Source organism: Steroidobacter flavus (assembly GCF_042651805.1).
Lineage (GTDB): Bacteria > Pseudomonadota > Gammaproteobacteria > Steroidobacterales > Steroidobacteraceae > Steroidobacter > Steroidobacter flavus.
This window is the reverse complement of sequence record NZ_JBHSDU010000015.1, coordinates 2,282,749-2,513,434: the sequence shown is the minus strand read 5'-3', so window position 1 is coordinate 2,513,434 and position 230,686 is coordinate 2,282,749. Positions and strand designations below refer to the sequence as shown.

Annotated in this window: 193 protein-coding genes, 3 tRNA genes and 2 pseudogenes (2 of these 198 running past the window's edge); 108 read left to right on the top strand and 90 right to left on the bottom strand. The window is 62.4% G+C overall.

Annotated elements, in window-relative coordinates:
• From ACFPN2_RS37885 to ACFPN2_RS37810, 16 genes are all read right to left on the bottom strand, one after another.
• Positions 1-1,064: the 5' portion of a fumarate hydratase gene (locus ACFPN2_RS37885; protein WP_380606454.1), read on the bottom strand. 463 nt of this gene lie to the left of the window's left edge; only the first 1,064 of its 1,527 coding nucleotides appear in the window; its start codon is at positions 1,062-1,064; its stop codon lies off the left edge, out of view.
• Between the two features lie 94 nt (positions 1,065-1,158).
• On the bottom strand, positions 1,159-1,608 hold the full coding sequence (locus tag ACFPN2_RS37880; RefSeq protein ID WP_380606452.1) for a DUF1841 family protein: 450 nt from the start codon (positions 1,606-1,608) through the stop codon (positions 1,159-1,161).
• A gap of 26 nt (positions 1,609-1,634) precedes the next feature.
• Positions 1,635-3,878, bottom strand: coding sequence for a TolB-like translocation protein (locus ACFPN2_RS37875; RefSeq protein WP_380606450.1), 2,244 nt, complete (start codon positions 3,876-3,878; stop codon positions 1,635-1,637).
• 80 nt (positions 3,879-3,958) lie between these two features.
• Positions 3,959-4,909, bottom strand: coding sequence for an SDR family NAD(P)-dependent oxidoreductase (locus ACFPN2_RS37870; RefSeq protein ID WP_380606448.1), 951 nt, complete (start codon positions 4,907-4,909; stop codon positions 3,959-3,961).
• Positions 4,909-5,637 (bottom strand): endonuclease III, encoded by a 729-nt coding sequence (gene nth, locus ACFPN2_RS37865; protein WP_380606446.1) that lies wholly within the window; start codon positions 5,635-5,637, stop codon positions 4,909-4,911. Before nth ends, ACFPN2_RS37870 begins: the two co-directional genes overlap by 1 nt.
• Complete coding sequence (locus ACFPN2_RS37860) at positions 5,634-6,302, bottom strand: Rnf-Nqr domain containing protein (RefSeq protein ID WP_380606445.1); 669 nt, start codon at positions 6,300-6,302, stop codon at positions 5,634-5,636. The genes nth and ACFPN2_RS37860 overlap by 4 nt, the downstream gene beginning before the upstream one ends.
• Positions 6,299-6,937, bottom strand: a complete 639-nt coding sequence (gene rsxG, locus ACFPN2_RS37855) for an electron transport complex subunit RsxG (RefSeq protein ID WP_380606443.1) — start codon at positions 6,935-6,937, stop codon at positions 6,299-6,301. The genes ACFPN2_RS37860 and rsxG overlap by 4 nt, the downstream gene beginning before the upstream one ends.
• A complete protein-coding gene (gene rsxD / locus ACFPN2_RS37850; protein ID WP_380606441.1) occupies positions 6,921-7,958 on the bottom strand; it encodes an electron transport complex subunit RsxD in 1,038 nt (345 codons plus the stop codon). Before rsxD ends, rsxG begins: the two co-directional genes overlap by 17 nt.
• Positions 7,959-7,994: 36 nt before the next feature.
• Positions 7,995-11,969 carry an NACHT domain-containing protein gene (locus ACFPN2_RS37845; RefSeq protein ID WP_380606439.1) on the bottom strand — a complete coding sequence of 1,325 codons (3,975 nt, stop codon included), beginning with the start codon at positions 11,967-11,969 and terminating at the stop codon, positions 7,995-7,997.
• A 35-nt stretch (positions 11,970-12,004) separates the two neighbouring features.
• Positions 12,005-13,459: an electron transport complex subunit RsxC gene (gene rsxC / locus ACFPN2_RS37840; protein WP_380606437.1), complete on the bottom strand. Its 1,455-nt coding sequence runs from the start codon at positions 13,457-13,459 to the stop codon at positions 12,005-12,007.
• Positions 13,456-13,953 (bottom strand): RnfABCDGE type electron transport complex subunit B, encoded by a 498-nt coding sequence (locus ACFPN2_RS37835; protein WP_380606435.1) that lies wholly within the window; start codon positions 13,951-13,953, stop codon positions 13,456-13,458. The genes rsxC and ACFPN2_RS37835 overlap by 4 nt, the downstream gene beginning before the upstream one ends.
• Complete coding sequence (locus tag ACFPN2_RS37830; RefSeq protein ID WP_380606434.1) at positions 13,950-14,528, bottom strand: electron transport complex protein RnfA; 579 nt, start codon at positions 14,526-14,528, stop codon at positions 13,950-13,952. The genes ACFPN2_RS37835 and ACFPN2_RS37830 overlap by 4 nt, the downstream gene beginning before the upstream one ends.
• A gap of 24 nt (positions 14,529-14,552) precedes the next feature.
• Positions 14,553-16,661 carry a methionine--tRNA ligase gene (gene metG, locus ACFPN2_RS37825; protein ID WP_380606432.1) on the bottom strand — a complete coding sequence of 703 codons (2,109 nt, stop codon included), beginning with the start codon at positions 16,659-16,661 and terminating at the stop codon, positions 14,553-14,555.
• 301 nt (positions 16,662-16,962) lie between these two features.
• A complete protein-coding gene (locus ACFPN2_RS37820) occupies positions 16,963-18,072 on the bottom strand; it encodes a type IV pilus twitching motility protein PilT (protein ID WP_380606430.1) in 1,110 nt (369 codons plus the stop codon).
• A gap of 3 nt (positions 18,073-18,075) precedes the next feature.
• Positions 18,076-19,170, bottom strand: coding sequence for a type IV pilus twitching motility protein PilT (locus ACFPN2_RS37815; protein WP_380606428.1), 1,095 nt, complete (start codon positions 19,168-19,170; stop codon positions 18,076-18,078).
• A gap of 145 nt (positions 19,171-19,315) precedes the next feature.
• A complete protein-coding gene (locus ACFPN2_RS37810; protein ID WP_380606426.1) occupies positions 19,316-21,757 on the bottom strand; it encodes a HEAT repeat domain-containing protein in 2,442 nt (813 codons plus the stop codon).
• A 219-nt stretch (positions 21,758-21,976) separates the two neighbouring features.
• On the opposite strand from ACFPN2_RS37810, the gene apbC reads away from it, so the two are divergent.
• Both apbC and dcd read left to right on the top strand, forming a co-directional pair.
• Positions 21,977-23,080 carry an iron-sulfur cluster carrier protein ApbC gene (gene apbC, locus ACFPN2_RS37805; RefSeq protein WP_380606424.1) on the top strand — a complete coding sequence of 368 codons (1,104 nt, stop codon included), beginning with the start codon at positions 21,977-21,979 and terminating at the stop codon, positions 23,078-23,080.
• Positions 23,081-23,094: 14 nt separating this feature from the next.
• Entirely contained in the window at positions 23,095-23,658 is a 564-nt protein-coding gene (gene dcd / locus ACFPN2_RS37800) for a dCTP deaminase (protein WP_380606422.1), read from the top strand.
• An 18-nt stretch (positions 23,659-23,676) separates the two neighbouring features.
• Here the strand turns inward: dcd and ACFPN2_RS37795 are convergent, their stop codons facing one another.
• The 6 genes from ACFPN2_RS37795 to purM all read right to left on the bottom strand — a co-directional run bounded on the left by ACFPN2_RS37795 (position 23,677) and on the right by purM (position 30,630).
• Positions 23,677-24,537 (bottom strand): MCP four helix bundle domain-containing protein, encoded by an 861-nt coding sequence (locus ACFPN2_RS37795; RefSeq protein ID WP_380606420.1) that lies wholly within the window; start codon positions 24,535-24,537, stop codon positions 23,677-23,679.
• 68 nt (positions 24,538-24,605) lie between these two features.
• Complete coding sequence (locus ACFPN2_RS37790; RefSeq protein WP_380606418.1) at positions 24,606-25,970, bottom strand: P1 family peptidase; 1,365 nt, start codon at positions 25,968-25,970, stop codon at positions 24,606-24,608.
• Between the two features lie 98 nt (positions 25,971-26,068).
• Positions 26,069-28,072 (bottom strand): hypothetical protein, encoded by a 2,004-nt coding sequence (locus ACFPN2_RS37785; RefSeq protein ID WP_380606416.1) that lies wholly within the window; start codon positions 28,070-28,072, stop codon positions 26,069-26,071.
• Between the two features lie 109 nt (positions 28,073-28,181).
• Positions 28,182-28,907, bottom strand: coding sequence for a DUF3108 domain-containing protein (locus ACFPN2_RS37780; RefSeq protein WP_380606414.1), 726 nt, complete (start codon positions 28,905-28,907; stop codon positions 28,182-28,184).
• Between the two features lie 11 nt (positions 28,908-28,918).
• Positions 28,919-29,596 carry a phosphoribosylglycinamide formyltransferase gene (purN, locus tag ACFPN2_RS37775; RefSeq protein WP_380606412.1) on the bottom strand — a complete coding sequence of 226 codons (678 nt, stop codon included), beginning with the start codon at positions 29,594-29,596 and terminating at the stop codon, positions 28,919-28,921.
• A complete protein-coding gene (gene purM, locus ACFPN2_RS37770; protein WP_380606410.1) occupies positions 29,596-30,630 on the bottom strand; it encodes a phosphoribosylformylglycinamidine cyclo-ligase in 1,035 nt (344 codons plus the stop codon). The genes purN and purM overlap by 1 nt, the downstream gene beginning before the upstream one ends.
• Before the next feature lie 107 nt (positions 30,631-30,737).
• Between purM and ACFPN2_RS37765 the strand changes: the two genes are divergently transcribed.
• From ACFPN2_RS37765 to hda, 3 genes are read left to right on the top strand one after another with little or no spacing between them, the layout of a single operon-like run.
• Entirely contained in the window at positions 30,738-31,703 is a 966-nt protein-coding gene (locus tag ACFPN2_RS37765; protein WP_380606408.1) for a DUF2066 domain-containing protein, read from the top strand.
• Positions 31,704-31,732: 29 nt separating this feature from the next.
• Positions 31,733-32,296 carry a CDP-alcohol phosphatidyltransferase family protein gene (locus ACFPN2_RS37760; RefSeq protein ID WP_380606406.1) on the top strand — a complete coding sequence of 188 codons (564 nt, stop codon included), beginning with the start codon at positions 31,733-31,735 and terminating at the stop codon, positions 32,294-32,296.
• Positions 32,293-33,012 (top strand): DnaA regulatory inactivator Hda, encoded by a 720-nt coding sequence (gene hda / locus ACFPN2_RS37755; RefSeq protein WP_380606404.1) that lies wholly within the window; start codon positions 32,293-32,295, stop codon positions 33,010-33,012. Before ACFPN2_RS37760 ends, hda begins: the two co-directional genes overlap by 4 nt.
• Here hda and ACFPN2_RS37750 read toward each other — a convergent pair.
• Positions 33,009-33,362, bottom strand: coding sequence for a DUF2069 domain-containing protein (locus ACFPN2_RS37750; protein ID WP_380606402.1), 354 nt, complete (start codon positions 33,360-33,362; stop codon positions 33,009-33,011). The genes hda and ACFPN2_RS37750 overlap by 4 nt on opposite strands.
• 10 nt (positions 33,363-33,372) lie before the next feature.
• Complete coding sequence (gene wrbA / locus ACFPN2_RS37745) at positions 33,373-33,969, bottom strand: NAD(P)H:quinone oxidoreductase (protein ID WP_380606400.1); 597 nt, start codon at positions 33,967-33,969, stop codon at positions 33,373-33,375.
• Between the two features lie 233 nt (positions 33,970-34,202).
• On the opposite strand from wrbA, the gene ACFPN2_RS37740 reads away from it, so the two are divergent.
• The gene (locus ACFPN2_RS37740) at positions 34,203-34,424 is read left to right on the top strand and encodes a hypothetical protein (protein WP_380606398.1); all 222 of its coding nucleotides are present in this window, start codon (positions 34,203-34,205) and stop codon (positions 34,422-34,424) included.
• Positions 34,425-34,452: 28 nt separating this feature from the next.
• The gene (locus tag ACFPN2_RS37735) at positions 34,453-34,740 is read left to right on the top strand and encodes an acylphosphatase (protein ID WP_380606396.1); all 288 of its coding nucleotides are present in this window, start codon (positions 34,453-34,455) and stop codon (positions 34,738-34,740) included.
• A 5-nt stretch (positions 34,741-34,745) separates the two neighbouring features.
• Here ACFPN2_RS37735 and ACFPN2_RS37730 read toward each other — a convergent pair whose 3' ends face one another.
• Complete coding sequence (locus ACFPN2_RS37730; RefSeq protein WP_380606394.1) at positions 34,746-35,312, bottom strand: transglycosylase SLT domain-containing protein; 567 nt, start codon at positions 35,310-35,312, stop codon at positions 34,746-34,748.
• A gap of 148 nt (positions 35,313-35,460) precedes the next feature.
• On the opposite strand from ACFPN2_RS37730, the gene pssA reads away from it, so the two are divergent.
• The 6 genes from pssA (at position 35,461) to ACFPN2_RS37700 (ending at position 41,360) form a co-directional block, all read left to right on the top strand.
• A complete protein-coding gene (pssA, locus tag ACFPN2_RS37725) occupies positions 35,461-36,252 on the top strand; it encodes a CDP-diacylglycerol--serine O-phosphatidyltransferase (RefSeq protein WP_380606392.1) in 792 nt (263 codons plus the stop codon).
• A gap of 72 nt (positions 36,253-36,324) precedes the next feature.
• Positions 36,325-37,107 carry a uracil-DNA glycosylase gene (locus tag ACFPN2_RS37720; protein ID WP_380606390.1) on the top strand — a complete coding sequence of 261 codons (783 nt, stop codon included), beginning with the start codon at positions 36,325-36,327 and terminating at the stop codon, positions 37,105-37,107.
• Positions 37,104-37,589, top strand: coding sequence for a ribosomal protein S18-alanine N-acetyltransferase (gene rimI, locus ACFPN2_RS37715; RefSeq protein WP_380606388.1), 486 nt, complete (start codon positions 37,104-37,106; stop codon positions 37,587-37,589). Before ACFPN2_RS37720 ends, rimI begins: the two co-directional genes overlap by 4 nt.
• A gap of 74 nt (positions 37,590-37,663) precedes the next feature.
• The gene (locus tag ACFPN2_RS37710; RefSeq protein ID WP_380606387.1) at positions 37,664-38,398 is read left to right on the top strand and encodes a hypothetical protein; all 735 of its coding nucleotides are present in this window, start codon (positions 37,664-37,666) and stop codon (positions 38,396-38,398) included.
• Between the two features lie 39 nt (positions 38,399-38,437).
• Positions 38,438-40,051, top strand: a complete 1,614-nt coding sequence (locus tag ACFPN2_RS37705; protein ID WP_380606386.1) for a peptide chain release factor 3 — start codon at positions 38,438-38,440, stop codon at positions 40,049-40,051.
• A gap of 13 nt (positions 40,052-40,064) precedes the next feature.
• Complete coding sequence (locus ACFPN2_RS37700) at positions 40,065-41,360, top strand: MFS transporter (protein WP_380606384.1); 1,296 nt, start codon at positions 40,065-40,067, stop codon at positions 41,358-41,360.
• Here ACFPN2_RS37700 and ACFPN2_RS37695 read toward each other — a convergent pair.
• From ACFPN2_RS37695 to ACFPN2_RS37675, 5 genes are all read right to left on the bottom strand, one after another.
• Positions 41,320-43,293: a transglutaminase TgpA family protein gene (locus tag ACFPN2_RS37695; RefSeq protein ID WP_380606382.1), complete on the bottom strand. Its 1,974-nt coding sequence runs from the start codon at positions 43,291-43,293 to the stop codon at positions 41,320-41,322. The two genes, ACFPN2_RS37700 and ACFPN2_RS37695, sit on opposite strands and share 41 nt — an antisense overlap.
• Positions 43,290-44,270 (bottom strand): DUF58 domain-containing protein, encoded by a 981-nt coding sequence (locus ACFPN2_RS37690; protein ID WP_380606380.1) that lies wholly within the window; start codon positions 44,268-44,270, stop codon positions 43,290-43,292. The genes ACFPN2_RS37695 and ACFPN2_RS37690 overlap by 4 nt, the downstream gene beginning before the upstream one ends.
• Positions 44,267-45,223 (bottom strand): AAA family ATPase, encoded by a 957-nt coding sequence (locus ACFPN2_RS37685; protein WP_380606378.1) that lies wholly within the window; start codon positions 45,221-45,223, stop codon positions 44,267-44,269. Before ACFPN2_RS37685 ends, ACFPN2_RS37690 begins: the two co-directional genes overlap by 4 nt.
• 130 nt (positions 45,224-45,353) lie before the next feature.
• The gene (locus ACFPN2_RS37680; protein WP_380606376.1) at positions 45,354-48,158 is read right to left on the bottom strand and encodes a valine--tRNA ligase; all 2,805 of its coding nucleotides are present in this window, start codon (positions 48,156-48,158) and stop codon (positions 45,354-45,356) included.
• Between the two features lie 191 nt (positions 48,159-48,349).
• Positions 48,350-49,117, bottom strand: a complete 768-nt coding sequence (locus ACFPN2_RS37675; RefSeq protein WP_380606374.1) for an SDR family NAD(P)-dependent oxidoreductase — start codon at positions 49,115-49,117, stop codon at positions 48,350-48,352.
• Between the two features lie 217 nt (positions 49,118-49,334).
• On the opposite strand from ACFPN2_RS37675, the gene ACFPN2_RS37670 reads away from it, so the two are divergent.
• Together ACFPN2_RS37670 and ACFPN2_RS37665 are read left to right on the top strand one after the other, a co-directional pair.
• Positions 49,335-50,246, top strand: coding sequence for a LysR family transcriptional regulator (locus tag ACFPN2_RS37670; RefSeq protein WP_380606372.1), 912 nt, complete (start codon positions 49,335-49,337; stop codon positions 50,244-50,246).
• A 40-nt stretch (positions 50,247-50,286) separates the two neighbouring features.
• Positions 50,287-50,736 carry an acyl-CoA thioesterase gene (locus tag ACFPN2_RS37665; RefSeq protein WP_380606371.1) on the top strand — a complete coding sequence of 150 codons (450 nt, stop codon included), beginning with the start codon at positions 50,287-50,289 and terminating at the stop codon, positions 50,734-50,736.
• Here ACFPN2_RS37665 and ACFPN2_RS37660 read toward each other — a convergent pair.
• Positions 50,733-51,155, bottom strand: a complete 423-nt coding sequence (locus tag ACFPN2_RS37660; RefSeq protein WP_380606369.1) for a DNA polymerase III subunit chi — start codon at positions 51,153-51,155, stop codon at positions 50,733-50,735. The genes ACFPN2_RS37665 and ACFPN2_RS37660 overlap by 4 nt on opposite strands.
• A 9-nt stretch (positions 51,156-51,164) precedes the next feature.
• Positions 51,165-52,652, bottom strand: a complete 1,488-nt coding sequence (locus tag ACFPN2_RS37655; protein ID WP_380606367.1) for a leucyl aminopeptidase — start codon at positions 52,650-52,652, stop codon at positions 51,165-51,167.
• Between the two features lie 106 nt (positions 52,653-52,758).
• On the opposite strand from ACFPN2_RS37655, the gene lptF reads away from it, so the two are divergent.
• The 3 genes from lptF to ACFPN2_RS37640 are packed head-to-tail and all read left to right on the top strand — an operon-like array spanning position 52,759 to position 55,385.
• Positions 52,759-53,856, top strand: coding sequence for an LPS export ABC transporter permease LptF (gene lptF, locus ACFPN2_RS37650; RefSeq protein ID WP_380606365.1), 1,098 nt, complete (start codon positions 52,759-52,761; stop codon positions 53,854-53,856).
• The gene (gene lptG / locus ACFPN2_RS37645) at positions 53,853-54,923 is read left to right on the top strand and encodes an LPS export ABC transporter permease LptG (RefSeq protein ID WP_380606363.1); all 1,071 of its coding nucleotides are present in this window, start codon (positions 53,853-53,855) and stop codon (positions 54,921-54,923) included. Before lptF ends, lptG begins: the two co-directional genes overlap by 4 nt.
• A 3-nt stretch (positions 54,924-54,926) precedes the next feature.
• Complete coding sequence (locus tag ACFPN2_RS37640) at positions 54,927-55,385, top strand: RDD family protein (protein WP_380606361.1); 459 nt, start codon at positions 54,927-54,929, stop codon at positions 55,383-55,385.
• Positions 55,386-55,426: 41 nt separating this feature from the next.
• Here ACFPN2_RS37640 and ACFPN2_RS37635 read toward each other — a convergent pair whose 3' ends face one another.
• The 6 genes and pseudogenes from ACFPN2_RS37635 to ACFPN2_RS37610 form a co-directional block, all read right to left on the bottom strand.
• Entirely contained in the window at positions 55,427-56,578 is a 1,152-nt protein-coding gene (locus tag ACFPN2_RS37635) for a DUF4340 domain-containing protein (protein ID WP_380606359.1), read from the bottom strand.
• Between the two features lie 17 nt (positions 56,579-56,595).
• A complete protein-coding gene (locus ACFPN2_RS37630; RefSeq protein WP_380606358.1) occupies positions 56,596-58,488 on the bottom strand; it encodes a GldG family protein in 1,893 nt (630 codons plus the stop codon).
• Between the two features lies 1 nt (position 58,489).
• On the bottom strand, positions 58,490-59,224 hold the full coding sequence (locus ACFPN2_RS37625; RefSeq protein WP_380606356.1) for an ABC transporter permease subunit: 735 nt from the start codon (positions 59,222-59,224) through the stop codon (positions 58,490-58,492).
• A 71-nt stretch (positions 59,225-59,295) separates the two neighbouring features.
• Positions 59,296-59,961, bottom strand: a pseudogene (locus ACFPN2_RS37620) (ABC transporter ATP-binding protein); the annotation flags it as partial.
• Positions 59,962-60,489: 528 nt separating this feature from the next.
• Positions 60,490-61,299 (bottom strand): hypothetical protein, encoded by an 810-nt coding sequence (locus ACFPN2_RS37615; protein WP_380606354.1) that lies wholly within the window; start codon positions 61,297-61,299, stop codon positions 60,490-60,492.
• Positions 61,300-61,420: 121 nt separating this feature from the next.
• Positions 61,421-61,496: transfer RNA gene (locus ACFPN2_RS37610), tRNA-Glu, on the bottom strand.
• Positions 61,497-61,594: 98 nt separating this feature from the next.
• Here ACFPN2_RS37610 and pcnB point away from each other — a divergent pair.
• The 5 genes from pcnB to panC all read left to right on the top strand — a co-directional run bounded on the left by pcnB (position 61,595) and on the right by panC (position 65,956).
• A complete protein-coding gene (gene pcnB, locus ACFPN2_RS37605) occupies positions 61,595-62,965 on the top strand; it encodes a polynucleotide adenylyltransferase PcnB (RefSeq protein ID WP_380606352.1) in 1,371 nt (456 codons plus the stop codon).
• 26 nt (positions 62,966-62,991) lie between these two features.
• Positions 62,992-63,495 (top strand): 2-amino-4-hydroxy-6-hydroxymethyldihydropteridine diphosphokinase, encoded by a 504-nt coding sequence (folK, locus tag ACFPN2_RS37600; protein ID WP_380606350.1) that lies wholly within the window; start codon positions 62,992-62,994, stop codon positions 63,493-63,495.
• A 17-nt stretch (positions 63,496-63,512) separates the two neighbouring features.
• The gene (locus ACFPN2_RS37595) at positions 63,513-64,178 is read left to right on the top strand and encodes a deoxynucleoside kinase (RefSeq protein WP_129777226.1); all 666 of its coding nucleotides are present in this window, start codon (positions 63,513-63,515) and stop codon (positions 64,176-64,178) included.
• An 83-nt stretch (positions 64,179-64,261) separates the two neighbouring features.
• The gene (gene panB / locus ACFPN2_RS37590) at positions 64,262-65,089 is read left to right on the top strand and encodes a 3-methyl-2-oxobutanoate hydroxymethyltransferase (protein ID WP_380606348.1); all 828 of its coding nucleotides are present in this window, start codon (positions 64,262-64,264) and stop codon (positions 65,087-65,089) included.
• A 3-nt stretch (positions 65,090-65,092) separates the two neighbouring features.
• Positions 65,093-65,956 carry a pantoate--beta-alanine ligase gene (gene panC, locus ACFPN2_RS37585; protein WP_380606347.1) on the top strand — a complete coding sequence of 288 codons (864 nt, stop codon included), beginning with the start codon at positions 65,093-65,095 and terminating at the stop codon, positions 65,954-65,956.
• Positions 65,957-66,042: 86 nt separating this feature from the next.
• On the opposite strand, the gene queG is transcribed toward panC, so the two are convergent.
• Positions 66,043-67,107 (bottom strand): tRNA epoxyqueuosine(34) reductase QueG, encoded by a 1,065-nt coding sequence (gene queG, locus ACFPN2_RS37580; RefSeq protein ID WP_380606346.1) that lies wholly within the window; start codon positions 67,105-67,107, stop codon positions 66,043-66,045.
• 65 nt (positions 67,108-67,172) lie between these two features.
• On the opposite strand from queG, the gene ACFPN2_RS37575 reads away from it, so the two are divergent.
• The 14 genes from ACFPN2_RS37575 to ACFPN2_RS37510 all read left to right on the top strand — a co-directional run bounded on the left by ACFPN2_RS37575 (position 67,173) and on the right by ACFPN2_RS37510 (position 82,556).
• Entirely contained in the window at positions 67,173-68,663 is a 1,491-nt protein-coding gene (locus ACFPN2_RS37575; protein WP_380606345.1) for an NAD(P)H-hydrate dehydratase, read from the top strand.
• 20 nt (positions 68,664-68,683) lie between these two features.
• Entirely contained in the window at positions 68,684-69,154 is a 471-nt protein-coding gene (gene tsaE / locus ACFPN2_RS37570; protein ID WP_380606768.1) for a tRNA (adenosine(37)-N6)-threonylcarbamoyltransferase complex ATPase subunit type 1 TsaE, read from the top strand.
• 44 nt (positions 69,155-69,198) lie between these two features.
• Positions 69,199-70,461 (top strand): N-acetylmuramoyl-L-alanine amidase, encoded by a 1,263-nt coding sequence (locus ACFPN2_RS37565; RefSeq protein WP_380606343.1) that lies wholly within the window; start codon positions 69,199-69,201, stop codon positions 70,459-70,461.
• 105 nt (positions 70,462-70,566) lie between these two features.
• A complete protein-coding gene (gene mutL / locus ACFPN2_RS37560) occupies positions 70,567-72,405 on the top strand; it encodes a DNA mismatch repair endonuclease MutL (protein WP_380606341.1) in 1,839 nt (612 codons plus the stop codon).
• Positions 72,402-73,352 carry a tRNA (adenosine(37)-N6)-dimethylallyltransferase MiaA gene (miaA, locus tag ACFPN2_RS37555; protein WP_380606339.1) on the top strand — a complete coding sequence of 317 codons (951 nt, stop codon included), beginning with the start codon at positions 72,402-72,404 and terminating at the stop codon, positions 73,350-73,352. Before mutL ends, miaA begins: the two co-directional genes overlap by 4 nt.
• Positions 73,353-73,580: 228 nt before the next feature.
• Positions 73,581-73,838 carry an RNA chaperone Hfq gene (hfq, locus tag ACFPN2_RS37550; protein WP_380606765.1) on the top strand — a complete coding sequence of 86 codons (258 nt, stop codon included), beginning with the start codon at positions 73,581-73,583 and terminating at the stop codon, positions 73,836-73,838.
• Between the two features lie 20 nt (positions 73,839-73,858).
• Positions 73,859-75,139 (top strand): ribosome rescue GTPase HflX, encoded by a 1,281-nt coding sequence (gene hflX, locus ACFPN2_RS37545; protein WP_380606337.1) that lies wholly within the window; start codon positions 73,859-73,861, stop codon positions 75,137-75,139.
• Positions 75,140-75,261: 122 nt separating this feature from the next.
• Positions 75,262-76,422 carry an FtsH protease activity modulator HflK gene (gene hflK, locus ACFPN2_RS37540; protein WP_380606335.1) on the top strand — a complete coding sequence of 387 codons (1,161 nt, stop codon included), beginning with the start codon at positions 75,262-75,264 and terminating at the stop codon, positions 76,420-76,422.
• Positions 76,422-77,294 (top strand): protease modulator HflC, encoded by an 873-nt coding sequence (gene hflC / locus ACFPN2_RS37535; protein WP_380606333.1) that lies wholly within the window; start codon positions 76,422-76,424, stop codon positions 77,292-77,294. Before hflK ends, hflC begins: the two co-directional genes overlap by 1 nt.
• Before the next feature lie 7 nt (positions 77,295-77,301).
• The gene (locus tag ACFPN2_RS37530) at positions 77,302-77,493 is read left to right on the top strand and encodes a DUF2065 domain-containing protein (protein ID WP_380606331.1); all 192 of its coding nucleotides are present in this window, start codon (positions 77,302-77,304) and stop codon (positions 77,491-77,493) included.
• 25 nt (positions 77,494-77,518) lie between these two features.
• The gene (locus tag ACFPN2_RS37525; RefSeq protein WP_380606329.1) at positions 77,519-78,817 is read left to right on the top strand and encodes an adenylosuccinate synthase; all 1,299 of its coding nucleotides are present in this window, start codon (positions 77,519-77,521) and stop codon (positions 78,815-78,817) included.
• 148 nt (positions 78,818-78,965) lie between these two features.
• Positions 78,966-80,141, top strand: coding sequence for a BON domain-containing protein (locus ACFPN2_RS37520; RefSeq protein ID WP_380606327.1), 1,176 nt, complete (start codon positions 78,966-78,968; stop codon positions 80,139-80,141).
• Between the two features lie 50 nt (positions 80,142-80,191).
• Positions 80,192-80,551 carry a four-helix bundle copper-binding protein gene (locus ACFPN2_RS37515; protein ID WP_380606325.1) on the top strand — a complete coding sequence of 120 codons (360 nt, stop codon included), beginning with the start codon at positions 80,192-80,194 and terminating at the stop codon, positions 80,549-80,551.
• A gap of 121 nt (positions 80,552-80,672) precedes the next feature.
• Positions 80,673-82,556 carry an ATP-binding cassette domain-containing protein gene (locus tag ACFPN2_RS37510; protein ID WP_380606323.1) on the top strand — a complete coding sequence of 628 codons (1,884 nt, stop codon included), beginning with the start codon at positions 80,673-80,675 and terminating at the stop codon, positions 82,554-82,556.
• Here ACFPN2_RS37510 and ACFPN2_RS37505 read toward each other — a convergent pair.
• On the bottom strand, positions 82,542-84,575 hold the full coding sequence (locus ACFPN2_RS37505; RefSeq protein ID WP_380606321.1) for an amylo-alpha-1,6-glucosidase: 2,034 nt from the start codon (positions 84,573-84,575) through the stop codon (positions 82,542-82,544). The genes ACFPN2_RS37510 and ACFPN2_RS37505 overlap by 15 nt on opposite strands.
• Positions 84,572-86,464: a malto-oligosyltrehalose trehalohydrolase gene (gene treZ / locus ACFPN2_RS37500; RefSeq protein WP_380606319.1), complete on the bottom strand. Its 1,893-nt coding sequence runs from the start codon at positions 86,462-86,464 to the stop codon at positions 84,572-84,574. The genes ACFPN2_RS37505 and treZ overlap by 4 nt, the downstream gene beginning before the upstream one ends.
• A 242-nt stretch (positions 86,465-86,706) precedes the next feature.
• Between treZ and ACFPN2_RS37495 the strand changes: the two genes are divergently transcribed.
• On the top strand, positions 86,707-87,816 hold the full coding sequence (locus ACFPN2_RS37495; RefSeq protein ID WP_380606317.1) for a PEP-CTERM sorting domain-containing protein: 1,110 nt from the start codon (positions 86,707-86,709) through the stop codon (positions 87,814-87,816).
• A 149-nt stretch (positions 87,817-87,965) separates the two neighbouring features.
• On the opposite strand, the gene ACFPN2_RS37490 is transcribed toward ACFPN2_RS37495, so the two are convergent.
• A tRNA-Leu gene (locus tag ACFPN2_RS37490) sits at positions 87,966-88,050 on the bottom strand.
• A 102-nt stretch (positions 88,051-88,152) separates the two neighbouring features.
• On the opposite strand from ACFPN2_RS37490, the gene rnr reads away from it, so the two are divergent.
• Complete coding sequence (gene rnr, locus ACFPN2_RS37485; RefSeq protein WP_380606315.1) at positions 88,153-90,417, top strand: ribonuclease R; 2,265 nt, start codon at positions 88,153-88,155, stop codon at positions 90,415-90,417.
• Positions 90,414-91,154, top strand: coding sequence for a 23S rRNA (guanosine(2251)-2'-O)-methyltransferase RlmB (rlmB, locus tag ACFPN2_RS37480; protein ID WP_380606313.1), 741 nt, complete (start codon positions 90,414-90,416; stop codon positions 91,152-91,154). The genes rnr and rlmB overlap by 4 nt, the downstream gene beginning before the upstream one ends.
• Positions 91,155-91,157: 3 nt before the next feature.
• Here rlmB and ACFPN2_RS37475 read toward each other — a convergent pair whose 3' ends face one another.
• The gene (locus ACFPN2_RS37475) at positions 91,158-93,299 is read right to left on the bottom strand and encodes a bifunctional diguanylate cyclase/phosphodiesterase (protein WP_380606763.1); all 2,142 of its coding nucleotides are present in this window, start codon (positions 93,297-93,299) and stop codon (positions 91,158-91,160) included.
• Between the two features lie 277 nt (positions 93,300-93,576).
• Here ACFPN2_RS37475 and rpsF point away from each other — a divergent pair, with 277 nt between their 5' ends.
• The 9 genes from rpsF to ACFPN2_RS37430 all read left to right on the top strand — a co-directional run bounded on the left by rpsF (position 93,577) and on the right by ACFPN2_RS37430 (position 102,871).
• Positions 93,577-93,957 (top strand): 30S ribosomal protein S6, encoded by a 381-nt coding sequence (rpsF, locus tag ACFPN2_RS37470; protein ID WP_380606311.1) that lies wholly within the window; start codon positions 93,577-93,579, stop codon positions 93,955-93,957.
• 29 nt (positions 93,958-93,986) lie between these two features.
• Positions 93,987-94,211: a 30S ribosomal protein S18 gene (gene rpsR, locus ACFPN2_RS37465; RefSeq protein ID WP_129642833.1), complete on the top strand. Its 225-nt coding sequence runs from the start codon at positions 93,987-93,989 to the stop codon at positions 94,209-94,211.
• 115 nt (positions 94,212-94,326) lie between these two features.
• The gene (locus tag ACFPN2_RS37460; protein ID WP_380606308.1) at positions 94,327-95,163 is read left to right on the top strand and encodes a hypothetical protein; all 837 of its coding nucleotides are present in this window, start codon (positions 94,327-94,329) and stop codon (positions 95,161-95,163) included.
• Positions 95,164-95,178: 15 nt separating this feature from the next.
• Positions 95,179-95,628 carry a 50S ribosomal protein L9 gene (rplI, locus tag ACFPN2_RS37455; RefSeq protein ID WP_380606307.1) on the top strand — a complete coding sequence of 150 codons (450 nt, stop codon included), beginning with the start codon at positions 95,179-95,181 and terminating at the stop codon, positions 95,626-95,628.
• 69 nt (positions 95,629-95,697) lie between these two features.
• Positions 95,698-97,080 carry a replicative DNA helicase gene (dnaB, locus tag ACFPN2_RS37450; protein ID WP_380606761.1) on the top strand — a complete coding sequence of 461 codons (1,383 nt, stop codon included), beginning with the start codon at positions 95,698-95,700 and terminating at the stop codon, positions 97,078-97,080.
• Positions 97,080-98,156 carry an alanine racemase gene (gene alr / locus ACFPN2_RS37445; protein ID WP_380606305.1) on the top strand — a complete coding sequence of 359 codons (1,077 nt, stop codon included), beginning with the start codon at positions 97,080-97,082 and terminating at the stop codon, positions 98,154-98,156. The genes dnaB and alr overlap by 1 nt, the downstream gene beginning before the upstream one ends.
• Before the next feature lie 161 nt (positions 98,157-98,317).
• Positions 98,318-99,292, top strand: coding sequence for a hypothetical protein (locus ACFPN2_RS37440; RefSeq protein ID WP_380606303.1), 975 nt, complete (start codon positions 98,318-98,320; stop codon positions 99,290-99,292).
• On the top strand, positions 99,289-100,356 hold the full coding sequence (locus ACFPN2_RS37435; RefSeq protein ID WP_380606301.1) for a hypothetical protein: 1,068 nt from the start codon (positions 99,289-99,291) through the stop codon (positions 100,354-100,356). Before ACFPN2_RS37440 ends, ACFPN2_RS37435 begins: the two co-directional genes overlap by 4 nt.
• A complete protein-coding gene (locus ACFPN2_RS37430) occupies positions 100,349-102,871 on the top strand; it encodes a hypothetical protein (protein WP_380606299.1) in 2,523 nt (840 codons plus the stop codon). Before ACFPN2_RS37435 ends, ACFPN2_RS37430 begins: the two co-directional genes overlap by 8 nt.
• Positions 102,872-102,887: 16 nt before the next feature.
• On the opposite strand, the gene ACFPN2_RS37425 is transcribed toward ACFPN2_RS37430, so the two are convergent.
• From ACFPN2_RS37425 to ACFPN2_RS37415, 3 genes are read right to left on the bottom strand one after another with little or no spacing between them, the layout of a single operon-like run.
• A complete protein-coding gene (locus ACFPN2_RS37425; RefSeq protein WP_380606297.1) occupies positions 102,888-103,676 on the bottom strand; it encodes an FHA domain-containing protein in 789 nt (262 codons plus the stop codon).
• A 42-nt stretch (positions 103,677-103,718) separates the two neighbouring features.
• Complete coding sequence (locus tag ACFPN2_RS37420) at positions 103,719-104,537, bottom strand: Stp1/IreP family PP2C-type Ser/Thr phosphatase (RefSeq protein WP_198683229.1); 819 nt, start codon at positions 104,535-104,537, stop codon at positions 103,719-103,721.
• Positions 104,538-104,557: 20 nt separating this feature from the next.
• A complete protein-coding gene (locus ACFPN2_RS37415; protein ID WP_380606295.1) occupies positions 104,558-107,233 on the bottom strand; it encodes a CHASE2 domain-containing serine/threonine-protein kinase in 2,676 nt (891 codons plus the stop codon).
• Between the two features lie 274 nt (positions 107,234-107,507).
• Here ACFPN2_RS37415 and radA point away from each other — a divergent pair, with 274 nt between their 5' ends.
• Positions 107,508-108,869 carry a DNA repair protein RadA gene (gene radA / locus ACFPN2_RS37410; RefSeq protein ID WP_380606293.1) on the top strand — a complete coding sequence of 454 codons (1,362 nt, stop codon included), beginning with the start codon at positions 107,508-107,510 and terminating at the stop codon, positions 108,867-108,869.
• Here the strand turns inward: radA and ACFPN2_RS37405 are convergent.
• Together ACFPN2_RS37405 and ACFPN2_RS37400 are read right to left on the bottom strand one after the other, a co-directional pair.
• Positions 108,852-109,733, bottom strand: a complete 882-nt coding sequence (locus ACFPN2_RS37405) for a transporter associated domain-containing protein (protein ID WP_380606291.1) — start codon at positions 109,731-109,733, stop codon at positions 108,852-108,854. The two genes, radA and ACFPN2_RS37405, sit on opposite strands and share 18 nt — an antisense overlap.
• 9 nt (positions 109,734-109,742) lie before the next feature.
• A complete protein-coding gene (locus ACFPN2_RS37400; protein WP_380606289.1) occupies positions 109,743-110,552 on the bottom strand; it encodes a cytochrome C assembly family protein in 810 nt (269 codons plus the stop codon).
• Positions 110,553-110,688: 136 nt separating this feature from the next.
• On the opposite strand from ACFPN2_RS37400, the gene ffh reads away from it, so the two are divergent.
• From ffh to sppA, 7 genes are all read left to right on the top strand, one after another.
• Positions 110,689-112,053: a signal recognition particle protein gene (gene ffh, locus ACFPN2_RS37395; RefSeq protein ID WP_380606287.1), complete on the top strand. Its 1,365-nt coding sequence runs from the start codon at positions 110,689-110,691 to the stop codon at positions 112,051-112,053.
• Between the two features lie 194 nt (positions 112,054-112,247).
• Positions 112,248-112,505: a 30S ribosomal protein S16 gene (gene rpsP, locus ACFPN2_RS37390; RefSeq protein ID WP_129642843.1), complete on the top strand. Its 258-nt coding sequence runs from the start codon at positions 112,248-112,250 to the stop codon at positions 112,503-112,505.
• A 38-nt stretch (positions 112,506-112,543) separates the two neighbouring features.
• On the top strand, positions 112,544-113,074 hold the full coding sequence (gene rimM, locus ACFPN2_RS37385) for a ribosome maturation factor RimM (RefSeq protein WP_380606284.1): 531 nt from the start codon (positions 112,544-112,546) through the stop codon (positions 113,072-113,074).
• Between the two features lie 11 nt (positions 113,075-113,085).
• On the top strand, positions 113,086-113,838 hold the full coding sequence (gene trmD / locus ACFPN2_RS37380; RefSeq protein WP_380606282.1) for a tRNA (guanosine(37)-N1)-methyltransferase TrmD: 753 nt from the start codon (positions 113,086-113,088) through the stop codon (positions 113,836-113,838).
• 18 nt (positions 113,839-113,856) lie between these two features.
• Positions 113,857-114,198 carry a 50S ribosomal protein L19 gene (rplS, locus tag ACFPN2_RS37375; protein WP_380606280.1) on the top strand — a complete coding sequence of 114 codons (342 nt, stop codon included), beginning with the start codon at positions 113,857-113,859 and terminating at the stop codon, positions 114,196-114,198.
• A gap of 141 nt (positions 114,199-114,339) precedes the next feature.
• Complete coding sequence (locus tag ACFPN2_RS37370) at positions 114,340-115,452, top strand: PQQ-dependent sugar dehydrogenase (RefSeq protein ID WP_380606278.1); 1,113 nt, start codon at positions 114,340-114,342, stop codon at positions 115,450-115,452.
• A gap of 10 nt (positions 115,453-115,462) precedes the next feature.
• Positions 115,463-117,298, top strand: coding sequence for a signal peptide peptidase SppA (sppA, locus tag ACFPN2_RS37365; RefSeq protein WP_380606276.1), 1,836 nt, complete (start codon positions 115,463-115,465; stop codon positions 117,296-117,298).
• A 53-nt stretch (positions 117,299-117,351) separates the two neighbouring features.
• On the opposite strand, the gene ACFPN2_RS37360 is transcribed toward sppA, so the two are convergent.
• The 6 genes from ACFPN2_RS37360 to ACFPN2_RS37335 all read right to left on the bottom strand — a co-directional run bounded on the left by ACFPN2_RS37360 (position 117,352) and on the right by ACFPN2_RS37335 (position 125,624).
• A complete protein-coding gene (locus ACFPN2_RS37360; RefSeq protein ID WP_380606274.1) occupies positions 117,352-120,189 on the bottom strand; it encodes a TonB-dependent receptor plug domain-containing protein in 2,838 nt (945 codons plus the stop codon).
• Positions 120,190-120,520: 331 nt separating this feature from the next.
• Positions 120,521-121,123, bottom strand: a complete 603-nt coding sequence (locus tag ACFPN2_RS37355) for a cell wall hydrolase (protein WP_380606273.1) — start codon at positions 121,121-121,123, stop codon at positions 120,521-120,523.
• Positions 121,124-121,142: 19 nt separating this feature from the next.
• The gene (locus tag ACFPN2_RS37350) at positions 121,143-121,778 is read right to left on the bottom strand and encodes a vWA domain-containing protein (RefSeq protein ID WP_380606271.1); all 636 of its coding nucleotides are present in this window, start codon (positions 121,776-121,778) and stop codon (positions 121,143-121,145) included.
• Positions 121,775-123,142, bottom strand: a complete 1,368-nt coding sequence (locus tag ACFPN2_RS37345) for a hypothetical protein (RefSeq protein WP_380606269.1) — start codon at positions 123,140-123,142, stop codon at positions 121,775-121,777. Before ACFPN2_RS37345 ends, ACFPN2_RS37350 begins: the two co-directional genes overlap by 4 nt.
• Before the next feature lie 230 nt (positions 123,143-123,372).
• On the bottom strand, positions 123,373-124,404 hold the full coding sequence (gene tdh / locus ACFPN2_RS37340) for an L-threonine 3-dehydrogenase (protein ID WP_380606267.1): 1,032 nt from the start codon (positions 124,402-124,404) through the stop codon (positions 123,373-123,375).
• 29 nt (positions 124,405-124,433) lie between these two features.
• The gene (locus ACFPN2_RS37335; protein ID WP_380606265.1) at positions 124,434-125,624 is read right to left on the bottom strand and encodes a glycine C-acetyltransferase; all 1,191 of its coding nucleotides are present in this window, start codon (positions 125,622-125,624) and stop codon (positions 124,434-124,436) included.
• A 247-nt stretch (positions 125,625-125,871) separates the two neighbouring features.
• Between ACFPN2_RS37335 and ACFPN2_RS37330 the strand changes: the two genes are divergently transcribed.
• Positions 125,872-128,286: a TonB-dependent receptor gene (locus tag ACFPN2_RS37330; protein WP_380606263.1), complete on the top strand. Its 2,415-nt coding sequence runs from the start codon at positions 125,872-125,874 to the stop codon at positions 128,284-128,286.
• Between the two features lie 164 nt (positions 128,287-128,450).
• A complete protein-coding gene (locus tag ACFPN2_RS37325) occupies positions 128,451-131,078 on the top strand; it encodes a TonB-dependent receptor (protein ID WP_380606261.1) in 2,628 nt (875 codons plus the stop codon).
• Positions 131,079-131,135: 57 nt separating this feature from the next.
• On the opposite strand, the gene ACFPN2_RS37320 is transcribed toward ACFPN2_RS37325, so the two are convergent.
• Together ACFPN2_RS37320 and glpD are read right to left on the bottom strand one after the other, a co-directional pair.
• Entirely contained in the window at positions 131,136-132,947 is a 1,812-nt protein-coding gene (locus ACFPN2_RS37320; RefSeq protein ID WP_380606259.1) for a DUF885 domain-containing protein, read from the bottom strand.
• 48 nt (positions 132,948-132,995) lie between these two features.
• A complete protein-coding gene (glpD, locus tag ACFPN2_RS37315; RefSeq protein WP_380606257.1) occupies positions 132,996-134,498 on the bottom strand; it encodes a glycerol-3-phosphate dehydrogenase in 1,503 nt (500 codons plus the stop codon).
• Between the two features lie 229 nt (positions 134,499-134,727).
• On the opposite strand from glpD, the gene ACFPN2_RS37310 reads away from it, so the two are divergent.
• Entirely contained in the window at positions 134,728-135,123 is a 396-nt protein-coding gene (locus ACFPN2_RS37310; RefSeq protein ID WP_380606255.1) for an RNA-binding S4 domain-containing protein, read from the top strand.
• Here ACFPN2_RS37310 and ACFPN2_RS37305 read toward each other — a convergent pair.
• Positions 135,120-136,205, bottom strand: coding sequence for an XdhC family protein (locus tag ACFPN2_RS37305; RefSeq protein WP_380606253.1), 1,086 nt, complete (start codon positions 136,203-136,205; stop codon positions 135,120-135,122). The genes ACFPN2_RS37310 and ACFPN2_RS37305 overlap by 4 nt on opposite strands.
• 208 nt (positions 136,206-136,413) lie before the next feature.
• Between ACFPN2_RS37305 and ACFPN2_RS37300 the strand changes: the two genes are divergently transcribed.
• The 4 genes from ACFPN2_RS37300 (at position 136,414) to ACFPN2_RS37285 (ending at position 140,356) form a co-directional block, all read left to right on the top strand.
• The gene (locus ACFPN2_RS37300; RefSeq protein WP_380606251.1) at positions 136,414-137,499 is read left to right on the top strand and encodes a phosphotransferase; all 1,086 of its coding nucleotides are present in this window, start codon (positions 136,414-136,416) and stop codon (positions 137,497-137,499) included.
• Positions 137,500-137,527: 28 nt separating this feature from the next.
• The gene (locus ACFPN2_RS37295) at positions 137,528-138,724 is read left to right on the top strand and encodes an acyl-CoA dehydrogenase family protein (RefSeq protein WP_380606249.1); all 1,197 of its coding nucleotides are present in this window, start codon (positions 137,528-137,530) and stop codon (positions 138,722-138,724) included.
• Positions 138,725-138,740: 16 nt separating this feature from the next.
• Complete coding sequence (locus tag ACFPN2_RS37290; protein WP_380606247.1) at positions 138,741-139,871, top strand: acyl-CoA dehydrogenase family protein; 1,131 nt, start codon at positions 138,741-138,743, stop codon at positions 139,869-139,871.
• Between the two features lie 218 nt (positions 139,872-140,089).
• Positions 140,090-140,356: a hypothetical protein gene (locus ACFPN2_RS37285; protein WP_380606245.1), complete on the top strand. Its 267-nt coding sequence runs from the start codon at positions 140,090-140,092 to the stop codon at positions 140,354-140,356.
• A gap of 1 nt (position 140,357) precedes the next feature.
• On the opposite strand, the gene ACFPN2_RS37280 is transcribed toward ACFPN2_RS37285, so the two are convergent.
• On the bottom strand, positions 140,358-141,191 hold the full coding sequence (locus tag ACFPN2_RS37280) for an MOSC domain-containing protein (protein WP_380606243.1): 834 nt from the start codon (positions 141,189-141,191) through the stop codon (positions 140,358-140,360).
• A 188-nt stretch (positions 141,192-141,379) separates the two neighbouring features.
• Here ACFPN2_RS37280 and ACFPN2_RS37275 point away from each other — a divergent pair, with 188 nt between their 5' ends.
• Positions 141,380-142,168 carry a queuosine precursor transporter gene (locus tag ACFPN2_RS37275; RefSeq protein ID WP_380606759.1) on the top strand — a complete coding sequence of 263 codons (789 nt, stop codon included), beginning with the start codon at positions 141,380-141,382 and terminating at the stop codon, positions 142,166-142,168.
• 10 nt (positions 142,169-142,178) lie between these two features.
• Here ACFPN2_RS37275 and trxA read toward each other — a convergent pair whose 3' ends face one another.
• Positions 142,179-143,036: a thioredoxin gene (gene trxA / locus ACFPN2_RS37270; RefSeq protein ID WP_380606241.1), complete on the bottom strand. Its 858-nt coding sequence runs from the start codon at positions 143,034-143,036 to the stop codon at positions 142,179-142,181.
• Between the two features lie 175 nt (positions 143,037-143,211).
• Between trxA and putA the strand changes: the two genes are divergently transcribed.
• From putA to ACFPN2_RS37245, 5 genes are all read left to right on the top strand, one after another.
• Positions 143,212-146,364, top strand: a complete 3,153-nt coding sequence (putA, locus tag ACFPN2_RS37265) for a bifunctional proline dehydrogenase/L-glutamate gamma-semialdehyde dehydrogenase PutA (RefSeq protein WP_417774534.1) — start codon at positions 143,212-143,214, stop codon at positions 146,362-146,364.
• 106 nt (positions 146,365-146,470) lie between these two features.
• Complete coding sequence (locus ACFPN2_RS37260) at positions 146,471-147,040, top strand: RNA polymerase sigma factor (protein ID WP_380606237.1); 570 nt, start codon at positions 146,471-146,473, stop codon at positions 147,038-147,040.
• Positions 147,041-147,126: 86 nt separating this feature from the next.
• Positions 147,127-148,158 (top strand): FecR family protein, encoded by a 1,032-nt coding sequence (locus ACFPN2_RS37255; RefSeq protein WP_380606235.1) that lies wholly within the window; start codon positions 147,127-147,129, stop codon positions 148,156-148,158.
• A gap of 62 nt (positions 148,159-148,220) precedes the next feature.
• Positions 148,221-151,385 carry a TonB-dependent receptor gene (locus tag ACFPN2_RS37250; protein ID WP_380606233.1) on the top strand — a complete coding sequence of 1,055 codons (3,165 nt, stop codon included), beginning with the start codon at positions 148,221-148,223 and terminating at the stop codon, positions 151,383-151,385.
• 22 nt (positions 151,386-151,407) lie between these two features.
• The gene (locus tag ACFPN2_RS37245; RefSeq protein ID WP_380606757.1) at positions 151,408-153,153 is read left to right on the top strand and encodes an N-acyl-D-amino-acid deacylase family protein; all 1,746 of its coding nucleotides are present in this window, start codon (positions 151,408-151,410) and stop codon (positions 153,151-153,153) included.
• A 126-nt stretch (positions 153,154-153,279) separates the two neighbouring features.
• On the opposite strand, the gene ACFPN2_RS37240 is transcribed toward ACFPN2_RS37245, so the two are convergent.
• The 10 genes from ACFPN2_RS37240 to ACFPN2_RS37195 form a co-directional block, all read right to left on the bottom strand.
• The gene (locus tag ACFPN2_RS37240) at positions 153,280-153,993 is read right to left on the bottom strand and encodes a YkgJ family cysteine cluster protein (RefSeq protein ID WP_380606231.1); all 714 of its coding nucleotides are present in this window, start codon (positions 153,991-153,993) and stop codon (positions 153,280-153,282) included.
• Between the two features lie 61 nt (positions 153,994-154,054).
• Positions 154,055-154,549, bottom strand: coding sequence for a SixA phosphatase family protein (locus tag ACFPN2_RS37235; RefSeq protein ID WP_380606229.1), 495 nt, complete (start codon positions 154,547-154,549; stop codon positions 154,055-154,057).
• An 8-nt stretch (positions 154,550-154,557) separates the two neighbouring features.
• Positions 154,558-154,869 carry a Rieske (2Fe-2S) protein gene (locus tag ACFPN2_RS37230; protein WP_380606227.1) on the bottom strand — a complete coding sequence of 104 codons (312 nt, stop codon included), beginning with the start codon at positions 154,867-154,869 and terminating at the stop codon, positions 154,558-154,560.
• 74 nt (positions 154,870-154,943) lie between these two features.
• Positions 154,944-155,495: a putative Fe-S cluster assembly protein SufT gene (sufT, locus tag ACFPN2_RS37225; RefSeq protein ID WP_380606225.1), complete on the bottom strand. Its 552-nt coding sequence runs from the start codon at positions 155,493-155,495 to the stop codon at positions 154,944-154,946.
• An 11-nt stretch (positions 155,496-155,506) separates the two neighbouring features.
• A complete protein-coding gene (gene sufU / locus ACFPN2_RS37220) occupies positions 155,507-155,953 on the bottom strand; it encodes a Fe-S cluster assembly sulfur transfer protein SufU (protein WP_380606223.1) in 447 nt (148 codons plus the stop codon).
• Position 155,954: 1 nt separating this feature from the next.
• Positions 155,955-157,208 carry a SufS family cysteine desulfurase gene (locus ACFPN2_RS37215; RefSeq protein ID WP_380606221.1) on the bottom strand — a complete coding sequence of 418 codons (1,254 nt, stop codon included), beginning with the start codon at positions 157,206-157,208 and terminating at the stop codon, positions 155,955-155,957.
• On the bottom strand, positions 157,205-158,527 hold the full coding sequence (gene sufD / locus ACFPN2_RS37210) for a Fe-S cluster assembly protein SufD (protein ID WP_380606219.1): 1,323 nt from the start codon (positions 158,525-158,527) through the stop codon (positions 157,205-157,207). The genes ACFPN2_RS37215 and sufD overlap by 4 nt, the downstream gene beginning before the upstream one ends.
• The gene (gene sufC, locus ACFPN2_RS37205; RefSeq protein WP_380606217.1) at positions 158,524-159,276 is read right to left on the bottom strand and encodes a Fe-S cluster assembly ATPase SufC; all 753 of its coding nucleotides are present in this window, start codon (positions 159,274-159,276) and stop codon (positions 158,524-158,526) included. The genes sufD and sufC overlap by 4 nt, the downstream gene beginning before the upstream one ends.
• Positions 159,277-159,324: 48 nt before the next feature.
• Positions 159,325-160,782, bottom strand: coding sequence for a Fe-S cluster assembly protein SufB (gene sufB / locus ACFPN2_RS37200; protein WP_380606215.1), 1,458 nt, complete (start codon positions 160,780-160,782; stop codon positions 159,325-159,327).
• Between the two features lie 20 nt (positions 160,783-160,802).
• Positions 160,803-161,261 carry an SUF system Fe-S cluster assembly regulator gene (locus ACFPN2_RS37195; RefSeq protein ID WP_380606214.1) on the bottom strand — a complete coding sequence of 153 codons (459 nt, stop codon included), beginning with the start codon at positions 161,259-161,261 and terminating at the stop codon, positions 160,803-160,805.
• A gap of 288 nt (positions 161,262-161,549) precedes the next feature.
• Here ACFPN2_RS37195 and ACFPN2_RS37190 point away from each other — a divergent pair, with 288 nt between their 5' ends.
• The 9 genes from ACFPN2_RS37190 to ACFPN2_RS37150 all read left to right on the top strand — a co-directional run bounded on the left by ACFPN2_RS37190 (position 161,550) and on the right by ACFPN2_RS37150 (position 167,665).
• The gene (locus tag ACFPN2_RS37190; RefSeq protein ID WP_380606212.1) at positions 161,550-162,569 is read left to right on the top strand and encodes a class I fructose-bisphosphate aldolase; all 1,020 of its coding nucleotides are present in this window, start codon (positions 161,550-161,552) and stop codon (positions 162,567-162,569) included.
• Positions 162,570-162,625: 56 nt separating this feature from the next.
• A complete protein-coding gene (locus ACFPN2_RS37185; RefSeq protein WP_380606210.1) occupies positions 162,626-163,474 on the top strand; it encodes an ABC transporter ATP-binding protein in 849 nt (282 codons plus the stop codon).
• Positions 163,471-164,238, top strand: a complete 768-nt coding sequence (gene mlaE / locus ACFPN2_RS37180; protein WP_380606208.1) for a lipid asymmetry maintenance ABC transporter permease subunit MlaE — start codon at positions 163,471-163,473, stop codon at positions 164,236-164,238. The genes ACFPN2_RS37185 and mlaE overlap by 4 nt, the downstream gene beginning before the upstream one ends.
• A 13-nt stretch (positions 164,239-164,251) precedes the next feature.
• The gene (mlaD, locus tag ACFPN2_RS37175; RefSeq protein ID WP_380606206.1) at positions 164,252-164,770 is read left to right on the top strand and encodes an outer membrane lipid asymmetry maintenance protein MlaD; all 519 of its coding nucleotides are present in this window, start codon (positions 164,252-164,254) and stop codon (positions 164,768-164,770) included.
• The gene (locus tag ACFPN2_RS37170; RefSeq protein WP_380606204.1) at positions 164,767-165,447 is read left to right on the top strand and encodes an MlaC/ttg2D family ABC transporter substrate-binding protein; all 681 of its coding nucleotides are present in this window, start codon (positions 164,767-164,769) and stop codon (positions 165,445-165,447) included. The genes mlaD and ACFPN2_RS37170 overlap by 4 nt, the downstream gene beginning before the upstream one ends.
• A complete protein-coding gene (locus ACFPN2_RS37165) occupies positions 165,444-165,773 on the top strand; it encodes an STAS domain-containing protein (RefSeq protein ID WP_380606202.1) in 330 nt (109 codons plus the stop codon). Before ACFPN2_RS37170 ends, ACFPN2_RS37165 begins: the two co-directional genes overlap by 4 nt.
• Before the next feature lie 46 nt (positions 165,774-165,819).
• Positions 165,820-166,956: a pyridoxal phosphate-dependent aminotransferase gene (locus tag ACFPN2_RS37160; RefSeq protein ID WP_380606200.1), complete on the top strand. Its 1,137-nt coding sequence runs from the start codon at positions 165,820-165,822 to the stop codon at positions 166,954-166,956.
• Between the two features lie 98 nt (positions 166,957-167,054).
• Positions 167,055-167,381: a type II toxin-antitoxin system RelE/ParE family toxin gene (locus ACFPN2_RS37155; protein ID WP_380606198.1), complete on the top strand. Its 327-nt coding sequence runs from the start codon at positions 167,055-167,057 to the stop codon at positions 167,379-167,381.
• Entirely contained in the window at positions 167,378-167,665 is a 288-nt protein-coding gene (locus tag ACFPN2_RS37150) for a helix-turn-helix domain-containing protein (protein WP_380606196.1), read from the top strand. The genes ACFPN2_RS37155 and ACFPN2_RS37150 overlap by 4 nt, the downstream gene beginning before the upstream one ends.
• A gap of 57 nt (positions 167,666-167,722) precedes the next feature.
• On the opposite strand, the gene ACFPN2_RS37145 is transcribed toward ACFPN2_RS37150, so the two are convergent.
• Both ACFPN2_RS37145 and ACFPN2_RS37140 read right to left on the bottom strand, forming a co-directional pair.
• Positions 167,723-168,490, bottom strand: a complete 768-nt coding sequence (locus tag ACFPN2_RS37145) for an MlaA family lipoprotein (RefSeq protein WP_380606194.1) — start codon at positions 168,488-168,490, stop codon at positions 167,723-167,725.
• A gap of 111 nt (positions 168,491-168,601) precedes the next feature.
• On the bottom strand, positions 168,602-170,107 hold the full coding sequence (locus ACFPN2_RS37140; RefSeq protein WP_380606192.1) for a M48 family metalloprotease: 1,506 nt from the start codon (positions 170,105-170,107) through the stop codon (positions 168,602-168,604).
• 274 nt (positions 170,108-170,381) lie between these two features.
• On the opposite strand from ACFPN2_RS37140, the gene ACFPN2_RS37135 reads away from it, so the two are divergent.
• Positions 170,382-170,474 (top strand) — tRNA-Ser (locus tag ACFPN2_RS37135).
• A gap of 174 nt (positions 170,475-170,648) precedes the next feature.
• Positions 170,649-172,022, top strand: a complete 1,374-nt coding sequence (locus ACFPN2_RS37130) for an RES family NAD+ phosphorylase (protein WP_380606190.1) — start codon at positions 170,649-170,651, stop codon at positions 172,020-172,022.
• A 68-nt stretch (positions 172,023-172,090) separates the two neighbouring features.
• Here the strand turns inward: ACFPN2_RS37130 and ACFPN2_RS37125 are convergent, their stop codons facing one another.
• Positions 172,091-173,299, bottom strand: coding sequence for an MFS transporter (locus tag ACFPN2_RS37125; RefSeq protein WP_380606189.1), 1,209 nt, complete (start codon positions 173,297-173,299; stop codon positions 172,091-172,093).
• A 172-nt stretch (positions 173,300-173,471) separates the two neighbouring features.
• Between ACFPN2_RS37125 and ACFPN2_RS37120 the strand changes: the two genes are divergently transcribed.
• Entirely contained in the window at positions 173,472-174,377 is a 906-nt protein-coding gene (locus tag ACFPN2_RS37120; protein ID WP_380606187.1) for a LysR family transcriptional regulator, read from the top strand.
• On the opposite strand, the gene ACFPN2_RS37115 is transcribed toward ACFPN2_RS37120, so the two are convergent.
• On the bottom strand, positions 174,378-175,400 hold the full coding sequence (locus tag ACFPN2_RS37115) for a zinc-dependent alcohol dehydrogenase family protein (RefSeq protein ID WP_380606185.1): 1,023 nt from the start codon (positions 175,398-175,400) through the stop codon (positions 174,378-174,380).
• Positions 175,401-175,506: 106 nt separating this feature from the next.
• Complete coding sequence (locus tag ACFPN2_RS37110; RefSeq protein ID WP_380606183.1) at positions 175,507-176,496, bottom strand: aldo/keto reductase; 990 nt, start codon at positions 176,494-176,496, stop codon at positions 175,507-175,509.
• 227 nt (positions 176,497-176,723) lie between these two features.
• Between ACFPN2_RS37110 and ACFPN2_RS37105 the strand changes: the two genes are divergently transcribed.
• The gene (locus ACFPN2_RS37105; protein WP_380606181.1) at positions 176,724-178,664 is read left to right on the top strand and encodes a TonB-dependent receptor plug domain-containing protein; all 1,941 of its coding nucleotides are present in this window, start codon (positions 176,724-176,726) and stop codon (positions 178,662-178,664) included.
• Here ACFPN2_RS37105 and ACFPN2_RS37100 read toward each other — a convergent pair.
• From ACFPN2_RS37100 to ACFPN2_RS37040, 13 genes are all read right to left on the bottom strand, one after another.
• On the bottom strand, positions 178,636-179,553 hold the full coding sequence (locus ACFPN2_RS37100) for a polysaccharide deacetylase family protein (protein ID WP_380606179.1): 918 nt from the start codon (positions 179,551-179,553) through the stop codon (positions 178,636-178,638). The two genes, ACFPN2_RS37105 and ACFPN2_RS37100, sit on opposite strands and share 29 nt — an antisense overlap.
• Positions 179,550-180,653, bottom strand: a complete 1,104-nt coding sequence (locus tag ACFPN2_RS37095; protein ID WP_380606177.1) for a bifunctional UDP-4-keto-pentose/UDP-xylose synthase — start codon at positions 180,651-180,653, stop codon at positions 179,550-179,552. The genes ACFPN2_RS37100 and ACFPN2_RS37095 overlap by 4 nt, the downstream gene beginning before the upstream one ends.
• 22 nt (positions 180,654-180,675) lie before the next feature.
• Positions 180,676-181,602, bottom strand: a complete 927-nt coding sequence (locus tag ACFPN2_RS37090; RefSeq protein WP_380606175.1) for a formyltransferase — start codon at positions 181,600-181,602, stop codon at positions 180,676-180,678.
• The gene (locus ACFPN2_RS37085; protein ID WP_380606173.1) at positions 181,599-182,579 is read right to left on the bottom strand and encodes a glycosyltransferase; all 981 of its coding nucleotides are present in this window, start codon (positions 182,577-182,579) and stop codon (positions 181,599-181,601) included. The genes ACFPN2_RS37090 and ACFPN2_RS37085 overlap by 4 nt, the downstream gene beginning before the upstream one ends.
• Positions 182,576-183,697, bottom strand: a complete 1,122-nt coding sequence (locus tag ACFPN2_RS37080; RefSeq protein ID WP_380606171.1) for a DegT/DnrJ/EryC1/StrS family aminotransferase — start codon at positions 183,695-183,697, stop codon at positions 182,576-182,578. Before ACFPN2_RS37080 ends, ACFPN2_RS37085 begins: the two co-directional genes overlap by 4 nt.
• Complete coding sequence (locus ACFPN2_RS37075; RefSeq protein ID WP_380606169.1) at positions 183,694-184,077, bottom strand: DMT family transporter; 384 nt, start codon at positions 184,075-184,077, stop codon at positions 183,694-183,696. Before ACFPN2_RS37075 ends, ACFPN2_RS37080 begins: the two co-directional genes overlap by 4 nt.
• Entirely contained in the window at positions 184,074-185,765 is a 1,692-nt protein-coding gene (locus ACFPN2_RS37070) for a phospholipid carrier-dependent glycosyltransferase (protein ID WP_380606167.1), read from the bottom strand. The genes ACFPN2_RS37075 and ACFPN2_RS37070 overlap by 4 nt, the downstream gene beginning before the upstream one ends.
• Before the next feature lie 213 nt (positions 185,766-185,978).
• Positions 185,979-186,242 (bottom strand): hypothetical protein, encoded by a 264-nt coding sequence (locus ACFPN2_RS37065; RefSeq protein WP_380606165.1) that lies wholly within the window; start codon positions 186,240-186,242, stop codon positions 185,979-185,981.
• A 176-nt stretch (positions 186,243-186,418) separates the two neighbouring features.
• Positions 186,419-187,813, bottom strand: a complete 1,395-nt coding sequence (locus ACFPN2_RS37060) for a DUF1254 domain-containing protein (RefSeq protein WP_380606163.1) — start codon at positions 187,811-187,813, stop codon at positions 186,419-186,421.
• A 108-nt stretch (positions 187,814-187,921) separates the two neighbouring features.
• Positions 187,922-189,055 carry a DJ-1/PfpI family protein gene (locus tag ACFPN2_RS37055; RefSeq protein ID WP_380606161.1) on the bottom strand — a complete coding sequence of 378 codons (1,134 nt, stop codon included), beginning with the start codon at positions 189,053-189,055 and terminating at the stop codon, positions 187,922-187,924.
• A gap of 101 nt (positions 189,056-189,156) precedes the next feature.
• Positions 189,157-193,803: a two-partner secretion domain-containing protein gene (locus tag ACFPN2_RS37050; protein WP_380606159.1), complete on the bottom strand. Its 4,647-nt coding sequence runs from the start codon at positions 193,801-193,803 to the stop codon at positions 189,157-189,159.
• Positions 193,804-193,835: 32 nt separating this feature from the next.
• Entirely contained in the window at positions 193,836-195,569 is a 1,734-nt protein-coding gene (locus ACFPN2_RS37045; RefSeq protein ID WP_380606158.1) for a ShlB/FhaC/HecB family hemolysin secretion/activation protein, read from the bottom strand.
• A 275-nt stretch (positions 195,570-195,844) separates the two neighbouring features.
• The gene (locus ACFPN2_RS37040) at positions 195,845-197,191 is read right to left on the bottom strand and encodes an amidase (RefSeq protein ID WP_380606156.1); all 1,347 of its coding nucleotides are present in this window, start codon (positions 197,189-197,191) and stop codon (positions 195,845-195,847) included.
• A gap of 149 nt (positions 197,192-197,340) precedes the next feature.
• Here ACFPN2_RS37040 and ACFPN2_RS37035 point away from each other — a divergent pair, with 149 nt between their 5' ends.
• The 7 genes and pseudogenes from ACFPN2_RS37035 to mltF all read left to right on the top strand — a co-directional run bounded on the left by ACFPN2_RS37035 (position 197,341) and on the right by mltF (position 208,200).
• Positions 197,341-197,889, top strand: coding sequence for an RNA polymerase sigma factor (locus ACFPN2_RS37035; protein WP_380606154.1), 549 nt, complete (start codon positions 197,341-197,343; stop codon positions 197,887-197,889).
• Positions 197,890-197,892: 3 nt separating this feature from the next.
• Positions 197,893-198,492, top strand: a pseudogene (locus tag ACFPN2_RS37030) (FecR family protein); the annotation flags it as partial.
• A 458-nt stretch (positions 198,493-198,950) separates the two neighbouring features.
• Positions 198,951-201,479 carry a TonB-dependent siderophore receptor gene (locus ACFPN2_RS37025; RefSeq protein ID WP_380606152.1) on the top strand — a complete coding sequence of 843 codons (2,529 nt, stop codon included), beginning with the start codon at positions 198,951-198,953 and terminating at the stop codon, positions 201,477-201,479.
• A 19-nt stretch (positions 201,480-201,498) separates the two neighbouring features.
• A complete protein-coding gene (locus ACFPN2_RS37020; protein ID WP_380606150.1) occupies positions 201,499-203,460 on the top strand; it encodes an amidohydrolase family protein in 1,962 nt (653 codons plus the stop codon).
• Positions 203,461-203,654: 194 nt separating this feature from the next.
• Positions 203,655-205,232, top strand: a complete 1,578-nt coding sequence (locus ACFPN2_RS37015) for a serine hydrolase domain-containing protein (protein ID WP_380606148.1) — start codon at positions 203,655-203,657, stop codon at positions 205,230-205,232.
• A gap of 49 nt (positions 205,233-205,281) precedes the next feature.
• Positions 205,282-206,646 (top strand): alpha/beta hydrolase-fold protein, encoded by a 1,365-nt coding sequence (locus ACFPN2_RS37010; RefSeq protein WP_380606147.1) that lies wholly within the window; start codon positions 205,282-205,284, stop codon positions 206,644-206,646.
• A 126-nt stretch (positions 206,647-206,772) separates the two neighbouring features.
• Positions 206,773-208,200, top strand: a complete 1,428-nt coding sequence (gene mltF, locus ACFPN2_RS37005; protein ID WP_380606145.1) for a membrane-bound lytic murein transglycosylase MltF — start codon at positions 206,773-206,775, stop codon at positions 208,198-208,200.
• Positions 208,201-208,250: 50 nt separating this feature from the next.
• Here the strand turns inward: mltF and tagH are convergent, their stop codons facing one another.
• Complete coding sequence (gene tagH, locus ACFPN2_RS37000) at positions 208,251-209,693, bottom strand: type VI secretion system-associated FHA domain protein TagH (protein ID WP_380606143.1); 1,443 nt, start codon at positions 209,691-209,693, stop codon at positions 208,251-208,253.
• A 106-nt stretch (positions 209,694-209,799) separates the two neighbouring features.
• Between tagH and ACFPN2_RS36995 the strand changes: the two genes are divergently transcribed.
• The 3 genes from ACFPN2_RS36995 to ACFPN2_RS36985 all read left to right on the top strand — a co-directional run bounded on the left by ACFPN2_RS36995 (position 209,800) and on the right by ACFPN2_RS36985 (position 214,614).
• A complete protein-coding gene (locus ACFPN2_RS36995) occupies positions 209,800-210,129 on the top strand; it encodes a DUF1820 family protein (RefSeq protein WP_380606141.1) in 330 nt (109 codons plus the stop codon).
• Between the two features lie 52 nt (positions 210,130-210,181).
• A complete protein-coding gene (purL, locus tag ACFPN2_RS36990; protein ID WP_380606139.1) occupies positions 210,182-214,084 on the top strand; it encodes a phosphoribosylformylglycinamidine synthase in 3,903 nt (1,300 codons plus the stop codon).
• 101 nt (positions 214,085-214,185) lie between these two features.
• Positions 214,186-214,614, top strand: coding sequence for a YidB family protein (locus ACFPN2_RS36985; protein ID WP_465270397.1), 429 nt, complete (start codon positions 214,186-214,188; stop codon positions 214,612-214,614).
• A gap of 6 nt (positions 214,615-214,620) precedes the next feature.
• On the opposite strand, the gene ACFPN2_RS36980 is transcribed toward ACFPN2_RS36985, so the two are convergent.
• Positions 214,621-215,274 (bottom strand): hypothetical protein, encoded by a 654-nt coding sequence (locus ACFPN2_RS36980; RefSeq protein WP_380606137.1) that lies wholly within the window; start codon positions 215,272-215,274, stop codon positions 214,621-214,623.
• 39 nt (positions 215,275-215,313) lie between these two features.
• Entirely contained in the window at positions 215,314-216,990 is a 1,677-nt protein-coding gene (gene ettA / locus ACFPN2_RS36975) for an energy-dependent translational throttle protein EttA (protein ID WP_380606135.1), read from the bottom strand.
• Positions 216,991-217,140: 150 nt separating this feature from the next.
• On the opposite strand from ettA, the gene ACFPN2_RS36970 reads away from it, so the two are divergent.
• From ACFPN2_RS36970 to thiL, 15 genes are all read left to right on the top strand, one after another.
• Positions 217,141-220,041: a monovalent cation/H+ antiporter subunit A gene (locus ACFPN2_RS36970; protein ID WP_380606133.1), complete on the top strand. Its 2,901-nt coding sequence runs from the start codon at positions 217,141-217,143 to the stop codon at positions 220,039-220,041.
• Entirely contained in the window at positions 220,041-220,385 is a 345-nt protein-coding gene (locus tag ACFPN2_RS36965; RefSeq protein ID WP_380606131.1) for a Na+/H+ antiporter subunit C, read from the top strand. The genes ACFPN2_RS36970 and ACFPN2_RS36965 overlap by 1 nt, the downstream gene beginning before the upstream one ends.
• Positions 220,382-222,007: a monovalent cation/H+ antiporter subunit D gene (locus tag ACFPN2_RS36960; protein WP_380606129.1), complete on the top strand. Its 1,626-nt coding sequence runs from the start codon at positions 220,382-220,384 to the stop codon at positions 222,005-222,007. Before ACFPN2_RS36965 ends, ACFPN2_RS36960 begins: the two co-directional genes overlap by 4 nt.
• On the top strand, positions 222,004-222,489 hold the full coding sequence (locus ACFPN2_RS36955) for a Na+/H+ antiporter subunit E (protein ID WP_380606127.1): 486 nt from the start codon (positions 222,004-222,006) through the stop codon (positions 222,487-222,489). The genes ACFPN2_RS36960 and ACFPN2_RS36955 overlap by 4 nt, the downstream gene beginning before the upstream one ends.
• Complete coding sequence (locus tag ACFPN2_RS36950; RefSeq protein ID WP_380606125.1) at positions 222,486-222,767, top strand: K+/H+ antiporter subunit F; 282 nt, start codon at positions 222,486-222,488, stop codon at positions 222,765-222,767. The genes ACFPN2_RS36955 and ACFPN2_RS36950 overlap by 4 nt, the downstream gene beginning before the upstream one ends.
• Positions 222,764-223,081, top strand: coding sequence for a monovalent cation/H(+) antiporter subunit G (gene mnhG, locus ACFPN2_RS36945; protein WP_380606123.1), 318 nt, complete (start codon positions 222,764-222,766; stop codon positions 223,079-223,081). The genes ACFPN2_RS36950 and mnhG overlap by 4 nt, the downstream gene beginning before the upstream one ends.
• Before the next feature lie 78 nt (positions 223,082-223,159).
• Complete coding sequence (locus ACFPN2_RS36940; RefSeq protein WP_380606121.1) at positions 223,160-224,152, top strand: acetoin utilization protein AcuC; 993 nt, start codon at positions 223,160-223,162, stop codon at positions 224,150-224,152.
• Between the two features lie 186 nt (positions 224,153-224,338).
• Positions 224,339-225,595, top strand: a complete 1,257-nt coding sequence (gene glyA, locus ACFPN2_RS36935; RefSeq protein ID WP_380606119.1) for a serine hydroxymethyltransferase — start codon at positions 224,339-224,341, stop codon at positions 225,593-225,595.
• 144 nt (positions 225,596-225,739) lie between these two features.
• Positions 225,740-226,249, top strand: a complete 510-nt coding sequence (gene nrdR / locus ACFPN2_RS36930) for a transcriptional regulator NrdR (protein WP_380606117.1) — start codon at positions 225,740-225,742, stop codon at positions 226,247-226,249.
• A gap of 2 nt (positions 226,250-226,251) precedes the next feature.
• On the top strand, positions 226,252-227,490 hold the full coding sequence (gene ribD, locus ACFPN2_RS36925; protein ID WP_380606115.1) for a bifunctional diaminohydroxyphosphoribosylaminopyrimidine deaminase/5-amino-6-(5-phosphoribosylamino)uracil reductase RibD: 1,239 nt from the start codon (positions 226,252-226,254) through the stop codon (positions 227,488-227,490).
• 124 nt (positions 227,491-227,614) lie between these two features.
• Entirely contained in the window at positions 227,615-228,208 is a 594-nt protein-coding gene (locus ACFPN2_RS36920) for a riboflavin synthase (RefSeq protein WP_380606113.1), read from the top strand.
• A gap of 20 nt (positions 228,209-228,228) precedes the next feature.
• Positions 228,229-229,335, top strand: a complete 1,107-nt coding sequence (ribBA, locus tag ACFPN2_RS36915) for a bifunctional 3,4-dihydroxy-2-butanone-4-phosphate synthase/GTP cyclohydrolase II (RefSeq protein WP_380606111.1) — start codon at positions 228,229-228,231, stop codon at positions 229,333-229,335.
• 109 nt (positions 229,336-229,444) lie between these two features.
• Positions 229,445-229,921 carry a 6,7-dimethyl-8-ribityllumazine synthase gene (ribH, locus tag ACFPN2_RS36910; RefSeq protein WP_380606109.1) on the top strand — a complete coding sequence of 159 codons (477 nt, stop codon included), beginning with the start codon at positions 229,445-229,447 and terminating at the stop codon, positions 229,919-229,921.
• Positions 229,921-230,379, top strand: a complete 459-nt coding sequence (nusB, locus tag ACFPN2_RS36905) for a transcription antitermination factor NusB (protein ID WP_380606107.1) — start codon at positions 229,921-229,923, stop codon at positions 230,377-230,379. Before ribH ends, nusB begins: the two co-directional genes overlap by 1 nt.
• 150 nt (positions 230,380-230,529) lie before the next feature.
• Positions 230,530-230,686, top strand: the 5' portion of a protein-coding gene (gene thiL, locus ACFPN2_RS36900; protein WP_380606105.1) for a thiamine-phosphate kinase. The gene runs 803 nt beyond the window's last position; only the first 157 of its 960 coding nucleotides appear in the window; its start codon is at positions 230,530-230,532; the stop codon falls past the right edge of the window.

Here is a 230,686-nt window from a genome sequence, read left to right as displayed (position 1 = left end):
GTGCTCAGGCGTTTGTGAGCCGCGTCGCGACCGGTCAGCATCTTGCCGGACAACAACAAACGTTCGCCGGGCTTCCACGACGCCACGTCCTCACGCGTGAGCGCATCGAGATTCACTCGACGCGAATCGGCGGACGCTTGATAAGTGAGCTTCGGCCACAGCTCCAGGTCCGGCGGATCGAGCTTGGCGGGTCCCGAGCCGTCGAGCACGAAGTGCGCGTGACGAGTCGCGGCGCAGTTCGGAATCACCGCGACCGGCAACGACGCGGCGTGCGTCGGGTAATACTTGATCTTCACATCGAGCACGGTGGTGAGGCCGCCGAGACCCTGCGCGCCGATGCCGAGCGCGTTGATCTTGTCCATGATCTCCAGACGCAGCGCTTCGAATTTATCCTTCGGACCGTGCTCGCGGATCTCGTGAATGTCGATCTCTTCGAATAACGATTCCTTCGCCATCACCATCGCTTTTTCGGCGGTGCCGCCGATGCCGATGCCGAGCATGCCGGGCGGACACCAGCCCGCGCCCATCTGCGGCACGGTCTTCACCAGCCAGTCGACGATGGAATCGGACGGATTCAACATCACCATCTTGGATTTGTTTTCCGAGCCGCCGCCCTTGGCCGCGACAGCGATGTCAAGCGTATCGCCCGGCACGACTTCCATATGAATCACCGCGGGCGTGTTGTCTTTGGTGTTCTTTCTATCGAACAACGGATCGCCGACGATCGACGCGCGCAGCGTGTTGTCCGGATGGTTGTAAGCGCGGCGCACGCCTTCGTTGATCATGTCGGTGAGCGACATGGTGGCGTCGGCCCACTGCACGTTCATGCCCACTTTCACGAACACGGTGACGATGCCGGTGTCCTGACAGATCGGGCGGTGACCTTCGGCGCACATGCGCGAATTCACCAGAATCTGCTTGATCGCATCCTTCGCCGCCGGGCTTTCCTCGCGCTCGTAGGCGGCCGCCATGGCCTGGATGAAATCGGGTGAGTGGTAATAGGAGATGTACTGCAGGGCGTCGGCGACGCTCAGGATCACATCGTCTTGCTTGATGGTCGGCATGGTACGGTGAGCTGGTTCGATGGGGGATCGAGAGGGGGCGAAATCTACCATTCGTGCCCTGGAGCGGCCACCACGCGGGCCGCGAACGCAGGCATCACTTAATGCGAAGGCCCGCCAGCTCCCGGATGCGGCGCAAATAGGCCTGCTCGTCGGGTGGCCGACCGGCCCGCTGCGCTTCCCAAAGCGCTTCTGCCAGGCGTTCGATGATTTGATGTTCCGCGTCGTGGGGCGAGCTCAGACGCGCCGCCAGGGCCTCGAACGCGGCGCGCATGCCGGCCGGGCGATCGGTGCCGATCTGGTCCCGAACCGCCAGGTGCAGGCCCATGTGCAGGAACGGGTTGGACTGGCCGCCCTCGGGGCTGTAATCGCGGTCGAGCACCTTGTCCGGGTCTTCGAGCGCCGCCTGATATTCAGGATGGAGCGCGACCACGTCGGCGATCTGCGCCTCGAGCGGCTCCATGGGGAGGCCGTCGCGATGCTTGCGCCAGGCGTTGATGTACATCTGGCGCAGCTGATCGCGGGATTGGGTGTCGAAGATCGGCATGCGGCGATTCTAGCCGCTTGCGATCCTCAGGGCAGTGTCGTCCGATACAGAGTGCCGGTGTCGCCGGTCAGCAAATAAGCTACGCCTTGCGTGTGCAAGGTCGGCCGGTACGCGTCGAGCAACAGGTGTTTGCCGGCCGCGCGGCTCCAGCTATACAGACGGCCGGGCTCGTTGAAGATGATCGTGCCATCCACGAGCGGGTCGCGTTCATAACTGGCGGCACCGTCGGCCAGCGATGTGGTCGCAGTGCCATCGTTGACCCCGATCGCCGGGTCGACCCCGATCCATCCGATCAAACCGTCTTTGGCGAAGTTCAGTCCTCTGTAGTGATCGGTCAAGACGGTAATCGCCGTGGGATTGTTCAACGGTGCGACCTTGAGCTGGATATGGTCGGGATCGGTCGCGTCCTTCCACGCCACTCGCGTGCCGTCGGTGCGCACCTCGGCGTATGACCCTGGCGATAACAAAGTGACGATGCCGGTGGCGAGTGGATAGCTGTACAGGCCGTTGCCCCCGGCGAACAGCACGCGCTCGCTGCCTGGCGTGGTGTCCAGGTCATACAGCGGACGGATGAACCAGGCATTGGCGGCGGTGACGTTGCTGAGCGCACCGGTTTCGATGTTGTAAACATTCAGCCGCCGCGAGTCGCTGCCGGACGGCCAACCGATCCACGGACCGCGAATCACGGGAGCATCGCTGCCTGGATAGTCTGCCGCGAGCGTCGATAAATTGAGCGTCGTCGCCGGACCGGTGAAGACATGCAGGTCAGGGACGCCGACCCAGCGCCGTGCAATCACGTGTCCTGCGCTGAGCCACCACTGCGAATTGAGCAGCGGGAAAGGAACTTCCAGTTGCGTTTCGTGGCCGGCGGCATTTCTCAGCACGATCGCTCCGGCGTTGTTTCTATAGAGCAGCGAGCCCTGATCCGCCGCCAGCAGCTGCGCGACGTCGCTGGCCACGAGCTCGTAGGTGCGCTCGATCGAGGGCAGGATGATGTTGTAGGAGCGAACGTTCACTTTGCCGTCCGGCGTCTCGGCGCGCACCGTCAGAATCCGTTCGCCCGACTCACCGGCGAGCGATTGATCGAGATTGAAAGGACTGGTGCGTGTTCTCAGCAGCGTGCGGGTCCGGTCCGTGAAGGCACTATGGGCATCCTTGATCTCGACGGTGAGCACGGTGCCGGCCACGTTCTCGCCAAACGTGCCATGCAGGTTGAGCCGGCCGCCGGAAACGATCATGCCTTCGAACGCCCCCGCGACGCTCAGCGAGGGCAGCGTCTCGATCGTGTACTCGGCGTCCATGCTGACGGTGGTGCCGGTGCTGTCGGTTGTGACAGCTCGGAACCGGTTCACGCCGGCGGGCAGCGTGCTCGGGTCAATGGTGTGAACCCACTTGTTCCATCGATCGGTCCAGCGGACCACCTGCACGGGATTGTCATTGACGAAGAACCGCACCGAGTCGAGGCCGTAGCCGGAAGAGGCGATGGCGGTGAGCACCAGCGAATTGTCGATCGAATGAGCCGGTGCGACCTTGAGCAGCAGCGCCGGCAGCGTGTTCCGATCGGCTCGTTCCTGCGATGTGACTCTCGTGAAGCCCGCGCTCTTACGAATCTCGGCGACCCAGATATCGGTGGCGTTGCTCGTGGCCTGGCGCTCTGTGGGGATGGTTGCGGCGAAGTCGCCGCCGCTCGTGACTTGGGCGACGACCACGTCGTTCAGGCGATACGTCACGGAAAGAGCGGCCCCGGCGTTGGGCACGCTCACCTGCACGGGCACGTCGTACTGCACGTCGGAGCTAAACTGAATGGCCACCGGCGTCGTCAGATCGATGGCGATCTCGCTTTCGCCGGGTGCGGCATATAGCGGTACGGAGTAACGATCGAACAACGCGACCACCCGATACGTGCCGCTGTCGGTCGCCGTTTGAAATCGTTCCCAAGAGACGCTGCCGCCATCGATGGCTGGCAATGTTCCAAACGCATTCCAGGAGTTATCGCTGCCGAGCCGTTCCACCCGGTAACCCCGCTCGTTATCGAAGGTGTCGCGCCAGGTGATGGTGAGCCAGTCCGGCCCCTGGGTCATGTGCAGCCTGGCGTTCTGCGCGTTGCTCAGCTCCTGCGCGCTGGGGCTGGCGGGCGGGGTATTCGTCGACGGTGGGTTGGTGCTGCCACCGCCATTGCTACTACCACCGCCACCACCACAGGCGGCGAGCATGAGTGTCACTGACGCCAGGACAGCAAGGCGGAGCGTACCGCGATTGATATCGATCACTCGAACATCCCTGAGGAGGCGGCCGTGCCCCCGCTGCGGGCGATTCTAGCCGGGTCGAGATCGGATTTTGTGACGAACCTTTAGCTGAGATAGCGGCGTGTCAATTCGCTCGACACTTGCCACAGCTTCGCGGCCATCGCGCGGTCGGTTTGATATTTGCTCTGAGGCGCTGGATTGCAGTCGGAGAAATATTCGCCGTTGACGAGCCGCAGGCTCGGGTGAGATGCGACATAACAAACAGTGGCTGCGCCTTGCGCGGGCGACTTCAGGTTGGCTGGCGTGGCACTGGCGGGCAGATCGCGCCGGATGTTCGTAGCCACCGGTCCCGGCGACAGACAGTTCGACGTCGCGCGCGTCTTGGCGAGGCGCTGTGACAGCTCCAGTGAAAACAATCCATTCGCAAGTTTCGAATGCGCGTAGCCGCGGCGATACCAGTTGCGACCGGAGAGATCGTTGAACTGAATGCCGCCGTCGGGCGCATCGCGATGATTGCCACTACCAACGACCACGACGCGGCCTTGCGTGGCGCTTGTGACTCGATCGATCAGCCGCTGAGTGAGAATGAAATGGCCGAGATGATGAACGACGAATTGTTTCTCGAGGCCGTTCACCTGCTGCCAGTCAGCGAGGGTGATGCCGGCGTTGAGGATCAGCATGTCGATGTTCACGTTCATGCCACGAATCGCGTCGGCGCAGGCAACGACGGAGTCGAAGTCCGTCAGTTCCAGCGCGACCGGTGTCGTCTTGCCGCTGACCTTGTCGCAAGCCGCTTTGCCTTTATCGAGGGTGCGAGCTGTGCCGATGACGTGAGCACCGCGCAGGGCGAGCACGCGCATCGTTTCGAAGCCGATGCCGGAGTTGCAGCCGGTGACTACAGCGGTCTTGCCGGTGAGATTCAAGCCCGCGGTGACTTCGTCCGCGGTGGAGTTGCGGGTGAACTGACTGCGCGGCGTTTCGGCGCTCGCATCGATGGGCAGTTGAGCGGCCAGGCCTGCGAGCGCGGCTTGATAGATGAATGTGCGCCGCTGCATCAGGCGCGCTTCTTTCGCAGCTTCTGAGTGAGCTTGGCTTTGGTTGCAGCGGCCGCCGGCTTCGCGAAGATACTGCGCTTCTCTGGTTTGGTTTCCGGCGGCGTTTTCTCTTTGTATTCGCAAAGGTCCAGGATCACGCACTCCGGGCATTTCGGTTTGCGCGCGATACAGGTGTAACGTCCATGCAGGATCAGCCAGTGATGAGCGTCGTGCGCGTACTCGGGCGGCACGACTTTCACGAGATGATCTTCGACTGTACGCACGTTGTCGCCAGGGGCGAGGCCAGTGCGATTTGAGACGCGGAAGATGTGTGTATCGACCGCGATGGTCGGATGGCCGAAGGCTGTATTCAAAATCACATTCGCGGTCTTGCGGCCAACGCCCGGAAGCGCTTCCAACGCCTCGCGCGATTCAGGAACCTCGCCGCCATGCTGTTCGACCAGGATGCGACAGGTCGCGATCACGTTCTTGGCCTTGGTGTTGAACAGGCCGATGGTCTTGATGTACTTCGACAGGCCCTCGACGCCGAGGTCCAGGATGGCCTGCGGTGTGTTCGCATGTTTGTACAGTTCGCGTGTGGCGAGGTTGACGCTCTTGTCCGTGGCCTGCGCCGACAGGATCACGGCAATCAGCAGCTCGAACGGCTTGGAATATTCCAGCTCGGTGGTCGGCTTGGGATTGGCGGCCTTGAGGCGCTCGAATATCGCGGCGATCTTTTTGCGGTTCATGATGTTGTGGAATGGCGGGCGGCTATCCAGTTGCGCACGGCGATCAACAGGCCCAGCGAGATAAAGGCACCGGGCGGCAGCATCGCGAGCAGGAAACCCATGTCGACGCTGAAGACTTTGATTTCGAGCCGGTCCGCCCAACTGCCCAGCAGTGCGCCGGCGCCACTCAGCAGCGAGCCGCGGCCGACGAGTTCGCGGGCGAGGCCCAGCGCGATCAAGGTCAGGGCGATGCCAAGCGCGATGCGGACGCTGCGGATCAATGCTGTGCCTCGGTCTGCAGCCGGTGTTTGTATGTGATCGACCACGACGATGTTCACGGCGAGCAATGGCAGGAACACACCGAAGGACGCGCCGAGATCGTGGAACCAGGCGCGCATGAAGAGTTCAGCTGCTGTCACGAGCCCGGCCGTGACGAGGAGGCTGGCGGGAAGAACGATGGCGTCATCGAGCCAGCGACGGATCGCACTGAGCAGCAGGGTCGCCAAAGGAAATATCACGAGCACCAAGGTGCTGAAGCCGAGTGCCTTGACGACGGTGTCGCTGACTGCGAGCAAGGGGCATAGCGCCAGGAGTTGCAGCGTGCTACCGAATGCGCGATGACGCGCGGTCGGAGGCGGCAGATTGTTCGTTATGGCGGGCCCCACGCTGAGTGACGGTGTGCTCATCGCGGCTTGCCGTCCTGATACAAACGATCTTCGTTGCCCTGATAGAACTCCAGCGTGAGGCGCACGGCCTTCACGATGGCTCGCGGCGTGATTGTCGCGCCGGTGAACGCATCGAAGTCGCCGCCATCCCGACGCACCGTCCAGCGTTGCTGGGGCGGCTTGGTCAGCGACAGGCCGCGAAATTTATCCAGCCAACCGGCGTCGCGGTTCTCGAACGCGTCGCCGAGGCCCGGTGTTTCATTGTGACGAATGACCTGCACACCGATCAGCTGACCGCCCGGCGCGATTGCCACCAGCAACTCCAGCGGTCCGCGATAACCGTCGGGTGCGACCGAACGAATGGCCACGGCCACCGGCAGCCCCGCCTTGCGTAAACGATAGACGGTGACGGGCGCCGCCGTGCCGAGCATATCCGGCGCGACGACGTCGGTGGTGTCGGTGAGCGGGTCGTTGTCGTAGCTCTGCGGGGGAACGAGCGCATCCAGGTGTTGTTTGATCCACGCCTGCTGATTGTGAGCGATGCGGTCGCGCGTGAGATTCGCGAAGGTCACGAGCCCGACCGTGAGCACGGCCGCGACGACGACGAGCGTCACTGTCGGGATCGCGATGTTTCGCTTGTCAGCGGGCGTGGCCATAGACGCGTGGAATCGTGTAGCGGTCGATGAGCGGCACCGACAAATTCATCAGCAACACCGCGAAGGCGACCCCATCGGGATAGCCGCCCCAGGTGCGAATGACATAGGTCAGCACACCGATGCCCGCGCCATAGATCAATCGGCCCCGATCGCTGGTCGCCGCCGAAGTCGGGTCGGTGGCGATGAAGAATGCACCCAACAGGCTCGCACCGGAAGTGAGATGAAAGATCGGGCCGGCGTAGGCGCCCGGATCGATCATGTACATCAATGACGCACAAACAACGATGGCGCCGAGCATCGCGACCGGGATGTGCCAGCGGATGATACGAAATGCGAACAGGGCGATTCCGCCGGCCAGCGTCGCGAGATTGATCCACTCCCAGCCGCGTCCGCCGAGCGTGCCGAAGATCGGCGCCGCTTGTGCCTCGGCCATGGTCATACCCATCTTCAAATTCGTTCGCAGCGCATCGAGCGGCGTGGGCGAGGTCACCGCGTCCCAGGTGAGTCGCGACGGGAGCGAGCCGGTGAGAATGGTCTGGATCGTTTCACCGACCGACAGCTTGATGTGCTCGATGTCCATGCCCGCCGGCGGCAACCACTGCAGCAGCTGCACGGGAAACGAAACGAGCAACACGGCGTAACCGACCATCGCCGGATTGAACGGATTCCGCCCGAGCCCGCCATACAAGTGTTTCGCCAGCAGAATGGCGAATGCCGTGCCACTCACCACCAGCCACCAAGGCGCGAGCGGCGGCAGGCACAACGCGAGCAGTACCGCCGTGACAATCGCGCTGAAGTCTTTCAAGAAGGGCTCGATTGGCTTCTGACGCAGCCTCAACGCCAGCGCCTCCGCCGCGAGGGCCGTCGCCGCGCCCAGCGCGATCTGCACCAACAACCCCACGCCGAAGAACACGACGTGCAACGCCACCGTCGGCACCAGCGCATATAAAACAATGCGCATGACCCGCCCGACGCTGTCGTGAGCGACTACGTGGGGGGCGGGTGCGGTGGGGAAGGTCATGAATCGGGCGAAGCGTAGTGCCTGACCTGCATGGGGTCAACGAGCGGAGCCGCTGAGCAACGCCGGTAACTCGCTCGTTTGAGTCAGTGAGAAGCGATACTTGACGTGTTCGGCGTCCGCCAGCAATTCCCACTGTGTCGCGGAAATGAGGGCGCAAGCCGCCAGCAGTATCGGTTCCAATGTGGGCGCGTTCGCGGCCCGCTTGTCAAGTGTGAGGATCAGCAGGCGGAGCAACGAGCCCGGCGCGCTGTCGCTCTCAATAATGCCTGGCAGCTCGGCGGCCAGCGTGAGCGCTGCTTGCTCCTCGAGATCGGTGCGGCAGATCTGCACGAACAGATGAGCCCACCGATGCTCGTTCCAGACCTCATGCCCAGTTACCTGCAGTAGGGTAGCCGGCAGCAAAGTCGCGCCCGAGGCGATGCAAGCCACGACGCACGTGAGCAGACCGACGCGGGTCGGATGCGCGCAGAACTCCAGTAACAACGGATCTACGGACACTTGGTTGAGTGCCCAAGGCAAGGAGGAAGAAAACAGATTCGTCGACGATCCCAATGCATCGTAGTAGTCGGCATGAATGCCTTGCATCGTTTCCGCCGTAAACGGAATGGAGTACACGGTTCCAGCTCGCGCCGCCGCTATCAAATGAGGATGGACGCGCGCCGGATCGACGCGAATGGCCGCTGGCGACAGGGCCATTATCGTGACCAATGCATCGATCAAATGGTATCTCGCGTACGAATGGGGCAAATCTTCAAGCATCCCGGCCAGCAACTGAACAACCCCTGTCGTGGATAGCATCAACGCCGCCACATCGGCGCCGATGCGTACCGTCGCTCCAATCAAGGGCAGCGGATTGTCGTGCAGCGAGTCGATGAATTCGGCTGCGTAGAGATCCGGTGTTCGCCAGTGTTTTTGCAAACTCAGCCAATGGTCGGTATCTCCGAGCCGCCCCTCCTCAGCCTGGATTGCCAGCGTCTCCAGCGAGCACTGCGAGCTGTCGGCGGACAGGCAACATGTCAGTGGCCATGGGGCGAACTGCATGCACAGCTCCCGATCGAGGTCGTCGCCAAGCCGATGCAATGTTCGCAGCGCCGCTGCCAGATTGCCGGCCGTTGGTTCGACGGTAAATTGGAGTACCGCCTGTAACTGCCGCCACGACTCGTCCATGGTGTCGTCGATCTGCGAGAGTAGCCGCGTCATGCTTCGCATCTTGTGGCGTGGCTGCATGCGTACCAGGAATAGCGTGAGGCAGTCGGGGACTTCCGCGGAAGACACCGACACTTCCAACCGCCGCTTGGAAAATAGCCTGCGCAACGCATGCAGCCACCGTGTCTTGCGCAGGCAGGCCCGCTGGTTCCGCGTTCTGCTGATCAATTGATAGCAGGTTCGCAGCGGAAGCCGCGGGATCAGGGCATCCAGTCGCTGCACTTCCATCTCGCTCAGCGCACGATAGTGCCGATGGCCGTCATTCAAATTCCAGTAAGCGCTAGTGAAGGTTCGCTGATTGTCATAGGCGCCGCCGAACCAGCGCTCCATGATCATCAGGCCGGCGCTGCTGGAGGTCGGCCAATGGGTTCGCGCCATTTCAGCGGCCCAAGCTACCCCCGACTGCTCCAGGCGTAACAGCAGCAGCCACGCGCTGAGCGTTCGCTGTTTTTCTGTTTGTCCGAGCCAGATCGACACGGCACAGTGATATTCCGGTTGCATGAATTCTTCATGGACACCGGCCAGCCGTATCGAGTTTTTTTCGAACAGGCCCGGCGGAATCTCGAGCAGTTTGAGCGCGCACTCGGCCAGACTGCGACTGACGTGGGGCACGTTGCCGACCACGCCGCTCTCTAAAATTTCCAGCGCCAGCCGGGAACCGGATTTGACGTTCGCGTGCGGCGGATCCTCGCGGTTCAGATCGTCGCACAGCAGCCGAACCAGGTCGCGATGCTGGCGCATGCGGGGTTCGATAAAGAAGCGGCCGATCGCGAACAAGAGCGTGTTGCGCCAGTGCGCGCTGCGTGCGATCGCTTTCAGCCGCTGCAGGATATCGGCGGCGTCCGTGTCGGTGAGGTAAGCGGCCGCCATGTATTCCTGTAGCGAGCGCACGTCGAAGCTCAGGCGGTTGGCTCTACGGCTGGTGATGAAGACCAGTCGCATCTTGGCCGCGTCGACGATCATCCGCCGCTGCTCGGCGAGCTCGTCATGATCCAGGCCATCTTCGCGCAGCGCCGCGTCCACCAGGCCTTCGAATTCTTCCGCCGTCAGTGCGGCGTCCAGGCCGCCCACGAATTCGCCTCGAGCTTGCAGCAAGAACCCGATCCGATGATGGAGGGCGTCGATATCCTGGCGCCGTTCGTGGAGGATCCGATTGAACGGTCGCACCGCCTTGTGCAATTCCCGTTCGTAGATGGTCCGATAGTAGTCAGTGAACAATTGCCAGCGGCTCTCGCTCGGTCTGCCGATGGCCGCAATGACAGCAACCATGAATGTCACTTGCAGGGGCGAAGTCATCAGCCGCGCCACCAGCGGCGACTTGATCGCTTTGCCGATGATGGTCATGAGCGCTGTCGAGCGCGGATCGTCGCTGCCAGCGGATTTCGCGTCGACATACCGTCGAGCGTACGCCAGTGCTCGCTTGCGAGGCAGCGGTAGCAACACCCTTGATGTGACGTCCTCGCCGTCCAGCTCGCCGTGATATCCATCCGGTCGAGTGGATGCGACCACCAACAGGTCGGCTTCGAGGTCGCGCGCTTCGGCGAGAAAGTGCTGGATCGCCGCGACCACTTCGCGCCGATTGGTCGACGACGGCACTTCATCCAAGCCGTCCAGGACGACCAGCCAGGGATACATCTGCAGCCAGGAGCGCAGCTCGGCATGTGAGATCTGCACGTCACGGCTCAAGTTTCTGCGTAGATACGCGGACAGCGTCTCGATACCGTCCTCTTTAGAGGCGAGCGCTTGAGCGAAGCTGTTGAGCTCGATGCGTATCGGAAATCGCGGCGTTGCTGGCCACTCGGTCAGATCGGCGCGGCAGCGCGCCCGGAGGGCATCGACAATGTTTTTAACACGGCCCTCGAGACGATGTTTGGGACGGCGATCGAGCAGCGCCGCGCGATTTATCTGTGCCAGGAACTGCACGACGGTCGACTTGCCCGAGCCTGGCCCGCCGAGCAGCAGGTAACGACTATGCAGCGGCATCCGCTGTCCGTCCTGAGCCAGGCGCGTCGTGTGTTCGTGCAACGTGAGAGGATCGAGCTTGCCGCTCGCGATGGTTGCAAGCTCGTGCAACGATTGGATGGGCTGCTGGCTCCGGTCCCCAGCCAGAGGCTTGATGTCGGCGACCGGCAGGTCGACGAAGACATCGGCCAGCTTGATTCGATCCTCGGAGCGATCGCCCGCCTGACTCAGCCGGGCGTCTTCGTCTTGCAGCAGCTCCCGACACAGGTAAGTCGTCAGAACACTGTCGGAGTCGCAATGCCAGGAAAGTCTGTTGGCGAACTGTCCGAGCAGATCGCCCGTCGTGAGAAAATATGAGAAGCGCGAGCGAATGGACTCATACCGGTCCACAAACCCGCGCAACTGCACGCCGTCCCAGATACAAACATCTTTCAGTCCCAATGCGTTCGCGCCTGCTGCCAGCAGTTTCTCGATTCGCGCGCGTCCACCGCGCGGCGCGGAGGTGAGCTCGACGTTGGTACAGAAAATCAAATAGTCCGGTTTGGGATGGCGTTCGTCGCGCTTGAGCCAACGTTCGAGCTCGCTGCGCAGCTGCGTGGCGGCCCACTGCTGGTCCTTGGCGGTCGTTTCCCGCTTTTGTTTGAACTTCGCCTGGATGACGCCGTAGCCGCTCCATTGCTGCGCCGGAGGAAAGGGATAAGGCACCGTGCCTCGAAAGCAGGCCTCACGCCCGCCGTCGGGACCGGCGCCGAACACGGTCACGCCCGGCCCCAGAATTTGCAGGGCTAGCACACGGATGAATTGTTCGAACGACGTGGGGCAGAAGCCTTGAAATAGCGTCATGGGCTGAAGTGTTGGCCACACTTCAGTAAGGACCGCTACACGCCCCCTCTCTTGCCCCGCTTTTCCGCCAGTTTCGCACGATGTTCGGCTTCGAGGCGCGCGAGGCGTTCGTTGCGGGCGTGGAAGCGGGCGCGGGCGGCGTCGGCGGTGAGGTGAGCGTCGAGCTCGCGAGCGAGCAGGGGCTTGGCTTCGCGGAAGCGTTCGGCGAGCGGGATCTGGCTCGGGCACACGTAATCGCAGCAGCCGCATTCGATGCAATCGAGCAGGCCGTGACGGGTGAGCTGATCGCTGTCGAACGGTTGCAGGTACCAGTGCAGCTGCTGAGGGAGCAGGAAAGCGGGGCACACTTGCGAGCAGTTGCCACAGCGAATGCAGGGCATCTCGGCGCCACGCGGCTGCAAGTCGAGCGCGGAGGCTGCGATGATGCAATTGGTTGCTTTCACGACCGGTAGATCGTCGTGAGGCAGCGAGGTGCCCATCATCGAGCCCCCCATGATCAACCGCGACATGCGCTCGGTGTAACCGCCGCTGTTGGCGATGAGACTGGAGAAGGGTGTGCCGATGCGCGTTTCCCAGTTGCCGGCCTCGCTCACGCCGTCACCCGTGACGGTCACGATGCGACTCACCAACGGTTGCCCATCGCGAATCCATCGAGCGATGGCGGCGGCCGTGCCGACGTTTTGACAGACGATGCCGATGTCCGCGGGGAAGCCATCGTGAGGGACTTCAACGCCGAACACGGTGGCGATCAGTTGTCGTTCGCCACCGGCGGGATAAATGGCAGGTACCACTTTGATTCGAATCCGGGCATCGGCGGCTTTCTCGATGGCCTGGCGTAATGCGGCCTGCGCTTCTGGAACATCGTCTTCGATCGCGATCGTGCAGTTCGGTGCGCAAAGGGCGTGGAGCAACGCTCGTGCGCCGAACACGATGTCGTCGGCACGCTCGCGCATCAGCATTTCGTCGCAGCTGATGTACGGCTCGCACTCGGCGCCATTGAGCAAGAGCTGCGGGCCGTTCTCGCACAACGAGCTCTCGAGCTTGTTCGCGGTAGGAAACGCGGCGCCGCCGAGGCCGACGATGCCGCCGCGTGCGATGTGCTCGCAGGCTTCGGTCGGCGATATCTGTTCGAACGAAACAATGGCGGCGGCATTGTCGAATCGCTCGTCGCGGCCGTCGTTGGCGATCATGATGCTGAGCGTCGGCGCGCCAAGCCGATGCGGCGCCGGTCGAGGCTCGATGGCAATGACTTCGCCAGACACAGGCGAATGTAACCACGCACTGATGCCAGGCGCGGGCTGTGCGATCGGTTGAAACATTCGAACGCGGTCGCCAGCTTTCACCAACGGCAGGGCCGGCAAGCCCGAGTGTTGATCGAGCGGAATCACATAGCGATCGGTCAGGCTCGCCGCGCGAATCGGTGCTTTAGTGGAGCGCTGTTTGTGCGCTTCGATGCGCAGACCGCCGGTGAGTCGTTCCTTCGTGGTCATCGCGCGGGCGCCGGCTGCATCACGATGCAATCGACCGGGCAGGGCGGGATGCACAGCTCACATCCCGTGCAGTCCGCGGCGATCACTGTGTGCATATAACGAGACGCGCCGACGATGGCATCGACGGGGCAGGCTTGAATGCACTTGGTGCAGCCGATGCAGGCGTCTTCTTCGATGAAGGCGACCGCGGGATAGTCGGGCACCACGCCGAATTCCTTGCCGACTGGCTTGGGCGATACGCCCATCAGACTCGCCAACGCTTTCGCTGTGCGCTCGCCGCCGGGCGGGCATTGATTGATATCGGCTGCGCCCTGCGCAATCGCTTCGGCGTACGGGCGGCAACCTTCGAACGTGCAGCGACGACATTGAGTCTGCGGCAGCAGAGCATCGATGCGATCGACCAAGGAGATTTCTTTGGGCGCGCCACGCGTGACAACAGTCGCCACGCCCGCCAGCGCGGCGAGAACGATGACTGTGATGAGCGCGGTGATCATTCCTGAATCAGCCCGGTGAACCCCATGAACGCCAGCGCCATGATGCCGACACTGACCAGTGCGAGCGGCGCGTCCCGAAACACACTCGGCACCTCGGCATGTTGCAATCGTTCGTGCATGGCTGCGAACGCCAGCATCAAAAAGCCCAGGGCTGCCGCCATCGCGATGGAGAATGACACGGCATCGACGATGTTCTGCATCCGTGCGTCCACCATCAGGGCGATGCCGAGCACGGCGGAGTTGGTGGTCACGAGTAGCGTGAAGCCGGGACGTTGTGGTTGCAGGCGGCCGTCGCGTCGTAGCGCGAATTCAACCAAGGGCACGACCGCCACGGCGACAACGACGAATACAAACGTTCGCAAGTAGCCGAGCCCGCTCGGGTCCAGCAGCCAATTCGACAAGGCCCAGGTGATTGTGGCGACGGACGGCACGGCGAGCAACGACGCGATCGCCAATCCCTGCGCGCCCTTGAAGGTGCCCGTGACGGCCTCGAAGGGCCGCCACGAGGGCATGCGCGTCAGCGCCATCACGTTGACCAGGACGGCGCTGAGCAGGATGAGCAAGAGCGCTGACATGGTTTCAGCGAAGCCGCCGCGTTGCTATTTCACCTTCATGCCTGCGGTCGCGCCGCTGTCGGGCGCGAGCAGGAAGATATCTTTGCCGCCCGGGCCCGCGGCCAGCACCATTCCCTCGGACGTGCCAAAGCGCATCTTGCGCGGCTTCAGGTTCACCAGGACCAGCGTGAAGCGACCGACCAGTTGCTCGGGCGCGTACGCCGAGCGAATGCCTGAGAACACGGTGCGCTGACTGTCGCCCACGTCGAGCGTGAGCTTCAGCAACTTGTCCGAGCCCTCGACGCCTTCGGCCGCCAGGACCTTGGCGATGCGCAGGTCGATCTTGGCGAAATCCTCGATGGCGATTTCACCTACGGGCTCATCGGCCGCGGCTTTTGTTTCAGCCTTGGCGGGCGTCTTGGACGCGACTGTCGTGGCTTTCCCGGCCGGCTTCACTTCCGGCTCGCCCGTGTCGAACAGCGCCGCCAGCTGTTTCTCATCGACGCGCTGGAGCAAATGTTCGTACTGACCGATCTCATGACCCGCGGGCAGCCACTGATGCTGACCCCAGCGCATCTGCTCGTCGGTGAGGCGCAGGAAGCCTTGCACCTTGCGCGCCGTCTCCGGCAGCACTGGCGCGAGCAGCACGGTGAGATACCAGAAGAAGTTCAGGCTGGTCGAACAGACCTGATGCAGGCGCTGTTCTTCGCCCGGCACCTTCGCCAGTTCCCACGGCTTGGCCGAGTCGATGTATTGATTCACGCGGTCGAGCAGCGTGCCGATCTCGCGCATCGCCTTGCCGAACTCGCGGCCTTCATACAGCTCGCCGATGCGATTCCAGCAGTCGCTGTCGCTGACGAAGTCCTGCTGCAATTGTTGAGCCGCCGGATCGAGCGCGCTGAGCTTGCCGCCAAATCGTTTGGTGATGAATCCGGCGCAGCGGCTGGCAATATTCACGTACTTGCCGACCAGGTCCGAGTTCACACGCGCGACGAAGTCTTCGGGATTGAACTCGATATCTTCGACGTACGCGTTGAGCTTGGCGGCGAGGTAATAACGCAGCCACTCAGGATTCATGCCGAGGTCCAGATAGCGCACCGGGCTCAAGCCCGTGCCGCGCGACTTCGACATCTTCGCGCCGCCGATCTGGATGAAGCCGTGCACGTAGACGTTGTCCGGAATCTTGCGGCCCGCGAACTTCAGCATCGCCGGCCAGAACAACGTATGGAAATAGATGATGTCCTTGCCGATGAAATGAATCTGCCGGACGTCATCCGCGGTAATGAATTCCTCGAAGGTGCGCGACTCGCCGTTGACCTTCGCCTTGCCCGTCGTGAAGTAGTTCTTCAATGACGCGAGATAGCCGACCGGCGCGTCCAGCCACACATAGAAATATTTGCCCGGCGCATCGGGAATCGGAATGCCGAAGTAGGGCGCGTCACGCGAGATGTCCCAGTCGCCGAGCTCCTGTTCGCCCTTGCCGCTCAGCCATTCGCTCGCCTTGTTTGCGACCGAGGGTTGCAAGCGCTGGGTCCAATCCTTGAGGAACTCGACGCAGCGCGGGTCGGACAGCTTGAAAAAGAAATGATCCGACGACTTGCGCACCGGCGTGGCGCCGGACAGCGTCGAGTAGGGATTGATCAGGTCGGTCGGCGCGTACACGGAGCTGCAGTTTTCGCAGGCGTCGCCGTACTGATCCTTGGCGTGGCAGTTCGGGCACTCGCCTTTGATGTAACGATCGGCCAGGAACATGTTCTTCACCGGATCGAAGAACTGCTCGACCGGCTTGTGATAGATCAGATCGTTCGCTTTCAGCGCGCGGTAGATCTCCTGGGACAGCTCGGTGTTCTCTTGTGAGTGGGTCGAGTGCCAGTTGTCGAAGCTCAGCAGGAAGCCGTTCAGCGAGCGCGGGCGGCCAGCGGCGATGCGCCCGACCAGCTCCTCCGGCGTGATGCCTTCGGCTTCGGCCTTGAGCATGATGGGAGCGCCGTGCGCGTCGTCCGCGCCCATCCAGTGGACCTTGTGCCCCTGCAAGCGCTGGAACCGCACCCAGATATCGGCCTGGATGTACTCCATGATGTGACCGATGTGGAACGGTCCATTGGCGTACGGCAGGGCGGTCGTGACGAAATAATTACGAGGTGCGGCAGTCATTTAGGCGCGGTCAGGCGGCGGCAAAGGACGGAAATTATGCCACGGAAGGCGGCAGGCGACGCGTCGCCTTCGCTACGCGGTAACACCGTGATTTTTGAATGGTGCCGCCCTGGCCCGGAAACAAGCCTCGCGTGGGGAATAGCAGGGCCGCTTGATGGTGCTGCCGGGTGCGGAAACAGCTTTGGTTGGTGAAAGGAGCGTTGTTTGAAGGTGCGGCTGGTCCGGAATGCGCGGGCGCCGGAGGCGCCGCGCAGGAAAGCGGAGAAATAGACCGTGGCTGGGAGGGGCCGCCGGGGCGGCGTCAGCCCACGTCCTTGAATTGCTCGAACTTCGCCTTGTTGATGGCCTTCTGGTAGGCGTGCTTGCCGCTGATGATGGCTTTGTCGAGCAGATCCTGGATGGCGGTGTCCATCAGTCGCATGCCGTGGGCGGCGCCGCTTTGCATGGCGTTTTCGAGCTGGTCGAGCTTGCCCTGGCGGATCAGGTTGGCCACGGCCGGGGTGTTCACCAGGATTTCGTGGGCGGCGACGCGGCCGGGCTTGCCGGCCCGGGGAATCAGCTGCTGAGAGATCACGCCTCGGAGCGACGTTGAGAGCATCGCTCGTACGTGCGACTGCTTATCCGCGGGGAACGCATTCACGATGCGGTCGACCGTCGGCGCGGCGCCGTTGGTGTGCAGGGTGCCCATCACCAGAATGCCCATCTCGGCGGCGGTCACCGCGATGCTCATCGTTTCGTAGTCGCGCAACTCGCCGACCAGAATCACGTCGGGATCTTCACGCAACGCCGAGTGCAGCGCTTCGGAGAACGACGGGCTGTGCGTGCCGATCTCGCGCTGGCTCACCAGGCAGTTCTTGCGTTGATGCACGAATTCGATCGGGTCTTCGATGGTCAGGATGTGACCTTTCCAGCGCGCGTTCATGTCGTCGATCATCGCGGCCAGCGTGGTCGACTTGCCCGAGCCGGTCTTGCCGGTCACCAGGATCAGGCCGTTGTTCACTTTGCACAGATTGCGGATCGCGTCCGGCACGTTGAGCTGATCCAGCGTCAACGCCTTGGACGGAATGGCCCGGCACACGCAGCCCAAGCCATACAAATGCCGCATGACGTTGACGCGAAAGCGCGAGACGCCGGGAATGATGTAGGCGAAGTCGGCGCCATGTTTCTCTTCCAGGCGCATCTGCGCGGCGCGCGGCATGATCTCGCGCAATGTTTCTTCCACGAACTGCGGCGTCAGCGGCTCGGGCCGCAGGTTGTGCAGTTCGCCATACAAACGAATGCGCGGCGGGTCGCCAGCGATGAAGTGCAGGTCCGAGCCGTTCTTGCTCAGCACTTCCTTGAGAAACTCATCGATCTTACGCGGCACATACGTGCTCTGCGTGGCGGCGACTTGGCTGGGTTCAGTGCTCATAAATCAGCCCGGGGCCAGGTCGAGCTTGGGCAATACGCTGGTGTCGGTGACGAAGCGCGCGAACAGTTTCTTGTCGTTCGCGTACACATAGGCGTCGTCGGGATCGATTTCCTTAGCCTGCACATTGGCGAGCAGCGACTGATCGAGCATCTGCATGCCCAAGTCTTTGCCCATCTGCAGCTGCGAGGGAATCTGGTGGGTCTGATCGGTCTGGATCAACTTACCGATCGCGCGCGTGACGACCATGATTTCGCAGATCGCCTTGCGGCCGCGTTGATCGGCGGTTTTCACCAGCACCTGCGTGACGACGGCGATCAGGCTGTTCGCAAGGAACGCCTTGGTCTGTTCGCGCTCGTCGGCGGGCAAGGCGTCGACGACGCGGTCGATGGTCTTCACCGCGCCGGTCGTATGCAGCGTGCCGAGCACCAGGTGGCCGGTTTCAGCGGCGGTCATGGCCCAGCGGATCGTCTCGGCATCGCGCAACTCGCCGACCAGGATCACGTCGGGATCTTCACGCATGGCCGCGCGCACGCCTTCGGAGAACGACGGCAGGTGCGTGTTCAGCTCGCGCTGGATGACCTGACTTTGTTTGCTCTTGTGCACGAACTCGATCGGATCTTCCAGGCTGATGATGTTCAGCCGGCGGGTCGAGTTCAGGTAATCGATCATGGCCGCGAGCGTGGTCGACTTGCCCGTGCCGGTGGAGCCGGTGACCAGGATCATGCCCTGGTGGTTGTCGCACAGCTTCTTGACGATGGGCGGCAGCGCCAGCCGATCAATGGTCGGCACGTCGGACGGAATGGCTCGGAACGTCGCGCCCACCCCGGTTTCCTTGCGGAACACGTTGACGCGGAAACGGCCGCCGTTGCCCGAGACGTACGAGAAGTCCACGTCGTGCCCCCGGCGCAGTTGCTCCTGATGGGCGCGACTCATGATTTCGACGATGTAGCCTTCCAGCTCGGCCTGGCTCAGGTCGCGGAATTTGATCGGCAACAGGTCGCCATGCATTCGCAACATGGGCGGCAGGCCGACCGCGAAATGAATGTCCGAGCACCCTTGATCGGTGCCGAGCTTGAGAAAGGCGTCTATTCGGGCCATGCAAAGAACTTGAGGTCCGTGGCGGGCGGGAGCCTACCGTGTAAAGGCGGGTCGCCGCCACTGAGATTCTGACCAACGGGCCGCGGTGGGCGATCAATGGTCGGGAACGCGCCGTCAAAAACCTGGCGCGCGATCAGGGAATTGCTCAGGCGAGCGCTTGTTCCAGCGCCAGGCGCAGCTCGTCCATGCTCTGGAAGCGCTTGGTCTTGTCCACCGCCATGGCCTTGCTGACCAGCTCGGAAAGCGGGCGGGGCAGCTGCGGGTTGACCTCGATGGCCGACTTCGCCTTGCCCTGCACGTGCTGGTACATGACCGACATGTGGTCGCCGCGGCTGTAAGGCGGCACGCCGGTGATCATCTCGTACAGGATCACGCCGACGCTGTAGATATCGGCGCGGTCGTCGACCTTCTTGCCGAGGATCTGCTCGGGCGCCATGTACTTCGGCGAGCCGATCACATAGCCGGTCTTGGTGAGCTGCGTGTCGCCTTCCTTCTGCGCGGCGGCCACGCCGAAGTCCACGATCTTGAGCAGCCCTTCGTTGTTGATCAGGATATTTGCGGGCTTCAAGTCACGATGCACGATGCCGGCGTGGTGGGCGACGGTCATGCCGGTGCAAATGTCGATGCCGTACTGAATCGCGCGCGGCAGCGCCAGCGGCTTCTCGTTGACGATTTCGCTGCCCAGCGTATGCGACGGGAAGTACTCCATGGAAATGGCGTAGTTGCCGCGCATGTACAGGAAGTCATAGATGCGGATGACGTTCTTGTGCGTGATCTTGCGCGAGTAGCGCAGCTCGTGCACGAACCGTTTCATCATCTCTTCGTCCTGCGCCACGTTCGGGTTCAGGAACTTCAGAATCAGCCGCTCCTCGACCACCGTGTCTTCCATCAGCAGCACGGTGCCGAACGCGCCCTTGCCGATCTTCTCGATGAACTTGTAGCGACCTTCCATGATGTCGCCGGGCTTGAGCGTGCTGATGTCGAGCTTGGCGGTGGCCGCGGCCGATTCCTCGGCTTTCTTGATCACCTGATCGACGTCGCCGCGCTCGATGAGCAGCGTGCGCGCCGGTTCCGCGCCCATGGTCCGGCCAGGCGGTCGGGCCGGCTCGGCACCGGTGCGGCCCGCCTTGATGGCTGCGGCCACGGCCGTGCTGGAGTAACGCAGATCGATATCTTCGATCGCACGGATTGCCGCGTGCTCGATCGTCGGATCGGCGGCGTTGGAGCCCGCGGCCTGGATGTAACTGCGCACGGCATCGGCGCGCTTGTCATCCGCGAGCCGGGCGAGGGCGTTGATGGCCTCGACCTTGATCTCTTTTTCAGGCCGATCCAGCAAATGCACCAGCGACTCGATCACTCGCGTGTCGCCCAGCTTGCCGAGAGCGCGGGCGACGGTCGGCAGCGAACGGGTGTTGTCTGTTTTCAGCAGATCCATCAACGCCGGTACGGCTTTCTTGCTGCCGATTTCCGCCAGCGCATCGACGGCGCGCTCGCTGACCCACCAGTCCTTGTCCTTGGTGGCCTCGATCAGGAAGTTGATGGCGCGCTCATCCTTGGTCTGATTCAGGATCTCGATGGCGGCGCGGCGCACGTCTTCATCTTCATCGCGAATCAACTCGATGACCGCGTCGACGACGCGCGGGCCGCCGATCTTGCCGAGCGCGTCGGCGGCGCGGGTGCGCACCCACCAGTCGTCGTCCTTGATGACCTGGAGCAAATGTTTGATGTCGTTGGCGGTGCCCAGATGGTTCAGCACTTCCACGCCGGCGCGGCGGGCGTACTCGTTCTCGTCCTTGAGCACCTCGATGAGATATTTCATCGTGTCCGGATCTTTGGCGCGCACCACCACGTCGATGGCGCGGTTGGCGACTTCCAGGTCCGGGTCGCGCAGCAGCTGACAGATCGGTCCGATGTTGAGCGGGCCGTCCATCTTGGACAGCGCGTTCAGCGCCGCTTGCCGAATCATCTTATTCGGATCGCGCAGCTGAGTCTGAATGGCCTGCGACACTTCCGGCCGGTTGAAGCGGGCCAGGATGTTGATGATGTGGATGCGGGCGGCCGAGTCCTTGCCCTCGACGCGGCTGATCAGCTCGGGCAGCGCCGATTCGTCGGCCAGCTCTCCGACCAGCTTGAACAACGCCGCCTTCTCATTGGATTCCTGGCTGTAAGCATGTTGCAGCAGGTCGCGGACGGTGAAGCGGCCTTTCTGGCTGGCGATCACCTCGAGGATGGTCGGCTTGGGCATGTCGTCCCGGCCGAGCAGCTCGATCAGTTGGCTGGCGCTGTAGTCGCGGCTGGCGGCCAGCGCCTGGCCAATGGCCTGGATGGTGCGCGGACTGCCGTCGGCCAGGCCCTGCACCAGGATGGGAAAGCTCTTGTTGTCGATCAGCTGGGTCAGGATGTCGACATAAACCGCCGTTTCCTTGCGATCGGCGACCGCCAGCGCGTCCAGAATCTTGGGAATGGCGCCCGGCCCGATCTTGACGAGCTTCTGTAGCGCTTTTTGCGAGTCGGGATGCAGCGGGTCCCCAATCCCGCGGATCTCGACGATCAGGCGCTCGGCTCTGAGATCGGAAAAAAAACTCATCTAGAAGTCCGGTATCCGTTTCTTAGTAGGCGCAGCTGCCGTGCGCACTGCATATTGCCGCGCATTATGCCACGGCTGACGTGCAGCAAGTTCAGGTCGGGCATTTCCCCTCCAAAAGCCTCATTCCACCATCGGTCGAAAGCCTCACGGTCCGGCCCAGGCCCGGGGGCAATCCGCTACAATCCGCGACCCGCCGCCTTGCCCTGAACGGCTATTTCGATGAGCTCCAACACCACTGTGCACGAATCCGAGCTGCGCCAGCTACTGGGCGCGTACCAGGACCCCTATCTCGGTCTGACGCTGGAGCGCGCCGGCAGCCTCAAGACCGTTCAGGTCGCCAATGGCGACGCGGTCGTGGGCGTGGAGTTAGGCTTTCCGGCCGGCCGTTATGCGTTCGAGCTGGCCGCGGAGCTGGAGCGGCGGGCGCGGTCGCTGAGCTGGCTGAAACAGATCAAGGTCAATGTGAGTTCGCGCATTGCTTCGCACAGCGTGCAGAACAACCTGAAACCCATCCAGGGTATCCGAAATATTATCGTGGTGGCGTCCGGCAAGGGCGGCGTGGGCAAGTCCACGACCGCGGCGAACCTGGCGCTCGGGCTGGCCCATGATGGTGCAGCGGTCGGCTTGCTCGACGCCGACATCTACGGGCCGAGCCAGCCGCAGATGATGGGGCTGGCCGACGAAAAGCCCACCAGCCCGGATCAGAAAACCATGATCGCGCCCGAGGCTTACGGCCTCAAGGTGATGTCCATCGGGTTCCTGGTGGACGTCGAGCAGCCGATGGTCTGGCGCGGGCCCATGGTCACGCAGGCGCTGGTTCAGCTGCTCGAAACCACCCGGTGGGGCGAGCTGGACTATCTGGTCGTCGACATGCCGCCGGGCACCGGCGATACCCAACTCACGTTGTCCCAGCGCGTGCCGGTCAGCGGCGCGGTGATCGTGACCACGCCGCAGGACATTGCGCTGCTGGATGCCCGCAAGGGGCTGCGAATGTTTCAGAAGGTCGCGGTGCCGGTGCTGGGCGTGGTTGAGAACATGAGCACGCATGTGTGCTCGAACTGCGGCTTCGAGGAACATATCTTCGGCGCCGGCGGCGGCCGTCGCATGGCCGAACAATATGGCGTCGAGCTGCTGGCCGAGCTGCCGCTCGATATTCGAATTCGAGAGCAGGCCGATGGCGGTAAGCCGACCGTGGTTGCGGAGCCAGAGAGCAAGATAGGTCGTGCTTACATCGATCTCGCGCGTCGCACGGCCGCGCGCCTGGTGGTCGCCGGGTTGCAACCCGCGGCGGCGTTCCCCAACATTTCGACCGAAGATACCTGAGCTATTAATCAAACATGAGCATCAAGTCTGATCGCTGGATTCGTCGTATGGCCGCGCAGGGCATGATCGAGCCGTTCGAAGGCGGGCAGGTCCGGACCGCGAACGGCGGCAAGATCATTTCTTACGGCACTTCGAGCTACGGCTACGACGTGCGCTGCGCGAACGAGTTCAAGATCTTCACCAACATCAATTCGACCATCGTCGATCCGAAGGACTTCGACTCGAAGAGCTTCGTCGATGTGACGTCGGATGTTTGTATCATCCCGCCGAACTCCTTCGCGCTGGCCCGCACCGTCGAGTACTTCCGCATTCCGCGCAACGTGCTGACGATCTGCCTGGGCAAGTCCACCTATGCCCGCTGCGGCATCATCGTGAACGTCACCCCGCTTGAGCCCGAGTGGGAAGGTCACGTGACTCTCGAGTTCTCCAACACCACCACACTGCCCGCGAAGATCTACGCCAACGAAGGCGTGGCGCAGATGCTGTTCCTCGAATCCGACGAAGTCTGCGAGACCTCGTACAAGGATCGCGGCGGCAAATATCAGGGCCAGCAGGGCGTGACGTTGCCTCGGGCCTGAGCCACGCCCACCGCTCGGTCATTGCCTCCAATCATTCGGGGTGCCGCGGGCGGGGTCGGCACCGGCGATCTCGGAAGGAACATTCGAGTGAGCCAGGGTTTGCACCACTCGACCGCGGCCGACCATCGCGCCGGCGACTGCTGCGATCAGAGAAATCAGCATGGCAGCGAAGGTGATCCACGCGGCCTTGGTTGCTCCTTTCTGCGCCCGGTCCGCCATCGCCGGTAGTTGCGCGCGTGCGCGCTCCATCATCTGAGCCGTGCCTTGGCGCACGGCGGCGGCCGCGGCTTCCGGATTGTCCCTGGCGGCTTCCACTTGTCGCGACACCTCAGCGAGGCGGGCACGCACTTCCTGCTCGGGCATGCCGGTCGCGGCGGCTAAGGTGCTCGCGGTGCGCGGGTCATCGAGCCGCTGACGGATTTGCTGTACATCGCCGGCAGACAAGTCCTGCATGCCGGTTACGGTCGCGCCGATTGTCTGGCCGATGCCGCCAAACAAGCTGGATATTCCGCTCGCGACCAGCTGCACGCCGCTGCTTGCCAGCCACAGCACGACCAGAAAACTCAGCACCCACACCAGCGCGCCTTCGAACGCGCCGGCGGCGCGGTCGAACACCATCCCCAGCCGCGTCGCTGCCATTCCGCCTACAAACAGCGCGATCAACAGCGACAGGCCGCTCCACACCGCAGCGCCCGTACCGAGCGTGCCGGCCTGGGTCTGTCCTGGATTGACCGCCGAAACGCCGATCGCGAGGCCCAGCGCCGTAAGGAATAACAAGGTGCCCATGACGGTGAGCACCCCTGCCCAGATCCCGCCCCAGGAAATCTTGAACCCCGAGACCGGAACGACATCGAGATGTTCGTGAACTATGGTGGCCATGGCGTCATCTCCGCGAACGAATCTGCCTGCCCAATGGGCCGCAATCGAACAAGTTCCGCCGTGGGTGGCTAGGGCGCGCGGTGGCCGGATTGTTGCCAGCGGCCGGGATTCAGGATGACTTGGCCCGGGGCGGGGAATTTAACTAACAAAGGATAGCGACTGGGGACGGTGAATTCGTTCCTGGCGACGGGTTGCAGCTCGATGGCGGCGGTGCGTTTGAGGGCGAAGACGTCGCGAGGGCCGGTGGCTTGGGCGAAGAGTTTGTTGTCGCGTGTGGTGATGCGGAGTCTGGCGAATTCGCTGAAGGTGTACTCGCCGACGTAACGTTCCAGCTCGCGGGCCGAAAGTTTCAAGCGCGGGTTGGCCTTGGGCGCGGCGGGTTGCTCGGGGACGGAGGCGAGGATGGCATCCCACATCACATCGGCGGCGATGACGCCGATGTCCACCGGGGTGACGGTCGAGCCTTCCTTCTTTTCCAGCTCGCCGGTCGACACGGCATATAAAACATCGCCGTCGAATTCGGTGGCGAACGGCTGAATGCCGCGGGCCATGGACGTGTGGACTTGCACGGCGAGGCGGTTCAATTCCGCGTAGCTCATCTTTTGATTCACCACCAGCAGACTGATCGTGGTGTTGGCTCGCTGATCCTCATCGAGCGCATGGCCGGTCCAGCCGGGCTTGCGGCTGTCGGGCGTGCCGTCGGCGAGATCGAAGGCGGAAAGGTTCTTGGGCCACGAGGCCTCGCGGAAGCACGCAGCGATCGAGCCGTCGCGTTTTGTGATCACGCCCATCGCATTCACCACCGTGAACGCCGCGATCTTCAATTCACCGATTTGTTTGAACGCGCCGCCCTGGCCGGAGTGAGCGTTGCAATTGAAGTAGCCGCCGCTCTTCGCCATGCGTCCCGCACCGTACGCGCCGAGCGGAAACACGCCGGGGCGCGCGGCGCGGAAGGCGGCTTGGGCGAGTTTCTTGTCGGGATAAACTTCGTTGAGGCGTCGCTCGCCGAAGTCATAAATGATCGAGCCCACCGCCAACGCCACGTTACCCCAGCGCGCATCGCGCAAGCCGTCGTCTTTCAATGCGGTGGAAACCGCGGTGGTCGATTCCAGCCCGTACCACGAGCCGCCGGAGAGCACGATCGCGTCGAGCTTCGGCACTTCATAGCCGAGTCGCAGATAGTCGGAGTTCACCGTGCCCGGCCCGCCGCCGCGCGCGTCGATCGCAACCAGCGAGCGCTTCTGAAAATGAAACACGGTGACGCCGGTCGGGCCTTCATCGTACTCACCGGTGCCGACGCGAATGGTTGGCCAGTCGAACTCGAGCGTCTTGCCGGCGGCGTTGATGACCGGCGTCAGGTTCTGCTCGGCGGCCGCAAGGCTCGAATAGGAAGAGGTCACAGCCAGCAGTGCGAACAGAACTTCTTTTTTCATGGAATGCAGGCCTCCAACAGAGGCCTGCATTCAACCATGTCACGCCGGCGCGGGAGATGACATTGAGGTCACCACCGGTGCCGGCGCGACACCGCCGGTTACGGCGTCGGCCCGGAGAACTGCTGAATCGTCGGCGCCAGCTCCGCCTTCAGGTCGTCGAAGTACACAGTCTGGTTGTGACCGTACACTTCCCAGCCGTTGAACTGCGTCGGCTTGATGGCGGGATCGGCGAAGAACAGCGGAATCTCGGTGACATCCTGGACGCCCGCCTGCGCGAGGTCGTCGAAATGAACCGCGACCGGCGCGCCGCCCGCGCTCAGATTGCGCAGATAGACGGTGCCCAGACCGCCATTCGCCTGACTGTTGACCTCGAGCCGCACTTCATACCAGGTGTTGGCGGCGATCAGGTTCGCGTCGTTGGAAACAAACTTGATCTGTCCGGCGGACATGTTGAGGTGCACGCGCAAGGTGTTGGCGCCGCCGGTGAACTCGATGAACACGCCCTGGCGGTCGGCGTTGGGCACATTGCCCGGATTGTTCTCCAAGGCCGGGTCGACGCGACACAGCCCGAAGCCGGAACCGGCCACGGTGCCCGCGGAGCGCTCGCCGCTGAACATCTTCGCCGAGTAAACGACCCGATCCGTGGCGTCGAACGCGGCCGCGGCCTTCTTGAACCAGGTGGTCTTGTAGCTCGCGCCGTTGGCAGTGCGCGTCAACGACAGCGAAGTGTTGCCAGTCGGGCCCGGTCGCACTTCCCACTCGGTGCTGTTGCTGCCGTAGCCGAAGTTATTCATCGTCACGTTCGGCGTGTAGCTGTCGAATGTTTCATCGAGCGAGGGCGTGACCAGGTACTGCGACAGTAAGTGCGTGTTGTTGGGCAGCGGGGGCGACTGCGCCGGCAGTCCATCGGGCACGGGTTGACCCACGGCCGGCGTGAGCGGCACCGACGCCGTCGCGCCGCTGACATTGCTCGCCAGCACCAGAGTGCGACCGCCACGGCGAATGCCGGACCACTCGAGCCCGGTGGTCTTGTTGGTGTTGGTATTCAGCACGGTATTGGTGCCCGGGCGCGCGAAGAACCAGTTCAAGTCGTCCCAATGGCCCTTGAACTGCGCGACGTTCAGCTCGCCCAACGTCGAGCGGAACAGTCCATAAGTGTGCGCGCCGCGTAAGCGTGCGTGCTGCACGATGGCTCGATATTCGGAGATGGTCGGCTTGTCTTCCTCCGCGATCACGTAGTCGTTGTTCGGAATGAACGCCGAGAACACCGGCATCAACGTATCGCCGGGATACAGATTGCGGGCGGCATTGGAAAGGGACTCCAGCGGCGCCCAGAAGAACGCGCCGCGCAGCGTGGGCGTCGAGTTGAGGCCCCAGCCATTCCAGATGTGATAGCGGTAGTGCTGCGCGAAGTACGCGTTCGGATAAGCCTCCGGCATGGCGACGTTCAACGCGCGCACTCCGTTGGAGAGTTCGGTGTTATAGAACGTATCGACCGGCGTCCGATCGACGTAGGCGGGCGTGGCCTGGGTCAGCAGTTGCGTGCCGCCGTTGTAATTGAAGCCGATGATTTTGGCGTTCTTGATGTTCGCGCTGGGATGATTGCGGATCAGTTGGATGACGGCGCGCAGATTGGCGTTGTTCTGGAGCATGTTCTCCTGACGGTTCTGTTCCTTGTCAGGATTGGTGCTGCCGTGGAACTCGAAGTTCACCACCACGTAGTCGAGCTCGATGCCGCGCACGTCCATCCAGTCCAACAGCGTGGCCAGCGTGTCGCGATCTTCCCAGAGGTCCGTGCCGGGGGCTTTGCCGTCGAGCGGCGAGGTGAAGTTGCGCACCAGGATGGCGACGGGATCGCCATTGTTGTGGGCGGTCTGCAAAGGGTCGAGCCAGCCTGCGTCGTTCCACACGCCACTGTTGTTGCGTGGATACGCGACGTTGAGCATCGGGGTGACACCGGGAACGGCCGGCTCCGGGTGATTGTAGTGGCGATAGAGCCAATCGAAGATGGGCTCGGCCTGAGTGAGTGCCGGCGCTGACAACAACAAACTTCCGGCAAGAACAGCAGCGCATTGCTGCATCAACTTATGAGACTTGCGCATCGACGTCGATCCTTGAAAGCGGTCTTCATGACCGCGCGATCGACGCTAGGAACAATTCATGAACGCAAGGTGACGCGGGCGTGAAAAGCTTGCACCGGGCCGCTGCGGATCAGCGCTGTTCGAAGGACTGCAACACCATCACCGTCTCGACCTTGCCTTTGCGGACCTGCTCGGCGCGGACGGCAAGATATTCCATCTTGGGGACCATCCAGAAACGGGATTGACGATCCGAGTTCTGGCGCGTGCTCTCGTAAAGAACGGTATCGACCTTGCCGAGCTTGGTGTCCATCGACGATGTTTCTTTCTTGGCGTAGTCGTAGCGCTTGATCTTGTTGTTGTCGATCAAAGGAATGGTGCCGGGCTCCTCGCCTCGGAGCAGCGAGGTGACCACGTCGACGGTAATGGACAGCCGGTCCTGCAGGCCGGGCTCGAGCGGCAGTTCGATCTGCTTGCCTTCGACCACACCGGTCGCCACGTTGCGGTCCCAATCGAACTTTAGATGACCGTCCTTCTCGGTGCTGGACTTGCCGTCCTCGAAACTCCATTCGAGCGGGCGCACGCCGTCGGGACCGATCTCCATGATTGTTTTTTCCAATGCCGCGCTGCTGATGAAGAAGCGGGCGAGCATGGAAGGATCGGCGGTGGTCTCGTACGTATAACGGCCGGTCGCACCGTCCCGCGACAGCTTGAGCGTCAGCAGGCCGGCGCGCATGCCCCGATAACTGACTTCATAGACGGCAGTGAAGGGTTTGGGAACGATGGCCTCGGACCTCGCCGCAGTTGCGAGCAGCAGTGTCGCGATCAGAAACGGGGTCAACTGAGCCAGTCGCCGCATTCAATACCTCGTCAAGCGCTCGCGGATTGAATTACCGGAGCTTCCAACGGTCGGTCATCGAGCCAGGCGCGCTGCTCGCGGAGCTTGAGCCGGCCGCGGGCAAACCAGTCGATGGCCTGCGAATAGATCCTGTGTTCCTGCTGCTGAACTCGCGCTGAAAGGGTGCTTTCGCTGTCGCCAGGCAGGACTTTCACCTGCGATTGAATAACGAGCGGCCCCCCGTCAAGTTCCTCGGTGACGAAGTGCACGCTGCAGCCGTGCAGGACATCGCCCGCCTCGAGTGCCCGTCGATGGGTGTGCAAGCCGCGATATAGAGGCAGCAGCGAAGGATGAATGTTGAGGATGCGATCGGCGAAGGTCGCGATGAAGCCGGGGCTGAGAATGCGCATGAAGCCGGCCAGCACCACCAGCTCGGGCTCGAAGCTTTGTACTAGCGCAGCCAGCGCGACGTCATAAGTCGGCCGATCAGGGAACTCACGAGCCGACAGCGAACGAGTGGGAATATTCATTGCGGCGGCGGCGGCAAGGCCGGCCGCGTCGGCCTTGTCGCTGATGACAGCGCGAACTTCGACAGGAAGCTCGCCGTTCGCCGCGCGCTCCGCGATCGCGAGCATGTTACTGCCGCGACCGGAGATCAAAATGACGATGGGTAATTTTTGCTGCGGCGGGCTGCCGACGACGGCGGTCATCAGCTGCGAATGACCACGCCAGCGTCGCCACGACGCACTTCGCCGATCACGACCGGCTTCTCGCCATGTTCGGTGAGCGAGCGCATCGCCTTGTCCGCATGCTCGGCAGCCACGCACACCGTCATGCCGATACCGCAGTTGAACGTGCGATACATTTCGGCGGCGGGAATGCTGCCGGCCTTTTGCAACCAGTCGAATACCGCGGGCTGCTGCCAGGTTTGCGCGCTCAGCATCACTTCCAGGCCGTTCGGAATCACGCGAGGAATGTTTTCAGTGAGACCGCCGCCGGTGATGTGCGCGAAGCTGCGCACCGGCACGGTCTTCGCCAGTTCGAGCAGCGGCTTTACGTAGATGCGAGTCGGCGCGAGCAGTGCGTCATACAACAGGCCCCCGTCGATCTTGGTCGTCGGCGTGGCCTTCGCGGTCTTGATCAGCTTGCGGATCAGCGAATAGCCGTTGGAGTGCGGGCCCGAGGAGGGCAGGCCGATGATCACATCGCCGGGGCGGGTATTGCGGCCGTCGATGATGCCGTCCTTCTCGACGATGCCGACGCAGAAACCAGCGAGGTCGTAATCGCCTTCGGCATACATGCCCGGCATTTCTGCCGTCTCTCCGCCAATCAGCGCGGCGCCCGCCTGAATGCAGCCCTCGACGATGCCTTTGATCACGGTCTCGGCGACTTCGACGCTGAGCTTGCCGGTGGCGTAGTAATCCAGGAAGAACAGCGGCTCGGCGCCGCCGACGACGACGTCGTTGGCGCACATCGCGACCAGATCGATGCCGATGGTGGCGTGACGGCCGGTCTCGATGGCCAGGCGCAGCTTGGTGCCGACGCCGTCGGTGCCCGACACCAGCACCGGCTTCTTGTAGCGGTCCAGCGGGATCTCGAACAGTGCGCCGAAACCGCCCAGGCCGCCCAGCACCTCGGGGCGCATCGAGCGTTTGACCGCCGGCTTGATGCGCTCGACGAGTTCGTCGCCGGCTTCGATGTCGACGCCAGCGTCTTTGTAGGTGATCGGCTCGGAGGGTTGCATGGTCCGGAGGAATCGGTCGATGGGGGGTGTGTTATTTTACACGTCGGCGCTAGGCGATGGGACTCGCCGTTCAGTTGGGCTTTTTTTGAGGGATGAGGCTGCGAGAGATGAGTAGGACCAAGGCGTTGATCCGCTGGCTGTCATTGTGCATGGCATGGGCGCTGCTTGCGTCCGCAATGCCCGTGGGCGCGGTGACGATCGGCAATCTGTACGAAACCGACCAGCCGGTGCTGAACAACGCGCGGGAGGCGGCCTTCGTGGAGGCGCTGAAGACAGTGGTGGTGCGGGTCAGCGGCCAGCGGGACGCCCCGGCGAAGCTGGGCTCCGTGCTGAACGATCCGCGTAAATATGTCCAACGCTTCGGCTTCACCGAGAACAATGTTCTGCAGGTGGGCTTTGACAGCGTGTCGGTCGACAAGATGCTGCAGGATGCGGGCCTGCCGATCTGGGGCCGGGAGCGTCCTGCCATCCTGGTGCTGTTGAATGTCATCGATCCCAGCGGCTACAGCTACTGGATCAGCGGCGACCAGCCGAATACGCAAAAGGACCTGCTGGAAAAAGTCGCGCGCGATCGCGGCCTGCCGCTGAAGTGGCCGGCCGTCGCTCCGCAGGGCATCGATGAGGCGAACGCGCTTCAGGAAGCGGAACGCTACGGCGCCAACGCGGCGCTGCTCGGTCGCTCGCAAGGCGGCGGTGTGCGCTGGACGGTGGTGTCGAGCGAGGGCTCGTCACAAGCCAGCGGCGGCATGGACGAGGGCGTTCATCTGGCGGCCGACACGTTTGCTCGTGTGTTCGCCGCGTCGGGCTCGTCGCTCGGGAATGTGGTGGTCGAGGTGTCCGGTATCGGCGATCTCGACGCGTACGCCAGCACGCTGAATTATCTGGAAGGCATGACCTTGGTGCGCGCGGTCGCGTTGGAACAAGTGGCCGGCGACACCATGCGTTTCAAGCTCGCCGTGCGCGGGGACGCGGCCACATTGCGCCGGGCCATCGCGCTCGACAGTCGGCTGGTATCGCAGGACGAAGGCGCGGCTCCCACGGGCGAGCGTCTCTCGTTCCGATATCGCCCCTGAGCCTTTCCTGAAACAACAGGCGCGCGTCCATGCGGCACATTCCCAATGCACTGTGCATCTTGCGCATGCTGCTGGTCGTGCCCATCGCCTGGCTGCTGAACGCGGGCGAATATCAGCTCACGCTGTGGGTGTTCGCGCTCGCCGGGTTCACCGACGGGCTCGACGGCTTTCTCGCCAAGCGCTGCGGCTGGATGTCGGAGCTGGGCAAGGTGCTCGATCCGCTCGCCGACAAGATCCTGCTGGTCAGCGTGTTCATCATTCTGGCGGTGCTCGGCATCGTGCCTGTGTGGCTGGCCGCAACCGCCGTGATCCGCGATCTCACAATCACGGCGGGCGCGATCAGCTACAACGCGCTCTACGGCTATCCCCACGGTAATCCGACGGTCATCAGCAAAATAAACACGCTGTGCCAGATCGTGTATCTGCTGCTGGCAGTGGCGGCGAAGGCGGGCGACTGGCAGCCCGACATCGCCTTAATGATTCTGGGCGCGCTGGTGTTTGTGACCACCGTGGTGAGCGGTCTCGACTATGTCGTCACGTGGTCGCGTAAAGCGATCGACGCCAGTCGTCAGCAACGCGGGCTCGCAGGATGATTCAGTCGCCGCAGTTATCGCTGGGCATCCGACTGCCGGACAGCTCGGTGTTCGAAAGTTACTTCGCCGGTCGCAATCGACCGGTCGTCGACGCGCTGCTGGCTTTGCAGGGCGGCGAGCGACCTCGCGCTCCCACCTGCACGTGGATTCATGGCGCGACCGGCACTGGCAAAACACATCTATTGCAGGCGGTGTGTGCTCGCGCGAGTCGCGACGGGCGTACGGCCGCTTATCTGCCCCTGCCTGAAGTGATCAACCTCGGCGAGGAATTGCTGGCGGGATTCGGTGAGCTCTCCATTGTTTGTCTCGACGACGCGCAGGTGCTGGCCGGGCGAGAGCAATGGGAGCGCGCTTTGTTTCGTTTGCATGTCGAGCTGGACGAGCGCGGCGGCAAGTTGCTTGTCGCGGGCACGGTGCCCCCCGCTTCGTTGCCATTCAAGTTGCGCGACTTAGGATCGCGGCTGAACGGCGGGTTGGTGCTGACGTTGCAACCTTTGGAAGAGGCCGAGCAGATCGCAGCGTTGCAATTGCGGGCGCAGCTGCGCGGTTTGGAATTACCCGACGACACCGCGCAGTTCATGTTGCGACGACTGCCTCGCGACATGACTCATCTTTATGCCGTACTCGACGAGCTCGATGCGGCGTCGCTGGTGGCACAACGTCGCCTGACCGTGCCCTTTGTGAAAGAAGTGCTCGACCGGCGCGTCGATTCCTAAGTTTGTCCGCGCGTGAAGCGCAGATACGCGATCAACAAAACAAACAACAGAAAAGCGACCATCAAGCACAGCGCAGCCCAGATGCGTCCGGCGGGATTGGCCACAGCTTCGGTGATCGCCACGACCAGAAAAGGCGTGACCGCCAACGTCATCCACGCATAGGTGCGCCGATGACCTTGCAGCAGGCGCGGGAGCGCGATCAACAAAGGCAATGTCAGTACAACGATGAGTACGGCGTCGCCAACGGAAAACCCCGTTCGTACGCGCCAGGTCACCAGGGCCGCGATCAGGAGGGCGATGGTGGAGACGACCGCAAAGCGGGCTCGCGCGAGCATGGCTTCGTTGCTCAAGACGATGTGCTCAACGCTCAGGGGACAGACGGACCGCGAGCTCGGCGACGCGCTTGCCGAGCAGTGACGCCAGCAAACGTTCGTCGTCGCTGAGTTTGCCGGCGCTGAGCCCGGCGACATGACTGGCACCGTATGGCGAGCCGCCGGAGCGAGTGTGAGTCAGTGCCGGTTCCGTGTAAGGCAGACCGACGATATACATGCCGTGATGGATCAACGGCAGCATCATGCTGACGAGCGTTGTCTCCTGACCGCCATGCATGGTCTGTGTGGAAGTGAATACCGCGGCGGGCTTGTTGGCGAGGCCGCCGCTGGCCCACAACGCGCTCGTACCGTCGAGAAAGTATTTCAGCGGTGCGGCCATGTTGCCGAAGCGGGTCGGGCTGCCCAACACCAAACCGTCACATTCGCGCAGGTCGTCGTGCGTGGCGAACGGAGGACCTTCGCTCGGCACCGCCGGCTCCAGTTGCTCGATCACCGCGCTGACTTGCGGAACCGTGCGCAATTTAGCCTTCGCGCCGGGCACAGACTCGATGCCCCGGCACACTTGCCGGGCCAGCTCGGCGGTCATGCCTTTGCGTGAATAAAACAAAACCAGAATTTCAGCCATGCGCGCGGATACTCCGAAAAGCCAGGGCGCCACGCGTCATGTGGGTGGAATGCAACGCGAGGCTCACAGCCGAGGCGCGTGCATTGTATTCAGACGCTTCTTGACGGTGTAGGGCGCGATTGCTACGGTCAATTGAAAAATTCGCCATGGTAAGTCAGTCATCCCGCCGTAGTTTGACGTTACTCGTGCTCTGCATGGGCTTGGCCGCGTGCGCGGGTGCTCCGGTGCAGGAAATGAGCAATGCCCGTCAGGCCATCAAGGCCGCACGCGACGCCACCGGCCCCGCCACACCGGCGTCCCTGATCGAGGCCGAGTCGTTATTGAATCGCGCCGAAGACAACCTGCAGAAACGCGCATACAAACAAGCCCGCCGCGATGCCATTGCCGCCCGAGGCAAGGCCGCCGAAGCGCTCAGCTCCACTCGCACTGTCGACGACCGCAACGGCGCCAGCTGATCCAGGATTTCAGGTTTATCATCCCGCGATGGCCACTCTCATCGCACGTCGCTGCTTTGTGTCCGGTCGGGTTCAGGGCGTGTTCTATCGTGCTTCGACCCGTCAGAAAGCCACCGCGCTGGGCTGTACCGGCTATGCGCGCAACCTGCCCGACGGGCGGGTGGAAGTGCTGGCAGTCGGCGAGCCGCCAGCGGTTCAAGGATTGCTGGACTGGCTATGGCGCGGGCCGCCCGCGGCGGAAGTGAAGTTGGTGGAAGTTCAGGAACTGGCGCTCGAGGCCCTGGGCGAGCTGCCGGTCGGCTTCGGCCAACGCTGAAGGCTTTAGCGGTACTGCCAGCGATTCGCCAGCCGGACCAGCACCAGGTCGGCGTAGTTGCGACGCCCGACGCTACCGTTATATCGAGCCAGCGCCTTGGTGTAGTCGCCCTTTTCCCGTTCCAGATAGAACTTCAGGATGGTGCAGCCCATACGCACGTTCTGGGGCGTGCGGACCAGCTCCGCATTGGTCATGCCCAGTTGATTGGGCCAGAACGGCATCACCTGCATCAGGCCGACCGCGCCGGCCGAGGACACCGCCCAGCGATCGAAACGGCTTTCCACATCGATCACGGACATGACGAGCCCGGGCGGCAATTGCAGGCGCCGGGCCTCGCAGAACACGTGATGCAGGATCTCGGCGCGTTCCTTCTCGTCCTTGACCACCTTGAGCAGCTTCGGCTCCATGGCCGCGAGCCAGACCTTCTTCTCGAACTCGTCCTCGAAGCAGGGGCTGGTGGGCAGGGTCTTTTGCAGGAATCTGCCGAGCGCAGGATCCTGCTGCCGGTCGGCCCAGGCGGGCAGGGCAAGCAGGGTCAGCAGTGTAAGAAGCAGGCTGCGGAGGGCAGTCACTCTTTGACCGTGTATGTTGTGCGCGTTGCGGGCCCCACAATATCATGCGCGCAAACAGCGATAGATCGAGCCCGTCACATCCGCCATCCTATTGTTTGGTAAGGAAAGCGGAACCTGGCGTGCGGCGACACATTCATCTTGGGAACCCATGAGCGCCGAATATCACAGCAGCGACGTTGAGCAGCCGGAACAGACCCGGCGGCCGGGCCGCGGCGTGTATTGGCTGCCGAACCTGTTCACCACCGGCACGCTGTTCGGCGGCTTCTACGCCATCGTTGCCGCCATCGACGGCAATTTCTCCAATGCCGGCATCGCCATTTTCGTGGCCATGGTGGCCGACGGCCTGGACGGTCGCGTGGCCCGCTGGACCAACACGCAGAGCGACTTCGGCAAAGAGTACGACAGTATCTGCGACATGGTGGCCTTCGGCCTGGCACCGGCCATCGTCGTCTATCAATGGGGCATCGAGCGAATCTACGACTACGGCAAGTTCTGGGGCCGGTTCGGCTGGCTTGCTTGCTTCTTCTACGCGGTCGCCGCGGCGTTACGCCTGGCCCGCTTCAATACTCGCGCCGCCGCCGACAAGCGCTACTTCGAAGGTCTGCCGAGCCCGTCCGCCGCGGCCACGGTCGCAAGCTTCATCTGGCTGGTCAGCGAATTCCCCGTCACGGGCGTGGTGGCTTTGGCACTGGCGTTCGCCATCACGATCTGTATCGGCGCGTTGATGGTCAGCAAGTTCTCGTACTGGAGCGGCAAAGAGCTGAACATGCGCGGCCGCATCCCTTGGGTGTACGCGGCGCTGATCCCGTTGATTTACGTCGTCATCTCGCTGGCGCCGGTCTCGTTGTTCACCCTGTTCGGGCTGTATGCCGCCTCCGCGCCGCTGTACTGGGTGTGGCGCAAGCTGACGCGCAAGAAGCGGGTCGCTGAGGGCACCTAGCGATTGCCGATGGTCTAGTGGGGCGGGTGCCGGTAAGCTTCCCCCAAACCATCTACAGCGCACCGTTTCGCAATGGATTCCCGCCGCCTGGCCTATCTGAAGGCACTCGACATCGACGTCTGGGAACGTCGAGACGGTAGCGCACGCCCGAAGGTTGCGCCGGTCGAAACGGTGGCCGCGCCTGTCGCTCCGGTCGCGACCGTGCAGGCCCGGACGGTTCAGTCGCCGCCGCCGGCCATCGCGCCGAAAATCCAGCTGCCCGACGAGGACAGCGGAGTCTCGAAGCTGGGCTGGGAAGAGCTTGCAACCGCGGTCCGTTCCTGCACGAAGTGCCCATTGCACGCCACGCGCACCAATGGTGTCTTCGGCGTGGGTGACCGCACTGCCCGCTGGATGATCGTCGGTGAAGCGCCCGGCGCGGACGAGGACCGGCAGGGCGAGCCGTTCGTGGGGCGCGCCGGTCAGTTGCTCAACTCGATGTTGAAGGCGATCGGGCTGGCGAGGGAACAGGTGTTCATCGCGAACATTTTAAAATCGCGTCCCCCCAATAATCGCGATCCCAAGCCCGAAGAAGTGCGTGCCTGCATTCCTTATCTGTATCGGCAGATCGAGCTGGTGAACCCGGCGCTGATCCTGTGCGTGGGGCGCATCGCCGCGCAGACCCTGCTCGAGGTCGACACACCGATTGGCAAGCTGCGCGGCACGGTGCATAGAATCGCAACCAATCGCCCGATGGTGGTGACCTACCATCCGGCCTATCTGTTACGCAGCCCGGTGGAGAAGCGCAAATCATGGGCCGATCTGTTATTGGCCATGCGTACCTTCGAGACGTTGCAAAGTGGGGCAACGACGTGAGCGCCGAGCTCGACCGTAGCGCGCTTTATCAAGCGGTGCGCTTCCGGCCGATGACGCTCGTCGATGTTCCCGCGGTGGTCACGGTCGAACGGGCCGCCTACCTGTTTCCCTGGAGCGAAGGGGTCTTTCGCGACTGCGTGCGCGTCGGCTATCTGTGTCGCGTGGTCGAGTTCGAGGGCCAGGTCGCGGGCTACGGCATCATGTCGTATGGCGCCGGCGAAGCTCACATTCTGAACATTTGTATTCGCAACGACCTGCGCGGCGTCGGCGTCGGCCGGCGCTTGATGGATTTCCTGCTGAGCCGGGCCAAGGAAGCCGAGATGCAGGACGTGTTCCTGGAAGTGCGGCCGTCCAACCCGGTCGCCATCAAGCTCTACGAGTCGCTGGGGTTCGTCAAAGTGGGCATCCGCAAGGCCTATTACCAGGCCGCCGGCGGCCGCGAAGACGCGCTGGTCTACAAGCGCGTGCTCGCCAACCCCTGAAACGTTAAGTAGTTCCCCGTTCGCTGTGACCCAAGCCCTGCCTTTGGGGGTGGGGGCTGTGTATCGTCGGCTCGATGCACGCAATCGCGACCCCAGAAAAACAACCGGCGCTGCTCGCCACGGCCCGCATCCTGCTGATCATGCTGGTCGCGGCGGACCTCGCGTTCATCGTGCTGCACGTGATCTATGTCGAGACCTCGCTGCTGCGGGGCCGGCCCTTCTCGCTGGAGGCTGACAACGGCATTCCCGAGGCCTATCAATACGTCAAACAATTCTGGGTGGCGCTGTGCATGGTCGGCCTGTTCCGGCGCACTCGCGAGATCACCTATATCGGCGTCGGCGTGGTGTTCACTTTCCTGCTGATGGACGACGCGTTCCAGATTCACGAGCACTTCGGCAAATGGCTGGCGGCGCAGTACACGTTGCCGGTGGCTTTCGGGCTGCGTCCCGACGACATCGGCGAATTGCTGTTCGCGGCGGCCATCGGCGGCGTGACCCTGCTGCTGATCGGGATCGGCTACTGGCGGGGCGGGCCGGACGCTCGGATCGTCACGCGCGACATTTCGATCTTGATTCTTCTGCTCGCCGGACTCGGAGTAGGCGTGGATGTCATCCATGTCATCAGTTACTTCAAGGCGCCGCTGCTCGCCCAGTTCCTGCTGATCCTCGAGGACGGCGGCGAAATGATCGTGGTCAGCATCACCGCCGCCTACGTCTTCAACGTCCTGATCCACGAAGGGCGTGCGCCCGTGGACTTGTGGGCTATCATTCGCGACTTTGCCAGCCAACGCTTGCTCCGCCGCGTCTGATTCCACTTCGGGTGGTTCCGCGCGGAGCGCGGAATCACCATGTCAGAAGATGTACTGAATACTCTAAGTGCCCGGGAGATAAGCAAAAGACGAACTTTTGCCATTATCAGCCACCCGGACGCCGGCAAGACCACGCTCACCGAAAAACTGCTGTTGTTCGGCGGTGCCATTCAGCTCGCCGGCACGGTGAAAGGCCGCAAGGCGGCCCGGCATGCGACCTCCGACTGGATGGCGCTGGAACAGCAGCGCGGTATCTCGGTCACCTCCTCCGTCATGCAATTTCCCTACGACGGCCACATGGTGAATCTGCTCGATACGCCGGGCCACGAGGACTTCTCCGAAGATACGTATCGCACGCTGACCGCGGTGGACTCGGCGCTGATGGTCATCGACTGCGCCAAGGGCGTCGAAGAGCGCACCATCAAGCTGATGGAAGTCACGCGCCTGCGCGACACGCCCATCATGACTTTCATCAACAAGCTCGATCGCGAAGGCCGCGAGCCCATGGAGCTGCTGGATGAAATCGAGAAGGTGCTGAAGATCTCCTGTGCGCCCATCACCTGGCCGATCGGCATGGGCCGCGAGCTGCAGGGCATTTATCACCTGATCGAAGATCGGATTTATATCTATCAGGCCGGCGAGAAGGGCCGCGCCGGTACGACCGCGACCATCGATAAGCTCGACAGCGACGCCGCGACCGAATTCCTCGGCGCGCGGGCGCAAGCGTTTCGCGATGAAGTGGAGCTGGTGCGGGGCGCCGCACCGGAATTCGATCTGAAGCAATATCTGGCCGCGAAGCAGACGCCCGTGTTCTTCGGTTCTGCCATCAGCAACTTTGGCGTGACGGAGCTGCTGGCGTCGTTCGTCAGGAATGCGCCGGGTCCGAAAGAACGTGAGACGACCGGACGAGTCGTCAAGCCGCTGGAAGAAAAGCTGACCGGCTTCGTGTTCAAGATCCAGGCGAACATGGATCCGGGTCATCGCGATCGTATTGCCTTCATGCGGATCTGCTCCGGCAAATTCACCAAGGGCATGCGCCTGTTCCATGTGCGGCTCAAGAAGGAAATGCGCATCAACGACGCGCTCACGTTCCTCGCGGCCGATCGTCAGCACACCGACGAAGCTTTCGCGGGCGACATTCTCGGTCTGCACAACCACGGCACGATCAACATCGGCGACACCTTCACCGAAGGCGAGTCGTTGATGTTCACGGGCATTCCCAACTTCGCGCCGGAAATGTTCCGTCGCGTGGTGTTGCGCGATCCGCTGCGGATGAAGGCGCTGCAGAAGGGCTTGGATCAGTTGTGCGAAGAGGGCGCGACGCAAGTGTTCCGTCCGCTGCGTAACAACGATCTGATTCTGGGCGCGGTCGGTCAGCTGCAGTTCGACGTGGTCACGTTCCGTCTGCAGGACGAATATTCGGTGCAGTCGTCGTTCGACAACGTCAACGTGTACACCGCGCGTTGGGTGTACAGCAAGGATGCGAAGAAGCTCGAGGAGTTCCGCACGAAGGCGTATGAGAACCTGGCGCTGGATCATTCCGGCGCGCTGGTGTATCTCGCCCCGACGCGGGTCAACCTGCAGCTGACGCTGGAACGCTGGCCGGATCTCGACTTCCGCGAGACCCGCGAGCATCTGGCCGCCGCTGCTTAACGAACAGCCAGACATGAAGTCACCTCTCATCACCAAGAAAGTGTTCGCCTGGGCGTTATACGACTGGGCGAATTCGTCGTTCGCGACCACGGTGATGGTCGTGTTCTTCCCGCTGTTCTTCAAACAGTTCCTGACGCCGGGTCAGGACGCCACCACCAGCACGTTCTGGCTGGGCATCGCGAACGGTGTGTCGAGCTTCGTGCTGGCCATCATGGCGCCGTGGCTGGGCGCGCTTGCTGATCGCGGCGGCAAACATCTGCGCTTCCTGGCGGCGTTCACCGCGATCGGTGTGATTCCAACGGCGATGCTGGCGTTCGTCGGCAGCGGCGACTGGCAAGCCGCTGCGGCGTTGTTTGCAATTGCCTCGCTCGGCTTCTGGGGCGGGTTGATCTTCTACGATTCCATGCTGGTGAAGGTCGCGCCGGCCAAGCGGCTCGATTCGGTCTCGGGCTTCGGTTACGCAATGGGCTATCTGGGTGGCGCGCTGCTGCTCACCGTCAACGTGCTGATGTTTGCCAAGCCGGCCATGTTCGGTCTGGCCAATCCTGAAGCAGCGATTCGTGCTTCGTTTCTGTCGGTCGCGGTATGGTGGACGCTGTTCGCGATTCCCATCTTCCGCAGCTCGCCCGATGTGAATGAGCGTGCTCCGGTCGCCGCTGGCAGCGCCATGCGTGAAGGATTTGCGGAGCTGGCGAAGACCTTCCGGGAAGTGCGCAAATACCGCCCGGTGATTTTGTTTCTGCTTGCGTACTGGATGTATATCGACGGCGTGAACACCATCATGAAGATGGCGGTGGACTACGGTCTCGCGCTGGGCTTTCCGGCGGACAGCCTGATCTCGGGCATTCTGATGATCCAGTTCATCGGCTTCCCGGCCACGCTGGTGTTCGGCGCGCTGGGCGATCGCATCAGTCCGCTGGTCGGTATTTTCGTCGGCATCGGTGTTTATGCCGCTGTGACTTTCTATGCGGTGTTCATGACCACGGTGTCGGAGTTCTACATCATGGCCGCCGCCATCGGTTGCGTGCAGGGCGCGACGCAGGCGATGAGTCGTTCGTACTACGGACGGTTGATTCCTTCGGATCGGGCCGGCGAGTTCTACGGCTTCTACAACATGATGGGCAAGTTCGCGGCGGTGCTGGGACCGTTGCTGATGGCCTTCACGGCGTTGCTCACTGGCAATTCGCGGATGGCGATTCTGTCGGTGGCGATCTTGTTCGCAGGTGGCGCGCTCGTGCTGATCTTCGCGGCACGAGCATCGCGCGGCGTCACGCCTCCAGCTGGTTTACCAGAAACTTCAGCCGGCTGAGCTGCGTCGGCAACGGCGTCGGGCCGTACCGTAATCCCACATAGACCGCTCGCACCTCCGCCAGTTGCGTGGCCAATTCCGGCCGCGCCTGAGCGGCGCGCGTCACATAGTCATTCGGTCCTTCGTGCGGCTGTCGAGGCACGCCGAGCTTCGCGAGCTTACGGCACAGTTGTTCGTAAACATGCGCCACGGGATCGCGCGATCGCGGCTTGAACTTCCACGCCAGATAAGCGGACAGGATCAGGAAGAAGCCCAGCAAGCCCAGGATCAAGCCCACGCCCAGATATTCCCAGCGCGGATCTTTGATGTTGAATTTCTCCAGCAGCCAGCGCTGCTGATCTTCGCCGAACTCCACGACCTGGTTGTTCCAGAAGGTGTTGGCCGCGTCCCATGCCATGCGGATCTTCGAGAACAACGCGCTCTGACGCAGCACTCTGCCCGGAACATCTTCTTCCGCCGAGATCGCTGCATCCAGTCCGCGCTCGATGCGCTCCGGCGCGATCGCGGCGGTCGGATCGATGCGTTGCCAGCCACGGCCTTCCAGCCAAACCTCGGACCACGCATGCGCATCGGACTGGCGGACGATGAAATAGCCGCCCATCGAATTGAATTCGCCGCCCTGATATCCCGTCACGACGCGCGCCGGAATGCCGACGCTGCGTGCCATCACCGTGAAGGCCGAAGCGAAGTGTTCGCAGAAGCCGCGCTTGGTGTTGAACAGGAAGTCATCGACGGCGTTCACGTTCAGTGCCGGTGGCTGCAGCGTGTAATAGAACTCTTCGCTGCCGAATTTGGTGAGCACGGACTGAATGAACGCTTCGTCGCTGCCCGCGCTCTCGCGCATCTGCCTGGCCAGCTCGAGGGTGCGCGGGTTTCGATTGCGGGGGATGTATGTATCCAGACGCCGCAGATCGGGGCGCAGCTCGCTGGTCGTGACGTAGGTCGGCGACGATTCCAGATCGTACGAAGTGAGGACTGCGATCTGCTCCTGCCGTGCATAGAGCTGGAAGTCCTCGGCACGATAGGCACGCGCGCGGTCCCAGCGAGTGGCCATGTCGAGCGCGAAGATCCAGTTGTACCTCTGTGGCTCCAGGGAAATGCGATACCGATAGCTCGATCCCGACGCTGCCACTTCCTGCGGTGAATAGGCTGCGCCGGCGTGTCGCCATCTACGCCCGTCGAACAGATGCATCACCGGGCCGCGCCAGTACCGTTCGCGCGGTGGCGGCGGTTCGCCTTCGAACCTCACGCGAAACGCGATGGCGCTGGACAGGCTCAACTCGGACACGTCGCCCGGCGTCATCTCCTCGCTCAGGCCGGTGAGGGCCTTTTCACGCGCGGGCACGGCCCAGAACTGTCCGGGCAGGCGAGGGAAAAACACAAACAACAGAGCGGCGAGGGGTAGGGCCTGCAGAAACATTTTAGCTGTCGTGCCGGCAGCCTCGCGGATCGGCATCGGTTCGGTCTGATGGATGCGCATCAGCGTCATCGTGAGCAGCCCTGCCGTGAACAGCATGTACGGCAGGAGCATCATTTCCTGGTTGTAGAGGAAGGCAGCGAACAGCGCAAAGTAGGAGAGGAACACCACTACGGTGAGATCGCGAGGCGTGCGGGTCTCGAGCAGCTTCATGCCTGCCATCACGAGAAGTAGCGAAGTGCCAGCGTCGATGCCATTGAGCGTGCGATAACTGAGCAGCACGCCGACCAGCGCGGCGAATGCGAAGCCGGTGTTCACCGCTTTCGGCGGCAACGGCCAGCGCTTGATCTCGATCGTCATGCGCAATGCCGTGGCGGCCGCCGCGAGCAGCATCGTCCAGATTGCGACGTGACCGAAGTGCGGAGCCGCCGAAAGCGCAAGGCCCGCGATCACCCACACCAATCGCTGGCCGAGCGGCGTGAGCTGCTGCAGATGATTGTCGAGCACGGCACTCATGGCTCGAACATCGCCAGTGCGGTCAAACATCGTTGCCGATGTCCGGGGCCGATGTTTGCTGGAATATCCAGGCCCGGCAGCTTCAAGGCGAACGCGCGGCCTTCGGCGAAGGCGTCCTCGACCCAGCGGCACAGTTGTGACAATCGCGCTTCGGTGCCGAGTCCGGTGAGCCCGTCCCAATCGAAGACATGCGATGTGACGGCAGTGCCGGCGTACACCTTCACCTGCAGTCCTTGCTCACGCGCATAGGCTTTCCATGCAATCCGGCGCGGCGAGTCGCCAGGATGGAACGGTCGGAAGCCGGCGAACTCTTCGTCGCCTCGAACCGAGTCCTGCGCGCCGCCGGTGTCTGTTTCGACGGGCGGTGGTGACAAGCCACGCGGTGCTGGCTTGGGATAGACCACGCACGTCATATTCATATGAACGTGAGCCCACGCGCGAAACAAGCTGAAAGGATGTCGCGTGACGATCTCGAAGTGATCCAGTGTCAGCATGCCGCGGCGAGGCGCCGGTAGCTGCAGATAGAACACGGCGCGTCCGTTTGCGGGAACGAGCTGTGGCGGCGAGGTGCCTTCATCGTTCGCGACGATCATCTCATGACGATCGAGCGGCGCCGTGTTCTCCAACGCGATATGAAACTTCGCGTCGTCGCCGGCGAACACAGGCTCAGTGCTCGCGGACCGAATCACGAGGCCGGCCAGATTGCGATGACAGTAGTGCATGGCGGTGAGCGCCAGCGAGCCCAGCAGGAACGTCAGCCCCAGCGCCAGATTGTTTGCATAGTTCATCGCGCCGATGAACATGGCGGTCAGCATCAGCGCGAACGCGATGCCCATGCCGGTCGGGACGATGTAGATGCGACGACTGACCAGCGTCAGCGGCTCGGGATCGACGCCGTGACGTTTGCGAGCCCAGCGGCGCGAGAACTGTCGCAGCCGCCGGGCGATACCGAAGTCGAGATTGATGGCGAGGTTCAAGGCACCGCGACTTCTTTCAGAACGAACTGACCGATTTCAGTGGGCGTCTTGGGCGCGGTGTCGTCGCGAGGCTTGAGTCGATGGCCGACGACGCCGGCCAGCACAGCCTGCACGTCTTCGGGCATCACACCGGGATGTCCATGGATCAGCGCCCATGCCTGTGCGGCGCGGAGCAATCCGATCGACGCACGAGGAGAGATGCCCGCTTCGAACAAGGGAGATTCGCGCGTGTAACGAACGATGGCCTGCACGTAGTCGAGCAAGGCTTCGGACACGTGCACCTTCGGCACCATTGTTTGCATCAACAACAATTGCTGAGGTGACAACGTGGGCGCCAGGGTTGCAAGCAGATCGCGTCGGTCCTGGCCCAGCAGCAGTTGGCGTTCCAGTGACGGATCGGGATAGCCGAGCTCGATGCGCATCAGGAACCGGTCGAGCTGTGACTCGGGCAACGGATACGTGCCGATTTGATACACCGGATTCTGAGTTGCGATCACGAAGAACGGCGCGGCCAACGGATAGGTGGCGCCGTCTGCGGTGACCTGATGTTCCTCCATCGCTTCGAGCAGCGCGCTCTGCGCCTTCGGGGTGGCGCGATTCACTTCGTCGGCGAGCACCAGTTGTGAGAACACCGGGCCTTTGTGGAACTGGAACGAGCTGGTCTCACGATCGAATACCGAGACGCCGATGATGTCGGCCGGCAGCAGGTCGCTGGTGAACTGGATGCGTTGATAGGACAGGCCGAGCGATTCGGCCAGCGCGTGCGCCAGGGTGGTCTTGCCGACGCCGGGAATGTCCTCGATGAGCAGATGACCGCGCGCGAGCAGGCAGGAGATGCACAGTCGCAGCTGATGCTCTTTGCCCAGAATCACCCGATTGAGTTGGGCCGTGGTCGCGGCGATCAGCTCGACGGGGTCGGCCTGCGTTATTAGTGTGGGGATGGCGGAATTCATGCGCTCTCCGGCTTCGCTCGCGGGCCAGTGTCGGCAGTATGGCGCGAAATGCAAGTAGGTAGTTCGCATTCGCGCCAACGCGCATGACAGATTCGCCAGAAGCCGACAGTCCTCTGGCGAGCAACCGCTGTTACATCTCGCCGACCCGCTTCTCTTGTTCCTCGAGCTGAGCGATCTGCCGTTTGAATTCGGCGATCCGCTCATGGCCCAGGGCGACCACTTCCGGCTTGGCGTTGGCGACGAAGTTCGGGTTGGCGAACTTGGCCTCTTCCTTCTTCAGATCCTGCTCGACCTTGGCTTTGCGCTTGCTCAAGCGGGCCAGCTCCGCCTGCGGGTCGGTGATCAGGCCGGCCAGCGGGGAGGAAATGGTGCGGCGGTCGATGATGGCCGTCGCCGACGGCGGCAGGGCGGCGTCGCTGGGAAGAATTTTCAGATCGCTGATCTTGCCCACGCCACGGACCACGTTGAGGCTGGCCGTCAACGAGGTTTCGTCGCTGGCTTCCGGCGATTGATAAGCGACCGCGATCTCACGAGCCTGCGGAATATCCAGCTGACCGCGGATCTGACGTGCACCCAGAATCACTGCCTTGATGGCAGTGATCTGAGCTTCGGCGGACACATCACGCGGGAATTCGGCCGCGGTCGGATACGACTGCAACATGATGGTGTCGCCCTTGCGGCCGGCCATCGGCGCCACCGACTGCCAGATCTCTTCAGTGATGAAGGGCATCAGCGGATGTAACAAACGCAAATACGCTTCGAGCACGACGGCCAGCGTTTCGCGCGTGCCCCGCTTCTGGGCATCGCTGGACTGATCGGACTGCAACGTCGGCTTCGACAGTTCCAGATACCAGTCGCAGTACTCGTACCAGGCGAACTCATACAGCGCTTGCGACGCGAGATCGAAACGATACTCCGCGAGGCGAGCGCGGACTTCCTCGATCGTCGCGCCGAGACGCGAGCGGATCCACAAATCAGCGGGCGAATATTCCACCGGACCGGTCGCGCTGGCCGGCGGCGCGCTCTCCAGATTCATCATCACGTAGCGCGCGGCATTCCACAGCTTGTTACAAAAGTTGCGGTAGCCCTCGATGCGGCCCAGGTCGAAACGAATGTCTCGGCCCATGGTGGCGAGGGCGCAGAACGTGAAGCGCAGCGCGTCGGCGCCATACGAAGGAATGCCGCTCGGGAACTGCTTGCGCGTGTTCTTTTCGATCTTGTCTTTGTCCTTCGGCTGCATCAGTCCGAAGGTGCGCTTGGCGACCAGCGATTCCAGATCGATGCCGTCGATCAGGTCGAGCGGGTCGATGATGTTGCCCTTGGACTTGGACATCTTGTCGCCGTTCTCGTCGCGGATCAGGCCGGTGATGTACACCTCCCGGAACGGCACGTCGCCGGCGAACTTCAGGCCCATCATGATCATGCGGGCCACCCAGAAGAAAATGATGTCGAAGCCGGTCACCAGCACGCTGGTGGGGTAGAACGACTTCAGTTCCTTGGTCTGTTCGGGCCAGCCCAGCGTCGAGAAGGGCCACAGCGCGGACGAGAACCAGGTGTCGAGCACATCTTCGTCGCGCTTCAATGTCACATCGCGGCCGAGCTTGAGACGAGCCTGCTGATACGCAAGCTCATGCGTGCGGGCCACGTAATGGTTGCCTTCGTCGTCATACCAGGCCGGGATCTGATGACCCCACCACAGCTGACGGCTGATGCACCAGTCCTGGATGTTCTCCATCCATTGGAAATAAGTCTTGGACCAGTTCTCCGGCACGAAACGAATGCGACCGTCCTTCACGCACTCGATTGCTGGCTCGGCGAGCGGCGCGATGCGCACGTACCATTGATCGGTGAGCCACGGCTCGAGCACCGCGTTGCTACGATCGCCGCGCGGCACTTTCAAACCGTGCGGCTCGATCTTCTCGACCAGGCCTAACGCTTCGAGATCGGCCACGATCTGTTTGCGCGCGTCGAAACGATCCAGGCCGCGATATTTCTCGGGCACTTCATCGTTGAGCGCCGCGTTCGCATCGAACACGTTGATCAGCGGCAGCGAATGACGCTGGCCGATCTGATAGTCGTTGAAGTCGTGGGCCGGGGTGATCTTCACGCAGCCGGAGCCGAACGCCGGATCGACGTAGTCGTCGCCGATGATGGGAATCAACCGGCCGGTCAGCGGCAGGCGGATCTTCTGACCGATGAGATGTTTGTAACGCTCGTCTTCTGGATGCACGGCCACGGCGGTATCGCCGAGCATGGTCTCAGGACGGGTGGTGGCCACGACGATATATTGATCGTTGTTTTCGACGGGGTAGATGGTGTCGCCGCTGCCTTCGATGGGATAGCGGAAATGCCACAGCGAACCCTGCTCGTCGGTGGAGAGCACTTCGAGATCGGACAGCGCGGTGTGCAGCACCGGGTCCCAGTTCACCAGGCGCTTGCCGCGATAGATCAGACCTTCTTCATACAGGCGCACGAACACTTCGGTGACGGCTTCGGACAAGCCGTCGTCCATCGTGAACCGGTCGCGCGACCAGTCCACCGAATTACCGATGCGACGTTCCTGACGAGAGATCGTGTCGCCGGACTGCGCTTTCCATTCCCACACGCGCTTGGTGAATTCTTCGCGACCGATGTCCCGACGATGCACGCCCTGCGCATTGAGTTGCCGCTCGACGACCATCTGCGTGGCGATGCCGGCGTGATCCGTGCCCGGTTGCCAGAGCGTGTTCTCGCCCTGCATGCGGTGCTGGCGGGTGAGCACGTCCATCAGGGTGTGCTGAAAGGCGTGACCCATGTGCAGCGTGCCGGTGACGTTCGGCGGCGGGATGACGATGCTGTAGGGCGCGCCCTGGCCCGACGGCTTGAACCAGCCGTGCGACTCCCATCGCTGGTAAGTGCGTTGCTCGATGTCCTTGGGGTCGTAAGTCTTCTGCATGTCTCGACAGGCCGGGAAGCGGAGAAATAGCGGGCAAGTATAGCCGCCCATGTCTGAAATGCGGGCTGTCGCAGCCTTCCTCAACGCCGCGGGCGGGCTGGCGCCGCCGCTGTCGGTACGCGGGCCGGCTGGCGCCGGCCGCGTGCTTGTTGCTACTGGCTGATTGGCCAAGGGCCTTGCTGGCCGGCGGCTTACAGGAACATGCCGCCCGACGCCTCGATGCGCTGGCCATTGATCCAGCGGTTTTCGGGCGACAGCAGCGAGGCCACCACGCCGCCGATGTCATCGGGCAAGCCGACCCGGCCCAGCGCGGTCTGGGACGCGACCATGTCGTTGAGCTGCTTGTTGTCTCGGACCGCGCCGCCGTTGAAATCGGTCTCGATCGCGCCGGGGGCGACCACATTCACCGCGATCCCGCGAGCCCCCAGTTCTTTGGCCTGATACCGGGTCAGCACCTCGATGGCCCCCTTCATGGCGCCATAGGCCGCGTATCCCGGCAGTGCGAAGCGGGCGAGACCCGAAGAAATGTTCACGATCCGGCCGCCGTCGGCCAGCAGCGGCAGCAGCTTCTGGGTCAGGAAAAACGGGCCTTTCAGATGAATATTCACCAGCTCGTCGAACTGAGCCTCGGTGGTCTGGGCAAAGGTCGCGTGGGTACCGATGCCGGCATTGTTCACGAGGAAATTAAAGCTCTCGCGCTGCCACTGGTTCTTCAGCACGCCGCGCACCTGCTCGACGAACGAGCCGAACGACGAGGCGACCGACACATCGAGCTGCAGCGCCGCCGCCTTGCGGCCCGCCTTTTCGATTTCAGCGACGACGGCGTCGGCTTCCTTCTTGTTGCTCCGATAAGTCAGCACTACATCGATGCCGCGTTCGGCCAGATGCAGCGCCATGCTCCTGCCCAGGCCGCGGCTGCCGCCGGTAACCAGGGCGATGGGGGAGGTATTCGTGTTCATGGCTAGCTCCTCGTGGGGTTGTCGGTGGAAGAGAGCTTATTGATCGCCAAAGAATGGATAAACCAGGAAAATTTGAGCGTAATGTTCATATAATCGGAACAATCCCCCGGGGGCCCTCAATCGCCGTACGGCTCAGGCGGACATCGGCTGCAGTCACTCGCAGCTCCGGTCCGAGCCGTACGGCGATTGAGGGCCTCTTACTCCGGACAACGTACTCATGAACCAGCTCGAAGCCCTGCAAATCTTCGTCCGCGTCGCGGAGCTCGCCAGTTACACGCGGGCCGCGGAAAGCCTGGGGATGCCGAAGGCCAGCATGTCCACGGCCGTCCAGCAGCTGGAGAGCGAATTCGGCACTCAGCTTCTTCATCGCACGACCCGGAAAGTTCAGATGACCCTCGACGGTCGCGCCTGTTACGAGCGCTGCAAGGATCTGCTAGCCGATATGGACGAGCTGCGGTCGATGTTCCAGCAGGGGCCGCAAGCATTGCGCGGACGATTGCGGGTCGATATGCCTACCGGCGTGGCGCGAACCACCGTCATTCCTCGCCTGCCCGAGTTCCTGCGTCAGCATCCGCGGATCGAAATCGAGTTGAGCTGTACGGATCGCAAAGTCGATCTGGTGCGCGAAGGCTTCGATTGCGTGATGCGCGTCGGCACCTTGGAAGATTCCAGCTTGATCGTGCGCCCGCTCGGCGCCTTCGCCATCGCGAACTGCGCCAGTCCCGATTATGTGCGCAGGTATGGAATGCCGCGTTCGGTGGAAGATTTAGCGAATCACCAATTGATTCACTATGTCGGCACGCTCGGCGCGAAATCGATGGGCTTCGAATATCACGACGGCGTGGCATATCGGACGGTCGACATGCCGGGCGCGATTACTGTGAATAGCGCGGAGGCTTATCAAGAAGCCTGTCTCGCGGGATTGGGTATCGTGCAAGCGCCTGTTTCGGGTGTGCGACATTTGATCGAGCGGGGTCTGCTCGTCGAGGTCGCTCCGGCGTTGCGAGCGGAGCCGATGCCTGTTTCGCTGCTGTATGCGCAGCGTCGCAACTTGTCACAACGCGTGCAGGTGTTCATGTCGTGGGTGGCGGAGCTGATGAAGCCGCTTTTGTTGCCGCTTCCTGGCTGAGTTCCCGCGTATCATGCGGCGATCGAGTCGAGGAGCGACCATGAGCCGGTTCAAATATTTCCTGCGAACCCGTTATAGCGAATGCGATGCGCAGAAGGTCGTCTTCAATGCGCGTTACGCCGATTACACCGACCTCGCGACGGCGGAGTACTTTCGCGCGCTCGGCTATGAAAAGGAAATGCAGACCGGCGAGCTGGATTTCCAGCTGGTGAAACAGACGACCGAGTGGCGCGGGCCGGCCCGATACGATCAGGTGCTGGAGATTTCCGTTTCGACCAAGCACCTCGGCACTACGTCGTTTACGTTAGCGACGGAATTCCGTTTGGCGGGAGAGGAGAAAGTGATCGTCAACGTGGAGACGGTGTACGTGCACGTCGACCACCACACGCTACAGAAGATGCCGCTGACGCCGGCGCTGCGCGCGGCGATGGAACGGGGCGCAGCGAATGTGACGATCGATCACGCCGCGTATCTTTCTAAAGCACCTTAAAGGTTGTGCGACTCCATCGCACAGCCCTGCTCGCGATAATGTTTGTATCTTTCGCGAGCAGTGCGTTTGCGCTCCGGATCGACGTCGACGATTTCAGCGATGCGGTCGTAAGCATTCACATCTGACGGCATCGCGTCCGTGAGATTGATGAGCAGCCCGCGATGGGACTGCGGACCGATCTCCGATCCGACCATCACCATGACTCTGGCATGCGCCGCCTCCTGCCCACGATAGATCTCGTGGGGCAGGAAGCTGCCATCGCTGAACGTCCACAGCATGTCATCGAGTCGTTGCACATCCGGCGTCTGGATATACACCTGACACCCTTGCTCGACGGCGCGCTCCGCCAGCCTGCACGCATAGCGCAGGCGGGCGTCGGGCGCGTCCGCGGAGAGGACGTAGAAGTCCACTCGACTCATGGCGGATCGTTACTTCTTGTTGATGAGGTAGTCGACCAGCAGCGGCACCGGGCGGCCCGTGCTGCCCTTGTTGGCGCCGGCCTGGTAGGCAGTGCCGGCGATGTCCAGATGTGCCCAACGCAGGCCGTCGGTGAACTTCGCGAGGAAACACGCCGCCGTGATGGCGCCGCCTTCGCGACCGCCCACGTTGGCCATATCCGCGAAGTTGCTCTTCAGCTGCTCGCCGTATTCCTCGCCGATCGGCATCGGCCAGGCGCGGTCATCGGCGCGATCGCCGGCAGCCTTCAACTCGGCCGACAGCTCCTCGTCGTTACTGAACAAGCCAGACAGATGATTGCCGAGTGCAATCACGCAAGCGCCGGTGAGCGTCGCGAGATCGATGACCACTTCGGGCTTGAAGCGACGTGAATAGGTGATGGCATCGCACAGAATCAGACGGCCTTCGGCGTCGGTGTTCAGCACTTCAATGGTCTGGCCCGACATGCTCTTCACGATATCGCCCGGCTTGGTGGCACGACCGCTCGGCATGTTCTCGCACGCCGGCACGATACCGACGACATTGATCGGCAATTCCAGCTCGGCCACGGCCTTCATGGTGCCGAACACGCTGGCGCCGCCGCTCATGTCGAACTTCATTTCATCCATCGCGGCCGGCGGCTTCAACGAAATGCCGCCGGTGTCGAAGGTGACTGCTTTGCCCACCAGCGCCACTGGCGCCTGGCTGCGCTCGGCACCCTGGTACTCGAACACGATGAACGCGGCCGGCTCTTCGGAGCCTTCGGTCACCGACAGGAAGGAACCCATGCCCAGCCGTTTGCATTCGGCTTCGTTTAACACGCGCACGTTGAGCTTCTTGTAATCGTTGGCCAGGGCCTTGGCCTGGCGGGCGAGGTAGCTCGGCGTGCAAACATTGGCCGGCTGATTCGCCAGATCGCGCATGAAGGCCATGCCGCTGACGATGGCTTCGCCATGGGCGAGGCCACGCTCGGCCTGGCCTTTGTCGCCGCGACTGGCGACGGCGATGCCGAACTTGGTCAGCGACGGCTTGGGCCGCTTGTTGCTGGTCTTGTGATCGGGAATGCGGTACTGCGAGCCCGCGACGACTTCGACCGCGACACGAGCCTGCGTGTACGCATCGGCGTCGGGGATTTCATCCAGGCCCAGGTAGCTGATCGCATCGGTTGCGCCGGTCTTGGCGACCATGGCGAGCGCGCTGGCGAGCGCCTTGCGATATTGCTTGCGCTTGAAGGCGCTGCGATTGCCCAGGCCGATCACGATGACGCGTTCGACCGGCGCGCCGCTTAAGTCCGCGAGCAGAACCGCATCGCCGGTCTTGCCGCGCAGGTCGCCACGCTTCACCAGCTTGGCGATGCGGCCGCCGATGCGGGCATCGAGATCTGCCGCTGCCGCCGACAGAACGCCCTTGTCATAGACGCCGACGATGGCGCAATCGGTGCGCTGACGGGAGGCTGAGGCAGTACTGACCAAAAATTCCATGAACCTTCCTCGCAAAGGGCGCGAAAAAGACGCTAGTCTACTCCATTCCGCGCGGCTGACCGCCGCGGAAACATCCTCACGCTGCGGGTAAAAAGCGGAACGAGCATTGCGAACCCTGGATCGATACCTCCTAAAGGAGGTTGCGGAAACCTGGCTGGCGGTCACCGGCGTATTGCTGGTCATCCTGCTATCGAATCAGCTGGCGCGCGTGCTGTCGCAAGCGGCGGCCAACGATTTTCCACGCGACGTGGTGTTCTCGCTGATCGGCCTGACCTCGGCCGGTTATCTCACCCTGATCGCGCCCATCGGCTTTTTCCTCGCCATCATGCTGGGGCTGGGCCGGATGTATCACGAGAGCGAGATGGCGGCGATCCAGTCCTGCGGCGTCGGACCGGCCGGCTTGTATCGCCCGATCAGTTATCTGGGCGTATTTATTACCGTGCTGCTGGTCTGGCTGTCATTCTGGGCCATTCCCGCCGCGTCGGCGCGAGCCCAGCAAATCCGTACCGAGGCGCTGCAAAATGCGCAGTTCGGCCTGCTCGAGCCCGGCAGATTCCGTACCTTCGGCGGCGGCAATGTCGTGTTCTACGCCGAGCGCGTCGATGACAACGGCATCCTGCACAACGTGAATGTATTCGTGGACCGGACGCAGGATCCGGAGAGCGACGGCACGCTCGAGGTTTGGGTCGCGACTCGGGCCGAACAGCGCGGCGCCGGGCAGGCCGATCAGATGTTCGTGCTGTATGACGGTGAACATTACAAAGGCGTGCCGGGCAGGGGCGATTGGCAGATCACTCATTTCGCCGAGGGCGGTTATCCGATCCGGCTCGGTGAGATCGGCGGACGCGCGGGCAAGGCGGGCATGAAGCCCACCGCCGAATTGATACAGTCCTCCGATCCGCGCGATCGTGCCGAGTTGCAGTGGCGCATTTCGACGCCGGTGATGGCGCTCATCCTGATGCTGATCGCCGTGCCGCTGGCGAGATTGCGGCCCAGGCAAGGCCGGTTCGGTCGCATCGGCATCGCCATCCTGGTGTATTTCGTTTATTGGCAGCTGCTGGCGGCCGGGCGGACCTGGATCGAAGGTGGCAGCGTGTCCGAATGGATAGGGTTGTGGTGGGTGCACGGGGTCGCGCTGGCGCTCGGGTTGTGGCTGCTGTCGCGTGAGGCGCCGTTCACCCGGGCCCGGGCGGTGGCTGCATGACGTCCATTCTTTCCAGATATGTGATCAAGGCGGTGCTCAGTAACACCGCATTGGTGATGCTCGTGCTGCTCGCGCTGAGCGGCTTGTATCTGTTCATCACTCAGCAGGACGACATCGGCGTCGGCAGCTTCACGGTCGAGAACGCGTTCATGTTCGTCGGCTTGAATCTGCCGAAGTATGCGTTCGATATGTTGCCGATCGCGGCGTTGATCGGCGCGCTGCTGGCGCTGGGCAATCTGGCGCGCACGATGGAATTGATCGTGGTGCGGGCGGCGGGCGTGTCCACGATGCGCATCGCTCTGTGGACGGCCGGTGCCGGCGTGATCCTGATGATCTTCACGGCGCTGCTCGGCGAAGTGATCTCGCCGCCGATGGAACAATACGCCCGGCAGATGAAGACCTTCGCCAAGTTCAACGACTACAGCATGGCGGGCAACAAGAGCGCCTGGGCCAAAGACGGCGACATGATGATCTCGGTCCGCCAGCAGGCGGCGGACAATCGTTATGGCGGCGTGTATGTGTTCAAGTTCGATGCGCAGCGCCGGCTGCGGAGCGTCGGGCATGCGAACAATGCCAGCATCGACAAGAACAATCTGTGGCAGCTCGAGAACTTCGTCGAGTCCAGCATCAGCGATGAACGCGTGTCGACGAGCAAGGCGGCGGAGACGCAGTTGCAAACGAGGCTGTCGCCGGAGTTTCTCGGCCTGGCCGTGCTCGATGCGGATTCGCTGCCGGGGCGGGGGTTGTATAGCTACATTCAACATCTGAAGTCGAATGGCCTCGATGCGCGAACGTATGAGGTTGCTTTCTGGGCGCGCATCGCGCGCACGGTGGCTGTTGCGATCATTGTCGTGCTGGCGGTGCCGTTCGCGTTCGGGCCGATGCGGTCGACGGGCACCGGTGCCCGCACCGTGGTCGGCATCATGATCGGTGTGGTGTTCTTCCTGATGGCGAAAATGTTGGAAAGCGGCGGCGAGGTGTTCAACATGCCGCCCATCATGGTCGCCTGGCTGCCGACCGCGCTGCTGACGATCATCACTACCATCGCTATTTCTCGCGTTCGTTAAATCATGAGTGAGTCTGTTTCGTCTCAGCGCCTGCCGAGCGCTGGCGTGCTGCGCCGGCTGGGCGCGATGTTTTATGACCTGTTGCTGGTGCTCGCGTTGATGATGGTCGTGACGGCGGCGTTCTTGCCGCTGACCGGCGGCGAGGCGATCACAGTCGAGCGTTACGGTGCGTGGGAGTACGCGTATCGGGCGCTGCTGTTGGCGATCGTTGTTTTGTTCTTCGGATTGTTCTGGACGCGCCGGGGAGGGCAGACGCTCGGCATGGCGGCCTGGCGGCTGCGTGTGGAGCGTGAGGATGGCGCTGCGCTGACCTGGCTCGATGTGATCAAGCGCCTTGCGGCCGCGACGGTGTCGCTGGTGCTGGCGTTCGCCGGCTATTGGTGGATCTGGATCGATCGCGACAAGCTGGCCTGGCACGATCGCTGGACGCGGACCCGCGTCGTGGTGCTGCCGAAGAAGTGACAGCTTCGGCGGCCTCGAACGAGGCCGCCGACGTTTGAGGGTTACTTCTTGATCAGCTCGTCGAGCGGCTTGAAGATCGCGTCGTACTTGTACGCCGGAACTTCATAGACCCAGCCGTTGAGCTGCGCGTTCGCCTTTGTCGATTCTTCTTCGACGTTACGCTCCGCGGGCTTTGCCGCAGCGTCGGCAGTCTTGTCCGCTGCGGGCGGCGCGCCTTCGCTACCGCTTGGCGCGGCGTCCTTCTTGCTGGCGTCAGGCGCAGCGGCGTCTTTCTTCTCCGTGTCGGCGGTCGCGACTTTGAATTTGTCGGCGAGCGCGGCATCGTAAGAAGTCTTCAGCGCCACATAGTGCTTGTCATCCTTCTTCCAGCCGGTGACTTCCGTCACCAGGCCATCGAAGGTCTTGATGGTCGCACGCGCACTGGGCGGGTCCGTCACTTCGCTCGCGGCCTTCACATCGCTCAGCGTCAAACCAGCGAGCGCCGTAGCGAAGTTATCTGCAGCGGACGGCGAACTCAGCTCTTTACCCTTCGGCAATCCTTCCACCGCGAAGTCCGCATCGGCGCGGGTCTTCTTGGAAGCAGAGTAGGGCTTGCTCTTGTCGAGGGTCACTTCCGCCGACTGCACGCGATCCGCAGAAACATCGATCACCTCTTTGCGCAGCCACTGATCGGCCGACGACGAAGTATCGATGCTCTTGTTCACCAGCCAGCTCTTCGGCTCACCCGCACGACGCACATACTGTGACTGCGCGCCTTGAGCCTGCTTGCCGACGATCAGCTTGATCGGCTGCTTCGGGCCGTCGAGCTCGAGTTGCACGCCGCCGGCCGCGGCGTCGCTGATGTCTTCGACGCCGAGCGCCTTGTAGCTCTCCGGATTGGAGGTTTTCTCTTCGAGCACCTTGGCCTCGGTGAGGCTGGTGATGAGCTTGCGCAGCTTGGCTTCGTCGGCCGGATAGTTGTGCCGGTCGACGACGATCCAGCCGTTGTCGCCTTTCTTCACTTCGAGGGCCGGTTTGCCGCCGGCTTTCACGATGCGCACGTCCGTGATCGTGCCGAGCTCTTTCTTCAGCTCGGGATACAGAGCGGCCGATTCAGTCGACGACGGCGAGGTCTGCCGGCCGCCGAGCCAGAGGCCGGCGACGACGGCGAGCAACGCAATGACGGCCAGGATGGAAAGTTTTTTTGAAGTCATGAGCTAACCTCAGTCCATCAACCGGTGTGAGCCGCGGCGCGGCCGGCGCGAAGCCGGCGACGACGGGTGATTTCGAGGAAGATCGCGCCGAGCGCGAGCAGCAGCGGCACCAATGCGATGTTGATGACCTTCAGCCGCGTGCCGAGCTTCTCGATTTCGACATCGAGGCTACGACGTGTTTCGCGCAGTTCCTTACGGATGCGGACGCGCTCGTGCTGGAAGCGCTCGAGCTCGGCTTCCTGCTCGGGCGACAGCGACAACGACGCCTGATGGCCGCCGCGGCCGCCTTCCAGCGCCGTCAGTTTCTGCTCGGTGTCCTTCAGCTCTTGATCCAGTTCCTTCTCCTTGGCGCGCAGCTGATCGCCGGCCTGGCGACGCAGCTCGTCGACCTTGGTGAACGGACGGAAGAAGCTCTGACGGCCGCGCACGCTGATCAGATCGGCGCTGCCGGCGAGGTTGTCGACGGAGTTGGAAATGAAGTCGCCGTTGTTCGCCCAAGCGACCGAGAAGCGCTGACCGAACACGTTCTGCGTACGAACCCACAGCGGATCCGAGAGGATGTCGGTGTCGGCGACCAGAATGATGTTGGCGTCTTCCTTCGACTCAGTGAGATGCGCGCCGGCCGCGCCTTCAGCACCAGGCTTGCCGTTCGGGAACGCGGACTTCACCTTGCCGTGAATACGAGCCGCGATCGTGTAACGCTCGCCGGTGGGCTTGAAGCCGTCGAGCAACGCATCGCTGTCAGGAAGAAACATCAACTTCGCAGCGGGCAACAGCGCGGCGTTGGTGCTCGACTGAATCAGCGGCTCGAACTCGATCGTCGCGCCTTCTTTCTTCGACAGCGCACCCGCAGTCATCACGTTGATCGAGTCGAGCGCCGAGACGGTCACGTCCTTCGGATTCATGCTCGCGCGATTCAAGCCGAGAATGGCGATGTGCTGTGAAGGCGGCTTGCCCTGTTGCAACGACACCGTCAGACCGAGCTCGCGATCGCCGACGATCTGATTGGTATCGAACTTCACGCCCCACGCATCGAGCAGCGGGCCGAGCGTCGAGGAGCGACCGCCCATCGGCGGCATGCCCATCTGCGCGCCGGCGTTGTCGTTCTCCGACTGGGGGTCCATGAAGCTGATCAGCTTGCCACCGCGCAGGACGAACTGATCGATCGCGTACTGCGTCTGCGGGCTCAGCTCTTTGGGATGCACGACCATCAGCACGCCGATGTCGGCCGGAATGTCGTTGCCGTCGGCCTGCAACGTGCGCACGTCGAGCGTTTCGCGCAGCTGCTGGATGCTGGCCCAGCCCGGCGCCATCTGACCGCTCATCTGATCGAAGCGGGCATCGACCGGCAGGCCGGCGATCAAGCCGACGGTGGCGCGCTTGGCATTGCTCAACCGATAGATGAGGCTGGCAACGTCGTACTCCAGGAACTCTTCTTTGTCCGGCTGGAACAAGCCGATGATCTCGCGACCGTCGGTGGAGTTGGTGCCGGCGAGGCCGAAGTACACCGGCTCACCGCCCGGCGTCACCGAGACCGGCGACAAGCCGAACTCAGTGGCGCGATCCTCGTCTTCCGAGAACGGCTGCGGATCGATCACGTTGAGGTGCAGCTTGCCCTTGGAGCGCTGAGCCATTTCTTCGAGCAGCTCGCGGACCCGCTGTGCATACGCGCGCAGCTGCGGCGATTGCGAGCTGCCTTCCTGAGAGAAGAAGAAATAAAGATTCACCGGCTCGGTGAGCGAGCTGACGATCTTCTGCGTACCGGGCGCGAGCGAATAGAGCTTGCTCTCGGTCAGATCGAGCCGCGCGCCGCGTAACACGAACGTGATGAGAATCGTGACGCCGATGAACAGCACGGCGAGGGCCACCAGCGCGGTCGCGCCATAAGTCTTGCGTGTTTTAGTAGTCATGTCAGTCGGCCTTCTTCATGTCGAGGACGATGGTGTTGGCGGCGAGCCAGACGCCGATCACGGTCCCGAAATACAACAGGTCGCGCAGATCGATCACGCCTTTGGAGATCGCCTGGAAGTGCGTGTAGAACGACAGCGACGCCAGCGCGTCCACCAGCGGTCGCGGTGCCCAGCCGGACACCATGTCGAGCACGATCGGGAATCCCGAGAACAGGAAGCCGAAGCACAGGACCACCGTGAAAATGAATGCGATCACTTGATTGCGCGTCGCCGACGACAGGCACGCGCCGATTGCGAGGAAGCCGCCGGCCATCAGCCAGCTGCCGATGTAACCCGCGAGAATCGCGCCGTTGTCCGGATCGCCGAGATAGTTCACGGTGATCCACATTGGAAACGTCAGCGCCAGCGCGACGCCGGCGAAGGCCCAGGCTGCGAGATATTTGCCGATGACGGCCTGCCAGGTCGTGACCGGCAAAGTCATCAACAGCTCGATGCTGCCGGACTTGCGCTCCTCGGCCCATAGCCGCATCGAGATCGCGGGAATCAGGAACAGATACAGCCAGGGATGAAACGAGAAGAACGGCGCGAGATCGGCCTGGCCGCGCTCGAAGAAATTGCCGAACTGAAACGCGAACGCCGCGGCCAGCACCAGGAAGAACACGATAAACACCAGCGCCAGCGGGGTGGCGAAGTAACTGGCGAACTCGCGGCGGAAGATGGTTTTGATGTTATGCATTGTTCACCTCACGCTGCGCTTTTCTGACCGGTCGTGATCTCGCGGAACACGTCGTCGAGCCGACCGCTCGGTGCGCGTTTCGCCAGTTCGACCGGCGTGGCGTCGGCGAGCAGCTTGCCGCCGGCGATGATGATGGCGCGGTTACACACCGCATCCACTTCTTCGAGGATGTGCGTGGAGATCACGATGATCTTGTCCTTCGACATGTCATTGATGAGCTGGCGCACGTGGTGCTTCTGATTGGGATCGAGACCGTCGGTGGGCTCGTCGAGGATCAGCACCTGCGGATCGTGTAGCAGCGCCTGCGCCAGGCCGACGCGACGCTTGAAGCCCTTGGAGAGCGTTTCGATCATCTGCTCCAGCACGCTGTTCAGCTGCAGACGACCGATCACGTCGTCCAGGCGGGCGCGCCGCCGGTCGCCGGTCAGACCCCGCACATCTGCAATAAATTCGAGAAAACCGCGCACCGTCATTTCGCCGTAGCTCGGCGCGCCTTCGGGCAGATAGCCCATGCAGGCCTTGGCGGCGAGCGGATCGGTCTCCACGTCGTGTCCGCACACGGAGACGCTTCCTGACGTCGGTGTCAGAAAGCCCGTGATCATTTTCATCGTGGTCGACTTGCCGGCGCCGTTCGGCCCGAGAAAGCCGAGCACTTGTCCCGGGCTGACGGTGAAGGAGATGTCATCGACGGCAGTAAGCGCGCCGTAACGTTTCGACAGGTTTCTGATCTCAATCATGCGAGGGCCCTGTTGTAGTGATCACAGTGGTCGTCTTCAGAGAGGTCGGATGGTCCATGCTCGACACTCGGCCTGCTAAAAAAATCGTCCCTTCAGACTGCGCTACACGCCGCGGGTTCCTGATGTGGTTATGGCGACGCAAAGAGGGCGGGGATTTTTTCCGGGTGGGGCGGCATTTTCAAGTCGCCCCCGGAACAGAGGCGATGACGATCTCTTAATGAACCCCTGAATGAACTTATCGCCGCGCCGCGGTCCAATCTGGCCTGAAGGGTGTACTGAGCGGTTCTGGATCGGTTTTTGGAATTTTTTGCAATGCAAAGCTTGTGTTGCGACGCGATCCGGGGTATCTTTGGCACCGCAAAATAAATGCGATAAATGCTCCAGCGCACCGGCGCTGATGTCGCGAGATCGCATTACGTTTGCAACGAATTTGTAGGCTGCGCCAGCGACAATAGGCGCAGTTGGAACCGAATCCCCCTGTTGGCCGGATCACTGTCAAAAGTATCCGGCCTCTTTTTTTTCCAGGGGTCAGGCCTGAGCGGCCTTCTCGATCTCCGCCTTGTGATTGCGCAGAACCTTGCGGATCTCTGCCGCGGAGGGGCGCTCGGCGATTCGCGCAATCAGCTCCGCAAGTTCGTGCCACGGCTTGCCCCACTTCAGCAAGCGCACCGCGTCGGCGATGATTTTCCCCTTTAGATCCAATGGCGCCGCGGGTTTAGACGCTTCCGGCGCAGGCGCGGGCTTGGCCGCAGGCTTGGCGGCCTGCACGGCGGCGGGATTGATCTTTGGCGCGGGTCGGGCCGAGGGGATGGATCGAGCGGGAACTGCCACGGGCACCAGCAGATCCGACGTCGTCAGCTCGCCGGTGGAGTCCAGCAGCGGGATTTCCTGCTTGGCCTTCACCACCTTGAGCTGCGGCATCTCGCGCGTCGGCTCTTCGGCGGGTACGCGGTTTCGCTGCGTGGGTGCGCGAATCACGGTCGGCGCTTCCACGGTCTGGCTGGTGCCAGCTGCCTGATCGGCCTTGGCCGGGTCGGCCAGCGGAATGAAGCGCTGAATGTGCTGAATGCCGACCAGGTTGGCCAGGAACGCCATCAGCTCCAGCGATTCGGAGAATTTGCTGTCGCCCATGGCCTGGCGCGTCTCGCAGTGCTGCTTGAGTTCGAGCACCTTCTGGCGCGCCACTTCGAGTACCCAGCGGGTCGGCCGGTCATGTTTCTGCCAGGGCTGAACGCGCGCATAAGCGGCGTCGCTCAGCTCGACATACTGCAAATGCAGGTCGATGCTGGTCAGCCACTTATCGATCAGCTCCGTGATGCGGCGATCCGCTGGCGTCATGACGACTCCGGTTGAGTGCGTGCATTATGCACAAGGAGCTTGCGGGAACGGCTCGAATGGCCGCTGTTACTGCGCGTTTCTGTGCGCTGTGTGGCAAAAAGGCCGACGAACGCGGCAGGGATGGCGCTCCCACGGGGATTCGAACCCCGGTTTAGGCCTTGAGAGGGCCCCGTCCTAGGCCTCTAGACGATGGGAGCGTATTGAGGCTGGCACTGACGTGCCGAGCAGACGCGGTATTATACGGGCCGTTTTTTGCGGCTCAAGTTTTTAAGCTCCGACGGACGGTCCGCTGCTATTGAACGATAACAACTCTCCCGCCGAGATCATCGATGAGGCGGCCGCCCCGCGTGTGGTGGCTCGCGAACAGCACCCGATCTCGCGCGCCAACATCTCTTCGAATGCGTTGAAGGTCCTGTATCGGCTCAAAGAGGCTGGCTATCAGGCATTTCTCGTGGGCGGCGCCGTGCGCGACCTGCTGCTCGGGCTGCATCCGAAGGACTTCGACGTCGCGACCAACGCGCATCCCGATCAGGTGAAGCAGCTGTTCCGCAACTGCCGTCTGATTGGCCGGCGCTTCCATCTCGCGCACGTGCGCTTCGGCTACGAGATCATCGAGGTCGCGACCTTCCGCGCCGCGCACACGCCGATCGACGAAGACAACAGCGTCGATGAAGCGGGCCATCGCGTACTCGATGACCGCGGCCGCATCCTGCGCGACAACCTCTACGGCACGATCGAAGAGGACGTGTGGCGCCGTGATTTCACGGCTAACGCGCTCTACTACAACATCAACGACTTCTCGGTGTGGGATTACGTCGGCGGTTACGAGGATGCGCAGGCGCGCGTCCTGCGGTTGATTGGCGACCCCGAGACTCGTTACCGCGAAGATCCAGTGCGCATGCTGCGCGCGGTTCGGTTCGCGGCCAAGCTCGACTTCGGCATTCATATAGACACGGCGACGCCGATTCCGAAACTCGCGTGGATGCTCGACGGCGTGCCGCCGGCCCGGCTGTTCGACGAAGTGAACAAGATGTTCCTCGCTGGCTACGCGATTCGCTCGTTCGAGCTGCTGTGGGACTTGGGGCTGTTGGAGCATCTATTCCCGGATCTCGCGGCGTCGGTGAATGCCGATCCGCACAGTGTGGCCGCGAGAGTGTTACGACTGGGCTTGGAAGGCACCGATGAGCGCGTGCGCGCCGACAAGTCGGTCACGCCGACGTTCCTGTTCGCGGTGTTGATGTGGCCGGCGATTCGTCGCGCGTTCGAGAAATTGCAGGCGGAGCAGGGCGCGGAGATTCAGGCGCTGCTCGCTGCGTGCGATCAGGTCACTGCGCGTCAGCAGGCGCGCGTCGCTGTGCCCAAGCGGTTCACGTTGCCATTGCGCGAGATCGTCGGTCTGCAGCCGCGCTTCGCGCAGCGTGAAGGTCGCCGGGCGTTGCGTTTGCTCGATCATCCTCGGTTCCGAGCGGCATACGACTTCATGCTGTTGCGGGCGGCCGCGGGCGAAGTCGAGCAAGAAGTGGCGGAGTGGTGGACGGACATTCAAAACAAGTCCACTGAAGAGCGCACCACCATGGTCGAACAAGGCCGTGACGGTCAGCCTGCCGAGGGGGGCCAGAGGCGTCGTCGGCGCCGACGCCGTCGTCCTCGGCCGCCAGCTGCTTGAGCGCCGCCGACTCCACAGCGTCTGCAGTGTGGTTCCCCGCGTATGTGGCGCTCGGCAGTAATCTCGATCAGCCGCTCGTTCAGATCGAGCGCGCGTTCACCGCGCTGGCACAGCTGCCGCGGAGTCGCTTGATCGCGCGTTCGCGCCTTTACAAAACGCAGCCGCTCGGACCGCAGGACCAACCTGAATTCATCAACGCCGCGGCCGGGCTGCTCACAATGCTTTCGCCGCGCGAGCTGCTGGTCGAGTTGAAAAGACTGGAGCGCGAGTTGGGACGCGCGGCGCCGATCGTGCGCTGGGGGCCGAGAGTCATCGATCTCGACCTGTTGGTCCATGCCGACGCGCAGATTTCGGAAAACGATCTGACGGTGCCGCATCGTGGTCTGCCTGAGCGCAACTTCGTCCTGTATCCTTTGTGCGATCTCGCCCCCGAGTTGCTCGTTCCCGGCCATGGCCGAGTGAGTCAGCTCGCGGCACGCGTCGGAGGCGCCGGATTGGTGCCGCTCACCGGCGCTCCCGGCGTCCCTTGAACAACTCAGCGGTGGACATGACCGAGAAGACTCTCATTCCAGCGCCGCATCGCCTGATCGTGGTCGAAGGCCCGATCGGCGTCGGCAAGACCAGTCTTGCCCGGCGGCTCGCGCGCAGTTTCGGCAGCGAGCTCATTCTCGAGCAGGCCGACGAGAATCCGTTCCTGGAGCGCTTCTATAAGAACCCGCGCTCGGCGGCGCTGCAGACCCAGTTGTTCTTTCTGTTCCAGCGCACGCGGCAGCTCGAAGATATCCGCCAGCACGACTTGTTCGACACCGTACGTGTCGCCGACTACCTGCTCGATAAGGACAAGCTGTTCGCACAGCTGACATTGGACGAAGAGGAGTTTGCGCTGTACGACCAGGTCTATGCGCGGCTCGCGGTGGATGCGCCGGTGCCCGATCTGGTGATCTATCTGCAGGCGCCGGTCGATATTCTGCGCGAGCGGATCGAGCGGCGCGGAATCAGGTACGAGCAGAACATCGAGAAGAACTACCTGGAGCGGCTTCAGGAAACCTACGCCCGGTTCTTCCACGCCTACGACGCCTCGCCGTTGCTGATCGTGAATGCCGCGCAGGCGGATTTCGTCAACAACGACCACGATTACGGCCAGTTGCTGGAGCAAGTCATCCGCACCCGGCGCGGGCGGCATTACTACAACCCCTTGAAGAGTGCGGTCTAAGCCCTGATAAGGCTGTCATTGCACCGAGTTTGACTGTCGGGGCGGCCCTGGGCATTCTTCCCGCCCCGCCGTAGCTCACCGCCATGTACAAGCACCTTCAAGAGCGTTACGCGCCGCGCCCGCCGGTCAATGTCGGCACTCTGGTCAAGATGAAGGCGGAAGGCGAGAAAATCGCCTCGATCACCGCTTATGACGCCAGTTTCGCGACCCTGGTGGATGATGCCGGCGTCGATGTAGTGCTGGTCGGCGATTCCCTTGGCATGGTCATTCAGGGCCACGACACCACGGTGCCCGTGACTTTGGCCGACATCGTCTACCACTGCCGCGCCGTGGCCAAGGGGCTGTATCGCCCGTTCCTCATCGCGGACATGCCGTTCATGACCTACGCATCCAAGGAGCAGGCGCTCGATAACGCCGTGCGTCTGATGCAGGAAGGCGGCGCCAAGATGGTGAAGCTCGAAGGCGGCGCGGGTCAGGTCGAGATCGTTGAATTCCTCGCGAGCCACGACATCGCGGTGTGTGCGCACCTCGGGTTGAAGCCGCAGTCAGTTCACAAAGTCGGCGGCTTCCGCGTGCAGGGGCGAGAGAACGAAGCGGCGGAGCGAATGCTTCGCGATGCTCAAGCGCTCGAAGCTGCGGGTGCCGACATCGTCCTGCTCGAGTGCATTCCCGCGGCGCTGGGCAAGCACATCACCGAACAATTGCATGTACCGGTCATCGGCATCGGCGCCGGGCCCGACACGGACGGTCAGATCCTGGTGCTGTACGACGTGCTCGATATCACGTCGGGCCGCAAACCGAAGTTTTCCAAAAATTTCCTCGCCGGTCGCGACAGCGCGCTGGAAGCGATCAAGGCTTATACGCAGGCCGTGAAGTCGAAGGAATATCCGGGCCCCGAGCACTGTTTCTAATCCATGGCTAAGACTCTAGAAGTGGTGGCGCGTCCCCACGAGTTGCGTGAGCGCGTGTCGCAGTGGCGTCGCAAGGGTGAGCGCATTGCCTTTGTGCCGACGATGGGCAACCTGCATGCGGGGCATGGCAGTCTGGTCAGTCGCGCGTCCGAGCTGGCCGATCACATCATCGTCAGCATCTTCGTCAATCCGTTGCAGTTCGGGCCGAACGAAGACTTCGCGGCTTATCCGCGCACGCCCGATGAAGATCGTCAGCTGCTGGAATCGTTGAACGTCGAAGTGTTGTTTGCTCCCGAAGTTCACGACATTTATCCGCGCGGTCAGGAAACGACGGCGCGAGTGCACGTGCCGGGTCTCGAAGACATTCTCTGTGGTGCGTTCCGGCCCGGTCATTTCATGGGTGTGGCGACCGTCGTCACCAAATTGCTGAATCTGGTGCAGCCCGACGTGGCGCTGTTCGGCGAGAAAGATTTCCAGCAGCTGATGATTATCCGTCGCGCGACCATCGATCTGTGCATGCCGATCGAGATCGTCGGGGTGCCGACGGCGCGGGAGAAAGACGGTCTCGCGATGAGCTCGCGCAATCGTTACTTGCTCCCGGAGCAGCGCGCGGTCGCTCCTCAAATTTTTGCGGCGCTCGAACGGGCTCGCGTTGCTCTCGAGGCGGGCTCGACCGATTACGCCGCGCTGGAGCACGCCGGCACCGAATCGCTGCAGAAAGCGGGCTTCCGGCCGGATTATTTCTCGATTCGCGACGCGAATACGTTGCAGATGCCGAATGGCGAGTCGAACGATCTGGTGATTGTCACCGCGGCCCGAATCGGACGTGCGCGCTTGATCGATAACGTTCGCGCGAAAAGAAAGTAATCAAGCGGCGTGCTCGACCGGCCTTCGCGCCAAGCACAAAGTAGCCTAGGTGGCGTGCTGGATCAGCGTTCGCAAGCGCAAGTGGCTTAGGTCGCGTGCTGGGCCAGCGCCCAGCCGACATGCTCGCGCACCAACTCTGATGGGTCTTCCCGGCGTGATTCCAGCGCGCCGATAACTTCCGCGCTCGTCGGCGCGTTCCCCAGCGCGACGGCGATGTTTCTTATCCAACATTCATAACCGATGCGTCGGATCGCGCTGCCTTCGGTGCGATCCAGAAACTGCTGCTCGGTCCACGCGAACAGCTCGGCCAGTTTGGCGCCATCGAGCGCATGACGGGGCACGAAGTCCACCTCGCTGGTGAAGCGTGCGAATTTGTTCCAAGGGCAAACCAGTTGGCAGTCATCACACCCATAGATGCGATTGCCCAGGGCTTTGCGAAACTCTTCGGGAATCGAGCTGCGCAACTCGATCGTGAGATACGAAATGCAGCGGGTCGCATCCAGCTGGAAAGGCGCGACGATGGCCTGGGTCGGGCACACGTCGATGCAGGCGCGACACGTGCCGCAATGTTCGGTTTCCGGTGTATCTACTGGCAGCGGCAGATCGGTGAGAATCTCGCCGAGGAAGAAATACGAGCCGGCGCGTCGATTGATGAGGTTGGTGTGCTTGCCGATCCACCCGAGGCCGGCGTTGCGAGCGAATGCTTTCTCGAGCACCGGCCCGCTGTCCACGAACACGCGATGTGACTGCGACGCGCTGTGTGCCTGAATCTTTTCCGCCAGCCTGGCGAGCCGACGCCGCAGCACCTTGTGATAGTCGCGGCCCAGCGCGTATCGCGAAACATAGCCGCGCTCGGGATCTTCCAGAATCTCCTGCGGGTCCTGGGCCTGCGTAGGTAAATAGTCCATACGCACCGAAATCACTCGCAACGTGCCGGGCACCAGCTCGTTCGGGCGGGCGCGTCGACGGCCGTGGCGCTCCATATATTCCATGGCGCCATGTCGGCCTTGCTCCAGCCACGCCATCAGGCGCGCCTCATCCTCGGGCACGTCGATGCCCGTGATGCCGACTTGCTGGAACCCCAACTCGCGACTCCACTGTCGGATCGAGCCGGCCAGCTCGGTGTAGTCATTCGGGGCGATGGCGGACATGGGGCGATTTTGGCAGAAGACTAATTTCAGCAGAACCCGCAGCCGATTTTGTTAACCTTTGACGTATGAAGCCGCTGCCATTGGCCGTGCACACCGCCGCACAAGTGCGAGCCCTCGATCGCCACGCGATTGACGATTTGCATATTCCTTCCTACACGCTGATGACCCAGGCAGGCGAAGCGGCGGCGGTGGCGCTCCGGAGTTGCTGGCCGTCCAAGCAGCGCATCGCTGTGATCTGCGGGCCCGGCAACAACGGTGGTGACGGCTATGTGCTCGCGCGTCTGGCGCAGGCGATGCGCATCGATGTCACGGTGGTGTCACTCAGCGATCCGACCCGATTGGGCGGGGATGCCAAGCGTGCTCATGATGATTTCGTGGCGGCGGGTGGCGCCGTTCAGGCGTGGAGCGATGGCTGTCTCGACAAAGCTGAAGTCATTGTCGACGCGATCTTCGGGACCGGTCTGTCGCGCGATCTCGATGCCGTCATGATCGAGCGGATCAACACGATCAACGAGTGCGGTGTGCCCATCCTGTCGCTCGATATTCCCAGTGGGCTCGATGCCGACACCGGTAAGGTTTGGGGCGCGGCCATCGTTGCTGAGCGGACGCTGTCATTCATCGGCTTGAAGCTCGGCTTCTATCTGGGCGAGGGCCCGAATCACACCGGCATCGTGCTGTTCGACGATCTGGATTTGCCCGCCGGTGCGAGCGAATTCGTGCCGCCGTCCGCGCTGCGAATCGATGAAGACTTCGTCGCGCAGCTGTTGCCGAGGCGCCGTCGCACGTCTCACAAAGGTGAGCAGGGCAGTGTATTGGTCATCGGTGGTGGGCTTGGAATGGCCGGTGCCGCGCGCATGGCGGGCGAAGCGGCGTTGCGAGCGGGGGCGGGGCTCGTGACGGTCGCCACTTGCCCTGAAAACGTCGCTTCCATCACTGCGAGTCGTCCCGAGCTGATGTGTCGCGGTGTCGAAAGCGCGAGCGATCTGACGGCTATGATTGAACGCGCCGACGTCCTCGCGATCGGGCCGGGGCTGGGTCAGAGCGATTGGAGCAGAGCGTTGCTCGACGTCGCGTTGGCAAGTGACAAGCCGACGATCATCGATGCGGACGCGCTCAATCTGCTGGCGCACGCGCCGTGCTCCAATTCGAAATGGATTCTCACACCGCATCCCGGTGAAGCGGGGCGGCTGCTCGGCATCAGCACTGCCGAGGTTCAAAGTAATCGTCTGCAATCCGCGCGTGAGATCGCCAAGAAGTTTGGTGGCACGGTTGTATTGAAAGGCGCGGGCACGCTCGTCGTCACAGGCGATTCGCTGCCCTACATCTGCGACCAGGGTAATCCGGGCATGGCATCGCCCGGCATGGGCGATGTGCTCACGGGGGTGATCACCGGCATCGCCGCGCAGACGGCTGATCTGCCTGGCGCGGCTCGCGCGGGCGTGTTGGTTCATGCGATGGCGGGCGACATGGCTGCGCGGCGCGGTGAGCGCGGTCTTCTGGCTACCGATCTATTTGGATACTTGCCCACGTGCGTGAACCCGGCACAGAGATTCTGAGCGTCGGCTCGGCCGAGCAGATGCAGGTGTTGGGTCGGGCGATCGGAGCAGCGGTCGATGCGACCGAGGGCACCTTCATCATCGCGCTCGAAGGCGAGCTCGGCGCGGGCAAGACCACTTTGGTCGGCGGCATCCTCCGCTCGTATGGCGTGACCGGCCCCGTGCGCAGCCCGACCTATACCTTGATCGAGCCTTACGAGACGGCGAGCCGCCCGGTCTATCACCTGGACCTGTATCGGCTGACCGATCCCGACGAGGTCGAGCCGCTGGGCATCCGCGACTTGCTGACCGGATCGGCCCTGCTGCTCATCGAGTGGCCGTCGCGGGCCGCGGGTGCAATTCCCGCCGCCGACTTGTGGATCGATATCGCCTATCCCCCCGTGGGAACCGAGGGGCGGCGGGTCAGATTAACCCCGCATTCCCTTAACGGCGCTAACGTCGTGCGGCACATCGTTGCAGCGATACCGGAATTGCGTCCGCTATCCTCATAATTTCGTTGAAAACTTACATATCGGCGCGGTAGATTACCGGCCATATGCGAGGCTCGCGGCAAAGTGCGTTCGTTTCCATGGTGGTGGGCTGCCTCGGCCTGCTCCTGGCCGCCTTTGGCGCGTCCGCCGCCAAGCCCGTGACCATCAAGGATGTGCGCCTGTGGGCCGGTCCGGATGGCACTCGGTTGGTGTTCGATTTGAGTGCGCCGGTCGATCACACCGTGCTGACCCTCGAAAACCCGGATCGGGTGGTCGTCGATATTCCCGCCGCAACGATCGAGAACGGACGTGCGATGCCGGACGGCCAGGGCTTCGTGAAGCAACTGCGCGCGGCGGCTCAGCCCAATGGCGATCTGCGCGTGGTCGTCGATCTCACCGGGCCGGCGCAGCCCAAGACGTTCACTGTCGGTCCCCAGCAGTCCTATGGCCATCGGCTCGTGCTCGACCTCGCGCCGTCGAAGGGCACAGTTGCAGCGGCGCCGGCACAGCCTTCGGTTGTGAAGGCCGCAGCCGATGCGCACGGTCGCGACATCGTCGTGGCCATCGATGCCGGTCACGGTGGTGTCGACCCGGGTTCGATCGGCAAGCGCGGTACTTATGAGAAGCATGTGACGCTGGCGATTGCGAAGCGCTTGAAGGAGCGCATCGATCGCGAGCCGGGCATGCGTGCGATCCTGACTCGCGACAACGACATGTTCGTCGAGCATCGCGAGCGCATTGCTCGTGCCCGTCGTCAGCAGGCGGACATGTTCGTGTCCGTGCACGCGGACTCGTACACGAACCGATCGGTCGCTGGCTCGTCGGTGTATGTGTTGTCCGCTCGCGGCGCGAGTGACGAGTCGGCGCGCTGGCTGGCCGATCGCGAAAACGCGGCTGACCTGATCGGCGGCGTGAAACTCGACGACAAGGACAGCGTGCTGGCCTCGGTGCTGCTCGATCTGTCGCAAGGCGCCAGCATGAGCGCCAGCGTCGATGCGGCCGATCTGGTCATGCAGGAGCTGTACAAGATCGGCAACATCACCAATCGCGGCGTCAAGCACGCCGGCTTCCTGGTGCTGAAGTCGCCGGACATTCCCTCGATGCTGGTGGAGACCGCCTTCATCTCCAATCCGACCGAAGAGGCGCGCCTGCTCGATCCCAAGCATCAACAGCGGCTGGCCGAGGCGATCCATCAGGGCGTGCGGGCGTACTTCTACGCCAATCCTCCGCCGGGCACGGTCGTTGCGGAATTGCGCGCGAAGCAGTCGGGCGCGACGGTGATCGCGAGCACGGCCGACGGCGAAAGTGCTGGCAGCACAGCGCACTAAGACGCGTCGCTCAGACGGGCGGACAACGTCCGCAACCCTCGGTTAGTGAAGCGGAACGATTCGCGCAATAATGCCGCGCTTTCCACCAGCGCCAGCCATTCCCTGATGCCGATTCGCGTTCTTCCCGACCAGCTCATCCACCAGATCGCCGCCGGCGAGGTGATCGAACGGCCCGCCTCGGTCCTCAAGGAGTTGATCGAGAACAGTCTCGACGCCGGCGCCAAGCGCGTCGACATCGAGATCGAGGAGGGCGGTGCGAAGTTGTGCCGCGTGCGTGACGATGGCAGCGGCATCGAGCGCGAGGAGCTGGCGTTGGCGTTGTCGCGTCATGCGACCAGCAAGATCGCCAACATCGACGATCTGGAGAAGGTCGGCACGCTCGGGTTTCGGGGCGAGGCGCTGCCGAGTATCGCGTCGGTCTCACGCACGAAAATCTCCTCACGCACCGCGAACTACTCGGTGGGCTACAGCGTCAGTTCCGATAACGGCGTCCTGAGCGAGCTGGAACCGGCGCCGCATTCGATCGGCACGACCGTTGAAGTGCGCGATCTGTTCTTCAACGTTCCCGCGCGGAAAAAATTCCTGCGTGCCGAACGCACCGAGACGCAGCACATCGCGCGCATGGTCGAGCGACTCGCGTTGTCGAAGTTTGAGACTGCGTTCTCGCTGTCGGCGTCGCGTCGCTCGCTGGGCGATTTCCCGGCGGCGAGGTCACAACTCGAGCGCGAGAAACGGGTCGCGCAGATCGTCGGCGACGAGTTCATGGCGAACGCCATGTACGTCGAGCACGAGTCGTCGGGTTGCAAGCTCACGGGCTGGCTGTGTCAGCCGACCTATGCGCGAGCGCAGCCTGACTTACAGCATTTCTATTTGAACGGTCGCATGTTGCGCGATCGTTTGATCAGCAGCGCCATCAAGCTGGGTTATCGGGACGTGATGTTCCATGGCCGGCATCCGGCGTTCGTGCTGTTCATGGAGATCGATCCGCGGCAGGTCGACGTCAACGCGCATCCCGCCAAGCTGGAAGTGCGTTTCCGCGACGGTCGTCATATTCACAACTTCCTGTTCAAGACCGTCGAACGGGTGTTACGGGAAACGTATGCGGGTGCGGCCAGCGCTGCACCGCCGCCTACGGATGCCGACCACCTCATGCCGACGAGCGAGCCCACCTCGATGTGGCCGATGCGTGGGCCGAATCAGTCGTCGCTCGGGCTGCGCGTGTCCGAGCCGCCAATGCCTGCGTATTTCCGTCAGCCGTCGGCGGCGTATCCGTCGCCGCCTGCGTTCGAAAGAACCAGTGCGGTGCCGACGACTGCCGTCGGTATGGAGATGCCGACGGTCGAATCGCAGCCGCCTGAAACGCCGCCACTGGGTTTCGCGTTGGCGCAGTTGCATGGCATCTACATTCTTTCTCAGGCGCCCGACGGCTTGATCCTCGTCGACATGCATGCCGCTCACGAACGCACGACCTATGAGCGCATGAAGGCGGCGATGGAGAACGGCGGCGTGGCCAGTCAGCCGTTGTTGGTGCCGCTGTCTGTTTCTGTTGCGGCTTCCGAGGCGGATGTTTTGGAAGAGCATGCACCCTCGTTGAATCGACTCGGCCTCGACGTCGAGCGTTCCGGTCCTGCGAGCGTGCAGATCCGCGCCGTGCCGGCGTTCCTGGCGCAGAAAGATCTGGATGAGCTGTTGCGACGGATCAGCGCCGACTTGTCCGCCGACGGCTCGACCCGTGGCATCGAAGAAGCGATCAACGAAGTGCTGGGCACGATCGCCTGTCATGGCGCCGTGCGTGCGCATCGCATTTTGTCCGTGCCCGAAATGAATGCGCTGCTGAGAGAGATGGAGCGCACCGTGCGCAGCGATCAATGCAATCACGGCCGGCCCACCTGGACGTATGTCAGCATGGGCGACCTGGATCGAATGTTTCTTCGAGGCCGATGAGCGAGCTCACGTCCGCGGTGCCGATCCCGCTCATCATGGGCCCGACCGGCGCGGGCAAGACTGATCTTACGTTACGCCTCGCCGCCCGCTACCCGATCGAGATCGTCAGCGTCGATTCGGCGCTGGTCTATCGCGGCATGGACATCGGTACGGGTAAACCCTCGCGAGAAGAATTGGAACGTTTCCCGCATCATCTGGTCGATATCCTCGATCCGTCGCAACCGTACTCTGCTGGGCAGTTTGTGCGCGACGCGTTGACTGCAATTGGAGACATTCGCAAGCGCGGCAAACTGCCGGTGCTGGTCGGCGGCACGATGTTGTACTTCCGTGCGCTTCGTCGAGGCCTCGCGGAAATGCCGCAGGCCGATCCGAAAGTGCGACAGGAAATTGACGCCGAAGCCGCGCGCTCGGGCTGGCCGGCGTTACATATGCAACTCGCATCGATCGATCCGTTGACCGCGCAGCGAATCCAACCGAACGATGGACAACGAATACAGCGGGCGCTCGAAGTACACCGGTTGACCGGTAAAACGCTAAGCGAGCTGCACGCACTGACCCGACCGGCCGATCCTGCGATGAAATTCGCTGCTTTTGCCTGGGCGCCGAGCGATCGCGAGCGTCTTTACCAGGCGATCGAGCGGCGCTTCGAGCTGATGATGCAGGCGGGCTTGCTGGATGAGGTGCGACGATTGCAAGCGCGTGGCGATCTGCATGCCGAGTTACCCGCGATACGTTCCGTCGGCTATCGGCAACTATGGGAACATTTGTGTGGTAATGAGTCTTTAACTGCTTCGGTGCAGCGCGCGATTTTCGCAACCCGGCACCTGGCACGACGACAATTGATCTGGTTACGAGCCGAAGACGATGTGCAATGGTGTGATGCCCTTGATTCCACCGCGGCCGGCCCGATAGAGAATGCCGTCGCTACGTTTGTTCGAGGCATATAGTGTGATGAGTGTGATTGGCGTTGTGGGCGGGCACAGCGGTTCACTCGTGACACTGATGCAGCTGCGTATTGAATCAAAGGCAGCTTCGACGGGAACATCGCTGTGCTAAACTGCGGCATCGCAGCGGTTACCGGATGGTGCCCGTAGGCTGTCGCTCAGCTGCAGGGAAGCGGCATTAGTCGGCAAAGCTCAACCAAAGAATTCGAAGGCATAACAAGGAGATAAATGATGGCCAGAGGGCAATCATTACAGGATCCGTTCCTGAACACATTGCGCAAGGAGCGCGTCCCGGTCTCCATTTACCTGGTGAACGGTATCAAACTACAAGGTCAGATCGACTCGTTCGATCAGTTCGTCGTCTTGCTGAAAAACAGCGTCAGCCAGATGGTCTACAAGCACGCAATTTCCACCGTCGTTCCGGCGCGGGCCATCCGCTTGCCGACGAGCGAAGAAGAAGGTGCGGAGCCGGTAGCCGTCAGCGAGTGAGATGACCGTGGAGTTCGTTGTTGTTTGAACGTCCTCGCAGCGGCGAACGCGCGCTCCTGGTCCGTATCGGGCTGGGAGGTCCTCCCGGTAAAGATGAGCTGAGTGAGTTCGAGGCGCTGGCCCGTTCGGCCGGCGCCGAAGTCCTCGCAACGATCACCGGCACTCGCAAGGTGCCGGATCCCCGCCTATACATCGGCAGCGGTAAAGCCGAAGAGATTCACGCCCGGGCGAAGGAGCTCGGCGCGGATCTGGTGGTGTTCGACCACGCTCTGTCCCCCAGCCAGGAACGCAATCTAGAAAAGCTGTTCCAATGTCGAGTGCTCGATCGCACTGGATTGATTCTAGACATCTTCGCGCAACGCGCCCGCAGCTTCGAAGGCCAATTGCAAGTGGAGCTGGCGCAGCTCAAGCATCTCGCCACCCGACTGGTGCGAGGCTGGACCCACCTGGAGCGGCAAAAGGGCGGTATCGGCTTGCGCGGCCCTGGCGAAACCCAGCTGGAAACCGACCGCCGCTTGCTGGCGGCCCGGATTCGCACCTTGAACTCTCGTCTGGACAAGGTTCTTACGCAGCGTGCAACCACGCGGCGTGAGCGCAAGCGGGCGGAAATCCCAACCGTTGCGCTGGTGGGTTACACCAACGCGGGCAAGTCCACTCTATTTAACAGGTTGACCGGCGCCGGCGCTTACGCGGCCGATCAGCTGTTCGCGACGCTCGATCCGACGGTGCGTCGTCTGGAACTGCCCGATGCGCGGTTCGCATTGCTGGCCGATACAGTCGGGTTCGTTCGCGATCTGCCGCACGAACTGGTGGCGGCGTTCCGTTCGACCTTGCAGGAGGCGCGCGAATCGACGCTCTTGCTCCATGTCATCGATGCCGCGGATCCGAATCGCAGCGAGCGCATCGCCCAGGTCAATCAAGTCCTGAGCGAAGTGGGTGCCGGCGACCTGCCGCAGATCGAGGTCTTCAACAAGGCCGATCTGATTGGCGAGGCCGCGCATGTGGAGCGGAACGAGAACGGCGGGACCCGCCGGGTCTGGCTGTCGGCGCAAACCGGCGAGGGCACCCAGCTGCTGATCGACGCCATCGGCGAATTCCTTGGACCGGAGCTGGTCCACCGTCATATTGTCCTGAAACCCGAGGAAGGCCGTGCGCGGGCGCGGTTCTTCGCGGCTGGAGCGGTGCTGGCCGAACAGGCCCTGCCAAGTGGCGCGGTGGACCTGGAAGTGTCCATGCCCCGGCGTGCCTTTGAGCATCTGTGCCGATCCGAAGGATTGCCTGAGGCCCTCACGGAAGGTTAAAAGCTTGTAACCTCCCGAAGCCATTCCTAAAATCGACCGTTTCGGGTCCGGCAAGCTTAATCGCCAGCTGATGCCCAAACCTCCCAAAACCTCTTAGCTCTCAAGACACAAAGTCATCCAACATGGCGTGGAACGAACCCGGCGGTAACTCCGGTGGCAAGCGCAACCCCTGGGGGGGCGGCAACAAGCCCGAGCAGGGACCGCCCGATCTGGACGAGGTCCTGCGCAACCTGCAGCGTCGGCTGGCCGGCTTGTTCGGCGGCAGCGGCGGGGGTAACCGAAATGTCGGCGGCTCAGGATCGGGCCGAGGCTTCGGGATCGGCACTATCGTGCTGGTGCTCGCGGCCATCTGGGCGTTCAGCGGCCTGTACACGGTCGACGCCGCCGAGCGCGGGGTCATCCTGCGTTTCGGCAAGCATGTCGCGACCACCATGCCCGGCCTACGCTGGCATCTGCCCTGGCCGATCGAGACCAAGCAGATCGTCAACATCCAGACCATCGAGAGCTTCAGCGAGCAGACCCGCATGCTGACCTCGGACGAGAACATGGTCGACATCAACATGGAAGTGCAGTTCCGCCGGGCCAGCCCGCTGGACTACGCCTTCAATGTCAACGAGCCCGAGCAGACGCTGCGCGAAGTCAGCGAAAGCGCGATTCGCGAGATCATCGGCCGTAGCAAGCTGGATGGCGTGCTCGAAAGCGGCCGTCAGGAAATCGTGGCCCGCACCAAGGAGCTGATTCAGCGCACGCTGGATGCTTATAAGGTCGGTCTGGAAGTCACTGCGGTGAACCTGCAGGACGTGAAGGTGCCGAACGAAGTGGCACCCGCTCAGCAGGATGCGATCAAAGCTCGCGAAGACCGCGACCGTCTGTCGCTGGCCGCGCAGGCTTACTCGAACGACTTGATTCCGCGCGCTCGCGGTTCTGCCGTTCGCGCAGTTCAGGAAGCGCAAGCGTATCGCGCTCAAAAAGTTTCGAAGGCCGAAGGTGAAGCCGATCGCTTCCTGGCGTTGCTCTCCGAGTACGAGCGTGCTCCGGCCGTGACCCGCGAACGTTTGTATCTGGAAACGGTCGAGCGCGTGCTCGCCTCCAGCAAGAAGGTGGTGCTCGATACTCAAGGCGGCGCGGGCAATCTGGTGTATCTGCCCATCGATAAGCTGCTCGAGCAGAACCGTCGCACGCCGCGCGTTTCCACGAGCGAGTCCAGCATGACTGTCGAGAGCCCCGATACCAGCGACGCGACCAGCGTCTCCGGCGATCGTCGTACCCGAGGGACCCGCTAATGGCCGGCCGCGGTTTTCTAGTTCTGATTCTGGCGGCAGTGGTGGCCTTCGTGCTCGCCATGTCGACCTTCACCGTGCGCGAGACGGAGCTGGCCATCAAGTTCCGCTTCGGCGAAATCGTGCGTGCCGACTACGCACCGGGCCTGCATTTCATGGTCCCGATGGTCAACAACATCCGCAAGTTCGAGCGTCGCATCGACACCAAGGGATATCCGTCGGAGCAGTTCCTGACCAGCGAAGGCAAGATCCTGCGCATCGACTTCTATATCAAGTGGCGCATCTCCGATGTGTCCACTTACTACCAGGCGACATCCGGTGGCGATCGCGAAATCGCCGCGGGCCGTCTCGGCAGTATTGTGAAGGACGGCATCAAGGGCGTGATCGCCCGTCGCACCATTCAGCAGGTGGTGGCCGCCGAACGCGCCGAGTTCACCGGTGAGATCCTCAAGCTCGCGGAAGACGCCACCAAAGGGCTCGGTCTGCAGCTGGTCGACGTACGCGTGAAGAAGATCGATCTGCCGGAAGAAGTCAGCGAATCGGTGTTCAGTCGCATGCGTCAGGACTTCGACCGCCAGGCCAAGCGGCTGCGCGCCGAGGGTGAGGAAAATGCCGAGAAGCTGCGGTCCGAAGCTGACCGTCAGCGCACCGAGATTCTGGCCGAGGCCTACCGCGAGTCGGAAATCATCAAGGGCGAAGGCGACGCGAAGTCGGCGGACATTTATGCGAAGGCCTACAATCGCAACGCCGAGTTCTATTCGTTCCATCGCAGCTTGCAGGCGTATCGCGAGGCCATCGGCACCGATAACGACGTGCTGGTGATCTCGCCCGACAGCGACTTCTTCAAGTATCTGAATCGCGCCAACAAGCGCTGATGCGGCCGTGAACTGGTCGGACCTGTTCGCGGCCCTGGCGCTGTATCTGGTGCTGGAGGGCGTGATGCCGTTTCTCCGCCCGCAATCGGTGAAGCGCCTGATGCAGGCGCTGTCCAGCCTGCAGGACCGACAGCTGCGTCTGTTCGGTCTTGCCAGCATGAGTGCCGGCCTCGCGCTGCTGTACCTCGTGCGCTCCTAGAATTCTTTCTTATCCCGAGTCCGTAATGAGTAGCCATCGCAATGTTGTCGTCATCGGTGCCCAGTGGGGCGATGAGGGCAAGGGCAAGATCGTCGATCTGTTGACCAATCGCGTCGCGGGCGTGGTGCGCTTCCAAGGCGGCCACAACGCCGGCCACACGCTGGTGATCAACGGCCGCAAGACCATCCTGCGCTTGATTCCCTCCGGCATCCTGCACGAGGGTGTCACCTGTTTCATCGGTAACGGCGTGGTGCTGTCGCCGAAGGCGCTGCTGGATGAAATCGCGGAGCTGCAGACCGCCGGCATCGACGTGCCGAAGCGTCTGCGCATTTCCGAAGCCTGTCCGTTGATCCTGCCGCATCACATCGCGCTCGATAAGGCGCGTGAAGAAGCGGCCGGCGCCGCCAAGATCGGTACGACCGGTCGTGGCATCGGTCCGGCGTACGAGGACAAGGTCGCGCGTCGCGCGATCCGCGTGCAGGACCTGTTCGCGCGCGAGCGTTTCGCCGCCAAGCTCGGCGAGGTGCTCGATTATCACAACTTCGTGTTGCGCAATTACTTCAAGCAGCCGGTCATCGATTTCCAGCAGACGCTCGATGAAGCGCTGGCGTTGGGCGAGCAGCTGCGGCCGATGGTCGCGGATGTTTCCGGCGAAGTGAACGCGTTGATCCGCGGCGGCAAGCGGTTGTTGTTCGAAGGCGCCCAGGCGGCGTTGCTCGATATCGATCACGGCACCTATCCGTTTGTGACTTCGAGCAACTGCATCGCCGGCCAGGCGTGCGCCGGTGTCGGCGTGGGCCCGCAACAGTTGCACTACGTGCTCGGTGTCGCGAAGGCGTATGCGACGCGCGTCGGCAGCGGCCCGTTCCCGACTGAGATCGACGATGAGATCGGCGAACACTTGCGGGTGAAGGGCAACGAATACGGCTCGGTCACGGGTCGTCCGCGTCGTTGCGGCTGGTTCGATGCGGCGAGCCTGCGTCGTGCCGTCGAGATCAACGGCATCTCCGGTCTGTGTATCACCAAGCTCGACGTGCTCGACGGCCTCGACACCGTGCGCGTCGCGACGGGTTACAAAGTGAAGGGCGAGCGTCGCGATCTGTTGCCGGTCGGCGCCGAAGCGCTGTCGATCTGCGCCCCGATTTATGAAGAGCACCCCGGTTGGAAAGAAAGCACCGCCGGTGTGAAGACCTTCGAAGAGCTGCCGAAGAATGCGCAGTCCTATCTGCGTCGTCTCGAAGTGCTGGCCGGCGCCCCCATCGCCATCATCTCGACCGGTCCGGACCGGCTCGAGACCATCGTGTTGAAGCATCCCTTCGACTGATTTCGCTCTAGCTCTGTAAGAAAAAACTCGCGCGCGTAACCGATTTACGCGCGCGTTTTTTCGTGCGCGCCGGATTCGGAACCCACGCGGTCTCGATGAATTGTTTCCTCACGTCGGCGATCAATGCCAGCAGCGCGAGGAGATGCAAATGGCTTACAGCAATTACCGAAGTGATTGGGGTCGCGATCGCGATGAGCGCTGGCGCTCGCACCGCGATTGGGACGATGACGATTCACGTCGCGCTCGCGAGTCGATGGAGCGCGACTACTACGGCAGTGAGACGCGCGGCGGCTATGGAGGGTCGCGTGGAGAGCACGAAGGCCAGGGTCCGAGTTACAACCGAGGCTACGGGCAAGGCGATTACGACCAGGAATACGGCCAGAGAGAATCCGGACAGGGCTCGCGTTACAGCCAAAGCGGACGGATGAGTGAAATGGGCTACGGACGCGGTCGTGAATATTTGGGGGGCGGCGGTCGCGGCGGTCGCCACTACGGCAACGAGATGGGCGGTTGGCAGGGCCGCGAGGAGGAGCAGTGGCGCAATCGCGATGTGCACGGTCAATACGATCGCGACGCGAACTACGGCGGCTTCAGCAGCAGCGGCACCGGTAACTATCGCGGCTACGGCGGTAGCGGCGGCAGCTATCAAGGCGGTCAGGGACGCTGGGGCGAAGCGGGCACCCAATACGGCCAGGGCGGCGGCAGCCAAGGCGATTACAACTATCGCGGTTACGAGCGCAGCCGCTACGGACAAGGCGGTTACGGCGGGCGAGGTCGCTTCGGCCAGGGCGAAGACTATGGACGGTCCGGGCGGCCGAGCGGTGGCCGCGCCTACGGCAACTATGGCGGTAGCGCCAGTGGCTCAGGCGACGAGTACGGCAGCCGCAGTCAAGGAATGGATCTGTACGGCTCGCAAGGTTCGCAGGGACGGCAATGGGGCCAGGAAGATTACGGCGCCCATCGCGGTCGCGGCCCGCGCGGCTACAAACGTTCCGACGATCGCATCAAGGAAGAAGTGTGCGATTGCCTGACCGACGATGACCGTCTGGATGCAACCAACATCGAAGTCTCCGTGAAGGATGGCGAAGTCACATTGAGCGGCTACGCCACCTCGCGTGAAGACAAGCGTTGGGCCGAATCGCTGGCTGAACGGATTTCCGGCGTGAAGGAAGTGCAGAACAGCTTGCGGGTGCAGGATCAGCAACGCAGCCAGTCCGGCAGCCAGTCTTCGACGCAGGGCCAATCCTCGACGCAAGGCGCCGGCGGCACTGCCGGGACGGGCCGAAGCGGCGACAAAGGCAGGGAATCCAACATCCAGCACTGACGATATCGCTCGGGGCGCTTCGGCGCCCCGATGCGCCGGGGGGACCGCTCATGAACACAGTCGCCGAAACTCCGGGCGAGCATCCGGTCACCGACATGAAGCGGTGTATCGAGGATTGCCTGCGCTGCTCTCGGGTTTGTTTCAGCATGGCCATGAACCATTGCCTGGAGCAGGGCGGCCCGCATGTCGCGCCCCCTCATTTCCGGTTGATGATCATCTGTTCCGACCTATGTCGGGTGACGGCGGACGCGATGCTCGCCAACTTCGTCCTGCACGAAGAGCTGTGCCGTGCCTGTTCACGCGTATGCGAGGAATGCGCCGCCAGCTGCCGTGACCTGGACGGCATGGAGGAGTGTGTCGACGCCTGCGAACACTGCTCGAAAAGCTGTGCCGCCATGCTGCGACGTTGATGGCTCGCGGGGGCCAAACTCAGCGAAAACCTTAGGCCCGAAGCGTCGAGTCGTTCACACTTAGCTACTTAGCTGGGCCCTAAAGTGCGCCCCAGGCACTTTGAGGTTATGTAAGCCAAGCATGAGCGAATCTTCCGTTTCGGCCATGCCAACCGCGGCTGCAAAGCGCGGTGGCGTTTTCTACCTGTACAAGAATCTTTGGGAGCAGTCGCACGGGCGACAGGGCGAGCTGTTGGGCGCCGTGCTCCTGCTGTTAACGGCTCAGTGCGTGCTGTTGAGCGTGCCGTATTTCGCGGGCCGCGCCATCAACGTTCTGCAGGCCTCCGGCTCGGCCGGCATTGGCGAGGCGGGAATCTGGCTGTCGCTGGTGATCGGCGCGACCGCACTCAGTTGGGTGTTTCATGGCCCGGGCCGATTGCTCGAGCGCAACGTCGCGCTGGAGATTCGCCGGCGCATTTCCTTTGGCCTGTTCGACCGGTTGTTGTCGCTGCCGCTGTCATGGCACGAAGCCAATCACTCCGGTGTGACCGCGCATCGCGTTCAACAGAGCAGCTCCGCGCTGTCGTCGTTCACGCAAAGTCAGTTCATCTATCTGAGCAGTGCGGTCCGATTGGTCGGTCCCATTGTCGCGCTCTGGCTGCTGGAGCCGTATGTCGGCATGAGCGCCATCGTGGGCTTCGTGATTATCTGCGTCTCGGTCGTGGGCTTCGATCGCGCCATGATTCGGCTCGCGCATCGTGAGAACGATGCCGAGCGTCGCTATTCCGCGGCCCTGCTCGACGCGCTGGGTAACATCACCAGTGTGTTCGCGCTTCGCCAGTCGCGTGCGATCACCGATTTGTTACAGCGCCGGCTCGAGGCGATCTTTGCCCCGCTGCGTCGTTCCATCGTGTTGAACGAAGCGAAGTGGTGCACCGTCGATGTTTGCAGCAAGGTGCTGAGCTGCAGCCTGGTCGCGCTGTTTGCCTGGCTCGCGGTACGGCACGTTGATGCCACCGTCGGTCAGAAGACCCTCATGCTCGGCAGTCTGTATATGGTGTGGGAGTACGCGTCGCAGGCGGGTGGAGTCATCTCTACGTTCGCGTCCAACTTCCAGAACTTCGCGCGTCAGCACGCCGACTTCGCCAGCGCCGATCCGATTCGCGATGCGAACGTCAAAGCCGCCGACGCGACTACGCCGGAGCTGTTGCAGGCTTCGTCGCCGGATTCCGAGTACTACATGGTTCGCGATCTCGTGTTCAGCCATCCCGGCGGTCGCGATGAGCGGCCGACGTTGAACGGAGTGTCGTTGTCGCTTCAGCAGGGCCGTCGCTACGCCCTCATCGGTGGCAGCGGCTCAGGCAAGAGCACGTTGCTTCGCGTCCTGGCTGGTTTGTATGAGGCGGATCGGGTCGCCGTCGATCGTCGCAACGGTCCGGCCATCGTGACGCCATCGGCCGCCGCTCAGATGTTGAGATCGAATGTGACTCTCGTGCCGCAGGATGCCGAAGTTCTCGAAGGCTCGCTGGCGGAAAACCTGGCGCTGTGTGCGACGCATGCGGGAGCGCCGGCCGAAGGTCAGTACTCGGAGGCGATGAACACCGCGTGCGTCAGTGACTTCATCTCGGCCGACGCGAACGGCTTGAGCACGGCAGTGGTCGAGCGTGGCGCGAACTGGTCGGGCGGTCAGCGTGCGCGTATCGCGCTGGCGCGAGGCATTCTCGCGGCGGCCGATAGCAATCTGGTGTTGTTCGACGAGCCGACCGCGGCCCTGGATTCCAGGACCGAGGCGCGTGTTTACGACAATATCTTCGCGGCCCTGCCGAACTCGTGCATCGTGTCGTCGATCCATCGTTTGCATCTGCTCGATCGTTTCGACGAGGTGATCGTGATGCATGAAGGTCGCGTGGTCGCACAAGGCCCCGCCGCGTTGCTCGCTGCGACCTCGCCTGACTTCCGTCAGTTGCTGGCGATGTATCGTAAGGAAGATAGCGCGCAGCCAGCGTCGCAATCAGCGGCTGCTTGATCCACCGGGCCTGGTTTTCAGCCAGGCTCGCAAAACCTCCGCCACGCTCCAGGCCTGCGCCATGCAACCGCCTGGGGCGAATGGCTCCTCGGCATCGAAGATCTCGCTGATGCTGCCGATGCCCGCGTCGTACAGATGGCCGGGGAGTGCTTCCAACAGGGCTCTGGCGCCTGCCGGGTCCGGATATACACGCAGATAAGCGTCGATGTAGTGCCCAAGCAGCCAGGGCCATACCGTGCCCTGGTGATAGGCGGCGTCACGCTCGCGCAAGTTGCCTCGATAGTGAGATTTGTAATCGGAATGATCCGAGCTCAACGTGCGTAGTCCATGAGAGGTGACCAGCCGGGCCTGGACCATGTCGACGATTTGTTTCCAGTAGCGTTGGCTGAGCACCGGGTGCTGCAACGACAGGGCGAAGACCTGATTGGGGCGAATGGCGTCGTCGTTGCCGTTCGGTCCGTCGATGACGTCGTACAGGCAGCCTCGCTGCTCGTTCCAGTAACGCTTGTTGAAGGACTCGCGCACTTGCACGGCAAGATTGTGATATTGCTCATGCGGTTCGCGCAGCTCGCCGGCCCAATGCGCCATCAGCTGCAAGGCGTTGTGCCACAGCGCCTGGATTTCCACTGGCTTGCCGCGACGGGGTGTCACTACCCAGCCATCGACCTTTGCGTCCATCCACGTCAATTGATAACCCTCGGCGGCGGCGGAGATCAGGCCGTCCTGCGGATCCATGTGAATATTGAAGTGCGTCCCCTCGATGTGATGCTGGATGATGGACTGGAGCACGGGAAACAGATTTCGCAACAGCGCGCGATCCGTCGTCGCTTCCACGTAGCGTGAGATTGCGTGGAAGTACCAAAGTGTCGCATCTACCGTGTGATACAGCGCCTGGCGCTCGCCTTCGGGAAATAGATTCGGCAGCAGACCGTCTTTCACGTAATGCGAGAACGTGCTGAGGATGGCGCCGGCCTCGCGATAGCGGCCAGTCGACAGCGTGAGTCCTTCCAGACTGATCATCGTGTCCCGGCCCCAATCGCCGAACCAGTGATAGCCCGCGTAGATACTGCGCAGCTCGCCGCCGCTGGCCTGGGCCAATACGCTTTCTTCGAGACGACTGCCGGGAAGCACGATGAACTGATCCGCCGCCATCGCCAGCTGCTCGGCCACGGGATCGTTCTTCAGCGCCGGCGTGAGGCTCAACAAGTGATCGAGGCGTTGCCGCTCGGCATCGAACACTGCCGTCGCATCGAACCCGAGTCGTTCCCATGCGTGCGTCGAAGCGACGAAGACCGCCGGATGATTCGGCCGGACGCTGGCCAGCAAGTAGCCAGGGCTGAAGGCGCTCTCGAATTCCGGATCGCCGCGATCGCGCTCGATGCGATACACGAAGTTGGTTTCGTCGCGCTCTTCAGTAACGAACGCCGTGGGGCCGGGACGCAGGCCGAATCGCAGCACGATGTCAGAATCGATGTGTCGGACTTCATGTCGGCCGCGGCGCACTTCCAGCATGAACGAGCCCGGCTCGGCGCGCGGCGATTCGTCGTGACGGCGGAAAGAAACAAACGGCCGGACTTCCAGCTCGAGCGCTTCACCTTGCAGCAGGCGATATTGCACGCACACCGTGTTCTGGTTGTGGACCATGGTGATGGATTTCTCGAACACCACGCCTTCATGTTCGAAGGTCCAGACGGCGATGCGATGATCCAGCCGGAACTCTTTCAAGAACAGATGCGATTCGCCTTCGAAGCGCTCCGAGTCGTACTCGGCACCGCCCAGGTGCATCTGACGGTCGTTGATGGTGACCCATTCGTCGCAGCGGGAGATGAGGATGTGCCGGCCTTGGGGCGACGCCAGGTTGGGAACGAACAGTCCGTGATATTTGCGCGCGGGAATGCCAGCCAACGTGCCGGACGCGTAACCGCCCAGGCCGTTGGTGACCAGCCACTCACGGCTGCGCAGGAATGTGGGATCGCTGTCGCGACTCCAGTTCAAGACGATCTGCCGACCGTTAATCATGCGGGTACCTCGGGAAGGACAATGCGCGGTGCCGCCACCAACAGCACGGCGCATTGCGCCTGGATGCGCCAGGCGCCCCGGCCGTGCTCGGCGACGGGCTCGAATCCGCCCAGTCCTCCGTACTCGGGCGCTTCGCTGTTCCATAACACTTGCCAACCGCTACCGCGTGGGGGCGCGAGTAGCGGCTCGGCGATCGAGCCGTTACTCAGCTCGTGACCCAGATTCACAATCAGCAAACGATCGCCGTGGTCGGCATCGAACCAGCGCAGCGCGAAACTATGCTCGCTCAACGTCGCACCTTCGATGGCCGCGACGTTCTGTCGTGAGATCGTCGGATCGTTGGCCCGTAGACGCAGCAGATCGCGATGGAGCCTCAGCAGCGGCGGGTTGCGCTCGCATTCCGACCAGTCGAGCTTGGATTCTAGGAAGGTTCGCTCGGCGCGGGGATCCGCAATCGACGCCTGCAATCTCGGATCCGCGTAGGCGCGGAACTGGCCGAGGAATTGGCGCCGACCGGCATGCACTTGATGCGAAAGTTTTTCAGTGTGGTCGGCGAAGAACGTGAATGTGGTCGATGCACCGAACTCCTGTCCCATGAACAACATCGGCGTCTGGGGTGCAAGCAGCATCAATGTCACTAACGCGCGATAACTCGATGGGGCGGCGTTCGAATGAATGCGCAAGCCGGTCGCCGTGTTTCCCACCTGATCGTGGTTTTGCAGGAAGATCACGCAGGCGGCGGCTTCACGATCGTGCAACGGTGCGCCGCGGCTTTTTTTCTGCCAGCCATACCACTGTCCTTGATATAGAAATCCTCGACGCACACAAGATAGGAGCTCCTGCGCTCGTCCGCTGTAGTCGTGGAAATAGCCGTCGCGGCTGCCGGTCAGTGCGACGCGCGCACTGTGATGAAAGTCATCGTTCCACATCGCGTCCATGCCGAGGCCGCCGGCATTAACCGGCAGCAAGTGTTCGCTACATTGGGGCTCGTTCTCGGCGATGAAGAGAATGCGTCGGGGCTGTGTCACAGCGCGGGCACGCTGTGTGAGTTCCGCGAGCAGGTGAGTTTTACTCGCGTCGAAAATGGATTGGGTGGCGTCGAGGCGGAAGCCGTCGAAATGAAACTCTCGAAGCCAGTAGCACGCGTTGCCGATCAGGAACTCACGCGCGCCCGCATTGTGCTCGCCGTCGAGATTGAACGGCTCGCCCCACTCGGTGCGATAGCGCTTGCTGAAATAGTACGGGCTGAAATGGCCGAGATAGTTGCCGTCCGGGCCGAGATGGTTGTAGACGACATCGAGAATCACCGCCAGTCCGAGCGAATGCGCGCGATCGACGAATCGTTGCAACGCTTCGCGATCGCCATACACATGATAGGGCGCGTAGATCTGCACGCCGTCGTAGCCCCAGTTCCAGCGGCCGGGACATTCAGCGATGGGCATGATCTCCAACACCGTGACGCCGAGGTCGCGCAGGTACTCGAGCTTCGTGGCCGCCGCGTCGAATGTTCCTTCGGGCGTGAACGTGCCGATGTGTAATTCGTAAATGACTTGCCGCTCGATTCCGACGCCGCGCCAGCTCGCATCGGACCATTGGAACGCGTCCGGATCGACGAGCAACGACGGGCCGTGCACGCCGTGCGGTTGAAATCGGGAGCAGGGGTCGGGCCACGGGCCGGTATCGTCGACGCGATACTTATAAAGCCGGGCGGACGTGCGCGTGGCGCCGGAAAAATAACCACCGTCGTCGCGAGTCAGCGGGAACGGCTCATGAACGCCGTCCTCGAATATCACATCGATACGGCGTGCCTCGGGCGCCCATACACGAAACTGTGCGGTGTCGTCCGTGCACACTGCGCCGAGCAGTTCAGGAGGCGGAGACGGCGACATGCGAACCATTCGAACACGGAAGGTGATGACCACTGTGCGAGGAGCACATGAAGTCAAGCGCCGGGCCGGGAGCAGGGTTCCCACCGATCCTGATCGACCCGTCTTTTCCCGTCGCTTCTATTTACATTCGACCGGCGCGAGTCCGTGAGCCAATGGTTGTGCCTGTTGATTGCAAAGCAGTTCTTCGCTGCTCGGTATGGAAATTGCTCTCAACGAGCCCAACAACAACGCGAGGATGAAGCGTGACTTTAAAAACAGGCAAGTGGCTGCTTGCGATCGGTCTGACACTCAATCTATCGACAGCGGGCGCGACGATCATTCTGGATACGCCCACGACCTTGTCGGTGACCGAGGTGCTCAACGACAGCGTGACTCTCAATAACCGGGATGCGTCGTTGCTGGTGGGGACGGGCGGGGTGGTGCAACGGACGCGCGTCTATACGGGATCGGTGGATGTCACCGGTAACGGTCGCGTGATCGGCGGGATCTTGTTGGGCGGCGGTACGTCGATGGCTCGGCTCAGCGATCAGGCCACGATCTCCGGCGGGATCGGGTCTGACTTCGCGGCGAATTGGGACGATGAATCCAAATCCACCGTCAAGCTCTATCTGCAGGATCGCGCGACGGTCACTGGCAGCATCAACTACAGCGGTTACCTGCGCATCGAAGATCAAGCGATGGTTCTCGGCAACGTCACGAATGTCGTCAGCGGCAACGTTCGCATCGATATGACAGGCGGTCTGATTGCGGGTGGGGTCAGATTGGGCGCTGGCAATTCGATGGCGTTGAATCTGGACGGCGGCGCCATTCTCGGCGGCTTCAGCGCGGTGTGGGGCAATTTCGATCTGAACATGACGGGCGGCACCCTCGACGGTGGGCTGTGGACCGGCGCAACCGTCAACGCGGACATCAGCGGCGGGCGCATCGACGATGGCATTTTGATCCAATCGGAATATGGCTCGAACCATTTACGCATCACCGGCGGCCAGTTCGATACGGCCCTGGACAACTGGCTGTTGCAGTTCGCTGGCACCCATTACGAGACTGGCAATGCGAGTGGGTTACTCGAGATCTGGGGTGGGCAGTTTGGATACGCGGGCGCCGGCCAGGGCCTGATGATCGACGATCGGATGGACTTCTCTGTGTATGGGCGCGACCTCGTCTATAGCAACGGTTGGTTGACCGGCTACTTGATGGACGGCAGTTGGTTTAGCAACGCGCTCACGTTCGGCTCGCGATGGCAGGGAACATTCACCATCCACAATGTGCCCGAGCCGGAGACCCTCGCATTGTTTCTTGTGGGGCTCGTGGGCATGACCCTGGCACGGCGGAATAAAAAGAACCGGGCGTAGTCGAGAAGACTGGAATGGTGTCGGCCGGTCGTTTGCCGGCCGGCATCAGTTCCGTCGCCAACACCTTTGCTGTGCTAAGGTGTCGACTGTTGTTAGCAGGTCTTACGTGGAACGAAGCCCGCTTTGACGGGTCTTATCTGCTTTTGAGATGGTGCCCAGGAGAGGACTCGAACCTCCACGGATCGCTCCACTGGTACCTGAAACCAGCGCGTCTACCAGTTCCGCCACCTGGGCAAGGAAGGGAACGCGGGGCTTGCCCCGCAAGAGGCGCGCAATGTACCGATGACGTTTAGGGCTGTCAATGACAAGCCCGCGTTTTTCCCCCTGTGAATCCCTATGAAGTTAAGAAAAAAAACTCGTAAACCCAAAAAAACCTCCAAGCGCCCGGTCGTCCGTGCCGGCGCACCCGCCCGGCCCCGGGTCGCCCGCGACCAGCCAGGCATTCCCCAAGTACTGCAGGCCGCCGGTCGGCCGCTGGATTTCGACGAACTGGCCCAGCGCGCTCAGCGCAATGGCGCCTCGGCCCGTAAACGGCTGACCAAGGAGCTCGAGGAGCTGCTGCAGTCAGGCGCCATCATCCGCAACCGGCGCGATGAGTACTGCTTGCGTGAGCGGCTGTCGCTCATCGTCGGCACGGTCAGCGCCCACAAGGATGGGCACGGCTTCCTGATGCCGGACGATCGATCGGCCCCGATCTACCTCGCACCACGACAAATGGCCGAGACCATGCACGGCGACCGCGCCGCTGTGCGCGTCAGCGGCACCGATCATCGCGGCCGGCCGGAAGGCTCCATCGTCGAGGTGCTCGAACGAAATACCCGTGAGATCGTCGGCCGGCTGTACGACGAATCCGGCATCTGCTTCGTCGTGCCGGACAATCCGCGCATCGGGCACAAAGTGCTCGTACCTCGACAGCATCTGGGCCAGGCGCGGCCGGGCCAGGTCGTGCTGGTCAAATTGATCGAACAGCCCTCGAAGACGGCGCAGCCGCTCGGGCACATCACTCGAGTGCTGGGCGAGCATGCGGCGCCGGGCATGGAAACCGACATCGCGATTCACTCGCACGGTTTGCCGTTCGAATTCCCGCCCGAAGTGGTGACTGAGGCGGAAGCATTCGGTAACTCGGTGTCGGCGGCGGCGAAGCGCGGTCGTGAAGACTTGCGTGAATTGCCGCTCGTCACCATCGACGGCGAAGACGCTCGCGATTTCGACGATGCCGTCTATTGCGAGCCGTTGCGAGGCGGCAGCTGGCGCTTGCTGGTAGCCATCGCCGATGTCGCGAGCTACGTGGCGCCGAATTCAGCGCTGGATCGTGAAGCGACCTTGCGTGGCACGTCGGTCTACTTTCCGAATCGCGTGCTGCCGATGCTGCCGGAGGCGTTGTCGAACGGGTTGTGTTCGCTCAATCCCAACGTCGACCGGTTGTGCATGGTCTGCGAAATGCGCGTGAGCCCCGAGGGCAAAGTCACTCGCGCGACGTTCTTCGAAGGGCTGATGCGTTCGGCGGCTCGACTGACCTATACGAAGGTTGCGGCTTATCTCGCCAATCCCGCCGCCTCACATGCTCCCGAAGTGATGGCGGTGGGCTCACAATTGCAGAGCCTGTACGGCGTGTTCAAGGCATTGCATCGACAGCGCCTGCAACGGGGCGCGCTGGACTTCGATGCGCCCGAATTGAAAGTGAAATTCGATACGCAGGGTCGGATCGCCTCATTCGTCGAGGCACCGCGTAACGACGCGCATCGCCTGATCGAGGAGTGCATGATCGCCGCGAACGTGCAGGCGGCGCGCTTCCTGAAGAAACATCGCATCCCGACGTTGTTTCGAGTGCACGGTCAGCCCGAAGCGGATCGACTGGAACAGCTGCGTCAATTCCTGCAGGGCTTCAACATTCACTTGCCGACCGATCGAGACATCGAGCCGACCGACTTGAGCGAGGTGTTGCAACGGGCCGTCGGTCATCAAGAGGCGCATCTGATTCAGACGGTCGTGATCCGCTCCATGCCGCAGGCGGTGTATCAGCCGGAGAACATCGGTCACTTCGGCCTGGCGCTGTCCGAATACGCGCACTTCACGTCGCCGATTCGTCGCTATCCCGATCTGATGGTTCATCGTGGCATCCGGCATGTCCTGCGAGGCGGCAACGCGGAGACGTTCCCGTGGACGGCGGGCATGGTGGCGACGTTGGGGCAATCGTGCTCGTTCACCGAGCGCCGTGCCGATGAAGCGACGCGCGACGCGATGTCCTGGCTCAAGTGCGAGTACATGCGCGACAAGATCGGCGAAGAGTTCGACACCCTGGTCACCGGCGTGGTCGACTTCGGTCTGTTCGTGCAGATCAAAGGCCTGCAGATCGACGGGCTGGTGCACGTCAGCGCGTTGGGCGCCGATTACTTCTCGCGCGACAAGTCCGGCTATCGCATGGTCGGCGCGCGTAGCGGTCGCATCTTCCGCCTGGGCGATCATTTGCGCGTGCGGTTGATCAATGTGGTCATCGATGAACGTAAAATCGACTTCGAGCTGGCCGAGGCGGGCGGCGGTCAACGCATGGTGCGCGGACCGTGGCAGCGTCGACGCAACCAGCATCGAGGCGGACGATGACTGATTCCACGACGATTTTCGGACTGCACGCGGTTCGTACCCTGTTACAGCAACGGCCCGAGCGCGCCGCGCTGCTGATCCTGCAGAAGGGCAGGGAAGACGCGCGCATTGCCGAGGTGCTGAGGCTGGCCCAGTCCAAGGGCATCAAGACCGAGCTGCGCGATAGCAAAGAGCTGGATCGACTGGCCGGCGACGAGCGCCATCAAGGCGTGTGCTTACAGATTCGTAGCGTCGGCGTGCTGGGCGAAGGCGCGCTCGATGACTTGCTCGATTCAACCAAGGGAGCGCCGTTCCTCCTGGTGCTCGACGGCGTGCAGGATCCGCACAATCTCGGCGCGTGTTTGCGGACTGCCGATGCGGCCGGCGTAACGGCGGTGATCGTGCCGAAGGATCGCGCGGCGGGTCTGTCCGCAATCGTGCGCAAAGTTGCGTCGGGCGCCGCCGAAACGGTGCCGCTGATTCAGGTGACGAATCTCGCGCGCACGTTGCGGTGGTTGAAGGAGCGGGACATTTGGATCGTCGGCACCGACGATCAAGCCGAGCACTCGCTCTATGCGAGCAAGCTCACCGGGCCGCTCGCGGTTGTATTGGGAGCCGAGGGCACGGGACTGCGCCGGCTCACGCGTGAGAACTGCGACGCGCTGGTCAGCATCCCGATGCGTGGCGTCGTGGAGAGCTTGAATGTTTCCGTCGCGACCGGCGTCTTGTTGTACGAGGCCGTGCGTCAGCGTCAGTAGCGATCAGCTCGCCGTCTTGCGCGCTTTCACCGGCACGTACAGACGGCTCATGGTCGCGAGCGGATCGAACTTCTCCGGGTTCTTGGTCCGCATCATTTCTGCGAACGCTTCCGGCATCATCGCGGGGCTGCAGAAGAACCCTTGATATTGATCGCAGCCCAGCGAGCGCAGGAATTCCAGCTGCTGCTCGGTCTCCACGCCCTCGGCGATCACCTTCAGTCGCAGACTGTGAGCCAGCGAGATGATCGCTTGCACGATGGCGGCGTCTTCGGGATTCGCGACCACATCCTTGATGAACGAGCGATCGATTTTCAGCTTGTCGAGCGGGAAGCGGCGCAGATAGTTCAGGCTCGAGTAGCCGGTGCCAAAGTCGTCGATGGAAATATGCACGCCGATGCGGCTGAGCTGTTCGAGAATCGCCGCGGACTCGGCGGCGTTGTGCATGACCGCGCTCTCGGTCAGTTCGATTTCCAGATACGTCGGCTCGAGGTTGGCGCTTTCCAGTGCCGACTTCACGATGCTCACCAGATTCTTCTGCCGGAACTGCTGGGCCGACATGTTGATGGCGACGCGCACCGGCGTCATGCCGTTGACCTGCCACTGCCGCGCTTGCCGACAGGCTTCACGCAGTACCCATTCGCCGATCTGCAGGATGAGCCCGGTTTCTTCGGCGAGCGGAATGAAATCGCCCGGCGGCACCAGGCCGCGCTCCGGATGACGCCAGCGGATCAACGCTTCTGTGCTGCTGATGCGGCCGGTGGTGACATCCACTTTCGGCTGGTAATGCAATTCGAGCTCGCCATTGCCCAGCGCGCGGCGCAGGCCGTTCTCCAGCTCCAGGCGCTGCTGGGCGAAGGCGTTCATCGACGGCGTGAAGAATGAAAAAGTGTTGCCGCCCACTTTCTTCGAGTGATACATCGCCGCGTCGGCTGCAACCACCAGCTCCTCGGGGCGTGAGCCATCGTTCGGATAGAAGCTGATGCCGATGCTGGGCGCGGTGTGAATGTCCACCGACAGAATGTGGAACGGCTTGGTGAAGCAACCGAGCAGACGCTGCGCCAGGATCTCGATGTCCGCCTGGCCGTTGACTTCATCGGCAATCAGCACGAACTCATCGCCGCCGGTGCGCGCCAGCGTGTCGCTCTTGCGGAGCGTGCCGCGCAGACGATTGGCCACTTCTTTCAACAACTCGTCGCCGCCGTGATGGCCGAGCGAGTCGTTGATCATCTTGAACCGATCCAGATCGATGACCAGCACGGCAATGCGGCCTTCGCGCCGTTCGGCATAGGTGATCGCTTGCGACAGACGATCGTCGAGCAACAACCGATTGGGCAGCTCGGTGAGCGCGTCATGCGTGGCCAGATGGCGCAGGCGCGCGTTGGCATCTTCCAGCGCGACGGCATACTGACGCGAGCGCGATTCCAGATGCGCGTCGTACATCAGCAGAATCATCGTGATCAGCAGCACGCCGAGCGCGAAGCTGCCGATGAGCAAGGCAAGGAAGCCGCTGCTGGTGCTCGTGGCACCGATGCAATACGAGCCCGGCGCGAATCGCGAAGCGAACATGCCGGTGTAGTGCATGCCCGAGATGGCCGCGCCCATCACCAGCGACGCAACCATTCGTTGCAGGAGGATGCGCCACGAGGCGCCGCCTCGCAGCCGGAAGAACAGCCAGAGCGCGGCGAACGACGCCACGATCGCAATGACGATCGAGAGGATCAGCAGTTTCGGTTCATAAGTAATGAACGGCACGATGCGGATCGCGCCCATGCCGGAGTAGTGCATGGCTGCGATGCCCAGGCCCATGAGGACCGCGGCACCCGCTAGGCGAGGCAGCGTGCTTTGTTTCTGGCTCGCGATACTGAGCGCGAAGCCGGCCACGAGCATCGCGACGATCAGCGACAGTAGCGTCTTGCCGATATCGTAAGAAAGCGGGATCGGCAGTGTGAACGCGAGCATGCCGATGAAGTGCATGGACCAGATGCCGACGCCCATGGCAAAGGCACCGCCGGCGAGCCACATGCGCACGTAACGGCGCCGGGCCGTGGCCACGCGCGAGGCGAGGTTGAGCGCGGTGTACGACACGCAGACCGCTACCACGAACGATAGCGTCACCAGCCATGGATTGTAGGAACCGTTCACTATGTAAAGTCCTGCGTCCGGCAGGGTTGCCACCGCCGCTGGCTATAACGGCCGCTGCCGAATTGTCTTGACGCGGTCCAGCAACGAATCAGTGCGGGGCTGGCGGCCCGGTTCGGGGAAAGCCCTAACGGGCATTGCTTACATTTGCTTCGGGCGGGGCGCTCGGCTAGTATCCGCGGCCCTGTTGCGCCCCGGGGGCTTTCCCGTGGCGGGCAGTTTCTTTCCACTCCTTGCCGCACCTGGATTCTCGACCTTGGCGGCATTTCCATAAGGAGCAGCAATGCGACACTACGAGATCGTTTTTCTGGTGCACCCCGACCAGAGTGAGCAGGTTCCGGCCATGCTGGAACGCTACAAGAGCATGATCGCGGCCGGTAACGGCACCGTGCATCGCCTCGAGGACTGGGGCCGTCGGCAACTCACGTTCCCGATCGCCAAGGTCCACAAAGCCCACTACGTGCTGATGAACATCGAAGTCGACGGTAAGACGTTGGCCGAGCTCACCGGTGCGTTCCGCTTCAGCGACGCGGTCCTCCGCCACCTGGTCATCAAGATGGACAAGCCCGTCACCGAACCCTCGCCGATGGCGAAGGGCGACGAGGAGCGCGACGAGCGCTTCGCGCGTGACGACGAGGAAGAAGGCTCTTCCGCCTCGGCCTGATCCGTCCACTCACTTTTTAGAGGTTCGCCATGTCCCGCTTTTTCCGCCGTCGCAAGTTCTGCCGCTTCACTGCCGAAGGCATCGAGCAGATCGATTACAAGGATCTCGGCATCCTGAAGAGCTACATCACCGAGACCGGCAAGATCGTCCCGAGCCGTATCACTGGCACCAAGTCGCACTATCAGCGTCAGCTGGCGATTGCCGTGAAGCGCGCTCGTTACCTGGCGCTGCTGCCGTACACCGATCAGCACTAAAGAGTTTCGGGTTCCGTGCCCCGCCCGTGAAACCAAGGGGCGGGGCTGATACATGCACCGTGCAATTGCTGTCTGGCTAACAGGGCATCCGTGGCGCGCCGCCTTTGCGAGCGCCATGAGCGGAGCGCTTTCCCCGCAGCTGCCGCTGCCCTTCCTGGTGATTGCCGCTGCTATTGCAGTGCTGGTGGCGTTGCGTTTCGATCTACGCTACGCCGTCGGCATGGCATTCACCGCCGGCCTGTCGGCGAGCTGGGTGGTGCTGTCGCTGGCGCGGCCCGGTGGCTGGCTGGTGTTCGGGGTCGGCATACTGTTTTTCGGCCCGATGCTGTTGGGCTGGCTGCTGCGGCAGACCGGCTCGCTGAATCTGGCGTTCCAGGTCGCCTTGCTGAGCATGGCGGTGCTATTGATAGGGTTGTTCGCCGTGCTGCCCGATCCGGTCGGCATCTGGCGCGAGCAGCTCGAGCTGGCCTGGACCTCGATGGCCAAGGCCGGTCTGCAGATCGAAGGCGATCGCGAAGTGATCATTGCCGCCTGGGCGCGCACCATGTGGGGCGGGCTGGCGGCGCTGTCGCTGGGCACGGTGTTCGGCGCGGTGTTGTTGGGCAGATGGTGGCAGTCGCTGCTGGACACGCCCGGTTCGTTTGGTGTCGAGTATCGTCAGTTGCGCCTCGGGCGCGCGATGGGAATCGCGACCACGGTGTTGTTCATCGTGGCGCTGCTGACCGACTCGGCGCTGGTGGCTTCGTTGGCCTGGGTGGCATTCGCCGCGCTGGCTTTTCAGGGGCTCGCGGCCGCCCATCGCAGCAAGGCGGTCGGCCGGCTGGATCGCGGCTGGCTGGTGGCGATCTATGTATTGCTGATCGTGCTGCCGGTGACCTCGTTCGTCGTGCTGATGCTCGCGATCTGGGGCTTTGCGGATAATTGGCTGCGTCCTCGGACGCGTAGTGCTTAGTTAGAGGATAAGGCTGTGGAAATCATTCTGATGCAGAAGGTTGCCAACCTCGGCAACATCGGTGACAAGGTCAAGGTCAAGGCCGGCTACGGCCGCAACTACCTGCTGCCGCAGGGCAAGGCCACGCTGGCCACGCCGGAAAACGTCGCCAAGTTCGAAGCCCGTCGCGCCGAGTTCGAGAAGGCCGCGAAGGAAGAGCTGGCCAGCGCCCAGACGCGCGCCGCCAAGCTCGAAGGCTTCAAGCTGTCGCTCACCGCGAAGGCCGGTGGCGAAGGCAAGCTGTTCGGCTCGGTCGGTAACAGCGACATCGTCGAAGCGCTGAAGAAGGCCGGTCACACGGTCGAGCGCGCCGAAGTGCGCATGCCGAACGGCCCGATCCGTCAGGCTGGCGAGCACGTCGTGCAGCTCCACCTGCATACCGACGTCAACGTCGATCTGCCGGTCGTGATCATCGGCGAAGAATAATCTTCGCCGTTACCGATGGCCGAAGCCGACAAAAAGGTTTCGTTCGCGGGCTCGCGTCGTGCCCGCGATATGGATCGAGATCGAGACACATCGGTAGACGACATTCGCGTCCCGCCTCATAACATCGAGGCGGAGCAGGCCGTGCTCGGCGGCCTGATGCTGGACAACCGCGTCTGGGACAACATCGCGGACCGCATCGTCGCCGACGACTTCTATCGTCGCGATCATCAGATCATTTTCGAAGCCATCGCCGAGCGCGGCGCGCTCGGTGAGCCTTCCGACGCCGTCACCCTCTCCGAATGGCTGGAACGCAAAGGCACGCTGTCCGAAGTCGGCGGCCTGCCTTATCTCGCGCAACTGGTTCGTGACACGCCCAGCGCCGCAAACGTTCGAGCCTATGCTGATGCAGTCCGCGAGCGCTCGACACTTCGGCAACTGATCTCTGTCGGCGGTGAAATCGCCAACGGCGCCTACGATCCGCAAGGCCGCGCGTCTGCAGAGATCCTGGATGAAGCCGAGCGGCGCGTGTTCGAAATCGCCGAGAGCCGCAACAAGACCGGCTCGGGCTTCGTGCCGCTGCGAAATGAAGTCGGCAAGATCATCGATATGATCGATACGCTGTCGCAGAACCCCGGTGCGATCACCGGTCTGTCGACAGGGTTCAAGAAGCTCGATGAAATGACCGCCGGTCTGCAGAAGGGCGATCTCATCATCGTCGCCGCCCGTCCCTCGATGGGTAAGACCACGTTCAGCCTCAACATGGCGGAAAACGCCGCCTTCGGCCCGAAGCAGGCCCGGGTGGGCGTGTTCAGTATGGAAATGGGTCGCGAGCAGCTGGCGTTCCGTATGGTGTCCTCGCTCGGGCGCGTCGATCAAACCAAGCTGCGTACCGGTCAGCTCGATGACGACGACTGGTCGCGCGTGCAGATGGCCATCTCGATGATGAAGTCCTCGCACATCTTCATCGACGACACGCCGGCGTTGTCTCCTACCGAAGTGCGCGCCCGCGCGCGGCGCTTGAAGCGCGAGCACGGCCTCGATCTGATCGTGGTCGACTACTTGCAGCTGATGCAGGTGCCCGGCAACAAAGAAAACCGCACCGCCGAGATTTCCGAGATCTCGCGCTCGCTGAAGGCGCTGGCGAAAGAGTTGTCGGTGCCGGTGATTGCCCTGTCGCAGCTGAATCGCGCGGTGGAACAGCGCACGGACAAGCGACCGGTGAGCTCGGACTTGCGCGAATCGGGCGCTATCGAACAGGACGCGGACATCATCATGATGATCTACCGCGAAGAAGTTTATAACCCCGAGACGCCGCGCAAGGGCATCGCCGACATCATCATCACCAAGCAGCGTAACGGTCCGACGGGTGACATCGAGCTGACCTTCCTCGGCAAGTTCACCAAGTTCGAGAACTACGCGCCCGAGGCGGCCTTCGGCGACGGACCTTTCTAGTGAGCTTTCCGGTTGCGACCATCGATGCCGCGGCACTGCGCAGTAACCTGGCAGTGGTGCGACGGATGGCGCCCCGTTCTCGTGTCATTGCTGTCGTCAAAGCGAATGGCTACGGCCATGGAATGATTCGCGTCGCTCGCGCGCTCGCGGACGCGGACGGTTTGGGTGTTGCTCGTCTGTCCGATGCGGCGGTGCTTCGCGAGGCCGGCGTGACTCAGCGAATCCTCCTGCTCGAAGGCGTGTTCGGTGTCGAGCAATTCGAGCTCGCCGCCAACAAGCACTGTGAGATTGTCATTCATTCCGCCGAACAGCTCGACGTGCTGGAGCAGTTCGCCGGATCGCATCGCTTTACCGTCTGGCTGAAACTCAACAGCGGCATGAACCGGCTCGGCTTTCGCGTCGAGGATTTCGCCGCCGCTCATGCTCGATTGCAGCGCTGCTCCGCCGTCAGTCAGATTCGAGTGATGACTCACCTGTCTGCATCGGAAGAGCGCGGTCATGTCACCGCCACTCAGCTGAAGATCTTCGACGATCTGGTCGCACCGCTCGGCCACGAGCGCAGTGTGGCCAACTCCGCCGCTGTCATCGGCTGGCCCGAGGCGCATCAGGATTGGGTGCGGCCGGGGTTGATGTTGTATGGCATGTCACCCATGTCGAACCAGACCGCCGCCGAATTCGGTCTGTGTCCCGCCATGACGCTGTCGACGCACCTCATCGCCGTTCAAAACATCGGCGTCGGCGAGCCGGTGGGTTACAACGGTATCTGGCGTGCACAACGTCCGTCACGCATTGGTATTGCAGCCATTGGTTATGGCGATGGCTTCCCGCGTGGCACGCGCAATGGGGCGACGGTGTTGGTCGGCGGGAAGGAAGCGCCGATCGCCGGGCGCGTGTCGATGGACATGATTTCCATCGATATCACCGATCTGCCCGAGGCGAAGGCGGGCGACGAAGTAATTGTTTGGGGCGCGGGGCTGCCGGCGGAGCGACTGGCTCCCTATGCTGACACGACATGTTATGAGTTGGTCTGTCGGGTCGCGCAACGAGTAACATTGAAAGACGCGGCGCAACGCTGATGTCTACGTAAATGCATCGGGTTGCCGATATCGGCGCCGATGCTACGTTATATTAGGCTTGTCACAACAACGACGATCGTTCTTTTTTCCGAATCTTCATACCAATAAGAGACTCGCCTGTCGTTGGAGGTGGGTCGAGTCGGCGCGCTCGGAGCGAGAACATGACGTTCGCGGAACTGTTGCCGCGCCTACAAGGCCGGCTGCACTGGCGATTGTTTATTTGTAATCTGAAGTTGGCAATGAATCGGGGCTTGTTGAAGCCCGCCGATATTCAGAAGATATTTCAGTTACAGCCCGATCCGACGATTCTGGAATCGGATTCTCACTCGCTGCTCGGCAATCTGCAGCGGCAGATCCATGACCCGCGCCTGCAGCTCCTGCTTCGACACCCCTTGCCAGACCTGCCCGCGGAATTCCAGGATGGGATCACTACTGTCATCAACGCGGACGACCGCGAGTACTATGTCCATCCGAATGACTTCAGCGGTCATGATTTCGATCTGCCAGGTAGGGCCGTGCGCCGCTTCAAGTCCACGGCACAGACACGTGAGTTTTTCTGGGTTGCGCCTCGCGCGCTGTTCGAACTCGCCATCCAGGAGTTCCACGCTCAACAGGATCCGACTACGGACGTAAAGCGCACCGACACGGCCAAGGAGGAGGGCGGTCCCATGGATGACCGGAGGCTCGCGATCGCGGACCGGATTCGTGACCTGCTCGGACTCGTGCATCACGGCCGCAAGGTTCAGTTGATGGCGATCTCGTTGCGCGTGCCGGCCGCTCAGCGGACTTGTTTGCCGACAGTGATCGAGGCCTTGCCCAATCTCCGCTTTTTACAAAGTCACTCGAAACCGCCGCCCGGCACTGGTTGTGGCTACACCGTGGATTTACAGAAGCTGGAGACCCAGGCGCTGGGCGAGGCGATCGCGGGCGCACCCGAGCTGGTGATGGAGCGGGTATTGTTGAGGGACTGCGACGAAGTCGAAGTGGTGACACTGGGCGTCACCCGTAAGGATCGTGCTACTTTGCGGGCCAGTCGTCGCTTCCTGGACCAGATGGAATATATTCTGCGACTGAAGTTCAGCGAGGTCTTGGACGAATTTCTGGCGCTGGTGCAGCCGTCCGGGAGCCGAACATGAGGCCACGGCCCGAGTCTGTAAAAATCCTGGCGGCGAAGTCGCCCGACGAAGTCGCCCTGTGGCTGGCGCGCGGCTTTTTCGAGACAGCTGCGGGCTTCTCCCGAGATCCCTTCGCTCCACACTCGTTCATCAATCTTGCCGCGCATCCCGCCGAGGGCGTCGAGTCGTTGTATGCGGTGGCGCCACCTGGGCTGCAACGGGCCCTGCGGGTCGGCATCACGATCCTGGGCAGATATTGTCGCTACGAGTCTCCGGAATCGGAGTTGCTGGACGAACAGCAACGCCTGCGGCTGCTCACGGAATTCCTGCGGCTGGCATCGAATCTCATCTGCATTCCCGCCGCGCCCATCGTCGCGCGGATAGCAACGGAGGATGCCCGGCACTGGTCCGACGACGTATTCGTGTCAGAAGTGTTTCCGGCGTGCTGTGTGTGTCTGCAGACGCTCGGCTTGCGGTTCGACGAAAGCGGCTACGCGGACCTCGAGGAGACGCTGCGCGACGATGTCGAAATTGCGCTGTATCAAGTCGTGATGAAAAAGAAACACTTCAACGTCGGCTTTGCGCCCCGCACCCTGGCCGCGTTGATCAACGTCACCCCCAGGAATTTGATTCATCATCTGGAGTTGCTCGGCCGGGACATGCTTCGCATGCATCGGCAGGAGCCGGAGCAACGGCGCCTTTCCCACCTGACGGCAACGCGCATCGTCGAGAAGGAATTCAATGTCCTGCAGGACCAGTTTCCCAAGTTGCACATCGCTCGCGCGATCTCGCGCGATGCCTGGCTGCTGGAGGCGTTGTTCGGCCCGGAGGGCCCGCTTATCTATTGGGGCAATCCGAAGCGGGAGCGGCGGATCACAGTGGCGCTGCGCACGGAGATCAAGCGGCGGGCAATCTTTTTCAACGAAGGTTTTGCCACGGCACGCATGCCGCCCGGCACGCCGCCTCCGGACAATCTTTATGCCCTCGCGCTGATCGGACAGTTGGAGACCGATTTCTTCGATGCCGCCAGCAAGGTGCCGCTGGCCGATTCGTGGGCGAGTCTGATGAGCGATCGAGATGTCTGAATCAACTTCGCCCCTGGATCAGCGTGAAGCCACGCGTGAGCTGCCGCGCCTGCGTGCGGAGGCTGGCAAGCTGAAAGCGCAGTTCGAGCGCCGCCACGACGATCGCGAGCGGGCGCGTGACGGTGGCACGGTGTTTTATGCCTTGGACAATGACGTCATCACCAACACCACCGCGCCCTGGAAAGTGCATCAGAAGGCGCTGGCCCGGGCCCTGATGCGCAAGCCGCGTCGGCGTATCCGGCACTATCTGCAATATCTCATCTGGGACGATCTGGCCGCGCAACGGGCGCTCGGCTACATCCTGGCCGAATACTACCTGCGCCGGCCTGCCAATTCCCGGTCCATTCCTTTTCTGCTCATCGAGCCGGGCGATCGCGAGACGCGGTCGCTTTGGTATGAGGTGTCGTTACTGGCACGGCAAGCGGAGAGCTCGATCGAAGATGAGTACGCGGAGGTCGACGAGCTGCTCCGGTCGGACCGCATGATGACGGGCCTCGAGAAAGGCCAGATCGAAGCGCTGGTGACTCATCTGCTCGAATGTGTGCACGAAGGACCGGTCGCCGAGCTGCAACGGATCGTTTCCCTGCAGGAGTCGCGGAGCGTATTGCCGGCCGAGCGCATCGTGGTCGGCAATCAGCCGCTGTTGCCCGTGCCCGATGCGGAGGACAAGCAGGAAATCGCCCGGCTCCAGAAGATGTGGGCGGATCTGTTGCACAGGCATCGAGTGCCCAAGCAGCGCGGCGGCGTGGGAGAGGGCGACGAAGGCGACGAGTGGCCCACCAATAACGATATCGATGCCGCGGTGCTGGCCCGAATCCAATGGATCAACGAACAGTTCGAGCTGGAAGCACTGGCGCTGGCGACCGAAGACAAGAAGCCACCCGCGAAGCGGCTTTGTTTCATCACCGGCGACCGGACTATCGAGCAGATCGCCGCCAAGCTGGTGCTGAAGAAGACCTCGGATACCTTTGAAGAGCGATACCTGCGCAATCCCGTATGTTTTCTCGCCGACGTGGATTTCTTCGAGATTGCCAACGTCGAGACGCCGCAATTTCTCGCTCGCTTTCCCGCCTCGGCGCCGCCCGTCGAGAACAATCCGCAGAGTTTGGAGAGCGGTGCGCGCCAGACGCCGGGACGTTCGCTTCGACACTGGTTGATGATGTTGTTCCCGGAGATCGAGAACGAGCCGGTGGCACAGGACAAGGTTGCAATGGCAGCCAAGGAGGCCAGGCTGGAATGGGCCAAGTATCTGTGCAGCACCGCCAGCGTTTCCCGGCTGGGGCAGATCGACCGCAACTACCAGGAGCAGGCTCGCCGGATCGCCGGCGGCAAGCTGAGCAATCAGCAGATGCGGGCCCAGTTGCAAGAGCTGCGGCGTGAGATGCAGAAGGTCAGCGAGAGCGCGATGACGCGCTTCAGCGCCGTCGGTTTGCTGGCGGGTTTCTGGAGCATCGAGCGGGTCGCCGATCGCTGGCCGAGCCGCGTCATGCCGGCGGTCAAGTTCAATTCCCTGCCCGAGGCGAAGGCGTTGATCGATCGGTTGCGTAAAGCCGGCTCGCTGGCGAAGGCGCAAACCGTGCTGGATCGCGACGAGCTCGACAAGCTTGACCACCATCCTCGCGACGGTACCGTCTACTCGCGCTACATGGTGTTCGCGATGGCCTTTGCGCTGGCCGGTGAATGGCGTTCCGCATACACCGTGGCCAGCGCCGCGTTCTCGGTGGCGAAAACGTTGGATCCCAAGGAGCGGCCGAACACCACCGTCAAGGGCGACGAAGCGGCTTATCTATGCGCGGTGTTTCGCCTCCTCAGTGCCACTCGCACCGAAGACCTCGACGACAGCGAACAATGGCTCGACATTGCCAGGGAACGACAGCTGACGAAGCCGCTGCGTCCCAGCTTGCAAGCCCTGCCCGATCCGATGGCCTACCGCGACCCGCGCTTCGAGGCGGAAGCATTGACGATCTGGATCGCGCGCCTTCACTTCGATGAATTCGGTCAGCGTCCGCGCTCCGAGCAAAGGGGCTTGCGCGAGCACTTCATCGGTTACCGCTCGCTGCGTGATTTCTGCGAACGCCACCTCGACGTATTGCGAGGGATGTCGGAAGACGAACCGTTGGAGGTCCGTCACGCCGTACGTCAACAGGTCGCCACGGGTTTCCTGCAACTGCAGTTGCTGGCTCGGTTGAGAAACGATGAGAAAAGCGCGATGCCGGAACAGGCCGCGCGCATGATCGAGCTGCTGCAGCAGTGCGACTCGGAGTACGCGACGACGGGCATCGAGCACGATCGGCGACACACCAACATGCCGACGATCGTGCGGCTGGTGTTTCTATGCGCCAGCGCATTGTTTCTGCCCGAGGCGGCGGGATGGGACTCGCTGGAGCAACGGTTGCACGAGCTCAAGCAAGTGGCGAGCCGGTTTGCCGAAGCGGGCGTCATGCCCTATGACGCCGCTCGCGCCGAGCGCTGGGTGAGGCTCGTGGAAGACGAATTGATCAGACGCGCCGGTTGATCGGCGCGTGAAGCGCTCAGCCTTCGAAGAATCCCATCTTCACGCCGGCGAGCAAAATCACATCGTTGTCCGCCAGCTTGCGAGCCTGCTCGCCGATGGCGGAGCCGTTCACCGACGGATAGTCGCCGGGCTTGCCGCTGTCGACGTGCACGATGAAGTAACCATCGGCGCGACGAGTGATGGCCGCGACTTGCACGCCAGGGCGGCCCAGCGTCGTCAAAGCTTTGTTCAACTCGAGCTCGCGGCCAGCGAACGCGCCGCTCAACACCTGCAGCTTGGCCTTCGGCAAAGCGATACCAGCGTGCTCGCCGGTTGCGCCGGTGCTGCCGGCGGGCGGCATCGGCCGGGTGACAGCGGGAGCTGAAGTGGAGACGGGCGTCGGCGTCGCTTTCGCAGCGGGGGCCGGCGGAGGAGGCGGAGACGAGGCAGCAGCTTTCTTCGCGGCGATGGCGGCCACGGCGGAGCCCGGGGTGATCACCATCGTCTTCTCGAATTCATCGGGCTCGCTGTCCGAGCTCTGCGTATCGACGAAGCGCAGCTGATGATGACCGACGGTCACGACATCGCCGTGCTGAAGCGCATGTTTCTTGATCAGCTTGCCGTTGACGTAAGTGCCATTGGTGCTGTTCAGATCTTCCAGGAACGAGTCGTTGAGGATGTTGATCACCAGCGAGTGGTGACCGCTCACGGCCGGGTTGTCGATGCGAATATCGTTATCGGGGAGCCGGCCAACGGTATACCGCTCCTTGTTCATGTTGTACTCGGCCATCACCTGACCGTCCAGGCTAAGGATCAACCGTGCCATTTGCTCGTCCCCGGAAGTGGTGCCAGTCAGCGACCCGTGTGACTAGCCGAACCAGCGCAAGATTCTGTCAACTACCCCCGTCCGCGCTGCGAACGAGTCCACAACTTGCGCAAGGATGATCGACACATTGTCGCGACCGCCGTTGTCGTTCGACAATTGAATCAATTGCTTAGCTACCGTTTCAAGGCTAGCACTAAAGGTGCTCATAGTTAAGTGAATGTCGTCGTCTTCGACCATGTCGGACAGGCCGTCCGAGCACAAACAGAAGAAGTCGCCCTTATCCACAGGTTGTTCATGGACCTCGACATCGACCGTGGGCTCCACGCCCAGGGCACGGGTCACGTAGTTCTTGTTGGTGGCCCGCTGGGCCTCGGCCTGGGAGTAGAAGCCGCGGTCGACCAGCTCCTGGAGCAGCGAATGGTCCATGGTCATCTGCTCGAGGCGGTTGGCGCGCAGGCGGTACAGGCGCGAGTCGCCGACGTGGGCGATGGCCACGCGGTTGTCGAAGAACAGGCAGGCCACGATGGTCGTGCCCATGCCCTCGCATTGGGGCTGGGTCTTGGCGGTCTGGTAGATGATCTTGTTGGCTCGGGCGATGGCATCCCGTAACACGATGCTCGGCCGGGCCATGCCGGTCTCCGGATCGCTCGAGGACATGTCCTGGTGCTCGACCGCTTCTTTCACCAGGCTCATCACGGTCTTCACGGCGATGCCGCTGGCGACTTCGCCCGCGTTGTAACCGCCCATGCCGTCAGCGAGCACGAACAGACCGATGTCGGCATCGACGCCGATGGTGTCTTCGTTGTGCTCACGGACGCGACCGACGTCGCTCAATCCTACGGAGCGGATCTTGCCGCGCACCTAGTTGACCCTCCTGGTCGTCATGGCAGCAACCACTCGTGTTCCGCCTGTGCGGCGCTCTTCTCCGGCGGACCGGCGACAGCGCGCAAGGCCATGGCCATTTCGGCGCAGGTCACATAGCGATCGTCGGCCGACTTGGACAGCGAGCGGTCGATGATTGCCTCGAGCTCCTGCGGCAGATCGGGACGGATCATGCGGATGGGATTGTGCGGCTCAGTGGCGATCTTCTGCATCAAGCGCGGCATCGAGTCGGCGCGGAACGGCAGTTGACCGCACAGCAGCTGATACAGGCTCACGCCCAGAGCGAATTGATCGGAGCGACCGTCGAGCGTGCGCCCTTCCAGTTGTTCCGGTGACATGAATGAGGGTGTGCCCAGGACGATTCCGGTTTTGGTTCGGCTTGTATCGGTCAGGCGTGCAATTCCGAAGTCGGTGATCTTCAGCTCATCCGTTTCGGGATTGAACATTATATTAGCTGGTTTGATGTCGCGATGAACGACGTTCTGCCGGTGCGCATAGTGCAGAGCCTCAGCGACGCGGGCGACGAGCAGCATCACGGTTTTCGGCGGCAACAACTGCTTCACGTCGGTGTGGGTGCTGAGATGATGGCCGCGCAGGTACTCCATCGCGATGTACGCAAGGCCGTTGTCCTCGCCCGCATCGTAGACTGTGACGATGGCCGGATGGTTCAGCCGGCCCGCCATCTCCGCTTCGCGGAAGAAGCGTGCGCGTGCCTCGGCCAGATCGTCTTCCTCGAACTCCTCGGCCAGCGGAATTGCCTTGATCGCGACCACGCGATTGATCTTCGGATCGCGGCCCAGGTACACGATGCCCATGGCGCCCTTGCCGAGCTCGCGCTCGATTTCGTAACGGCCGAGGGTGCGCTTCGAGGAGGCACGCGCCGTGGAGGGCACGTCGAGCAGATCGGGCACGGTTTCTTCGTGGTCTTTTAAATCGATGGCGGGCTGTCGCGGCCGGATCGGGCGCGGCGGTTCGCGTTTGACGGGCGCCACGGGCGTTGCCGTGTCGTGCGTCATCGATTCGCGGGACTCGCGCATCAGCGGTCCGCGCGTTACTGGCTCGCGAGTCAGCGGTTCTTCGCGCACGCGAGCGCGACGCGCTTTGAGCTCGCGGTAATTGGGATCGCGTGTGGCGATGTAGCTGTATACCGCCGACGCTTTGGAGAGTTGCGCACGCCGCTCGAAGTCCATGCCGAGGTTGTAGAGCAGCTCCATGGTCGGTGCATCCAGCGCGCAGCGTTGATAAGTCTCGAACGCGAGATCGAGCTGACCCTGCTTGTGGAACGTCTGTCCGAGCGAGCGCAGATTCGCGCCGGGATCGCGTGCGCCATCGCCCGCTCTCATGTTGGCGCGACGGATCAGCTCGCCGACCAGATACAAACCATAACTCGCGGCCAGTGCCACGCAAGGAAGTACGAGGTGCAGCCAGATCTGCGACGACCGCAGCAACATCACCTCGGCGCCAGTGAGCAGCACCATGAACAGCAACGTGGTCATTCCGCCGATTGCGGCACCGGCGGCGGGCAACATGAAAGCCGAATACAACAGCACCAGCGCGACGACGCCCCACTCGATCGCGGGCGCATACGCAGGGCGTGAATACATCTGCGCAGCCAACGAGCTGGAGACCGCGCTGGCGATTGCGACCACCGGCGGTGTGGCTTTGCTCACAGGCGTCGTGATGGCGTCATCCACGCTATCGCTATTCATCAATCCGATGAGCACGACCTTGTCGCGCAACTCGCCCTTCGGCACGCCGCCCGATAACACCTGCCAGTAGGGATATTGCTGAAATGCCTGCACGCCGCTCGGGGGGAAGTAACGTGGCCGACTGTGCTGAGTGGAATCCAGCGGCGTCCGGCGAGTTCCCATGGTCAGCGCATTGTTGGAATGAAAGATCATTTCATTGGGCGAAACGCCCAACGCGCGACCGGTGATGACCGCAGATAGCGACGGCACCAGCCCGGTGCCGACGCGAACCGCGGCGAGATTGGTGCGCACGACGCCATCGGAGTCCGGCTGTATATAGGTGTGACCGATGGCGCTGGCCTCGGCGAGAAACACGGGCGCCGGCAACATCGTGATTTCGGCATCGGCGGCGCTTTGTAACACCGAGGCATCGGTGGCCGGCGAGAAGCGCGCGGGGATCCGATCGCCTTCGCTGGCGCTGTCATTCAAACGGATATGCACCGGCAGAATGACATTGCCGTGAGCGGCCATGGACTTGGCGAGATGCGCGTCCGGATCGCGGCCGGCGGCCGATTCGCCGAGCAGCTTGCGCAGTTGACGAGCTTGTTCGGAATTGCCGAGGTTGCTGGACTCGAGCAGCGCGAGCGCAGCACGAACTTTTTCACGCTCGCTGGTGCGTCGGGCGGTGTCGAACGGCACGGTGAAGGCGACGACGCGGGCGCCTTCGGCTCTCAGCTTGTCGATCAAGCTGGCATGCACATCGCGCGGCCAGGGCCATTCCCCGAGCTGCGCCAGGCTGGCGTCGTCGATGGCGACGATGGCAACCTCGCGCGACGGCGTGACCTCGACCGAATTCATCATGCGGTCGTACAGGCCCACTTCCAGCGGCAGCTCGGCGGGGGAGTAAACCCAATTGCCCACGGCAACCACCAGGGCTGCCGCCAGCCCACCGGGAAGCCAGGAGAATCGCGCCAGTTTTGCCGCCACGAGTTGAGTACCGCCTAAGACTTCAATCCCACAGCCGGACCCGTCGACTACCCTGGCCGTAACAAACCTGATGGTCGCAAGACCATCTTGATCGCAGATTCTCGGCCAAGTGTCAGGACTTGGTTGGTGTGGGGCGAAATTGCGGCGCGAGTATAGCGAAGGACGATAGGTTAAATTGCCGGTGGCGTCACACCCGCGATGCCCCCTAGTCCCGCAAACGACATGAGGCAAACTCCGGGCTACGGTGCTGCCGATCAGTTCACATTCGGAAATCATGGCCAAATCCAAGGAAATCTTTGTCTGCGAGCAATGTGGCAACGACAGCCTGCAATGGCAGGGCATCTGCCCATCGTGCGGTGCCGCCGACACGCTCAAACGGATGAGTATTAGCCGTAGCCCGCGCACCGGCGCGGAGCGCCGGCCATTGGCGGCGGGCAGCGAGCGGCCGCGGCGACTGGTCGAGGTGTCCGAAGCGAACGAGCCGCGGATCGCCACGGGCTTGCAAGAACTCGATCGCGTGCTCGGCGGTGGCTTGGTGTTGGGCTCGGTGACGTTGCTCGGCGGCGATCCGGGAATAGGCAAGTCGACGGTATTGCTCCAAGCGGGCGACGCGCTCAGCCGCGCGACATCGACGCTCTATGTCACCGGCGAAGAGTCGTTACAGCAAGTGAGCTTGCGCGCCCGTCGGCTTGAAGTCGTCAGCGACACGTTGCAGCTGCTGGCGGAGACGAACGTCGAGACCATCCTCCAGCATGCTCAACAGTCCAATGCGCGCGTGCTGGTCATTGACTCGATTCAAACCATGTTCGTCAGCGACGTGGATTCCTCGCCGGGCTCGGCGACACAGGTCCGCGAGTCGGCCGCGGCGCTGGTGCGCTTTGCCAAATCATCGGGCGTGTCGGTGATGATCATCGGCCACGTCACCAAGGAAGGCGTGATCGCGGGCCCGCGCATTCTCGAGCACATGGTCGACACCGTGCTCTATTTCGAGAGCGACGCTGGCAGTCGCTTCCGTCTGGTGCGCGCGGTGAAGAATCGCTTCGGCGCGGCGAATGAAGTCGGCGTGTTCGCGATGACCGAGCAAGGGCTGCGCGAGGTGAGGAATCCGTCGGCGATCTTCTTGTCACAACATCCGCAACCCGTGGCGGGCAGCGCGGTGATGGTGGCGCGTGAAGGCAGCCGCCCGATGTTGATCGAAGTACAGTCGCTCACCGATGAAGCACAGGGTATGAACCCGCGCCGGGTCGCCGTGGGGTTGGAAGCGAATCGGCTCGCGTTGTTACTCGCGGTCTTGCATCGACATGGCGGCGTCTCGACGGCGGGGCGCGACGTGTTTCTAAATGTCGTCGGCGGTGTGCGGATTTCAGAAACGGCCGCGGATCTGCCTGCAGTGCTGGCTTCTGTATCGAGTGTGCGAGACAAGCCGCTCGCGCCTCGATTGGTTTGTTTCGGCGAGCTGGGCCTGGCGGGCGAGGTGAGGCCGGTGCCTTACGGCGAAGAGCGTCTGCGCGAAGCCGCGAAACATGGTTTCGAGCGCGCCATCGTGCCGGAAGCGAACAAGCCGCGCCGTGAGATCGAGGGCTTGGAAGTGATTGGCGTGGAGCGCCTCGACCAGGCGTTACGCAGCGCCTTTTGATTGTTCGAGCGGCACACCGATCGGTCGGATGCGCGCGGTCTTCACGCTGTTCTCCGCGGTCTGAAGAATCTCCACCGACAGGTTGCCGAGCTTCAGCCCGGTGCCCGGCTGCGGAATCGTTTCCAGATATTCCAGGATCAAGCCGTTCAAAGTACGCGGGCCGTCGGTGGGCAGATCCCAGCCGAGCGTGCGATTCAGCACACGGATGCTGATGGCGCCGTTGATCACGAAGCTGCCGTCGGCATCGCGATGGATGTCTTGATGTAGCGCGCCGGGCGCGCTCGTGAAGTCACCGACGACTTCTTCGAGAATGTCCTCGAGTGTCACCAGTCCGCGGATGTCGCCGTACTCATCGACGACCAGCGCGATGCGCCGGCGATCGCGCTGGAAGTTCAACAGCTGCACGCTGAGCGTCGTGCCCTCGGGCACGAAGTAGCCTTCGCGCTCGCGGGCCAGTTGTAACAATCGGTCGCGCGTCAGGTCGCTGCGTGCCAGGGCATGCGCGACCTTCTTCATGTGCATGATGCCGATGATGTTGTCGAGATTGTTCTCGCACACCGGCAGGCGCGTATGAGGGGTCGAGCGCAGCGTGTCGACGATGGTGTCCCAGTCATCGGCGATATCGATGTACGCGATCTCGCTGCGCGGGATCATGATGTCGTCGACCTTCATGGTGTCGAGGTCGAGCAACTTGTCCGTGATGCGACGGCGCGGATTATCGGGCGGCCACGGGATCTGCTCCTTCTTTCGGCGTGGCTTGGCGGGCGCGCGTATCAAAGCGCGGGCCACGAAGAACCCGATGGCCGCGGCCGCGAGGACCGCGAGCACCAACGTGCTCATCCAACCGATCGCATGCAGACTCAAATCCGTTCCTCAACCCCAGTGCCGGCCCAGAATGGTTTCCAGCACGATTTTGGAACCGAAGTACGCCAGCCCCAGCAGCGCGAAGCCGCTCAACGTCCAGTTCCGCGCGACGCGTCCGCGCCAGCCGAAGCGCCAGCGACCGAACAACAACACTGCGAAAACGATCCACGCGAGACATGACAGCACCGTCTTGTGAATCAGGTGCTGCGCGAACAGGTCACGCACGAAGATAAAGCCGCTGAACAGTGCGAGCGTCAGCACCGCGAAGCCGGCACCGAGCGCCTGGAAGGTCGCCGACTCGAGCGCTTCCATCGAAGGCAGGATTGTGAGCATGCCGAGCGGTTGACGGCTGCGCAGCCGCCGGTCGAGCAATGCCAGCGCGATGGCGAGCGCGACGGCGATCGTCAGAAGCGCATAAGCCAACGTCGAGAGCACGATGTGCGCGGCGATTTCCCAGCTCTGTTGTTCGAGCGCGTAGCCCGCGTTGCCTTCCACGGTGGTCGCCGCCACCACACCTGCAATGGCCATGAGAATAGAGCTGACGCCAGCAAAGCGCGGCCGCGACCATGTGAGGATCAGCGCGATCAGACCCGTGGGCCAGCCGATCAGCGAGGCTGTCTCGGCCACCGTGAATGCCAGCTCGGGCTTGGCGAAGACGCTCTGCCAGAGCAGGGACGCATGGAGCGCGACGGCGATGGCGCCCAGTCCGAGCCCTGCGATCCGACGGCCACGCGCGGCGTTCTCGTCGGCGCGGTAGACGCTCGAGGCGAGCCATGCGGCGCAAGCCAGATAGCAAGCGAGGACGACGATGGACAGCACTGAGGTGGGGAGCTCAGAAGGGATGACGGCTAGATGATAGCGGATCGCAGTTGGCGAGGTAGGGCAGTCGGCTGCCCCGCGGGCGCCACTTGGTCTTACACTAACGCCCAATCCCCAACTTCACCCTGCCAATTCCATGTTCGACAAACTGACTGAACGCCTGCAAGGCGTTATGGAGAGCCTGCGCGGTCGCGGGCGCCTCACCGAGGAGAACATTGCCGACACGCTGCGCCAGGTGCGCATGGCGCTGCTCGAGGCGGACGTCGCCCTCCCGGTCGTGAAGGGCTTCGTCGACACCATCCGCGCCAAGGTCGTCGGACAGGAGTTCGATAAGAGCCTGACCCCAGGCCAGATGCTGGTGAAGCTCATCCACGATGAGCTGATCGCGCTGATGGGCGCGGGCGTCCGGCCGCTGAACCTGCGTGCGCAGCCGCCGGTGGTCATCCTGCTCGCGGGCCTGCAGGGCGCGGGTAAAACCACCTCAGCTGGCAAGCTTGCCAAGTGGCTGAAGGAGAACGAGCGCAAGAAGGTGCTGCTCGCCAGTACTGACGTTTACCGCCCGGCCGCCATCCTGCAGCTGGAGCGGCTGGCGCAGCAGCTGGACGTGGCGTTCTACCCGTCCGACCCCAAGAAGCCGGCCGTGACCCTGGCGAAGGAAGCGCTGAGCGAGGCGAAGCAGTCGCTGTACGACGTGCTGATCGTCGACACCGCCGGCCGTCTGCACGTCGACGACGAGATGATGGTGGAGATCAAGGAGATCGCTGGCGCCGTTTCGCCCACGGAAACCCTGTTCGTGGTCGATAGCATGGCGGGTCAGGACGCAGTGAACGCGGCCAAGGCCTTCGGGGCGGCGCTGACGCTGACCGGCGTCGTGCTCACGAAGACCGACGGCGACGCCCGCGGTGGCGCGGCCTTGTCGGTGCGGCAGATTACCGGCGCGCCCATTCTCTTCATGGGTACCGGCGAAAAGACCGATGCCCTCGAGCCCTTCCACGCCGAGCGCGTGGCCTCGCGCATCCTGGGCATGGGCGACGTGTTGTCGCTGGTCGAGAAGGTCACCCAGAACGTCGACCGTGAGCAGGCCGAGAAGCTGGCCCGCAAGCTGAAGAAGGGTAAGGACTTCGACCTGGAGGATCTGCACGATCAGCTGCAACAGGTCGAGAAGATGGGCGGACTGAGCGCGCTCATGGACAAGCTGCCCGCGCAGCTGGCCGGCAAGGCCGCGCAGATGCCCCAGGGCAATGAGAAGGAGATCAAGCGGCAGCTGGCCATGATCCGGTCCATGACCCCGGGCGAGCGCCGTTACCCCAAGACCATCGACGCCTCCCGCAAGCGCCGGATCGCGTCCGGCTCGGGCGTGCATGTGTCGGAGATCAATAAGCTCCTGAAAAACCACATGCAGATGCAGAAGATGATGAAGACGTTCTCGAAGGGCGGCGGGCTGCGCCGGCTGATGAGCGCGTTCGGCGGCGGTGGGGGTTTCCCCCGCCCCGGCGGCTGACCATCCAGAGGCCCTCAATCGCCGTACGGCTCGAACAGCTCCGTTCCGAGCCGTACGGCGATTGAGGGCCTCTTACTCCGGACTCAGCTGTCCGACTTTGAAAAAACCTATACATCCAGTATAGTTCGCGCCCTTTTCCGGGAGCCCCGTGCCCGGACGCCCGGCTTTACGTATTGATTTCGAGGCTTTAGCACATGGTCACGATCCGGCTCACCCGTCGTGGGGCGAAGAAGACGCCCTTCTATCACATCGTCGTCACGGACAGCCGTATGCGTCAGGGCGGCACGACCCTGGAGCAGGTCGGCTTTTTCAACCCGATTCCGACCGGCAAGCAGCGCCGTCTGGAGCTGAAGCTGGACCGCGTCGACTACTGGGTCGGCAAGGGTGCCAAGCCGTCCGAGCGCGTCGCCGAGCTGGTCAAGACGCATCGCAAGCAGGCCGTCGCGGCCTGATATTCGCCCGTGCCGGGCGCCGCGCCTGTGTTATCGACATGAGCGACGCGCAGGGTACGGCTGAAGACCGCTGGGTGGTGCTGGGCAAGATCGGCAGCGCATTCGGCGTGCAGGGCTGGGTTCGGATTACTTCGTACACCGACCCGCCCGACAACATTCTGGAATACGACCGCTGGCACCTGCGCCGGGCCGGGCAGTGGGAAGTGGTCGAAGTCGAAGACGGGCGGATGACCGCCAAGGGCGTGCAGGCCAAGCTGGTCGGCATCGACTCTCCGGAAGAGGCGCGGTTGCAGGTAGGTATCGAGATCGCGGTCCTCCGCAGCGAGCTGCCGCCGACGGCGCCCGGAGAGTATTACTGGAGCGATCTGGAAGGACTGGAAGCGCTGACCCCGAGCGGTGAATTGCTCGGTCGCGTGGACCACTTCCGCTCTACGCCGGGTGGCGATATCGCGGTGGTGAAAGGTGCCAAGGAGCACTGGATCCCGTTCGTAAAGGACCGGATCGTCAAAGTCGACCTGGATGCCGGGCGCATCGTGTTCGACTGGGGTGTGGACTGGCTGGACGATTGAGGCTTCGGACGATGCGCATCGAAGTGGTGACGCTGTTCCCGGAGTTCGTCGCCGAAGCAGTTCGAGTGGGTGTTCTGGGTCGCGCCATCGAGCGCGGCACCGTGGCGGTGAATGCCACGACCCCGCGCGAATTTGCGACGGACGTGCACAAGTCCGTCGACGACCGTCCTTACGGGGGCGGGCCGGGGATGGTGATGACGATCGAGCCGGCGCGGACGTCGATACGAGCCGCGAAGGCGCGATTGCCCGAAGGCAGTCGCAGCGTCTATCTGGCCGCCGATGGAGCGCCGTTGACGCATGCGAAGGCGCAGGAGCTGGCGAAGTTGCCGGGCCTGATGCTGCTGGCGGGGCGCTACGAAGGCGTCGATGAGCGACTGATTCAGTCGGAGATCGACGAGTGCGTGTCCATCGGCGACTACGTGTTGTCGGGGGGCGAGCTGCCGGCGCTGGTGCTGATCGACGCGGTGGTCCGGTTGCTGCCGGGCGTGCTGGGCGATGAGGCTTCTGCGGTCGAGGATTCGTTCGTCGCCGGGCTGCTCGACTGGCCGCACTACACGCGGCCGGAAGTGTTCGAAGGGCAGTCGGTGCCCGCGGTGCTGGTCGGTGGCAATCATGCCGCGATCCGCCGCTGGCGCGAGACTCAGGCGCTCGGGCGCACCTGGCTGCGGCGGCCGGACTTGATCGAGAAACTGGCGCTGACGGCCGAACAGCAGCGCTTATTGAAAGAATTTTTGGCGGAGCACGCGTCTCCGCCGCCGGTTTGATTACGGATGGGTACGACCATGAACATCATCGAAAAGCTCGAGAGCGAAGCCAGCGGCAAAGAAATTCCGGACTTCTCGCCCGGCGACACCGTCGTCGTGGAAGTGAAGGTGAAGGAAGGCGACCGCGAGCGCGTGCAGGCCTATGAAGGCGTCGTGATCGCCCGTCGCAACCGCGGTTTCAACTCGTCTTTCACCGTGCGCAAGATTTCGCACGGCGAAGGTGTGGAGCGCGTGTTCCAGACCTACAGCCCGTCCATCGGCGGCATCACCGTGAAGCGTCGCGGTAACGTGCGTCGCGCCAAGCTGTACTACCTGCGCGATCTGACCGGCAAGGCCGCGCGCATCGAAGAGAAGGTCTGATCGACCTGGATTGCAGCGCTGGCGTGGGTGCAAAACTACACGCCAGCCGTTCGCTCCCATCCGAGTTGGCCGCGCGGTTCACGCGCGGCTAACTGCTCGGTCTCCCGGCTGGTTAAACTGTGTCTCCCCAGAGGAGACACGATGCCCACCCCTCTCCACCGCCTGCTGTTCAGCTTGCTCGCGACCTGTTGCGCGACGGCTGCAATCGCCAGTCCCGCGACTGACAAGGTCCTGCAGAACGTTCGTCTGCCCGGTGGATTTCAGCTCGAGGTCTACGCCGACAATGTGCCGGCCGCGCGCTCCATGGCGTTGGGCTCGCAGGGCACGCTGTTTGTCGGCACACGCGGCACGACGGTCTATTCCGTCAGCGGCTCCCCTGGCACCGGTCTCAAACCCACGGTTCGCGTGATCGCGGACAAGCTGAACATGCCCAATGGCGTGGCCTTTCGCGATGGCTCGCTGTACGTCGCCGAGGTCAATCGCATCCTGCGCTACGACGGCATCGAGTCGTCGCTGACCAGCGTGCCCGCGCCCAAAGTGGTGCGCGACGATCTGCCGAAAGATCGTCATCACGGCTGGAAGTACATCGCGTTCGGCCCCGACGGCAAGCTGTATGTGCCCATCGGCGCGCCCTGCAATGTTTGTAACGAGCCGAAGTACGCCAGCATCACTCGCATGAATGCCGACGGCTCGGGTCACGAAGTCTTTGCTCGCGGCATTCGTAACTCGGTCGGGTTCACCTGGCATCCCGTCACCAAGGAGCTTTGGTTCACCGACAACGGCCGCGATTATCTCGGTGACGATTCGCCGCCGTGCGAGCTGAACGTCGCGCCGCGCGCCGGTCTGGATTTCGGCTTTCCTTACTGTCATGGGAAGGACACCAAAGATCCCGAGTTCGGCAAGCTCGGCGACTGCGCGCACATGACGCCGCCGGTACAAACATTGGGTGCGCACGTCGCGCCGCTCGGTGTGAAGTTTTATACCGGCACCGCGTTCCCCGAGAAATATCGCAACCAGGTGTTGATCGCCGAGCACGGTTCCTGGAACCGTAGCAAGAAGAGCGGTTATCGCTTGACCCTGGTGCGCCTGGACGGCAACAAGGCGATCAGCTACGAGCCGTTCGCGACCGGGTTCAATCAGGGCGACACTGTGTTCGGCCGCCCTGTCGACCTGCTGGTGCTCGAGGACGGCTCGATGCTGATTTCCGACGATACCGCCGGCGCCATCTACCGACTGACTTACTCCGCGACTTAACGGCTGCTCCATGAAAGCGATCGCTTCCATTCTCGGTTACATCTGGCGCGGCCTCGATGGCTTGCGCAAGGTGCTGCACCTCATCGTGTTGCTGGTGTTGTTTCTATCGATCGGGGCGGCGCTGTCGCCGAGCATTCCCATCATTCCTCACAAAGCGGCGCTGGTGGTCGCGCCGCAGGGCGCGCTGGTCGAACAGCTCGCCGGCGATCCGTTCGAGCGCGCAGTGGCGGAGGCCTACGGTCAGAGCCGTCCTGAAACATTGCTGCGAGATCTGGTCGATGTCATCGATACGGCCTCGAAGGACAAGCGCATCGAATTGATGGTGCTCGATGTGAGCAGCATGAACGGCGGCGGCATCGCGAAGATGCAGGAGCTGGCCGCGGCGATTCAGCGCTTCCGGGCGGCGGGCAAGAAGGTGTACGCGTACGGCGAAGGTTTCGATCAGGCGCAGTACTACCTCGCTGCGCAGGCCGATGAGATCTATCTCGACCCGCACGGCTTGGTGCTCATCGAAGGCTTCGGTTATTACCGCACGTTCCTGAAAGGCGTGATCGACAAGTTGCAGGTCGATGTGAACGTGTTCAAGGCCGGCAAGTTCAAGTCGTTTACGGATCAGTTCAGTCGCGCCGACATGTCCGAACAGGAAGAGCAGGAGAGCATGGCGTGGTTGAACGCGCTGTGGGCTCAGTATCAGGAAGGTGTCACCAAGGCTCGCGGCCTCGATCCGGGCGCGATTGCCGCTTACGCGAACGAGTACGCCGAAATCGCGAAGGCCCATCGCGGCGACCTGGCCACGGCGGCGCTGGAAAAGAATCTGGTCACCGAGCTGAAGTCCCGCCGGGAATTCGAGGATCAGATCAAGGCGCTGGTCGGCGAGGACAAGGACGATCATTCGTTCAACGGCGTGATGAACTGGGATTATCTGACTGCGGCCCGCTCCAGCGAATCGCTTATCGAAGGCGATCACATCGGCGTCGTGGTGGCCTCGGGCGAGATTCTCGACGGCGCGCAACCGCCGGGCACCATCGGCTCGGATTCCACGTCACGCCTGCTGCGCGATGCGCTTTATGACGACAAGGTCAAAGCGGTGGTGCTGCGAATCGACAGCCCCGGCGGCAGCATGCTGGCGTCGGAAGTCATCCGTCGCGAGATCGATGCCTTGCGCCAGGCGGGCAAGCCGGTGATCGCGTCGATGAGCAGCACGGCGGCGTCGGGCGGTTACTACATCGCCATGGATGCGGATGAAATCTGGGCGAGCCCCGCGACGCTCACCGGCTCGATCGGCGTGTTCGCCGTGTTCCCGACCATCGAACGCACGCTCGAAAAATTCGGCGTGACCATCGATGGCGTAGGCACGACCCCGTACGCCGGCTCGCTGCGTCTCGATCGCACGTTGAACGACGGCGCGAAAGAGATCCTGCAGAACTCCATCGATCATGCGTATAGCGTGTTCGTGAACAACGTAGCGACGGCTCGCGAGAAGTCCTTCGAAGACATCGATGAAGTCGCGCAGGGGCGGGTGTGGGCTGGCGTCGATGCTGCTCAACATGGCCTGGTCGACAAGCTCGGCTCTTACAAGGACGCGCTGGATTCCGCCGCGGAGCGCGCGGGCTTGGGCAAGGACTACAAGGTTCATTACATCGAGCCGCCGATGGGCTGGCGTCAGGCGCTGGCGATGCGTTCGCAGGGGCTGGCGGCGCGCATTACCAAAGCGCTCGTGCCGGAACACGACCTGTTCGCCAGCGCTCGCCGAGTGCTGGCGCCGCTGGAAGCGGAGTTGACGCGTCTGGCGCGGTTCAACGATCCGCAGAATGTTTATTACTATTGCCCGTGCTCAGCTCCATGAGATGAATGTTTGTGAAAAACTGGCGGGCCTTCCTGGCCCGCCAGTGAGCGCCCTCAGAACTTGAACGAAACCTGTCCAAACAGAACCCGGCCGCGCGGATCGTAGTAGCGCGCGTCGTATCCGATCTGGAAGTTGTGCGCGGTCAGCGATAGCGGCGGGTCTTGATTGAACAGGTTCAACGCGCCGACCGTCACCCGCACCCAATCCGTGACTTGCCAGCTCGATTGCCAGTCGAGCGTGAAGTAGTCGTCCACATCCAGGCGAACGTCGGCGGTTTCGCCGTTGAAATTGCCATCGGCGTCGATGCCGTCCACCGTGGTCTCCACATCCAGGTAGCCGCTCTTGTAGTTCATGGTGAAGGTGTGTGAGAACGGCCCGTGATCAAGCGTGGCCAACAATCGACCCACCCAGCGGAAGGTCACCTCATCCAGCGGCGTCGAGTAGTTGCCGATGTTCCGGTAGTAGGGGCCGTCTTTCGTCAATTGCTCTTCGTCTCTGAGCATGTACGTGGCCACCAGTTGCGTGCGCAACTTGCCAAACGGCAATTGCCAGCTGGCGTCGGCATTGAAGTCGATGCCGCTGTAAAACTCCTTGCCGGTGTTGATGTTGGTCTGGTTGTAGGCGAGGTAAGTCGTGCCGGTACCGATATCCGTGAAGGTGGTCCACGCATCGGGGTAGCGCGTCGGATTGGCGAATGCCTCGGTTTCCTCGATCTGGCCGAAGGCGTCTTTGATCGCCACCCACCAGTAGTCGAGACCGGCGGACATCTCCCGCGAGAACTCGAACACCATGCCCAGCATCGCTTGACGCGACTCTTCCGGTGTCAGATCCGGATTGCCGCCCGCGAAGACGTCATATTGTGTTTGTGGCGGCCGGCAGATGGCGCCCAGGCGGGCGGCGATGCTCGCGAGGTCTGGAGTGCAATCGTAGGGATTCGCGGTGACGCCGTAGTTTTGCAACGATGCATTGAGTTGCGGAACGGTTGGCGCATGGAAGCCCGTGCCGTACGAGCCCCGAATCAGGAACTGCTGCGCCGGTGTGATCCGAAAGCTCGCTTTGTAGTTGGTCGTCGAGCCCACATCGCTATAGTCGTCGTAACGGCCGGCGCCCGTCAGTTCCAGCCACTCCAGCGGTTGCAGGGAGATCTCCGTGAATACACCGTTCACTTTGCGGTCGGCGCCGTATGGAATGGACGCGGCTGCGTCGCCAAAGCGCTGATCGCCGGTGCCGGGGCCGTCCGCGGCCGGGGTGCCTGTGACTGGATCGTCCAGATTCGCTTGCGCGAACTCACTGGGCTTGGATTGGAATTTTTCTCTGTAATGACTCAGGCCCGCCGCGAACATCACCGGCTTGCCGTTCGGCAAATCGAACAGGGCGCGAGATGCCCTCAGCTCCGCTGTTTGCATGCGTGAAGTGCCGCCATCCCAATAGCCGCGGTAGTTGATTGCGTTGAGCGCGGCGAGACCGGCCTCGGTTTGTTGTCCCGGCCCGACGAAGGGATTGATGGCCCCGCTCTCCAGTGCTCTATCGAACGCGAGGGCGCCCGGATAGCCGGCGATGTGCCCTCTCACGTTGCTTTCGGACTGCGTCAGCGCGAAGTCATAGTTCCAGCCCGCGAGGTCGCCTTCGAGACCGAGGGCGACGTGATAGAACTTCGCGTCATCATCGTTGATGCGCTGACCCAGATCGAAGGTGCGATAGGGCGCGACGATCGGATCGGTGACGCCATCGCCATCTTCGTCCGCCGCTCCGAACAACGGGTTGCCTTCATCGTCCGTCACGCCCGCGAGGTATTGGTTATACAGCGCGGAGCCGACTTCGATGCCCAGCTCGCCGGGGACCGGAGCGATCTTCGATAGCGAATTGGCTTCCGACCACAGCGCATCCATGAACAGGTTCTGTGCTTCACCCAGCTTCACGTTGAGCGATGCCGTGGCGTTCTTGCGCTCGCGCTCGGGATAGAGCTGGATGTTGCGGACGTAGTCGTAGTAGCACGCGGATCCGACCGGTGCCGAGCCTTCAGGACAACTGCCGGTGCTCAGATAGCCGAGGCTGACGGTCTCGCCCGCCAGATTGCCGGTCGTTGCGACCGCATTCGCAGGAATGTTTCTTGGCGAGCCATTGAAGAAGGTCCACCGTTGACCGCCGTAGTCGAAGTTCACGATGGCAGACTTGGCGAAATCGCGGTCTCTGGAGTTGAGCTCGTTGCGCTTGTCGCCCGCGAGTGCCACGAACAGATTCCAGCCATCGTTCTCATAATTGCCGATGCCGGCGCTGAGGCTGACGCCGCGTTCCTGCGCGCCGTCCTCGGGCGCGTAGTAGCGCGCCGATACGTCACGATCCATCGTCTTGTCTTTAGTGATGAAGTTGACGACGCCGGCGACCGCGTCCGAGCCGTACAGTGCCGAAGCGCCCGACGTCAAAATCTCCACTCGCTGGATCGCCGAGACGGGAATGCTGTTGAGATCGACGGCGGCCGCGAAGCCGGTGAGCGTTTGCCCGCCGAATTGGGCCATGCGCCGGCCGTTGAGCAGCACCAACGTGCGGTTCTCACCGATGTTGTGCACCGAGACGCCCGAGAAGCCGAACGTCGCGGCGCCCACCGCGTCGGACTCGACGGTCGCGCCCTGGATCGTGGGCAAGCGTTGCATGAGATCGACGACCGAAGCGGCGCCGGTGCGCGCGATGGCCTGCGAATCCAGCACTTGCACGGGCAACGAGGCTTCGGCTTCGACGCGTCGGATGGCGGAGCCGGTGACAATCACTTCTTCCAGCGGGCCTCCCGCCTTTTCCTGTACCTGCTCCTGTGCCACGACAAGTGAAGTCACGAGAACGATCGGGCTGGTCCAAAGCGCGCAGCTGATGGCGCGCCTCAAATAGTTGCTGGTCATGGATGCTCTCCTGGTGAAAATGAAGAGGCCTCCACTGCTGTTGGCGATGGGCTTCCTTGGGAATTGAGCGAAACGGGGCCGCGTTGCCCGGTCGACGCCGGGCTCGGGATTGAGCTGTGACAGCTCCTGCGGCCAGCAGGCGGCATGATTGCTCGCCTTTTTCGCAATGAATGCGATTTACTTGTATCAGATCTGCAAAGGTCGCGTCGAGCGTTGATTCCGCATCGACGCTGCGCAGTCCAAAAAAGATGAATTCAAAAGGGGGCGTGTATAAATAAGCGTGGCTGTACGGCAACAGCGGGTTCGTCTGGCGTTGCGATACAAAGGCCCGCTAGCGATAGAAGATGTGGTTGCCAATCCTGGCAACCACTTTCTTCGAACTCGCCCAGTACGGCTGCACGCTGGTCGCGTGATAGAACAGCGCGTCGGGTACCACCGGTTCGTAGTAGCCGTGATAAACCGTCGTCGCCACGTCCATCGCCTGCTTCCAGGCCGGGCTGCCCGACTCCAATCTCAGCTTGAACGCCGTCCACGAGAAGTGCGCGACCAGGCGTTGTCGCAACGGGTCCCAACGAGTGTCGTGCACCACCTCGCAGATCGTGTCGGGGAAGTACGGCGAGGCGAGTCGATTCATCGTTACTTCCGCGACCGCATACTGCCCCTGTAGCGTTTCGCCGCGAGCCTCGAAATAAATATTCTCAGCGAGGCAGCGGATCTCACGGGCGCGGATCTTGGCCGCATCGATGCGCGAGCCATCGATGGTCGAACGCGCGCTGTAGGCGAAATAGAAGATCAGGCCGATCACGATGAAAGGCACGCTGAGGATCGCGAAGAAGGGAACGTCGCCCTTCTCGCGAAGCAGCCAATACATCTTCCACCGGCGCCGGCGTAGTACGAGCCAGGCGCGGACGTCGTAGAACAACGATCTCAGCATCGGGTCGCTTCAGCCGACGTCACAACAGGCCGTCGAGGCGCTCCAGATCGTTGATCATTCGCCACCGGCCGCCGGCCTTCTCGACACGCTGGCGCCACATGTCCACGCGCGCGAGATATTCGCGCGGATCGTAGTTGTCGGAGCGCAGCTTGGTAACGTTGAGAGCAACGACTTCGAAGCCATTGAGGTCGAGCGGCACGTCGCGCACGTAGCCTTTCTCGAGATCTTCCTTCAGGTCCGAGAAGATCAGGATGGCTTTGCGGCCGGGGCTTTTCTCGTTGAGGAACTCGATGCCCTGGAGCAGGCCGCCGGTGATGTCCGTATAGCTCGCCGCTTGCGAATGATCGACGAAGACCTTGATGGCATCGGCGAAGGCGCGCTTCTGCACGTTGGCGCTGCTGGGCCGGTCGTCGAACGTGGCTTTGGCGATGATGTCCTTTTCACTGAAGCTGCCGGTGTCGATACGGGCCACGGCGAACGAGTCGGTCGGTTGCAGCTTCGAGAGCGTGTACAGAATGATGCTCTGAGCTTTCTTCAGCTCCTCGTTGTACGTGCCCGACGTGTCGAGCAACAGATAGACGCCCGTGTTACGCGGTGCCGTCGGCGTGCAGCCGCCGATGAGCAGTGCGGTCAGGACCAGTATGAACGCTCTCATGTCTGGATCTCCTGTACCGGAGCCGCGTCTTGAGCGCGTTGCTCATTGGCTGCGGCTTTCGCGCGGTTTTCCAGCCACAACGGCACGAACAATGGCAGGTCGTAAAGGCGCTCGAGCAACTTGCCGATGTGATGGAACGAATTGCTGAGCACTCGGAAGATCAGCGCCACTGCCCGTAACAGGCCGATGCCACAGATTCCGAGCACGGTTCGCGACGAGTGCACGAACGTTTCGAACGGAATCGCCACGAACGTCAGCGCGAACGGCAGGATGAAGCCCATGCCCATCTGCGCGGCCGTCGTGATCCACAGATACTCGTTCTTCAGCCCGCCACTGTCTTCTCCTCGCAGCAGCGCGCCGGTCGCCAGTTCGTCCTGGAGCAACACTTCGCGCATGTACGCCAGACCCGCTTCGACGCTGGCGAGCAATGTCAGCAGACAGAACGTGATCCAGATCATGCGCACGCGCATCTTGTCGGGCAGTGCCGCGATGACAGGAAACAAGCGCGTGATGCGCAAGGACTCCATCAGGAACAGGCCCATCGAGATCTCGACCATGATGATCACGAGGGCCGCGATGTCCGCGGTCCGGAACGTGCCGATATAACTGGTGCCGCCCACCATTTCCGACATGGGGCGCGCGATCAGCGAGAAGTTGATGGCCGCGCCGCCGATCGCGATCAGCAGCACCAGCCCTGAGACGAAGAACTGCACCACCGATGACGAGGATAACGTCGATACCGCGTGGTCATGGCCGCGCACGATGTCTTGATAATCCTGCATGTGCCGGTCGATGGCGTTCGACCGGTTCAGCAAGCTCTCGACAGAGGCCATCACGCGGTCGAGCGTTTCTTTGATGACGCGCCACTCCGGCATCATCTTGCGCAGGAGCCCATGTCGCTCGGCGCTCGCCTCGCGATATGTATCCATCGCTTCTTTGTGAGCTTTGACCAGCGACTTGTGAATGTCCTCGAGAATGGCACCCGCGCCGTTCTTGCCTTCCATCTTCGCGACCGCATCGACCGCGCGCACCCAGCCCGGCGCCTCCGGAGGCACATCAACGGCGGCCTGATGATCTTCATCGATGCGCCGGATCGACTCGCTCAGCGCTCGATGCAGCGTGGGATAGTTGGACAGATCCTTCCGCACGCTCTCGCTGATGCGCTCGAACTCGCGTTCGATGATGCGCTCCTTCGCCTCGCGTCCCGCCGCCAGCAACACGTCACGGTTGCGGGTCGCGAGCCTTTCTTCGAGATGCGTCGTCGAATGCGATGCCAATCGCAGCCCGCGCGCGATCGCGCTGGTCGCCGTGCGAATCGCCTGATGGGCCGTATCTCGCGCCAGAAACAGTACGAAGACTGCCACGATGAATAGGATCAATAAGGAGAGGGTGGGCCAGGGTGTGAATTCGAGAATCGCGCTCAAGGACATAGCTTTCCCCTTGCAATGGGAGTCCGGCGCGGCAACCTGAATGAAGGTGCCGCTAGCGATCTGAATTCGGCTGAATGAGGCGGACGGATGCCGCCTGAATGAACGGAAGGAGGGAAGTTAGACGCAGGTCTCAGGCCGGAGACCTGCGTCGTTCAGGGAATCGTTCAGGTTGTTTCCCAGTTCAGCACCACTTTACCCGACTGCCCGGCGCCCATGATCTCGAACCCGCGCTGATATTCAGCGATGGGCAGGCGATGAGTGATGATGGGGCGGATGTTCAGGCCGCTTTGGAGCATGGCGGCCATCTTGTACCAGGTTTCGAACATCTGGCGGCCGTAGATACCTTTGATGGTGAGGCCTTTGAAGACCACTTCGTTCCAGTCGATGGCGACCTCGGTCGAGGGAATGCCCAGCATCGCCAGGCTGCCGCCGTGATGTAGCGTGCGGAGCATGCTGCGAATGGCGGAGGCGTTGCCGGACATTTCCAGGCCGACGTCGAAGCCTTCCTGCATGCCCAGTTGTTTCATCGCGTCGTCGAGGGAATCGCGGGTGACGTTCAGTGCCAGCGTCGCGCCCATTTTGCGGGCGAGGTCGAGGCGATAGTCGTTCACATCGGTGATCACGACGTTGCGGGCGCCGATGAAACGAACGATGGCGACGGCCATGATCCCGATCGGGCCGGCGCCGGTGATCAGCACGTCTTCGCCCACGACATCGAAGGCCAGCGCGGTGTGCACGGCATTGCCGAGCGGATCGAGAATGGAGGCGATTTCATCGTCGATGGCGGCCGGCAGCTTGAACGCGTTGAAGGCGGGAATGACGACGTAGTCGGCAAACGAACCCTGGCGATTCACGCCGACGCCGAGGGTGTTACGGCACAGGTGGCGGCGGCCGGCGCGACAGTTACGGCAGTAGCCGCAAGTGATGTGGCCTTCGCCGGAAACACGATCGCCAGGCTTGAAGCCCTGCACTTCGCTGCCGACTTCGACCACTTCGCCGCTGTACTCATGACCCACGGCCATCGGCACCGGAATGGTCTTCTGGGCCCAGGCGTCCCAGTTGTAGATGTGCATGTCGGTGCCGCAGATCGCGGTCCGCTTCACGCGGATCATCACATCGTTCGGGCCGACGGTCGGCTTGGGAATGTCTTGCAGTTCAATGCCGACGGCCGCATGGGCTTTGACTAGTGCGCGCATGAGAGTGTTTGCTTGCGTTGAATTCAGAATTATTGGATGACGCCGAGTTCTTTGCCTACTGTGGTGAATGCGGCCACGGCTTTATCCAGTTGTTGCGTCGTATGGGCCGCCGACATCTGCGTGCGGATACGCGCTTTACCGTGGGGGACCACCGGGAATGAGAATCCGATGACATAAACCCCGTGATCGAGCAGCCGCTGGGCGAACTCCGACGCAACCTTTGCGTCGCCGAGCATGACCGGAATGATGGGATGTTCGCCCGGCACGAGATTGAACCCGGCCGCGGTCATATGTTTGCGGAAGTGCGCCGAATTCTCCCAAAGGCGCGAGCGCAGCTTGTCATCGGCTTCGAGTAGATCGAGCACCCGCAGGCTCGCGGCAGCGATGAACGGCGGAATGCTGTTGGAGAACAAATAGGGCCGCGAACGCTGCCGCAGCCACGTGATGATTTCTTTGCGGCCCGACGTGTAACCGCCAGCGGCGCCGCCTAGCGCTTTGCCAAGCGTACCGGTGATGATATCGACGCGATCCATCACGCCTCGCAGCTCATGCGTGCCGCGGCCGCGCTCACCGACAAAGCCCACGGAATGCGAGTCATCGACCATCACGAGCGCGTCGTAACGATCGGCCAGGTCGCAGATTTCCTTCAAGCGCGCGATCACGCCGTCCATGGAGAACACGCCGTCGGTGGCGATGAGTCGCACGCGGCAATTCGCGGCTTCTTTCAGGCGGGTTTCGAGCTCGTCCAGATCGTTGTTCGCGTAACGAAAACGCTGCGCTTTGCACAGACGAATACCGTCGATGATGCTGGCGTGATTGAGCGCGTCGCTGATCACCGCGTCCTGTTCGTCGAGCAAAGTTTCGAACAAGCCGCCGTTGGCATCGAAACAGGACGAATACAGGATGGTGTCGTCGGTGCCGAGAAAGCGGCTCAAGCGCTCTTCCAGATCTTTATGAATCTGGTGCGTGCCGCAAATGAAACGCACCGACGCCATGCCGTAGCCGTAGCGATCGAGCGCCAGCCGGGCGGCTTCGCGCACGGAAGCATGATTGGCCAAACCGAGATAGTTGTTGGCGCACAGGTTCAGGACTTCTTCGCCGCCGACCACCCGCACCGACGAGCTTTGCGGCGAGCTCAGGACGCGCTCCGGCTTGAACAGGCCTTGCGTGCGCAATTGTTCCGTGTCCGCCGTCAGTCGCTGAAAAAAGTCGCGCTTCACCTTGACCTCACTGCCCCTGTGCAAGGGGCGGATTGTGCCACTGTGCGGATGACGGCTAGCAGGTCAGCTAGGTTCCGCAGCTTGGAGTACAGCTTTCTAGAACAGTGAGTACAGTTCTGTCGTGCGGGATTATCAGGGCGTATTGCGGAACTCGACTAAAAATTCTTATTCTCGGTATGTCTGCAGATCGACCCTTAGATTCCAAATAACTATTCGGACCGCACCGCAGGCGGTGCGAGGGGGATTCATGAAGGCGACAGGACGAGCGTGGCTGTCCATCGGCAGCCTGTTGGGTTTTTCTGCGACAACTCTGGCTCAAGGAGCAGACAACCTGCTGGAAGAGATTGTGGTCACGGCACAGAAGCGCAGCGAAAGCTTGCAAGAGGTGCCGATCGCGGTGACTGCGATGACTGCGGAGATGCGCGATCTGCTGGGTGTCATCAGCATCGGCGAGCTGACCGATTTCACGCCCGGTCTTTCCTACGCGACCACCCTGGATCGCATGAGCCTGCGCGGCGTCGGCCGACTTACTAACAACTACGGTTCCGATCCAGGCGTCGCGACTTACTCCGATGGCTTTTACACGGCGAGCAATACCGAGGCCGGCAAGCGCCCCATCATCGTCGATCGCATCGAAGTCCTGAGAGGGCCGCAGGGCACGCTGTACGGCCGCAACTCCATCGGCGGCGCGCTGAATATTGTCTCGAAACGACCCACGGATACGTTCCAAGGCGAAGTGCGCGCAACCGCCGGCAACTACGAAACCAGATATTTCGAGGCCGCGCTCTCCGGTCCCATCACGGACTGGTTACGTTTCCGCACAGCAGGCACCAAGGGCGGGCAGGGGCGCGGTTTCTTTCGCGATGTGAACAGTGACGAGACCGAAGGAAACGTCAACGACGATCTTTATGTCGAGGGGCAGCTCGAATTCAACATCGGCGAGCGGGTCGACGGCTGGATTCGTTACAGCCACGCCGAGTGGAACCAGGCACGCCGCTCGACCATCGCGACCACGCCCTACGACATCGCGCCCACCTATTTCGGCGGATTGTTCCCGAACTCCGCGTTCAACGGCACCGCGACGCAGCCGGTGTCGTCGCAGTTCACGGCGACCAATCCGAGCAACGACAATCATCGGCTCTACAACAACGACACGCCGTTTCGCGCCAACCTCGACGGTCAACACGCCTATGTCGTCGAGCTGATCGGGCACATGGATTGGGCGGATCTGAAGTATGTCGGCGGCTACGCGGCCTCGACGTATTCCCAGGTCTCCGACTACGACACCATCGAGCGCGGTCCGTATCAAACGGTGGCCGGCGGCGTGCCGTTCACGATCTATCCGCAGATCGAAGCCTTCTATATGGAGGACAAGGAGTATTACAGCAACGAGCTGAACCTGATCTCGACCGGCGATGGCGATCTGCAATGGATCGTCGGCCTGTATCAATATCACGAGCAGGTGAATCAGAACTCCGGCATCCGAGTGCCGCAGCAGATGCAACTGGCGACGCCACGCGCGTCATCGAGCGTGTCGTCTCCGCTCGGACCGCCGAACCCCGATCACAACTTGCAGATCGCGGGCGCGTTCCTGGATGCCGATGCGCGGGCCGTGTTCGGTCAGATCGACTACGACCTCTCGCCGAATTGGAAGACCACCATCGGCCTGCGCTACACCGAAGACAACAAGGACGCGAACGAGTATCGGACGCGCGTGTTGTACGGCTACCCGGGCGTTCCCTATGCGTTCTATAGCGAGATCGATCGACGCAATCCGCTCAGCGGCAAGTGGAACGCCTCGACCGGCACGGCGGGCCTGCAATGGAATCCGACCGCCGACACGATGGCGTTCGCGAAGTACACGCGGGGTTACAAGAGCGGCGGCTTCAACGCTGGCGCGTTCGCGCCCGATCGCACCGGTTACACCGAGCCGGAATATATCAATGCCTATGAGCTGGGTTTGAAACAGACCTTGTTCAGGCGGTTGACCGCGAACCTGTCGATCTTCCACTACGACTACAAGGACGCGCAGTACCCGTCGACGGTCCGTGATCCGGTCTCCAACATCAACGAGTCGCGCTTCTTCAATCTGGAGAATGCGATCTCGCACGGCGTGGAGCTGGAAGCGCTGTGGGCGGTGACGGACGCTCTGCAACTCAATCTGAGTTACAGCTATCTCGATACCGAGATCCAGGACAATCGCTGCTTCATCGATGGCGACGACACCGGCGCAACCGCGCCCGATGCGCGTCCTTGTGGCACGCCCGTGCCGGGTCAGCAGATCGGTCAACGCATCGACGGTGGACGCCTGCCGAGCTCGCCGAAGAACAAGATCGCGTTCAATGCCAACTACACGTGGCAGATGCCGCTGGGCGCGCTCACGCTCTCGGGCACATGGACGTATCGCGAGGAAACGTATTACTCGGTGTTCTCGCGCGACTTCAATCTCGCGCCATCGTATGACGAGACCGACGTGCGCTTGTTATGGAACGCGCCGGACGGTCGCTACACAGTGATCGGCTTCGTTCGCAATGTTTTCGATGACGAAGGTTACGAAGCAGTAGGCGCGACGCAATCCGCGTGGGGCGTGCGAACGCTCACCATCTCACCGACCGCGCCGCGAGTGTATGGCGTCGAGGCGCAGTTTCGCTTCGGGACTTGAAAGACGATCCCCCAATCGACCGAGCCATATATTCCGATCTGCAGGTTTGCTCCGGGTTGTTGCTGAGGAGGAGGTGAGTTCATACCATCGATGCGACCGCAGAGCGATCGTCGATTCCATACATAAATATTGGTCGGATGTCGCTCATCCGAACGGGGGTTCTCATGAAGATGCAACAGCGAGGGATGCTGTCCGTCATGGGCGGCCTGTTGTGCGTGAGTGGGATTTCAAACGCACAAGATACGAAGAGTTCCGTATTAGAAGAAGTTGTGGTCACTGCCGAGAAGCGCGAGCAAACACTTCAAGAAGTTCCGGTTGCCGTTTCCGCTTACACCAGTGCGCGTCGCGATCTGATCGGCGTCAACACCATTGAGGATGTGGCGCGCATCACGCCGAGCTTGAGTTACACGAACAACGACCGACTGTCGATTCGCGGCTTCGGTCGCCTCACCAACAACATCGGCACCGATCCGTCGGTGGCGTTGTACTCCGACGGTATCTTCTCCACGTCCATGGCGGACACGTCGACGCCGTCGTTATTCATCGATCGCACCGAGATTCTGCGGGGACCGCAAGGCACCTTGTATGGGCGCAACTCCATCGGAGGCACGCTCAATGTCATCGCCAAGCGGCCCACCAAGGACTTCAATGGCGAAGTGCGCGGCACGTTCGGTAACTATGGCAGCTGGCGGACCGACGCCTTGTTGCGTGGGCCGATCACCGATTCGCTGCGCTTTCTGGTTGGGGGCTCAAAAGACCGTCGCCAGGAGGGCTTCATCAATAACGTCGGCTCCGGCGGAGATACTGCCGATAGCGACCGATGGTTCGTCGAGGCGCAGATCGAAGCGGATCTGGGCGAAAGAGTGGTGGCGCGACTGAGATATTCGAAGTTCGAGTGGCAGGACAGTTATGGCGTGGGCAACACGCTGGGTACTGTCATCTCGCCTTACAACAATATCTCGTTGGCGGGCACGGGCACTTCGGCGCTTTACTACAACACGGTGTTCGGCTACACCGAGCCAAATCCAAGCGTTGCAGACCCATACACCATCAACACCAACTCGGACGCCGCGGGCACGCTGTCGCATCAGCATCGCATCCATCTGGATGTCACCGCCGATTTCGACGGCGCGACGCTCAAGCTGCTGTCGGGCTATCAGCAGTACACGTACTTCACTTCCTCAGATAGCGATGGCACGCCGCGCACGACGCCATTCAACATACCGGCGAGCGGTACGTTGTCTGTCGATCTGGACGGTCCCGCCGGGCCGTTGCCGAGTCAGACGGTGACTGCGGCATTCAACGCACTCAACGTGACGCCCGACGCGAGAACGTACTATCACGAGCGTCAGCAGTGGCAATCGAATGAGTTGAATCTGTCGTCCAACGGCGATGGCGATCTGCAATGGATCGTCGGTTTGTATCAATACAGTCAGAAGTGGGATCAGCCGCAGGGCATTCGGGTGGTGGGCGACAACGCCATCTTGAATCCCCTAGGCGCACCCGCCAATCCGAGCGGCGCATTCCTGGCGGTGGACGGTCATTTGGAAACGGACTCGTACGCGGGGTTCGGTCAGATGGATTGGTCGTTCACAGACAAGTGGACCTACACGCTGGGCTTGAGATACACGAAGGACAAGAAAACAGGCATCGACATGGCGCGGTACGTGGCACGCACGCCGGGTACTGCGATTGCCGCTGCCGATGCGGCGCCGACGCTCGAGAATGCCATCATCGGGTTGTTTCCTGCTGGCACCCCGCTCTCTTTCATACAAACGCAGGTGCCATCCATTGGGCCGCTCGTGGCGGCCGCGGTGTTGGCGCAGACTCAGGCGCTCGCGCTCGATGTGACGCAGAGTCAGGTCTGCGGCGCGACGGCGTGTGCTCCGGATCTGCAGCCCAATCCCGGCGGTGGCTTGCGACGCAATCTCGCGGGCGATTGGGATGCGGTGACCGGCACCACCGGCTTGCAGTGGGAGCCCAACGACAACACGAATTTGTATCTGCGTTACAGCCGCGGCTACAAATCGGGGGGCTGGCTCGGCTCCAACGGGTTGACGCCCAATCCTTACGCCGATCCCGAATACGTCGATTCGTATGAGCTCGGTGCGAAGCTGGTGCTGGGCGGGCGAGTGCAACTCAACACGGCCGTGTTTTACAGCGACTACGACGGCTTTCAGACGCCACTCACGGTTTCGCTCGGCACGATCACGGCGGCCCGCTTCTTGAACTTGCAGGCTCGGGTGCAAGGCGTGGAGCTGGAGGCGACGTGGTCACCGATCGATCGCTTGCAGTTGCTCGCGAGCTATTCGTATCTCGATACGGAGATCACTCGCGGCTGCTGCTTCGTCGACAACGCCGATCCCGGAGCGCTCGAGGCCGGGGCCCGGCGGGACAGCGTGCTGCCGAATGGCGAGGTGGCGCAGACGCTGGTGGGCAATCGTTTGCCGCTGTCGCCGGAGCACAAGTGGACGGTCGGTGCGAACTATACGTGGGGCTTTACGGCGGGATCGCTCACCGCCAGCGGCATGTACACCGACACCGGCGATCAGCAGTCGACAATCTGGTCGAATCCCATCTATACGGCGCCATCGTTTCAGATCGCGGACTTTCGGTTGTTATGGAACGATGCCGAGAACCGCTACACGATCATCGGCTTCGTAAAGAACGCGCTCGACGAGATTGGTTACGGCAGCTCGACAGGAGGCACGCCCACGCCGGTGGGCTCGCGTCGCACTGTTTCGCTGACGTATCCGAGAACGTACGGAATGGAATTGCAGTATCGATTCTGATCTTGTGGTCGAAACGGCCAAGGCCGTTTCGACGGGATGTGTGATTGATCGCGCCCGTCAGCCGGGCGCGGTCTTGCTCCACTGATCCACCGCGGCGTGCAGCACGTCGATGGGCACTGGCCCCGATCTCAACACCAGATCGTGGTAGAGACGCACATCGAAGCGGCCGCCCATTTTCTGTCGGGCACCTTCGCGGGCCGCACGGATTTCCGTTGCGCCGACCATGAAGCTGCAAGCCTGGCCCGGATATACGCAGTAACGGTCGATCTCGCGCTCGGCGGACATTTGCCGTTCGCCCGCGTTCTCCACCATCCAATTGACCGCTTGCTCGCGAGTCCAGCGATGATGATGAATGCCGGTGTCGACCACGATGCGAGCCGCGCGGAACAGCTCCGACTGCAGCAGCCCGATCCGGCCCGCCGCGTTCTTTTCGTAGATGCCCAGCTCGTCGGCCACTCGCTCGGCGTACAGCGCCCAACCTTCGGTATAGGCGGAGAAACGCACCAGCCGACGGAACAATGACAATTCACCCGCCGCACGCAGCACGCTGAACTGAAAGTGATGTCCTGGAATGCCTTCGTGATGAGTCAGCGTGGGCAGTCGCCACAACGGCAGCTCGGCGGTCGATTTCAGATTCAATGAGAACGTGCCGGGCTGGCCGCCGACACCGTCGCTGTAGAACGCACCCGGCGCGCCATTCTCGATGGCGACCGGAATGCGCTTCACGAGCAGCTCGTCCTTCGGAATCGTCTTGAAGCCTTTCGGCAGCAAGGCGCGAATCGCGGCGATATCGTTGCGGGCGGCGGCGAGCAATTGCTCACGTCCGGCATCGTTCTCCGGCACGAGGAAGCGGGGGTCGGCATCCAGCGCCTTGATGCGCTCGCCGATCGGGCCCTTCTTCAAGCCTTGCTCTTGCAGGCTGCGGTCGAGTTGCGCCGAAATATCGGCGACGAGTTGCAGGCCGCGCTTGTGCAAATCGCCGGGCGCGATCCTGGTGGTCGTGTTCGAGTGCACGGACGCCGCGTAGTAAGCGTCGCCATCCGGAAGTGCCCAAACACCCGCGGATGTTTTCGATTTCGGCGCGAGTGTCCGCAGCGCGTCCATCTGTCGCGTCAGTGCCGGCACAATCTGAGTGCGGAATATTTCTTCCGCGCGCGGTCCGAGGTCGCCGAGTTTCTTGGCTCGAGCGCGCTCGATGGCCGGACCGATCATTGCGGTACGAGCCGGCGGCGTCTCTTGCAACGTGCGGATCTGATCGAGCGTTCGCGTGATCACGAAGCTGGGCGGGATCACGCCGATGCCCGCATCGTGACGAATCCTCTCGGTTTCCTGATCCAGCGCACGTGCCAACGCGCTCATGCGTGAGAAATAAGCGTCGACATCCGGTGCCGACTCGAGCGGATGACGCGAGCCCAGGAACTCCGGCAGCCAATAGTAAGTGCCGTTCATCTGGCTGACGGGATACGGACTGGGCCGCAGATCGATATCGGCGGTGCCGTAGCGGCCGGTCAGATCTTTCAGCGTGGAGTACACGAACACTGCGGTGTCGTAGTCGAGCTGAGCGGCGGCCCCGAGTTTCGTGCGATCGATCTTGGCGAACTCGCTCAATGCACGGGTCGCGGATTCATGATCTTTGACGGTGGCGGTTAGCGAGCGGTCGTCGAGCTTGGATCGAAGATCGGCATTCGCGCCGACATCGAACTCATACTGTGTCGCTTGTTCCGGGCTGCGTCGCAGATACTCTTCCGCTAAACGTTGCAGAAGAGCGTCGAGCGCGGGGGACCTGCCATTAGCTGCGAATGCGGGCAGCCCGCTGACGGCTGCAAGGCTGGCTCCGACGGCGGCGCGGAGAAGGGTGCGGCGGTTCATGAGGGAAGCTTACCGGACTCCCGGCGCCGCAGGCCATGCGGGTGCCGATCAAGTTTGTTGCGAATCGAACAACTGTGCGACCCGTTGCCGCTGCTGTTCGTTCAGATGCAGTCCGAGTTTGGTCCGGCGCCAGAGAACATCGTCGCCGCTTCGGGCCCATTCATTGGCGATCAGATAATCGATCTCGGCCTGCGTGAGGCCGGCGCCATAGTGCTCGCCCAGATCCAGCATGGCTTGCGCCTTGCCAAGAATTTTTCCGACGCGCGTTCCATACGCGTGCGCCAGCCGATGCGCCGTTGTGACGGGCAGGAACGGCCATCGCTTATGGACACCTTCAGCGAACGCGGCAAAGTCGGCGCGCGGCAGATCGCCGCCGGGCAGGGCCGCCTTATCGGTCCACTCGCGATCACTGCTGTTCAAATGGAGCTGCAGTTTCTCTAGCGCGCTTTCGGCCAGTCGACGATAAGTTGTGATCTTGCCGCCGAACACGGACAGCAGCGGCGGAGCGTCGGGTGTCGTTTCGGTCAGCTCGAGTTTGTAGTCGCGCGTAACTTTCGATGCGTTCTTCGATTCGTCATCCGAGAGCGGCCGCACGCCGGCGTAACTCCATTTCACATCTGACGGCGCGATATGTTTGCGGAAGTAACTGTTGACGGTACTGCACAGATACAGAATTTCATCGGGCGAGATGCTGACCTTGGTGGCATCGCCGGTGAACGGCACGTCGGTGGTACCGACCAGCGTGAACTGATCCTGATAGGGAATCGTAAACACGATACGGCCGTCGGGGTTCTGGAGCATGAAGGCGTGCTCGCCGTGATACAGCCGAGGCACGACGATGTGACTGCCCTTGACCAGGCGCACATGCGCTTCGTTATCCATGGCCGGAAACCCTTTGAACACTTCCTGCACCCAAGGACCCGCGGCATTGACGATGGCGCGAGCCTGCACCTGCGTGGTCTGGCCGCTCTTCACGTCTTGAATAGTCGCCAGCCACTGCGAGCTGTCGACCTGCGCAGAAATAAAACGGGTGCGCGTGCGAATCGATGCGCCACGCAACGCTGCATCGAGCGCATTCAACACGACCAGGCGGCTGTCATCGACCCAGCAATCGGAATAAGCGAAGCCGTGGTCCAGCCCGGGTCGTAATGCTCCGTACTGACCGTTGGCCAGTCGCACGCCGCGTGACGCGGGCAGAATCTTCCGACCGCCGATGTGATCGTAAAAGAACAAGCCGAGACGCATCAGCCAGCGCGGCCGCAACTCGGGCACGTGCGGCAGGATGAATTGCATGGGGCGGATGATGTGAGGCGCGATGCGCAGCAGCCGCTCGCGCTCGATCAGCGCCTCGCGCACCAGTCGGAACTCGAAGAATTCCAGGTAGCGCAGGCCGCCGTGAATCAGCTTGGTGCTGGCGGAGGAGGTGGCCGAGGCGAGATCGGCCTGCTCGACCAGCAGGACCTTCAAGCCGCGTCCGGCCGCGTCGCGCGCGATGCCAGCGCCATTGATTCCGCCACCGACGATGAGCAGATCGACGGCCGCTGCGGTCATGTGCTCATCACCTACCCATGCTCCAAAAGATCAGACCTTAGTTAATCGAAGCCACCCGGGTACATGGACGTACCCCATCCCCGCGGGGATGGCGAGAGATAAAAGTCACGCCCATATTTGTCAAAGTTGGGCCGACTCGCATGCGGGTCGTGGCAGGATGCCCGATCCCGCATTTAATGTGTATGCCCGTTCGTGCACCTGCGCTACGTGAACGGCGTACACTGGCTTCATGAGCGACGATAAAGCCCCCGGCGATCAGGCCGGCTTACGTATCGATAAATGGCTGTGGTTTGTCCGGCTGTTCAAGAGCCGTTCGCAGGCGACGGACGCGGTCGCCGGCGGCCTGGTGCATGTGAATGGCGATCGCGTGAAGCCCTCGCGCGTCGTGCATGTCGATGACCGGCTTCATATCACCAAGGACGAAACTCGGCTTGAAGTTATCGTGCGTGGCATGCCGGTGCGGCGTGGGCCGGCGCCCGAAGCCCGGCTGCATTATGAAGAGACGCCGGAAAGCATCGCGGCGCGAGAGCTGCAGCGGGAGCGCAATCGACTGGCGGCGCCCGCGCCCGACGGCCGACCGGACAAGCATTCCCGTCGAATCCTGCGGGATTTGCGCCGAGGTTAAGGAGGAGGCGCTTTGCTGAACGAGCCGCCTTCGCGGCCCGCCATCACGGCCTGAATCTCGGCGACGATGGCCAGCGCAATGGTCTCCGGCGAGCGTGCACCAATATCGAGCCCGATCGGTCCATACAAGCGACCGCTGAGCCGCGCGGCCTTGTCGCCGATCTCATGTAACAAGCGAATGCGCCGGGGCGCGGGGCCGAGCAATCCCACATAGGGAATTGAGCTGTCCGCGAGGGCCGCGAGATACGCTTGATCCGACAGCAGGTGATGACTCATCACAACCGCGGCGTCGTACTGCCCGACCTGTAACTCGTGTGGTAACTCGGCTGAAGGTTTGAGCGCGACACGTCGGGCGCGTGGAAAGCGATCGGCGATCGCGTACGCGGGTCGGTGATCGAGCACGGTGACCTGCCAATTCATCAAGCCCGCGATTTCCACGAGCGGCATGGCATCGGGTCCCGCGCCGAGCAGTAGCAGGCGCGGCGGCAATTCGATCGGCACGACCAGGAAGCTCGCATCCTCCGCTTCGATGGTCCGGCTCGACGGCCCGGCGCCACGAGGCGTTGACACGTCCATCGCAGCGGCCACCGACGCCGGGACCGAATGTTTGTTTTGGGTCCAGAACGCCGCGCCGAGAGGATACTTCGGGTTGCTCGACTGAGTGATCACGGCGAAGCTCGCTTCGGTCTGATCGAAGCGGCAACGCGACGCGAAGTTGAACGGCTGATAGTCGTTGGCGCGCTCCAGTCGACTCAACAGAATGGTCATCGCGCCTTCGCACCCCAGGCCGATGCCCCAGATCACGTCGTCCGAGCTGCGGGTGTCGTAGTGAACCGTGGCGGGCTCGCCGGTTTGTAGGACCCTCCGGGCGCGCTCCATCAAGTCGGCCTCGAGGCAACCGCCGCTCAGCAGGCCGGCGACGCGTCCATCGCCGGCAATCAGCATTTGCGCGCCGGCCTTGCGATAGGTCGAGCCCAGCGTCTGCGCCACGGTGGCGAGCACCAGCGGCTCGCCACGATCGAGGTAGTGGCGAAAGAAGTCGTCGGCGGCGACGCCGCTATGGATCAGTCCTGGCTGAGTCATGGCTGGGATCGGAACCCTGTTGACTGACAATCATCCCAGCTTCCGCGCCCCCCTGCATGCAAAACGGCACGCAATGCTTGCCTGATCCAGCAAGATTTCACACAGCAGTATGGTGTAAGACGCTAGCAATTCTGCACGCACGCGCAGTTCCTGCATGCGGGGTACGCGCTTACAATGACCCGCCGAACCGATGGGGAGACGACCAGCAATGCCGGGGCCCGAACTACACGCGACGACGCCAGCCTCTGACGTTTCTCTGATCGACGTCCTGCCCCAGCACCGTTTCGACGAAGCCTCTTTGTGGCGGTACCTGCAACAGCACCTGGACGATTTCTCGACGCCCGCGCAGCTGCGCCAGTTTCAGGGCGGGCAATCCAACCCCACCTACCTGATCCAGACCCCCACCCGGAAGTTCGTGCTGAGGAAAAAGCCGCCGGGCAAGCTGTTGCCGTCGGCGCATTTGATCGAGCGCGAATATCGCATCCTGCGCGCCTTGCCCGATACGGAAGTCCCCGTGCCTCGTGCACGCTTGCTCTGCGAAGACGCCAGCATCATCGGCACGCCGTTTTATGTGATGGATCATGTCGAGGGGCGCGTGATCACCGGCGTGCATCTGCCGAATCTGACGCCCGCGGACCGCAAGGCGATTTACACCGACTACGCGCGGGTCGCGGCCAGGCTGCATGGGGTCGACTACAAGGCCTGCGGCTTGAGCGATTTCGGCAAGCCCGAAGGTTACGTCGCGCGCCAGCTGGATCGCTGGACTAAACAATATCTGGCGTCGCAGACCGAACCGAACGCCGACATGAATGAGCTGATGGCGTGGCTCGGCGCGCATCTGCCGGCGACCGATGAGACGGCGATCGTTCATGGCGACTACCGGATCGGCAACACGATTCTGCATCCCACCGAGCCGCGCATCATCGCGGTGCTGGATTGGGAGCTCGCGACGCTCGGTCATCCGCTGAGCGATCTGGCGTATGCCTGCATGTTCTATCGCATCCCGCCCAGCGATACGGGCAGCGGCGGGCTCGCGGGCATCAACATCGCGGCGCTCGGCATTCCGGACGAGCAAGAGTTTCTGAGTCTGTACTGCAAGTACTCCGGTCGCGATCGGATCGCCGACTGGCCGTTCTTTTTGTCGTTTGCCTATTTCCGCATGGCTGCGATCACGCAGGGCGTGTACGCGCGAGCCTTGCAGGGCAATGCCGCCGATCAACGCGCCATCAAATATGGCGAGCATGCCAAGGCCTTCGCCGCCGCCGGTCGCGACATGACGCGCCGGGTGGGCTGACGAACGCCGCTGCTTTGGAGAAAGTCACATGTCCGCACAACTGAATTCAGACGAGAGCTTGGACGCGTTCCGCCGCGACACCCGCGCGTGGCTGGAGGCGAATTGTCCGCCCGAGATGCGTCAGCCTGTCGTCGATGAATACGATGTTTGCTGGGGCGGTCGACGCGCTCAGTTTAAGAACGACGCGCAGCGCGTGTGGCTGCAAAAGATGGCCGAGCGCGGCTGGACCGTGCCCGAATGGCCGAAGCAGTACGGCGGTGGCGGTCTGAGCAAAGACGAAGCGCGCGTGCTGCGTGAGGAAATGGCGGCGTTGAAGTGCCGCCCGCCGCTCACGTCGTTCGGTATCTCGATGCTCGGCCCCGCGCTGCTGAAGTACGGCAACGAGAAACAAAAGAGCGAGCACATTCCGAAGATCGTGCGAGGCGAGATTCGTTGGTGCCAGGGTTATTCCGAGCCGGGCGCCGGCTCCGACCTCGCATCGCTGAAGACGCGCGCCGACGATCACGGCGATCATTTCATCGTCAACGGCTCGAAGATCTGGACCAGCTACGGCGACAAGGCCGACTGGATATTCTGTCTGGTGCGCACCAGCTTCACGGGCAAGAAACAGGAAGGCATCAGCTTCGTGTTGTTCGACATGGAATCGCCGGGCGTCACGACCAGTCCGATTCGGTTGATCTCCGGCTATTCGCCGTTCACGCAGACCTTCTTCGACAACGTCAAGGTGCTGAAAGAGAACCTGCTCGGCGAATTGAACAAGGGCTGGACCATCGCGAAGTACCTGCTCACGCACGAACGAAACATGATCGGCGGCATGGGCACGCAGCGGGTGACGCCGGTCAGCCAGCTTGCGATCAAGAACGTCGGTCTCGCCGCGGGGCGGCTCGCTGAGCCTGCATTGCGTACCGACATCGCGCGCTTCGAGATGGACGCGCTCGCGTTCGCGCTCACCATGAGCCGCGTGACCGACGAAGCGAAAGCGGGTAACGAGACCGGTGCGATGTCATCGATGCTCAAGTACTACGGCACCGAGCTCAACAAGCGCCGCGCCGAGCTGACCATGTCGGTCGCGGGCAGCGAAGGCTTGAAGTTCGGCGATGCGCACAGCGAAGAGCAGCTGGCTGCGATGTGGCTGCGGACCAAAGCCAACTCCATCGAGGGGGGCACCTCGGAAATCCAGCTCAACATCATCGCCAAGAACGTGCTGCGTCTGCCGGGCGCCTGACGCGGAGGATCGGTTCATGACTCTGGTACTCACTGACGATCAATTGATGTTCCGTGACGCGGCGAAGCGCTTTGCCGCCGAACGTGCGCCGGTCTCACAACTGCGCAAGCTGCGCGACGATCTCGACCCGGTCGGTTTCAGTCGCACGCTCTGGAAGGAAATGGCGGAGATGGGTTGGGCCGGCGTGCTCGCGCCCGAAGAGCATGGCGGTGTGGGATTCGGCTTTGTCGGCGCGGGTCTGATCGCCACCGAGGTCGGCCGCAATCTCAGCGCGACGCCGCTGCTGTCGAGCGCAGTGCTGGCTGTGACCGCGCTGTTACGGGGTGGTACGACCGCGCAGAAAGAAACATTGCTGCCCGCCATCGCCGGCGGCGATTTGCTGATTGCGTTCGCCACCGACGAATGCGTACGTCATGCTCCCTACCACATCGCCACTCGTTGCACCGGCAAGTACAAGCTGAGCGGTCGCAAGCTGCACGTGCTCGACGGTCACATCGCGGATCGTCTGATCGTCAGCGCACGCACCTCGGGCGACACGGGGTCGCGCGACGGAATCACCTTGTTCCTGGTCGATCCCAAAGCCAGCGGCGTCTCCATCACGCGCTCATCCATGGTCGACAGTCGTAACAGCGCGGTCATCGACCTGCGCGATGTGGTGGTTGGCGAAGGCGACGTCATCGGTACATTCGATAAAGGCGCGATTGTGCTAGACGCCGTGCTCGATGCCGGCCGCGCGGTGTTGTCGGCAGAATTACTAGGCGTCGCCGAAGAAGCCTTCGAGCGCACGTTGACTTACTTGCGCGAGCGCGAGCAGTTCAGCGTGAAGATCGGCACGTTCCAGGCGCTCCAACATCGTGCGGCTCACTTGTTCTGTGAGATCGAGTTGGTGCGCTCGGTGGTGCTGCGAACTCTGCAGGCGCTGGATGCTCAGGAGCCGACGGCGTCATCGCTGGTGTGTCTGTCAAAAGCGAAAGCCAGCGATGTGGCACGCATTGCGACCAATGAAGCCGTGCAAATGCACGGCGGTATCGGCATGACCGACGAATTCGACATCGGTTTCTTCATGAAGCGCGCTCGCGCCGCCGCGGAAACATTCGGCGATCAGTACTACCACACCGATCGGTTTGCTCAATTGTCTGGTTATTAAGGTCTGGCAGGCTATTCGCATGACATAGCCTGTCACTGCCCTGTAACCCGACCAGCGGAACCTAGCCTTCCCGCCATGCATTGGTTACGAAGCGTGCGCGAGGCCGCGCTTCGCGCGCGATGGTTCCCTGAGATGACGAGCTTGTGATCCGCCGCTCACGACCCCATTGGGGTTGCGGGTAGGGTGCCCAAATCGTCTTGAGATGAGTGTCGAAGATTATGACAACCGAGCGAGAATACGATCCCGAAGCCACTCTCGAGATGCCACGCCCGGTGCTGATCGATCCGGCGCTGGAAGAAGTGGATCCCGAGAAGACGCTGGTTCGCGAAGATTGGGAGAGCACGGTGATCCGTCGCGTCGCTCCTCATGTCGCGGCCGTGCAGAGCGCAGTCGGCGAGGATGCCGCCGCCGAAGCTCGCTTCGGTTGGGAGACTCAGACTCTGCGCCTGCTGTCGCGCGCCGTGACGCGCGAACAGGGCGAGTAATTCAGCCGAGACTCGCTTTGCTGGTGCCCGCGGTCACATCGAACTGCTGACCGACCTTCAATTCATTGCCCACGCCACCGGTCAGGATCATGTTCTGACCGAACAGCACGCCGCGCAGATTGCGATCGAAGCGGAATTCCTTCAGTGCCTTGAGCGGCTCGTCGCTATTGCGCTCGCCGGTGATCTGATCGGTGGTCGTGACCACGCAGCGATCGCAGGGCTTGACCACTTTCAGTCGCACAGCCCCGGCGACGAACTCATCCACGCTGTCCTCGCCGAAGGGCGGTAAGCCGTCCACCACGATATTGGGGCGGAAGCGGTTCATCGGCAGCGGCTTGTCCATGCGGCGATTCAACTCATCGAGCGAGCCCTGCGAGATCAGCAGCCAGGGATAGCCGTCCGAAAATTGATTCAGGGCCTCGACCCCGTCGGTCCACTTGGTCTCGCTGGCGCGCTTGTGGCGCTTGTCGAAACGCACCAGCCGCGCCGGCTTGCCCAGATGCTCCGTCAGCCAGCTCGCCGCCTCGTCGCCCGCGTCGAAGGCCTGCGCCTTGTCGCGCCAGATCGTGACTTCGCGCTCCGGGCCGGTCAGATTGAGCGGCAGGGACAGGTCGGCCCCATTCGGCTTGCGCAACACCAGTTGATCGCCGGTAATGGCGGTTTCCACCTGCGCCAGTTGCGGCCGTTCACGTTGCGTGAGGAAGCGCCCCTCGGGCGTGATGACCAGCCACTCGCGGTCATGCTCGAAACCGGTCTCGGTGAGGCGCGCCTGCGTGAGCGCGATACCGCGACATGACTTGACCGGATAGATATTGAGCCCTGTGACGTGGACCATGATGCGAACCGTACGGAGGAAAGAGCCGAAGCATAACCGGTTCATCCCGGGGCGGCATCGCTTACCGGTGCAGGAAGTGGTGCATACTCGTACAGATCCACAACCCCAATATCACCTGGTGAACCTTGGTTTCATCCGCTGACTCCTCCCGGCCCGGCTCGGGCCCGGCCGCGCAAGCCCTCGACCTGGTGGCGACGGCCGTGGTGGAACATCCGGTCGAGAACCGGGCCGCGAAGCTGTTCCTGGTGCTAGCCGCGTTCCTGGTCTGTAACGCCATCATCGCCGAGTTCGTCGGCGTGAAGATTTTCGCGCTGGAGCCGACGCTCGGCCTGGAGCCTTTGAACTGGAACCTGTTCGGACAGAGCGGCTCGCTGTCGTTCACCAGCGGCGTGCTGTTGTGGCCGTTCGTCTTCCTGATGACCGACGTCATCAACGAATATTTCGGCACGCGCGGCGTCCGTTTCATTTCCTGGCTGACCGTGGTGCTGATCATCTACGGGTTTCTGGCCGCTTACATGGCCATCTCGCTGACGCCGGCGGGATTCTGGGTGGCGGTCAACAGCGAGCGCGGCGTGCCGGACATGCAGGCCGCCTTCAGCAATATTTTCGGTCAGGGGATGTGGACCATCGCCGGCTCGGTCACGGCGTTCCTGGTCGGTCAGTTGATCGACGTGACCGTGTTTCACCGCATTCGCATGGTGACCGGCGAGCGTTGGATCTGGCTGCGGGCCACGGGCTCGACGGCGGTCTCGCAGCTGGTCGACAGCTTCGTGGTGCTGTACATCGCGTTCGTGATCGGCCCGCAGAAGTGGCCAATGTCGTTGTTCCTAGCCGTCGCCAGCGTGAACTACGCTTATAAGCTGCTGATGGCGTTCGCGCTCATTCCGTTGATCTACCTGACGCGCCAGTTGATTCGTGGCTACCTGGGCGCCAAGACGGCGCAGCAGCTGGAGGACGCGGCGCGCGTCGTTCGTTGAGGCACGGCGATCAGAACAACAGGCGCGCCATTTCCTTTCGGGTGCGCGCCACGATGGGATCGGCGTCGCCGATCAGCTCGAACGCTTGCAGCAGGCTCCGGCGCGCCAGATCGTCTTTATAGCTGCGATGATTGCGCATCAAGTCGAGCCACGTGTGTAGCGCCGGCTCGACATCCCCGCCCAATAGTTGGTGGACCGCCAGTGCATGCCGCAAATCGAGATCGTTGCCATTGCTCCCGACCCGTTCGCGCAAGGAGAGAACATCGGGATACGCGGCGATGATGTCGCTGAAGTTGAGTATCGCCGCCAGCCGTTTCACCGCGGTGTGATTCGGCTCGATGCCTTGCAAGCGCTCCAGCTCGACGCGGGCACTTTCGAGATCGCCATCCAGCGCCCGCAGCTCGGCCAGCTCGGTCAGATAAGAGATGTTCTCGCGATCGTCCGCCAGCGCGCTTTCGATGATGGTCCGCGCTCCGGAGAAATCGCCTTTGGTCTTGAGCGCTTGAGCGCGTTCCAACGGTGCGTCGGAGCTCGTGGGCAAATGTTTGTCGAGCAGACGCCGGATCTGCGCCTCCGGCACCACGCCGACGAAATGATCCACCGAAGTGCGGTCTTTGAATAACACCACCGTCGGCAAGCTGCGGATGCCGAGCTGCTGAGCCAGTTCCTGTTGCTCGTCGGTGTTGACCTTGGCGAGGCGGAAGCGGCCGCCGTATTCCTGAGCCAGGCGGTCGAGGATGGGCATGAGCTGCTTGCATGGCCCGCACCAGGGTGCCCAGAAGTCGACCAGCACCGGCACGCGCGCCGATGTCTCGACCACCTCGGTCATGAAGCTATCGGCGGTGACGACAGTCGTTTCCTGGCTCACTGAAGCCCTCCCGTCAGGCTGGCACTGGACTAGAAGGTAATCGTCCGCTCGAAGATTGAGTTCCTGGACGTGAATTCAAGTGCTTGAGACTACACCGGCTGTCGCCATCTACGTACAGCCTGTGCCGCATAGCGTTGTGTATACCGTGCTTCCGTGCGGAAAGAAATAAACCATGATGTCGTCCCAGCAACACACCCATGCTCGGCGGCCCATCGCCGACGCCATCAATCGGAACTATCTCGGCGATGAAGAACAGATCGTCCGCAGGCTGGCGGAAGCTGCGCGCGTCTCCGAAGGGCAACGCGCCAGGATTGCGAGCCGAGCGCAGACGCTGGTCGAAGGCGTCCGTACCTATCAGGCGCGTAGAACCGGCCTCGATGCGTTCTTGCGCAAGTACGATCTGTCTTCGCAGGAAGGCGTGATCCTGATGTGTCTGGCCGAGGCGCTGCTGCGCATCCCCGACGACGCCACCGCCGATCGCCTGATCGCCGACAAGATCAAAGCGGGCGATTGGGCTTCGCACCTGAGCGATGCCGAATCGCTGTTCGTCAACGCGTCCACGTGGGGCTTGATGCTCACCGGTCGGATCGTTCGTCCCAGCGATGCCGATATGCACGACCCGAGAGGCGTGCTTGCGCGTATTGCGGGTCGCATCGGCGAACCGGTGTTGCGCGGCGCGTTCCGTCAGGCCATGCGCATCATGGGTCACCAGTTCGTCATGGGCCGCACCATCGAAGAGGCGCTGGATCGCTCTGTCAGTGCCGAGAGCAAACTGTACCGTCATTCGTTCGACATGCTGGGGGAGTCGTCGCTGACCACCTGGGATGCCATGCGCTATCTGAAGTCCTATCACGAGGCGATTCGGAAGATCGGCGCGCACTCCAGCAAGCTGCCCGCGATCGAGCAGTCGCCGAGCATTTCGGTGAAGCTGTCGGCGTTGTTTCCTCGCTATGAATTCGCGCAACGCGAACGCGTGCTCAAGGAGCTTGCGCCGAGGCTGCATGAGCTGGCGGCTGCGGCAAAGGCAGTCAATATTCCGTTGACGGTGGATGCCGAGGAAGCCGAGCGGCTCGAGCTGTCGTTGGAGTTGATCGAGTACATCGCGCGCTCCAAGGAGTTGCAGGGCTGGGACGGTTTCGGCCTGGCGGTGCAGGCGTACCAGAAGCGGGCGATCGATGTGATTCGCTGGCTGAAGGCGTTGGCGGAGTCGAGCGGTCGGCGCCTGAACGTCCGGTTGGTGAAGGGCGCGTATTGGGACAGCGAGGTCAAACGCGCGCAGGAGCGAGGGCTGTCGGGTTATCCGGTGTTCACGCGCAAGGTGAATACCGATGTTTCCTATATCGCCTGCGCTCGCGAGTTGCTGGCTTCGGGCCCGGAAATCTATCCCCAGTTCGCGACACATAACGCTCAGACGGTGGCGACCCTGATCGAGCTGGCGGGCGAGAAGGGACGGAAGTTCGAGTTCCAGCGCCTGCATGGTATGGGCGAGGAGCTGTACGAGCAGACCGTCGGTGATCACAAGCTCGGCATTCCTTGCCGCGTCTACGCGCCGGTGGGCTCTCACGAAGACTTGTTGCCGTATCTCGTGCGTCGTTTGCTCGAGAACGGGGCGAATACTTCGTTCGTCAATCGCATCGTCGACGAGGAGCATGCGGTTGCGGACATCGTTCGCGATCCGGTGCTCGAGGTGGATGCGTTGAAACAAATCTCGCATCCGCGCATCCCGTTGCCGCGCATGTTGTACGGCTCCGCTCGCTTGAATTCCTGGGGCGTCAATCTCGCTGATCCGGCGGAACGCGAGCCGTTGCTCGCGAAGATCAAACAAGCAGCTCAGCAGCGGTGGGTGGCCGGTCCCATCGTCAGCGGGCAATTGCTGGGCGCCGGTGGTGTCGAAGTGCGCAATCCGGCGAATCGAAACGAAGTCATCGGTACGGTTAAGGACGCCGATGCAGCGCTGGTCGACAAGGCGCTTGCGGCTGCGGTCTCAGCCCAGGTGGAATGGGATGCGACGCCCGCGACCGAGCGCGCCGAGATTCTGGAACACGCCGCGGATCTTTATGAAGAGCGCATGCCGGAGCTGATTGCCTACTGCGTGCGAGAAGGCGGGCGCACGATTCCGGACAGCATTTCCGAAGTGCGCGAAGCCGTCGACTTCCTGCGCTACTACGCGGACCGTGCGCGCAATGAGTTCGGTGCAGGCGCTCGCATGCCTGGACCGACCGGCGAGAGCAATGAGTTGAAGCTGCGCGGTCGCGGGGTGTTCTGTTGCATCAGCCCCTGGAATTTTCCGCTCGCGATTTTCACCGGTCAGATTGCGGCTGCGTTGGCGGCGGGTAACTCCGTGCTCGCCAAGCCGGCCGAACAAACACCGCTGATTGCGACGCGTGCCGTTCAAATATTGCTGGAGGCGGGTGTGCCGCCGGATGTTCTACATCTCCTGCCGGGAGATGGAGGGACGGTGGGGGCGCGCATCGTTGCCGATCCGCGTGTCGCCGGCGTGGCGTTTACGGGCTCGACAGATACCGCGAAGTTGATTCATCGCTCGCTCGCCCAACGCGAGGGTGTGATTCCGGTGTTGATTGCGGAGACCGGCGGTCAGAACGCCATGATCGTCGACAGCTCGGCGTTGCCCGAGCAGGTGGTGCTCGATGTCGTGCAATCCAGCTTCAACAGTGCGGGTCAGCGATGCTCGGCGCTGCGTGCGTTGTATGTGCAGGAAGAGATTGCCGATCGAGTGGCTGAGCTGCTGGCCGGCTACATGGAAGAACTGACACTCGGCGATCCGATGCTGCTGACAACGGATGTCGGACCGGTGATCGATCCGCCATCGTGCGACATGCTTCGAACTCATGCGGAGAAGATCACGCGCAATGCTCGATGGAGTCACGCTTATAAGCTGCGCCCGGAACACGAGCAGGGAACGTTCTTTGCGCCAGCGGCGGTGGAGATCGAGGCGCTGTCTCAGCTGACGGGCGAGGTGTTCGGTCCCATCGTGCACTTGATTCGCTATGAGGCGCATCACCTCGACAAGGTGATCGAAGCGGTCAATGCGACGGGCTTCGGCTTGACGCTCGGCGTGCACACTCGCGTCGACGCGACAGCTCGTTACATTGCTTCACGAGTTCGCGCCGGCAATGTTTACGTCAATCGAAATATGATCGGTGCCGTGGTCGGCGTACAACCGTTTGGGGGCCGCGGATTGTCGGGCACGGGCCCGAAGGCGGGCGGGCCTTATTACTTGCATCGCTTCGCCACCGAGCAAACGGTGACCATCAACACCGCCGCCGTCGGCGGCAACGCCAGCTTGCTGACCATGGCCGGCGAATAGCTCCGACCGATCTGCAAAGTTCCGCACCCGGATGGTGCGGCTGGACGCCGTTGCCACGACTACCGTGGCAATGCCGGAAAATCGGCGCCGATTCGTCTTCAGTGGCATGTCCGGCAATCCTTTCCTGTTCGACGTCTTCATGGCATGCCGGGCACGCCTCGCGCGGGTCGTGTCCCGCATCGTGCCGCCTCATGAAATCGAAGACATCGTCCAGGAAACCTACGTCCTGGTGTGCCAATCCAAGACCCAAAAGGAAATCGCGCGGCCGCTCGGCTTCATGGTGAAGACCGCCCGCAACCTGGCGCTCGATCACATCAAGCGGGCCGAATGGCGCCTGGCTTCGTCGCTGGACGAGCAGATGGAGGCGTTGCTCGAGGCGGCCGCCGATCCCAATGACGACACCTTCAAGCGCGCCGCCTCGGATGAGGAGTTCGCCCGCTTCTGCGAGGTCGTGAGGCAACTGCCGGTGCAATGCCGGCGCGTCTTTGTGCTGAAAAAAGTTTACGGCTACTCACAGAAAGAGATCGCTCGCGAGCTGAACTTGAGCGAGCACACCGTCGAGAAGCATGTCGCCAAGGGACTCGAGATCTGCGCGCGGCATCTCCTGGCGAGCGATGCTTCGAATGCAAGCATGGACACCGCAAAGAGGCGGTCCGCCGCGAGGGCGCGAGGATGAGCAACATATATCGCCTTCCCGGGTCCCGTGGGATCTCTCCGGCTGCGCTTCCAGCGTCGCACGGCCTGGAGGGAGAGTCGGCCGCTGTGGCAAGCGAGGCCAGCGAATGGATCGCCAGGATCGATCGCGGCCTGTCGGCGACGGAGCAGCAGTCGCTGGAGCAGTGGTTGGCCGCCGATCCGGCCCGTGTCGTCGCGTTGATGAAGCTGGCTCGGGTTTACGACAAGCTCGACTCGATGGGACGGCTGGCCGATTTGTTTCCCAGGCCGGAGGCGTCGCGACGCGGCTGGTTGGTGCCGGCCGCCGCCTTGGCATCGTTGCTCGTGCTGATCGGAGTCGTTGGTGTCTCGACGTGGCGATCCGTGCCCGAGCCGGCAAGCACGATGGCTGCGGCGCCGAGCGAGGTGACCGGCGAGCAAACATTCGCCACGCCGGTGGGCGAACGCTCCACGATCCGTCTGCCCGATGGCTCCAGCCTGACGTTGAATACCGATACACGCGTTCGCACTCGCTTCACGGCGCAGGTGCGCGAGTTGTTTCTTGATCGAGGCGAGATGCATTTGCAGGTGGCGCACGAGCGCGACCGGCCGTTGAACGTTTATATCGGCGACCGCTTCGTGCAAGCGGTGGGCACCGAATTCAATCTGCGCATCGCGAACGATCGCCGGGTCGAGCTGCTGGTCACCGAAGGCAAAGTGCTGGTCGGCCGGCGCGGTGAGTTGCCGGCGACGACCGGTCGCCTGCCCGGCCCGCCGCCCGCCGGCATGTCGATGAAGCTCGCCAGCGCCGGCGATCTGCTGGTCGTGAACGATGCGACGGCGGGCAACGCCCTGCACCTGGCGCCGGAAGAGATCGTCGTCCGCCTGTCCTGGCGCGCCGGCAACCTGGTGTTTCGCGGCGAATCGCTCGCGGAGGCGCTGGGCGAGATCGAGCGCTACACCTCCGTGGAATTCATCATCTCCGATGAGCGCTTGAAACAGATCCGCGTCGCCGGCCTGTTCAAGACCGGCGATGTGGAAGGCCTGCTCAAGACGCTGCAGGAGAACTTCAACGTCAGTTACCGGCGCGTGGGCGATGACAAGATCATTCTCGCCAGCAGTCGCCAGACTGTTCTTTGATCCGTTCCTTCGTGATGGCATGGCGGAAAATTCGAGCACAGTCGTCCTTGGTTGCAGCGTGCGTGAAGCGCGCGGCTGAGGAAGACCGGAACGAATTGCAGCGATGCCTGGCCAGCATCGCGCTCGCGCTCGCCACGACGATGCTGTCGACGGCGGTGTGGGCGGGCGAAGCCATCGCCGGCAAGCGGGTCGCTTTCGATATTCCTCAGCAAAGAGCGGATCAGGCGCTCATCGAGTTTGCTGAGCAGGCGGATGTGACCTTCATGTTTCCTTATGAAGTGTCGCGGGACCGGACGGCCAATCGGGTCGTCGGGGTCTATGCCGTGGCCGAGGCGATAACGCTGCTGCTGCGGGATACAGGATTGCATGCCGAGTTCGGTGTCGATGGCGCGTTGACCGTGAGTAAGGGGTCACCGGCCCCGGCGTATCGCCGGGCCGACCATACAACGAGAGACGACACCATGGGCGCGAGCAAACAAAGAATCTCTTTCCTGGCACGAGTCACCGGCGCGGTGGGCTCGCTGTTCTCCCTCGGCGCAGCGGCACAGATCGCCGACAACGGAACGACCAAAGTGGAGCCGACGACGGTCGAGGAAGTCGTCGTGGCGTCTTCGCGCATCACGCGCGAAGGCTTCAACGCACCGACGCCGACGACCATCCTCGGCGCCGAGGAATTGCAGAACAGTGCGGTCGTCAACGTTGCCGATCTGCTCAACGAATCGCCGGCCTTCAGCGGCTCGGTCACGCCGTCCACCACGGTGGTCAACTCACAAAACGCCGGCGGCAACTTTCTGAATCTGCGCGGACTTGGATCGGCGCGCACGCTGGTGTTGTTGAATGGTCGCCGGCATGTGCCGACGCGCGTCACGGGCTCCGAAGTCGACATCAACGTCATTCCTTCGGCGCTGCTGGAACGTGTCGAAGTTGTCACGGGCGGCGCCTCGGCGGCCTGGGGCTCGGATGCAGTGGCGGGCGTTGTGAATCTGGTGCTGCGAACCGACCTCGATGGTTTCGAAGGCAAGCTGCAGTCCGGCATCTCCGAGCAGGGCGACAACGAGGAGAATCTCGGCACGCTCGCATTCGGCACCGGCTTCGCCGGTGGGCGCGGACATTTCACCGCCGCGGCTGAGATGTCACGTAGCGAAGGCGTGTCGCCGCAGACCTCGCGCGATTGGGCGATCGGCGCGTGGGGCATCGTCGCGAATCCGGGTTATGCACCGGGCAACGGTCAGTATCGTCAATTGATCGTGAGCGGTTACGGCATGTCGAACGGTGCGCTCGGCGGCTTGATCGTGAACGGTCCGTTGCGCGGTACGCAGTTTGGCGCCGGCGGCGAGCCGATTCCTTATAACTACGGCTCGTATGTCGGCAGTCAGTACATGGCCGGCGGCGATGCCGTATGGCTCGGCCAGAACATCGCGATCAAGATTCCGGTTGATCGCGACAACGTGTTCTCCAGCGCGCATTTCGATCTGACCGATAACTTGCGCGTGTTCGCCGAAGCCTCGTATGCCACATCGACGACCGAGAGCGATCTGGTGCCGACCTACAGTCTCGGCGCGACTACGATCTATCGCGACAACGCGTTCCTGCCGCAGTCGATTCGCGATCGGATGACGACGCTGAATCTGAGCTCGTTCCTGCTCGGTCGCTTCGACTACGACCTGCCGTTGATCACCACCGACATCGAGACGACCACACGTCGAGGAGTGCTCGGTCTGCAAGGCTCCGTTGGCGAATGGAAATGGGAACTGGGCTATCAGTACGGTAAGAGTCGCTATGACTCGAAGCTGCATGGCAATCGCATTCGCGCGAACTACGCGCTGGCCACCGATGCCGTGCTCGATCCCGCAACAGGTCGCATCGTTTGCCGCTCGACGCTGACCGAGCCGACCAATGGCTGTCAGCCCATGAATGTGTTCGGCGTTGGATCGCCGTCGCCGCAGTCCGTGGCATATACGACGGCAACGCAATGGCTCGACGCGTACTACACACAACGTGCGGTCGACTTCAGCGCGCAAGGTCCTCTGTTCAACACTTGGGCGGGTGAAGTGTCCGCGGCCTTCGGTGCCGGCTATCGCAAGGAAGAGTTGAGCTCCGCTGTGGATGACCTGTCCGCGAGCAATGCCTTCCTGATCGGCAATCCCAAGGCCAATTCCGGCTCGTTCGATGTGAAGGAAGCGTTTGCGGAAGTCGTCGTGCCGCTGTTGTCCGGGCGTGCGTGGAGCGAATCGCTCGAGTTCAACGGCGCCGTGCGTCACACGGATTACAATCTCAGCGGCAAAGTCACGACATGGAAGGGCGGCTTGTCGTGGCAGATCAACGATCAGGTCCGTCTGCGAGGCACGCGCTCTCGTGACATCCGCGCGCCGAATCTCGCCGAGCTGTACACGCCATATCAGCTGAGCCTGGGCAACATCATCGACCCGGCGACCAACGTTCAGGCCAACACGTATTTCATCACCACCGGCAATCCGAATCTGGATCCGGAGGAAGCGGACACCACGACCTTCGGCATCGTGTATGAGCCGTCGTGGGCGAGCGGTCTGCGCACCTCGGTGGATTTCTATGACATCAAGGTGGCGGGTGCGATCTCGACCATCAGCGGACAGAACATCGTCAATCGCTGCTACTCCGGCGCCGCGCATCTGTGCGCTCTGATTACTCGCGACGCAGGCACCGGCGTGATCACGCAAGTCGCGCTCAGTCCGGTGAATCTGAGCGAGCTGACGACCCGCGGCGTAGATATCGAGCTCAGTTACGATTTGTCGATGCCGGTCGGCAAGCTCGGGCTGCGGCTGTTGAGCACGTATGTCGATGAGCTTGCCACCAGCGACGGCATCACGACCATCGATCGCGCGGGCGATGTCGGCGCCGGGCACGGTGGCGTGCCGCACTGGAAGGCGCAGGCGAACCTGACGTACACGCTCGATCCCATCACTGCGAACATCGAAGGTCGCTACATCGGTGGCGGCAAGTACGACAACACGTTCGGCCCGTACGATATCAACGACAACACCATCGGCTCGGTCTTCTATCTGGATACAGCCCTGCGGTATGCGCTGGACGCGGACGGTCGCATGGAAGTGTATGGGCGCATCCAGAACCTGCTGGACAAGGATCCGCCGATCAACGTTTATAACTTCTCGCAATCCATGGCCACCAACTTCGCGCTCTACGATGTCATCGGACGCTCGTATGTCGCCGGAGTGCGTTTCAAATTCTGATTCTGGGGAGAGCGCTTTGCCTGTGACCAATATCTCGCGCGGTTCGAAAATTGCCCTGGTGGTTGCGCTGGCTCTGGCCAGCGCTTCCTGCAGTCGCGAGAGCGCGCCTGCTTACGACATCGTCGTCGCCGGCGGCACGATCTACGACGGCTCGGGCGGCGAGCCGTTCGTCGGCGACGTTGCTGTGAAGGGTGATCGCATCGTCTACGTCGGGCCGAAGGCCGAGGGCAAAGCGACGCAGGTGATTCAGGCAAAGGGCAAGGCCGTGGCGCCCGGCTTCATCAATTCCATGAGTCACGCCACGTACTCCTTGTTGACCGATCGTTCCGCCGAGAGCGACTTGCGCCAGGGCATTACGCTCGAAGTCATGGGCGAGGGCGGCTCGCCCGGTCCGCTGACCGATGCGATGGCGGCGAAGGCGGTCGCCGATTTCTCCACGCCGCCGCCGTTTCAATGGCGCACCTTCGGTGAGTACATGGAGGGCGTGGAGAAGCTCGGCGTTTCGGTCAACTTCGCGGGCTGGGTCGGCGCGACGACCGTGCGCAGTCATGTGCTCGGCGATGAGCATGTGAAGCCGACGCCGGAACAGTTGCAACAGATGGGGCAGCTCGTTCGTGGAGCGATGGAAGAGGGCGCACTCGGGCTGTCGACGGCGCTGATTTATTTGCCGGGATTGTTTGCCGATGTGGACGAGCTGTCCGCGCTGGCGACGGAGTCTGGGAAGTGCGGTGGCATGTATGTGAGTCACATGCGTAGCGAGGGCGATCATTTCATCGAGGCGCTGGATGAGTTGATCGAGATCGCCCGCCGCTCGCAGGCGCCTGCTGAAGTGTTTCATATCAAAGTCGGCGATCCGAAGAACTGGCCGAAGATGGATACGGCGCTGAAGCGGATTCGCGCGGCGCGTAAGCAGGGGGTGCGAATTACGGCGGATATGTACACCTATCCGGCATCCGGGACCGGCATGACGGCGTCGATGCCGCCGTGGGTGCAGGAGGGCGGGCCAGAGCAATTCCGAGCGCGTTTGAAAGATCCGAAGATCCGCGCGCGTGTGATTGCTGAAATGAGGGAGCCGGTGACGGAGTGGGAGAACGTCATGCGCGGCGCCGGCGGGGCGAAGGGTGTGATGCTGGCGTCGTTCAAGAAAGAATCGCTGCGACCTTTGATTGGTAAGACGTTGGCTGAAGTTGCGGAGATGCGAGGGGTGAGTGCGGAGGAGGCGGCGTTGCAGCTCGTCGAGGAGGACGAGAGTCGCGTTGGTGTCTTCTACTTCACCATGAGCGAAGAGAATTTGAAGCAACAGATCCAGGAGCCGTACGTTTCCTTCGGCTCGGATGCGCCGGCGGTGACGGCGGCCGGCGAAGTGTTGAAGTCGGGGGCGCACCCGAGGACGTATGGAACGTTCGCTCGCGTGTTCGCAAAGTTTGTTCGTGAGGATAAGTTGCTGACCGTTCAAGAGGCCGTACGCCGCTTGACCAGTTTGCCGGCGGCTAACTATTCGCTGTCCGATCGAGGCTCGTTAAAGACCGGATACTTTGCCGATATCGTCGTGTTCGATCCGGCGACGATTCAGGATCACGCGACCTATGTCGATCCGCATCGGTATTCGACTGGTGTGTCCGATGTGGTGGTGAATGGGGTGCCTGCGCTTGCGAACGGCGAGCCGACCACTGCGCGGCCAGGGCGTTTCGTTCGCGGGCGGGCTTGGACGGGGCGTGAAGGCGGAGGGTGTAAGGCGTCGGCGAGTGAATGGAGTTGGGTGGGGTAACGCAGCCGCTATCAATTCTTTTGCTGAGTTCGCTGGTCCGGAGCGGAGACGTCGGCTGCTTGCATCGACCTGGCGATGCCGATGTGTTCGTTTAAGCCGCTCGGGAGGGGCGGCTGATGGGTCAGCTCATCCGGCCAGGTCTTCGAACTCACCCGGGACATCGTCGCCGGCCAGCTTCTTGAACGGCCGGCGCTTCTGCTCGAAACGTTTGCGCGCATCCGGTTCGGAGAGCGCCGTGTCGAGTGCGGTGTTCATCTCGTACACGTTCGTGTCGTAGCCGGCTTCTCTCATCGCGCGCGTGAACGCGTCGACGTGGGCGCCGCCGGCTTGATAGACCATCGGCGCGAACTCCGGATCGATCTCCAGGTTGTCGGGGTCTTCGAATGACTGCTGACAGCCTGCGACGTCCGTCGCGTGATAGTTGCGGCACGTTTGGGGGCGGGCTTCGTAGATGGAGCAGCGGCCGGCGCTCAGGAAGGGGCATTTGACGTTGTGTCGCATGCGCTCCATGTCATCCATGCCCTTGAGTGCAGCGCTGTTCGCGCGCACTTCGGAATAGATGCGTGCTTTCTCTTCGGCAGGCAGCGAGCGTTCGACGAAATCGAGGATGGTGAAGACTTCGACCCCACGAACGTCCACGCTGAAATGGCAGCACCAAGTGCAGCCTGCGCGGCAGGCGAGTGTAGTGACATCCGGCGCCGCTGCGATTCGAGCGTCGTGACGAAGGCGGGAGTTCTCGTACGCCTGCACGACACCCAGCTCGCGAATCTCATCCTCCGCAAGCCGATGCTCCTCGGCGAGCACGCCGAGTACGAAAGGAACGTCGAGAGAAATCTCCATCGATCTTCCAAGAAAGCTATAGCGCGCCCGCAGGGCGCGCCAATCAAGAAGGGTTAGGGTCCTAGCTGCAGTTCTTCGGATAGTCCAGCTCAGCATTCACGCCGCTGTCCCACTCCAGCTCACTCCAGTCCTCGATGTCGAACTCCACCGTATAGATCGCGCACGTCGGCATATTGTCGATCTCGCGCTCCGCCGAAATACGGTCGGCGAATTCCGTCAGGCCTGGATTGTGCCCAACGATCATCAGATGCGCGGCCTTGCCGCCGAGCTCGCGAATGACTTCCTTCAACACTTTGGGCGACGCGAGATATAACCGCTCATCCTGCTGCAACTTCGTCGCGGGTAAGTGCAACTCACGCATAAAAATCTGCGCCGTCGCCAGCGCTCGCGCGGCCGGGCTGGTAATCACCAGATCCGGCTTGAGCTTGCGCTCGCGCAGGCGGCGCGCCATCTCGGGGGCGTCTTTCTGACCGCGAGGTTCGAGCATGCGATCCCAGTCTTCCTGACCGGAATGCTGAGCTTCGGTCTTGGCGTGGCGAAGCAGAGTGAGACGCATGTCATTCCTTAGTCAGTTTCGATCTCGACCAGGCCGTCGTCGTTGACGCGTGTGGGATAGGTGCGCACGGGCTCATAAGCGGGCGGCGTCAACGCCGCGCCGGTGCGCAAGCAGAAGCGGGCGCCATGGCGTGGACAAATGACAACGTCGCCATCGACCGCGCCGCCGGCCAGTTCGCCGCCATCGTGGGTGCAAAGATCGTCGATGGCGTAGAACGTGCCGCAGATATTGAACACGGCGATCAGCTGAGCGTCGATCTCGGTCTGCGCGTAGTCGCCCGGCGCGATCGAGGCCGCGGGAGCCACAGCGTGCCAGCTCATGAGCGGAACTCCGCGTTTCCCGCCATCGCTGCTCGGTAGTCACCAGTCATTAGTCACCAGTCACTTCTAATTTTTTACATCATTCCCGTCTGCAGGCGTGCCGCTTCCGACATCATGGTCTGATTCCAGGGCGGATCGAACACCAGCTCGACATCGGCGCGCGTGACGGTGGGGACCAGCTCGACCTTGTCTTTGACGTCCTGCACCAGCACTTCGCCCATGCCGCAACCGGGCGCGGTCAGGGTCATTTTGATGTCCGCGATGCGACCGCCCTCGGGCGTGTGCGTGATGTCACAGGTGTACACCAGGCCCAGCTCGACGATGTTGATGGGAATTTCCGGGTCGTAGCAGGTGCGCATCTGATCCCACACCAGCTGCTTCACGTCCTCGTCCGTGGCGTCGGGCGGGAGCTCGGGGGCGAGACTCGGTTCTTTACCGAGCGCGTCCGCGTCCTTGCCGGGGATGCGGAACAGATTGCCCTCCACGTAAACCGTGAAGCTGCCGCCGAGGGCTTGAGTGATGAAGCCTGTCTTGCCTTCGCGCAGAGTCACCGGGATGCCGGCGGGCACCATGATGGCTTCGACGTCGCGCTGTAGCGTTACAGGTTCGTTGTCGTGGCTGTGCATGAAAGAGCTAACTACTCTGTAGTCACCGGTTCAGCGGCGCGATCGAGCGCCGCATTCAGTGTATGCCAGCACAGGCTGGCGCATTTCACGCGGGCCGGAAACTCGCGTACGCCGGAGAGCGCGGCGAGCTTGCCGAGCCGGGCGGGATCGACGGCGGCATCGTGCTGAGTCAGCAGCGTGTGCACGTCGTCGAACAATTCCTTCACTTCCGATTTGGTCTTGCCTTTCACGGCTTCGGTCAGCAACGACGCCGACGCGACCGAGATCGCGCAGCCGGTGCCTTCGAATTTCACATCGGTGATGTGCTCGCCCTTGAGATTGGCGTACACCGTCAGCCGATCGCCGCACAACGGATTGTGACCGTCGGCGTGCGCATCGGCAGGATCGAGCTTGCCGAAGTTCCGCGGATGGCGGTTGTGATCGACGATGACGTCGCGATAGAGATCTTTCAGGTCCATGTCAGCCCAACACTTTACGAGTGTGCTCGAGGGCGGCCACCAGCCGGTCGATTTCCTCACGCGTATTGTAGAACGACATCGAGGCACGCGCCGTCGCCGGGATCTTGAAGAACTCCATCACCGGCATGGCGCAGTGATGCCCGGTCCGGATAGCGACACCTTCGGTATCGAGAATGGTGCCGATGTCGTGCGGATGAATGCCGTCGAGTGTGAACGACACGACGGCCGCTTTGTCCGGCGCGGTGCCGACGATGTTCAGGCCCGGCAGCGCGCTCAAACGTTCGGTCGCATAGTCGAGCAGCTCATGCTCGTAGGCGGCGATGCGCTCCATGCCGATCTTTTCCAGATAATCGATGGCGGTCGCGAGGCCGATGGCGCCGGCGATGTGCGGCGTGCCGGCTTCGAACTTCCACGGCAGCTGATTGAAGGTGGTCTTCTCGAACGACACCGACAGAATCATGTCGCCGCCACCTTGCCAGGGCGGCATCTTTTCCAGCAGCTCGCGCTTGCCGTACAGCACGCCCATGCCGGTCGGACCGAGCATCTTGTGACTGGAGAAGCAGTAGAAGTCGCAGCCCAGTGCCTGAACATCGACCGGTGTGTGCGGGATGGCTTGCGCGCCGTCGAGCAGCACGGGCACGCCATGCTGTTTGGCGACCTTGATGAACTGTTCGACCGGCACGATGGTGCCGAGCGCATTGGAAACATGCGCCAGCGCGAGCAGCTTGGTCCTCGGGCCGATGAGTTTCTCGAACTCGTCGAAGTCGACGACGCCCTGCTCGTTGATCGGAATGACCTTGAGCACCGCGCCGACCTGCTCACGCAGCAGCTGCCACGGCACGATGTTGGCGTGATGCTCGAGGGCGCTGATCAGAATCTCGTCGCCGGGCTGGAAGCCGGGACGCAGGAAGCTTTGAGCAACCAGGTTCACCGCTTCGGTCGTGCCGCGAACGAACACGATCTCTTTCGTATCGCGGGCATTGATGAAGCGACGGATCGTCTCACGCGCACCTTCGTAAGCGTCGGTGGCGCGCTGGCTCAGCGTATGAACGCCACGATGCACGTTGGCATGATCGTGCTCGTAATAACGGGAGATCGCTTCGATCACGGACTTCGGCCGCTGACTCGACGCCGCGTTGTCCAGGTACACCAGCGGTTTGCCATTCACCGTCTGATGCAGGATGGGAAAGTCGCGCCGGATGGCGGCGATATCGAGCGCAGTCGCGCTCCGCGTGGCTGTCACAGCAGCGTTCATGCCTTGGCCTCGTTCGCTAGCTTGAACCGCTCATCGATCTGCTTCTCGAGCGCGGTGCGCACTGGAGCAAGCTCGATGGTCGAGAGAATGGATTCGGCGAATGCCCGGATCAGCGCGGCGCGGGCGTCGGATTCCGACAGGCCACGCGAGCGCAGATAGAAGAGGGCGGTTGCATCGAGCTGACCGGTCGTCGCGCCGTGACTGCATTTCACGTCGTTAGCGTAGATCTCCAGCTCGGGCTTGGTATCGATTTCGGCGGTGGCCGAGAGCAGCAGGTTGCGGCTCGACTGACGCGAGTCGATTTTCTGCGCATCGGGTCGCACGATGATCTTGCCGTTGAAGACGCCACGGCCGCGCCCGCCGGCGATGCCGCGATAGTCTTCTTCGCTCGTCGTGTGGGGAGCGACGTGATCGATGCGTGTGTGCGCATCCAGATGCTGGGTGCCCATCGGCGCGAGCAATCCGAACAGCGCGGCGTGCGCGCCGCTGCCCTCGAGCAACGCGTTGATGCCAGTCCGGCCCAGCGTGCTGCCCAACTGGATGTCATGAACGGAATATCGCGCGTCCTTCGCGAGCTTCGTCTGGATGTGGCCGATGTGGAAGGCACGCGGCGCTTCCTGCTGAACGCGGAAGTGAGCAATCGCGCCGCCCGAAGCGACTTCGAAGCGAGTGACCGAATTCGTGAAGTACTCCGTCTCGTTCGCGCCGAGGTAATGCTCGACGATCGTCGCACGACTATTGCGGCCCGCACGAACCACGACGCGCGGATGACTCATCCGCCCCGCGGCTGCGGTGGTTGACTGATGCACGATGTAGATCGGCTCGTCGAGGATGGCATTGTCCGCGAGATTCACCACGACGCCGTCTTCGAAGAACGCCAGATTCAATTGCTCCAGCGCATTGCCGGTGAGCTGATCGTGTTCCTTCAGATACGTCGCGACGGCGGCAGGCTCACGCTGCAGCCATTGTTTGAGCGTAAGCACCGTCACGCCCGGCGGCTGCGCGGTCTGTGACGACAGAGCAGGGAGCCAGTGCCCGTTGACCAGCGCGATGCGTGTGCCGGTCGTCGTCAGCCAGTCAGGCTGATGCGCGTCCAAAGCGGACGCGTCGGCAGGCGTGAACGAGCGCGTCTCCAAACGACGCAGGTTCGTGTACTTCCACGCCTCGTCCCGCTGCGTCGGAAAGCCGGTCGACAGAAACTGATCGAGCGCGGCTCGGCGCAGCGCTGTCAGCTCGTCATTCCCCTGCCATCGCGCATCGAACGCGGCTTTGTACCGCTCGACAGGCGACGCAGTGCTTTTGACGTCGACCGCACTCACGCCGCGGCCTCCTGCTTCACCCAGTCGTAACCGCGCTTCTCGAGCTCCAGCGCCAGCGACTTGTCGCCGCTCTTGATGATCTTGCCGCCGGAGAGCACGTGCACTTTGTCCGGCTCGATGTAATCGAGCAGACGCTGATAGTGCGTGACCATCACGATGGCGCGATCCGGGCGACGCAGGCTGTTCACGCCGTTGGCGACCACGCGCAGCGCGTCGATGTCGAGGCCCGAGTCGGTTTCGTCGAGCAGCGCGAGCGATGGCTCGAGCACGGCCATCTGCAGAATCTCGTTACGCTTCTTTTCGCCGCCGGAGAATCCTTCGTTGACGCCGCGGTTCAGGAAGCTCTCATCCATCTGCATGAGCTTCATCTTCTCGCGCACCAGCGTGAGGAACTCGAACGCGTCCATCTCGGACTCGCCGCGATGTTTACGAATGGCGTTGAGGCCGGCCTTCAACAAATAAACGTTGTTCACGCCAGGGATTTCGACCGGGTACTGGAACGCGAGGAACACGCCTTCGCGGGCGCGCTCTTCGGGCGACAATGCGAGCAGGTCCTTACCTTTATAAGTGACGCTGCCGTTGGTGACGGTGTAGCCCTCGCGACCGGCGAGCACCTGTGCGAGCGTGCTCTTGCCCGAGCCGTTCGGGCCCATGATGGCGTGCACTTCGCCCGCGCCCACTTCGAGGTCGAGCCCGTGGAGCACCTGCTTTTCGCCGGCGAGCGCGTGGAGATTCTTGATACTGAGCATGATTGAAACTGTATTCCCGGGTTTGGCGATGGCTATCAGGTCGGCTGTTTAGCCGACTGAACCCTCGAGGCTGACGGCCAGCAGGTTCTGAGCTTCGACGGCGAATTCCATCGGCAGCTCCTTGAACACGGCCTTACAGAAGCCGTTGACGATCATGTTCACCGCGTCCTCTTCGGAGATGCCGCGGCTCAGGCAATAGAACAATTGATCGTCACCGATCTTCGACGTGGTGGCTTCGTGCTCGACGCTCGCGGTCGGCGTGCGGACTTCCATATAAGGGAAGGTGTGCGCGCCGCACTTGTCGCCCATGAGCAGCGAGTCGCACTGAGTGAAGTTGCGGGCGTTGATCGCGCTCGGCAGCACTTTCACCAGACCGCGATAAGCATTCTGGCCGTGACCGGCCGAGATGCCCTTGCTCACGATGGTGCTACGGGTGTTCTTGCCGATGTGAATCATCTTGGTGCCGGTGTCGGCCTGCTGATAATTGTTGGCCACGGCCACCGAGTAGAACTCCCCGACCGAGTTGTCGCCGGTCAGGATGCAGCTCGGATATTTCCAGGTGATCGCCGAGCCGGTTTCCACCTGAGTCCAGCTGATCTTGGAGTTCGCGCCACGGCATTCGCCACGCTTGGTGACGAAGTTATAAATGCCGCCGACGCCGTTCTCATCGCCCGGATACCAGTTCTGCACGGTCGAGTACTTGATCTGCGCGCCTTCCAGCGCAACCAGCTCGACGACCGCCGCGTGCAGCTGATTTTCGTCGCGCATCGGAGCGGTGCAGCCTTCGAGATAGCTCACATGCGAGCCTTCCTCGGCGACGATGAGCGTGCGCTCGAACTGACCGGTCTTGGCCGCGTTGATGCGGAAGTAGGTCGACAGCTCCATCGGGCAGCGCACGCCTTTCGGCACGAACACGAACGAGCCGTCGGAGAACACCGCCGAGTTGAGCGTTGCGAAGTAGTTGTCCGTGTAAGGAACCACGCTGCCGAGATACTTTTCGACCAGCTCCGGATACTTCTGCACGGCCTCGGAGAATGAGCAGAAGATCACGCCGGCCTTGTGCAAACGTTCCTTGAACGTGGTCGCGACCGACACGCTGTCGAACACCGCATCCACGGCCACGCCGGCGAGGCGGGCGCGCTCATGCAGAGGGATGCCGAGCTTGTCGTAGGTCTCGAGCAGCTTCGGATCGACTTCTTCCAGGCTCTTGGGCGCATCCGCCTTAGGTCTCGGCGCCGAATAGTAGGAAATCGATTGATAGTCGATGGGCTGGATGCGCAGGTGCGCCCAGTGCGGCTCTTTCATGGTCAGCCAGTGGCGGTACGCGCGCAGGCGCCAGTCGAGCATGAATTGCGGCTCGCCCTTCTTGCGCGAGATGAGACGAATGACGTCCTCATCCAAGCCTGGCGGGACGGTGTCGGATTCAATGTCCGTGACGAAGCCGTGCCGGTACTTCTGAGCGACCAGGGCTTCTAAAGTCGGATCGGTTTGCGGATTGCTTGCCATTGCTAACTTCAACCCAAAAATTATTCGTGCGAGACGCGCAGCCGGGTGAGCGGCACGGTGGTCGTCGTGACTCCGCGCGGCGCGCCGGCCAGCTCAGCGAGCGAAATGTCGGTGAGCGCGCGGCGGATTGCGGCGTTGACCTTCTGCCAGGTATGACCGACAGCGCATTTCGACTCGATGCCACAGGTGCTGTGGGAGCCGCTGCATTCGGTGATGGCGAAGGGCCCTTCGAGCGCATCCAGGATGCGGGCGGCGGTGATTTCACCGGGCGGCTGGGCCAATTGATAGCCGCCGTGGCTGCCGCGCGTCGAGATGACCAGGCCGCTCCGCTGCAGCTTTTTCAGCAGCTTGCTGACGGTCGGCAGGCCGATATGGGTGGCCTCGGCCACTTCGGCGGCCGTCCACAAGCGCTCCGGCTGCCCTGCGAGGCGGGCAAGAATCACCGTGCCGTAGTCGGTCAGCTTGCTGATGCGAAGCATGGAGGTTCCAGGACCAGGGGAGGAGGATATGGGACCATTCTAGTCCCAATACAACCGTATGACCACCCCGTGACAGGACTGAGCTTGGATTGCGTCAATTTTACCGGCGGGAAACCGACTTCAGGCCCGATAGTCCAACGCTGTCGTTCCGTTACAACATGTGTATCGGCCGGAGCTGAAGGCGATTTGCTATCCTACGCCCCCCAAAACTTGAGGCTTGCCGTTTGGGCCGACGCTGTTGGAGGCGTCGTGTCGCGCGCAAGCTCACCCCAGAAGGCGGAGGACAGTATGAATCGCTCTGAACTCGAATCGATCGCGCGTGCAATGGTTGCAAAAGGCAAAGGCATCCTGGCGGCTGACGAATCCAGCGGCACCATCAAGAAGCGCTTTGACAGCATCCAGCTCGAATCGACCGAGGAAGCGCGCCGTACCTATCGCGAGCTGTTGTTCACGACGCCCGATGCGGCGAAGTACATCAGCGGCGTGATTCTTTATGATGAGACCATCCGCCAGAAGACCAAGGACGGCACGCCGTTCTCGCAGTACCTGACCAAGCTCGGCATCGTCCCGGGCATCAAGGTGGACGCGGGCGCCAAGCCGCTGGCCGGTTTCCCGAATGAAACGATCACCGAAGGCCTCGACGGCCTGCGTGAGCGTCTGGCCGAATATCACAAGCTGGGGGCCCGCTTCGCCAAGTGGCGCGCCGTGATCGATATCGGCAAGGACATCCCGACCCAGTTCGCCATCGACGCGAATGCGCACGCGCTGGCCCGTTACGGCGCGCTCTGCCAGGAAGCGAACATCGTCCCGATCATCGAGCCGGAAGTGCTGATGGACGGCGATCATTCCATCGAGCGCTGCGAGGAAGTGACCAGCGCCGTGCTGAAGTCGGTGTTCGAGCAGCTCGATTCACACCGCATTCATCTCGAAGGCATGATCCTGAAGCCCAACATGGTCATCTCGGGCAAGAAGAACACCTCCCGCGCCGGCCGCCAGCAGGTTGCTGAAGCCACCGTGCGCACGCTGAAGCGTTTCGTGCCGAGCGCCGTGCCGGGCATCGCGTTCCTCTCCGGTGGCCAGAGCGCCGCCGAAGCCACTGAGCACCTGAGCCTGATGAACAAGCTCGGGAATCTGCCTTGGGAGCTGACCTTCTCCTACGGCCGCGCCCTGCAGGACGAAGCCCTGAAGGCGTGGGGCGGCAAGGCGGAGCAGTTCGCCGCGGGCCAGAAGGCTTTCGCTCGTCGTGCCAAGTTGAACGGCGATGCGCGTAACGGCAGCTACACCGCCGCTTCGGAGCAGGCTGCTTAAGCCTCGCGTAAGTATGGGCGGAGACAATGCATCGCGTGTTCATATCGGGGTCGTGAATGGTCTCTGTTAGCACCGATGCGTCTCCCGCCCAACGTTCCGCCGCCGCCGAACCGCTCATCGAAATCAAAGATGTGCATTATTCGGTGGGCGGCCGGAGCATCTTCTCCGGCCTGAATCTATCGATTCCACGCGGTCGAATTACCGCGCTCATGGGACCGAGCGGCACCGGTAAAACCACGCTGCTGCGTTTGATCACCGGCCAGATCAAGCCGACGCAAGGCCAGATCCTGTTCGACGGCATCGACGTGTCTTCGCTGAAGACGCGGGAGCTGTACGCGCTGCGCCGGCGCATGGGCATGCTGTTCCAGAACGGCGCGCTGCTGACCGACATGAGCGTGTTCGAGAACGTCGCGTTCCCCTTGCGCGAGCACACCGACCTTCCCGAATGTTTGATTCGTAACATCGTGCTGACCAAGTTGCAGGCCGTCGGCTTGCGAGGTGCCGCGCAGTTGATGCCGGCCGAGCTGTCGGGCGGTATGAATCGACGAGTCGCGCTCGCGCGCACCATGGCGACCGATCCCGAAGTGCTGATCTATGACGAGCCGTTCACCGGCCTCGATCCGATTTCGATGGGCATGATCGTGCGGCTGGTCCGTCATATGAATAACGCGCTTGGAATTACCAGTATCGTCGTCTCACACGACGTGAAAGAGCTGACCGAGCTGACCGACACCAGTTTCATCATTGCCGGCGGCAAGGTGGCGGCGTCGGGCGAGCTCAAGAATCTGAAAGGTCACCAATCCGACATCGTCAACCAGTTCGTCAACGGACTGCCCGACGGGCCGGTGCCATTTCATTATCCGGCGGCTGACTACTACCAGCAGCTGCTGGGGTCCGAAGCATGAAATTACTGCGAGAGCTGACGGACAACGCGGGCGACTTCGCTGCGACTGTCGGCGGCGTCACCTTGTTTCTCGGTCGCGTGCTCGTGCAGGTGCCGCGCGCGTTGATGCGGCCGTCGCTGGTCGTCGACCAGGTTCACAACGCCGGTGCGTTGTCGCTGGTCATCATCATGACTTGCGGACTGTTCGTCGGCGCCGTGCTCGGCCTGCAAGGGTATGACTTGTTGTTACGTTTCGGATCGGAAGACGCGCTCGGCACGGCCGCGGCGCTGGCTTTGATTCGAGAGCTCGGGCCGGTGGTCACGGCGCTGCTGTTCGCCGGCCGCGCTGGCACAGCGCTCGCTTCCGAGATCGGCTTGATGCGTGCGACCGATCAGCTCACGGCGATGGAAATGATGGCGGTGGATCCGATCCGTCGCGTCATCGCGCCCCGGTTCCTGGGCGGCTTGATCTCGATGCCCTTGCTCACCTTGATCTTCATCGCCATCGGCATCTTCGGCGTGCAGGTCGTGGGCGTGCAATTGTTTGGCGTGGACTCGGCGTCGTTCTGGTCGCAGATGCGCTCGAGCGTCGGCCACGACGACATCTTCGAAGGCGTGCTCAAAGGCTGTGTGTTCGGGTTCGCCTGCAGCCTGGTCGCGGTGTACGAAGGTTATACCGCGACTCCGACGGCCGAAGGCGTCGGCCGTGCAACTACCCGCACCGTGGTGATTTCCGCGGTGCTGACCCTGATGCTGGATTACATGCTCACAGCTGTCATGCTGTGATTGCGGAGCGATTATGCGTTCGACACGCACTGTAGAAATTTCGACCGGATTGTTCGTGCTGCTGGGCTTCGCAGCGCTGTTTTTCATGGTGACCCAGATCACCAACCGTGAACTCTCGGTCGACGGCGGGAGTTATGACGTGACCGCCCGCTTCGAGAACATCGGCAGCCTGAAACCGGGCGCCGCGGTCTCGATGGCCGGCGTCACGGTGGGCCGGGTCGACTCCATTACTTTCGACCAGAGCGTTTACAAAGCGGTTGTGAAGATGCGGATTGCCTCCAATTACAACCGCATTCCGAATGACAGCGATGCGGCCATCATGACCTCGGGCCTGCTGGGCGGTCAGTACATCGGCATCACCGCCGGTGGCTCGGAGGAATATCTGAAGGCCGGCGACCGCATCGAGCTGGTGCAGGACGCGCTGGTGTTGGAGAACCTGATCAATCAGCTGGTCGCCAGCTTCATGAGCAAGAAGGACGATCAGTCGTCGAGCTCTGGCGGACAGAACAAGACGGAGGAAGCGAAGCAATGAGTATCTTCGTGCAGAGTCGTAGAAACATTCTTTCGGCCGGTCTGGCGCTTGTAGCCACGTTCGGTCTGTTTGCTGGCGGCGCACAGGCGCAGGACGCGTCCAAGCTGGGGCCACAGGAGCTGGTCTCCAAAGTCGCAAACGACACGCTGAAGGATCTCGACGCCAATCGCGCCACGTACGCCAAGGACAAGTCCAAGGTGCACGAGCTGGTCGACAAGAACATGCTGCCGTACTTCGATACCGCCTACGCCGCGCAGCTGGTGCTGGCGAAACATTGGCGCACGGCGACCCCGGAACAGCGCAAGCGGTTTATCGAGGCGTTCTATCAGTCGCTGCTGCAGAACTACGGCGAGGCGCTGCTGGAGTTCACCCCGGATCGTCTGAAGATCCTGCCGTTCCAGGGCAACCCGGCCGACAAGGTCGCCACGGTTCGTACTGAGATCCGTCGTGACAACGGCAGCCGCGTGCCGGTGAACTATTCGCTGCGTCGGCTCGATGACGGCAGCTGGAAGGCGTACGACGTGCAGATCGAAGGTGTGTCGTATGTGAAATCGTTCCGCACCGACTTCGGCTCGGAGATCGATCAGAAGGGTCTGGAGGCGGTGATCCAGCGTCTGGAGCAACAGGTCGCCAGCGGCACCGTGAAGAAGCCGACCGAGAAGGCGAATCCCGCTTGATCAAGCCGGCCACGATTCCCGGTCCCGCTAAACTTGAAGCGCTCGGCAACGGGCGCTTCAAGGTCTTCGGCGCGCTCAATGCCGATACCGCGACCGAGCTGCTCAAGCACAGCGACGCGGCCTTCAAGGGCGCGACGGCGCTCGAGATCGATCTGGCGAATGTTCCGGAAGGGGACAGCGCGGGCTTGGCACTGCTGATCGAGTGGTTGCGGCTGGCGAAACAGCGTCAGCAAACCATTCACTTCCAGAATGTGCCCGAGCCCATCGCGGCCCTGGCCCGGATCAGCGAAGTCGAAAAGCTGCTGAACTGTAACGGCGCGCACTGACGCTGATCGGTTCATAATGCGGGCCTGCCCTCAGGCCGGTGCCCGCATGCTCTCCCAAGTCGATACGTTCAACGCCCTCGCCATCAGCCGGCTCGCTCACGAGCTGCAGGCGCAGGGCCGCTCGGTCATTCACATGGAATTCGGGCAGCCGTCGACCGGCGCACCGCGGGCCGCGATCGAGCGGGCCCATCAGGTCCTCGATACTGATCCGGGTGGCTACTGGGAGAGCACCGCTCTCAAGGCGCGGCTCGCCAAACATTATCTCGACAGCTACGGCGTCAAGGTCGAGCCCGAACAATTCATTCTGACGTGCGGGGCGTCTCCGGCGCTTACGCTGGCGTTGACCGCGACGTTTTGTGCCGGCGACCGGATTGCACTGGCTCGCCCGGGCTATGTTGCTTATCGCAACACGCTGCGCGCTTTGCATCTCAAGCCGGTGGAGATTCCTTGCGGACCTGAGTCGCGATATCAGCTGACCGCGGCCAGTCTGGCTGCGCTCGATCCCGCGCCCCACGGCATCATCGTCGCGAGTCCCGCGAACCCGACCGGGACGATCATCGTTCCAGCCGAGCTGGAAGCGATCGCGCGCGTGTGTCGTGAGCGCAATATCACCATCATTTCCGATGAGATCTATCACGGCCTGAGTTACGTCGGCCCGGCGCGCTCCATGCTGGAGTTCGAGCCGAACGCGCGCATCGTCAACAGCTTCTCGAAATATTTCAGCATGGTCGGCTGGCGGCTCGGCTGGCTGCTCGTCCCCATGGCACACGTGCCTCGCGTCCGCGCCTTCATGAGCAATTTGTTTCTAACGGCCCCCTCCCTGAGCCAGCACGCCGGTCTCGTGGCGATGGATTGTCGCGATGAGCTGGAAGCATACGTCGCGACGTATGCCCGCAATCGGAAGCTGCTGCTCGAAGCCTTACCCAAGCTCGGCCTCAACAACATCGCCCCACCCGACGGCGCGTTCTATATCTACGCCAACATCGCCCACCTCACCGACGACAGCCTCTCTTTCTGCCAATCCCTACTCCGCGACACCGGCGTCGCCACCGCCCCCGGCATCGACTTCGACCCCGTCGAAGGCCACCACTTCATGCGCATGAGCTTCGCTGTCTCGACCGCGGAGGTTGAAGATGCGATTGCTCGCATGACGCCCTGGTTCGCGGCGCGTGCACGCACCTAAGGCGCTGTAATCAGATTAATTCTGGTCGCGCCCACTCACAGGGGCGAGGTCGGTCGCCTTGCCGGTCTATACAAGAATTTGTATAGTGAGGGTGAGGCATGAAGCCCATCGAGTTCTGCGGTGATTCGCTGGACTGCTTGCGAGAGTTCCCCAGGGATACCCGGCGCGAGGCCGGTTTTCAGCTCGATCGCGTGCAACGTGGCCTGGAGCCGTTCGACTGGAAACCGATCTCCACAGTAGGGGCCGGGGTTCGCGAGATTCGGATTCGAGATGATTCGGGTGCGTTCCGAGTGCTGTATGTGGCCAAATTTGCGGACGCCGTTTACGTACTACATTGCTTCCAGAAGAAGACCCAGACCACGTCCAGGCGTGATCTCAGTCTGGCGGAACAGCGATATCGCGAGTTGTTGAAGGAGCGGCCATGACCAAGAAGCGATTTTCTTCCGTCTGGGACGCCATCGAGGATTCGGCGCCGGAGGCGGCGAGCATGAAGCTGCGCGCGGAGTTGGCGAACGAGATCATCGAAAGAATGCGCGCTCGCAAGTTGACTCAGGCGAAGGCGGCGGAATTGATCGGCGTGACACAGCCGCGAGTTTCCGACCTGATGCGGGGCCGGTTGAATCTTTTCTCGCTGGATTCGTTGGTGGATATCGCCGATCGGATCGGCTTGCGCACCCGGGTTGTCGTCAGCCCCAAACGGGCGGCCTGACCCAAAAAAATCCCGGCGTAGGCCGGGATCTTCTTTTAGCGAGCTTGCAACGACCGCTCACTGCGGCGGCGGATTTTCCGGAGGCGTTTCCGTTTCGCCTTCTTCCGGCTCTTCGCCGATGTCTTCCAGCGTCTCGGGCGGCGGGTTGCCGTCGAAGATGTTGAATTCGCGTTGCTGGACCCAGGCGTCGCGGATGAAGACGTAGGGGTCGTAGGTGCGCTTGAGGGTTTCATCGAGCGGCAGCAGTTCCGAGCGCGTGTGGATCGGGTTGATGATGCGCACGGCCCAGTCCGCTTCCCAGGGCAGGTCGGTGTATTGCAGCGGGGTGGTGAACCAGTCGACGACGCGCGACGGTGCATCACGCACCGAAGAAGGGCCGAACAGCGGCAGGTTCACGTAAGGACCGGAAGGCACGCCCCACACGGCGAGCGTCTGGCCGAAGTCTTCGTCGTTCTTTTCCAGGCCGAGCGGCGTGGCCACGTCGAAGATGCCGGCGACGCCGAGCGTGCTGTTGATCAGAAAACGCCCCGTGTCTTTCAGGCCCATCAGCACCTTGCCCTGCAGGAACTGGTTAAGGAAGGTGCCCGGGTACTCGAGGTTGCTCAGCACATTGCCGATGCCGGTGCGAATGAATTGCGGCGTGACCTTGCGGTAACCCTTGGCGACCGGCTTCAACGCCGCCTTGTCGATGGTGTCGTTGAATTTGTAGACGCCGCGATTGAAGCCTTCGAAGCTTTCCTTGTTCGTGGTGCGGCCGGGTGCGCTGGCGCAGCCGGCAGCAGCGAGGGCGAGCAACAGAAGCGCGGCGCGCAGTAACGTGGACATGCGTCGTGATCCTTCAAACAAACTCGAGTGGGACGCCACGGCCCGGCGAAATCATTCGCCGGCGGGCAGGGTCAGGAGGATATCTCACACCCGACGGGTGCGAGGATTGTATCAATTTGCGCGGCGTCGACCGTCGCCGTTGCTGGCTTCGATGGGCCGGCGGGCGGCCCGCTTGGGCAATGCTTGCTGAATTTCGTCCAGCCGGGCTTCGAAGCGTGCGCGCTGCACCTCGCTGATCTTCGGCACGGCCAGGGCAAGCTGCAGCTGATTGACGGCCAGCAACAGATCGCCGCTCATGATGTGGTACTCGGACATGTAGTAGTACGAGTCGGCCACGTCGCCGGCGGCATTCGCCGCCTGCGCGGTGAGCTTGGCCTGCTCCGGTGTCGGCGGGACGGTATTGAACAGGTCGAGCAGAATCTCGTGCGCCTTCTTGGCGTCGCCCTTTTGCATCAGCGTTTCGGCATACCGAATGGTCACGGCGACATTGCGCGGGAACAGCTCCGACGCACGCTTCAACGTTTGAATGGACGCCTTGCCATCGCCCGCCTGCAACTGCGCCTGACCCAGCGCTGTGTGGTACTGAAGAATGGTCGGATCGGAGGAGCGCAAGCGTTCGAAAATCGGCACGGCCTTGGCGGGCTGACCGGCCATCATCAACGCCAGTCCTTGTCCGTAAACCTGCGCGGGCGTGGCATCGGGCTCGTTCGTGATCGTGGCGGCGTAATACGCACGCGGATCTTCGCCCGCCGGCGTTGACAGCACGCGGAGGCGTTCGCGCGTCAGCGCATAACTCACACTTTGCGGAGCGGGCGCCACCTCGAGCTGCGCAGCCCGTTCCTTCGTTTCGGCGATACGCGTGGTGCTTACCGGGTGCGTGCGGAGCATTTCGGGAATGTTCAATTCGCTGCCGCCCGCGAGCCGGCTCATGGTCTCGAAGAATCTCGGCATGCCGTTCGGGTCGAAGCCCGAGCGCGCCAGAAAGCCCAGGCCTACACGGTCGGCTTCCGTTTCGTTGGAGCGCGTGAAGCTGATCTGCTGCTGGATGGCCAGGCTCTGCGCCGCTGCCACGCCGGCCATCGCCGCATCGCCGCCGCCCGCCGCCGCACCGACCAGAATCGCCGCCAGCATGGCGGCCGTGGAGACCAGGCTCGAGCGACTCTGAGCCGCGATGCTGCGAGCAATGTGTCGCTGCGTAACGTGTGCAATTTCGTGCGCGAGCACGCCGGCCAGCTCGCTCTCGTCGTCGGTCTTCAGCAGCAGGCCCGTGTTCACGCCGATGAAGCCGCCCGGCAACGCGAACGCGTTGATGGTGTTGTCCCGGACCATGAAGAAGTTGAAGCGCTGCGAGCCGTCGTGGGCCTGGCTGGACAGCTTCAATCCCAGCGCGCGGATGTACTCGGTGACTTCGGGATCTTCGAGGATCTGATCCTGGTCCCGCAGACCCCGCACGATCATGCGGCCGATCTGGTACTCGTCCTCCAGGGTCAGCATGGTCGACGCCGGGTTGCCGATGTCCGGCAGATCGTCCGGATCGGCGTGGCTCACGCCCCCCGCCATGACCAGGGACGCCACGGAGGCGCACAACAGTGCCTTGAACATCGAAAAGGAGGGCATTTTCACAGCGAGCAGTGTGGTGCGGGCCGGGGAGGCTGTAAAGCGTCTCTACTTCGACCTTAACCGCCGCTGTACGTTCATCGCCGACGCAAAAGTCGCGACAGGTCAGTGGGTTGGCGGCCTCGGGGAGGACCGAGGACCTGGCTGGGGGAGTACCGGCGCGCACGGCTCGATAATTCGTGACCGGTTCGGCGAATGGATTCCCCAGCGCCTATCTGTAGCAAAAACCCCTTTCTAGCCGCGAACGACTCCTTTAGAATGCGCGGCCCCGCACGGAGAGGTACCGAAGCGGTCACAACGGCACCGATTCGAAATCGGTTGAGGGCATTACGTCCCTACGAGGGTTCGAATCCCTCCCTCTCCGCCACTCTTCCGCCGAAGGCCGGCACAGATGGCAGCTCAAGAACCAGCCATTCACGGCCCCGCTTCTTGATAGCCTCGGCGTCGAAATCCTACAGTCGCCCCGCCAGCTTTTTCACCCAAGCTCGACTTGGGGATGAAGCTGCTTGCAAGATTCAAGTGAGACTCAGGCAACATCTCCATGAGTTACATCTGCAGCAACTGTATCGGAGAAGAGTTTCTTCGCAATCTCGTCGCTCGCGAAGCGTCTCAAGACGAGCCCTGTGAGTACTGTGAGCGCGAGGAATCACCGACTGTCGAAATCGGGTTCATCGCGGATAGATGCGACGCTGTCATCGAGACCTTTTATGAACTCTCGAGCCAAACGGCGGCGGTGATTCACTTCGACAGAACTCCGGCGGGGGACGACTTACCGACGGTTATACAGAAGCTCGTCAGGGTCAATGAGGCGGCAGTCACTGCCATTGTCGAGACGTTGAGCGACAAGTGGTTCGACGGAGACTCGATGGAGTCGCGGTATGGTGATGATGATGATCCGTGGTTCGTTCTGAAGAGTCACCTGGGCTCAGCGATGAGCGCGCGGTGGGCCGAGATGGAAAGCAGCTTGCGCAATGAGGCGCGTCATCTCAACCCCAACGTTGCTGAGTTCATGGGTGAGGTGTTTGGTGACATCGCGGCGGACGTCACAGCGAAGGGCTCATCGGTGTTGGTGGATGCCGGGCCAGGCTCCAGCATCGACAAGTTGTTTCGGGCTCGAGAGTTCCAAACAGAAAAGGGACTCTACGACGCCTTGCATCATCCAGAGAAGTTTCTAGGCGCGCCGGCAGTAGGGATCGGAAGGGCGGGGCGTATGAATGCCGCGGGGCAGCCCGCGTTTTACGGGGCTACAGACGCGGACATTGCACTCGCCGAGGTACGTCCAGCAGTCGGTAGCTATACGGTTGTGGCGACGTTCGCGATCACCCGTCCCCTCAAGCTGCTCGATCTTGGTCTACTCATGGAGGTGCGGCTCAAAGAGGGGGCGAGCTTGTTCGATCCAATGACCAAAGCCGCCGCGGAGCGACGGGATTTTTTGAAGACGCTCTGTACAAAAATGACGTTGCCGGTGGTGCCGGAGGGGCAGGATCACGATTATCTGATCACGCAAGTTGTGGCGGACTACCTGGCGATGCATCCTCGAGCGTCGATTGATGGGATCGTCTATCCGTCCGTGCAGTTTGAAACTCCAGTCGGTAAGAATGAGGAACGTCGCGGTCAAAACATTGTGTTATTCCACAAGGCGGCGACTACGCTCTACGCGGACAGCATGAAATCCACAGGGTTTGTCCAGCTCTACCAGGTGGACAGTCAGGATTCTGAAGAGTACTGGTATCCATGTATCGAATTTGGGGCGCCGGAGCCTGAGTCCAGCTATTTCCAACGACCGGGCTTCAATCCAAAGCCAGCTCTGGAATTGGTTCGAGACAGCATTCACATTCATCGCATCACCTCGGTGAAGATATTTTCGGATGATTCGCCAGTGCGGCTTGGAACGTTGGGGCCCTGGAGTCGATAGCTCGCCGTTCCGTTGAAGGCCGGTTTTCGGGCTTCCTCTCCGCCACCTTCCGCCGCACTCGCAATCGATCAAGCACCATAGCCTTCGGATCCCTTCGCTGTGCGCGAGGTGAGGAGTGCGAGCACGGCCGCAATCGCCAGCAGAGCAGCGCCGGCACCGAAGGTGCTTTGATAGCCGCTCATGTCGAATAACAGGCCCCCGACGACCGCGCCCATCGTGATGGCGAATTGGACGATTGCCACCATGAGCCCACCGCCGGCTTCGGCATCTTGGGGTAGCGACCTGGCCAGCCAGGTCCACCAGCCAACGGGAACCGCCGTTCCGACCAGTCCCCACGCGCTGAATAGCATTGCGGTAGCGACGAGATCATTGCCGAAGGCGATGAGAGCGACGGCGATCCCGGCCATCGTCAGAGGAACGACGATGAGCGTGCTGTAGAGACGCTTCTCGAGAAAGAGCCCAATGAGGCTGGTGCCGATGAAGCCTGCCACTCCCATTGCAAATAGAATCGTTGACAGCGTCGTGACATCGACTCGGGTCACCGTCTCGAGGAACGGCCGCATATAAGTGAATAGGGCGAACTGGCCCATGAAGAGCGCGGCCATCGCAGCCATGCCCAAAGCTACCACCGGACGGCTCAGCAATTTGAAAACATTCCCTGAACGGGACCGGCGTTGAGTCGGCATCGACGGCAGGCTGATCATCTGCCAGAACAAAACGACGATCGCGAGTGGCACGATACAAAAGAAAGCGCCTCGCCAACCGATGATCGCGCCCAGGAAACTGCCCAGGGGCGCGGCAATGACAGTAGCCAGCGCGTTGCCGCCGTTGAAGATCGCCAGCGCCCGCGGCACCTGATGTTTGGGGACGAGCCGCATGGCGGTCGCCGCCGACATCGACCAGAAACCGCCGATCAAGATGCCCACTAACGCGCGGCCAATCATGAAGATCGAATAGTTCGGTGCGAGCGCGACGACTGCTCCAGCGATCGCCATGATCGCGGTCAGGGTCAGTAGCACCGCTTTTCGATCGCGGTCGCCGACCAGCGTGGAGATAAACAAGCTCGTGAGCACCGCGAAGATCCCTGACACCGCGATCGCCTGGCCTGCCTGTCCTTCAGTGATATGCAGATCGGTGGCAATCGGTGTGAGCAAGCTCATCGGCATGAATTCGGAGGCGATCAACGCGAACACGCAAAGTGACATTGCGAAGACGCCGCCCCAGTGATGTGGACGATCTTCAGAGGCAATGGCGACAGCAGAAACATCGGCGGACATCAAATTCGACCTCGGGTGCCGGGGGCTGGAGGAGCGACAGAATAGGGAGCGGGGAGCGCATCGAGTAGCGGCCTCAGCTCGCATGTAGTTATGAGCGGGCCTCAGCAATCGGACCGGCCGGGGCAAGAGCCCGCGATAGACGGCACCTGGACCGATGCGAGAGAATTCCCGAATGGCGCGCGAAAACTTTCATGATTTGCAGGCCTTCCTGGTGGTCGCTCGCACTCGCAGCTTCACCAAGGCCGCCGCGCAATTGGGCGTCTCGCCCTCCGCGCTCAGTCACTCGATGCGTGGCCTCGAGGAGCGACTGGGTGTTCGTTTGCTCACGCGTACCACGCGGAGTGTTTCGCCCACGGAAGCGGGCGAAAGGTTGCTGCATTCCGTAGGGCCACGTTTCGATGAAGTCGAGGCGGAGCTCGAGCAGTTGAGCGAGTTTCGGCAGAAGCCGGCCGGCACGATTCGAATCACCGCGGGCGATCATCCCGCCGTGACCGTGCTCTGGCCGAAGCTGGCCAAAGTGCTGCCCAAATATCCCGAGATCAAAGTGGAGATCAGCATGGAAGGCGGGCTGATCGATATTGCCGCTCACCGCTTCGATGCCGGGGTTCGCCTGGGCGAACAGGTCGCCAAGGACATGGTGTCGGTGCGCATCGGGCCCGATGTTCGTTTTGCGGTGGTGGGAACGAAATCGTACTTCGCAAAGCATCCGGTCCCGAAGACACCTCAGGACCTGACGGCGCATTCGTGCATCAACCTGCGTCTGGCCACGCACGGTGGATTATGGGCTTGGGAATTCGAGCGCCACGGTCGCGAGCTGAAAGTGCGTGTGGATGGACAGCTGATCTTCAACAGCATCTTTCAAGTTCGCGATGCCGCGCTCGCAGGACTGGGGCTCGCCTATATTCAAGAGGACCTGGCGCGGCCGTATCTCGACAAGGGCGAGCTGGTCTGGGTGCTCGAAGAATGGTCGCCGCCCTGGACGGGATATCACCTCTACTATCCGAGTCGCCGGCAGTCGTCGCCGGCCTTCGCGCTGATCGTTGACGCGCTCCGTCACCGCGGCAAGTCGCCTCAATGACTAAACCGTGAACAAAGTTTTAATAGCACGGCGCTCGTCCATCGCACGATAGCCTTCTGCCACTTCGCTCAGCGGTAGCGTGAGATCGAAGACTTTGCCCGGATCGATCTTGCCGTCGCAGATGAGATCGATCAGCTCGGGCAAAAATCGTCGCACCGGTGCGGGGCCTCCGTGCAGATGCACCTCGGCAAAGAACACGTCCTGGCCGGGAAAATCAGCGCCGTGAGGAACGCCGACGAAACCGACATGCCCACCGGGGCGGGTGCAGCGGATCGCCTGCATCATCGCCTCTGAGCTGCCAACGGCTTCGATCACGGAGTGGGCGCCGAGCCCGCGCGTCATCTCCTTGATCCTGGCGACGCCTTCGTCGCCGCGTTCAGTCACGATGTCGGTGGCGCCGAATTCGAGGGCTAGCTTCTGTCGCGACGGATGACGACTCATCGCGATGATGCGCTCCGCGCCCAACTGCTTCGCTGCGATGACCGCGCACAGTCCCACCGCTCCATCGCCAACAACGGCGACTGTCTTTCCCGGGCCCACCGCCGCAGCAGTGGCGGCGAACCATCCTGTGCCCAGCACGTCGGACGCTGCGAGTAAGCTCGGTACCAAAGCCTTCGATGGCAACTCCCGAGTAGGCACGAGTGTGCCATCCGCGAGCGGCACGCGCAGAAAGGGTGCCTGCGCGCCGCCGGCCCCAACATACTCATGATGTACGCAGCGACTGTGATAGCCGGCTTGGCAGATCTCGCAGGTGTTGTCGGATGCGAAGAAGGATCCGACGACGAACTGACCGCGACGTAGATTTCTCACAGCGCTGCCGACTTCTTCGACGATGCCGCAGTATTCATGGCCCATGGGCGTCGGTTCAGAGGACCGGTCCACGCCGCGATACGGCCATAGGTCCGATCCGCACACACAGGTCGCGGACAATCTGATAATCGCATCCGTGGCAGCGACGATCTTTGGATCCGGCCGCTCATCGAATCGAATGTCCTTGGGGCCGTAAAGTACCGCTCCACGCATTGCCAGACTCCTCTCTAAGAAGCTACCTATTACACGCGCCGACCGCGACGGGAGTTAGCCACCGCGGGCGAATGCGGTTGTGAGATCGGCTCATCAATCCGGCGCTTTACAGGCCGGTGGTCGCAAGAAGATGCTCGGGGTAGCGCTCGCCTTCGATCGGAATCGCGGCGGCCGCCTGCCGAATTTCGGTCAAGTCCGCCTCAGTCAGCGCTACGTTGATGGCGCCAAGGTTCTCTTCGAGTCGGTGCAATTTCGTCGTGCCTGGAATGGGCACGATCCAGGGCTTTTGCGCGAGCAACCAGGCGAGCGCGATCTGGGCCGGCGTGGCTTCTTTCTCGGCGGCGATTCGCTTCAGGAGTTCGACTAGCGACTGATTCTTCTGCATCGCTTCGGGTGTGAAGCGCGGGAGAATGTTCCGAAAGTCGCCTTCGCCGAGCCTGGTGTCTTGGCTCATCGCTCCGGTCAGGAAGCCTTTGCCGAGCGGGCTGTAAGGCACCAAGCCGATGCCCAGCTCCTCGCAAGCCTGCAGGATGCCATTGGTCTCGACGCCGCGAGTCCACAACGAATATTCGTTTTGCAAGGCGCTGATCGGCTGCACTGCGTGCGCGCGACGCACGGTCTGGGCGCCCGGCTCCGACAGACCGAAGTGCTTCACCTTACCCGCGGCGATCAAATCTTTGACCGCTCCGGCCACATCCTCGATCGGAACGTTCGGGTCGACCCGGTGCTGATAGATCAGATCGATCTGCTCGACCCCCAGGCGCTTGAGCGACGCGTCGGCGACTGCCTTGATATTCTGGGGTCGACTGTTCAGTCCGCTCTGCTTGCCATCGGCAATGTTGAAGCCGAACTTGGTGGCAATAACGACTCGGTCGCGCACCGGGCGCAATGCTTCACCGACCATTTCTTCGTTAGTAAAAGGTCCATAGACCTCTGCGGTATCGAAGAAGGTGACCCCTCGATCCACCGCCTGGCGAATCAGCGTGACGCCTTCCTGCTTGCTGACCTTGTTGGCGTAACCGAAGTCCAGGCCCATGCAGCCATAGCCGAGTGCGGAGACTTCGAGTCCGCTGCTACCGAGAGTGCGCGTTTGCATGTCGATGACTCCTCAATTGCGCCTGTGCCGGGAAAGAATTCCGAGGCGAACAAGATAGTTGCCAGGGCCGCGCCTGATTAGGGGGCGGAAGCGGTTAGGGGCTGTGAGCAGGATTCATGAATAACGCGCGAGATGCGGGGCTTGGGAACACGCCGTTGGCCCGTCAGTCTTTCGTCAGCGCCCTTCACCTACCATCCGTCGCCGAATTAATTGCCTGGCGCCCGCTGATGATCCCCCAACGAACCGACCTCTACGCCGCGTTACTCCTCGCTCCCTTGAGCTGCTGGCCCGTCCTCGCTCATTCCGAGGAAGAAGAAGAGGAAGAGACCGAGTCCGTCGTCGTGGTTGCAACCCGGAGCGAGGCGTTGGTTCGCGATCAGCCGATTCGGGTCGAGGTGCTGCCGGAGGAGGAGATTGAAGAGAACCTCACGGTGCAACCGGGCAACCTCACGTCGCTGCTCACCGAACTGGGCGGTGTGCACATTCAATCGACGGCCGCGGGGCTGGGAGGCGCGACGTTGCAGATGAGAGGAATGCCGGGCCGGCATACGTTGGTATTACAGGACGGGTTGCCGTTGCTGGGCGCGCAACCGGATGCGTTTGGTTTGCTGCAAACACCGCCGCTCGATCTCGGGCGCGTTGAAGTGATTAAGGGTGTGGCCTCCGCGCTGTATGGCAGCGGCGGTTTGGGTGGCGTGCTCAACTTGATGTCGCGCAAGCCGGGCAGTGAGCCTGAGATTCTTCTCAACCGAACATCGCGCGGCGGTACCGACGCGGTGGGATTTGTAACGGACGCGATCTCACCGGAGTGGGGTTACAGTGTGACCGCCGGTGCGCACGATCAGTCGCGCGAAGATATAGATGACGATGGTTGGGCGGACATCGCCGAGTACCGTCGTTACACAGTGCGACCGCGACTGTTCTGGGAGAACGGCGAAGGTGCATCGGTGTTTGCGACGCTCGGATTGATGGACGAGTCGCGACAAGGCGGCAGTATGCGCGGGCAAGTGCTCCCAGATGGTACAACCTTCCGCGATACGTTGGACTCTCGTCGTGCTGACGCGGGTCTCGTTACTCATATGCCGCTGTCCGGCTCGAAGTTGTTCGGCTCGCGATGGTCGTTCGTGCGGCTGGAGCGCGATCGCGACTTCAACGGTTTGGTCAGCGAAGATGTGAGAACGACCGGGTCGGGCGAAGCGACGGTGTCTGGCGCTCATGAGCAACACGCCTGGATCGCCGGCGTGGCACTCGACTACGACCGGTTCGAATCCGCCCGATCGTCCGGTGTGAACTACCGTTACACCGTACCTGCCGTGTTCGCGCAGGACGAGTACGCGGTCAGTGATGCGATCAAGCTTGCGGGCAGCGCTCGCGTCGATGATCACAACGAATACGGCACCTTCGTGAGTCCCCGACTCTCCGCGTTGTTCCGATTGGAAGAAGATTGGTCATTGCGTGCATCGATCGGCAGTGGCTTCGCCGCGCCCACGTTGGTCGCCGATGAAACCGAAGCCACCAGCGTCGCGTTGGTCGAGCCGTTGCGCGGTCTCGATGCCGAGCGCGCGACCAGTGCCTCGGTCGATATGAAATGGGCGGAAAACCGCTGGGAGATCAACGGCAGCGTGTTCGGCTCGCGGATTCGCGATCCGTTGGTTGTGAGATCGTCAACCGTGCCGGGTCGGTTGCGGCTTGCGAATGCCGACGGTCCGCGAGAGGTCGTCGGAGCGGAGCTGCTCGTGCACTACAACGTCGGCGACTTTCACGTGATTGGCAGCTCCACTTATTTGGACGCGACCGAAGCGGCGGCCGGCGGCGGCAGAAGAGACTCCGAGCTCATCCCGCGATTCTCCGGCGAACTGGCGGCATTGTTCGAGGATGAAGAGCGCGGCCGGCTGGGGCTGGAGTTCTCATACACCGGCAAACAGAAGCTCTACGACAATCCTTACCGCAGCGAGAGCAAGCCTTACCTCGAGATCAGTGCGCTCGCGGAAATCAAGTTTGGCGAGGTCGGGATTTTTCTGAATGCCATCAACCTGACGGATCGCCGACAGACCCGCTTCGATCCGCTGCTGCGTCCGTTGCCGGCGGCGACGGGCGAAAGGATTGTCGAAGGTTGGGCGCCGCTGACGGGGCGCGTGTTCAATCTCGGCGTTCGAGTGGAACTGTAACCTGGCGCGCGAGCCGACCGGAGCGGCCCGCCAATTCCCCGAACTCGACCGGGTAGGTCGGGAGTTCCGGAGGAAGGTTCATATACAGGTCACGCATCGAACACAGTTGCACGCCTTGCGCGAGCCAAAGCTGTAGCAAACGTTCGAATGCGGGGCGCAGTCTCATGCCCTCGAGCTCCGCATGCAAAGTGAACACGTGCGGACCCGGATGCGTCCGACTGTGTTCGAACAGGACATCTGCGACGTTCTGCTCGGTGCAGCCATCCAAACCGATGACTTCGTCGAAGGTCGGCAGGGTGGTCGGCAGTTGTGGGCAGAAGGCGGCTTCACCGGCAAACAGGGGCCGGAAAGGTGAGCTGCCGCGAGTGTCGCTGGCATAGTCGAAGCCGAGCTCGGCTTCGAGTTGAGGCACGTGCTCATTCATTTGCCAGCCAGCGGCGCCGTGAACTTTCGGTCGTTCCCCAAACACGCGTTGAAACGCAGCCACAGCGAGCTGCATTTGTTCGCGCGTCCATGCGTAACTCTGAGCCGCGACATGATCCTGCCAGAGCACGTGATCGTGGCAATGAACGCCGACTTCAAAACCGGCGTCGCGCACGGAGCGCATCACATCGCAGGCGCGCTCGCTGATATTGGGCGCGGGTAGCAAGGTGCCATAGCACAAAGTTTTCAGCCCATAGTTGGCGGCAACGGAGGTTCGCAGCACCTTGTTGAGGAACCCCGGACGAAAGATGCGGCGAAGCGCGCGGCCGGTGTTGTCGGGGCCGAGGCTGAACAGGAAGGTCGCGTTGACTCGGTGACGCGCCAGCAGAGCGAGGAGCGCCGGCACGCCCTCGAGCGTGCCGCGCAATGTATCGACATCGACTTTCAGCGCGATTCGCTCGGTCATCGACCGAGGGCCTGCGCTCGCAGGGTCGCGGATTCGTCGATCACCGGATAAGTGCCGGTGTTCGTGAGCTCGCGTGCCTGCGGAAGATCTTCGGCGTACGCGTCGAAAATGATTTCCAGCGCGGCCTGCATATCGGTCGTCGGTTGCCACTTCAAGTCGCGGCACGTGTTGTCGATGCTGGGCACGCGGGACTGGATGTCTTGATAGCCTTCGCCGTAGTACCGGGCCGAAGACACGTCCGTGATCCGCACGCGTCGCGCCGACTCGCGATACGCCGGCCGCGAGCGCGCGATCTCCAGCATCATCTCAGCGAGCTGCCGGATGGAATAGTTGTTGGCAGGATTGCCGATGTTATAGATCTTGCCGCTGGCGATGCCGTTCGGGTTCTCGATGATCCGCAGCAGGCAGGCCATTGCATCGTCGACATATGTGAAGGAGCGCATTTGCGCGCCGCCATCCACGAGCTGGATGTTCTCGCCTCGCACGATGTGCCCCAGAAACTGCGTGAGCACGCGTGAGCTGCCTTCCTTGGGCGTATGGATGCTGTCGAGTCCCGAGCCGATCCAGTTGAAGGGGCGGATGAGCGTGAAATCGAGCTGTCCTTCCAGCCCGTAGCTCCAGATGATCCGGTCAAGCAGTTGCTTGGCGCAGGAGTAGATCCAGCGCGACTTGTTGATCGGGCCGAGCACCAGATTCGAGGCGTAGGGATCGAAGCTCGCATCGGGGCTCATGCCATACACTTCGGACGTCGATGGAAAGATGATGCGCGTGCCGTACTTCACGCAGTGCCGGATGATGGGCAGGTTGGCTTCGAAATCGAGCTCGAACACGCGCAACGGCTCACGCACATAAGACGCCGGCGTGGCGATCGCGACCAGCGGCAACACCACGTCGCACTTGCGCACGTTGTACTCCACCCATTCGCGGTTGATGGTGATATCGCCCTCTACGAAATGGAACCGCGAGTTGTTACGAAACCGTTCGACGCGATCGGCCTGCAGGTCCATGCCGTAGACGTCCCAGTTCGTATGCTCGAGCAACTGGCGAGTCAGGTGATGACCGATGAAGCCATTGACGCCCAGGATGAGAATGCGTTTCATGAGATCCGCCGCGTGTTACTTGTTAGAGAAGGGAGAGAGGGGTTGCGCCGTGACGAGCAACGAAGGCGCTGGCCGTGAGCGGCATGTCGCCAAGCTCGGCGTGCGTCAGCGTGAGTTGCTTGCCGTCACAGCAGTCGAGTTGCAGATCGTCGCCGTCGATATATAAACAAGGCGCCTGCAATGGATGGCGCGCCGGCTGTTCGAGATAACGGCTGCCGAGCACTCGCAGGACTTGCCCGGCGTACTCGCCGAACGCGCCGGGAAACGGCGGGGCGACGGCGCGAATCAAATTGTGAATTTCCAGTGCCGGGCGATGCCAGTGGATCTTGCCGTCTTCCGGTCGACGCCGGCCGAAATACGAGCCTCGTTCGAGATTCAGAGGAACGCCGGACGCGCGCCCGGCGATCAGGTCCGGCAAACAGCGCTCCAGCAATCGTTCGGCCGCAACCGCCACTCGCATCGATACGTCGAGAGCCGTGTCCTCGATGAGAATGGGCACGGACTCCTGCCCGACCAACGGGCCTGCATCGGGCCGCGCCTGCATGTAGTGCAGGCTCGCGCCGGTCTCGGTTTCGCCGTGAACGATGGCCCAATTGACGGGGGCACGACCGCGATACTTCGGTAGCAGCGAGCCATGCATGTTCAGCGCGCCGCGGGTTGCTGAGGCGAGCAGGCGTTCACACAGCAGATGACGGTAGTAAAAGGAGAACAAAAAATCGGGACGCAGGTCGGCAACGCGCTCGACGACGGCTGCCGCGTTGGGATCGGCCGGACAGGTCACAGGAATGTGATGCTCTCGGGCCAGATGCGCGACGCTGCCGAACCATTGATGTTCGGCGGGATCGTCCTGATGGGTCAGTACCAGATCCACGCGAACGCCATGACGCAACAGTGCGCTCAGGCAACGCACGCCGACTTCGCTGTAGCCGAACACGACTGCACTGGTCACGACGGTTCACCTTGCCGTTCTTCTTCGATCACCGCATCGACCAGGTAGCGAGGCCGGTCGCGCACCTGCAAATAAATCCGGCCGATGTATTCGCCCAGCAGGCCGATGCCGAACAGCACGATGCCGATCAGCAGGAACACGATGGCGAACAGCGAGAACACGCCTTCCGCCTCCGGGCCGAGCAGCAGGCGGCGCACGCCCAGATAGACGACGAACAGCACGGACAGCAGTGAGATCACGATGCCGGCCATCGAGAACAGCTGCAGCGGCACCAGCGAAAAGCCGGTCATCAAGTCGAAGTTCAGCCGGATCAGCCGATACACGGAATATTTGGACGTGCCGCTCTCGCGCTGCTCGTGTCGCACCGGGATCTCGATCGGGCGGAGCGCGTACAAGCTGCCGAGCGCCGGCAGGAATGTCGTGACCTCGCGCGATCGATTGATCGTGTCGACGATCTCTCGGGAATAGCCGCGGAGCATGCAACCCTGATCCGTCATTCGAATGCCGGAGATGCGCTCGCGAACGACGTTCATCGCCGACGAGGCTTTGCGACGCCACCATACGTCGCGACGCTGCTCACGAATCGTCCCCACGTAGTCGTGGCCTTCATCGAAGCGCGCGACCAGGTGCGCAATCTCTTCTGGAGGATTCTGCAAATCGGCGTCGAGCGTGACGACAAACTCACCGCGGGCCCGCTCGAAGCCGGCGCGGATGGCCGAGTGCTGACCGAAGTTGCCGCGCAGGATTACGATGCGCGTCTCATGAGGGCGGTGCTGAAACATCTGCCGAAGCAGGGCCACCGACCGATCGGTGCTGCCGTCGTCGACGAAGATACATTCGTACGGACGATGGAGCGCATCGAGCGCTGGGTAGAGCCTCGCGAACAAGGCTGGCAGGCAGGTCTCCTCGTTGAAAACGGGAATCACGACGCTCAGCCGGGGCGTCGGACGAGGGGCGATGTGCGGGCGTGCGCTCATGATCGATTCGCCAGAACGCCTCGCAGCGTCGAGCAGACACGACGAACGTCGTCGTCAGTCATGGCCGGGAACAGCGGCAGAGTGACCGTTTCGCGCCCGATGCGCGATGCAATCGGGAATCGCTCTTCGCGATAGTCGAGCTGCCGGTAGAGGGTCAGCCCGGGAATGCAGGGGTAGTGCACGCCGATGGCGATGCCTCGCTTACCCATGGCTTGCTGAAACTGCGTGCGCGTCATGCCGAGCCGATCGAACGGCAACAGCAGCGTGAACATGTTCCAGCAATGTCCCTCATCGCCGGCCTCGGGAAGAATTCCGGGCGGATCGGCGGAGAGCTCGTGGAAATAAATCGATGCCAGCTCGCGGCGGCGTTTGCCGAAAGCATCGAGCCGCTCGAGCTGCGCGAGACCGATTCGTGCCGACACGTCGGACAGATTGAATTTGCCGCCGGCGCTGATCACATCGATATTGCCGTCGGCGTGACGCTCGATGCCGTGGAAGCGCTCGACTTCGATGAGGCGCGCTTCGTCGGCATGATTGCACGCGATGGCGCCGCCCTCGATGGTCGTCATGTTCTTGTTGGGATGAAAGCTGAAGCAGGCGATGTCGCCGAAAGCGCCGATACGCCGGCCCCGGTACTCACTGCCGATGGCGTGAGCCGCGTCCTCGACCACTCGCAGATCGAATTTGCGAGCGATCTGCAGAAGTCGATCCATATCGACCGGCAGGCCGGCGAAGTGCACGGGCATCACGGCGCGAGTGCGGCTGGAGATGGCGGCCTCCAGCAAGGAAACATTGAGATTGCGGCTGGCGAGCTCGACGTCGACGAATACAGGCACCGCGCCACGTCGCAAAATGACATTGGCACTCGCGGCGAAACTCATCGCCGGCACGATCACTTCATCGCCTTTGCCCACGCCGGCGATCATGAGAGCAATCTCGAGCGCGGCGGTGCCCGAAGTCAGCGCGCGAACCTTGCGTCCACCGACATAGGACGACAGCGCGCTTTCGAACTTCGTCACATAAGGGCCGGTCGTGATCCATCCGGAGCGCAGCACCTGGCTCACCGCCTCGATGGTGTGCTCGTCGATGTCCGGTCGTGAGAAAGGCAGATAAGTCATGGCTGAGTCTGACTCTGACTAAGAATGAATACGCCGAGAACGATCACCGCGATGCCGAGCAACTTGCCGGGTGCGAGCGATTCCTGAAACAGCGCGGCTGCGGCGATCGCATTGACGATGTAGCCGATCGACAGCAGTGGATAAACGACACTGACCGGAGCGCGAGAGAGCGCGAGTATCCAGATCACGACGCTCACGACGTAGCAGGCGATGCCGCCCCACGCTCCGTAGTGAGATAACAACCGTGGTCCGGCAGTCGCGAGCCCGGCCCAGCTCGGCTCGATCGCACCGGTCGCGCTGGTCGCCGCCTTCAGCAGTAACTGAGCGGTCGCGTTGAGCAGGACGCCGCTGATGACCAGAGCCCAGGTGACCGGATTCATCGGCGGCTCACCGCAATCCGGCGTTTGTCTCTGCCCAGCACGCGCATAGGCAAACCGCGCGCTTCGAGTCGTGCGTAGCATTCATGAGTCATGATGGCGACTCCATCGTTCAGCTCCCGCCACGTTTGCTCGAACCGGGCCATCTCAGGAATGGCCGCTCCCGGCGCACGTCGCAGTCCGTAGTCGAGCTCGCCATGCGTATCGACCATGAACATCGTGCGTCGCAGATAGAAAGGAAGGGTCTGGTCGTACGTCTGCACCGTGAAGATCGGCGCATGCGCGGCCAGATCGGAGGGAATTTGTGCCGCCAGAGACTTTCCGGACCGCAGCGACTCGTGTTTTGCCACGGTCGAAAATAACAATGCGAAGCCGATGAACCATGCGGCCGCGAGACCGGTAATCGCGCGGGCCGATCGACCGGCCTGAGCCGCGCGCCAGCAGAGCACGGCGGTAACGAACGCAATGACTGCGAACGTGCCGACGGCGATTCGCCCTTGTTCGATGGCCTCGAGCGTAACCGGGTCCTTGGTGAAATGAGTGGCGCCTGTGCAGTAAACAATCAGTGAGATCGCAAACAGGACCAGCACGCCGATGCTGACTCGCAGCGCGCGGCTGTCGATGCACTCCTCACGGCTGGCCGTCAGTAACGCCAGGGGCGGCAGAACCGGCAGCACATAGGGCGCCAGTTTCGAATTTGAGAGCGAGAAAAAAACCAGGACAAATACGCACCAGATCCACAGCAGTCGGCGCACGTCGAACTGACCGGGCTTGCTTTCGGTGCGCCAGCCGTTGAAGAGCGCGCCCGCCATCTGCGGCAACCAGGGCAGGGTGCCCGCGGCAAGAATAGCGATGAAGTACCACCAGGGTTCTATGCGTTGCGCGGCATCGGTGAGATAGCGTTGGAAATGTTGCTCGATAAAGAAAAAGTGCAGAAATTCCGGGTTGGCGCGAGCTGCCAGATAGAACCAGGGCACGGCGACGATTGCGAGTATCACAACGCCGGTGACGGGGCGCAGCGTGCGCAGCACGGCCCAGTCGCGTTGCCAGATCACATAGAGGGTCAACACGGCGCCGGCGATGACGATCGCGGCCAGTCCTTTGGTGAGTACGGCCAATGCCAACAGTATCCAGGTGGCCATCATCCAATGGCTGCTTTCCCCTGGCGCAGAGTCTCGGGTCGCTTGTGTCATGCAGAAGGTGCACAACATCGCGGTGAGCAGGAAGGTGAAGGCCATGTCCAGGGTCAGGATCTGGCCCATCAAGAAATGCAGCACCGTCGATCCTAGAAAGGCCGCGGCCAGCACACCGGTTCGAGTGCCCCAGAGCCGGCGCCCGAGAACAAACATCAACAAAACGTTGAGCCAGGCGGCGAGCATCGTGCACAGCCGCGCCGTCCATTCACCTTCGCCGAAGAATTTGTAGAGGGCTGCGGTGGCCCAGTATTGCAGGGGCGGTTTCTCCAGATACGCGACGCCGTTGAGATGAGGGGTCACCCAGTCGCCGCGTAACACCATCTCTCGCGGGATCTCGGCGTAACGCCCTTCATCCGGATGCGCCAGCGGCCTACCCAGAGCGAGCGAGAACCACACGATCGTGAAAGCAACGATGCACGCCGCCACGAGTAAAGTTTGCAGCCGCACTCGGGCGGCCACGGGCAGCGCCGCAGCGGGTCTGGGGAGGGTGCTCAAGTGTGTCTCGCGTTTACAGCACTAGGGCTAGTCCAATCGTTGGACGACGCGCGAGGCAATATCAATCGTCAGGGCGAGGGATTGCGGAAGATCCTGAGCCGAAGAGGTTTTATTTTTGCGGCTGCGTTATCGCCTTGTGACAGGCGTGTGAAGTCGTTTGATCGCGATTCGTGCGGTGCAGCCCTCCTCGCGAGGAGGAGGGCTAGAGAAAGATCAGCGTCCAGCGCTGGCAGTCGCGGTCGACGCTGTGGCAGTCGGAGAGGCCGCGAGCTGTCGCACACCGGCCGGGTGCGCCACGATGAAGGTGTTCGGATCGATGCCGCGCTTGGCCTGCATGCGCGCGACGACGACAGCGGGGTGATCGCCCAGCTGTGCACTCGCCTGCGCCTCAGGCGGACTCGCAACCGAGTTGCTGGAAACGCCGAATCCCACGCCAGTGGCGAGAATCGCAGTAATCAAAATGAAACGTGACTTCATGAAATGCTCCGGAGGTGAGTTAGCGAAAAAGTCGCGCACTGTAATCGCGACTCGCCTGCGGAAACATGAGCTGGCGCGCACTTATCAGATTCCGTGTGCGCAGTAATTCGCGCCGTCATGGGCGGCGCATGTCGTTAGTCCAGAACGATCTAAGCGTTGCGGATTCCTCTAGTTGATCAGCTCGATTTCTCGAAGTCGCCTGGCTTCCAGGAGCCGTCGAACGCCGCGGGTTGCGGGCCGTAGATGCGGAAGTACGCGAACCAGCCTTTGCCGGGAAGGGTCTTGATCCAGCGTTTTTCCTGGCCTTTGGGTGCGTTCGGCCCGAAGTGAAGCTCTACGCTGTTCCCTGACGCGTCCTTCAGCTCGAACAGCGAGCGCAGCGCTGCCCGCTTTTGATCCGTCTGGATCTGCGAGCGCGAATCCGTGTCGTACACCGTCACGGACCAGAACAGCTTGCCCGGCACCGGCAGGGGCACAGTGAGCTTGTAGGTGCCGCCGCCGTCGAGATAACGACCAGCCTTGTCGCTCAGGGCCAGCCAATACAGCGAACCGGCTTGCGCGTCCCGTCGAAACATGGCGGGCGATGCGCCGATGGCTTGATAGAACCATTTCTCGCGCGCTTCGAGATCGAGCCGTTCGTGAGTGTTGAAGTCGCCATCCTCGAAACGCAGGCTCACCCATTGCCATTTGCGATCCGGCCACGGCAGACGATCCGGTCGACGATCGCCGAACGCTTGCACGCGCATCTGCGCATTCGCGGTGCGCGCGGCTTCTTCGAGAATCGATTTGGTGCGCGCATCGGGCTTGAACGGCTTGCCTTTCTCGATGCCGAGCGCGGCCAGCTCGCCGTACTCGTTGTGATAGCCCTCGAACATGGGCTCGATGTCGAGCGTCTGGTGCAACACTTCCCAGAACTCGATGTTGTCTTCCCAATCGAGCGGCGTCGTGTCCTGTTTCCTGCCGGTCACGTCCAGCCACTGGGGCTCTTGCCACGGCGTCTTGGAGTGCAGGGGATAAACCTTGATGCTCTTCAACCGTTCCTTGGCGCCTTTCACGTCGCCTTCGATCGGTAGCGAGCGCGCTCCGACGATCTGGCGGTTGCTGCTGGCCCGGTGCACGTGGAAATCGCTGTCGGGTATCGCGCCCTTGTAGTCCGGCCCGATCAGCAAATGTTTGCCGCCGCGGCCTGCGTCGGGGCCAGGCAGGCCCATGTCCGCAACCCAGCGCTGATTGATATCCATCGAGCAGACAATCAAGGGTCCCGACGCCAGCTCGACGACCAGCGGCCCGATGCTCAGATCGAGCAGCAGCGGACCGTAGGGTGTGTCCGAGTTGGCCGTGAACACTAATTGATCCGGGGCGCAGTCGAGAATGCCGAACACCTTGTTGGGCACCACGCCGATCTGCTCATTGCCGCGAACGATCGCGGCGCCCGACACCGTGGGATAGAAGAACTTGTAGGCCTGGATGGCACGCTCCAGATCGGCATCGTCATAGGCTTGTTTCGTCGTGTCGACTGTGGGGAAGCCACGCTCGAAGGTGTAGCGGGGCGCGCTGCCGACATGTGCCATGGGGAACTCCTGCTGCGGAACGGGCAGTTTGGAGTCGAGGGGTAGTAGCGCCCATACGGGAGGCAGGCACAGGTCGTGCCCGTCACGACGGTCGTAAGGAGTCGGACCTCAACAAGCCGGCTGGCCGGGATATTCCAGTTCCATCGCCACCCATTGGCGGCGGGCGTCGCCGAAGCGCGAGCCGATCTCGCACAGCGTGCGATCGAGTTGCTCCATGGGCTTCAGATCTGTCGCAAGCGGCAGGCGAGCGGCATCGTCGGTTGCCGCGTCCGGCAGGAGAATAATGCCGCTGCGAAGTTTGACGGGCCCGGGCGCAGCGGCTTGCACATTGACATGACCCGTGCGCGACCACGCGTCGGCGGTGAAGGCGAGCGCGATGTCGTCCATGCCTTCTGTGACATCGACGCGCATTTGATCGTTGCGCCAGAACGCGAGCTTGTTGAGGATGTAACTCAGGCCGCGCGAGAAGTTCAGACCGAACAGGGAGCTGTCATGCGCTGGCGTCCACGAGTTCACTCCAATCTCGGTCGCGAGTGCCTGCGCTTTGTCTCGTCCTGCGATCGATTCGATCAACGCGAGCGTCGTCGGCACGGAGGCACTGATCCCTGTGGTTGTCGCGATGTTGTCGTCAATCACGTAACGCCGATGAGGAACATAGACAGCTGACGCATGGTCCTCGCGCAGTTCCTTGAGATAGTACCAATGCGTCGTGAACTGCCGTCGATCCAGCAGGCCGGCGTTGGCCACGACGAGTGCGCCAGCGCAGATGCCGATGATGCGTGCGCCGTGTTCCGATTGTTGTTTCAGCCATGTGAGGATCGCGCCACCATTGGTTGCATCCATCTTCGGCTCGCTCATCGCCGGCACGATCACGTAGTCGGCGCCGCCGGGATACGCTTGATCGAAGCTGGCCAGATCCTGCGTGACTTCGACTTGGAGCGCTGGATATAAAGAGACGCTGCCGGTGCGAGGCGCCACGACGCGGACGTCGGCAATGTCAGCACGTTGCAGGACTGCGTGCGCCAGTAGAAGGTCCGTGGTCTCCGTGCCTTCATTGCGAGCCACGATTGCGATGACAGGTTTGCCTTCACGCCGCGGTTTGATGGCATGGATGAAAGCCTGGGCTTGATGTTCGGCCGTGGCTGCGTCGGCCACGGGCGGCGGGGGTACGTCGGTGCCGCACCCTGTCAATGCGAACAGAGCAACGATCCCCAACGTAGCTGTGGCGTTGTTGAGGCTCACAAGGCGACTCCCGTGTCCAAGCTCGCCGGCAGTCTGCCAGCGATGGATTGCGACGGGCTAGCACATTCGGCCGCCCGTCGCTCACGGGGACATTTCTACAATCAGCGACGCAATTCCAAACGCGTGCTGGCTTCGCCACCCACCGTATCTCGCGCGATGAAGACGATCGACAGCGCCGGTTGATCGGCAGGTAACGTGCCGGACAGAACACCAGTCTGTGGATCGAAGTGCAAAGACGGCGGCAACGGGCCGCCGCCGGCCAGTTGTGCCGTGACTTGCACGTTCTCCTGAGCATTGCTGTGGCGGAATGTTTCCTGCGGCAACTGAAACGTCACAGCATTGTTCGTGAGCTGCACTACATCCAGCGGCTCGGCAGAGATGAACCCGCCCCACACAGTGGACTGCGCTGGCGTCGCGCCTGACGGAGCAGCCCCGAGCGAGATGCCGCCATCGACGATCATGCTACGAGCGGTGGGCTCGCGGAGCGCGATCGTGCGATCTGCGGCTGCCAGCGTGACCCGACCCGGATTCGGCGCTTGCACGAGGTGTCCGATGCCTTCGGCCGAAGGCGACGGCGATGGCGCTTGCGGCGGATTCGGCACTTCCGGTACTTCCGGCTCCTCAGGAACCTCCGGCACCTCGGGCACTTCCGGCTGTTGCGCGGCCGGACTGACCGTCAGCGTGCCCGCTTGATACGTGATCGCATAGTTCGATGACGTGAAACCCGCGGGAGTAATCGAATACGTGCCTGCGCCCGACGATTCGTTCGCTGTCGTGTTGAACGCGAGCGAACCGTTAAGCACGCTCTGATCTTCGCCCGCGACGAATCCATTGAAGTTCGCGTTGAAGGAGGGATTGCTCTCGCCTTCGGTGCGCGTCGCATTGGTCGCTGTGATCGTCAGGCTCTTCGGTGTGACGTCGCCGGTGCCCGTGACATTTGTGGAAACCACGTCGTATCCATACACAGCCATCGAGCCATTGCTCGCCGAGCCGACGGATACACCGGACGCCGTTACCGTCTTGCCCGTGCCGACGTCTTTGGTATCGAAGTCCGCCGTGCCGGCAATGATCACCACACTGTCGCCATCGAGCATGCCGCTGGCGGTGAAGTCCGAGGAAGACAGCGCGATGTCGGTGGTGCCGCTGTAGATTCTGGAAACATTGTTCAAGGCGACTGTCAGCGTCGGTGCGTCCTGAAACAAAATGCCATTGCCAGTGGACTGCGCCGGAGAGTCGACGCCGTAAGTCGCACGATATTGTTTGAAGTCGAACGCGAGCCCGCCCAGATCGGTGCGGGCACGATCTGCCGACCAGACCAATGTGCGGCCCGCGGTGGTCTCCACTGCGTTGGCACCGGCATTGTTGATGAAGGCGCCGTCGGCGCTCAGCTCGATGGCGGTGCCGGTCGTGCCGGACCACATCGAGCGCGTCAGCGTCAGGTCGGCACCGATGCCGCGAGCTTCCAGACGCAGCTCGCCGTTCGTGCTGTACAGGCCGTCCCATTGCGTGTGACCGGTCAACACCGAGCCCACGGTAAAGCTGCCGTTGTTGACGAAGTGCAGACTGCCGGTGAGGCTGCCGCCGAGCGTGCCCACCTCGTTGGTAGTATTCGTCAGCACGTAAGGGCCCTCGCCGAACAGCATCAACTCATTCGCGAAGATGCCTGCCGTCTGAGTCACGCCGCCTTGTGAGGCCAAGGTCAATGTATTGCTGCCGACGTCCAGCGCTCCATGGATAGTCATGCCCTGGCTGCCCGAGCCCATGTTTTGCAGCTGAAGGGAATCGTTGAATGTGACCGTGCGGACGTCGATGGCGCCGGTGCCGGTGTACATGCCGATCACGATGTCATAGAAGCCGTCGGTCAGTCGGGACAGCTCGGCGTTATCCAGATTCAACGTACCCGTCGCGCCGTTGCCCAGGCCGATGGTTGTCGCCGCCGAGCGGGGCGTGATGTACAGCGTGCCGCTGGATTGCACGGTCAAACCGTTCGAGCTGCCATCGGCCAGATTCATCGAGTCGGCGATCAACGTGATATCGCCTGTCATGGTCGAGGAGCCGATGCGGTTCGCATAGCCGCCCGTGACTCGGATGCCGGTGTTGTCGACGCCGGCGCCACTGATACCTTCCATGATCAGGCGGCCGCTGCCGGTGGATTCGTAGGTGCCATCGCCTTCGATCAGGATGCCCCAGTTACCCGTGCCGGTGTTGCTGGTGCCGCCGGTGCCGCGAACAAACATCGTTCCGCCACTGCCGGTGCTGATCACGCCGCCCAAGCGAACGTTGACGCCGATGTTGTACCAGTCGCCGCCGCCGCCATAGCCGTCCACGGTCAACTCGTTACCGGCCCCGCTCAGTACCTTGATGGCGCTGTCGTCGACCTTCACACCTTCGTTGTTGGCGCCGGCATCCGCGGCGCCGCGGCCCGTCACTGTAATGTCGCCCATACTCGTTTGTATGAGTGCACCGTCGGTCAAATGAACGCCGCTGGAGTGGCCGCCCGGACCGCCGCCGATGCCGATGACATCGATATCGCCGATGTTGTTGGTTCGGACGCTGCCGTTTGTATCGATCCAGACGCCGCGACCGCGATAGCTGGCGGACTGGCTGACGCCACGCAGATAAATGTCACCGTCGGTGGAAGAGACGGTGGCGCCGGCGTCGATCTGGACACCGTCGCTGCAGTCCATAGCGAAACAGCCTGAGCCGCCGCGGCCGAGGCCGTAGATGCGCACGTCGCCGCTGCCGGAGGTCACTGTTGTGCCCGAGCCAGTAATGCGGACGCCGTCGCTGTTTGCTCCGCCGCTGCCACCCAAGCCATAGAGTGCGATGCTGCCGAGTCCCGAGGTGGAAATCGTCGCGCCGTTGTCGACGCGAACGCCCGCGTTGCCGCTGGAGCCGACGCCACGCACTTCGATGTTGCCGCCGCTTGCTTGCAGCGTGCTGCCGTTCAAGTACACGCCGTACTGTGTGACACCGTTACGCGCGGCGCCACTCTGCATCTGCGTCTGAAAGAGCGTCGGATTGACGGTTGGATCCACGATGGGATCCGCGAAGCTCACGTCGCCGCCCCGCAGGAGGATGTTGCCGCCGTTACTAAGAATCGCCGTGCCGACCCCGAGGCGGATTCCGCCGTTACCGGTGTTCCCTTGGTCCGCATGCAGAGTGACATCGAGTCGGTTGGACGTCGACTCGATCTGCACGCCGTTGGCAACAAGGATATGGCCATGCGCGAACAACGACAGCGACGCGTTACCGCCCGCGCTTTTCACGATCGAATCCATCACGCTGATATCGCCGCGCTCAGCGCCTGCGGCCGCGGTCGTTATCGTGACGCTCGTGCCCGCATTCAAAGCGTTGGTGATGCTCGACGTCGTCAGCGTGGAGCCAATGGCTGTGGTGGTCCAGTTGGGATCGCCCGTGATGCCGAAGTCCGGACCGGCGCTGTCGATTCGCAGGTCGTGCGGATCGATCAACCATTGGCCGGCGCGGCCCGCGGCCGCCGAAGCATCGGGAATGGAGCTGCCGAGATCGAACCAGCCGCCTGAGGTTTCAATGAAGCCGCCGTCGCCGCCGGCAGCGCCACCGCGTGCGGTCAGCGCGCCGTAGACTTGAGTCGCCTCTGTCGAATAGGTGATGACGCGGCCGCCGTCGCCACTACCATTCGCACCGGCGCCGCCGTCCGCGTGGATCGCCGCATCGGCATCGACAAACAAACGTTGTGCGTTACGAACATTCGGATTGGCGCCTTGCTGATCGCCACCGATCAGGATCGTGCCGCCCTGGTTGCCGCTCGCGTCGATGGTTGCGCCAGCATCGACGTGAACTTTGTCGCCGGTGACGAGCACCTGGCCGCCATTGCCCGAAGACGTTTGCGCGTCGATGTTGCCGGCAACGCGCGTAACACCGACGGCACCGCCGTCAATAGAAACATTCGCAGCGCGCACCGTGCCTTCGACATTCACCAGTCGCGCCTGACCATTCTCAACGACGAGCCCGGTCGCGCCCGTGGCGCCCGAGATCGCGCCGTCGACGAGTCGCTGCGCGGCGGACGCGGACAGAATGACCTGGCCGCCCTCGGCCGCAATCAAATGCCGGTTCTCGAGCAGCACATCGACCGTGGCAGGGTCGACCTGCACCGACAGCAGCTGGCTACCGTCGAGATTCAACGTCACCGCTTCGCCAGCGGCTATGGCCACCGTGCCCAGGCGCGCCGAGAGCACGCCTTCGTTACGCACTTCCGGCGCGAGCAGCGCGATGTAGCCGCCGTCTTTCGCGGTGAGCGTGCCTTGGTTGATGACAGCGCCGCTGCCGTTAGTAAAACGATAGTTGCCGGCGATGAAGTCATCGGGATCGATCTGCAGCGACGTGGCCACCAGTCCGCCGACGTCAACACGCGCGCTCGAGCCGAACAGCACGCCATTCGGATTGGAAATAAACACCTGGCCGTTGGCATTCAAGAGGCCGAAGATCGCCGACGGATCGGACGACAGCACACGGTTCAACGTCACCGACGATGCCGAGGGCTGCAGGAAATTCACCGTGGCATCGCGGCCGATATCGAAGCGCTGCCAATTGATGACGGCACGATCGCTCGACTGATGGATGTCGAGTTGTGAGTTGGTCTGAGTGATCGAGGCGTTGCCGCGGATGACCTGGCCGCCGCTCGGTAACGTGCCGACTGCGGGCTCGGCAGCGAGTGCCGCGCTCGACGCCAGTGCCAAGGCAACCGCTGCTGAGATTCGATTCATAGATGCATGCTTGTTCATGTGCTTCAACCGATTCAAAGGGCCCAGCGAGCGGAGATCCACAGCTGCGGTTCGCGACGCGAGCCGTCGGCGTCGTCGCCAGTCACCGGGTCGCGCGCCGGATTGCTTGCGAAGCGAGTCGCGGCGGTCGCGTCGATCTCCACGCCGGAGAACGCGGTCCATCGCACGCTCAAGCCGCCACCTTGCAGCTCGTATCGGTTATCGAGATTGGGATTGCCCGCATTCCAGCCGGCCCAGGTGCGCTTGTGCTGACGGACCGAGCCGATGTCGTAGAACAGGGCGAACTGCCAGTCGGCAGTTAGCGTGTGCAGCCATTCGACATTGCCGAGCCAGCCTTCATCGCCGGCGCCTTCGAGCTCCGGAAACGCGCGCACGCCGCTGGCGCCGCCGAGGTTGAGCTTCTCGGAAGAATCCAGATTGTCCGAAGCGAACTGACCTTGCAGGCTGACCGACAACCGGTTGCGATCGCCGAGTCGCTGCAGACGGCCCACGTTCCAGGAATATTTCGTGTAATTGCCGTCGCTGCGCGCGGTCAGTTGATCGAGCGCCAGATCGAAGACATTGCCGGAAAGATCGACGTCGCCGGCCGTGATGAGCGCGCTGTACACCCACATGCCGCCGCCGCCAAAGGAGTCGAGTCGGTTGGCGAGCAATCCAGCATGTGCCGCGCGGATGCGCGAATCGGATGTTTCTTCAGACAGCGCGGAGTTTTCGTAACGACGCTCTTCGACGCCGCTGGTGAAGCGCAGGTCGAACCGGTTGCTACGAATCAAAGGATAGTCGGCCGCAAATCCCCAAGTGAAGGCTTTGCCTTCCGCATCCAGTGCCTTGAATTCTTCTCCAAGCTCGTAGTCGAGCGCCGACACCGAGGTGCTGACCCGCCAGCCGTCGCTGCCCACCGGGATTTCATAGCTGAGACGTCCGAAGCGATTGCCTTCGCTGACGTTCAACAGCGCCACCAGCTCGTCGCCGAAGCGCAGCGGCGACTGCAATGACACCTGACCGGTGAGGCGTTCGCGTCCCGTCGAGGGCAGACCGCTGTTGTCCATCACCAGCGCGCTCTGCACCAGCGGCGTGTTCTCGACACGCGCGACGATATCGGTCGACCCTTCGGCCGAGCCCGGAGCCAGCACGACCGCGGCCTTGATGCCCGGCAGGTCATCGACCAGCAGGGCCGCCCGTTCGAGGTTGGTGATGCCGAGCGCATCTTCTTGCAGCTGACGCGCCATCAGCATTTCGCGAATCACTTCCTCGCGAACGCGCGTTTGTTCCTGGGCACTCTCGATGCGCAGCTCGCCAACACGGGCTTCGAGCACCGCGATGGTGACGGCGCCGCCGCTCAACGATTGCTCCGGCAAGTAAGCGCGAGCGAACCAGCCGTCGGCGCGATAGTGCTGGGCGATACGATCCGCGGCTCGGCGCAGCTCGAAGAAGTCCACCTCGCGGCCCACGAGATCTTTCACCAGCTCTTGCAGCTGAGCTTCGCTATAGCGCTTCGCGCCGACGATGTGGACGGACGTGACTTTGACTCGCGCTTCTTCGCGAGCCGCACTCGGAGACGCCGGCGCTTCGGACGGGCCGATGTTGCCAGGAAGGCGTGAGGGCAGGCCGCGTGTGGGATCGGTCTCACGCAGGATGGTGCCCGCATCCGGCGGGCGAACTTGCGCTGTCGCCGGCACGGCTGCAGCAACCACAGAAGAAAGCATGCCTGCTTGCAGGCACAACACAGTCCAGCGCTTCGAAGTCACCCCGAGTCTCCACGTATGTCAGGTCACATCCGGCTCGAAGCGACACTTCAATGTGAGCATCGTCCTTGCGCTGGATACGTGGCGGCTTTCTCGCAGCTTATGTTGCGAGGCGACGTGACATTGCTCGCATTTGCCTGGGGGACTACAAAAGAATGCGACGTAGCTCCTATTCGAGAGGGCGTCGCATGGCGCCGCTGCTGAGTGGCGCCTCGGGGAAATGCTCAAGCACCTCTAAGACATCAGTGGCAGACGTCGACAGGCGCGTCACTCGGCAGCTATGCAGACTTCCGATTGAGCTCGGCTTCGAGGGCTCGCGCGATGGCGAGCAACCGTCGATCGTCATCGCGCCGGCCGATCAGCATCAAGCCCACCGGTGCTTCGCCCGGACGATGCACGGGCAGCGAGATCGCGCAGCGGTCCAGGAAGTTGCCGAGCGACGGATTGCGCAGGACCAGGCCGTTCAGCCGCACATAGTCGGCGTCCTGGCCGAATGCCGAGATCGGCGGCGGAATGATGGGCGTCGTGGGCAACACGAGTGCATCCACTTCATTCGTGACTTTCGCGACGGCATCGATCACATCGGCCCGCGCGTCGTGCAGATCTCGCACGTCCTGCGCCGTCAGCTCACCGCCTTTGAGAATTCGATTGGCGACGCGCGGGTCATATTGAGCGCGGTGGCTCTCGAGTAGTGGCCGATGCCATGCGTATGCTTCCGCCGCCGCGATGCCGCCCCGTGAGTTGATTTCTGGAATGCGCAACAGTTCCGTCAGCGGCTGCCGTGAGATCGTAATGCCGGCACGCGCCAACGTGTCGATGCCGCGTTCGAAAGCCTTCGCGACGTGTTCATCCATGCCGTCCAGGACCAGCGAAGTTGGCAGGAGTAAACGAATCTCTTTGAGCGAAACGTTTGCTAACGGTCGCGGCGTCACGCCTCGCAGGATCGCATCGATGGTCGCGCAACACTCCACGCTGTTCGCGAGCGGACCGATCGAGTCCAACGAATGAGACAGCGGCGTCGCGCCATCGCGGGGCACCCGATGTGCGGTCGGCTTGAAGCCGACGATCCCGCAGAACGCGGCGGGAATACGGCACGAGCCGCCAGTATCGGTGCCAAGGCTTGCGACAGCCATGCCGTCCGCGACTGCGACGGCGCCGCCCGACGTGGACCCGCCGGGAATGCGACGAGTCGTGCGATCGAATGGGCTGGCCGGCGTGCCGTAGTGCGGGTTCAGGCCGAGGCCTGAGAACGCAAACTCCGTCATGTTGTTACGGCCCACGAAAATGAAGCCAGCGGCGCGCAGTCTCGCGACCGTCGGTGCGTCTCGAAGTGCCGGCGCCTCATGCGCGAAGATGCGAGAGCCGGCGCTGGTGATTTCACCGGCAACATCGAACAGATCTTTCAAGGCCAGCGGAATGCCCGCGAACGGTGGCAATGCCTCGCCCTTGGCCCGGCGGCGATCGATTTCGTCCGCCTGTGCCCGCGCCGCCTGATTGATGCTCACGAAGGTGCGCGAACCCTCGCCGTTCGGGTCGGCGATGCAATCCATGGCCTGGTCGATCAGGGCCCGCGCCCGAAGGGTGCCGCTGGCGAGTGCCTGCGAGAGAGCGTCTAGGGTTGGCATGCGCTCAAGTCTGCCAGAGCCGGCACCCCGGTGGTGCGTCTCCTATGTGCAAACTCCCGGCCGGAGTGCTAATTCCGCGCGGGCCGCCCGTCCTACACTCGGACCGATCCGCCCTCGGATTGCTTCCGAGCGATATGATCGGTGCCGTCATGCTTGCACACATCGAGTCTTCACCCGAGCCCGCCGAGGAGAGTGAGCGGACGGTGCATTCGCGACGGATCGGCGAGATTTTCCAGGAGCACAACCATCGGCTGTTGCGCTTCCTGATGGGTCGGCTCACTTCCGAGCAGGACGCGCGCGAAGTGGCCCAGGAAGCCTACGTCAAACTGCTACAGCTCGACCGCCCCGAGGCGGTGGGCTTCCTCAAGGCTTTCCTGTTCAAGACGGCCGCGAATCTGGCCATCGATCGCGTGCGTCGTAAGCGCACCGTCGAGCAGCGCGGTCATTACTTGTTCGATTTCGATTTGCAGCCGTCGCCCGAAGCCACGGTCGCGGAGGCGCAGGACGCTCGCGTCACGCTCGAAGCGCTGGCCGAGCTGCCTGCCGCGTGCCGTTCGGCGTTCCTGCTGAGTCGGATCGACGGCTTGTCGAGCATGGAGATCGCGCAGCGGCTGGGCGTCACGGATCGGGCTGTTCGTAAATATCTGGCCCGGGCACTCTTGCACCTGCAGGCGCGTTTCGACCAACTACAGTCATAGCGCATGAAGCGGGAACACATTCAGGCCGAGGCAGCTGAGTGGATCGTGACCTTGAACGATCCCGCCGCCACCGAGGCCGACTTCGCGGACTGGCAGGCATGGATGAATCGAGATCCAGCGCATGCCGAGGCTTTCCAGCGCCTGCAGGAAACGTGGCGGCGTTCGGGCGCGGTGGTTCATGCGCCGACCGAGAGCGCCGATGAGTTGATTGCGCTTGCGCCTGAATCGGTGGCGCCATTGACGACGGCGCGTTCTCAGCATCGCTGGGCGATCGCCGCCATGGCGCTGTTCTGTGTCTTGGTGGCAGCGGTGACGATCTGGCAGTCGCAATCGCAGACCATCGCAACCGTGACCGCCGAGACGCGCTCCATGCAGTTGGAAGATGGCTCGCGAGTATCGCTAGGGCCTGAAACGCGGATGGAAGTGCAGTTTTCCGAGAATCAGCGGTCGCTGCAATTGGAAGGCGGCGAGGCGTATTTCGAAGTCGCGCACGCGCCGGAGCGGCCGTTCTCGGTGACGACGCCTGCGGGCACCGTCACTGCGATCGGCACCGCGTTCGTTGTGAATGCCGATCCGGATCGACTCGTCGTCAGCGTTACCGAAGGCACAGTGCGAGTGGACTTGCCTGACGCAGCGGGAAAAAGCGCACCGGTGATGGTCACTGCTGGGCGCAAGCTCGCGTGGAATGAAGGCAAAGTGCGAACGTCGACGCTCGCGCCGAGCGCGGACGCCGTGAGCTTCCAGCAGGGCAAGCTGCACTACGACGGCGAGCCGTTGAGCTCCGTGATCGCCGATATCAATCGTTATTCAACGTCGAAGCTGCGCATCGATGACGCCGAGGTGCGTGCCATGCGTTACACGGGCACGGTCTTTACCGATTCCCTCGATGTGTGGCTGGCATCGTTGCCCGGCGCGTTTCCGGTGCGCATCGAAGAGCAAGGCGGCGAGCGCGTCCTGACCGCCAGCAAATAGTTCAGCGCTGCCGTTCCGCTGGCACGACCCCGTGCGTCTTAGCACACACGGCCCGAGACAACTTCGGGTCGAATAACACGGGGAGTCTCATGCGTTCAGTCGGTCTCCGGCACCTGCCGGTCACACGCGTCGCCGTCGCGGTCGCTCTGGCCTTACAAGGCGCGGCAGCGTGGGCGGATCTCAATGGCGTCGCGGCGTTCAACATTCCCGCACAGCCGCTGTCCACGGCGCTGATTCAGTTTTCCAACCAGGCCGACGTGCAAGTGGTGAGCAATGCCGACCAGCTCGGCAATCTGACCAGCGCCGGTCTGTCCGGCAAGCACTCGGGCCGCGAGGCGTTGCAGCTGCTGTTGCGCGAACACTCGCTGCAGTTCCAGGAGATCACCGCTCGCTCGGTGCGCATCGTACCGGTGAAAGTCGCCGCCGCCAGCAACGAGCCGGCCGAGAGCGAGCAGATCGAAGAAGTGGTCGTGCAGAGCACGCTGCTGTTCGTGCAGAACGACGCGTTCGGCGCCACCAAGATGGGCCTGAGCATCCTCGACACGCCGCAGACGGTGACGGTGATCACCGAGGACATGATGGAGCTGATGAACGTCAACACGCTCGACGACATCAATCGGGTCTTGCCCGGCTCCTCGCGCACCTTCGACTTCGTCGGCAACCAGAACTTTTATTTCCGCGGCTTCCAGGTCGATCTGGACACCGGCTTGCGCATCGACGGCTTTCGCTTCGACAGCGAGAACCAGCTGAACCCGGCGCTGTTCGAGCGCATCGAAGTGATTCAGGGCGCGACCTCTACCATGTACGGCCAGAACACGCCGGCCGGCATGGTGAACGCGGTGTCGAAGATTCCGCAGCCGACCTTCAAGGCCGAAGTCGGCGTGGAAGGTGGCAGCAACGAGTACTACGACGTCGATGGCGACGTGACCGGTCCGCTGTTCGGCAGCGACAACTGGTCGTATCGACTGCTCGGCAATTATCAGAGCTACGGCACGCATTGGGATCAGGTCGAGGACGATCGCTGGATCGTGTCGCCGTCGGTGCGCTATTCGGACGAGAACACCAACTTCATCGCGCGCTTCGTTTATCAGGAGCGCGAGGCGACGCAGTTTCGCAGCTCGTATCTGCAGTTCGACCGCGACGTGCCTGGCGCGCTGACGCCGGCGCAGGCCATCGCGGCCGGGGCCGAGATCGTGTCGTTGAAGGTGCCGAACTCACGTTTTCTCGGCATGCCTTGGGGCTATCAGGATGAAGACATCCTGACCGCGCAGACTCAGCTCGATCACACGTTCGACAATCGCTGGACGGTGCGCGGCAACTTGCAGTACAGCCGCGAAGGTCGCGACACGTCGCTGTACGCGGTTGGCGGGCCGTTCGCTTCTGACGGTCGCGCTGCGTATGAGTATGTGCAGGATTTGTATTCGACGTCGAAGTCGTACAGCGGCGAAGTGAACTTGTACGGTCCGTTCCAGGCGTTCGGCCGCGAGCACACCGCGTTCATCGGCATCGACTACGGCGCGCAGAACACGGACCCGGCGGTGAACCTGCTCGCGTACACCGCGCTCAACTACGGCACGACGCGCTTCAATGCGTTCACGCCGAACTATGGGCTGACGACGCAGGCTCAAGCCGAAGCGTTCATGGCGACGCAGCCGCTGAACTTCACCGAGACCAACGACAAGTACCTGGGCATTACGGCGCAGGTGATGTTGAAGCCCATCGATCGGCTGACTGTCAGCCTCGGCGGCCGCTACTCATATGACACGGTCAAGACCCGCACGGGACGCGCGGTCGGCCTGCAGGCTGCCAAGACGGCGTTTGCCGCCGCCGATGCGACGATGACGGACTTCGACGATTTCGTGCATCAGATCGGCGCGACGTTTGAAGTGGCCGACGATATGAATATTTACGCGTCGTACGGTCAGGGCTTCTCGCCGGTCACCAATCGTCGTTGGGTGCCCAACGATCCGAGCGGTGAGCTGATCGGTGCCGAGCTCAGTCGCAACTATGAAGTGGGCTTCAAGGCGGACTTCAAGGCGGGCTGGGGCATGCGGGTCGCATTGTTCGATACGCGTCGGACCAACATTTCGCAGTCGGATCCGGATCTGACTCATACCTGCGGCGCCGGCGCGTGCTCGTTGCCGATTGGCGAGCAGGTCGCGCAGGGCGTGGAAGGCGTGATTCAAGGACGCCTTACGCCCGCGATCAATGCGTTCCTCGCGGCGAGCTATCTCGATACCTCTTATAAGGGCGACTTGAAGGGCATCCGGCCGAACAACACGCCGCGCTTCAGCACCAGCGCGTTCGCGAGCTATGAGTTTCTGGAGAGCAAGCTCCTGCGTGGATTGGGGGTTAGCTTGGGTGTGACTTACAAGACGGACCTGGTCGCGCCGGATACTACGCTGCGTCGGAATGGCGTCGTGTATGTGTATGAGGTGGGCGATATCACCGAGATGGATGCGCGGGTGTTCTACAACTGGCAGAGCATGAACTTCTACCTGCTGGCGACCAACGTGCTCGACGAGCAGTACGTGGCGGCGTCCAATCTCAACCTTGGCTTGAATATGCACACGAACCCGGGGCGAGAGTATCGGGCGGGTGTGAAGTGGAAGTTCTGAGCCCGGTGTGTCGATTCGCGTGTCGCGTTTAGTGCGAGTCATCGCGATGGCCTGCATCGCTCTGTGGAGCGGTGCAGGCGTCGGCGCGCCTGCTGACTTGGTCATTGATGATGTAACGGTGATCGATCCCTTCAGCGGGGAAGTGCTGGATCACCGGTCGGTTCATATCGCAGCCGGGAAGATAATAAAAATCCTGCCGGCGCTAGTACGGAGTGGCGCCGGTTCGATCGCAGCCGGGGCGGTGAATGTTGAGCCGGTGCGGGTACGGAAGGGCGCCGGTTCGATCGCAGCCGAAGCGGGGAATGTCGAGCCGGTGCGGATACGGAAGGGCTCGGAGGGAATCGCGGCCGAAGCGGTCAATGCTGAGCCGGTGCGGGGACGGAAGGGCTCGGAGGGAATCGCGGCCGAAGCGGAGAATGTCGAGCCGGTGCGGGTACGGAAAGGTTCGGAGGGAATCGCAGCGGAAGCGGTCAATGCTGAGCCGGTGCGGGGACGGAAGGGCTCGGAGGGGATCGTAGCGGAAGCGGGGAATGTTGAGCCGGTGCGGTTACGAACGGGCGCGGAGGTAATCGCAGCGGAAGTGGCGAACGTTGGGCCGGCCCGGGTTCGGAAGGGCGCAGGTCGGAATGCGAGCGCCGGTCGCTCTGGTCCGGGCCAGGGCGAGGGGGATGAAAATAATGATGTTGCTGCGGTATTGGACGGTGCCGGAAAGTTTCTGATTCCGGGGCTGTGGGACATGCACAGTCATCTTCGCGATTACGTCGAGTACGCGTTGCCGATGCATATCGCCTTCGGTGTCACTGGCATTCGTGACATGAGCGGCGACTGTCCCGATCCCAACGCCCCTTCCGCTTTCTGTATCGACGACGTTCGGCAACTCAACGATCGTATTGCCGCGGGCGCGGTCATCAGTCCGCGAGTGTTATGGGCATCTAGCGACTTCGTGCATGGCCCGGAGCTGCGGTCGAGTTTGCCGGCTAAGATGCCCGCCTATTTGTATCCGGCCACCGCAGAAGAAGGGCGTCTGGTCGCGGAGCATTGGAAAGCTCGCGGCGTCGATTTCATTAAAACTTATAACGGCATCCCGCCCGCCGCCTACTTCGCCCTCACCGATCGCGCTCGTGAGCTGGATATTGAAGTATCAGGTCATGTGCCACTCGGTGTATCCACTTCCGAAGCCGCGGCTCACGGGCACAAAACCATCGAGCATGCTCGCAGCATTCTCTATGACTGCAGCGACTACGGCCCAGAGTACCGAGCCGCGATGGAGGCGGTCGCCTCAGGCGTCACGAATGCGAAGGCGCCGGATTCCACCGAGAGAATGCGACGTACGGTGAATGAATTCGATGCGAAGCGTTGTGAGGCCATTCTTTCTGATCTGGCCAAGCAAGGCGTGTACTACACGCCAACCCATCTGACCCGTGAGTCAGATGCACGCGCCAGCGAGGCCGCCTATCGCAACGATCCCCGGTTGAAGTATGTGATTCCGAAGTGGCGGGACTATTGGGAATCCAACTTGAACTCATCGGCGTCGAAGCCCGCCGAGGTTCGCGAGTTGTATCGGCGCTTCCACGAACTGGGCTTGCAAGTCACCGGGATGGCGCACGCCGCGGGGGTGAAGATTCTCGCGGGAACGGATGCGTTCGATACGATGATTTTCCCCGGCGCGAGTTTGCACGATGAGTTCGTATTGCTTCAAAGGGCAGGGTTGCCGCCGATGGAAGTCCTGCGAACCGCGACGACCAACGCCGCCGAGTATCTGGGCCTGCAGCGTCAATACGGTGCGATCCAAGAAGGCTGGACGGCGGATCTGGTGCTGCTAAACGCAAATCCCCTCGAAGATATTCGCAACACGCGAGAGATCGCCGCCGTGATCGTTGGCGGGCGACTGTACGAACGAGCTCAGCTGGACGCGTTTCTGCGCGATGCTGAGCGGTATGTGGAGCAGGCCAAGGCGGGCCCCGCCGCTGGGGCTCACTGACAAACGAGGCAATCCCATATGCGCACTACCTCGAGCACCTCAACTGGGGACGCTCTACCGAACGTCCGGTGCCGACGACGCATACCGCCGTGGTAGGGGGCGTTACCAACCATTTGCTACCGCTTGATCGAACGCCGTCACGCGGTCGGCGCCGAACGTCGTCGGCGTGCCCCTTGACCTGAAAAACATTTGCTATGAAGAAAGCTGCTGCTGAAGTTGCCACCACAGTTACTCCCATCATCGGTGCCGAGCGCCGAAGGTCCCGCGCAGGCGCGTCGGTCATCGCTCTCGCGTCGCTGGCATTCGTGCAATGCCTGTCCGCGGCGGAGACGGGGCGCGATGCTGCCCGTATTCGCGCGGCCGAGACTGGCCTGAGGGATGCGGTGGAAGTGCAGGGGGCGCGGCAGGAGCGGTGGACGATTGCTGATCGGATGAAACATTGGGGCGTGCCCGGCGTCAGCGTCGCGGTGATTCGCGACGGCATGGTCGCATGGGCTAAAGGTTATGGATTGAAGCAGGCGGGAACGACCGACAAGATCGATACTGACACCGTCTTCTCCGTCGGCTCAGTGAGCAAAGTCGGTGCTGCCTCAGTAACGCTGCGATTGGTCGACGCCGGTCAGCTCAATCTCGATCACGACGTGAACGAGTACCTGACCCGCTGGAAAATTCCGCCGAACGCTTTCTCTTCCGCGCGTCCCGTGACCTTGCGCGGCATCCTGTCGCACACGGCCGGGTTGAACGTGCACGGCTTCCCGGACTTCAAGCCGGACGCGCCTGTCCCAACCCTCCTTGAAACATTGCAAGGCAAAGCACCCGCGCTGACGGAGCCCGTGCAAGTAACACATCTCCCCGGCACGAAGCTGGTCTACTCGGGCGGCGGCACGACCATCGAGCAGCTGATCATCGAAGAGCGCACGGGCCTGGATTTCTCGGCCGCCGCGCGCCGGCATGTATTCGATCCGCTCGGCATGAAGCGCAGCACCTATGAGAATCCTTTGCCGGCCTCGCATGGGAACATTGCCAAGGCCCACGATCGCGACGGCAAGCCCACCGCCTTGCCGCGCGGTTGGGAGACGATGCCTGAACTGGCCGCCTCGGGCCTCTGGACGACGCCGAGCGACTACGCAAAGCTGATGATCGCGTTGATGGATTCCTATCAGGGCGACGCAAACTCATTCCTCACTCACGAGCTCGCCATACAGATGATGACCGAAGTGGGCCCGAGCCGCGCCGGCCTCGGTCCGTTCCTGGATGGTCATGGATTGTCGCGCCGTTTCGCGCATTCGGGCTCGAACGATTCTTATAAGGCTTATATCGAAGGCTATCCCGCCACGGGTGACGGATTGGTGATCTTCACCAACGGCCGCCGCGGATTTCGGGTGATCAACGAGCTGCGCCGGGCAATCGCGATTGCAGAAGGTTGGCCGTTGACTGGCGTGACCACCGTGCCGGCCGTGACGCTGTCAGCGCCGCAACTTGCCGAGCTGACGGGCCTGTATATGGTCGCGCCCGCAGGTGGGGTCGTGAATACGCGCCACGGGGTGGCCGCTGAAGCTGCATATAAAGTGTCTGCTGACGGGACTCATCTGCGTATCAGCGATGCGAGCGGAGTGGGGCAGATCGAATTGATCGCCGAAGATCGTACGCACTTCGTTGCGGACGAAGATGCCGACGTGCGGGTGGAGTTTGTGCGTGGCTACGACGGCAGCATCGAGCGGTTGATTCATCGCTACGGCGAGTACGCGGTCGAAGCGATCAAGCAGAAATAGGAAAGTCTCCAACGTGCTCGCGAGCCATCGAATACAACGCCGTGCCGTCATGCCATCGCATCCCTCGGCGCAGGAGGTCGCTGGCAGAAAAGGCGACCAACGTCACGCGGCTCTAGCCGGATCGCGAGCCTGGACGATCATCGCGGCCATTGTTTCGCTGCTGTCGGCCGTCGCGCAGGCGGCCGACAGCCCGCGCATTCAACGATTGGAGCAGTCGTTGAAGTCGGAGGGGACGAAGGCGACCGACGCGTTCTGGCGTGAGATCGACAGTGCGGGCACGCCATTGATCGAGCGCGTGCCCGGGCGCGCCGATCGCATGTGGGTGACCTTCCTTTGGCGTCAAACAGCGCACCGTGACGCGACCGATATCGGTGTCGTCGGCATCTTCAATCAAACGCCGTGGCAATCGCACGATGGTCTGACGCAGCTGACCGGCAGCGATGTTTGGTATCGCACGTACGAGCTGGAGACCGACGCACGCGCTCCGTATGCATTCTCCTGGCCGGAAGGGCGCGTCACGGATGAGAAACCGCTGCGAAAGGAACTCCGTGTCGGCGGGATGAGAGAAATATTCCCTGATCCGCGCGCTCGGAAACAAATCCCCGAGGTGTTCTTCGCCCGCGAAACGCCCGTCGCCGAAGATTATTTCGAGGGCCCGGACGCCAGGCCTGAGCGCTGGCTGCAACAACGCGACGGCGTACCGCGCGGCGCGGTTGCAGAACGCGAGGTCACGAGTCGTATCCTGAACAACACCCGCAAAGTGGCGATCTACACGCCGCCGGGTCACAGCAAGAAGAACGGGCCCTACGCGTTGGTCGTGTTGTTCGATGGACTCTCTTACCTACAGAGTGCCGCCCTCCCGACGCAGCTCGATAACATGCGAGCCGATGGCGTGTTGCCGCCCGTCGTCGCCATCATGATTGATTACATCGACGCCGCGCATCGACAAAGCGAGCTGTCGGGCGAGCCGGCGTTCGGCCGCTTCATCGTCGAGGAGTTGCTGCCGGGCTTGCGAGGTGAGTTGCATTTGACTCGCGATCCGCGCAAGGCCGTCATCGCCGGTGCGAGCCGCGGCGGGCTCGCGGCCAGTTACATCGCCATTCGTCATCCGCAAATCTTCGGCAACGTGTTGGCGCAATCCGGTTCATTCTCGTGGGCGCCCAAAGGCGAGCCGGACGGCGCACTGTTACGGGAAGTGGCGGAGAAACCTGCATTGCCCGTGCGCTTTTATATGGTGGCGGGCACCTGGGAGAACCCTGATCGGATGCTCCGCTACAGCCGCGAGATGCGCGATCTGCTGGAAAAGAAGCGCTATCGGGTCAGTTACAGCGAGTACGCGGGCGGCCATACGTTCCTGAACTGGCGGGCGACGCTGCCGGACGGACTGATTACGTTAATCGGCCAGCAGCGCTAATTGTCGCAACCCGGGTACAGGGATGTACCCCGCCGCGCAGCGGCGAGCGAGCGGCAAAAGTCACGCCTTTTGCTGTTCGCACGAGGGTCGTGGCAGGATGCCCGATCCCGAGTCATAGAATATGCAGTGAAGATAACCCTTGCCATCATTGCGATGCTGCTGTTGGGGACGTGTTCCCAGCCGCCCAGCGTCATGGAGCAGATCTTGCGCAGTGGGGAGCTGCGCGTCGTTACTCGCAACTTGCCCAGCGCCTACTACCTGGGCGCGGACGGGCCGCAGGGGCCCGAGTTCGATCTGGCCGCGCGCTTTGCCGCCGAGTTGGGCGTCAAGCTGTTCATCTATTCCGTTCCCACGGTCGCCGACGTCGTGCGCGAGCTCGAATCGCGCCGGGCCCATATCGCCGCAGCCGGTCTGACGCGCGGCCTGCGGCTGCCGGGGCAAACAGGCTTCGGTCCGCCATATCAACAAGTGCGCGAGCATCTGATCTTCCGCCAGGGCGATCCGCGACCGCGACGGCTCGATCAAACCTACGACGGTCACATCGAAGTCGTCGCCAGCAGTGCGCACGCCGCCACGCTCGAGCAGTTGCGCGTCTATTACAGCAATCTGTCGTGGGTCGAGAACCCGGCGGTGGAAACAGAAGAGTTGTTGTATCGACTCTCCCGGCGCGAGTTCGATTACACGGTGGCGGATTCGAACGAGTTCGCCATCGGTCGCGCCTTCCATCCCGAAATCCGAGTGGCCTTCGATTTGTCCGGCGGCAAGGCGCTGGCGTGGGCGGTCGATGCACGCGATCCAAGCTTGCTCAAGCGAGTGACCGCGTTCTTCTCATCGGCGCGTGCCGAAGGACGGCTCGCGTCCATTCTCGATACGTATTACGGCGGCACGGATCGCTTCGATTACATTCAGGCGCGCGTGTTCATGGAGCACATCGAATCGCGTCTGCCGCAGTATCGGCATTGGTTCAAAGAAGCGGCGGGCTCGGTCGGTGTCGATTGGCGCTTGCTCGCGGCGGTGGGTTATCAGGAGTCGCATTGGGATCCGGCGGCGACATCACATACCGGCGTGCGCGGCTTGATGATGCTCACGGAAGAAACGGCGCAGGCGTTGAACGTCGGCGATCGACTCGATCCGCGCGCGAGTATTTTCGGTGGTGCGAAATATTTCGTCTGGCTGCGCGAGCAGATTCCCAAACGAATTCTCGAGCCGGATCGCACCTGGTTCACGCTGGCCGCATACAACGTCGGCGTCGGCCATCTCGAAGATGCGCGCATCCTGACGCAGATGCACGGCAAGGATCCGGATTCATGGAATGACGTACGTGAGCATTTGCCCTTGCTGACGCAGGAGAAGTGGTATTCACGCGTGAAGCGCGGTTATGCGAGAGGCTGGGAGCCGGTGCGCTTCGTCGAGAACATCCGGGGTTACATCGACATTCTGGATTGGGTCGCGACCGACACGGGTCCGGCGGCACAACGTGAGGCCGCGCCGGCGGCGACCACGACGAGCACGGCGCCGACAAATTCCAACAGCATGCTGACGCCGCGACGCTGATCGGACGATCGCGAGCGGCGAGGCACGTCTTCACGTTTGTGGATGAGGGACTAGCGCTTCTTCTGCTGCGCCTTCTCGGCGTACGTGCGGGACATCTCTTCGGCGAACAGCGTCGGCAGGTTCTGCTCGTTGCGCTGATTGAGCACCTGATAGAACTCGGTGTAGAGATCCCAATACTTCATCTTGTTGGCGGCGCCGAGCAGCGCGCCCCGCTTCAAGCCGCGGTCGAAACGTTCCTGCAATTCACCGGGCTCGATACGATTCATGACTTCGTCGATCGCCGCCTGGATCGCACCTGACAGCGCCTGCTGATGGGTGCGCAGATCGGCGAACGAATCGCGGATCGCATCCACCGGGCCGAGGTAGCGCGTGTTGTTGTGGCCGTCGAACAGCTTCACCAATGCTTCATCGACGCTCGCCGAGAACTTCAGCGGATTGTTGTCAGCCGGCTGAATCGACGTCTGGCTCAGGCGCAGACGATTCTTCTGATCGGCGCGGCTCTTGAGCACGTCCATCAAGCCGAGCACGACTTCGCGAGTCATCTGACCGGCGAGCTGTAGCAACGCGTGCTGGGTTTCCAGCGGGATCGAGGACGGATCGATACCGGCGCCGCGACAGAACGCTTCGACGCCGTTGGCCGGTTCGAGCGCAGGATCGGTGGAGCGACGTCCGGCGCGGGGCTCGGGCGGTGTCGGGGCCGCTACCGGTTTCTCGGCCGGTTTGGCCAGCGACGCGGGATTGGTCAACGCCTGCAGCGATTTGCGATCGTACGGCTTGGTCTGCATCTGCCAGTCGTCCGACTTAGCGCCGGGCACGACGGTACGCTGGTCGCCTTCATCTGGCGCATCCAGCAACGAGGCAAAGCCGCTGCGCGCCGGCTTGCCGGGCGCGGTGTTGTTCGCAAGACCGGGGCGCGTGGGCTGCAGATCGATGCCCAACGCCTTGTTGATATCGAACCCGCCGGGACCAATCGTCGGTGCGCTCGCGGCGGCAGTGGCCGGAGCTGCGGCGGTCGGGGCGGGGGCTGGCTTGATGGCCGCGTCGGTCAACAGGTCGGTGATGTCCAGTTCTTCGCCCAGGTCCATGATTTCCGGCGAAGGCAAGCCACGACGCGATGAGTTGCGCGCGGGGGCGGGCATCTGGCCGCTGGCATCCGGGGGAAAGTCCTGGCGCTCGTCGATACTGACGATAATTTCATAGTCGCCGAGCCGCAGCCGATCGCCGTCTTTCAGGGCATATGCGCCGTCGACCGAGGCGGGCACGTCAGAGCCGTTGATGAAGACTCCGTTGGTACTGGTATCCTCCATCATCCATTGGCCGGCACGAAACTCCACTTTGCAGTGGTGGCTGGAGATGTAGCGATCCGGGTCCGGCAGGATCCAGTCGTTGTCCGCGGCACGGCCGATCCGCCCGCCGGTGACGCCGAACAGGCGCGAGCTGCGCTTGCCGAGCGCTTTGTAGTGATCGCTGATGATGCGGAGTTTCAGTGCCATTGACCGAGAATTCAGGAGATTGCTTACGCGGTAGCGATCGCGGTGGTGGCGAGAAGTAGTTTACATAGCCTGGAACCGCAGCCTACCAACGAGGCCCGATAGCAAGATGGCAGCCAGTCACATTTTCAAGGTCGTGTTTGTCAACCAGGGCAAGGTCTACGAGATCTATGCCCGCAAGGTGAGTCACGGCTCGTTGTTCGGCTTCGTGGAAGTCGAGGAACTGGTGTTCGGCGAGCGTTCAGCCGTAGTGGTCGACCCTACGGAAGAAAAGGTGAAAGCCGAATTCGACGGCGTAAAACGCACCTATTTGCCCATGCATTCGGTGCTGCGCATCGACGAGGTGCGGCAGCAGGGCGTGAGCAAGATCAGCTCGTTCGAGGGCTCGAATGTCACCCCGTTCCCGATGCCGGTGTACACGCCTGGCGACAAGAAGTAGACAGCGAATTCCGGTATGATTCGCGCCCGTTCCGCTGCCCCTTCCGCACCGCATGCTGACACTGTCTGGCGCGCCTGCACTTTCTGATTTTCGCACTGCCCGCCTGCTTGCCGCCCTTCGATCGCGCGTCCCCGCGGTCGAGTCCCTGACCACGCGCTTTACGCATTTTGTTCAAGCGCCACGGGAGCTTACCGCTGACGAACGGCGCGTCCTGGAGGCGCTGCTGACCTACGGGCCGGCGCAGCCGAGCTCGGCGCCGGCCGCGTCCGACCAGCTCATCGTCATCATCCCGCGGCCGGGCACGATCTCGCCCTGGTCCAGCAAAGCCACCGATATCGCGCAGGTCTGCGGCTTGCAGGCCGTCGAGCGCATCGAGCGCGGCATCGCTTATTTCATCCGCGGCTCCAAGCCGCTGTCGCAGGCCGACCTCGAAGCCATGGCGCCGGCGCTGCACGATCGGATGACCGAAGCTGCCGTGTTTTCCTACGACGATGCGGCTCAATTGTTCGATCATCAGGCGCCGCGTCGCCTGAACACGGTGGCACTGCTGGCTCGGGGCCGCGAGGCGTTGGTGGAAGCGAACGAATCGCTCGGCCTGGCGCTGTCGACGGACGAGATTGACTATCTCGCCGACAACTTCAAGAAGCTCGGCCGCGATCCGACCGATGTCGAATTGATGATGTTCGCGCAGGCGAACTCCGAGCACTGCCGGCACAAGATCTTCAACGCGGACTGGATCATCGACGGCGAGCGTCAGCCGAAGTCGTTGTTCGCCATGATCAAGAACACGTACGCGAAGAATTCGCGGGGCGTGCTGTCCGCGTATCGCGACAACGCGGCCGTGATCGAAGGTCCGCTCGGCCGTCGCTGGTTCGCCGATGTGAATCAGCATACGTACGCGTTCAACGACGAGCCCATCGACATCCTGATGAAGGTGGAGACTCACAACCATCCGACCGCGATCTCGCCGTTCCCCGGCGCGGCGACGGGCTCGGGCGGTGAGATTCGTGACGAAGGCGCGACCGGTCGCGGCGGCAAGCCGAAAGCGGGTCTCGCGGGCTTCTCCGTCTCGCACTTGCGCATTCCCGGCTTCGAACAGCCGTGGGAGAAAGATTTCGGCAAGCCGGGTCGGATCGCGTCGGCACTCGACATCATGGTCGAGGGCCCGCTGGGGGCCGCGGCCTTCAACAACGAATTCGGTCGCCCCAACATTCTCGGTTACTTCCGCACGTTCGAGTTGGAAGCTGAGAAGTCGGGCTCGCGCGCCACGCTGCGCGGTTATCACAAGCCCATCATGATCGCGGGCGGCGTCGGCAATGTCCGTCGCATGCACGTCGAGAAGTCGGACATTCCTCCGGGCGCGAAGATCGTCGTGCTCGGCGGCCCGGCGATGCTGATCGGTTTGGGCGGCGGCGCGGCTTCGTCGGTCGGCAGCGGCGCGAGCACGGAAGATCTGGATTTCGCGTCCGTGCAGCGAGGCAATCCTGAGATTCAGCGACGCGCGCAGGAAGTCATCGACCAGTGCTGGGCGATGGGCAAGGACAATCCCATCCTGCTGATTCACGACGTCGGCGCGGGCGGTATTTCCAACGCCATCCCCGAGTCGATCGCGCACACTGAAGGCCGCGGCGGACGCATCGATCTGCGCACCGTTCCTTCCGTCGAGCCCGGCATGTCGCCGGTCGAGATCTGGTGTAACGAGGCGCAAGAGCGCTACGTGCTGCTGATCGACGCGAAGGACGTCAAACGCTTCTCCGAGCTGTGCGAGCGCGAGCGCTGCCCGTTCTCGGTGGTCGGCGATATCACCGACGATGGCTGGCTGAAGGTCGGCGATCCCTTGTTGAAAGATCCGCCGGTGGATCTGCCGCTCAACGTCATGCTCGGCAATCCGCCGAAGATGACTCGCGATGTAAAACGTTTGGCGCCGCTCGGCGATGATTTCGCGGGCGCGAAGCTCGACGTGCGCGATGCCGCCTATCGGCTGCTGCGCTTCCCGGCGATCGCGGATAAAACATTCCTCATTACGATCGGCGACCGCACGGTCGGCGGCATGATCAGTCGCGACCCGATGGTCGGGCCGTGGCAGGTGCCGGTCAGCGACGTTGCCGTGACCATCAGCGATTACACGTCGGCGACCGGTGAAGCGATGTCGATGGGCGAGCGCACGCCGCTTGCGCTGCTAAATGCTCCCGCTTCCGGCCGCATGGCGGTAGGCGAGGCTGTTACAAATATTGCTGCCGCTGACGTGGCCGCGCTCGATCAGGTCCGCTTGTCCGCCAACTGGATGGCTGCGTGCGGCGAGCCCGGTGAAGACGCGGATCTGTATGCGACGGTGAAGGCCGTCGGTGAAGAGTTCTGCCCGGCGTTGGGAATCACGATTCCCGTGGGTAAGGATTCGTTGTCGATGAAGACGACCTGGCAGGGCGATCAAGGTCCTCGCCGCATGGTCGCGCCGCTGTCGTTAATCGTTTCGGCATTCGCGCCGGTTCGCGATGTCAGTCGCACGCTCACTCCGCAACTGCGGCCGGAGCTCGACAGCTCGCTCGTCTTGATCGATCTGGGCGCGGGGCGCGATCGACTCGGCGGCTCGTGTCTCGCGCAGGTGTTCGGCAAGCTCGGTCACGAGGCGCCGGATTGCGACGATCCGAAAGTGCTCGCGAATTTCTTCGCGGCCATCGTTGAGCTGCGCGCGGCGGGTTCCATCGTCGCGTATCACGATCGTTCGGATGGCGGCTTGTTTGCAACGCTCGCCGAGATGGCGTTCGCCGGTCACTGCGGCGTCGATGTCGATCTCGGTGTCGATGTCCGCGATTGCGTCGCGGCCGCTTTCAGCGAAGAGCTGGGCGCGGTGCTGCAGGTTCGCACGGCCGATGTGAAGTCTGTGCTGAGCGTGTTGGATCGTCATGGCCTCGCGACCCTGAGTCGGGTCATTGGCAAGGTGACGAAAGAAGATCGCGTTCGCATTCGTTCTGGCGGCGAAGGCTTGCTGGACGAGTCGCGTACCGATCTGCATCGCGCGTGGTCGGAGACCAGCTTCCGCATGACGCAGCTTCGCGATAACCCGCGAGGCGCGCAGGAACAGTTCGAGACGGTCACCGACCCGAACAACCCGGGGTTGAACGTCAAGCTCAGCTTCGATCTGAATCAGGACATCGCCGCGCCCTTCATCGCGAAGGGTGCGCGGCCGAAAGTGGCGATTCTGCGCGAGCAGGGCGTGAACAGTCACGTGGAGATGGCCGCTGCGTTCCATCGCGCCGGCTTCGCGCCGTTCGACGTTCACATGACCGATCTGGTCGCGGGTCGTTTCGATCTGAACGATTTCCGCGGCATGGTCATCTGCGGAGGCTTCTCATACGGCGACGTGCTCGGTGCCGGCGAGGGCTGGGCGAAATCGATTCTGTTCCATTCGCAGCTGCGCGACTCGTTCACCAAGTTCTTCTATCGGCCGGAGACGTTCTCACTCGGTGTGTGCAACGGCTGTCAGATGATGGCGGCGCTGCGCGAGCTGATTCCGGGCACGGAAAACTGGCCGAAGTTCGTGCGCAATCGCTCCGAGCAGTTCGAAGGTCGCTTGAGCCTCGTCGAAGTGGTGAAGTCGCCGTCGTTGTTCTTCGCCGGCATGGAAGGCTCGCGCATGCCGATCGCCGTCGCACACGGTGAGGGTTACGCGGACTTCGCAGGCCGCGGCAACATCGACGCGCTGATCGGCTCGAATCTGATGTCGCTGCGCTTCGTCGACAATCAGGGCAACGCGACGGAACGTTATCCCGCAAACCCGAACGGCTCGCCGCGCGGTCTCACGGGCATCACGACACCGGACGGTCGCGTCACGTTGCTGATGCCGCATCCGGAGCGCGTGTATCGCACGTTCCAGAACTCGTGGCACCCTGACGGCTGGGCTGAAGACAGCCCGTGGATGCGAATCTTCCGGAATGCGCGGGTTTGGGTGGGCTGATCCCAGACGGTCCGTGTGAATTCGCGGACCACCATTTGCGTATCCCGACCCGCTGGTGAAGCGCGCATAACTCCGCGCTTCATTGCCTCGGAGGATTCGCCATGGGATTGCTCGATCAAATCAGCGGTGCGCTCGGTGGAGCGCTCGGACAGGGTCAATCGGGTAGTAAGGCGGCTGGCGGCGGTCTCGTCGCGGCGCTGTTGCCTCAAGTGCTTTCCATGCTCAGTCAGCCAGGCGCGCTGACTAATCTCGCCAATGGATTTCAGAACGCCGGACTCGGCAACGTGCTTCAGTCCTGGGTCGGTACCGGTCAGAACATGCCCATCTCGGGCGATCAAGTGAAACAGGTGCTCGGTGCGGGCAATGTCGCCGACTTGGGCGTACGAGCCGGGGTGAGCGAATCGGAAGCGTCGAACGCGCTCGCAGGCTTGCTGCCGCAAGTTGTCGACAAGCTCAGTCCTAATGGTCAGCTGCCCTCGCAGAACGATATGGGTTCTGCGCTCTCGTCGTTAGGCAAGCTGTTCCACTGAAGTGTTTTATTTCCAGCTGCCGGCGGCTTGTTGAGCAGCCGCATTCACGGGCCGGGCGATCAATCCGGTTTGTGAGATCGTGACTTCGTAACGCGCACCGTCCGACATTGGCATATAGGCGGCGTTGCCGTAGACGGCGTCGACGAAGGGCAGGCGATCGGGCTTGTCCAGTGTGAGCTGCCACAGATCCAGCCCGGGATTCTCGGCCAGTGGATACACGGTGCGCTCGGCGGTGCGCTCTTGCGCGATGTCGCGATAGCGGCCGCTGACGCGCTCCAGTCGATACTGCGCGTCGAGACCGAACAGGTTCGCCCAGCCTTTCCACTTCAGCACGCGGGCGTCGAGCTGCCACTCGTCGCCCGACAAAACAAACATCTGGATTTCGCCGTTCGGCACTTGCGTGAGCGTGGCGTTGAAGGTCTGCGGCCCGCGCTGCTCGAACACGATTTCCGCAACGGGCCGCTCGAGCGTCAGTTGCGCGTAGGTGCGCAGATTCAACGAAACCACGAACAACAACGCCGCGACGGCGAGGAATAACGAGCCGGTGAAGGCGCTGCCGCCCGCGGCGAGGAAGCGGGCGCGGAATAGCCGCTGACACGCCAGTATCAGCAGCAACAATCCGAAGATGGCAATGATCAGAATGACTGCGTTCGAGATCACGATGCCGCCATCCTTGTCATTGCCATCATTCGAGCTGCCTCACGCGTCGAGTTTCTTGTAACGAATACGGTGCGGGGTGGCCGCATCGTCGCCTTTACGGCGTTTGAAATCTTCGACGTATTCCGCGTAATTGCCTTCGAACCAGACCACTTCGGAGTTGCCTTCGAAGGCCAGGATGTGGGTGGCGATACGGTCCAGGAACCAGCGATCGTGCGAGATCACGATGGCGCAGCCCGGGAAGCCGAGCAGCGCTTCTTCCAGCGCACGCAACGTTTCCACGTCCAGGTCGTTGGTGGGCTCGTCGAGCATCAGCACGTTGCCGCCGCTCTTGAGCACCTTCGCCAGATGCACGCGATTGCGCTCGCCGCCCGACAGCTCGCCGATCAACTGCTGTTGCTGAGTGCCACGGAAGTTGAAGCGACCGACGTAGCCGCGCGACGCGGTTTCGTAGTTGCCGACCCTGATCATGTCGAGCCCGCCGGAGATCTCCTGCCATACGGTGTTGCTGTCGGTGAGCGACTGCCGCGATTGATCGACGTAGGCCAGCTGCACTGAGGGACCAATTCGGATCTCGCCGGCATCCGGTTTTTCCTGGCCGGTGAGCATGCGGAACATGGTGGTCTTACCGGCGCCGTTCGGGCCGATCACACCGACGATGCCGCCGGCCGGCAGGTTGAAGCTCAGATTGTCGAACAGCAGGCGGTCGCCGAAGCCTTTCTTCAAGCCCTTCGCTTCGATCACCAGCTCGCCCAGGCGCGGGCCGGGCGGAATGTAGATTTCGTTGGTTTCGTTGCGCTTCTGGAATTCCTGCGAGGCCAGCTCCTCGTAGCGCTGCATGCGGGCCTTGCTCTTGGCCTGACGCGCCTTCGGATTCGAGCGCACCCATTCCAATTCGCGCTCGAGGGTCTTGCGCAGACCTTCCTGTTGTTTCTCTTCCATGGCCAGGCGCTTCTCTTTCTGGTCGAGCCAGGAGGAGTAGTTGCCCTGCCAGGGAATGCCGTGGCCGCGGTCCAGTTCCAGGATCCAGCCGGCGACGTTGTCGAGGAAGTAACGATCGTGGGTCACCGCGATGACGGTGCCGGGATACTGCTCGAGGAAACGTTCCAGCCACGCCACCGATTCGGCGTCGAGGTGGTTGGTGGGCTCGTCGAGCAACAGCATGTCGGGCTTCGACAGCAGCAGACGGCACAGCGCTACGCGACGGCGCTCGCCGCCGGAGATCTTGGTCACATCCGCGTCCCAGGGCGGCAGACGCAAGGCGTCGGCGGCGACTTCGAGCGTGCGCTCCAGCTCCCAGCCGCCCTTGGCGTCGATGGCGTCCTGCAGCTTGGCCTGCTCTTCGAGCAGCTTGTTCATTTCATCCGGATCCAGCTCCGGATCGGCGAACTTGTCGCTGACCGCGTTGAAGCGATCGATCAGCGACTGCACATCGCCGACGCCTTCGAGCACGTTGCCGCGCACGTCCTTGTTCGGATCCAGGCCCGGCTCCTGCTTCAAGAAGCCGATCTTGATGCCGGGCTGCGGGCGCGCCTCGCCGTCGATCTCCTTGTCTTCGCCCGCCATGATGCGCAGGAGCGAGGATTTACCCGAGCCGTTCAAGCCCAGCACGCCGATCTTGGCGCCGGGAAAGAAGGACAGGGAGATGTCTCGCAGGATGATGCGCTTGGGCGGCACCACCTTGGAGACGCGGTTCATGGTGTAGATGAATTGGGCCATAAGCTCTCTGGCTCGGAGCGCCGAATGCGCGCAAAGGGGGCGGAATGATACAGCGTATCGAGGGATTTGCGGCTTAGCGAGCTGGTAAACCGTACCTACTGTCGCCAAGCGGCTACCGACATCGAGCAGAGTCGTGCAGCATTGGGCCCGATGACGCTGTACCTCGTATTGATCTTACCCTTCGTCGGCGCCCTGGGCGCGGCGCTCCTGCGGGCCAACGCCCGTAATGTGGAAGCCTGGCTCGCGGGCGCGGTCGCGATTTCCTGCGCGGCGATACTGGCGACGTTCTACCCGGACATGGTCGCGGGGCGTGTCGTGCAGGTCGCGGTGGACTGGCTGCCCCAATATGGACTGACCTTCGGGCTGCGCCTCGACGGCTTCGCATGGATGTTCGCCATGATGGTGACCGTCATTGGCGCATTGGTGGTGGTCTATGCGCGCTACTACATGTCGCCCGCCGATCCGGTGCCACGCTTCTTCTCGTTCCTGCTGGCCTTCATGGGCTCGATGCTCGGCGTGGTGTTGTCGGGCAACCTGATCCAGCTGGTGATGTTCTGGGAACTGACCAGCTTCACCTCGTTCGTGCTGATTGCTTACTGGTATCACCGCACCGACGCGAGAGCCGGAGCGCGCATGGCGCTGACCGTGACAGCGGCCGGTGGCATGTGCCTGTTGGCTGCCGTTCTGATGTTGGGTCACATCGCGGGCAGTTATGACCTGGATCGTGTGATCGCGGCGGCTGATGCTGTTCGTGCGCATGAGCTTTACCCGTGGATCTTGTCGCTGGCGTTGCTCGGGGCTTTCACCAAGAGCGCGCAGTTTCCATTCCACTTCTGGCTGCCGCGCGCGATGGCGGCGCCGACGCCGGTGTCGGCGTACCTGCACTCGGCGACCATGGTCAAAGCCGGTGTGTTTCTGCTGGCCCGGCTGTGGCCGATCCTGTCGGGCACCGATCTTTGGTTTGCCATCGTCTGCAGTGCCGGCTTGGCATCGCTACTGGTCGGCGCATACGCCGCGACTTTCCAGCGCGATATGAAGGGCGTGCTGGCGTACTCCACGATCAGTCACCTCGGGCTCATCACGCTGCTGCTGGGCATGAACAGCACGCTCGCGCTGGTCGCGGCCGTGTTCCACATGCTCAACCACGCGACCTTCAAGGCGTCGCTGTTCATGGCGGCGGGCATCGTGGATCACGAGACCGGCACGCGCGATTTGAAACGCCTCGGCGGTCTGTATCACGCGATGCCGATTACCGCGACGCTCGCGATGGTGGCTGCCGCTGCGATGGCGGGCGTGCCGCTGTTGAACGGGTTCCTGTCGAAAGAAATGTTCTTCGCGGAAACCATCTTCGCAGGCGAAGCTTTGTGGTTGCGGATCACGTTGCCGGCGACCGCGACGCTGGCCGGCATGTTCAGCGTCGCGTACTCGGCCCGCTTCATTCGGCAGGTGTTCTTCGGCACGGCGCCGGGAGAGTTGCCTCGCACACCGCATGAGCCGACGCGTTGGATGCTCCTGCCCAGCGCGACGCTGGTGTTGCTGTGTTTGTTGGTGGGTATGTTGCCCGCGCGCACGATCGGTCCGGTGCTGGATCTTGCGACTCGCGCGATTCTGAGCGATGGCCGCATGCCGGCGTACAGCCTCAAGGTATGGCATGGCTTGAATACACCGTTGCTGATGAGCGCGGCGGCCTTCATGGGCGGCTTGGCGATTCACGCGTGGCTGACGCGTCTCGGTCATCCGGAAGGTGTGTTGGCGCCGCTGTTCCGCCGCTTCGATGGCAAGCGCGCATTTACGATTGTGCAGATCCGCATGATCCGCGCCGCGGGCATGTTGGTGCGTGCCATCTCGTCCACGCGATTGCAGACCCAGCTGGCATTGATCGTGGTCGCCGTCATCGCCGCGGCGATGGTCGCCACGGTGGGACAATTAAGCTTCGATGCCACCACTGCCTTGACGCAGATCGATCCGGCCTTCGCATTGTTGTGGTTGGTCGGCGCCGCGTGTGCGGTCGGCGCGGCGTTACAGGCGAAGTTCCATCGGCTCGCGGCATTGATCATGGTCGGCTGCGCCGGTCTGGTCACATCGCTCACGTTCGCGTGGTTCTCCGCGCCCGATCTGGCGCTGACCCAAGTGAGCGTCGAAGTCGTGACGACCGTATTGTTGCTGCTCGGATTGCGCTGGATGCCGAAACGAATGCCGCTGGAGTTGCAGAATCGGGACTCAGTGCGTGCACGAGCGCGTCGCGTTCGCGATGCCACTCTGGCCATCGTTGCGGGCATCGGCATGGCTGTGCTGGCTTACGTGGTGCTCACCAAGCCGGCGGGCCCGGGCATTCGCGATTTCATCGTGAAAAACACGTTGCCGGGCGGCGGTGGGCACAACATCGTCAACGTGATCCTGGTCGATTTCCGTGGCTTCGATACGTTCGGCGAGATCACGGTGCTCGGCATCGTCGCGCTGACGATCTATAAGTTGTTACGCCGATTCCGACCGGCGCCGGAGGTCGTGACGACGTCAGCGGATAAACGCGATCCGGCGCGCGAGCTGCCCGATCCGCGCGATCCTGTGCCGAAGGGCGTGATGCTGGTGCCGGCGATCATCGGGCGATTGTTGTTACCGATGGCCGGCGTGGTGTCGGTGTTCTTTCTGTTACGAGGTCACAACGCACCCGGCGGCGGATTCGTCGGCGGTCTGGTGATGGCGACGGGATTCATTGCGCAGTACCTGGTCAACGGCACGTTGTGGGTGGAGTCGCGTCTGCGCATTCATCCGCAGTACTGGATCGCCGGCGGCTTGCTGTGCGCGGCCGGCGCCGGCTGCCTCGCGTGGTTCGCTTCGTTGCCGTTCATGTCTGCGATTGTTTGGGAACCCAAGCTGCCGTTGTTGGGCAAGCTGCATCTGTCGAGCGTGTTGGTATTCGATCTCGGCGTGTATCTGCTCGTCGTGGGCACGACGACTCTCATGTTGATTGCGTTGGCGCATCAGTCGCTGCGCAGTCATCGCCGCGCGGCCGAGGCCGAGGAAATGACCAGCATTAGGATGGTTCGCTGATGGAGCTGATTTATTCCCTCGCCATTGGAATCTTCTTCGCTTGCGGCGTGTGGCTGCTGCTACGGCCGCGTACCTTCCAGGTGATTCTCGGTCTCGCGCTGCTGTCCTATGCGACCAACTTGTTTATTTTCGCGATGGGACGGCTGACGCTCGACCGGCCGCCGCTGATCGATCCCAACGTGGTGGCCGACGCGTCGCTGTATGACGATCCCATCCCGCAAGCGCTGGTGTTGACCGCCATCGTCATCGGGTTCGCGACCACGGCGTTGTTCCTGGTGATGTTGATCGCCTCGCGCGGCTTCACCGGCACCGACCACGTCGACGGCGTGGAGAAGGGCGAATGAGCACGCTGCTGCGACATCTGCCCGTCCTGCCCATCGTGTTGCCGCTCATCAGCGGCGCGCTGCTGCTGTTCCTGCCTCAGACTCGCACGTTGCTACGGTCGTCGATTGCGTTGCTCACGACGCTGGCTCAAGTCGCGATTGCCGCGTACCTGTTGTATCGGCTGATCTATCCGCAGCCTGGATTGCTCGAGCACGGCGTCGAGGTGTACGCGCTGGGCGGCTGGGTGGCGCCGTACGGCATCGTGCTGGTCGTCGACCGATTATCGGCGTTGATGCTGGCGCTGAACGCGATCATCGCGTTGGCCGTGCACGTCTATTCGCTGGCGGGTTGGGATCGTATCGGGGTGCATTACCACTCGATGCTGCAGTTCCTGTTCATGGGCTTGAACGGCGCATTTCTCACCGGCGATCTGTTCAACCTGTTTGTGTTCTTCGAGATCCTACTGTCGGCTTCATACGGTCTGCTGTTGCACGGCTCGAATGTCGTGCGCGTGAGAGCCGGCTTGCACTACGTCGCGGTGAACCTGACGGGCTCGCTGATATTCCTCATCGGCGTGGCATTGATCTACGGTGTCGCCGGCACGTTGAACATGGCGGATCTCGGCGTGCAATGGGCCGCCATGGCGCCCGGCGATCGCAGCTTGTTCGAAGCGGGCGTCGGCATTCTCGGCATCGCGTTTCTGATCAAGGCCGGCATCTGGCCGCTCAACTTCTGGCTGCCCACGACCTATACCGCTGCCAGCCCGCCGGTCGCGGCGATGTTCGCGATCATGACCAAGGTCGGAGTGTATTCGCTGTTACGTATGGGCTCGCTGCTGTCCGTTCCTGAGACGCCGGCGCCCTTTGCCGGGCCCTGGTTGTTCTACGGGACGGTCGCGACGATGTGGTTCGGCATCGTCGGCATGCTGGCGGCGAAACAGCTGACGCGTCTGGTCGCGTTCTCGGTGATTGTTTCTTCCGGGACGTTGCTTGCGGTGGTCGCGCTCGGCGTGACGACGGCGGTCGCGCCTGTGCTGTTGTATCTGATTGCATCGGTGCCGGCGGGCACGGCGTTCTTTCTGATCGCCGGCATGAGCGAGCGACTGCGCGTCAATGCCGTCACCGAGACGATGGCGCCGCAGCCGACGACGTACACGGCCTTCATGGCGGGCGATCCGCATGAAGTAGGCGACAACGAACTCGACGAAGTCGGCGTTGCGATTCCGGCGGCGCTGGCGTTTCTCGGCATGGCGTTTGTGAGTTGCACGATTCTCACGACCGGTCTGCCGCCGCTGGTGGGGTTCATCGCGAAGTTCTCGATGATCTCGGCGTTGCTCGGCGCGGCCATGGAGCAATCGTCCCTGGATGCCTGGTTGTTGATTGTTTCTTTGCTCGCGGCCGGCTTCGCCGGATTGTTTGCCTTGACCAAGCGCGGCATGCGCAGCTTCTGGTCGACGGCAGCCACGACTCCGCGATTGCGCTTCATCGAGGCCATGCCGGTCGCGTTCCTGATCCTGATATGCGTCGCGATGACCGTCATGGCCGGCCCCGTGATGTCCTATCTCGATCTCGCGGCGGAATGGCTGCATGAGCCGAACGCTTATATTCGCGCGGTTCTGCCGACCCGAGAGGTGCTGCCATGATGCGCATCCCCGTGTTGTTGCCGCTGGGTCTGACGGTGCTGTGGCTGGTGCTCACCGAGACGCTGAGCTTGGGCAACGTCGTGCTCGGCCTGGTGGTGGGCTTCGGCATGGTGCTGAGCTTTCAGAAGCTGCGGCCGGTCCGGCCGCGTCTCGGGCGTGTGCACGTTGCGTTCGGATTGGTGTTCAAGGTGCTGGTGGACATCGTCAAATCCAATCTCGCCGTGGGGCGCATCGTGCTCGGGCTGACGGGCGGGCGCGAAGTGAGAAGCGGCTTTCTCGACATTCCGCTGGATATGCGCGATCCGCACGGGCTGGCCGTGCTCGCGATGATCGTGACAGCGACGCCGGGCACTGTCTGGTCGGGGCTGGCCGATGACTCATCGATGCTGAGATTGCACGTACTGGATCTGCAGGATCCGGAGGAGTGGATTCGCACGATCAAACAGCGCTATGAGCGGCCGCTTCGGGAGATCTTCGAATGAACACAGTACTGCACGCGGCGGTGTGGTTCGCGCAGTTGTGTTTCGCGCTGGCGATGGTGAATGCCGCAATCGCCATGATGCGAGGGCCGACCGCGCAGGATCGAGTGCTCGCGCTCGACACGCTTTATATCAACGGCATGTTGACGCTGCTGTTGTTCGGTGTGCGCTGGACCTCGGCGGTGCACTTCGAGGTCGCCATGCTGATTGCGCTGTTCGGGTTCGTCGGCTCGGCGTCGTTGGCGATGTTTCTCTATCGAGGCGAGGTGATCGAGCCATGATGCCGGATATTCCAGCCTGGGTCGCATTGCCGGCCACGCTGCTGCTGATCGTCGGCGGGTTGCTGACGCTCGTGGGCTCGATTGGCCTGTTACGGCTGCCGAACTTCTTCATGCGCATTCACAGCGTTTCCATGGGCAACACGCTCGGCGTGGGCTGCGTGCTGGTGGCGTCGATGCTGATCGCTTCAGCGGTGGCGCACCGGCCGGTCATTCATGAACTGTTGATTACCCTGTTCGTGGTGGTGACCGCGCCCATTACCGCCATCGTGCTGATGCAGGCCGCGATCAGAAGAACCAAGCCGCCGAAGCAGTGATTTGCCCTCACGTTCCGGGTACAGTGCGGCATCCGTCTCTTTGCGTGGCATCGATGTTCGTAGCCGGGAGTCTTCGCCGTGACTGAGTCCAGCCGCAGCGTCCTGCTCGTCTCCGGCGACGAAATCGCCCGCTATGGATTCGGCGACGGCCACCCGTTCGGGACCGATCGGCACGAAGCGTTCATGCGTGAGTTGCACGAGTGCGGCATGGACGGACGAGTGCTTCGTGGCAGCGCCCGGCCTGCCACCCGCGAAGAGCTCGAATGGTTTCATGCGCCGGCCTATGTGGACCTGGTGCGCGATCGATCCGTCACCGGCCACGGTTATCTGGATGCCGGCGATACCCCGGCATTCCGCGGCGTTTTCGAGGCGGCCAGCCATGTGGTCGGCGGCACATTGACGGCGGTCGAAGCCGTCATGAGCGGCAAAGCGCGGCGGGCCTTCATTCCCATCGCCGGTCTGCATCACGCGGCGCCCGAGCGGGCTGCCGGATTCTGCGTGTTCAATGACTGCGGCATCGCTGTCCATTATTTACGGCAACGGCATCAGCTGAAGCGCGTCGCGTACGTGGACATCGACGCCCATCACGGCGACGGCGTCTTCTATGCGTTCGAGGACGATGCGGATCTGCTGTTCGCCGACATGCACGAGGACGGCCGCTATCTCTATCCCGGCACCGGCCATGCGAACGAGACCGGGGCCGGGCCGGCGCGTGGCACCAAGCTCAATATTCCGCTGCCGCCGGGCGCGGACGACGACGAATATCACCAGGCCTGGGCTCGCATCGAAGAGTATCTGCTGGCCGGCCAGCCCGAGTTCATCCTGCTCCAGTGCGGCGCGGATAGCCTGTCAGGAGATCCAATTACCCATCTGCGCTTCAGCGAGTCGGCGCATGCCCATGCGGCGGCCCGGCTGTGCGCTATCGCCGACCAGCTCGGCCATGGCCGCGTGGTGGCCATGGGCGGCGGGGGCTATAACCGCCGCAATCTGGCCCGGGCCTGGACCCGCGTGGTCGAGTCCTTCCTGGATGCTGAGGAGCAGCGGGAACTGGCGCACCGGGAAGCGTCCTAAGTTCCGGAGGCCCTCAATCGCCGTACGGCTCGGAACGGAGCTGCAGGCGATATCTCGTCCGAGCCGTACGGCTCGGAACGGAGCTGCGGCGATGTCTCGTCCGAGCCGTACGGCGATTGAGGGCCTGTTATCCCGACAGAACAGCCGCTTTCCCGTACAATCGGCGCCCCCACTGCCGAGGTATCCATGTTCCCCGCCAACGCCAACATTGCCGGTTTCGACCCGGAGTTGCAGGTCGCGCTCGACGCTGAGCGTGCCCGTCAGGAAGCCCACATCGAGCTGATCGCGTCGGAAAACTACGCCAGCCCGCGCGTGCTCGAAGCCCAGGGCTCGGTGCTGACGAACAAGTACGCCGAAGGCTATCCGGGTAAGCGTTATTACGGCGGTTGCGAGCACGTCGACGTGGCCGAGCAGCTGGCCATCGATCGCGCCAAGAAACTGTTCGGCGCCGCCTATGCCAACGTGCAGCCGCACTCCGGCTCGCAGGCCAATGCCGCCGCCTATCTGGCGCTGATCAATCCGGGCGACACCATCATGGGCATGAGCCTGGATCATGGCGGTCACCTGACGCACGGCGCCAAGGTGAATTTCTCGGGCAAGCTGTTCAAAGCCGTGCAGTACGGCCTGAATCCGGCGACCGGCGAAATCGACTACGACCAGGCCGAGCGTCTGGCGCAGGAACATCGTCCGCGTCTGGTCATCGCCGGGTTCTCGGCGTACTCGCGCGTCATCGATTGGGAACGTTTCCGCAAGATCGCCGATAGCGTCGGCGCGTATTTCCTGGTCGATATGGCGCATGTGGCGGGCCTGGTCGCGGCCGGCGTGTATCCGAGCCCGGTGGGCATCGCGGACGTGACGACCACGACGACGCACAAGACGCTGCGCGGCCCGCGTGGCGGCCTGATCCTGGCGCGTGAGAACGAAGAGATTCAGAAGAAGCTCAACTCGCTGGTGTTCCCGGGCACGCAGGGCGGCCCGCTGATGCACGTGATCGCCGCCAAGGCGGTGGCGCTGCTCGAGGCGCTGCAGCCTGAGTTCGTGACTTATCAGAAGCAGGTCGTCGCCAACGCGCGTGCCATGGCTGCCGCTTTCATCAAGCGCAACTACAAGGTCGTGTCCGGCGGCACGGACAATCATCTGTTCCTGCTGGATCTGATCGGCCGTGACATCACGGGTAAGGATGCGGACGCGGCGCTGGGTCGTGCTCACATCACCGTGAACAAGAACGCCGTGCCGAACGATCCTCGCTCGCCGTTTGTCACCAGCGGTCTGCGCATCGGCACGCCGGCCTCGACCACTCGCGGCTTCAAGGAAGCGGAAGTGACCGAGGTGGCGAACTGGATCGCCGACATTCTCGACGAGAATGGCGGTGAGGCGGCGGTCAACCGGACGCGGGCCAAGGTGGAAGAGATCTGCCGTAAGTTCCCGGTCTACGCGCGATAGGTCGATGTGAGCTCAAAGCGGACTACCCTGGATACATGGAAGTATCCCGCCGCCACAGGCGGCGAGCGAGCGGCAAAAGTCGCGCCTTTTGCCGGCTCGCACGAGGGTCGTGGCAGGATGCCCGATCCCGAGTTTTAATCAGCCATGCATTGTCCGTTCTGTAATCACGAAGAAACAAAGGTCATCGATTCGCGGCTGGCGGGCGAAGGACAGCAAATTCGCCGCCGCCGCGAATGTTTGAAGTGCGGCGAGCGCTTCACGACCTTCGAGACCGCCGAGCTGGTCATGCCTCGCATCATCAAGAGCGACGGTAGTCGCGCGCCTTTCGACGAGCAGAAGCTGCGCAACAGTCTGCTCAAGGCCTTGGAAAAGCGGCCGGTGTCGAGCGAGGCGCTGGATGCTGCCGTCGTGCACATCTGTCACAAGCTGCGTGCGCTCGGCGAGCGTGAAGTGGCTGCGCGACAGGTCGGTGAGATGGCCATGGAAGAGCTGCACTCGCTGGATGAAGTCGCCTACGTGCGCTTCGCTTCCGTGTATCGCAGCTTTCAAGACGTGGATGCGTTTCGCGAAGAGATCGAGCGCATGCGGGCGAAAGTTCGCGATACCGAAGGGCAGTTGCCGTTGTGGACCGGCGGCGACGCCAAGAAGAAATAGCCGTGTTCTCTGCTTTCGACGAGCGAATGATGCTGCGGGCTGTTGAGCTCGCTGCGCTCGGTCGTCACACCACTCAGCCCAATCCCTGCGTCGGTTGCATCGTTACTCAAGGCGAGCAGATCGTCGGCGAGGGCTGGCATCGCAAGTGGGGCGAGCCACACGCGGAGCCTTTGGCTTTGCAAGCTGCGGGCGCGCAGACCCAGGGCGCGACGGTCTATGTCACGCTCGAGCCGCATTCCTATCAGGGGCGCACGCCGCCGTGCACGGATGCGTTGATTCGGGCTGGTGTTCGTCGAGTTGTGATTGGTGTGCTCGATGCAAATCCCAAAGTCAGTGGCGATGGCGTGCGTCAGCTCGAGGCCGCGGGTGTTGAAGTGCAAGTTGGATTGCTGGCCGCTGCGTGTGGTGAGCTGAATCTCGGCTTCGAGAAACGAATGGTTACTGGGCGGCCGCGTGTGATTGTGAAAACCGCGATCAGCCTGGATGGGCGGATTGCGCTCGCGAACGGCCAGAGCAAATGGATTACTGGCGCGGCCGCTCGCGAGGACGTGCAGCGTCTGCGATCGAGGATGAGCGCGGTGATGACGGGCATTGATACGGTGCTGGCGGATGATCCGCAGTTGAATGTCCGCGACCCGTCGATCGATATGCTCGGCCGCCAGCCTCTGAGAGTTGTGCTCGATAGCAAGCTGCGCATGCCGCCCAGCGCGGCGATGCTGAAGTTGGCGGGGCAAACGATTGTGTTTACCGCTGCGGCGTTGAATGTCCCATCAAACAGCCTGGGAGTTGCCGGCCCGACGCCGGCGGCTGCGCCAGGCGCGCCGCCGAGCAGCCAAGCCATATCTGAAGTCAGCGCCGCGCGGAGCGCAGGCGCGGCCGAAGGCGGTCCGGCGAGCGCGGCTGATCAGTTGCGCGCGGTGGGCGCAGAAGTGGTTGTGGCGGCGGTGGATGCGGACGGTCGCATCGACCTCGGGTTCGTGATGGACGAATTGGGGCGACGGATGTGCAACGACGTGCTGGTCGAAGCGGGGCCGACGCTGGTCGGGCGAATCATCGAGCTGGGTCTGGCGGACGAGATAATCGCCTACGTCGCGCCGGTGCTGCTCGGGCCGGACGCGCGGACCATGGCGAATCTGCCTGCATTGCAGGCGCTGGATCAGGCCCAACGCTATACAATGCACGCCGTCGACCGGATCGGTGACGACGTGCGATTGATTCTGCGGCGCCGGGACGCCTCATAGTCTTTTTTTATCAGCGCCCGGCTCGAAATCCTCGCCAGATTTGTCCAGTCTACGGTGAAGCGCGAGGACCCCAGGTCATTCGCGTTTTTCGATGGTTGTGTTCGTATCGTGCGATAGGGTCGAAATGTTTACTGGCATCGTTCAATCGGTTGGCGAAGTCCGCGCCGTCACCTCGCGGGGCGGAGATGTTGAGTTGCTGATCGGCGCGCCTGGGCTCGATTTGAAAACCGTCGCCCTCGGCGACAGCATCAGCTGCGGCGGCTGCTGTCTGACCGTGACTCGCATCGAAGGCGACGCCTTCGCCGCGGACGCCTCGTTGGAAACATTGAACGTGACCACGCTCGGCCAATGGCGCGCCGGCCAGAAGCTCAATCTGGAAAAAGCATTGTGTGCCGGTCAGCCGCTCGGCGGTCACTATGTCACCGGCCACGTCGATGGCATCGCGACCGTCACCGAGCGAGTCAACGATGCGCGCTCGATCCGCGTGCAGTTCGAAGTGCCGGCACCGCTCGCTAAATACATCGCTCGCAAGGGCTCTGTTTGTATCGACGGTGTGAGCCTCACCGTGAACGACGTGGACGGCGCGAAATTCTCCGTCAACCTGATTCCTCATACGCTCGAAGTCACCACCTTGAACGAGTACCGCGTCGGCACGCGCGTGAACTTCGAGGTGGATATCATCGCGCGCTACCTCGAACGACTGAACGCCCCCCTTTGATTTGATAGGTCGAGACTCGCATGAAGCTGAACTCTATCGATGAGATTCTCGCCGACATCCGCGCCGGCAAGATGGTCATCATCATGGACGATGAGGATCGTGAGAACGAAGGCGACCTGGTGATGGCGGGCGAGTTCGTCCGTCCCGAGGATGTGAACTTCATGGTGCGCTATGCGCGCGGCCTGATCTGCCTCACCTTGACTCGCGAGCGTTGCAAACAACTGCGCCTGCCGTTGATGGTGAGCGAGACTCACATCGACCATCGCACCAACTTCACCTTGTCCATCGAAGCGGCGGAAGGCGTGACGACCGGTATCTCGGCCCACGATCGGGCCGCGACGATTCGCGCGGCCGTGCGTAAAGACGCGAAGCCGGAAGATCTGCGTCAGCCCGGTCACATCTTTCCGATCATGGCGCAGCTCGGCGGAGTGCTCACGCGCGCCGGTCACACCGAAGCGGGTTGTGACCTGACGCGTCTGGCCGGGGTCGAGCCGGCGGCCGCCATTGTCGAGATCTTGAATGACGACGGCACCATGGCGCGCCGGCCGGACCTGGAGAAGTTCGCCAAACAGCACAACCTCAAGATCGGCACCATCGCCGACCTGATCCGTTATCGCCTGGACAAGGAACGTTCGGTGGAGCGCATCTCCGAGCAGCAGGTGCAGACCGAGTTCGGCGCGTTCCGGATGTTCTGCTACGAAGATCATGTGAATCGCACCGTGCACCTGGCGCTGGTGGCAGGTGAGTTGTCCAACGACAAGCCGCCGCTGGTGCGCGTGCATTTGAAGAACACGCTGGGCGATGTGGTCGGCATCCACGAGCCCGCGCTCGGCTGGCCGCTGCGCTCGGCCATGGCGCGCGTGGCCAAAGAAGGCAACGGTGTGATCGTGATCCTGCGGCCCGACGAGACGCCGCGCGATCTGATGGATGCCGTGCAGGCCATCACCCAGACGGAAGCGGCCCAGGCACCGCGCCGGGTCGGTCCGGAAGTGCTCCGAACCTACGGCATTGGTGCGCAGATCCTGCGCGATCTGGGCGTGAGCCGGATGCGGGTGCTGTCGGCGCCCAAGCAGATGCAGGGCCTGTCGGGCTTCGACCTGGAAGTGGTCGAGTACGTGCACGGCTGAGCTCAGGCGGCGCGGCTTGCGGAAAGAGGGGCCAGGGGCGTCCTAGGCCCGGGTGGCCTATTTCCGTATACTTCGCCCCCCGTCCCGCGGCTATTGCCTGCTTATTCCCATGGATTCCATCAAGACCCTCGAAGGCGACCTGCAATGTCGCGAGCTGCGGTTTGCCATCCTGGCGTCGCGCTTCAATGAGTTCATCGTCGATCAGCTGGTGAAGGGCGCGGTCGACTCGTTGCGCCGGCATGGCGCCAGCGACAAGCAGATCGAAATCGTGCGCGCCCCTGGCGCGTTCGACCTGCCGGTCGTGGCCCGCAAGCTGGCGCTGAGCAAGCGCTATGACGCCATCATCGCGCTCGGCGCGGTGATCAAGGGCGCCACCGCGCATTTCGATTATGTCGCAGGCGAATGCGCCGGCGGCCTCGGTCGGGTCGCCAACGACACCGGCGTTCCGGTCTCGTTCGGCGTGCTCACGACGGACACTATCGAACAGGCGATCGAGCGCGCGGGCACCAAGGCAGGGAACAAAGGTAGCGATGCAGCGGTGACTGCGATCGAGCTCGCCAATCTGTTGCGTAAGATCGAAGCTTGATGACTGACGAGGCTCCCAAAGAAATCCCCCGTGGCACCGGCTCTCGCGCACGCTCGCTCGCGCGCAAGCTGGCGATGCAGGCGTTGTATCAATGGCAGTTGACGCAACAGACGGCGGTCGAGATCAAGCAGCAGTATCTGGAGAGCGACGACTCGGCGGGCGTCGACGAGGATCATTTCGTCGAGCTGCTGACCCAGGTCATCGAGCGCCATGACGAGATCACCACGGCGCTGAAGCCGTTCGTCGATCGTCCGCTGGAGCAGCTCGATCCGGTCGAGGCCGCGATCCTGATGGTCGGCATGTACGAGCTGAAGAATCGTCTCGATATTCCTTATCGGGTCGTGATCAACGAGGGCGTCGATCTGTGCAAGCGCTTCGGCGCCACCGACGCGCACAAGTACATCAACGCCGTGCTCGACCGGGCCGCTCGCGAGCTTCGCGCCGCCGAACGGCAATAGCCGCCGTTACGAACTGAGGCTACTCTTTCCTCATGAGCCTACGGAAGCTCGGATTCGTCGACTTCCCTGACTTCGGCTAGTCTGCAACTGATCGAAATGCTTCGCTGAGCGCAGCTGATGTAGTTGAAGAGTAGGGATTGGGTGGGGAGCATGGGAGAGTTCGACATCATCGCCCGGTATTTCGCTCGTCAGAGCGGGCGGGGTGATGTATTGCTCGGCGTCGGCGACGATGCGGCTGTGCTCGATACGCACGCGGGCCGCAAGCTCGTGGTCGCGATGGACACCGTCGTCGAGGGCGTTCATTTTC

Coding starts and splice junctions, on each gene's coding strand:
- ACFPN2_RS37880 (WP_380606452.1), bottom strand. CDS start 1,608: ATGCCGATCTTCGACACCCAATCCCGCGATCAGCTGCGCCAGATGTAC.
- ACFPN2_RS37870 (WP_380606448.1), bottom strand. CDS start 4,909: ATGCAGCGGCGCACATTCATCTATCAAGCCGCGCTCGCAGGCCTGGCC.
- nth (WP_380606446.1), bottom strand. CDS start 5,637: ATGAACCGCAAAAAGATCGCCGCGATATTCGAGCGCCTCAAGGCCGCC.
- ACFPN2_RS37860 (WP_380606445.1), bottom strand. CDS start 6,302: ATGAGCACACCGTCACTCAGCGTGGGGCCCGCCATAACGAACAATCTG.
- rsxG (WP_380606443.1), bottom strand. CDS start 6,937: ATGGCCACGCCCGCTGACAAGCGAAACATCGCGATCCCGACAGTGACG.
- rsxD (WP_380606441.1), bottom strand. CDS start 7,958: ATGACCTTCCCCACCGCACCCGCCCCCCACGTAGTCGCTCACGACAGC.
- ACFPN2_RS37845 (WP_380606439.1), bottom strand. CDS start 11,969: ATGACGCTATTTCAAGGCTTCTGCCCCACGTCGTTCGAACAATTCATC.
- rsxC (WP_380606437.1), bottom strand. CDS start 13,459: ATGACCACGAAGGAACGACTCACCGGCGGTCTGCGCATCGAAGCGCAC.
- ACFPN2_RS37835 (WP_380606435.1), bottom strand. CDS start 13,953: ATGATCACCGCGCTCATCACAGTCATCGTTCTCGCCGCGCTGGCGGGC.
- ACFPN2_RS37830 (WP_380606434.1), bottom strand. CDS start 14,528: ATGTCAGCGCTCTTGCTCATCCTGCTCAGCGCCGTCCTGGTCAACGTG.
- metG (WP_380606432.1), bottom strand. CDS start 16,661: ATGACTGCCGCACCTCGTAATTATTTCGTCACGACCGCCCTGCCGTAC.
- ACFPN2_RS37820 (WP_380606430.1), bottom strand. CDS start 18,072: ATGAGCACTGAACCCAGCCAAGTCGCCGCCACGCAGAGCACGTATGTG.
- ACFPN2_RS37815 (WP_380606428.1), bottom strand. CDS start 19,170: ATGGCCCGAATAGACGCCTTTCTCAAGCTCGGCACCGATCAAGGGTGC.
- ACFPN2_RS37810 (WP_380606426.1), bottom strand. CDS start 21,757: ATGAGTTTTTTTTCCGATCTCAGAGCCGAGCGCCTGATCGTCGAGATC.
- apbC (WP_380606424.1), top strand. CDS start 21,977: ATGAGCTCCAACACCACTGTGCACGAATCCGAGCTGCGCCAGCTACTG.
- dcd (WP_380606422.1), top strand. CDS start 23,095: ATGAGCATCAAGTCTGATCGCTGGATTCGTCGTATGGCCGCGCAGGGC.
- ACFPN2_RS37795 (WP_380606420.1), bottom strand. CDS start 24,537: ATGGCCACCATAGTTCACGAACATCTCGATGTCGTTCCGGTCTCGGGG.
- ACFPN2_RS37790 (WP_380606418.1), bottom strand. CDS start 25,970: ATGAAAAAAGAAGTTCTGTTCGCACTGCTGGCTGTGACCTCTTCCTAT.
- ACFPN2_RS37785 (WP_380606416.1), bottom strand. CDS start 28,072: ATGCGCAAGTCTCATAAGTTGATGCAGCAATGCGCTGCTGTTCTTGCC.
- ACFPN2_RS37780 (WP_380606414.1), bottom strand. CDS start 28,907: ATGCGGCGACTGGCTCAGTTGACCCCGTTTCTGATCGCGACACTGCTG.
- purN (WP_380606412.1), bottom strand. CDS start 29,596: ATGACCGCCGTCGTCGGCAGCCCGCCGCAGCAAAAATTACCCATCGTC.
- purM (WP_380606410.1), bottom strand. CDS start 30,630: ATGCAACCCTCCGAGCCGATCACCTACAAAGACGCTGGCGTCGACATC.
- ACFPN2_RS37765 (WP_380606408.1), top strand. CDS start 30,738: ATGAGTAGGACCAAGGCGTTGATCCGCTGGCTGTCATTGTGCATGGCA.
- ACFPN2_RS37760 (WP_380606406.1), top strand. CDS start 31,733: ATGCGGCACATTCCCAATGCACTGTGCATCTTGCGCATGCTGCTGGTC.
- hda (WP_380606404.1), top strand. CDS start 32,293: ATGATTCAGTCGCCGCAGTTATCGCTGGGCATCCGACTGCCGGACAGC.
- wrbA (WP_380606400.1), bottom strand. CDS start 33,969: ATGGCTGAAATTCTGGTTTTGTTTTATTCACGCAAAGGCATGACCGCC.
- ACFPN2_RS37740 (WP_380606398.1), top strand. CDS start 34,203: ATGAGCAATGCCCGTCAGGCCATCAAGGCCGCACGCGACGCCACCGGC.
- ACFPN2_RS37735 (WP_380606396.1), top strand. CDS start 34,453: ATGGCCACTCTCATCGCACGTCGCTGCTTTGTGTCCGGTCGGGTTCAG.
- pssA (WP_380606392.1), top strand. CDS start 35,461: ATGAGCGCCGAATATCACAGCAGCGACGTTGAGCAGCCGGAACAGACC.
- ACFPN2_RS37720 (WP_380606390.1), top strand. CDS start 36,325: ATGGATTCCCGCCGCCTGGCCTATCTGAAGGCACTCGACATCGACGTC.
- ACFPN2_RS37710 (WP_380606387.1), top strand. CDS start 37,664: ATGCACGCAATCGCGACCCCAGAAAAACAACCGGCGCTGCTCGCCACG.
- ACFPN2_RS37705 (WP_380606386.1), top strand. CDS start 38,438: ATGTCAGAAGATGTACTGAATACTCTAAGTGCCCGGGAGATAAGCAAA.
- ACFPN2_RS37700 (WP_380606384.1), top strand. CDS start 40,065: ATGAAGTCACCTCTCATCACCAAGAAAGTGTTCGCCTGGGCGTTATAC.
- ACFPN2_RS37695 (WP_380606382.1), bottom strand. CDS start 43,293: ATGAGTGCCGTGCTCGACAATCATCTGCAGCAGCTCACGCCGCTCGGC.
- ACFPN2_RS37685 (WP_380606378.1), bottom strand. CDS start 45,223: ATGAATTCCGCCATCCCCACACTAATAACGCAGGCCGACCCCGTCGAG.
- ACFPN2_RS37680 (WP_380606376.1), bottom strand. CDS start 48,158: ATGCAGAAGACTTACGACCCCAAGGACATCGAGCAACGCACTTACCAG.
- ACFPN2_RS37675 (WP_380606374.1), bottom strand. CDS start 49,117: ATGAACACGAATACCTCCCCCATCGCCCTGGTTACCGGCGGCAGCCGC.
- ACFPN2_RS37670 (WP_380606372.1), top strand. CDS start 49,335: ATGAACCAGCTCGAAGCCCTGCAAATCTTCGTCCGCGTCGCGGAGCTC.
- ACFPN2_RS37665 (WP_380606371.1), top strand. CDS start 50,287: ATGAGCCGGTTCAAATATTTCCTGCGAACCCGTTATAGCGAATGCGAT.
- ACFPN2_RS37660 (WP_380606369.1), bottom strand. CDS start 51,155: ATGAGTCGAGTGGACTTCTACGTCCTCTCCGCGGACGCGCCCGACGCC.
- ACFPN2_RS37655 (WP_380606367.1), bottom strand. CDS start 52,652: ATGGAATTTTTGGTCAGTACTGCCTCAGCCTCCCGTCAGCGCACCGAT.
- lptG (WP_380606363.1), top strand. CDS start 53,853: ATGACGTCCATTCTTTCCAGATATGTGATCAAGGCGGTGCTCAGTAAC.
- ACFPN2_RS37640 (WP_380606361.1), top strand. CDS start 54,927: ATGAGTGAGTCTGTTTCGTCTCAGCGCCTGCCGAGCGCTGGCGTGCTG.
- ACFPN2_RS37635 (WP_380606359.1), bottom strand. CDS start 56,578: ATGACTTCAAAAAAACTTTCCATCCTGGCCGTCATTGCGTTGCTCGCC.
- ACFPN2_RS37630 (WP_380606358.1), bottom strand. CDS start 58,488: ATGACTACTAAAACACGCAAGACTTATGGCGCGACCGCGCTGGTGGCC.
- ACFPN2_RS37625 (WP_380606356.1), bottom strand. CDS start 59,224: ATGCATAACATCAAAACCATCTTCCGCCGCGAGTTCGCCAGTTACTTC.
- ACFPN2_RS37615 (WP_380606354.1), bottom strand. CDS start 61,299: ATGACGCCAGCGGATCGCCGCATCACGGAGCTGATCGATAAGTGGCTG.
- ACFPN2_RS37595 (WP_129777226.1), top strand. CDS start 63,513: ATGACCGAGAAGACTCTCATTCCAGCGCCGCATCGCCTGATCGTGGTC.
- panB (WP_380606348.1), top strand. CDS start 64,262: ATGTACAAGCACCTTCAAGAGCGTTACGCGCCGCGCCCGCCGGTCAAT.
- panC (WP_380606347.1), top strand. CDS start 65,093: ATGGCTAAGACTCTAGAAGTGGTGGCGCGTCCCCACGAGTTGCGTGAG.
- queG (WP_380606346.1), bottom strand. CDS start 67,107: ATGTCCGCCATCGCCCCGAATGACTACACCGAGCTGGCCGGCTCGATC.
- ACFPN2_RS37575 (WP_380606345.1), top strand. CDS start 67,173: ATGAAGCCGCTGCCATTGGCCGTGCACACCGCCGCACAAGTGCGAGCC.
- tsaE (WP_380606768.1), top strand. CDS start 68,684: ATGCAGGTGTTGGGTCGGGCGATCGGAGCAGCGGTCGATGCGACCGAG.
- ACFPN2_RS37565 (WP_380606343.1), top strand. CDS start 69,199: ATGCGAGGCTCGCGGCAAAGTGCGTTCGTTTCCATGGTGGTGGGCTGC.
- mutL (WP_380606341.1), top strand. CDS start 70,567: ATGCCGATTCGCGTTCTTCCCGACCAGCTCATCCACCAGATCGCCGCC.
- miaA (WP_380606339.1), top strand. CDS start 72,402: ATGAGCGAGCTCACGTCCGCGGTGCCGATCCCGCTCATCATGGGCCCG.
- hfq (WP_380606765.1), top strand. CDS start 73,581: ATGGCCAGAGGGCAATCATTACAGGATCCGTTCCTGAACACATTGCGC.
- hflK (WP_380606335.1), top strand. CDS start 75,262: ATGGCGTGGAACGAACCCGGCGGTAACTCCGGTGGCAAGCGCAACCCC.
- hflC (WP_380606333.1), top strand. CDS start 76,422: ATGGCCGGCCGCGGTTTTCTAGTTCTGATTCTGGCGGCAGTGGTGGCC.
- ACFPN2_RS37525 (WP_380606329.1), top strand. CDS start 77,519: ATGAGTAGCCATCGCAATGTTGTCGTCATCGGTGCCCAGTGGGGCGAT.
- ACFPN2_RS37520 (WP_380606327.1), top strand. CDS start 78,966: ATGGCTTACAGCAATTACCGAAGTGATTGGGGTCGCGATCGCGATGAG.
- ACFPN2_RS37515 (WP_380606325.1), top strand. CDS start 80,192: ATGAACACAGTCGCCGAAACTCCGGGCGAGCATCCGGTCACCGACATG.
- ACFPN2_RS37510 (WP_380606323.1), top strand. CDS start 80,673: ATGAGCGAATCTTCCGTTTCGGCCATGCCAACCGCGGCTGCAAAGCGC.
- ACFPN2_RS37505 (WP_380606321.1), bottom strand. CDS start 84,575: ATGATTAACGGTCGGCAGATCGTCTTGAACTGGAGTCGCGACAGCGAT.
- treZ (WP_380606319.1), bottom strand. CDS start 86,464: ATGTCGCCGTCTCCGCCTCCTGAACTGCTCGGCGCAGTGTGCACGGAC.
- rnr (WP_380606315.1), top strand. CDS start 88,153: ATGAAGTTAAGAAAAAAAACTCGTAAACCCAAAAAAACCTCCAAGCGC.
- rlmB (WP_380606313.1), top strand. CDS start 90,414: ATGACTGATTCCACGACGATTTTCGGACTGCACGCGGTTCGTACCCTG.
- rpsF (WP_380606311.1), top strand. CDS start 93,577: ATGCGACACTACGAGATCGTTTTTCTGGTGCACCCCGACCAGAGTGAG.
- rpsR (WP_129642833.1), top strand. CDS start 93,987: ATGTCCCGCTTTTTCCGCCGTCGCAAGTTCTGCCGCTTCACTGCCGAA.
- ACFPN2_RS37460 (WP_380606308.1), top strand. CDS start 94,327: ATGAGCGGAGCGCTTTCCCCGCAGCTGCCGCTGCCCTTCCTGGTGATT.
- dnaB (WP_380606761.1), top strand. CDS start 95,698: ATGGATCGAGATCGAGACACATCGGTAGACGACATTCGCGTCCCGCCT.
- ACFPN2_RS37440 (WP_380606303.1), top strand. CDS start 98,318: ATGACGTTCGCGGAACTGTTGCCGCGCCTACAAGGCCGGCTGCACTGG.
- ACFPN2_RS37435 (WP_380606301.1), top strand. CDS start 99,289: ATGAGGCCACGGCCCGAGTCTGTAAAAATCCTGGCGGCGAAGTCGCCC.
- ACFPN2_RS37430 (WP_380606299.1), top strand. CDS start 100,349: ATGTCTGAATCAACTTCGCCCCTGGATCAGCGTGAAGCCACGCGTGAG.
- ACFPN2_RS37425 (WP_380606297.1), bottom strand. CDS start 103,676: ATGGCACGGTTGATCCTTAGCCTGGACGGTCAGGTGATGGCCGAGTAC.
- radA (WP_380606293.1), top strand. CDS start 107,508: ATGGCCAAATCCAAGGAAATCTTTGTCTGCGAGCAATGTGGCAACGAC.
- ffh (WP_380606287.1), top strand. CDS start 110,689: ATGTTCGACAAACTGACTGAACGCCTGCAAGGCGTTATGGAGAGCCTG.
- rpsP (WP_129642843.1), top strand. CDS start 112,248: ATGGTCACGATCCGGCTCACCCGTCGTGGGGCGAAGAAGACGCCCTTC.
- rimM (WP_380606284.1), top strand. CDS start 112,544: ATGAGCGACGCGCAGGGTACGGCTGAAGACCGCTGGGTGGTGCTGGGC.
- trmD (WP_380606282.1), top strand. CDS start 113,086: ATGCGCATCGAAGTGGTGACGCTGTTCCCGGAGTTCGTCGCCGAAGCA.
- rplS (WP_380606280.1), top strand. CDS start 113,857: ATGAACATCATCGAAAAGCTCGAGAGCGAAGCCAGCGGCAAAGAAATT.
- ACFPN2_RS37370 (WP_380606278.1), top strand. CDS start 114,340: ATGCCCACCCCTCTCCACCGCCTGCTGTTCAGCTTGCTCGCGACCTGT.
- sppA (WP_380606276.1), top strand. CDS start 115,463: ATGAAAGCGATCGCTTCCATTCTCGGTTACATCTGGCGCGGCCTCGAT.
- ACFPN2_RS37360 (WP_380606274.1), bottom strand. CDS start 120,189: ATGACCAGCAACTATTTGAGGCGCGCCATCAGCTGCGCGCTTTGGACC.
- ACFPN2_RS37355 (WP_380606273.1), bottom strand. CDS start 121,123: ATGCTGAGATCGTTGTTCTACGACGTCCGCGCCTGGCTCGTACTACGC.
- ACFPN2_RS37350 (WP_380606271.1), bottom strand. CDS start 121,778: ATGAGAGCGTTCATACTGGTCCTGACCGCACTGCTCATCGGCGGCTGC.
- tdh (WP_380606267.1), bottom strand. CDS start 124,404: ATGCGCGCACTAGTCAAAGCCCATGCGGCCGTCGGCATTGAACTGCAA.
- ACFPN2_RS37330 (WP_380606263.1), top strand. CDS start 125,872: ATGAAGGCGACAGGACGAGCGTGGCTGTCCATCGGCAGCCTGTTGGGT.
- ACFPN2_RS37325 (WP_380606261.1), top strand. CDS start 128,451: ATGAAGATGCAACAGCGAGGGATGCTGTCCGTCATGGGCGGCCTGTTG.
- ACFPN2_RS37320 (WP_380606259.1), bottom strand. CDS start 132,947: ATGAACCGCCGCACCCTTCTCCGCGCCGCCGTCGGAGCCAGCCTTGCA.
- glpD (WP_380606257.1), bottom strand. CDS start 134,498: ATGACCGCAGCGGCCGTCGATCTGCTCATCGTCGGTGGCGGAATCAAT.
- ACFPN2_RS37310 (WP_380606255.1), top strand. CDS start 134,728: ATGAGCGACGATAAAGCCCCCGGCGATCAGGCCGGCTTACGTATCGAT.
- ACFPN2_RS37305 (WP_380606253.1), bottom strand. CDS start 136,205: ATGACTCAGCCAGGACTGATCCATAGCGGCGTCGCCGCCGACGACTTC.
- ACFPN2_RS37300 (WP_380606251.1), top strand. CDS start 136,414: ATGCCGGGGCCCGAACTACACGCGACGACGCCAGCCTCTGACGTTTCT.
- ACFPN2_RS37295 (WP_380606249.1), top strand. CDS start 137,528: ATGTCCGCACAACTGAATTCAGACGAGAGCTTGGACGCGTTCCGCCGC.
- ACFPN2_RS37290 (WP_380606247.1), top strand. CDS start 138,741: ATGACTCTGGTACTCACTGACGATCAATTGATGTTCCGTGACGCGGCG.
- ACFPN2_RS37285 (WP_380606245.1), top strand. CDS start 140,090: ATGACAACCGAGCGAGAATACGATCCCGAAGCCACTCTCGAGATGCCA.
- ACFPN2_RS37280 (WP_380606243.1), bottom strand. CDS start 141,191: ATGGTCCACGTCACAGGGCTCAATATCTATCCGGTCAAGTCATGTCGC.
- putA (WP_417774534.1), top strand. CDS start 143,212: ATGTCGTCCCAGCAACACACCCATGCTCGGCGGCCCATCGCCGACGCC.
- ACFPN2_RS37260 (WP_380606237.1), top strand. CDS start 146,471: ATGTCCGGCAATCCTTTCCTGTTCGACGTCTTCATGGCATGCCGGGCA.
- ACFPN2_RS37240 (WP_380606231.1), bottom strand. CDS start 153,993: ATGGAGATTTCTCTCGACGTTCCTTTCGTACTCGGCGTGCTCGCCGAG.
- ACFPN2_RS37235 (WP_380606229.1), bottom strand. CDS start 154,549: ATGCGTCTCACTCTGCTTCGCCACGCCAAGACCGAAGCTCAGCATTCC.
- ACFPN2_RS37230 (WP_380606227.1), bottom strand. CDS start 154,869: ATGAGCTGGCACGCTGTGGCTCCCGCGGCCTCGATCGCGCCGGGCGAC.
- sufT (WP_380606225.1), bottom strand. CDS start 155,495: ATGCACAGCCACGACAACGAACCTGTAACGCTACAGCGCGACGTCGAA.
- sufU (WP_380606223.1), bottom strand. CDS start 155,953: ATGGACCTGAAAGATCTCTATCGCGACGTCATCGTCGATCACAACCGC.
- ACFPN2_RS37215 (WP_380606221.1), bottom strand. CDS start 157,208: ATGAACGCTGCTGTGACAGCCACGCGGAGCGCGACTGCGCTCGATATC.
- sufC (WP_380606217.1), bottom strand. CDS start 159,276: ATGCTCAGTATCAAGAATCTCCACGCGCTCGCCGGCGAAAAGCAGGTG.
- sufB (WP_380606215.1), bottom strand. CDS start 160,782: ATGGCAAGCAATCCGCAAACCGATCCGACTTTAGAAGCCCTGGTCGCT.
- ACFPN2_RS37195 (WP_380606214.1), bottom strand. CDS start 161,261: ATGCTTCGCATCAGCAAGCTGACCGACTACGGCACGGTGATTCTTGCC.
- ACFPN2_RS37190 (WP_380606212.1), top strand. CDS start 161,550: ATGAATCGCTCTGAACTCGAATCGATCGCGCGTGCAATGGTTGCAAAA.
- ACFPN2_RS37185 (WP_380606210.1), top strand. CDS start 162,626: ATGGTCTCTGTTAGCACCGATGCGTCTCCCGCCCAACGTTCCGCCGCC.
- mlaE (WP_380606208.1), top strand. CDS start 163,471: ATGAAATTACTGCGAGAGCTGACGGACAACGCGGGCGACTTCGCTGCG.
- mlaD (WP_380606206.1), top strand. CDS start 164,252: ATGCGTTCGACACGCACTGTAGAAATTTCGACCGGATTGTTCGTGCTG.
- ACFPN2_RS37170 (WP_380606204.1), top strand. CDS start 164,767: ATGAGTATCTTCGTGCAGAGTCGTAGAAACATTCTTTCGGCCGGTCTG.
- ACFPN2_RS37160 (WP_380606200.1), top strand. CDS start 165,820: ATGCTCTCCCAAGTCGATACGTTCAACGCCCTCGCCATCAGCCGGCTC.
- ACFPN2_RS37155 (WP_380606198.1), top strand. CDS start 167,055: ATGAAGCCCATCGAGTTCTGCGGTGATTCGCTGGACTGCTTGCGAGAG.
- ACFPN2_RS37150 (WP_380606196.1), top strand. CDS start 167,378: ATGACCAAGAAGCGATTTTCTTCCGTCTGGGACGCCATCGAGGATTCG.
- ACFPN2_RS37145 (WP_380606194.1), bottom strand. CDS start 168,490: ATGTCCACGTTACTGCGCGCCGCGCTTCTGTTGCTCGCCCTCGCTGCT.
- ACFPN2_RS37140 (WP_380606192.1), bottom strand. CDS start 170,107: ATGCCCTCCTTTTCGATGTTCAAGGCACTGTTGTGCGCCTCCGTGGCG.
- ACFPN2_RS37130 (WP_380606190.1), top strand. CDS start 170,649: ATGAGTTACATCTGCAGCAACTGTATCGGAGAAGAGTTTCTTCGCAAT.
- ACFPN2_RS37125 (WP_380606189.1), bottom strand. CDS start 173,299: ATGTCCGCCGATGTTTCTGCTGTCGCCATTGCCTCTGAAGATCGTCCA.
- ACFPN2_RS37120 (WP_380606187.1), top strand. CDS start 173,472: ATGGCGCGCGAAAACTTTCATGATTTGCAGGCCTTCCTGGTGGTCGCT.
- ACFPN2_RS37115 (WP_380606185.1), bottom strand. CDS start 175,400: ATGCGTGGAGCGGTACTTTACGGCCCCAAGGACATTCGATTCGATGAG.
- ACFPN2_RS37110 (WP_380606183.1), bottom strand. CDS start 176,496: ATGCAAACGCGCACTCTCGGTAGCAGCGGACTCGAAGTCTCCGCACTC.
- ACFPN2_RS37105 (WP_380606181.1), top strand. CDS start 176,724: ATGATCCCCCAACGAACCGACCTCTACGCCGCGTTACTCCTCGCTCCC.
- ACFPN2_RS37100 (WP_380606179.1), bottom strand. CDS start 179,553: ATGACCGAGCGAATCGCGCTGAAAGTCGATGTCGATACATTGCGCGGC.
- ACFPN2_RS37095 (WP_380606177.1), bottom strand. CDS start 180,653: ATGAAACGCATTCTCATCCTGGGCGTCAATGGCTTCATCGGTCATCAC.
- ACFPN2_RS37085 (WP_380606173.1), bottom strand. CDS start 182,579: ATGAGCGCACGCCCGCACATCGCCCCTCGTCCGACGCCCCGGCTGAGC.
- ACFPN2_RS37080 (WP_380606171.1), bottom strand. CDS start 183,697: ATGACTTATCTGCCTTTCTCACGACCGGACATCGACGAGCACACCATC.
- ACFPN2_RS37075 (WP_380606169.1), bottom strand. CDS start 184,077: ATGAATCCGGTCACCTGGGCTCTGGTCATCAGCGGCGTCCTGCTCAAC.
- ACFPN2_RS37065 (WP_380606165.1), bottom strand. CDS start 186,242: ATGAAGTCACGTTTCATTTTGATTACTGCGATTCTCGCCACTGGCGTG.
- ACFPN2_RS37060 (WP_380606163.1), bottom strand. CDS start 187,813: ATGGCACATGTCGGCAGCGCGCCCCGCTACACCTTCGAGCGTGGCTTC.
- ACFPN2_RS37050 (WP_380606159.1), bottom strand. CDS start 193,803: ATGAATCGAATCTCAGCAGCGGTTGCCTTGGCACTGGCGTCGAGCGCG.
- ACFPN2_RS37040 (WP_380606156.1), bottom strand. CDS start 197,191: ATGCCAACCCTAGACGCTCTCTCGCAGGCACTCGCCAGCGGCACCCTT.
- ACFPN2_RS37035 (WP_380606154.1), top strand. CDS start 197,341: ATGCTTGCACACATCGAGTCTTCACCCGAGCCCGCCGAGGAGAGTGAG.
- ACFPN2_RS37025 (WP_380606152.1), top strand. CDS start 198,951: ATGCGTTCAGTCGGTCTCCGGCACCTGCCGGTCACACGCGTCGCCGTC.
- ACFPN2_RS37015 (WP_380606148.1), top strand. CDS start 203,655: ATGAAGAAAGCTGCTGCTGAAGTTGCCACCACAGTTACTCCCATCATC.
- ACFPN2_RS37010 (WP_380606147.1), top strand. CDS start 205,282: ATGCCATCGCATCCCTCGGCGCAGGAGGTCGCTGGCAGAAAAGGCGAC.
- tagH (WP_380606143.1), bottom strand. CDS start 209,693: ATGGCACTGAAACTCCGCATCATCAGCGATCACTACAAAGCGCTCGGC.
- ACFPN2_RS36995 (WP_380606141.1), top strand. CDS start 209,800: ATGGCAGCCAGTCACATTTTCAAGGTCGTGTTTGTCAACCAGGGCAAG.
- purL (WP_380606139.1), top strand. CDS start 210,182: ATGCTGACACTGTCTGGCGCGCCTGCACTTTCTGATTTTCGCACTGCC.
- ACFPN2_RS36985 (WP_465270397.1), top strand. CDS start 214,186: ATGGGATTGCTCGATCAAATCAGCGGTGCGCTCGGTGGAGCGCTCGGA.
- ettA (WP_380606135.1), bottom strand. CDS start 216,990: ATGGCCCAATTCATCTACACCATGAACCGCGTCTCCAAGGTGGTGCCG.
- ACFPN2_RS36970 (WP_380606133.1), top strand. CDS start 217,141: ATGACGCTGTACCTCGTATTGATCTTACCCTTCGTCGGCGCCCTGGGC.
- ACFPN2_RS36965 (WP_380606131.1), top strand. CDS start 220,041: ATGGAGCTGATTTATTCCCTCGCCATTGGAATCTTCTTCGCTTGCGGC.
- ACFPN2_RS36960 (WP_380606129.1), top strand. CDS start 220,382: ATGAGCACGCTGCTGCGACATCTGCCCGTCCTGCCCATCGTGTTGCCG.
- ACFPN2_RS36955 (WP_380606127.1), top strand. CDS start 222,004: ATGATGCGCATCCCCGTGTTGTTGCCGCTGGGTCTGACGGTGCTGTGG.
- ACFPN2_RS36950 (WP_380606125.1), top strand. CDS start 222,486: ATGAACACAGTACTGCACGCGGCGGTGTGGTTCGCGCAGTTGTGTTTC.
- mnhG (WP_380606123.1), top strand. CDS start 222,764: ATGATGCCGGATATTCCAGCCTGGGTCGCATTGCCGGCCACGCTGCTG.
- glyA (WP_380606119.1), top strand. CDS start 224,339: ATGTTCCCCGCCAACGCCAACATTGCCGGTTTCGACCCGGAGTTGCAG.
- nrdR (WP_380606117.1), top strand. CDS start 225,740: ATGCATTGTCCGTTCTGTAATCACGAAGAAACAAAGGTCATCGATTCG.
- ACFPN2_RS36920 (WP_380606113.1), top strand. CDS start 227,615: ATGTTTACTGGCATCGTTCAATCGGTTGGCGAAGTCCGCGCCGTCACC.
- ribBA (WP_380606111.1), top strand. CDS start 228,229: ATGAAGCTGAACTCTATCGATGAGATTCTCGCCGACATCCGCGCCGGC.
- ribH (WP_380606109.1), top strand. CDS start 229,445: ATGGATTCCATCAAGACCCTCGAAGGCGACCTGCAATGTCGCGAGCTG.
- nusB (WP_380606107.1), top strand. CDS start 229,921: ATGACTGACGAGGCTCCCAAAGAAATCCCCCGTGGCACCGGCTCTCGC.